Source organism: Thermomonas haemolytica (genome assembly GCF_004346265.1).
GTDB classification, from domain to species: Bacteria; Pseudomonadota; Gammaproteobacteria; order Xanthomonadales; family Xanthomonadaceae; genus Thermomonas; species Thermomonas haemolytica.
On record NZ_SMAP01000005.1, the window covers coordinates 1 to 184,814 of the forward strand.

The window sequence follows — 184,814 nt, forward strand, 5'->3', positions numbered from 1 at the left end:
CGAAGACCTGAAACCCTTGATCTACAAGCTTCTCAAGCAGACGTCGATCCAGGAACTCATGCCAACTTTGGTCCGGAAAGGCTAGGAATTACCAAGTATTTTTCGTGCGGATGTCGATCCCGGGTTTTCCCGTTCGTCATGGATTGCAATGGCGGGGAACTTCCTTCCCCGGACGGAGGGCGTCGGCATGAAAGTGATGGTGATGGTGAAGGCCACCGCAGACTCGGAGGCTGGCTTCATGCCCGGCACCGAGCTGCTGGAGGCAATGGGGAAATTCAACGAAGCGCTGGTGAATGCCGGGGTGATGCTGGCGGGCGAGGGCCTGGCGCCCAGTTCGCGCGGCGTGCGGGTGGCGTTCGATGGCCCGCAGCGGCGGGTGATCGACGGCCCCTTCGCCGAGACGCGCGAGCTGGTGGCCGGCTTCTGGCTCTGGCAGGTACGTTCGATGGACGAGGCCATCGAATGGGCCAAGCGCTGCCCGAATCCGATGCCGGGCCCGTCCGAGCTGGAGATCCGCCCGCTGTTCTGTTCGACCGACTTTGGCGATGCCTTCACGCCCGAGTTGCAGGCGCAGGAGCAGCGCCTGCGCGAGCGGCTGGGGAATTGAATGCAACATTCACGACAGGAGCACCACGCCATGAAGATCGTCACCAGCCTCAGCTTCCAAGGCCAGTGCCGCGAAGCATTCGGGTTTTACGCCGAGGTCCTCGGCGGCAGGATCACCCGGGCCATGACCTATGCCGACGCCCCGCCGGACATGCCCATCGCCGATGACAAATACAGGGGCTGGCTCATGCACTGCTGGCTGGAGGTCGGCGACCAGGCGCTGATGGGCGCCGACATGGACACGGCCTGGGCGCCCAATATCGATAAGCCCAAGAATGGTTTCGATGTCACCTTGCACACCGAGGACCGCGCGCAGGCGGCGCGCTGGTTCGAACGGTTGTCCGAGGGCGGCCGTGTCGTGATGGCGTTCGGCGAGACGTTCTGGTCGCCCGGCTTCGGCTCGCTCATCGACAAGTTCGGCATCCCGTGGATGATCAATGTCGTTCCCCCGCCGGGCTGGGCGCCATCGCAGGCCTGATCCGTCCCTGTTTTCATCTCACTCAAGGAAGCACCATGCCCCGCAATCTCTACGTCACCCTGCCGGTCAAGGATCTCGAGCGCAGCGTCGATTTCTTCGAGGCACTTGGGTTTTCGTTCAATCCGGACTTCACCAGCGAGCACGGTGCCGCGCTGGTCATCAACGAGCGGGCCAATGTCATGCTGGTGTCCGAGGACTTTTTCTCCACCCTCTCCAAGGTGCCAATCACCGATCCGCGCAAGGCCACCGAGGCCCTGTTCTCGCTGTCGCTGGACAGCCGGGAGGAAGTGGATGCATTGGTGCGCAAGGCGATCGCGGCCGGCGCCACCGAAGGCCATGACCCGGAAGACCTGGGCTTCATGTATTCGTGGGCCTTCGTGGATCTGGACGGCCACCAGTGGGGCGTGTTCCACATGAATCAGGCGCCGCCGCACTGAGCAGGTGCTTGCGCCCTGGCGGCGGGCGATAGTGTGATCGGCGTGTTAGGCGCCAAGGAGACATCATGGCAGTCAAGCGTATGGACAACGTCGGCATCGTGGTGGAAGACCTTGATGCCGCCATCGAGTTCTTCGTGGAGCTAGGTCTTAATCTCGAAGGTCGCATGCCCATAGAAGGCGATTGGGCCGGCCGCGTCACCGGTCTGCATGGTCAGCGCGTCGAGATCGCCATGATGCGCACTCCCGACGGCCACAGCCGTCTTGAGCTCTCGCGCTTCGACGCCCCCGCCATAGCGTCCGACCACCGCAAAGCCCCGGTGAACTCCTTGGGATACCTGCGCGTCATGTTCACCGTCGATAACATCGACAACACTCTCGTCCGGATCGGGAAGCTTGGTGCGTCAGTGGTCGCTGAAGTCGTCGATTACCAAGACATCTACCGGCTTTGCTACATCCGTGGTCCTGAGGGGATTCTCATCGGGCTTGCCCAAGAGCTCAGGCAGTAGACTTGAGCATGGTCGCATTGGCACCTAACAATTCATTCAAGCCGACGCCGCTTCCCGGCGCGGCTCAACTCAGGTGATGACCGTCGATGCCCTCCATCGCCGCCTCGACGCCCTGTGGCGAATGGAATCGCCCAGGCTGCTGGCGCGACTGGCGCGCATCACCGGCAACCTGGACACCGCCGAGGAACTGGCGCAGGACGTGCTCCTCGCCGCGCTGGAGCGCTGGCCGCGCGACGGGGTGCCCGACAACCCGGCGGCGTGGCTGATGCAGGCCGCCAGGCACCGCGGCATCGACCACCTGCGCCAGCGCCGGCTGCACGCGCGCAAGCAAGACGAATTCGGCATCGAATTGACGCTGCACGGAGCCGACATGCAGGGCGACGAGGCGGAGCGGCGGGCGGAGGACGACATCGGCGATGACCTGCTGCGGTTGGTGTTCGCCAGTTGCCATCCGGTGTTGCCGATGGAGTCGCGGGTGGCGCTGACCCTGCGCCTGCTGGGCGGCCTGACTACCGCCGAGATCGCGCGCGCCTTCCTGCAGCAGGAAGCCACGGTGGCGCAGCGCATCGTGCGCGCCAAGCGCACGCTGGCCGAGAAGCAGGTCGCCTTCGAGGTGCCGCGCAAGGCCGCGTTGCCGGCCCGTCTCGACGCCGTGCTGGAGGTGGTCTACCTGGTCTTCAACGAAGGCTATGCGGCGACCAGTGGCGACGACTGGATGCGTCCCGCGCTGTGCGAGGAGGCCTTGCGACTGGGGCGCGTGCTGGCAGGCTTGCTGCCGCGCGAGCCCGAGGTGCTCGGCCTGTTGGCCTTGATGGAGCTGCAAGCCTCGCGTATCCCGGCGCGTACGCGCGAGGATGGCACTCCCGTGTTGCTGGCGGAGCAGGACCGCGCGCGCTGGGACCGGCTCCAGGTCCAGCGCGGTTTGCAGGCGCTGGCGGCGGCGCAGCGGCTGGGCGGTGCGGATGGTGCGTATGCGCTGCAGGCCGCGCTGGCGGCCTGCCATGCGCGCGCGCGCCACTTCGAGGACACCGACTGGGCCGGTATCGCCGCGCTGTACGCGCGCCTGCTGCGGGTGCAGCCGTCGCCGGTGGTCGCCTTGAACCACGCCGTGGCGGTGTCGCGCGCGCAGGGCGCGGCGGCGGCGCTGCCGCTGGTCGAGACGCTGGCGGCAGGCGGGGCACTGCGCGGCTATCCGCCGCTGCATGCGGTGCGCGGGGATCTGTTGGCGGCGCTGGAGCGTTACGGGGAGGCCCGCGCAGAGTTCACTCGGGCGGCAGAATTGACCGGCAATGCGCGCGAACGGCAGGTGCTGCTCGCGCGTGCTGCCGACTGCGAAGCGGGCTGAAACACCGAAGCCGCCCGCAGGTGGCTTCGAGGATTGGCCCGGGCGGCAGGCGTCGGGTCAGCGCGCGGGCGCGGGGAATTCGCGGCGCAGCCAGGTATCGATCATGCGCTTCTCGTAGCGCAGCGGGTCGGTGTCGTTGATCATCCCGGGATTGACCAGGAACGCCGGGTCGGTCAGCTGGCGCTGGCCTTCCGCCACCACCTTGCCGGTGGCGTCGAATTCGCGGAAGCGCACCGTCATCCGTGGCGGGTAGATGTCGCGGATGATGCGCACGTCCTGCGCGCCAATGCCGCGCCACGGCTCGTACTGGCCGGCGCGCTTGATGTCCTCGATGGTCAGTTCCAGCCGGTAGCCCGGCGGCAGCTGGCGTGCCGCCTGCTTGCGCATGTACTGCGCCAGCTGCAGCAGCCAGTCGCCCTGGGCGGCGGCCTGGCGGTTGCCGCTGGCGGTGAGCTCGCTGAACTCGGCCGGATTGGACCAGGCCACGCTGACCGGGCCGGAGGCCGGCAGCGCGCGGGGGGCGTTTGTCGCCAGCATGCTGCTGCCGCCGGTCGCGGTGGCGCAGCCGGCCAAGGCCAGGCTGAGGGCGAGGGTGGCGAGGACGATGCGCATGGCCGGACTCCGCGTTGGGCGAGGCCTGCAGTGTGCCGCCGCCGGTGCGGGCCGGGTAGGCGGCGTGGCCGGGTCAGTCAGCCGCCGTTTCGCCGGCGCTGTCCAGGAACCAGGCTTCCACCGTGCCCTTGAGCTTCATGGTCATCGGCATGCCGCGGCGATCCAGCGCGCGGCCCACCTGCACCCGCACCCAGCCTTCGCTGATGCAGTATTCCTCGACGTTGGTGCGCTCGGTCCCGTTGAAGCGGATGCCGATCCCGCGCTCCAGCAGCTCGGGCTGGTGGAACTTGCTGCGCGGGTCGTTGGAAAGGCGGTCGGGCGGGGTGTCGGACATGGGCAGGCTGCAGGCATGGGAGGGGCCGACAGCATACCCGCCGGCGGGCGCTCAGCCGAGCTTGCGCGTGGCCGCGAACGAAGCCAGGTTGCCCAGGCCGACCGCGCCGACCAGCACCGCGATCACGCCCGGGGTGATCTCCCGCCAGCCGGCCGCCTCGACGATGCCGAAGCCCAGCGCCAGCAGGACCAGGGTGATGCCCCAGCGCAGCGACGACAGCCGGCGGTTGGTCTCGTCGGCGCGCAGGATGCTGGCGACCAGCTCCGGCGAGCCGTTGCTGGAGACCAGCTGCTTGCGCACGCGGGCGTCGACCACCGCCTTGATGGAGTAGGCGATGGAGACGAACAGGGCGATGGGGATGAGCAGTGCGAAATCCATGGGGTGTCCTCTGGGTTGCGGCCGGGCTGGCCGTTCGGGCAAAGGGATACGGGCGCGGCGCGGCCGGTTGCGGCGGGCGGACAAAAAATCGTTGCAACCGAACCCGCCCCGGGCGTATCCCATGCGGCATGGATGCCGATCGCGCCCTCGTCGACGCCGTGCTCGCGGACCGCCCCGGTGCGTTCGAGCAGCTCGTGCGCGATTACCAGGGCCTGTGCTGGCACGTCATCCAGCGCATGGTGCGCCACCCCGAGGACACCCGCGAGTTGTGCCAGGAGGCCTTCCTGCGGGTGCACCGCTACCTGCACCAGTACCGCTTCGACAGCCCGCTGAAGTCGTGGATCGGGCAGGTGGCCTATTCGGTCGCCAAGCGCCACCTCGAGCGCAAGCGCATCCCGCTGGCCGAGCCCGCGGGCGACGAGGATGGTGTGTGGCTGCTCGACAACCTGGGCGACGACGTGGACCTGGAGGGCGCGCACCTGCGCGGCGAGGACGCGCGCTTGCTGCATGCCGCCATCGAGCGGCTGACCCCGCTGCAGCGTACGGTCCTCACCCTGTACCACCTGGAAGAACTGCCGATCAGCGAGATCGCGACCATCACCGGCCTGGCCGAAGGCACCATCAAGAGCCATCTGTTCCGCAGCCGGAACAAACTGCGCGAGCTGCTGGCCCCGCGCATCGGAGTTGCCGCATGAAACCGCACGATGCCCTTCCGCCCATCGACGAGGTCCGCTGGCAGGCGCAGGAATTGGCCCGGCGAGGCGATCCCGGAGCCGATCCGCTCGACCTGCGTATCGCCCATGCGCTGCGGCAGGCCCCCGCGGTGGAGCTGCCTGCCGATTTCGCGGTGCAGGTGGCGGCGCGCGCGCGCGCCGACGCCATTGCCGGCCCCGACCTGGAGGCCTGGCTGCTGCGCGCGCTGGGCGTGGTGTTTGCGCTGTCCGCCGCGGTGGTGGTGGCGTGGTTCGGCCGCGGCTGGGTGGCGGAGCTGGTGCAGGTCCTGCCGGGCGGGCGCGATGCGCTGGGGTGGTGCGTTCTCGCGGCAGGCTGCCTGCTGGCGGAGCGTGGACTGGAACTGCTGCATCGCCGCACGCGTGGCGGCCACGCCGCGATCGGTTGACCCTCCGGCTACACTGCGCGGATGCCCTCCGCGTACCGCGATCCCGCCCTCGACGCCCTGCTGCATCCGTTTGCCTCCGGCCAGCTGCACTGGCCCGAGCGCTGCCTGTTCCTGCGCGCGCGCGAGGGCGCGGCGCTGCATGCGCGGGGCCTGCGCGGGCTGGCGGCGACGCAGCCGTTCCGGCCCGAGGCCGCGCGCCTGCAGCGGCTTGGCATCGAGCTGCTGGATGAGGATGCGCTGCCGGCGGCGGCATTCCCGCTGGTGCTGGTGCTGCCGCCGCGCCAGCGCGAGGAGGCGCGCGCGCTGCTGGCCCGTGCCTGCGCCGCGGTCGCGCCCGGTGGCTGCGTGGTGGCCGCGGTGGCCAACGACGAGGGGGCCAAGTCCCGCGAGGCCGAGCTGAAGCAGCTGGCCGGCGCGGTCAGCACCCTCAGCAAGCACCACTGCCGGGTGTTCTGGACGACCGGCGATGCGATGGTCGATCCCGCGCTGCAGGCGCAGTGGGCGCAGGCCGATGCCCCGCGCACCCAGCCCTGCGCCGAGGTGCCCGGCGGCGGCTTCCTCACCCGCCCCGGCGTGTTCGCCTGGGACCGGGTGGATGCCGCCTCCGCGCTGCTGGCGGCGGCACTGCCGGCGGACCTGCGCGGCCGGGTGGCGGATCTCGGCGCGGGCTGGGGTTATCTGTCGCTGCAGGTGTTGGCGCGCTGCCCGCAGGTGACGGCGCTGGAGCTGTTCGAGGCGGATGCGCGCGCGCTCGCGCTGGCGGAGGCCAATCTCGCCGCGCCGGCACAGGCGCGCGGCGTGGCGCTGCGCCTGCATTGGCACGACGTGGCGGCCGGGGTAGCGGGGCCGCTTGATGCCATCGTCTGCAATCCGCCGTTCCACGCGCTGGGGCGCGGCGAGCGCCCGGACATCGGACGCGCCTTCATCGCCGCGGCTGCGCAGGCGCTGCGCCCGGGCGGCGTGCTGTGGCTGGTCGCCAATCGCCACCTGCCCTACGAGGAGGCACTGGGGGCCGGCTTTGGCCAGGTCGATACGGTGGCCCAGCAGGGCGGCTTCAAGATCGTGCGCGCGGTGAAGGCATGAAGCTGGTCAAGCACATCGCGAACCTCGGTTACGGCAGCCGCAAAGAGGTGCAGCGGATGTTCCGCGAGGGCCGCATCACCAACGCCGCCGGCGCGGTGCTGTATGCGGACGACCCGCTGGACCATGGCGACGTGCGCGTGGACGGGCAGCCGCTGGACCCGCCGCCGGGCCTGCTGCTGATGCTGCACAAGCCCACCGGCTATACCTGTTCGACCAGGGATGCCGGTCGCCTCGTCTACGACCTGTTGCCGCCGCGCTTCCGCCTGCGCGACCCGGTGCTGTCCACGGTCGGACGGCTGGACCGCGACACCTCCGGCCTGCTGCTGCTGACCGACGACGGCCAGCTGCTGCACCGGATCATCTCGCCGAAGGCGAAGCTGCCCAAGGTGTACGTGGCCACGCTGGCGCAGGACCTGCGCGGGGACGAGGCGGCGCTGTTTGCAGCCGGCACCTTGCTGCTGGAGGGCGAGACGATGCCGCTGCTGCCGGCGCAGCTCGAGGTATTGGCGCCGCGCCGGGCGCGGCTGACCCTGCACGAGGGGCGCTACCACCAGGTGCGGCGGATGTTCGCGGCGACCGGCAACCATGTCGATGCCCTGCACCGCGAACGCGTCGGCGGGTTGACGCTCGACGACCTGCCGGAAGGGCAGTGGCGGGCGCTGGATGAGGGGGCGCGCGCCAGGCTGTTTGCTGTTGGGTGAATGGCGATCATCGCCGGTCGCGCAGCGTCGGCATGGCACGGCTGCGGAAAGCGCGCCACGGATGGCGCGCGGCGGCGCCTCGAACAGGATGTTCGCAGAAGCCGAGCAGCAGCCGTGCCATGCCGGCGCAGAGCGTGCGACTCAGTCGGACAGCAGCTTGCGGAAGCCTTCGAGCCCGAGGTCCTGCATCGTCGAAATGTTGCGCTCGATGATCGCGTCCGGCTGCGGGTAGGCCGCCACGGCGCGTTCCACGCTGTCCTCGCGCAGCAGGTGCAGGATGGGGTAGGGCGCGCGGTTGGTCAGGTTGCCGGGATCGTCGGCATCGGTATCGGCGAAGCGGTAGTCGGGGTGGAAGCTGGCCACCTGCAGCACGCCGTCCAGGTCCATCGCCTCCACCAGCGCGTCGGCATCGTCGAGGAAATCGTTGTAGTCGAGGAAGTCGCCCAGCACCAGCGGATGCACCAGCAGGGTGGTGTCGGTGGCCTCGGCCGGGGTGTCGCGCAGCAGCGCCAGTTCCTCGCCCAGCTGCTCCAGCAGGGCGCGCTCGGTGCTGGCGTCGCTGACCACGATCCGCACCTGCTGCTTCACGTACACCGCCTTGGCGAACGGGCACAGGTTCAGCCCGATCACCGCGCGTTCCAGCCAGCGGCGCACGCCGGCCTCGATGGCCTCGGGGTCGAACGCCGGCTCATCGTGCCTGTCCTCGTGCATGTCCACCTCAGTCGCGGAAGTTGTCGAACTGCAGCGGCAGCCCGAAGTCCTTGCCCCGCAGCAGCGCGATCGCCGCCTGCAGGTCGTCGCGCTTCTTGCCGGTCACGCGCAGCTTGTCGCCGTTGATCTGGGTCTCGACCTTCAGCTTGGCGTCCTTGATCGCCGCCTGCAGTTTCTTCGCCAGCTCGCGTTCGATGCCCTGCTTCACCGTCACCTTCTGGCGCGCGCCGGCCAGGTTGGTGTCGATGTCGCCGAACTCCAGGCAGCGCACGTCGATCTTCCGCGCGATCAGGCGCGCGCGCAGGATGTCGGTCATCTGCTGCAGCTGGAACTCGCTGGGCGCCGACTGCGTGATCACGGCGTCCTCGCGTTCGAACCTGGCATCCACGCCCTTGAAGTCGAAGCGGGTCGCCAGCTCGCGGTTGGCCTGATCCACCGCATTGGTGAGTTCGTGGGTATCCACTTCTGAGACGATGTCGAAGGAAGGCATGGCATTCGGCACGGTGACGGGGCGCGCAGGTTAACGCATGCTGGCAGCATGGGGACGAACGCCGCCATCCGCCGGCAGCCGCGCCGCGCCGCCTGGCTGATGCTGGTGGCGGTGGCGGCGTTTGCGCTGATGGACGCAGGCATGAAGGCGCTCTCGGCGCAGTATCCGCCGCTGCAGGTGGCGGCCCTGCGCGGGGCCGCCTCGCTGCCGTGGGTGCTGGCCTGGGCACTATGGACGGCGGGGCCGGCGGGGCTGCGGATGGTGCGCTGGCCGCTGCACCTGCTGCGTGGCGTGCTGGGCGTGCTGATGCTCGCCAGCTTCGTGTACGCCCTGAAGCGGCTGCCGATGTCCACCGCCTACGCGATCTTCTTCGTCGCACCGCTGCTGATCACCGCGCTGTCGGTGCCGATTCTGCGCGAGCGGGTCGGGCCGCGGCGCTGGACGGCGATCGCATTCGGCCTGCTCGGGGTGCTGGTGGTGCTGCGGCCCAGCGCGGCGGGCATGTTCACCGTGGCCGGGCTGGCGGTGCTGGTGGCGGCCACCTGCTATGCGCTGTCGGCGATCACGGTGCGGGTGCTGGCCCGGACCGACCGCACCCAGGCCATCACCGTCTGGCTGCTGGCGATGATGGCGGGCGGGGCAGGCGCGCTGGCGCTGCCGGACTGGGTGGCGCTGCGTGGCGAGCACCTGGCCATCGTGATCGCGATCGGCATCGCCGGCGCGCTGGGCCAGTACGCGATCACCGAGGCGTTCCGGCTGGGCGAGGCCTCCCTGATCGCGCCGCTGGAATACACCGCCCTGGTCTGGGGAGTGGCGCTGGATCTCGCCATCTGGGGCGTGCTGCCGGGGGCCATCACCTGGGTCGGGGCCGCGATCATCGTTGCCAGCGGGTTGTACCTGTTGCGGCGCGAGCGCGTGCACGCCGAGGCCGAACATCCCTGAGGCCGCGCTCGATACACGCGCGCCCGGCTGGGGCCGGGCGCGGTGGCGGGCGTGCGGGTGAGCGGGGGGTCAAGGCGCGGCGGCCGGCGCCCCTTCGCCGATGGTCTGGTTCAGCAGTTCGGCCAGGCGCTCGCCGGCCAGGCGCACGCGCTCTTCCGCCAGCGGGCGCATCTGCTCCAGGTAGTCCTGGGTCAGCACGTGCTTGTTGCCCGGCGGGTACAGGCCCTTGGCGTCGATCAGGTGGCAGGATTCCCCGGCCCAGGCCAGCGGAGCGTCCGTGGCGACACTCGCCGTGATCGGCCCCGGCGCCAGCGCCTTGTCCAGCAGGTTGACGTACTCGAGCGGCGGCAGCGGACGGCTGGCGAGGATGTAGTAATCCCAGATCGCGTGCAGATTGGTACCCATCACGCCGTTGGCATAGTTCTTGGCGGCATAGGGTTCCGGCGGCACCGCGGTGCGCAGGCTGATCTGGTACTGGTTGCCGCCCGCATCCGGACGGTCTCCGGCGTGCATCGGCTGGTGCACGTCGCCGACGAAGTGCACCACGAACTTGAGCGCGTCGCGGCGCGCGTCCAGCGGCTGGGTACGATCGCCCAGGATCGCCAGCTGCTTTTCGATCGCGCCGACCACGCAGTTGCCGTCCGGGCAGTCGCGGGTGAGGTCGAAATCGCAGCCACCGCCGCGCGCGTTGATGTAGTGCCAGCGCGAGGTGGCCTTGAAACGGTCGGGATCGAGGCTGCGCAGGTCATCGGCCCAGGAGGCGACACCGGCCAGGGTCGGGATCGGTTCGCCGGCCAGCAGCGCGGCGACTTCGGCGCGGGCTTTGGGGTCGAGGTGGCGCTGGGCGATCTCGCCGACCATGGCATGCCCCAGGCGCGACCACGCCAGAGCGGTGGAGGTGGCGCCCAGGCAGAGCAGGGCGGCGATCAGGAATCGTGAGCGGATGCGTGTCGTCATGCCGGGGAGGATACCCCGGCACGACGTTGGGCAGATGACCGGATCAGAACGAGAACACGTAGGCGACCCCGTACACCGACGGGTCGATGTGCACGGTGTTGGGCGCGCCGAGGTTGGCACCGTTCAGCTTGACCTTGGTGTCGATGTCGAGCTTGCGGTAGTCGATGCGGATCGCGCCCTTCTCGCCGACCCGGACATCCACGCCGACGTGGCCGGCCAGGCCCCAGGAATCGGACAGGGACAGCCGGGTGCCGGCGATCGGGCCGGTGGTGCGGGTGCCGAAGAAGCGGGTGTAGTTCACGCCCAGGCCGACGAAGGGCCGCAGCGCGCCGTTTCCGAAGTGGTACTGCAGCGACACCGTGGGCGGCAGGTGCTTGGTGGAGCCGACCTTGCCCACGCCCACCACGTCGATGTCGTGCTGGAACGGCAGCGCGGCCAGCACTTCCACACCCAGGTTGTCCTTCAGGAAATACTCGGCGGTGACGGTGGGGCGGGTGTTGTTGCCGACATCCATCTTCAGGTTGCCCAGCGGGGTGCCGACCAGGGTGCCGTTGTCGGAGCGCGGGGCGACCTGGTGGACGCCGACGCCCAGCGTCCAGTGCCCGGCGGACTGGGCGAAGGCGGGGCTGGCAACCAGGGCCAGGGCGGCGGCAAGGGCGAGACGGGGCAGGGACATGCGGGATCTCCTTGGTGGTTTCAACTGAAACCAATTCTCCGGGCCCGCCGAGCCTGCGTATTGATCGGCGTCAAACCCGACTGGATCCGGTGGCGGGGCGCCGGATCGGGGCGATCCGCTAAAATGCCGGTTTCCCCGTGCCCATCCGCAGGAGTTCCGCATGGCCATCAAGGTCGGTATCAACGGTTTCGGTCGCATCGGTCGTTGCGTGTTCCGCGCGGCGGTGCAGAACTTCGGCGACGACATCGAGATCGTCGGCATCAACGACCTGCTGGAGCCGGACTACCTGGCCTACATGCTGCGCTACGACTCCGTGCACGGCCGCTTCGACGGCGACGTGCAGGTGGTGGACGGCCAGCTGGTGGTGAACGGCAAGACCATCCGCCTGACCGCCGAACGCGACCCGGCCAATCTGAAATGGAACGAAGTCGGCGCCGAGGTGGTGCTGGAGTCCACCGGCCTGTTCCTGACCGACGAGACCGCGCGCAAGCACATCGCCGCCGGTGCGAAGAAGGTGCTGATGTCGGCACCGTCGAAGGACGCCACGCCGATGTTCGTGTACGGCGTGAACCACGCCAAGTACGCCGGCGAGGACGTGATCTCCAACGCCTCCTGCACGACCAACTGCCTGGCGCCGATCGCCAAGGTGCTGCACGACAAGTGGGGCATCAAGCGCGGCCTGATGACCACCGTGCACGCCGCCACCGCCACCCAGAAGACCGTCGATGGCCCGTCCAACAAGGACTGGCGCGGCGGCCGCGGCATCCTCGAGAACATCATCCCCTCCAGCACCGGCGCGGCCAAGGCGGTGGGCGTGGTGATCCCCGAGCTCAACAAGAAGCTCACCGGCATGAGCTTCCGCGTGCCGACCAGCGACGTGTCGGTGGTCGACCTCACCGTGGAGCTGGAGAAGCCCGCCACCTACGCCGAGATCTGCGCGGAGATGAAGGCGCAGAGCGAAGGCGCGCTGAAGGGCGTGCTGGGCTACACCGAGGACAAGGTGGTGGCCACCGACTTCCGCGGCGACGCGCGCACCAGCATCTTCGACGCCGAGGCCGGCATCGCGCTGGATTCCACCTTCGTCAAGCTGGTGTCCTGGTACGACAACGAGTGGGGCTACTCCAACAAATGCCTGGAGATGATCCGGGTGATGGCGGGCAAGTGACCGCCGGCCCACGGCTCCAGACGCCCACGAAGCCCCGCCATGCGCGGGGCTTCGTGCATGCCGGCGTGCAGGCGGGCTTGCCCGCGGCCGTGGTATAGAGGCATCCCATGCAGAGTGGCGAGGACGCCAGCGGTACCTGGAGCATGCGCCACCGGCTGGCGCTCGGGCTGGCGCTGGCCACCCTGCTGCCGGTGCTGCTGTTCGGCGCGGCCCTGCTGTGGAGCCAGTGGCGCGACAGCCGCGACACCCTGATGCTGCGGCTGGACGCCAATGCGCGGCTGAATGCCGGGGTGATCGACGATTACCTGGACGCGCAGCAGGCCGGGCTGGACCTGCTGGCCGACCAGATGGCGATGGACTTGTCGCGCGCCAAGCCCGACCTCGCCAAGCTGCTGTATCTCTACCCCGGCATGCTGCGCGCCCTGCACGCGGATGCCGACGGCAATGTCACCCTGGTGCGCGACGCCCGCGGCCGCGCGCTGGCACCGCCGGACGGCGGGGTCGGCGGCGAGGCGTGGTTCCGCTGGGTGCGCGCGCAGTCGCGCATCCACGTTTCCGGGGTCCACCGCCAGCAGGCCTTTGGCGACGAGGCGGTGGTGACCATCTCCGCGCCGGTACTGCGCGGCAATGTCTTCGATGGCGCGCTGCAGGCGGCGATCCCGGTCGAACGCTTCACCCGCCTGCTCTCGCAGAGCCTCGCCCGGCGCGACCTGCAGCTGCTCCTGCTGGACACCGACAACCGCGTGATCCACGCCGCGCCGGCGTTGGATTTCTCGGTGTTGGACGATGCCGGCCCGCTGGGGCGCCAGCTGCGCGCACAGGCACGCCCTTCCGACCGCGAGGTGCAGGTGCGGCGGATGTCCGGGCTGCTGCACGATGGCGACGAGGCCTACGTGGCCGCGGTGCGCCTGCAGCATGGATGGACCCTGGTGCTGGCGGCGCCCGGTGCGATCCTGTGGGCGCCGCTGTGGCCGCGGCTGCTCCTGCTGCTGGTACTGCTGGGAGCGTCTACGATCGGTGTGGGGGCAGTCATTTGGTGGCAGCGCAGGATGCTGGGCGACAGCCTCGGCTACCTGCTGGCCAGCCTGCGTGGCTATGCGCTGGGAGGGCGCATCGATGCCAGCGCGAACGCGCGCTTGCCCGATGAACTGCTACCGCTGGCGGAGGGTATCGGCGAGCTGGGCGCGCGCATGAACGCGGCCTTCGACGAGCTCAACAAGGTGCTGGAGGAACGCGAGCAGGTGATCGCCGCGCGCACCGACTCGCTGCGGCGCGCGGTGGCCGAGCTGGACCGCATCAGCCGCACCGATGCGCTCACCGGCTGCCTGAACTACCGCGGTTTCGTCGAAGCCGGGCAGCGCCTGTGGGCCGAGGCGCACGAAAGCGGCAAGCCGCTGTCGGTGCTGGCGCTGGATATCGACCATTTCAAGCGCTACAACGACCTCTACGGGCATGCCGAAGGCGACAGCGCGCTGCGCCGGTTCGCGGGCGCGGTGCGCAGTGCCCTGCTGCATTCCGACGACGTGCTGGCACGGCCCGGCGGCGAGGAGTTCACCGTGCTGCTGCCGGCCACCACCCATGCCCAGGCCATGCATGTGGCCAAGCGGGTGTGCCAGCGTGTGCGCGATGCCGACATCGCCCATGCCGGATCGCCCAAGGGCCGGATCACGGTCAGCGTCGGTGTGGCCACCCTGTCGGCGGTGGATACCGAGCTCGAAGACCTGCTCAAGCGCGCGGATGCGGCGCTGTACCGCGCCAAGGACGCCGGCCGCGACACCTTCAGCGACTGACCGCGCGCCGCCGGGCACCGTCGGGTTTGAACCGCCGCGGGCGCAACGCGACAATGGCGGCCTTTCCACTTCCAGCGGCCCGCCCATGTCCATCCTCCGCATGACCGACCTCGACCTCGCCGGCAAGCGCGTGCTGATCCGGCAGGATCTGAACGTGCCGATCGACGCCGCCGGCCGCATCACCTCCGAGCAGCGCATCCTGGCCTCGCTGCCGACCCTGCGCCTGGCGCTGGAGCAGGGCGCGGCGGTGATGGTGATGTCGCACCTGGGGCGCCCCAAAGAGGGCACCTGGAGCGCCGCCGATTCGCTGGCGCCGGTGGCCGCGCGGCTGGCCGAGTTGCTGGGGCGGCCGGTGCCGCTGGTGCGGGACTATCTGGACGGCGTGCAGGTGGCGCCGGGGGACATCGTCCTGCTGGAAAACTGCCGCATGAACGTCGGCGAGGGCAAGGACGACGAGGCGCTGGCGCGCAAGTACGCGGCGCTGTGCGATGTGTTCGTGATGGATGCCTTCGGCACCGCGCATCGCGCGCAGGCCTCCACCCACGGCGTGATCCGCTTCGCCCCGGTCGCCTGCGGCGGCCCGCTGCTGATGGCCGAGCTCGATGCGCTGGACAAGGCGCTGGCCAGCCCCGCGCGTCCGCTGCTGGCGATCGTCGCCGGCAGCAAGGTCAGCACCAAGCTCGAACTGCTGAGCAACCTGGTCGGCAAGGTCGATCAGCTGATCGTCGGCGGCGGGATCGCCAATACCTTCATCGCCGCGCTGGGCCATGGCGTCGGCAAGTCGCTGGTGGAGCCGGACCTGCTCGACACCGCGAAGCAGATCATGGCGGATGCGCATTCGCGCGGCGCGGACATCCCGCTGCCGCAGGATGTGGTGGTGGCGCCTGAGTTCGCCGCCGACGCGCCGGCCACCGTGAAGGCGGTGGACGCGGTGGGCGAGGGCGACATGATCCTCGACATCGGCCCGGCGACCGCCGCGCGCTACGCGGAGCTCATCGCCCAGGCCGGCACCGTGGTCTGGAACGGCCCGGTGGGCGTGTTCGAGTTCGACGCCTTCGCGGCCGGCACCGCGGCGGTGGCGCGCGCGATCGCCGCGTCGAAGGCGTTCTCCATCGCCGGCGGCGGCGATACCCTCGCGGCCGTGGACAAGTTCGGCATCGCCAGCCAGGTGTCCTACATTTCCACCGGCGGCGGCGCGTTCCTCGAGTTCCTGGAAGGCAAGACCCTGCCGGCGGTGGCCGCGTTGCAGGCGCGCGGAGAGTGATACGGTAAGGCCAGGGGAAATTGCAGGGGGAGGGAGTTGGATGCGATGGATTGCGGGGGTGCTGGTGCTGCTGGCGGCGATGGGCGCCGGGGCGGAAGACTTCAAGAGCGGAGGGTTTTCGTTCCATACCGGGAAAGTGCCGGCGTTCGTGGAGGAGCGGCCGCTGGCGGAAGTTTGGCCAGAGGATGCGCCGGGTGCGAATGACGACCAATGGCGCTACTGGCGGTATGACGTCCAGGTGGATCGCCGGCCCGGCGCGGACATCGCGTATGCCGACTATGCCTACGAGCCTCGCTCGCAAGGTAATACCGCCAGTGCCGGCCGCTTCGAAATCCCATACAACCCCGAGTACCAGACGTTGACTCTGCACCGGGTTGAGTTGCGTCGTGGCGGCGTCTGGCAGTCGCGCCTCAAGCCGGCGGATATCTCCATTGCCCGCCGCGAAAGGCAATTCGAGCAGGATATTTCCGATGGCCAGGTGGCCGCCCTGATCGTGATCGAAGATGTGCGTCCAGGGGACGTGGTGCGGATCAGTTGGAGCGTCGCCGGAAGCAATCCCATTCTCGCCGGGCAGTCATCCGAACAGGTGCGACTGGCGTACGGCCATCCGATCCTGGATGTGCGGTTGCGGGCGCTCTACCCGCCTGGAACGGAGATCGCCACGCATACTGAGAACGGCGCGTCTGCGCCGGAGGTGGTGCAACGGCAGGATGCGACCGAGGTGGAGGTGCATGCTGCGCGCGTGGATCGGCTGCAGGAGGAGGGGGACTATCCTGCGTGGTACCAGCCTTATCCACTGGTTCAGTTCGCACCGAAGCGCAGTTGGGCAGACGTAGTGGGCTGGGCGCTGCCGCTCTACCCGCCACAGTCCGGCCAAAAGTTGCCGGATGACCTCGAACAACGCATCGCGGCATGGAAGGCGATTCCCTCGGCGTCGGAGCGCCTGCGTGCGGCGCTACGGGCGGTTCAGGACGAAGTTCGATACTTCGGCGTGGAGACCGGCACCAGTTCGCATCGTCCGAGATCACCGGATGTGGTCTGGCGCCGTCGCTATGGGGACTGCAAGGACAAGACGTGGCTCCTGGTCACGGTGCTGCAGCGACTTGGCATTCCTGCCGAGCCTGCGCTGGTCGACACCTCCCGTGGTCGCAGCGTCCGCGACTTTGCGCCCGCCGCCAACCTCTTCAATCATGTGATTGTCCGCGCCCATCTCGGAGGAAAGGCCGTTTTCGTCGATCCGACCTTGCGGCTGCAGGGTGGCGACCCCATGCAAGGCGATCTTTCCAGCTATGGCGTGGCATTGCCCGTGGTGGCGGCGAGCAGGGAAATGGTCGAGGTCGCTGCACCGCCGCAGCCGACGGCGGGGGTAGAGGTCAAGGAGCGCTATCTTCCCGATGGCGACGGCATGCGTCTCGAGGTCAGCACCGAGTATCGGGGCGCGAATGCCAATCGGGTTCGCCGTTTGATGGATCAGGAGCGGCTGGAGGAAGTATCCCGGCGCTATCGGGAGTACTACGCCAAGCGCTTCGGTGCGGTTGATTCACTGCAGGCGCTGAAGGTGCAGGATGACCGCGATGCCAACATCCTGGTCGTTCAAGAGGTCTATCGGCTTGCGTCGCCATGGCAGCAGGATGGAACACTGCGCGGGATTGACATGCAGGCCCAGGCGCTTGCCGACGTGACCGACATGCCCGCAAGGATCGACCGCCATGCACCGCTGTATTTCGCGCGTCCCGGGCGCTACGTGCAAGAAGTCACGCTGGAATCTCCCAAGGGTTGGTTGGCGCGCTTCGGGCGCGAGGATGAACGCGTTGAAGGCGCGGCCTTCACCTATCGGAGAACCCTGCAGCCGACTGCCACCGGTGCCGTGCTGCGGCATGAGTTCGATGTCTCTTCGCGCGAAGTGCCACTCGCTTTGGTGCCTGGGCACGTTGCTTCCCTGCGCAAGGTCAGCGAGGGGTTGCGTTCGCGCCTCCGCTACGCCGCACCTGCCAGTGTGGATGCCGCGGAGAGGCAGTCTCGGTTGCAGGATCTGCTGCGCGAGGTCCTGAAGGATCAGTGAGGGGAACGGGGATGCGGATGCAATACATGGCAGGTCTGGGATGGTTGTTGTGCGGGTTGGCATTCTCGCCATGGGTGCCGGGGGCGAATCCCCCGTCCCAGGATCCGTCACTTGAGTGGCGAACGTTCCTGGCGCGCGGTACTGCCGCCGACGTCAATGCTGTGATCGAGGCGGTGGATGCCGTGGGCTACGACGGAGTCGCGGTGGATGCTGGTAAGTGCCGTTCCCATGCCCGGCAGGTCGAGGACGGCGTGCGGCGTGTGCCGGTCTCGATGGTGATGCAGCGGGCCGCGATGCTGTGCGCGGAGGCCATCGGCGATCGTAAGGCTGCCGATCACGCTGCTGGCGCGCTGGCTGCGCTTGCCCGCTACGCGTTTGCGGAGGCTGATCGCGGGGCATGGCCGCGCCCCGTGCGCATCGTCCTGCCCGGGGATGCTTATGCGCTGTTTGCGTCGGCCGGGATGCGGGTTCGCTACGAGTTCTATACCGAACTTCATCCGGCGCCTTACTTTCCGCTGCTGGTCGCTGCCGCTCCACCAGAGGGTGGTGCGGAGACTTTGGTGGAGTTCGATTACGTCGATGTGCTGCGACAGGTCGATCGGAAAGCGGATGCTTATGGTACGCCGCGGTTGCGGCTGAATTATGTCGATGCCTTCGTGGGTTCTGCGGCCAAACGGGATGAGGTAACGGCGGTCGACTATGAAGCGGTGAAAGCAGCCTCGCTCGAAGAATCGATCACCAGGAAAGTGGATGTGCTGCGCGCGGCGGCCGCGCGGGGTGGGGTCGCTTCCGCCGGGGCCTGGTTGCTGGTGTGTCGGATGAATCCATCGCCCGGCTGCGCGGATGGCCTGGTGGACGCGCTATTGCCGCAGGCCGAGGCAAGGCATGCCTATCCGATGCTGCTGCTGGCTCTGGCATATGCCGAAGGGGTGGGTGTTGCCCAGGATGCACGCGCTGCTTCTGCGATGCTGGATGCAGCCAATCGCGCCTGGAAGCGCGATGGTGCATCCGTGTCCTATGCCGAGCTGATGGGTGTGCTGCATCCGGGTGAGCCCATGCTGCCGGACGTGCGCAAGCGACTCGAGGCGGCACGGGCATTGGGTAATGAAACCGCTGCCGCCATGCTGGTTGCTGATCGCGTCGACCATGCCACGGGCCCCGTTCTGGATTCGGACGACGAGGCACTGTTGGCCAGCGACGTGAATAACGGCACGGGCGAAGGCCTGTTCAGGCTGGCGGCCTGGTACGAGTCGCGTGATGCTGCCAAGGCAGATGCTTACCTGCGTCGCGCCGCGCAGGCGGACAACCCCGCTGCCTTGCGTATCCTGGCATTGCGGTTGCGTCGCGAGCAGGGCAGCAAGCCTCCCTCGGCGGAAACCTTGGCGTGGATGGAAAAGGCGGCCAACGGTGGTGATGCCTATGCCATGTACTACAGCGCTTTCCGTGCATACATGAACGGGAATCCTCGTCGTGCGGAGGACTGGATATTGCCCGCGGCATTGCGTGGTGACGTGGAATCCCTGTTTTTCCTGGCAAGCCTCTGGGCGGAGAACTATCCCGGGATGTCCGGGGATGCTGCAAAGGCCGTTGATCTGTACCAGTCAATGAGTGGGTCGGCAGAATTCGGTGCGCGTGCGCGAAGAGAACTTGCAGGCATGGCGCTCGATGGGAAGGGAATGCCGAAGGACCCCGCGCGCGCGCGCGCATGGCTTCTGAAAGACGCCGAAGCGGGCGATGTGGAATCGCAAGCATATCTCGGTAGTCTTTTGCTCAATGGCCAGTTGGGTGATGACGGTGAGGCCGAGGGGCGCAAGTGGCTCGAGAAAGCGATTTCCGCTGATTCGCTGGAGGCGATGAATGCATATGGTCTCTGGCTGCATAACCACGGCCACGATGAGGCCGACTGGGTTCGCGGAGTCGATCTGAGCGTCAAGGCAGCGAATGCAGGTGACAGTGGTGCTCTCAATAATGCCGCCTGGATGCTGTGCGTATCCGCGCATGAGGGCGTTCGCAAGCCGTCTGATGGCATGGCCTTGGCCAGGAAATTGGAGGCACTCCCGGATATCGGTCCCGGTGCGATCGATACCATTGCCGCTTGTCATGCTGCGGCGGGCGACACCGAGAGTGCGGTCGCGCTCCAGCAACGCGTGATCGACGAAGTGAAGCGCCTCCCCGATCAGGATCAGGGCAGCCTGGGAAAGATGCAGGAGCGGCTCGCGCTATACCGGGCAGGCAAGGCCTACGTCGAGCCGCTTGGGGGTGAATGAGGATTGCAGTCGTTTGCAGTTTCCCGTTGCCCCATCGCGCTGGACGGCCGTGCTAGCGTGTCGGCCCACAGGAGCACGCAAGCATGACTACGGATCGCCCCCGCCACACCCGCATCGTCGCCACCCTCGGCCCGGCCACCGATCCGCCGGAGGTGCTGGAGGCGGTGCTGCGCGCGGGCGTGGACGTGGTGCGGCTGAACTTCTCGCACGGCGACCCGTCCGCGCAGGTCGCGCGCGGCGAGGCGGTGCGCGCGATGGCGGCCAAGATCGGGCGCGAGGTCGGCATCCTGGCCGACCTGCCGGGGCCGAAGATCCGTATCGAGACTTTCGCCGAGGGCAAGGTGCAGCTCACGGCGGGGCAGCGCTTCGACCTGGTCGCCAGCCTCGACGCGCCGCCTGGCGATGCCACCCAGGTGGCCGTGAGCTATCTCGAATTGCCGGCCGACGTCGCGCCGGGGGACGTGCTGCTGCTGGACGATGGCCTGGTGCAGCTGCGGGTTGATGCGGTGCAGGGCGAGCGCATCGTCACCACCGTGCTCAACGACGGCGTGCTGTCCAACCGCAAGGGCCTGAACAAGCAGGGCGGTGGGCTGTCGCTGGGCGCGATCACCGAGCGCGACCGCGAACTGATCGCGGTAGCCGCGCGCATGCAGGCCGATTTCATCGCCGTCTCGTTCTGTCGCAACGCCGAGGACATGCACGAGGCGCGCCGGGTGGCCAAGGCGCACGGCAGCAGCGCGGCGTTGGTGGCCAAGATCGAGCGCGCCGAGGCGATCGAGCATCTGGCCGAGATCGTGGACGCCAGCGACGTGGTGATGGTGGCGCGCGGCGACCTGGGCGTGGAGATCGGCGATGCCGAACTGCCCGGCCTGCAGAAGAAGATCATCCGCGAGGCGGTGGCGCGCGAGAAGGTGGTGATCACCGCCACCCAGATGCTGCAGTCGATGGTGGACAGCCCGATCCCCACCCGCGCCGAGGTGCTGGACGTGGCGAATGCGGTCATCGACGGCACCGACGCGGTGATGCTCTCGCAGGAGACCGCCGCCGGCCGCTGGCCGGTGAAGGCGGTGGAGGCGATGGCGCGCATCTGCCGCGGCGCCGAGCGCCAGTTCGCCTCCGACACCGATTTCGAGAAGGCGCGGCGCAATCTGGAGCGCGCCGACCAGGCCATCGCGATGGCCACCATGTTCCTGTGCGAGCACATCGGCGTGCGCGCGGTGGTGGCGATGACCGAATCCGGCGGCACCGCGCGCTACCTGTCGCGGTTCCGCTCGGCGGTGCCGATCTTCGCGTTCTCCCACCATGCCAGCGCGCGCCGGCGCATGGCGCTGATGCGCGACGTGTTCCCGATGGACTACGACAGCCGCGGCCAGACCCCGCGCGAGGCCGCCCGCGGCAGCATCCGCCTGCTGGTCGAGGCCGGCCTGCTGGCCCCCGGCGACCGCGTGGTGTTCACCAGTGGCGAGCACATGCAGACCCATGGCGCCACCAATACCTTGCGCCTGCTGGAGATCGGCGCGGACGGGCACGCCACCGGGCTGGGCGAGCTGTAGCGCCCGCCGGGCGTCCGGCCGGCTGGCCGGCGCGGCTATAATCCGCGCTTTCCCACCGCCTGCCGAGCCGCCTGCATGAGCATCGAACAGCTTGCCGAAACCGCCCGCGCCATGGTCGCCCCGGGCAAGGGCATCATCGCCATCGACGAGTCCACCAGCACGATCGCCAAGCGCTTTGCCGCGGTTGGGGTCGAAGATACCGAGGCCAATCGTCGCGCGTACCGCGAACTGCTGCTGACGACGCCAAACCTCAACCAGTACATTTCCGGCGCGATCCTGTACGACGAGACCATCCGCCAGTCCACCAAGGACGGCGTGCCGTTCGCCAAGTACATGGCCGACCACGGCATGATCCCGGGCATCAAGGTGGACAAGGGCACCCACCCGCTGGCCGGCTTCCCCGGCGAGCTGGTGACCGAGGGGCTGGACGGCCTGCGCGAGCGCCTGGCCGAGTACTACAAGCTCGGCGCCCGCTTCGCCAAGTGGCGCGCGGTCATCACCATCGGCGAGGACATGCCCTCCGGCACCTGCATCGAGGCCAACGCCCACGCGCTGGCCCGCTACGCCGCGCTGTGCCAGGAGCAGGGCCTGGTGCCGATGGTCGAGCCCGAGGTGCTGATGGACGGCGACCACGACATCGAGACCTGCTACGAGGTCACCGAGGTCACCCTGCGCGCGCTGTTCGACGCCCTGTACAACCAGAACGTGATGCTGGAAGGCACCATCCTGAAGGCGTCGATGGTGGTGCCGGGCAAGGATTGCCCGGAGCAGGCCAGCGTCGAGGAGGTGGCCGAGTCCACCCTGATGTGCCTGAAGACGGCGGTGCCGGCGATCCTCCCGGGCATCGTGTTCCTGTCCGGCGGCCAGAGCGACGAGGATGCGACCGCGCACCTCGACGCGATGAACCGCATGGGCCCGAACCCGTGGCCGCTGTCGTTCTCCTACGGCCGCGCCATGCAGCAGGCCGCGCTGAAGCTGTGGGCGCAGGACATGCAGGGCAACTACGCCAAGGCCCAGCAGACCGTGTTCGAGCGCGCCAAGGCCAATGGCCTGGCCGCGCTAGGTAAGTGGGAAGGCTGATGCAGGGCTGAGCCCCGGCGCCACTTTCCCGCCCGCCTGCAGTGCACACGGAATGCCGGCCACGCGCCGGCATTCCTGCGTCTGGGGGCGGTGCCTGCATCCATGCGGGGAGCGGGGGCGTAGAAAGATACTGGCGCCCCGCGGATTCCGGCGCCTGCCCCAGCCGATGGCACAGGGCGCCGGAAGCGGCGCCGCCTAGAATCAACGGTTCAGCCGAGTCGAGCCTGCCCAATGCCGCCGTTTTTCGTCCGTGCCGTCCTCGTGTCCTGCCTGTGCCTGCTGCTGGCCGCCTGCGGCAAGCCGGCGGCCCCGCAGGGCGGTGGCCGTAGCAACGCGCCGCAGGCGGTGGAAGTGCAGGCGGTGGCGCTGCGCGACTGGCAGGACAGCCTGGGCGCGCTGGGCACCGTGCACGCGCGCGAGGCGGTGACGGTCACCGCCAAGGTCAGCGAAACCGTGCAGGCCGTGCATTTCGAAAGCGGGCAGGAGGTGGCCCAAGGCGCGCCACTGGTGACCCTGAGCGGCCAGCAGCAGCAGGCGGCGCTGGCCTCCGCGCAGGCGCAGGCGCAGGATGCCGACGCCCAGTACCGGCGGCTGGAGCAGCTGGCCGGGCAGCAGCTGGTCGCGCGCGCCGCGCTGGACACCGCGCGCGCCACCCGCGATGCGGCGCAGGCGCAGGCGGCGCAGATCCGCGCCAACCTCGCGGACCGCGTGATCCGCGCGCCGTTCGCCGGGGTGCTGGGCATCCGCCAGGTCAGCCCCGGCGCGCTGGTGACGCCGGGCACGGCGATCGCCACCCTCGACGACATCTCCCGCGTTTACGTGGATTTCCCGGTACCCGAGACCGAGCTGGCCGGGGTCGCGCCGGGGCAGGCCCTGCAGGGCCGCGCCAGCGCCTGGCCGGGGCACACGTTCGCAGGCAAGGTCGTCACCGTGTCGGCGCGGCTGGAGGCCGCGACCCGCGCCGCTACCGTGCGCGGCGAGTTCGCCAACCCCGAACGCCTGCTCAAGCCGGGGATGCTGGTCGAGGTGACGCTGGTGCGCGCCACCCGCCCGGCGCTGGTGGTGCCGGAACTGGCGGTGCAGCAGGTGGGCAGCGAGACCTTCGTCTGGCGGGTGAAGGGCGATGGCAGCGTGGAGAAGGCCGATGTGGTGGTGGGTGGCCGCATCCCCGGCTGGGTGATGCTGAAGGAGGGCGTGGTCGCCGGCGATCGCATCGTCACCCAGGGCACCGGCAAGCTGCAGCCGGGCGCGAAGATCACGCCGGTCGCACCGGCCAGCGCCCGCGCCGCGTCCGGCGCTGCCCCCGCCGCAGCGGCGAAGTGACGCCATGAAACTGTCCGACCTGTCGATCAAGCGCCCGGTGCTGGCCGTGGTGATGAGCCTGCTGCTGATCGTGCTCGGGGTGATGTCGTTCCTGCGCCTGACCCTGCGCGAGCTGCCGGCGATCGACCCGCCGATCGTCTCGGTGCAGGTGGACTATCCCGGCGCGTCCGCAGGGGTGATCGAGACCCGCATCACCAAGCCGCTGGAGGATGCGCTGGCCGGCATCGAGGGCATCAACACCATCGATTCCAGCAGCCAGAACGGCAGCTCGCGGATCAGCATCGAGTTCTACGCTACCCGCGACATCGAGGCCGCCGCCAACGACGTGCGCAACGCGGTGAGCCGGGTGGCCGACCGCCTCCCGCCGGAGGCGCGCCCGCCCGAGATCAGCAAGGTCGAGGCCGATTCCGACGCCATCATCTGGTTCAACCTGCGCTCCACCACGATGGACCAGATGCAGATGTCGGACTATGCGCAGCGCTACCTGGTGGACCGCTTCTCCAGCCTGCAGGGCGTGGCGCGCGTGTTCCTGGGCGGCAGCCAGCGCTACGCGATGCGGGTGTGGCTAGACGGCGACAAGCTGGCCGCGCGCGGCCTGACCGCGGCCGACGTGGAGAGCGCGCTGCGCGCGGAGAACGTCGAGCTGGGCGCGGGTCGGATCGAGTCGGCCGACCGCGACTTCATCCTGCGGGTGGCGCGCGACTACACCCGCCCCGGGCAGTTCGCCGACCTGCCGCTGGGCAAGGGCCGCGATGGCTACGTGGTGCGTTTGGGCGACGTGGCGCGGGTGGCGCTGGAGTCGGCCGAACGCCGCGCCTGGTACCACAGCAACGGCGAGCCGGCGCTGGGCATCGGTATCGTCAAGACCTCCACCGCCAACAGCCTGGAAGTGGCGGACGAAGCCAAGGCCGAGGCCGACCGCATCCGCCCGACCCTGCCCAAGGGCACCGACATCTACGTTGCCTACGACAGCACCACCTTCATCTCGGCCGCGGTGGCGCGGGTGTACGAGACCCTGCTGGAGGCGATCGTGCTGGTGCTGGTGGTGATCTGGCTGTTCCTCGGCAGCGTGCGCGCGGCGCTGATCCCGGCGGTGACGGTGCCGGTGTGCGTGATCGCCGCGTTCATCGCGCTGTACGCGTTCGGCTTCTCGATCAACCTGCTGACCCTGCTGGCACTGGTGCTGTGCATCGGGCTGGTGGTGGACGATGCCATCGTGGTGGTGGAGAACATCCAGCGCCGGGTGGACCTCGGCGAGCCGGCGCTGGTTGCCGCCAGGCGCGGCACCGCGCAGGTGGCGTTCGCGGTGCTGGCCACCACCGCGGTGCTGGTGGCGGTGTTCCTGCCGGTGGGCTTCCTGCAGGGCAACACCGGCCGCCTGTTCCGCGAGCTGTCGGTGGCGCTGGCGGCGGCGGTGGCCATTTCCGCGTTCGTCGCGCTCACCCTCACCCCGATGATGGCCAGCAAGCTGCTGCGCCCGCATACCGGCCCGCACGCGGTGCACGGCAACCGCGTCAGCGAATGGATCAACGCCCGCTTCCAGCGCCTGGCCGAGGGCTACCGCGGCGTGCTGACGCGCCACGTGCACCGCCTCTGGCTGTTCGCGGGCCTGCTGCTGGCCGCGGTGGTGGCGCTGGTACTGCTGTTCCGGCATCTACCCAGCGAGCTCGCCCCGACCGAGGATCGCGGCGCGTTCCAGCTGCTGGTGGAAGGCCCGGAGGGCGCGGGCTTCGATTACACGGTCAAGCAGATGCAGCAGGTCGAGGCGATCCTGGCCGGCCTGACCGGCCCGGACAAGCCGATCCTGCGCGCCAACCCGCGCGTACCCGGCAGCTTCGGCACCAGCGAGGAAATGCACACCGGGCGCGCGATCGTGTTCCTGCAGCCCTGGGACCAGCGCGACAAGAGCACGGTGGAGCTCGCCGGCGAGCTGGAGAAGAAGTTCACCGGCCTGCCCGGCGTGCGCGTGCGCACGATGGCCGGCGGCGGCCTAGTGCGCACCCGCGGGCAGCCGTTCCAGCTGGTGCTGGGCGGGCCGGACTACAAGGAACTCGCGCAGTGGCGCGACATCATGCTGGCGAAGATGGCCGACAACCCCGGCTTCCTCGGCCCGGATTCCGATTACAAGGAAACCCGCCCGCAGATGCGGGTGGTGGTGGACAAGGCGCGCGCGGCCGACCTCGGGGTGCCGGTGGCGGCGATCGGCAATGCGCTGCAGACCATGATGGGCGGCATCCGCGCCACCACCTTCGTGGACAACGGCGAGGAATACGACGTGATGCTGCAGGCCGACCGCGGCGGCCGCGATTCGGTGGCCGCCCTGCAGTCGCTGCAGGTGCGCGCGCGCGACGGCAGCCTGGTGCCGCTGTCGAACCTGGTGACGCTGCGCGAGATCGCCGAGCCGGGCACGCTCAACCGCTTCAACCGCCTGCGTTCGATCACCCTGAGCGCGCGCCTGGCGCCCGGCTACCCGCTGGGCGAGGCGGTGGCCTGGGCGCAGCAGACCGCGCGCGCGGCGCTGCCGGATTACGCGCAGATCAGCTGGAAGGGCGAATCGCGCGAGTTACAGCGCTCCGGCGGCGAGGTGCTGGTGACCTTCGCGCTGGCGCTGCTGATCGTGTACCTGGCGCTGGCGGCGCAGTTCGAGAGCTTCCTGCATCCGCTGGTGATCATGCTCACGGTGCCGCTGGGCGTGCTCGGCGCGCTGATCGGCCTGTGGCTCACCGGCGGCACGGTCAACCTGTTCTCGCAGATCGGGATCGTGATGCTGGTGGGCCTGGCCGCCAAGAACGGCATCCTGATCGTGGAGTTCGCCAACCAGCTGCGCGACGAGGGCCGCACCGTCCGCGACGCCATCATCGAGGCCGCCGGCGTGCGCCTGCGCCCGATCCTGATGACCTCGATCGCCACCGTGATGGGCGCGGTGCCGCTGGTGGTGTTCGGCGGCCCGGGGTCGGCCAGCCGCGCCACCATCGGCATCGTGGTGATCTTCGGGGTCTCGTTCTCCACCTTCCTGTCGCTGTTCGTGGTGCCGGCGTTCTACGCCGCGCTGGCGCGCTACACGCGCTCGCCCGAGGCGCTGGCGCGCACCCTGGAGACGCTGGAGGCGGAGACCCCGCAGGCGGGTGGCCATGCGTAAGCGTGATGACAACGCCCCGCGGTTGCCACGGGAGGCGCATGCCTCACGGCGGACCTGGCATCACCAGGATGCCCGCCGGCAGGTGCCGGAGGATGAAGTGCCGGCGCCTCCTGTGCGCGAGCGGCGTGACGCCGAGCTGAGGATCTACGGCCTAAACGCGGTACGCGCGGTGTTCGCGCGGCGGCCGCAGGCGCTGCGCAAGCTGTACCTGGCGGAGGCGCGCATCCCGCAGCTGCAGCCGCTGCTGAAGTGGTGCGTCGCCCACCGCATCGGCTACCGGGTGGTGGCGGAGGCGGACCTGCACAAGCTGGCCGCCAGCGCACACCACGAGGGCGTGGTCGCCGACGTGCTGCGGAAGGCGCCGCCGCCGCTGTCGTCCTGGCTGCGCGAGTTGCCGGCCGGGCCGCAGTGCGCGCTGTGGCTGGACGGGGTCGGCAATCCGCACAACCTCGGCGCGATCCTGCGCAGCGCCGCGCATTTCGGGGCCGCCGCCGTGTTGCTGCCGAAGGATTCGGAGCTGGCGCTCTCGGGCGCGGCGGCGCGGGTGGCCGAGGGCGGCGCCGAGGCGGTGCCGCTGGTGCGGCTGGGGCGTGAGGACAACAGCCTCGCGCAGCTGCGCGGGGCCGGGTTCCGGCTCGCGGCCACCGTGGTGCGCGGCGGCGACGATCTGTTCCGTGCCCCGCTGCCGCCGCGACTGGTCTATGTGCTGGGCGCGGAAGGCCCGGGGATGTCGCCGGCGCTGGCCGCGGCCTGCGACCTGCGGCTGTCGATCCCCGGCAGCGGTGCGGTGGAGAGCCTCAACGTGGCCGCCGCCACCGCGGTGCTGCTGGCGCAGTGGGCCGCGCGCGCGGCCTGAGCCGCGCTTACTTCGCCGCCGGCGCGGCGGCTTCCGGCTTCGGCGCGCTGCCGAAGTCGCCGTCCGCGTCCGCGGCCAGGTAGGCGAAGGTGACGTAGGCGGCGACGTTCTGCGCCAGCGCCGCCGGGTCGATCTTGTCGAGGGTGTCGTCCGGCGTGTGGTGGTAGTCGAAGTAGTCGGTACCGTCCTGGGCCAGACCGGCGCAGGCCATGCCGAGGGCGTGGAAAGGCGACAGGTCCGGCCCGCAGGCCTCTTCGCCAGCGCTGCCGGCGGTAATGCCCAGTGGCGCCAGCGCCTGGGCGATCTGCGCCAGCGCGGCTTGCGCGTGCGCGGGCACGTCGGCTTTGAAGGCGTAGATGCGCCCCGCGCCGAAGTCGCTTTCCGCGCCGATCTGGTGTTGGCGCAGCTGCGCCTTGTGCGCCTCGGCATAGGCGCGCCCGCCCCACAGGCCCTGCTCCTCGTTGGCGAACGCGATTACCCGGAGGCTGCGCGCCGGGCGCTGTGCCTTCGGCAGCTGGGCGATCAGGTGGCCGGCGGCCATGGTGATGGCAACGCCTGCGCCGTCGTCGATCGCGCCGGTGCCCAGGTCCCAGGAATCCAGGTGGCCGCCGATCACCACCACCTCGTTCGGCTTGCTGCGCCCGGTGATCTCGCCGATCACGTTCTGCGAGGTGTATTCGCCGTTCCAGCCGCAGTCCAGTGCCAGTTTGACCCGGGTCGGGCCGAGCGCGACCAGGCGCGTGAGCTGGTCGGCGTCCGGCAGCGACAGCGCGGCCATCGGGATCGGCGTCACTCCGGGCTGGAAGCGGCTGATGCCGGTGTGCGGGTTGCGGTGCATGTCGGTGCCGGCCGAGCGCATCAGGTAGCCGATCGCGCCGGCGCGCGCGGCCGCCGACGGGCCGGCGCCGCGGATCTTCGAACCCACTTGGCCATAGCCTTCGCCGCTGCGGCTACGCGGCATCGGCACGTCCACGAAGGCGATCTTGCCGGCCAGCGAGCCGGGCGCGGCCTGTTGCAGGGCCTCCAGCGAGTCGAAGCGCACCACTTCGCCTTCGATCGTACCGCCCGGGCTGCCGCCGAGCGCGGTGACGTGCAGCGCCTGTGCATGCGCGCCCAGCACCTGCGCCGACTCGCTGCGGCGCTCCCACTTCGGGAAGGTCACAGGTTCCGTCCACACCCGGTCGAAGCCCAGCGCCTTGAACCGGGCCTTGGCCCACTCCACCGCGCGCGCATCGGCTTCGCTTCCGGCCAGGCGCGGGCCGACTTCGGTGGTCAGCGCTTCCACGGTCTTCCAGCCGGTGTCGTCGCGCAGCGCCTGCGCCTGCAGCTGCGCGGCGCGCGCCAGCGCGGTATCCGGGATGCGGGTGGGCTGGGCGGCGTGCAGCGGGGCCGCCACCAGCAGGGCGAGGGCGGCGGCGAGGACGGTGGTGCGCATCGGCAGGCTCCGGCAGCGGTAAACCCCGGAGTCTAGGCGGCGCGCGTGTGGCCCGGCCTGTGCCGGAAGTTATTTCTTCAGCGCGTCGCGGATCTCGCGCAGCAGCAGCACGTCTTCCGGCGTTGCCGGCGGTACCTCGGGGGCCGGCGCGGGCGCGCGGTGCAGGCGGTTGATCGCCTTGACCAGCAGGAAGATCGCGAACGCGATGATGACGAACTGGATGACCGCGTTGAGGAACTCGCCGTAGGCGAGCACCACCGCGGGGATCTCCTTGCCGTCCGGGCCGGCGTGCGCGGCCTTGAGGGTGATCGCCAGCTTGGAGAAATCCACGCCGCCGACCAGCAGCCCGATCGGCGGCATGATCACCTTGTCCACCAGCGCCGACACGATCTTGCCGAACGCGCCGCCGATCACCACGCCGACGGCGAGGTCGATCACGTTGCCGCGCATCGCGAATTCCCGGAACTCGGTCATCATGCCCATCGGCGGTGGCTCCCCAAGGGTGGCGTGTGGCGCCAGCTTAACCCGCCGGCAGGGCGATCCGGCCATCCAGCTGCAGCAGCCCGCCCAGGCGCGCGCGGAACGTATCGCCGGGATGCAGCGCGGCCACGCCCGCCGGGGTGCCCATGAACACCAGGTCGCCGGCGCGCAGGGCATAGAGCTTCGACAGCGCGTGCAGGATCTCGGGCACGTCCCAGATCAGCTGGTCCAGGGTCGAGGCCTGGCGGCGCTGGCCGTTGACCTCCAGCGACAGTTCCAGCGGTGCCAGCGCACCCACCGCGGCGGCCGGCAGCAGCGCGGAGACCGGGGCGGAATGGTCGAAGCCCTTGCCGGTATCCCACGGCAGGCCCTTGGCCTTGGCCGCCGCCTGCAGGTCGCGCCGGGTCAGGTCCAGCCCGATGCCGTAGCCGAACACCAGCGCCGCGGCGTCTTCCACCGGCAGGAGGCCGGCCGGGGCATCGCGGCCGAGCGCGACCACCAGCTCGACCTCGTGGTGGAGGTCGGCGGTACCGGGCGGGTAGGGCACCACGCCGTCGGTGACGATGGCATCCGCCGGCTTCATGAAGAACACGGGATTCCCGCGCTCGGCCTTCGAGGCCGGCGCGCTGGCACCCATCTCGCGCGCATGGTCGGCGAAGTTGCGGCCCACGCAGTAGATGCGGCGCACCGGGAACTCGCCCAGCGCGTGGCCGTGGGGATCGCGAACGGGAATGCGCGGCGCAGCCGCGGCCGGCACCAGATCCATCAGCGCGCCAGCGACGGCTTGCCCACCACCCGGTAATCGCCCTCGAGGGTGCGCCCGCGCACGCGCACCGGCTTGCCCGGGCGCGCCAGCAGGCGCCACAGCAGGCCGCCCAGCAGCATCGCCAGGCCGACCACCAGCCCGACCGCCAGCAGCGCCAGCAGCAGGGCGATCCCGACCACGCCCAGCACGACCCGCAGCAGCGGGTGGCGCGGGCGGCGCGGGGTGCCGGAAACCAGGGTGCGCAGGCGCAGGAAGGCGGAGTGCTGGAAGAACGACATTGCTGGGGATCCTGAACGTGACAGGGTCATGACACAATGCGGGCAGTATCGGCAGAACCGGCGGGGCGGGTGTGAGCAGTTCGTTAAACGAAGGCGTGGCGCTGGCCGCGCTGGAGGCCCTGCCCCGCGATGGCCTGCTGGCCGTGGAGGCACCGCTGGACGGCGCGCCGGAATCGCTGATCCTGCACCGTGCCGCTGATGGCGGCGTGCGCGCCTGGTTGAACGTGTGCCCGCATGCCGGGCGCCGGCTGGACTACGCGCCGGGGATGTTCCTGCGCAGCAAGGCCGGCGAACTGGTGTGCGCGGTGCACGGGGCCAGCTTCGCCCTCGACGATGGCCGCTGCGTGGCCGGCCCCTGCCGCGGCGAGTCGCTGCGCGCGGTGGCAGTGCACTGCGCGGACGGCCGGGTGTGGCTGGGCGCGGCGCCGGCCGCTCAGTAGAGCAGGTTGACCATCGCCACGATCACCCCGGTGTAGAGCAGGGTCAGCGGCCCGCCCGAGCGCCACATGTCGCGCACGCTGTAGCCGGCCGGCCCGGTGATCATCGATACCGACGGGTTGGAGGCGGTGACGAAGTTGTTGGAGGCCGACAGCGCCACCACCAGCGCGAACGCGGTGGGGTTGCCATTCACCGCCAGCGCCAGGTTGATCGCCAGCGGGACTAGTACGATGGTGGCGCCGACGTGGCTGATGACCATCGAGAACGCGGTGGTGAACAGGGCCAGCGCGATCTCGATCAGCCATGGCGGCATCCCCTGCGGCAGGCGCTCGATGCTGTGCCCGGCCACCCATGCCGCGGCGCCGCTGGAATCCATCGCCCAGCCCAGCGGGATCAGGCAGGCGATCAGGAACACCGTCTTCCAGCTGATCGCGGCGTAGGCCTCGTCGATCTTGAGCACCCCGGTCACCAGCATCCCGGCGACGCCGGTCATCAGCGCGATCGAGGTCGGGATGCGCGAGGACAGCGCCAGCAGCATCGACAGCGCGAAGATCGCCATCGCGATCTTGAACTTGTGCGGGCGCTGCTCGTCCTTGGGGTAGTCGGTGACCACAACGAAGTCGCGGCTGCGCGCGGCCTCGGCGAGGTCGGTCCAGATGCTGTGCAGCACCAGCATGTCGCCGGCCTGCAGCGGCACGTTGCGCACGTCTTCGCGCAGCACCTTGCCGTCGCGGTTGATCGCCAGCAGGCTCAGCCCGAACTGCTTGCGCAGGCGCAGCTGCGACTGCGACTTGCCGATGAAGTTGGAGGTGGGCGGGATCACCGCCTCTGAAATGCCGGCGCGCGCCGGGTTGAACAGATCACCGAATACCCGCAGGCGCGAGGACACGCGCAGGAAGTTCTTCTGCGCGAAATCGACGATGTCCTCGCGCCGGCCCATCACGCCGAGCACGCTGCCCACCCAGATGCGGGTGTCCGCCGGCGGCGCCAGCCGCGATTCCTCGCCGGTACGCAGCGCCAGCAGCAGCGGCATGTCCACCAGCGCCTCGGCATCGCCCACGCTCATCCCCACCAGCGGGCTGTCGGCGGTGACGGTGAGTTCGTGGATGTCGCCCTCGATCCCGTAGGTGCGCGCGAAATAGCTCTGGGTGCGCGCCGGGGTCACCGCCTCGTCGCCGCTTTCGCGCAGCACGCGCTGGCCGAAGAAGTGGAAGTAGGCCAGCGAGGTCGCCAGCAGCGCCAACCCGATCGGCAGCGGCGCGAACATCTTCAGCGGCGCCAGCGAGGCCGCGCCGGAGGGCATGCTGGCATTGGCCGAGACCAGCAGGTCGTTGAGCAGGATCAGCGGCGAGTTGCCGACCATGGTCAGGCAGCCGCCCATGATGATCGCCGCCGACATCGGCATCAGCAGGCGCGACAGGCTCACCCCGGTGCGTGCGGTCAGGCGCGAGGCCACCGGCAGGTACAGCGCGGTGGCCGAGGTATTGGGGATGATCGCCGAGTTCAGCCCCGCCACCGCCGAGGCCAGCAGCACCAGCCGGCGCTCGATCCCGTGCGCGCGCCGCAGCAGCCAGCCGGCCAGCCGGTTCAGCGCACCGGTGCGGTCCAGCCCGGCGCCCAGGATCATGGTGGCGATCACGTTGATCACCGCGTCCGAAGAAAAGCCGCCGAACAGGTCCTCCGGCGCCACCAGCCCGGTCAGCCCCAGCACCACCAGCACCACCAGCGAGACCACGTCGGCGCGGATGCGCTCGAACAGGAACATCGCCATCGCGAACGCCACCAGCCCCAGCACCCAGAGCATGTCGTTGGTGAGGACGAGGGTGGTATCCATTCCGGGGCGGCGGGCGCGGGCGTTGGCGGCGGGGGTGCAGGCAGGGTAGCGCGTTTTGCGCGCGCGTCAGCCCGCGCCGGTGGTCGCGACGCGGTCGTACAGCAGGTCCCAGACGCCGTGGCCGAGGCGCAGGCCGCGCGCCTCGAAATGGGTTTGCGGCCGCCAGTCCGGGCGCGGCACGTGGCCGCGCGGGCCGGCGCGGTTGGCCAGCCCGGCCGTGGCGTCCAGCACGTCCCACATCTGCTCGGCGTAGTCCTGCCAGTCGGTGGCCAGGTGCAGGCGGCCGCCGGGCGCCAGCTTGCGCACCAGCAGCGCGGCGAAGGCCGGGTTCACCAGCCGCCGCTTGTGGTGGCGCTTCTTGTGCCAGGGATCGGGGAAGTAGATGCGCACCTCGTCCAGCGCGTCATCGGCGATCTCGTGCTCCAGCACCTCCACTGCGTCGTGGTGGTAGAGGCGGACGTTCTGCGCATCGTCTTCCGCCAGCGCGTTGAGCAGGCGGCCAACGCCGGGGGCATGCACCTCGATGCCGATATGGTCGCGCGCCGGGTCGCGGGCGGCCGAATAGCGCAGCGCCTCGCCGTTGCCGAAGCCGATCTCGAGGATGCGCGGCGCGCGGCGGCCGAAGGCGGCGTCGAAATCACGCGGCGCGCCGGTGTAATCGAGGCCGAAGCGCGGCCACAGCGCGTCGAAGGCGCGCTGCTGGGCCTCGGTGAAGCGCCCCTGGCGCAGCACGAAGCTGCGCACCTTGCGCTGGCCTTCGGTGGCGGTGAAGGGCTTGGGCGGCGCTTTCGCGCCCTGGCTGGAGTAGGGGTCGGTCAAGGCGTTGGTTCCCGTGGATGCGCGTGGCAGGCCGCCATTGTCGCCGCTCGCGGGGCGGCGTGATGCGCTGCAGCGTGAGGGCGTTATGATTCCATGAAACCATCGCCGCCATTCGCCGGCGTACGGCTTGCGGCAGGCTCCGGTGGGCCGCCGACGTTTTGCGCGATATCCACACCCATGCACGCGAGGATGCCCATGAAACGCTCTTTCCGCAGGACCCTGCTTACCGCCGCGCTGGCCCTGGCCGCGCTGCCCGCCTTCGCCCAGAGCGCGCCGAAGTCGCCGTTCTCGCAGACCATTTTCTTCGGCGACAGCCTGACCGACGGCGGCTATTTCCGGCCGATGCTGATCAACCTGGTCGGCCCCAACGGCGCCATCATCGGCCGTTTCACCACCAACCCCGGCTACCTCTGGGCCGATTACCTGTCCAGTTATTACGGCGGCAATGCCAATCCGGCCTGGACCGGCAACACCACCCTGACCCCGACCCCTGGCACCGGCAGTAACTGGGCGGTCGGCGGCGCGCGGGTGAAGATCGACAGCGTCGGCGGGCTGGGCTACACGCCCTCGCTGGTGAGCCAGTACAACGCCTACCTGGCGGCGGGCAACAAGGTGGATCCGAATGCGCTGTACACCGTGTGGGGCGGCGCCAACGACATCTTCGCCGCCACCAGCGCCTACCAGACGGCCTATGTCAGCACCCTGCTGGGCGGTGGCACCGCCGCCCAGGCGGATGCCGCCGGCAGCGCGGCCGCGCAGGCGATCATCGGCACTGCGGTCGGCGACCAGATCACCCTGATCGGCGCGATGACCAGCGCCGGTGCCCGCTACATTTTGGTGCCGACGATCCCGGACATCGGCCTCACCCCGGATGCCGCCGCCGGCGGCGCCCAGGGCATCGCGCTCGGCACCGCCCTGTCCACCGCCTACAACGGCGGGCTGTATGCCGGGCTGGCGACCGCCGGCCTGCACGTGATCCCGGTGGACACGTTCCACTTCCTGCAGGAAGTGGTGGCGAGCCCGAGCACCTACGGCCTGACCAACGTCACCAGCGCGGCCTGCCAGCCGCAGCCGGCGCCGGCGGGCAGCTCTTCGCTGTTCTGCAGCCCGGCCTCGACCGTACCGAACGGCGCCAACACCTATCTGTTCGCTGATGGCGTGCACCCGACCTCGGCCGCGCACCAGGCGCTGGGGGATCTTGCGATCGCGATGATCGATGGCCCGCGCAGCATCGCGGTGCTGCCGCATTCGGCCGGGGTGGTCGGGCGCGCGCGCGCGGTGGGCGTGGATAGCGCGGTCGCCGGCATGGCGATGCAGGAAGGCGACGGCATGCGCTGGTGGGCCGATATCCGCGGCGACCAGCAGCGTTTCGTCAATTCCCAGGGCTTCGACGGGTTCGGCGGCACCGGGTCGTTCGGCGTGGGCTGGCGCAGCGGCAACCTGCTGTACGGCGCGTTCGCCGGCTACGGCCGCCAGGATCTCGACTTCGGTTTCAATCGCGGCAGCTTCCGCCAGACCGATGCCAGCGTCGGCGGCTTCGTCGGCTGGGCCAGCGACGGCCTGTGGGTCAACGGCCAGGCCAGCTGGACCAAGCTGGGCTACAAGGTGGACCGCCAGGTCAACCTCGGCCAGGCCGTGCGCATCCACCACGGCTCCCCGGACGGCACCAACCTGAGCGTGGGCGCCAGCGCGGGCTGGACCTTCAAGCACGGCAAGTGGGAGCACGGCCCGGTGGTGTCGCTGCTGTCGCAGACCATCCGCGTGGATGGCTACGCCGAGGACAGCAACCAGTCCAGCGCGCTGGCCTACATGAAGCAGAAGGGCGATTCGCTGATCGGCAGCGCCGGCTGGCAGGCCAGCTACGCCATCAACGACCATGTGCAGCCGTTCGTGCGCCTGACCGGCGACCACGAGTACAAGAAGCCGGCCGACCAGGTGTGGGCGCAGTCGCTGTCGCTGTCCGGCTCGCTGCCGTACGCGGTGCCGGGGCTGGACTTCGATCGCACCTACGGCACCTTCACCGTCGGCCTGCGCAACAAGCTGGGCGGCCTGGACCTGACCACCGGCGCCAACGTCACCGTGGGCCAGAGCGGCGGCAGCAACGCCAGCTTCTACGTGACGCTGGGCGGTTCGTTCTGATCGCCGCGGGCGCGGCTGGGCGTGCACGCGTTGCATCCCGGCCGGGCGCCGGCATAGACTTGCCGCCCGCGCGGGTGTAGTTCAATGGTAGAACTGCAGCTTCCCAAGCTGCTAACGTGGGTTCGATTCCCATCACCCGCTCCAGTTTCGCGCAGGTCCTGCGGCATCTCCTGCAATATCAGGGCGGCATCCTCACGGGTGCCGCCCTTTGCATTGGGGCGCCGTGCAGCCGGCCCGGCGGCAGCCGTCGGCGGCCAGGGCTTCCATCGGGCACTCCCCACCGGGCATTCCCATGAAACTCGCCATCCTGTCCCGTAACGGCAAGCTGTACTCCACCCGGCGGCTGGTGGAGGCCGCGCGCCAGCGCGGCCACAGCGTGCGGGTGCTCGACCCGCTGCGTTGCTACCTGCGGATCAGCAGCGACGGCTTCGACATGCATTACAAGGGCAAGCCGATCGCCGGCTACGGCGCGGTGGTGCCGCGCATCGGCGCGTCGATCACCCGCTACGGCTGCGCGGTGCTGCGCCAGTTTGAACTGATGGGCAGCTACAGCCCCAACAGCGCGGCGGCGATCGCGCGCGCGCGCGACAAGCTGCGCTGCCACCAGGTGCTGGCGGCCGAGGGGATCGGGCTGCCGGTGACGGTGTTCGGCGACAACCCGGACGACACCGCCGACCTGCTGGCGATGCTGGGCCCGCCGCCGCACGTGATCAAGCTCAACGAGGGCACCCAGGGCGCCGGCGTGATGCTGGCCGAGAAGGCCTCCGCCTCGCGCGCCACCATCGAGACCCTGCGCGGGCTGTACGCGAATTTCCTGGTGCAGGAGTTCATCGCCGAGGCCAAGGGCGCCGACCTGCGCTGCTTCGTGGTCGGCGACCGGGTGGTGGCGGCGATGCGCCGGCAGGCCCCGAAAGGCGACTTCCGCTCCAACCTGCACCGCGGCGGCAGCGCCAGGCCGGTGCGTCCGAGCCGGGCAGAGGTGGACACAGCCGTGCGTGCGGCCGGCCTGCTGGGCCTGGGCGTGGCCGGGGTGGACCTGATCCGCAGCAAGCGCGGCCCGCTGGTGCTGGAGGTCAATTCCTCGCCCGGGCTGGAAGGCATCGAGCAGGCCACCGGGATCGACGTGGCCGGCGCGGTGGTCGAGCACGTGGTGGCCCGCGCGGCCGGCCTGCAACACAAGCGCAACGCGGATTTGACGGATTCTTAATCGCCCCGCGCGCACCATGCACCCGTGCCCGCCGCGCTTCCCCCTCGGCCGGCACTGCAGGGCGATGAGACGTTTGGCCCGGGCGACTCCCCACCGCCCGGGCTTTTTGTCGTCCGCGTTCCGCCCGCCGCCGCGGCGCGGCTGTGCAAGAATCCGGGAACCGGCCTGCGCCGCGCCGGTCATAACCGGGGCCTGCGGCCACCTGGAGACGAGACACATGCGCGTACTGGTCATCGAAGACAACCCCGACATCGCCGCCAACCTGGGGGATTACCTCGAGGACTGCGGGCACACGGTGGATTTCGCCGCGGACGGCGTCACCGGGCTGCACCTGGCGGTGGTGCACGACTTCGATGCCATCGTGCTGGACCTCAACCTGCCGGGGATGGACGGGCTGGAGGTCTGCCGCAAGCTGCGCGGCGATGCCCGCAAGCACACCCCGGTGCTGATGCTGACCGCGCGCGATTCGCTGGACAACAAGCTGGCCGGCTTCGATTCCGGGGCCGACGACTACCTAATCAAGCCGTTCGCGCTGCAGGAGGTGAACGTGCGCCTCAACGCGTTGGCGCGGCGCGGACGCGGGCTGCCGGCGCGGGTGCTCAACGTGGGCGAGCTGGAATACAACCTGGACACCCTGGAGGTGCACCGCGAGGGGCGCCCGATCCAGCTCAACCCGACCGCGCTGAAGATCCTGCAGGCGCTGATGGAGGCCTCGCCGGCGGTGGTGACCCGGCAGGAACTCGAGAACCGGGTGTGGGGCGAGGAACTGCCGGATTCCGACTCGCTGCGGGTGCACATCCACGGCCTGCGCGCGGCGGTGGACAAGCCCTTCGCCAAGCCCATGATCCAGACCCGCCATGGCATCGGCTACCGGATCGCGCCCCCCGATGCCGACGGCTGAGGCTTCCGCGCAGCGCCGCCCGCCGGGCCGGCGCCGGCTGCGCACCCGCATCATCACCTCGTTCGTGCTGCTGGGTTTCGGCCTGACCGCGCTGTTCGCGGTGGCGATGGTGCACCTGCGCAACCGGCTGGAGAACCAGCTGATCGAGAAGACGTTGCAGCGCGAGGTGGACAACCTCGTGCGGCATGTCGAAACCAATCCGGACGAGCCGCCGTTCTACCTGGTGTTCGACGCGCGCACCTTCAGCGATGCGAATGCCTACAAGATCAACCCGCTGTACCGCGACCTCAAGCCCGGGGTGCACGAGATCCGCGAACCGGACGCGCGCGGCGCGATGCAGGTGTACAAGGTGGCGGTGCGCCGTGGCATCAGCCGCGAGGGCAAGCCCTTCACCAGCCTGGTGCGCTACAACGTCACCGATGCGGCAGCCACCTCGGACCTGCTCGCGCGCTGGCTGCTGGCGGCGGTGCTGGCGTTCACCCTGTTCGCGCTGGTGCTGGGCTGGTGGTCGGCGTCGCGGGTGATGGCGCCGGTGTCGGAACTGGCGCGGCGTCTGCGGCGCTCGGGCAACAGCTCCGAACCCGAGGCGCTGGCGCCGGACTTCGCGGACGATGAAGTGGGCGAGCTGGCGCGCGCGCTGGACGACTATGCCGCGCGGCTCACCGAGGTGGTGCAGCGCGACCGCGAGTTCAACGCCGACGTCAGCCACGAGCTGCGCACCCCGCTGGCGGTGATCCGCGGCGCGGCCGAGTTGCTGCTGGCCAAGCCCGACCTCGACGAACGCACCCGTACCCGCCTGCTGCGCATCCAGCGCGCCGAACAGCAGTGCAGTGACCTGATCGGCGCGCTGCTGCTGCTCTCCCGCAACGAGCGCGCGGTCGGTCAGTGCGATGTCGCCAAGGTGGCGCAGCAGCTGCTGGAAAGCCACCGTGCCCAGCTCGGCGGCAAGCCGGTCGAGCTGAAGCTGGAGGGCGAGCCGAGCCTGCCGCTGCAGGTGCCGGAGTCGGCGCTGGCGGTGGCGCTGGGCAACCTGATCGGCAACGCGGTGAAGTACACCCCCAGCGGCGAGGTGGTGGTGCGCGTGCTGCCGCAGGCGGTGGAGGTGCGCGATTCCGGCCCCGGCCTCAGCGCCGAGGATGCCGCACGCCTGTTCGAGCGTGGCTACCGCGGCACCCATGCCGGGCACTCCCAGGGCGGGGGCATCGGCCTGTCGATCGTGCGCCGCCTGTGCGCGCTGTACGGCTGGGACGTGCAGGTGCGGCCCGGCGACGAACGCGGCGTGGTGGCGACCCTGCGCTTCGGCTGAGCCGCCTTCGCGCCTGCCGTGCGCGGGCGACGGATGCCGGAAGTGGGCTTGGATGCGGCTTCGGCGGCATAATGCGCAGTCCGTTCGCAAGGAATCCCGCATGAACCACGCCGCCGCGCCGCTGGCCTACCAGGTCATTCCGTCCGACCATGCCCGCAGCGATGCGCAGCGCGAGGCCCTGCTGGCCGGTGAGCTCGGCTTCGGCCGCATCTTCACCGATCACATGGTGTCCATCCAATGGGACAAGGCGCACGGCTGGCATGATGCGCAGGTGCGCGCCTACGGGCCGCTGGCGCTGGACCCGGCCGCGGCGGTGCTGCACTACGGGCAGGAGATCTTCGAGGGCATCAAGGCCTACCGGCATGCCGACGGTTCGATCTGGACCTTCCGCCCCGAGGCCAACGGCGAGCGCCTGCAGCGCTCGGCGGCGCGGCTGGCGCTACCGCAGCTGCCGGTGGCGGAGTTCGTGGAGTCGCTGCGGCAGCTCATCGCCATCGACCACGGCTGGGTGCCATCGCAGCCGGAGAGCAGCCTGTACTTCCGCCCCTTCATGATCGCCACCGAGGCCTTCCTCGGCGTGCGCCCGGCGCAGGCCGCGGGCTATTACGTGATCGCCAGTCCGGCGGGCGCCTACTTCCACGGCGGCGTGAAGCCGGTCGGCATCTGGCTGTCGCGCGATTACGCGCGCGCGGCCAAGGGCGGCACCGGCGCGGCCAAGTGCGGCGGCAACTACGCCGCCTCGCTGCTGCCGCAGCAGGAGGCCTATGCCAACGGCTGCTCGCAGGTGCTGTTCCTGGACCCGGTGGAAGGCCGCTACATCGAGGAACTCGGCGGCATGAACGTGTTCCTGGTCTATCGCGACGGCCGCATCGTCACCCCGGCGCTGTCGGGCAGCATCCTCGAGGGCGTCACCCGTTCCAGCATCCTGCAGCTGGCGCGCGACCGCGGGATGCAGGTGGAGGAGCGCAAGATCGCGATCGACGAGTGGATGCAGGGCGTAGCATCCGGCGAGATCAGCGAGGTGTTCGCCTGCGGCACCGCCGCGGTGGTGACCCCGATCGGCCAGCTCAAGGGCAAGGACTTCGCGGTGGGCGACCTCGACGCGCCGGCGGGCGCGGTGACGATGGCGATCCGCCGCGAGCTGACCGATATCCAGTACGGGCGCGTGCCCGATCGCCACGGCTGGATGGTGCGCCTGCGCTGAGCGCGCGCGCCGTTCGTGGCGCCGCCGCTACAGCGTCAGCCACAGGCAGCCCATGCGCCGGCGCAGGCCGAATCCGGCCTGGCGCGGGGTGCGCCCGTTGCCGTCCACCTGCTCCGCCACCAGCCCGGTGACCGCACCGGTGGCCTCGTCCGTGCGTGCGTGCACGCCGACGAGCGGGCGCCCTGCAATCCGCTGCAATTGGTCCAGCACCGCATTGGCGGCGGCGCTGCCCATCCCGGCCCAGTCGTAGAGCGCGGCCAGTTGGTTGGCGTCGCCGGCCTGCAGCGCGCGTTCCAGCGCATCCGCCAGGTCCTCCACGCTGCGCGCGCAGCCGCCGCGCGCCGTCAGCAGGGCACCGCCGGCGCCGGCCGCCAGGGCTGCGGGTGCCTCGCGCGCGGCGATGTCGCCGCACTGGCGGTCGGTATAGATGCGGGTGCCGTCCGCCGCCAGGCACTGGCGCACCTGTGCCTGCACGGGCGGCGCGGGCAGCGGGCCGAGCAGGAGCGCCGGCAGCAGCAGGGGGGCGATGCGGGGCATGCGCGCAGGGTACGCGCTCACTCCAGCCGCTGCAGCACCGCCTGCACCGGACGCGCCAGGTTGAGGGTGTAGAAGTGCAGCCCCGGTGCGCCGCCGTCCAGCAGGCGGCGGCACAGCGCGGCCACCACATCGGCGGCGAACTCGCGGATCGCCGCGCCGTCGTCGCCGAACGCGCGCATGCGGCGGTCGATCCAGCGCGGGATCTCCGCGCCGCAGGCCTCGGAGAAGCGGCGCAGCTGGGCGTAGTTGGCGATCGGCATGATGCCGGGGACGATCGGGATATCGACACCGGCGCGCTTGGCATCCTCGACGAAGCGGAAATAGGCGTCGGCGTTGTAGAAGTACTGGGTGATCGCGCCGCTCGCCCCGGCCTCCACCTTGGCCTTGAAATGGCGCAGGTCCACCTGCGCGTCCGGGGCCTGCGGGTGCACTTCCGGGTAGGCCGCGACTTCGATGTGGAAGTGCTCGCCATGCTCCTCGCGGATCAGCTGCACCAGCTCGCTAGCGTGGCGCAAATCGCCGCTGCGCGCCATGCCCGAGGGCAGGTCGCCGCGCAGGGCGACGATCCGGGTGCACCCCAGCGCGCGGTAGCGCGCCAGCAGCGCCAGGATTTCCTCGCGGCTGCCGCCCACGCAGGTCAGGTGCGGCACCCCGTCCAGCGCGTGCTGCTGGCGCAGGCGCTGCACGGTTTCCGGGGTCTGGCCGAGGGTGGAGCCGCCGGCACCGAAGGTCACCGACATGAACTCCGGGGCATATGCCTTCAGCTTGCGCACGCTGCGGTCGAACTGCTCGCGCTGTTCGTCGGTCTTGGGCGGGTAGAACTCGAAGCTGATCGGCAGCATGGTCGGCACTCGCGAGGGGCTGGCCCATTCTACATATCCTTATATTCGGATGAAAGGATATTTGAAGGGCTGCAACTTGACCGCCCACCGGGAGTGGCCGCATCGTTTCGCTCGGGGAGGGCCCGAATGCACCACGTTGCCACCGCGCCGGGCGGACAGCCCGCATCGCCGCGATTGCTGCAGGAACTTGCCGAGACGCTGCAGCGCCTGCGCCTGGGCGGGCCGTTCTACCTTCTGTTGTGGCTGCTCGCCGGGGCTGCCAGCGGGCTGTGGGAGCGTGCGCGTTGGCCGTTCCTGCTGATCGCATTGGTGTTCGTTGGACTCAACGTGCTGCGGTTCCGCGTCCGCGGTCTGCCGGACAGCGCGCCGGAAGATGCCGTGCGCCGACGCCTGGACTGGATCTGGACGCTGCTGCTGATCAATTCCGCGGTGTGGGGGGTGGCAGTGGCATGGCTGCTGCTGACGACGCCCAGCGAAAGCGCGCGCACGGTCGCCGCGATCAGCTCCTATGCCTTCGCCACCGCGTTCGCGCACAACTTCCCGATGCGCCTGCGGGCTGCGTTCGCCGCCCTTTGCCTGCTGTACCTCTCCACCCTGGGCGCGCTGATCGCCAACGGCTCGCGCTTCGAATTGATCGCGGTGAGCTGCCTCTACCTGCTGTACATCAGTCTGGCCCTGCGCCGCAGCCATGGCGAATACCGCCAACGGCTGGATCTGGAGGACGAACTGCGCCGCCAGCGCGACCTGTTCGAGCAGCAGAGCCGGCGCGACGGCCTGACCGGGCTGGCGAATCGCCGCCGGTTCTCCGCCGCGCTGGGCGACTGGTGCGCACGGGCCCGGGACGATGGCAATGCACTCATCCTGCTGTTGCTCGACCTCGACCACTTCAAGGCCATCAACGACCGCCACGGCCATGCCGCCGGCGACGCCTGCCTGTGCATATTCTCCGCAAGCCTGCAGGCGGCGTTCCCGGATACCGGGCGCGAGCTGGTGGCGCGGTTGGGGGGCGAGGAGTTCGGGGTGCTCGTGCGCGGTGGCCTGGACGAAACGGTGCGGCGTGCCGACATGTTCCGCGCCGCGTTCGCGGCCCAGCCGCTGGCATTGCCCGACCGCGAACTGCACTGCAGCGTGAGCATCGGCGCGGCCGCCTTCGATCCCCGCCGTGACGGCAACGGCGATGCGCTCTACCACGCGGCCGACACCGCGCTGTACCGGGCCAAGTCCGCCGGACGCAATACCGTGGCGGTGGCCGCTCCAGGCTGACATCGCCGCTACGAAAACGGGCGCCCTGCGGCGCCCGTCGTCGTGTCCGCCGTTGGCGGCGATCAGTAGCGGTAGTGCTCCGGCTTGAACGGGCCTTCCACCGGCACGCCGAGGTAGGCGGCCTGCTCGGGGGTGAGGGTGGTCAGTTTCACGCCGATCTTCTCCAGGTGCAGGCGCGCCACTTCCTCGTCCAGCTTCTTCGGCAGGATGTAGACCTTGGCCGCGTAGGCGTCCTTGTTCGCCCACAGGTCGATCTGCGCCAAGGTCTGGTTGGAGAAGCTGTTGCTCATCACAAAGCTGGGGTGGCCGGTGGCGCAGCCGAGGTTCACCAGGCGGCCTTCGGCCAGCAGGAAGATGCTGTGGCCGTCGGCGAAGGTGTACTTGTCCACCTGCGGCTTGATGTTGGTCTTCACCGCGCCGCTGGCGTTGAGGCGGTCGACCTGGATCTCGTTGTCGAAGTGGCCGATGTTGCAGACGATGGCCTGGTCCTTCATCGCCTGCATGTGCTCGAGGCGGATGATGTCCTTGTTGCCGGTGGTGGTGACGTAGATGTCGGCGGTGCCGAGGGTGTCCTCGACCGTCTTCACCTCGAAGCCCTCCATCGCCGCCTGCAGGGCGCAGATCGGGTCGATCTCGGTGACGATCACGCGGCAGCCGTAGGCGCGCAGCGAGTGGGCGCTGCCCTTTCCGACGTCGCCGTAGCCGCACACCACCGCCACCTTGCCGGCCAGCATCACGTCCATCGCGCGCTTGAGGCCATCGGCCAGCGATTCGCGGCAGCCGTACAGGTTGTCGAACTTAGACTTGGTGACCGAGTCGTTGACGTTGATCGCCGGCACCAGCAGCTTGCCGGCCTCTGCCAGCTGATAGAGGCGGTGCACGCCGGTGGTGGTCTCCTCGGACACGCCCTTCCAGTCCTTCACCACCCGCGTCCAGTAGCCGGGGCGCTCCTTGGCGACGCGCTTGAGCAGGTTCTTGATCACCTGCTCCTCGTGGCTGCCCGAGGCGGAGTTCACCCAGCTATCGTCGCCCTGCTCCAGCTCGTAGCCCTTGTGGATGAGCAGGGTGACGTCGCCGCCGTCGTCCACCACCAGCTGCGGGCCACCCAGGGTGCCGTCGGGCAGGGTGAAGGTCAGCGCGGCCAGGGTGCAGTCCCAGTAGTCCTCCAGGGTCTCGCCCTTCCACGCGAACACCGAGGTGCCGGACGCGGCGATCGCGGCGGCGGCGTGGTCCTGGGTGCTGAAGATGTTGCAGGAGGCCCAGCGCACGTCGGCGCCGAGATCCTTCAGGGTCTCGATCAGTACCGCGGTCTGGATGGTCATGTGCAGCGAGCCGGTCACGCGCACGCCCTTGAGCGGCTGCTGCGGCGCGTACTTGGCGCGGATCGCCATCAGGCCGGGCATCTCGTGCTCGGCGATCTCGATTTCCTTGCGGCCCCAGTCGGCCAGGGAGATGTCGGCCACCTTGTAGTCGGCGGCGGCGTGGAGGGGCTGGACCTGTGCGTTCATGGCAATGCTCCGTGAGTGCGGTGGAATGCGGTCACGGGCGCCGTTGTTCGATGCCGAGCCTGGTCGTGGTGGACACGATCGCAGCGCCCCTCGGCCTCGCCATTGTAAACCGGCGGCGGGGCGGATGGCGCGCCGCCGGTCAGCCGTCCAGTGCTTCCCAGCGGGCGTAGGCGGCGTCCAGCTCGGCCTGCAGCCGGGCCAGCGCGGCATTGGCCTGCTGCTGGGCCGCGCCGTCCTGGCGGTAGAACGCCGGGTCCTGCATCGCGGCGGTGCGCGCGGCGATCTCGGTTTCCAGCTGCTCGATCCGGCCGGGCAGCTGCTCCAGCTCGCGCTGGTCCTTGTAACTCAGCTTCTTGCGTGCGGGGGCCTCCGCCGGCGCGGGCGGTGGAGCCGAGGGTGTGGCGGACGGCTTGGGCGCAGCCGCGGCGGGTGGCGTTGCCGGGGCCGGCGCGGGGCGTTGGCGCAGCCAGTCGCTGTAGCCGCCGACGTAGTCGCCCAGCCGGCCGTCGCCTTCCAGCACCAGGGTGCTGGTCACCACGTTGTCGAGGAAGTCGCGGTCGTGGCTGACCAGCAGCAGGGTGCCGGGATAGTCCAGCAGCAGCTCCTCCAGCAGCTCGAGGGTTTCCACGTCGAGGTCGTTGGTGGGCTCGTCCATCACCAGCAGGTTGGACGGCTGCGCGAACAGGCGTGCCAGCAGCAGGCGGTTGCGCTCGCCGCCGGACAGGCGGGTGATCGGCGCGCGCGCGCGTTCCGGCGAGAACAGGAACTCCTGCAGATAGCCGACCACGTGCTTGCGGCTGCCGTTGATCTCCACGAAGTCGCGGCCGCCGGCCACGTTCTCCAGCGCGTTGCGGGTGTCGTCCAGCTGGCTGCGGTGCTGGTCGAAGTAGGCGATCTGCAGATTGGTGCCCAGGTCCACCTTGCCGGTATCCGGCTGCAGCTCACCCAGCAGGATCTTGAGCAGGGTGGACTTGCCCGAGCCGTTCGGGCCGATGATGCCGACCTTGTCGCCGCGCAGGAGCGTGGCCGAGGCGTCGCGCAGGATGACCTGCCCGCCGAACGCCTGCGACACGCCGGTCATCTCGATCACCTTCTTGCCGGAGGCCTGCGCGCTCGCGGCCTCCATCTTCACCTTGCCGGTCAGCTCGCGGCGCGCGGCGCGCTCGCGGCGCATCGCCTTCAGCGCGGTGACGCGGCCCTCGTTGCGGGTGCGGCGGGCCTTGATGCCCTGGCGGATCCACACCTCCTCCTGCGCCAGCAGCTTGTCGAAGCGCGCGTTCTCCTGCGCTTCGGCGTGCAGGCGCTCCTCGCGCCGGCGCAGGTAGTTGTCGTAGTCGCCGGGCCAGCTGGTGACGCGGCCGCGGTCGATCTCGACGATGCGGGTGGCCAGCGCGCGCAGGAAGCCGCGGTCGTGGGTGACGAAAACGAGGCTGCCGGCGAAGGTCTTGAGGAAGCCCTCCAGCCAGTCGATCGCGGCGATGTCGAGGTGGTTGGTGGGTTCGTCCAGCAGCAGGACGTCGGGCGCGCGCACCAGTGCCTGGGCCAGCAGCACGCGCCGCTTCATGCCGCCGGAGAGCGCCGCGAATTCGGCGTCCTCGGGAAGCTCCAGCCGCTCCAGCACCTGCTGCACGCGGCGGTCCAGGTCCCAGCCGTCGCCGGCCTCGATCAGCGCCTGCGCCTCCGCCATCGCGGCCATGTCGCCGGCATGCACGGCGTGGTGGTAGCGCGCCAGCAGCGCGCCGAGGTCGCCCAGCCCTGCGGCCACCACGTCGAACACGCTGCCCTGCGTGTCCTGCGGGACTTCCTGCGCCATCCGCGCGACCACGATGCCGCTCTGCACGCGCACCTCGCCATCATCGGGCTTGAGCTCGCCGGCCATCAGCCGCATCAGGGTGGACTTGCCGGCGCCGTTGCGGCCGACGATGCAGACGCGTTCGCCGGGTTCGATGGTGAGGTCGACGTGTTCGAGCAGCAGCGGGCCGCCGACGCCGAAGTCGACGCGCTGGAACTGGAGGAGGGGCATGCGCGCATTTTACGCGGCCCCCCACGCGAACGGGCCGCATCGCTGCGGCCCGTCCGGGTGTCGCCTGCCGCGGTGGCGGCTTACTTCAGCTTGGCGGCCTTGCGCAGGGCCTCGGCCTTGTCGGTCTTCTCCCACGAGAACGCGGTCGCCTTCTGCTTCTTGCCCTCGCCGTCGGTGTAGCTGATCTCTTTCGGCTTGCGGCCGAAGTGGCCGTAGGCGGCGGTCGGCAGATAGATCGGGTGCTCCAGGTCCAGCATGCGGGTGATCGCGTACGGACGCAGGTCGAAATGGGCGCGGATCAGCTTCTCGATCACGGCGTCATCGACCTTGCCGGTGCCGAAGGTGGTGACCGAGATCGAGGTCGGCTCGGCCACGCCGATGGCGTAGCTCACCTGCACCTCGCACTTGTCGGCCAGGCCGGCGGCGACGATGTTCTTGGCCACGTAGCGCGCGGCGTAGGCGGCCGAGCGGTCCACCTTCGACGGATCCTTGCCGGAGAACGCGCCGCCGCCGTGGCGGGCCATGCCGCCGTAGGTATCGACGATGATCTTGCGCCCGGTCAGGCCGCAGTCGCCCACCGGGCCGCCGGTCTCGAAGACGCCGGTCGGGTTGATGAATACTTTGCGCTTCGGCAAGGCGTCCAGCCATTTCTTCGGCAGCACCGGGGCAAGGATATGCTCTCGTACGGCCTCGACGATGTCTTTGTGCTTGATGCCGGGATCGTGCTGGGTGGACAGCACCACCGCGTCGAGGCCGACGATGTCGTGGCCGTCGTAGCGCAGGGTCACCTGGCTCTTGGCGTCCGGGCGCAGCCACTTCAGCTTGCCGCTCTTGCGCACCTTCGCCTGCTGCTCGACCAGGCGGTGCGCGTAGTAGATCGGCGCCGGCATGAACTCGGGCGCCTCGTTGCAGGCGTAGCCGAACATCAGGCCCTGGTCGCCCGCGCCCTGGTCCTCGGGCTTCTTGCGGTCCACGCCGCGGTTGATGTCGCGCGACTGCTTGCCGATCATGTTGATGATGGCGCAGGTGTGGCCGTCGAAGCCGACGTCGCTGTTGTCGTAGCCGATGCCGTTGATGACCTCGCGCGCCAGCGCCTCGATGTCCACCCACGCGCTGGTGGTGACCTCGCCAGCCACGATCGCCGCGCCGGTCTTCACCAGCGTCTCGCAGGCCACGCGGGCGTGCTTGTCCTGGGCCAGGATCGCGTCCAGCACCGCATCGGAGATCTGGTCGGCGAGCTTGTCCGGATGGCCCTCGGAGACCGATTCGGAAGTGAACAGGTAGCTGGACATCGCTTTATATCCTTGTATTCGGATGGAAAGATGGCTGCGAATGATACATGCTGGCGGCCCGGCGCGCATCATGCGCCTGCGGGCGTGACCGGAATGTTGGGCCGGCGTTAAGGAACCTCTGATCAACGCAGAGGTTCCTGCCGGCCATGGATGGCCGGCCACGCATCAATCATGTAAGTGATGGATGCGTGTGAGCCGAGTCCGGACCTGTGCCGGACTCGGCGTGGGCTGACAACGCCTGGATGGCGTTGTTCAGGCCTTCCTTTAAGTTCCGCTGTCACCGCCGGGTCATGCGCCTGCCATCCGGCTGTCCCGTTGCGCGGGCAGGCTGCGGGCCAACCCGGCCGCCACTCCACTCCCATGCTCCAGCTCGAACAGCGCCTGCAGCAGCGGTTCCCGCACTGGTTCCGCGGCCGCCGCGCACTTCTCGCACGTCCGCTGCTGCGCGGGATCGCGCGCTGGTCGCGGCTGGACGAGATCGACGCCTTCCTCGCCGGCAACGGCCACCTGCGCGGCTTCGGTTTCGTCGCCGCGGCCCTGCGTCATCTCGGTGCCGGCTACGACGTGGACGCGGACGAACTGGCGCAGGTGCCCGCCCGCGGGCGGCTGCTGGTGGTCGCCAACCATCCGTCGGGCGCGCTGGACGCGCTGGCGCTGCTGGATGCCCTCGGCCGGGTGCGGCGCGACGTGCGCATCGTGGCCAACGATTTCCTGTCGGCGCTGGACGGGCTGGGCGAGCTGCTGCTGCCGGTGCGCATCCTCGGCGGCCGCCCGGCGCAGGACAGCCTGCGCGCGATCGAGGCGGCGCTGGCGCGCGGCGAATGCGTGGTGGTGTTCCCGGCCGGCGAGGTGTCGCGGCTGGGTCCGGGCGGCATCCGCGACGGCCGCTGGCGGCGCGGTTTCCTGCGCTTCGCCCGCGCCTGCGCGGCGCCGGTGCTGCCGGTGCGCATCCACGCCCGCAACTCGGCGCTGTTCTACGGCGCCTCGGCCCTGTTCAAGCCGGCCGGCACCGCCCTGCTGGCGCGCGAGATGTTCGCCCGCCGCGCGCGCCGGATCCGGCTGCGCATCGGCACCCCGCGCGATTTGCCGGTCGCGGCCGACGATGCCGCGCTGCTGCGTGAAGTCCGCCGTGAGCTCTATGCGCTGGGCAGCCGCCGCCGGCGCGCGCGCGAACGCCAGCAGGCACAGGGCCCGGAGCCGCTGGCGGCGGCGGTCGACCCCGGCCTGCTGCGCGCCGGGATCGCCGGGATGCGGCTGCTGGGCCAGACCGCCGACGGCAAGCAGATCCGGGTGGGGATGCTGGCGGTCGGATCGCCGCTGCTGCACGAGATCGGTCGCCTGCGCGAGCTGACCTTCCGCGAAGTGGGCGAGGGCACCGGGCGTGCGCTCGACCTGGATGCCTGGGACAGCTGGTACGAGCACATCGTGCTGTGGGATGCGGCGGCCGGGAAGATCGCCGGTGCCTACCGGATCGCGCGCGGCGCGCCGACCCTGGCCGCGCACGGCCTGCGCGGGCTGTACACCGCCAGCCTGTTCGACTATGGCGAGGCGATGCTGCCGCGGATCGCGCAGGGGATGGAGCTGGGGCGCAGCTTCGTGGTGCCCGAATATTGGAGCAGCCGCAGCCTCGACTATCTCTGGCAGGGCATCGGCGCCTACCTGCGCGCGCATCCGCAGGTGCGCTACCTGTTCGGCGCGGTCTCGATCAGCGCGGCGCTGCCGCCGGCGGCGCGCGCGCAGATCGTCGCCCACTACGCGCGCTGGCACGGCGGCCCGTCGGGCGAGGTCACCGCGCGCCGCCCGTTCGCCTACGAGGCCGCGCATCCCGACGATGCGGCGCTGGACGCCGACACCGCCTTCCGGGTGCTGAAGGCCAACCTCGAAACCCTGGGCGCGCAGGTGCCGACCCTCTACAAGCAGTACGTCGAGCTGTGCGAGCCGGGCGGTGCGCGCTTCCTCGCGTTCGGGGTCGATCCCGGTTTCAGCGATGCGGTGGACGGCCTGATCGAAGTGGACATCGCCTGCATGCGCCCGAAGAAGCGCCAGCGCTACCTCGGCACCGCCGCGGATTGCGCGGGGGCGGCGTGAGCGCCGCGCCGCCGCCGCCGATGCGGCGCGCGGTATTCCTCTCCGACGTGCACCTGGGCGCACGCCACTGCCACGCCGCGGCGTTGGCGGATTTCCTGTCCGGGCTGCGCTGCGCGCGGCTGTACCTGGTCGGTGACATCGTGGACCTGTGGTGGATGGCCCAGCGCCGCGTGCGCTGGGACGCCGGGCACAACCGGGTGGTCGAGGCCCTGCATGCGCTGCGCCGGGCCGGCACCGAGATCCTCTACATCCCCGGCAATCACGACCGCCCGCTGCGGCATTTCTGCGGGCTGGCGCTGCCGGCGCTGCGGGTGCGCCGGCGGGCGATCCACGTCACCGCCGACGGCCGCCGGCTGCTGGTGGTGCATGGTGATGAGTTCGACGATGTCACCCATTTCGGCACCCTGCAGGAGCGCTTCGGCGACTGGCTGTACTACCGCATCCTGACCTGCAACCAATGGGTGAACGCGATCCGCGCACGGCTGGGGCTGCGCTACTGGTCGCTGGCGGAGTTCCTGAAATCCCGCAGCGGCGCCGCCGAGCGCTACATCGGCCGGTTCGTGCAGGCCGGGCTTGCGGCCGCACGCCGGCGCGGGCTGGACGGCATCGTGTGCGGCCACATCCATCGCGGCGCGCTGATCGAACGCGATGGGCTGGTGTACGCCAACGACGGCGACTGGGTGGAAAGCCTGAGCGCATTGGTGGAGGAGGCCGACGGCACGCTGCGCCTGCTCTCGCACCTGGGCGAAGTGCTGGCCGAGCTGCCGCCGCGCGCGCCGGCCACGCCCGCGGCGCAGCCGATGGAGGCCGCATTGCCACGGGCGGCCTGATCCGCCTGCGGCCCCTGTGGTAAACAGCACGGATGGATTCGGTCACCCATCTGTTCTACGGCGGCGTGATCGCCGCCGCGATCGCCCCGAAGCAGGACCGCCGCGCCGCGCTGCTGGCCGGGATGGCGCTGAACACGCTGCCCGACCTCGACGTGCTGCCGCTGCTGCTCAGCGACGACCCGGTGCTGCGCATGACCTGCCACCGCGCCGCCACCCATTCCTGGCTGGTGCTGCCGCTGCTGGCGTGGGCGATCTGGGCCTTCTTCCGACGCCGCGGCGGGCGGGTGGCGCGTGCGCCGCTGCGCTGGTGGTGGGCGATCTTCGCCTGCCTGATGGCGCATCCGCTGCTGGATGCCTTCACCGTCTACGGCACCCAGCTGCTGTGGCCGCTGCCGCTGCCGCCGGTCATGTGGAGCAGTCTGTTCATCGTCGATCCGCTGTTCACCCTGCCGTGGCTGCTGGCGTTCGTGGTGGCGTGGCTGGCGCGTGAAAAGCCATTGGCGCAAGGGGCATTGCTGGCCGGGATCGGTCTGGGCGTGGGCTACATCGGCTGGTCGCTGCTGGCGAAGTGGAGCGTGGAGCGCGCAGCGTCACGCGCGCTGGTCGCGCAGGGGCTGGCGGATGCGCCGCGCTTCTCGGTGCCGATGCCGTTCAACACCCTGCTGTGGCAGGTGACGGCGATGACGCCGGACGGTTTCGTGGTCGGCGAGCGCTCGCTGGTGGCGGACCGCGGGCCGATGCGCTTCACTGCCTACCGCTCGGATGTGCAGGCGCTCAAGGCCGTGCAGGCATTGCCGGCGGTGCGGCGCCTGGCCTGGTTCAACCACGGCTTCATGAAGGCGCAGGTGCGTGACGGCGCGCTGGTGCTCAGCGACCTGCGCATGGGCAGCGAGCCGGACTACACCTTCAATTTCGCCGTTGCGCGGCATGTGGATGGGCGCTGGCAAGCACTGCAGCCGCCGCGGCAGCTGCGCTTCCCGTGGCAGGCCGCCGGCCGCCTGGGCGATGTGTGGTCGCGGATCTGGCGCCAGCCGGCCGCCGATCAGGCCGCTTCCGGCAACTCCGGCGGCACGCCCGCGGCCAGCGCGTCGAAGTAGGCGCGGGTCAGCCGCAGCTGTTCCTCTGCGGTCTGCGCGCGGTTGACCACGGCGCGGAAGGCCGCATTCTCTGGCCGGTCCTTTGCATACCAGCCGAGGTGCTTGCGGGCGATGCGCACACCCATGTCTTCGCCATAGAAGGCATGCAGGGCGTGCAGATGGCCCAGCAGGATCTCGCGCACGGCAGCGGGCGAGGGCTCCGGCAGCTCCTCGCCCGTGGCCAGGTAGTGCGCGATCTGGCCCAGCAGCCACGGACGGCCCTGCGCGGCGCGGCCGACCATCACCGCGTCGCAGCCGGTTTGCGCCAGCACGGCGGCGGCCTTGCGCGGCGAATCGATGTCGCCGTTGGCGATCACCGGGATCTTCAGCAGCGCCTTGACCGCGGCGATGGTGGCGTACTCGGCGCTGCCGGTGTAGAGCTGGTCGCGGGTGCGGCCGTGGATGGCCAGCGCCTGGATGCCGCAGTCCTCCGCGATGCGCGCGATCTCCGGCGCGTTGCGGTGGTCGGCATCCCAGCCGGTGCGGATCTTCAGCGTCACCGGCACGTCCACCGCCCGCACCACCGCCTCGACGATGCGCGCCACCCGCGCCGGCTCGCGCATCAGCGCGCTGCCCGCCCAGGCGTTGCAGACCTTCTTGGCCGGGCAGCCCATGTTGATGTCGATGATCTGCGCGCCGTGGTCCACGTTGAAGCGCGCGGCCTCGGCCATCACCGCAGGCTCGGTGCCGGCGATCTGCACGCTCACCGGCGCCGGCTCGCCGGCATGGTCCATGCGGTGGTGCGACTTGGCGGTGCGCCAGAAACGCGGGTCGGCGGTGGTCATCTCCGACACCGCCAGTCCCGCGCCCAGCCGCTTGCACAGCAGCCGGAACGGCTTGTCGGTCACGCCCGCCATGGGCGCGAGGATCACCTTCGGGTCGATGACGTGCGGGCCGATGCGCATGCGCGCATTCTACGGACGGCGCGCGCCGGCGATCTCAGGCCGCGGGAAGGTGGGGCATCGCCAGCGCGGCGCCGGCGTGCTCGGTGCTGCGCGCGGCGTAGCGGTTGGCGAAGCGCACGTGCTCGCCGAAGGCCAGCGCCGGACGCAGCGCAAGCGAAGCGGCGAGGGCGCCATTGAAGGCATCGCCGGCCCCGGTGGTGTCCACCACCTGCGCCGGCTCCGCGCCGATCCGGTAGTGCCCGGCGGCATCACCGCGCTGCCGCGCCTCGGGGTGCGAGACGAAGCAGCCGCTGGCGCCCAGGGTCACCACCACGCTGCCGTCCGGCAGCAGGTCGCGGCAGAGCGCGTGCAGGCGCGCCTGGTCGAGGCCGGCCACCGCCTCGGCATCGATCCGCTCGCCCACGTGGCGCGCCAGCAGCGCGGCGAATTCGGTTTCGTTGGGGGTGAGCACCTCGGCGCGGTCGAGCAGGGCGCGGTCGATCGCCACATTGGCTGGTGCTGGGTTGAGGATGGCCGTGGCGCCGGCCGCGCGTGCGGCATCCAGCGCCGCCGCCACCGCCGGCAGCGGGGATTCCAGCTGCGCCAGCAGCACGTCGCCCTCGCCCAACCCGGCCAGTGCGGAGGCGATGAAGCCGGGCTCCAGCGCGGCGTTCGCGCCGGCGCCGATCACGATGCAGTTGCGGCCGTCGGCGTCCACGAAGATGCCGGCGGTGCCGGTGGGCGCATCGCTGGACTGGGCGTGCAGGACGAGCCCATCCGCCGCGGCCAGCTCGCGCGCCATCCGGGCGCCGCCGTCCGGCCCCAGCGCGCATACGAACGCGGTTTCGGCCCCGGTGCGGCGGGCGGCGATCGCCTGGTTGAAGCCCTTGCCGCCGGGGCCGCTGGCGTACTGCCCGGCCAGGGTGGCCCCGGGCGGCGGCAGCGCGGCCACCCGCCACACGTGGTCCACGTTGAAGGAACCGGCGACGAAGACGCGCATTTAAGACTCGTCCTGACTCTTGGTGGCGATTCTTTTCACTTCAACAAATGGAGCATCGATAATTTTGCCGGGGGCATTCGGCTCAATAAGCATGGTTCCGGTGGTGTGGCGGTGCTTGAACAGGGGCACGAACGCCACCGCCATCGCCAGCGCATACAGCGCGAAGGTGGTCCAGATGCCCTGCCAGTCCTTGGCGCCGCTGGCGTCGGTGAAGAAGCGGTCGATCATCCAGCCGCTGATGGAACTGCCCAGCACCGCGCCGATGCCGTTGGTCATCAGCATGAACAGCCCCTGCGCGCTGGCGCGGATCTTCGGGTCGGCCTGCTGCTCCACGAACAGCGACCCGGAGATGTTGAAGAAGTCGAACGCCATGCCATACACGATGCAGGAGAGGATGATCATCCACAGCCCGGCACCCGGATCGCCGTAGGCGAACAGCCCGAAGCGCAGGAACCAGGCCAGCATGCTGATGGTCATCACTGTCTTGATGCCGAAGCGCTTCAGGAAGAACGGGATGGTGAGGATGAACAGGGTTTCGCTGATCTGGGAAATCGAGATGATCACTGCCGAATGGCGCACGCCGAACGTGTCCTTGAATTGCGGCAGGCTCTCGAAGTCCTTCAGGAACGTCACGCCGTAGGCATTGGTGAGCTGCAGCGCGGCGCCCAGCAGCATCGCGAAGACGAAGAAGATCGCCATGTTGCGGTCGCGGAACAGGCGGAACGACGTGAGGCCGAGTGCGTCCACCAGCGAGCGGCTTTCGTCGCGCCCCAGGCGCGGCGGCGCGGCGGGAAGGGTGAAGCCGTACAGCCCCAGCAGGAACGAGCCGGCCGCCGCCACGTAGAACTGGCCCGGCGAGGACTCGAACCCGAGCCAACTCGTGGTCCAGGTCGCGGCAATGAAGCCCACGGTGCCCCAGACGCGGATGGGCGGGTAGTCACGCACGACGTCGAACCCCTGCTGCTTCAGCGCGTTGTAGGCCACCGCGATCGCCAGCGAGATGGTCGGCATGTAGCACAGCATGGTGGCCAGGATCAGCCAGAAGAACTGTTCCGGGTTGGCGGCGCTGGGGAGCAGGCACAGGAACACGCCCCCGAGGATGTGCAGCGCGCCGTACAGGCGCTCGGCGTTGATCCAGCGGTCGGCGACGATGCCCATCAGCGAAGGCATGAACAGCGCGGAGATGCCCATCGTCGAGAAGATCGCGCCGAAGCTCGTCCCCGACCATTGCCGGTTCTGGAACCAGTACGCGCCCACGGTGATCAGCCAGGCCCCCCAGACGAAGAACTGGAGGAAATTCATGATGGTCAGACGCAACTTCAGATTCACGCGGGCATCCCCTGTCGAAGGCGCCCCAGTGCGCCTGCTGGCGCAGGGTAGTCAGCGCCGCGGGCGCCGGCAAGCCGGGAGGAGCGCTCAGGTATCCCGCGCCACCACCCGGTTGCGGCCTTCCAGCTTGGCCCGGCGCAGGCGCAGGTCGGCCCGCCGCAGCAGCTGCGACAGGTCGTTGCCGTCCTGCGGCCAGCTGGCGATGCCGGCGCTGAAGGTCAGCCGCATCGGGTCGTCGTCCCGGCCGGGCTGGAACGGCGCCGCCGCCAGCTCGCGGCGCAGCGCCTCCATCCGTTCCCAGGCGCGGCCGGTGGGCAGCGGCATCACCAGCACGAATTCCTCGCCGCCCAGCCGCACCAGCCAGTCGCCGTGGTCCAATGCCTGCCGGAACACGCCGACCACGTGGCGCAGGGCGCGGTCGCCGGCCGCGCGTCCGGCTTCATCGTTCACCCGCCGGAAATAGTCGAGATCGAGCAGGCAGATCGACAGCGAGCCGCCGTTTTCGCGCGCGCCATCGGCCAGGCTGGGGAAGCGGTGCACCAGCAGGGTGCGGTTGGGCAGGCCGGTCAGGCCGTCGTTGCCTGACAGTTCCACCAGGCGCTGCATGCGGAACACCACGGTGGCGGTGATGGCGGTGGCGATCGCCAGCAGCAGTTCGCGCTGGAGCACGTTCGAGATGCGCGCGGTGCCGTAGTCGGCGGAGGCCAGCTGCTCGGGGGCATGTGCCAGGTGGAACACCGCCGCCGCCAGCGCCCCGTATTGCAGGATCGCCAGCGCGCCGGTGTACAGGGTCAGGCGGCCGTCGTTGCGCAGCGCGGTCATCAGGATCGAGACCAGGTAGAACGCCCACACCACCATGCTGTTCAAGCCGGCGGCCGGCGAGCCCAGCGCCAGCAGCACCAGCACCAGGGTGGTCAGGGTGACGTCGTAGCTGGCGGTGGCCCAGGGCAGCCAGCGCAGCCGCCGCGGGGGGCGCGCCAGCAGCAGCCACAGCTGCGAGAACAGCACCGCCAGTACCACGCCCAGCAGGCCGGCGGTGCCTTCCGAGGGGCTGAACTCGCCGGTGATGATGTTCACCAGCGGCAGCAGCAACAGCAGCAGCGACAGGCCTGCGCGCAGCTTGGCCACCAGCAGCTCGCCGCCGGCGCCGATTTCCAGCATCAGGGTGTCCGGCGGCGCGCGCAGCTGTCGCCAGAAGTCCCGCAGCCCCAGACCGGTCATGTTGTTCCCCTATCGTCTCCCCAGCATAGGGCGCGTCGTTGGCCGGCTCAATCCGGCGTGGCCGCAGCGGGGCGAGGATCGTTGCACCGGTTTGGCGGGCCCTATACTCGCCGCATCCACAGGGAGGACTCCGCCATGACCCCGATTCTCGTGTTGATCCTGTTGCTGGCCGGCATCATCGGCGTGGCCAAGACCGTGCGCATGGTGCCGCAGGGCTACGAATGGACGGTGGAGCGTTTCGGCAAATACACCCACACCATGGGGCCGGGGCTGCACTTCCTGATTCCGATCGTGTACGGCGTGGGTCGCAAGATCAACATGATGGAGCAGGTGATGGACGTGCCCAGCCAGGACGTCATCACCAAGGACAATGCCGTGGTGAAGGTGGACGGCGTGGTCTATTTCCAGGTGCTGGACGCGGCCAAGGCGGCCTACGAGGTGGCCCAGCTGGAGGTGGCCATCCTCAACCTGGTGATGACCAACATCCGCACCGCGATCGGCTCGATGGACCTGGACGAGTCGCTGTCCAAGCGCGACGAGATCAATACCAAGGTGCTGCACGCAGTGGACCAGGCCACCCATCCCTGGGGCGTCAAGGTCAACCGCATCGAGCTGAAGGACATCCAGCCGCCGCGCGACCTGGTGGATTCGATGGCGCGCCAGATGAAGGCCGAGCGCGAGAAGCGCGCCAACATCCTGGAGGCGGAAGGGTTGCGCCAGTCGGCCATCCTCAAGGCCGAGGGCGAGAAGCAGTCGAAGATCCTCGAGGCCGAGGGCAGCCGCGAGGCCGCGTTCCGCGAGGCCGAGGCACGCGAACGCCTGGCCGAGGCCGAGGCGCGCGCCACCCAGTACGTGTCCGAGGCGATCGCCAAGGGCGACGTGCAGGCGATCAACTACTTCGTGGCGCAGAAGTACATCGAGGCGTTCAAGGAGCTGGCGCAGGCGCCCAACCAGAAATTCGTGCTGCTGCCGATGGAGGCCTCGGGCATCCTCGGCTCGCTGGGTGGCATCGCCGAGCTGGCGAAGGAAACCCTCGGCAAGTCGTCCGCGCGGTCGGGGGGCTGACGGCCATGCGCTGGGACGTGTTCACCTGGGCAGCGGTGGCGCTGCTGCTGTTCGCCGCCGAGGCGCTGGCGCCGGGGGCCTTCATGCTGTGGCTGGGGTTCGCGGCGGCGGCGGTGTTCCTGCTGGTGTGGCTGCTGCCGGTGGAACTGCCGCTGCTGCTGCAGGCGGGCGCATTCGTGGTGTTCAGCTTCGCCTCGATCCTGGTCTACCGGCGCTGGTTCCGGGCGCGCGAGCCGCGCAGCGACCAGCCCGCGCTGAATCGCCGCAGTGCCGCGCTGGTGGGGCGGGTGGTGGTGCTCGCCGAGCCGATCGTGGACGGCCGCGGGCGGGTGCAGATCGCGGACGCCTACTGGGACGTGGTCGGCCCGGACCTGCCTGCCGGCAGCCACGTGCGCATCACCGGCGGCGACGCCATGACCCTGCAGGTCGAGCCGGCCGCGCATACCGGCGCGTAGGGCGCGTCCGTCTGGGATAATGCGCCTCCCCACACAGGCAGGCCGCCCATGACCCGCAAGACCATCCTCAACGACACCCACCGCGCGCTCGGCGCCAAGATGGTGGACTTCGGCGGCTGGGACATGCCGATCCACTACGGCTCCCAGCTCGACGAGCACCACCTGGTGCGCCGCGATGCCGGCATGTTCGACGTCAGCCACATGACCGTGGTCGACCTGACCGGCGCGCGCACCCGCGAGTTCCTGCGCCACCTCGTCGCCAACTCGGTGGACAAGCTGGCCAAGCCGGGCAAGGCGCTGTACACCGCGATGCTCAATCCGCAGGGCGGGGTGATCGACGATCTGATCGTCTATTTCATGTCCGAGGACTGGTTCCGGCTGGTGGTGAATGCTGCCACCCGCGAGAAGGACCTGGCGTGGATCACGGAGCAGGCGGGGCCGTTCGGGGTCGAGGTGCGCGAGCGCCCGGAGTTCGGAATGATCGCGGTGCAGGGCCCCAACGCGCGCGCGAAGGTGATCGGCCTGCTGCGCGAGGAGGATCGGGAGCCGGTGTCGAAGCTGGCCCGCTTCGCCGCCCGCACCGCCGCCACGCAGGACGGGGTCGAGGTGTTCGTCGCCCGCACCGGCTACACCGGCGAGGACGGGTTCGAGGTGATCGTGCCGGACGCGCAGACCGTGGCGTTCTGGAACGCGCTGCTGGCGGCGGGCGTCGCGCCGGCCGGCCTCGGCGCGCGCGACACCCTGCGCCTGGAGGCCGGCATGAACCTGTACGGCCAGGACATGGACGAGACCACCACCCCCTACGAGGCAGCGCTGGCCTGGACCGTGGCGCTGGACGAAGGGCGCGACTTCATCGGCCGCGCCGCGCTGGAAGCCCAGCTGGCCGCCGGCGTGCCGCGCCAGATGGTCGGCCTGGTGATGGACGACAAGGGCGTGCTGCGCCACGGCCAGAAGGTGCTCACCGCGCAGGGCGAAGGCGAGATCCTGTCCGGCACCTTCTCCCCGACCATCGGCAAGGCCATCGCGTTCGCCCGCATTCCCGCCGGCGATCCCGGTCAGGTGCGGGTCGACATCCGCGGCCGCGAGATCCCGGTGCGGGTGGTCAAGTTCCCGTTCGTGCGCGACAACACCGTGCAGCCGGGCATCTGACCTTTCCGCAGCCGCTTCGCTAGACTTTCCCCACCCACCCGTACCGCGCAACAGGAGCCCCCCCATGAGCGAGATCCCCGGCGACCTCAAATTCCTCAAATCCCACGAGTGGATCCGCGTCGAAGACGGCGGCAAGGCCACCGTCGGCATCTCCGACCACGCCCAGGGCCTGCTCGGCGACCTGGTCTACGTGGAGCTGCCGAACGTCGGCGACACGGTCGAGGCCGGCAATGCCTGCGCGGTGGTGGAATCGGTGAAGGCGGCGTCCGACGTGTACGCCCCGGTCAGCGGCAAGGTGGTCGAGGTCAACAGTGCCCTGGCCGACAAGCCGGAGACCATCAACGAGGATCCCTACGGCGATGGCTGGCTGTTCGTGCTGGAGATGTCGGACCCCGACCAGCTGAGCGAACTGCTGAGCCCGGACGACTACGCCGAGCAGCTGGAAAACGACGACCACTGAGCGCGGCAGCGCCCGCGTCGTGCGTCGAACCCGCGGTGGCGACACCGCGGGTTTTTTCTTGTGCGGACGGGCGGCGCGACGGGTGTGCAGGCGTCGCGCGCCGGCGCGGAGTTCGCGCATTTTTCGCGCATTCGGGGTTGTGCGACGCGAAACCGGGCTACCGCATGCGTGCTGCGGCGAGGATGAAGCGCGTGCCGCGCGCGGCGGGTACCGGTGCGCGGAATCGCGCGCGCAGGCATGCGATGAATTTTCGCGCGATGCGATGGAAGGCGCGCCAGTGCTTGCTTGCAGCGATTCACGACGGTGCGCTTCGCGCACTGCTTCGCGCGTGCGTCGTGTGCGTTTTACGCGGCATGCGCGATGCGCGTGCCGCGCTGTGGGCGCGTGGTTGGAAAAAGTTTTCGCAAGATTGTTGACACTCGAAAAAACCGTGATTAGGTTTCGCCCAGCAGAAGTTTCCTGCGGAAGCAAGTGAGCAAGCACGACGCGCGAGCCAGCGGCACCTCACTCCACACCACCGGCGGCATCGGAAGGCGGGTGAAGGCGTTCTGTCCCTCGGGCAAAAGCGAGCCACTGCATCCGCCGGGATCCAGGTCGGGAACCTGCAGCGTCATTCGCCGCGGGTTTTTTAATGGACGGGGATCATCCCGGGCCGCGCGGGGAGGGGCCTTCGCCCGCACCGGCCAAAGCATCCGTTCCGGCGCGCCTGGCGCGCCGGCGGTCGATCGCAGGTCCGATACCTGCGGTGTCTTTCGTACTGGGCTTTACCGATTTACCCATTGACGAGGAGCCATACCATGGCCGTTAAGAAAGCTGCGAAGAAGCCCGCCGCGAAGAAGCCGGCGGCGAAGAAGGCCGCCGCCAAGAAGCCGGCGGCGAAGAAGGTTGCGAAGAAGGCTGTCGCCAAGAAGCCCGCCGCCAAGAAGGCGGTGAAGAAGGCCGCCGCCAAGAAGCCGGTTGCGAAGAAGGTTGCGAAGAAGGCTGTCGCCAAGAAGCCCGCCGCCAAGAAAGCGGTGAAGAAGGCCGCCGCCAAGAAGCCGGCGGCGAAGAAGGCTGCTCCGAAGAAGGCCGCTGCCAAGAAGCCGGCGGCGAAGAAGGCTGCTCCGAAGAAGGCGGCTGCGAAGAAGCCGGCGGCCAAGAAGGCCGCTCCGAAGAAGGCCCCCGCCGTGATGCCGGCGATCCCGGGCCCGATGTCCACGCTGTAAGTTCCACGACCGGGCCGGGGATTCCCGGCCTGGCATCGCTCCATCCTGCAGACCCTTCCCGTTGCCCAGGCGGGAGGGGTTTCTTTTTGGTGGATGCCGCCGCGGATGCCGGGGTGTTCGCCAGAACGCAGGCCGCCACGGCGCTTGCCGCGGCGCGCGTGCCGCCCGGTCAGGGCGGCGAGGCCTTGGCGCGCGAGGCGTTGCCGCCGGCCGGGGCCGCGCGTTCGGCGTACAGCAGGTCTTCGGAGCCGTCGAGGGTGTCCTCGTCCAGCCAGCGTCCGCCCTGCAGGCCGAGCACGCTGTCGAGGATGGTCGGCAGCAGGCCGCTGGGCAGCGCGCTCTCGCTGTTCCAGAGGATGGCCACGCCGAGGTCCTGCTCTGGCAGCAGCGCCATCATCCCGCGGTAGCCCTGCACCGCGCCGCCGTGGAAGACCACGTCGTGGCCGGCGTAGTCGTATTCGCGCCAGCCGAGGGCGTAGTTGGCGTGCTGCAGGCGGGCGCGGCGCCAGGACGAGCCGCGGATCTCGCTCGGGGTGGAGACCAGCGGCGCATGCAGGGTGGCCAGCAGCGGCGCGGGCAGTATGTCGGGACGGTGGCCGCCCTGCGCCAGCAGCCATTGCGCCAGGTCGCTGATGCTGGCGTTGACGCCGGCGGCCGGCGCCACCCGGTAGTAGTTCGGCTTCGGCATCAGCGGCACCCAGCCGCCGCGACCGCGCACGTGCGGGCGCGCCCAGCGCGCACTGGCTTCCAGTCCTTCCAGCCCGTAGCTGGCGTCGTGCATGCCCAGCGGCTTGAAGATGCGGCGCGCCACTTCCTCGCTGTAGAAGCGGCCGGTGGTGGCGAACACGATGTCGCCGATCAGGCTGAAGGCCACGTTCTGGTAGGCGTAGCACTCGCCGGGCGCGCAGGCCATCGGCGCGTCCGCGATGCGCAGGGTCAGGTCGTGGTACTGGGCATTGCCTTCCAGGTCGCGGTCGAAGGCGTTGCGCGGCAGCCCGGTGCGGTGGCTGAGCAGGTCGGCCACGGTCACCTGCGCGGCGGCCTCGGGGCGCGACATCCGGAACGACGGGACGTAGTCCACCAGCCGGCTGTCCCAGCGCAGCATGCCGTCGTTCACCAGCATCCCGGCCATGGTGGCGGCGAACGACTTCGACAGCGAGGCCAGCCGGAACACGGTATGCGTGTCCACCGGCTGCGGGTCGCGTGCGTCGGTGACGCCGTAGCCGCGCAGGCTGACGATCCTGCCGTCCTTGACGATCGCCATCGCAAGACCAGGGATGCGGCCGTTGGCGACCAGCGCCTCGGCCATGGCCTCGAAGCGCGAGGCATCGAACGTCGGCGCAGGGGCGGCGTTGGTCGCAGCGGTGGAGTCCGGCAACGCGGCAGGCAGTGCCGGACCGGGCGCGGTCGGCGATGAGCGGGTGATGGTGCCGGCAACCGGCGCGGCGTCCTGGGCGGCGGAGCCCAGAGCGAAGGGAAGCAAGCCTGCGATCAGGCCCGCGCGCCAAGTCTGGCGCCGGATGCGCTCTTTCATCGGCAGGACCCCCTGCGTATGCTGCAACGACCGGCCGATTCTAGCGCCTGTCGCCACGGTTGCATGAACAAGGGGAGCTTGCATGGGTAGTCTTTTGATTTTCCTCGTGATCGTCGTCGCACTCGTGGCCTGGGTGATGGGGATCTACAATGGGCTGGTACGTGCGCGTAACGGCTACCGCAATGCCTTCGCCCAGATCGACGTGCAGCTGCAGCGGCGCTTCGACCTGATCCCCAACCTGGTCGAGGTGGCCAGGAAATACATGGCGCACGAGCGCGAGACGCTGGAAGCGGTGATCGCCGCGCGCTCGGCCGCGCAGTCCGGCCTGGCCGCGGCCAAGGCCAATCCCGGCGATCCCGGGGCGATGGCGCAGTTGGCCGCCGCGCAGGGCCAGCTGGCCGCGGGCTTGGGGCGGCTGCTGGCGGTGGCCGAGGCCTATCCCGAGTTGAAGGCCAACCAGACCATGCTGCAGCTCACCGAGGAGCTGACCAGCACCGAGAACAAGGTCGCGTTCGCGCGCCAGGCCTTCAACGATGCGGTGATGGCCTACAACAACCGGCGCGAGGTGTTTCCGAACAGCGTGTTCGCCGGCATGTTCGGGTTCCAGCCGGCCACCCTGCTGGAGATCGCCGCCGACAAGCAGGCGCAGGTGCGCGAAGCACCGAAGGTGCAGTTCTGAGGCGGGCGTGAGCCGGCGTGCGGGGCGGGTGGACGCGCCGTCCTGCCTCCCGCTGCCCGCACCTGCGCCTTCACCCGCCCGCGTCTTGCCGCCCGCCCCATGAACTTCTTCGAACACCAGGCCGCCGCCCGCCGCGCCTCCGCGCGGTTGATGTTGCTGTTCGCGCTGGCGGTGGCCGGCGTGGTGCTGGCGGTGGATGCCGGGGTCTGGCTGGTGACGCAGTCGCCGAAGGCGGTGGCGCTGGCCAGCGCGGCGACCCTGGCGGTGATCGGGCTGGGCTCGCTGTACCGCATCGCCAGCCTCGGCGATGGCGGCGATGCGGTGGCGCGCCAGCTGGGCGGCACCCCCGTGCCGGAGGATGCCGGCGAGCCGGCCCTGCGCCGCCTGCGCAACGTGGTGGAGGAGGTCGCGATCGCCTCCGGGGTGCCAGTGCCGCGGCTGTACGTGCTCGAGGACGAGCCCGGCATCAATGCCTTCGCCGCCGGCTACAGCGCCTCCGATGCGGTCGTCGCGGTGACCCGCGGCGCGCTCGACCGCCTCAACCGCGACGAGCTGCAGGGCGTGATCGCGCACGAGTTCAGCCACATCCTCAATGGCGACATGCGCCTGAACCTGCGCCTGGTCGGCGTGCTGTTCGGGTTGCTGGTGGTGGCGCTGGCCGGGCGCCGGGTGCTGGAGGGCGCGCGCTTCTCCGGCGGCCGCAACCGCAATGCCGGCCCGATCCTGCTGGCGGCGCTGGTGGTGATGGTGATCGGCTACCTCGGCCTTTTGCTGGCGCGCATCCTCAAGGCCGGCATCAGCCGCAGCCGCGAGCGCCTGGCCGATGCCAGCGCGGTGCAGTTCACCCGCCAGACCGCCGGGCTGGCCGGCGCGCTGAAGAAAATCGGCGGGCTGCAGGCGGGCTCGCGGCTGGACGGCCACGGCCACACCGAGGAGGTCAGCCACATGCTGTTCGGCGAAGGCATGGGGTTCTCCGGCCTGTTCGCCACCCATCCGCCGCTGCTGGAACGCATCCGCGCGCTGGAGCCGGGATTCGATGGCGCGCAGCTGGAGCGGCTGCAGGCCGGCTGGCGGATGGCGCCGCCGGACGGACTGCAGGAGGACCTGCAGCTGGGGCTGGCCGCGCGCGATCAGCCGCGCCTGCCGGACGAGGGGCAGGCGGTGGCGGTGGCACCGGGTGCGGTATCGGCGCAGGTGGCGCGCCCGGGCGCGGACGACTGGCAGCGTGCGGGTGCGATCGTCGGCGCGCTGCCGGAGGCCTTGCGCGATCTCGCGCGCGATCGCCAGGCGGTGATGCCGCTGCTGCTGGCCCTGCTGCTGGATACGGACGAGGCGCTGCAGGCGAACCAGCAGGCGGCGATCACCCGCCACCTCGGCGAGGTGGTGGCCGCGCATGCCCTGCGCATCCACCAGCAGCTCACCGCCGACTTGCATCCGATGCTGCGGCTGCCGCTGGCGGCGCTGGCCTTCCCGGTGCTGCGGCGGCAGCCGCGGGCGCAGCTGGACGTGTTCCTGGCCGCGGTGCAGGCGGTGGTGCGCGCCGACGGCCGCGTGTCGCTGTTCGAATACTGCCTGGGCAAGCTGCTCGACGTGCAGGTGCGCGAGGCGCTGGCGCCGGCGCGCCATGTCCAGTTCGGGCGGCGCAAGCCCGGCGGCGTGCAGCGCGAATTCGCGCTGCTGCTGGCGGTGGTGGCGCAGGCCGGCAACGCCGACGACCCGGCGGCCGCGCGCCGCGCCTACCTGGCCGGCCTGCAGCGCATCCTGCCGCGCGACCATCTGCCCTATGCGCCGCCGGCGGACGGGGTGCTGGCGTTGGAGGCGGTGTGGGCCCCGCTGGATGCACTCGACCCGCTGGCCAAGCAGGTGCTGGTGGAGGCGATCGTGGACGCGATCGCCAGCAATGGCCGGGTGAACGTGGCCGAGGCGGAACTGCTGCGCACCATCTGCGGCGTGCTGCACTGCCCGCTGCCGCCGATGCTGGAAACGGCCCCTGCGGGCGAGCGAATCAGCCGGCCTTGATCAGGTCCGCTGCGCGCTCCGCGATCATGATGGTCGGGGCGTTGGTATTGCCGCCGGGCAGGTCCGGCATCACCGAGGCGTCCACCACGCGCAGGCCTTCCACGCCGCGCACGCGCAGCAGCGGATCGACCACCGCCGCGTCGTCGCTGCCCATCCGGCAGGTGCCGATGGGGTGGTACACCGTCTCGGCGCGCTGGCGCACGAAGGCGATGAACTCGGCTTCGGTGCGCGGCGTGTCCTTCGGGAAGATCGGCGCGCCGCGATACGGGTCGAACGCCTTCTGCGACAGCAGCTCCAGCGACAGCTTCGCGCACTCCACCATCATCTTCATGTCGAAGCCCTCGGGGTCGCCGAGGTAGTTCGGGTCGATGATCGGCTTGTCGCCGGCGCGGCTGCTGGCCAGGCGCAGCGTGCCGCGGCTGCGCGGGCGCAGGAAGCAGGCGTGCAGGGTGTAGCCGTCGCCCGGCAGGCGGTTGCGGCCGTGGTCGTCGATCATCGCAGGGATGAAGTGCAGCTGGATGTCGGCGCGCGCGTCCGGCGCCAGCGGCGAGCGCACGAAGCCCGCGCCCTCCGCCACGTTGCTGGTGCCGGGGCCGCGGTGGCCGCCGAGGAAATACTGCAGCGCGGTCTTCACCTCGCTGAGGCGGTCGTAGCTGATTGGCTGCGTGCAGTGCACCAGGGTGGTGACATCCAGATGGTCCTGCAGGTTGGCGCCGACGCCCGGGGCGTCGTGCAGGACCTCGATGCCGAGCCGGCGCAGGTCGGCGGCCGGGCCGATGCCGGACAGCATCAGCAGCTGCGGGGAGTTGATCGCGCCGCCGCTGAGGATCACCTCGCGCGTCGCCTCGAAGTGGAAGCCCTGGCCGCGGATCGCGCAGACCACGCCGTTGGCGCGTCCCTTGTCGAAGGTGATGCGGTTGACCGCGGCATGGGTGCGCACGGTGAGATTGGGGCGGGTCTTGGCCGGATTCAGATAGGCCACCGCCGCCGAGCAGCGGGCGCCGTCGCGTTGGGTCACCTGGTACAGGCCCACGCCGTCCTGGCGCGGGCCGTTGAAGTCGTCGTTCTCCTCCAGCCCGGCCTGCCGGCCCGCCTCGATGAAGACGCGGGTGAGTGGGTTCACGTGCCGCAGGTCGGAGACGGTCAAGGGGCCATCGGCGCCGTGGAAGGCATCCGCACCGCGGGTATTGCCTTCGGACTTGCGGAAGTAGGGCAGCACGTTGTCCCAGTGCCAGCCCTCGGCGCCGGCGGCGGCCCAGGCGTCGTAGTCGGCCGGCACGCCGCGGATGTAGCACATCGCGTTGATCGAGCTGGAGCCGCCCAGCAGCTTGCCGCGCGGGCACCACAGCACGCGCCCGCCCAGCTGCGGCTGCGGGACCGTGCTGTAGTCCCAGTTGATCGATTTCAGCCCGGCGATCTTGGCCAGGCCCGCCGGCATGTGCACGAAGGGGTGCCAGTCGCGGCCGCCGGCCTCCAGCAGCAGCACCTTGATCGACGGGTCCTCGCTCAGGCGGTTGGCCAGCACGCAGCCGGCCGAGCCGGCGCCGATGATGATGTAGTCGTACACGCGCGATCCTGCGGCGGCGAGGGCTCGAACCTATGCGCCCCGGCTAGAGCAATTGCTCGGCGGCCGGGTGCGCGCGGGGCTGGCGCGCATCCGGCGCGGCGGCTACCGTTGCGCATCGCCGTCCTGCTGCCCATCCCATGGCCGATTCCGATACCGCCTCCGGCCGCCTGGCCCGGTTCCAGTCCGCCCTGCGCGAGTCACCGCCGCTGCTGTGGGCCTTCCTGTACTTCTTCTTCCTGCTCACCGGCTACTACGTGCTGCGCCCGGTGCGCGAGGCGATGGGGGCGTCCAGCGACGTCACCGCGCTGTTCCCGCCGGGGATGATCGCGTTCTTCGCCGAGCGCGGCGTGGCCCTGAAGGAGCTGCAGCTGCAGGTGCTGTTCACCTTCACCTTCCTGATCATGCTGGTGCTGCAGCCGGCCTACGGCTGGCTGGTCAGCCGCTGGCCGCGGCGGGTGTTCCTGCCGGCGGTGTACGGCTTCTTCATCGCCACCCTGCTGCTGTTCTACGCCGCATTCCATGCCGGCATGCCCGGGCGCGGGATGGCCTTTTTCCTGTGGATCACGGCGTTCAACCTGTTCGCGGTGGCGGTGTTCTGGAGCTTCATGGCCGACGTGTTCAGCGATGCCGAGGCGCGCGCCGTGTACGGCTACATCGGCGCGGCCGGCACCCTCGGCGCGATCCTCGGGCCGATCCTCACCCGGCTGCTGGTGGAACGCATCGGCATCGCCCACCTGATGCTGGTGTCGGCCGGCTGCCTGCTGCTGTGCATCGTCTGCCTGCTGCGCCTGCGCCGGCACGCGGTGGCGCGCGAGGCCCAGCGCCGGCTGGTCAGCGGCGAGGTGCCGATGGGCGGCAGCGTGCTGGCCGGCCTGCGGCTGGTGGCGCGCGAGCCGCTGCTGCGCTGGCTGGCGGTGCTGACGGTGTTCGGCGTGGGCGTGGGCACCCTGCTGTACAACGAGCAGGCGGCGATCGTGCGCCAGTTCTATCCCGACCCGCAGCAGGCCACCGCCTATTACGCGGGCATCGATCTGGCGGTGAACGGGCTGACCCTGCTGGTGCAGCTGCTGGTGACGCGCGCGCTGCTGTCGCGGTTCGGGATCGCCCCGGCACTGCTGATCCCGGCCTTCGCCATCGTCCTCGGCTATGCCGCGCTGGCGGCCTCGCCGCTGCCGCTGCTGGTGGCGGTGGTGCAGGTGGCGACCCGCGCCGGCGAGTTCTCGCTGGGCAAGCCGGCGCGCGAGACCATCTACACCCGGGTGGCGCGCGAGTGGCGCTACAAGGCCGGCGCCGCGATCGATACCGTGATCTACCGCGGCGGCGACCTCACCTTCGTGTGGGTGCACAAGCTGCTGTCGGCCTTCGGCTCGCAGGCGGTGTTCGGCGCCGGCCTGCTGGTGGCCGGTGCGTTCACCCTCGGTGCCTTCAAGGTGGTGGGCGAGGCCCGGCGGCTTCCCGCCGCGCGCGACTGACCGCAGCGCTCAGCGCTGCAGGCGCGCCTGCAGCAGTTCGCGCAGTTCCTGCTTCCCGGCCTCGTCCAGGCCCTGGCTGCGTTGCCGCTGCTGCAATTCCTCGATGCGCTGCTGCAGCACCAGGCGCTCGAGCTGGGCGATCGCGTCGAGGAACTCGGCGCGCAGGTCCTTGTCCTCGCCCGGCAGCTCCAGCAGCGCCAGTTTCTGCAGCGCCGGCAGCTCGTCGCGCCCGTCGAAGTGCTCCAGCAGCACGCCGGTGGTGATGTCCGGGCGTTCGCGCACCAGCAGCACCAGTTCCGACAGCAGGTCGATCCCGGGCTGGCGCAATTCGGTGAAACGGTAAGGGGGCGTCAGTTCCAGCGCGAAGCCGGGGCGGTGCAGCAGGTGGGTGATCGCGCTGCGCACCAGGCTGGGCTTGTGCGCCGGCTGGCCGCGCATCTGCGCGTTGGCGCGCTGGGTGGGCGCGTGCGCCTGCGGCGGGCTGGTGCGCGCGCCGACGCCGGTGAGCTCGGTCAGGCGCTGGCGCATCAGGTCGCCGAACGCGCCGTCGGGGATCTGCGCCAGCAGCGGCTTGCAGCGCTCCGCCAAGCGCGCCTTGCCGTCCAGGCTGGCCAGGTTCACGTCGGCCGAGAGCGAGGCATAGAAGAATTCCGACAGCGGGGTGGCCTCGCGCAAACGCGCATCGAAGCCGGCCACGCCTTCCTGGCGCACCAGCGAATCCGGGTCCTCGCCGTCGGGCAGGAACAGGAAGAACGCCTGCCGCCCGTCCTTCATCCGCGGCAGCACCGATTCCAGCGCCTTCCAGGCCGCCGCGCGGCCGGCACGGTCGCCGTCGAAGCAGAAATACACGTCCGGCGCGTTGCGGAACAGCAGCTCGGCGTGGTCCGGGGTGGTGGCGGTGCCCAGCGTCGCCACCGCTTGCGATACGCCGTACTGCGCCAGCGCGACCACGTCCATGTAGCCCTCGACCACGATCAGCCGTTCCAGTTTCGGGTTCGCCTGGCGCGCCTGCCACAGCCCGTACAGCTCGCGTCCCTTGTGGAAGAGCGCGGTTTCCGGCGAGTTGAGGTATTTCGGCGAATCCTCGGGGTCGATCACGCGGCCGCCGAAGGCAATGGTGCGGCCGCGGCGATCGTGGATCGGGAACATCAGCCGGTCGCGGAACTTGTCGTAGACGTGGCCTTTGTCGTTCTTCGAGAACAGCCCGCCGCGCTCCAGCAGCTGCATCCGGCGCGGGTCGGTGCCCAGCGCATCGCGCAGCCCGGAGTAGCTGTCCGGCGCATAGCCGATGGCGTAGCGCTCGACGATCTCCGGCGCGATCCCGCGCTTGTCCACGTAGGCGCGCGCCTTGTCGCTGCGCGCCAGCTGCGCGCGGAAGAAGCCGGCGGCGGCCTCCATCGCGGCGTACAGGTCGCGGGTCTCGGGGTTGGCGTTGCGCTGCTGGGTCTCGCGCGGCACCTCCATGCCCACGCGCTTGGCCAGTTCGTCCACCGCGTCGAGGAACTCGAGGCGGTCGTACTGCATCAGGAAGCTGATCGCGGTGCCGTGCGCGCCGCATCCGAAGCAGTGGTAGAACTGCTTGGTCGGCGAGACCGTGAAGCTGGCGCTGCGCTCGTCGTGGAACGGGCAGCGCGCCGCGTATTCCTTGCCCTGGCGCTTCAGCGGCACCCGCGCGCCGACCACCTCCACGATGTCGGAGCGGGCCAGGAGCTCGTCGATGAAAGCGTCAGGTATGCGAGCCATGCCTACGATCTGCTGCTGCATGCGTGTCCGGTAGGCGCGCGGCGGCGCGCCGACCCGCTTCGCAAGCGGATTCTATGGTGGCGCGCTCGTCGATGAAGGCGTCGGGGATGCGGGCCATCGGGCTAGTGTAGGGCGGCCGCGCGGGCGCCGCCGGCTAGAGTTCGTCGCGTGCCGCCAGCGCGTGCAGGGCCGCGCCTTCCAGCCTCTGCACGGTCCACTCGTCCATGCCGGTGGCGCCGAGGCGGCGGTAGAAATCGATCGCCGGTTGGTTCCAGTCCAGCACGCTCCATTCGAAGCGGCCGCAGTCGCGCTGCACGGCGATCCGCGCCAGCGCGGCCATCAGGTGCCGGCCCAGCCCGGCACCGCGGAAGGCCGGGCGCACGTACAGGTCCTCGAGGTACAGCCCTCGCTTGCCGAGGAAGGTGCTGAAATTGTGGAAGAACAGGGCGAAGCCGGCCGGCTCGCCGTCCACCTCGCCGATCAGCACCTCGGCCGCGGGGTGCGCGCCGAACAGCTGCGCGCGCAGGTCGTCGTCGGTGGCCACCGCGGCATGCGCCAGTTTCTCGTAGTCGGCCAGCTCGGCGATGAGCTGGCGGATCAGCGGCACGTCGTCGATGGTCGCGGGGCGGATCGTGATCAGGACGTCGGTCATGCGGACAGGATAGCGCTCCAAGGGGCCTCATTCCCGCGCAGGCAGGGATCGCAGCCAGCAGGTGAAGCTCCCAAGCGGCAGTGCTCGTCATCCCCGCGTAGGCGGGGATCGCTCTTCCCCTCGGTCATATCGCCATGTGATGTTCGAAATCTGTTTTTCGAAGAGCGATTCCCGCTTCCGCGGAAATGACAGGCGAAAAGCTCAGCCCGCGAGCTTCTGCTTCACCAGCTTCGACACCAGCCCCATGTCGGCCTGTCCGGCCAGCGCGGGCTTGAGCACGCCCATCAGCTTGCCCATGTCGGCGGCGGACGCCGCGCCGGTGGCGGCGATGGCCTTGTCGATCTCGGCCAGGATGGCGGCCTCGCCCAGCTTGGCCGGCAGGTAGGCCTCGATCACGCCCATCTCGTAGCGCTCCTGCGCGGCGAGGTCCTCGCGCGCGGCGGCCTCGTACTGGGCGATCGAATCCTTGCGCTGCTTGACCATCTTCTCCAGCACCGCCAGCACCAGCGCGTCGGTCATCTCCACGCGCTCGTCGACTTCCTTCTGCTTTATGGCGGCGTTGATCAGGCGGATGACGGCCAGGCGGTCCTTCTGGCCGGCCTTCATCGCGGCCTTCATGTCGTCGGTGAGCTGTTGCTTGAGGCTCATGGTGTGCTCCGGGCAGGGACGGTCAGCGGGTTCGGGCGATGGATCGGTGGGGTACAAACGCGAAAAGCCGGCCACGCTCGCGCGTGCCGGCTTTCGCAGCCAACCACCGCGCTCAGTACAGGCGCTGGCGCTTGGTGACGTCGCGCGATGCGCGGCGCGCCTGACGCTTAACCGCGGCGGCGGCCTTGCGCTTGCGCTCCTGGGTCGGCTTCTCGTAGAACTCGCGCTTGCGGGTCTCGGCCAGCACGCCGGCCTTCTCGCAGGTGCGCTTGAAGCGGCGCAGGGCAAACTCGAACGGTTCGTTTTCGCGGACTTTGACGCTGGGCATCGGGGAATCTCGTGACTGGAGAGTACGCCCGGTCAGGTGGGCGAGCCGCGCATGATAGCAGCGTGCCGGGTTTGGGCGCAAGATAAGCGGATGAAGGTCCTGGGTATCGAATCCTCCTGCGACGAAACCGGGGTGGCGGTGTACGACACCGCCATCGGCGGCGCGGCCGGCCTGCGCGCGCAGGCGCTGTACAGCCAGATCGCCCTGCACGCCGACTACGGCGGTGTAGTGCCGGAGCTGGCCAGCCGCGACCACGTGCGCAAGCTGCTGCCGCTGATCCGCCAGACCCTGGCCGAGGCCGGCCTGACCACCGCCGACTTGGATGGCGTGGCCTACACCGCCGGCCCCGGGCTGGTGGGCGCGCTGCTGGTGGGCGCGGGGGTGGCGCGGTCGCTGGCCTGGGCGCTGGACGTTCCGGCCATCGGCGTGCATCACATGGAAGGGCATCTGCTGGCACCGTTGATCGAGGACGACGCCCCGCAGCCGCCGTTCGTGGCGCTGCTGGTCTCGGGCGGGCATACCCAGCTGGTGGCGGTGGACGCCATCGGCCGCTACCGCCTGCTGGGCGAGACGCTGGACGATGCGGCCGGCGAGGCGTTCGACAAGACCGCCAAACTGATGGGCCTGCCGTATCCGGGTGGCCCGCAGCTGGCCAAGCTGGCCGAGCAGGGCGTGCCCGGCCGGTTCAAGTTCTCGCGGCCGATGACCGACCGCCCCGGGCTGGATTTTTCCTTCAGCGGCCTGAAGACGCAGGTGCTGCTGGCCTGGCAGGGCAGCGACCAGTCCGAACAGACCCGCGCCGACATCGCGCGTGGGTTCGAGGATGCGGTGGTGGACACGCTGGCGATCAAGTGTGAGCGGGCGCTGGATGCGACCGACTGCGACACCTTGATCGTGGCCGGTGGCGTCGGCGCCAATGCGCGCCTGCGCGCGCGGCTGGTGGAGATGTGCGCGGCGCGCGGCGGCCGCGCCTGCTTCCCGCGTCCGGCGCTGTGCACCGACAACGGCGCGATGATCGCCTTCGCCGGCGCCCTGCGCCTCGAGGCCGGCCAGCACGAGGATGCCGCGATCCGCGCGGTGCCACGCTGGGACATGGCGGCCTTGCCGGCGGTGTGAGCCGCCGGGGAACCGGCGCGGGGTTGCTAAGCTGTGCATCCAATCCCCTCCGCGCCACGGTATCCCGTGGCCCGGACGATGCGAACCCGCCCATGACCGATACCGTGTTCATCGAAGGCCTGCGCGTGGATGCCGTGATCGGCGTTCATCCGCACGAGCGCCACGCGCCGCAGCCGCTGCGGCTGGACATCCGCCTGCGCTTCGACAATCGCGCCGCCGCCGCCAGCGATGCGCTGGCGGATGCGCTGGATTACGAAGCGGTGGCGCGCCGCCTCTGCGACTATGCGGCCGGTACTGGTTTTGCCCTGGTCGAGACCCTGGCCGAGCGCTGCGCGGCCCTGGTGCTGGAGGAGTTCGCGGCCGACCGGGTCTGGCTGAAGCTGTCCAAGCCCGGCGCGCTGGCGAACGCGGCGGCGGTGGGCGTGGAGATCGAACGCGGGAGGGCGACCGCATGAGCGTGGTACTGGTCACCGGGGCCTCGCGCGGGATCGGCCGCGCCATCGTCGCGCGCTTCGCCCGCGAGGGCGCCACCGTGGTCGCCTGCGCGCGCGGCCGCGAGGGGCTGCAGGCGCTGCGCGCCGAGCTGCCGCAGGTGGAGACGCTGGCCTGCGACATGCGCGATGACGCGGCGGTGGACGCGCTCGCGCGTGAGGTGCTGGCGCGCCACGGCGGCGTGGACCTGCTGGTCAACAACGCCGGCGCGTTCCGCCCGGGCGGCATTGCCGATGAGGATGATGGCGCCCTGCTGGAGATGCTGCAGGCCAACCTGTTCGGCGCCTACCGCCTGACCCGGCGGCTGCTGCCGCGGATGATCGAGCGCCGCAGCGGCATGGTCCTGAACGTGTGCAGCACGGCGTCGGTCGCGGCCTACCCGAACGGCGGCTCCTACAGCATCGCCAAGCACGCGCTGTACGGCTTCTCGCGCAACCTGCGCGAGGAGATGAAGCCGCACGGGGTGCGCGTGGTGGCGCTGCTGCCGGGCGCCACCCTGACCGCGTCGTGGGACGGCGTGCCGCTGCCGCCCGAGCGCATGATGCCACCCGAGGACGTGGCGGAGATGGCGTGGACGGCGTGGTCGCTGTCGCCGCGCACGGTGGTCGAGGACATCCTGATGCGCCCGCAGCGGGGCGACATCGGCGAGGCCGATTTCGCATGAGCGCGCAGGGAGGCACCGCGATGCAGGAGCGCGTCACCATCCGCCTGGCCAAGCAGAACATGAAGTTCTCGGCCGGCCACTTCACCATCTTCTCGGCCAGCGAGCGCGAGCGCCTGCACGGCCACAACTTCACGGTCGAGGTGGACATCGAGGCGCGCATGCTCGGCAACGGCATGTGCTTCGACTACGGCCTGTACAAGGACCGCGTGGTCGCGCTGTGCCGCGAGCTCAACGAGTGGACGATCCTGCCCACGCGCTCGCCGTACCTGAGGATCGAGGAGGACGGCGACCACGTGTACGCGCATTTCGACGGCCAGCGCATCCCGTTCCTGCGCGGCGACGTGCTGCTGCTGCCGATCGAGAACGCGACCCTGGAGGAATTCGCCGGCTGGTTCCTGCAGCGCCTGTGCGAGGACCGCGAGGCGCTGCGCGCGCACGCCATCGATGCGATCGAGGTGCGGGTGCTGTCCGGCCCCGGCCAGAGCGCCGGGCGCCGGGTGAGGCTCGGCTGATGGCGGCCCCGACCCTGCCCGCGCCCTCCGCCGATGCGCAGGCGCACAGCGCGCTCCTGCGCGAGGTGATCCAGGAGCAGATCATCGCCGCCGGCGGCCGCATCCCGTTCTGGAAGTTCATGGAGCTGGCGCTGTACGCGCCGGGGCTGGGCTACTACAGCGCGGGTGCGCGCAAGTTCGGCCCGGGCGGCGACTTCATCACTGCGCCCGAGCATTCGGCGCTGTTCTCGGCCTGCGTGGCCGACGCACTGGCCCCGGCGCTGCGCCAGGCCGGCAAGGGCGCGGTGTTCATGGAAGTGGGCGGCGGCAGCGGCGCATTCGCCGAGGCCTGCCTGGAGCAGTTGCAGGCCAGCGGTGCCCTACCGGCGCGCTACGCCATCCTCGAGCCCAGCGCCGACCTGCGCCAGCGCCAGCGCGAGCGCCTGCAGGCGCGGCTGCCGGCGGCGCTGTTCGCGCGGGTGGAATGGCTGGACGGCCCGATCCAGCAGCCGTGGGACGGGGTGCTGTTCGCCAACGAGGTGATCGACGCACTGCCGACGCCGCGCTTCGTCCTACGCGGTGGCGATGTGCTGGAGGAGTGCGTGGCGCTGGATGGCGAGGGCCGCTTCGTGCGCGCCGAGCAGGCGGCCGACCCACTGCTGGCGGCGGCGGTGGCGCGCCTGCAGGCGCGGCTGCCCACGCCGCTGCCGGACGGCTACCGCAGCGAGGCGCTGGCGCAGCTGCCGTACTGGCTGCAGGCGGTGGTCGGCGGATTGCGCAACGGCGCGCTGCTGTTCATCGACTACGGCTATGCGCGCAGCGAGTACTACCTGCCCGAGCGCAGCGACGGCACCCTGCGTGCGTTCCGCCAGCACCACCTGGTGGAGGACGTATTCGCCTGGCCGGGGCTGCAGGACATCACCGCCTCGGTGGATTTCACCGCGCTGGCCGAGGCCGGCGTGGGAGCCGGCTTCGAGTTCTCCGGCTACTGCTCGCAGGCCAGTTTCCTGCTCGGCAACCGCCTGCAGGCGCACCTGGAGGAGGCCGAGGCGCGCACCGCCGACGAGGTGGCGCGGCACAACCTGCGCCAGCAGGCCAAGCGGCTGACGCTGCCCAGCGAGATGGGCGAGCGCTTCCAGGCGATCGGCTTCCAGCGCGGGGTGGAGCTGGACGCGGCGTTCCTGCTCGGCGACCTGAGCCACCGCCTGTGAACCGCGCGCCCTACCGCGTTGGGCGCTCGCTGAAGCCGTTCCGGCGCCCGTGGCTGTGGGCCGGGCTGTGGATGCTGGCGATCGCACTGGTGGTGGTCGCCTCGCTGGTGCCGGGCCGCGACCTTCCGGACCTGAAGGTGAGCGACAAGACCGAGCACCTGACCGCCTATGCCCTGCTCGCGGCCGGCGCGGTGCAGGTGTTCGCGCGCCGGCGTTCGTGGGCGGTGGTGTGCGTGTTGCTGGTGCTGATGGGGATCGCCATCGAGTTCCTGCAGGGCGCGATGGGGCTGGGGCGGACCATGGACCGCTTGGATGCGCTGGCGAACACGTTGGGCGTGCTGGTGGGGCTGGCCACAGCGTTCACGCCGCTGCGCGATGCCCTGCTGTGGCTGGATTCACGCCTGTTCCGGCGCTGAGGCGGCGGCGATCGCCGCGATCCGCGCGCGCCGCAGCGCTTGCCCGAACGCCGGGCCGGTGACGCCCTGCGCGGCGATGGCTTCGCCGCGCACTGCCAGCGCCGCGGCATGCAGGCGGCGCAGCAGCGCGGCCTGCGGATAGTCGGTATCGGCGTGCCCGGCGCGGCCGCGCGCGTCGGCCTCGCAGACGGTGGCCAGGCGCTCGATCCGGGCCGGCTTGCGAAAGCCGTCGCAGCGCGCGATCAGGTCGTGCACCGTCGCCGGCTTGAGTTCGCGCAGGCGGTGCACGTTGAGGTGTTCGCGGCAGGCGAGCACCGCCAGTTCGCGGTGCTCGTTGGGGACTTTCAGGCGCTGGCACAGGGCATTGGTGGGCGCGACCCCGCGCTGCTCGTGCATCAGGTGGCGCGGCAGCACGTCGGCAGGCGTCAATGCCTTGCCGAGGTCGTGGCAGAGCGCGGCGAAGCCGACCAGGTCGTCGCCCGGCGCCAGGTGCGCGGCCATGTCGCACACCAGCTCCTGGTGCAGGCCGGTATCTACCTCCGGGTGGTACTCCGCGCGCTGCGGCACCCCGTACAGCGCATCCACCTCGGGCAGCACCGCGCGCAGCGCATCGGCTGCGCGCAGTGTGCGCAGGAAGGCGGCGGGCGCGGCGCTGCGCAGGGCTTTCGCCAGTTCCTGCCAGACCCGTTCCGGCACCAGCGCCGCCAGCTCGCCGCTGGCCGCCATCTGCCGCATCAGCGCCAGGGTTTCCGGCGCGAGGCTGAAACCCAGCGGCGCCAGGCGCGCCATGAAGCGCGCCGCGCGCAGCACCCGCAGCGGGTCCTCGACGAAGGCCTCGCTCACGTGGCGTAGCACGCGCGCCTCGAGGTCGCGCACGCCGCCGAAGGGATCGACCAGGGTGCCGTCTTCGGCGCGGGCGATGGCGTTGATGGTGAAGTCGCGGCGACGCAGGTCGTCCTCCAGCGTCACCGATGGGTCGGCATGCACCACAAAGCCGGTGTAGCCGCGCCCGGATTTGCGCTCGGTGCGTGCCAGCGCGTATTCCTCGCCGCTGACGGGATGCAGGAACACCGGGAAGTCGCGGCCGACCTGGCGGAAGCCGGCGGCCAGCATGTCCGCCACCGTCGCCCCGACCACCACGAAGTCGCGGTCGCCGGGCGGCAGCCCCAGCAGGGCATCGCGCACGGCGCCTCCGACCAGGTAGGTGCGGACGTGGGCGGGCAGACGGGCGGGCGTTGCGGCGGTCATGGGCGTTTGCGCGCGTCCTGCGCCGGGGGAGCAGGCGCGGCGGCGGGCGTGGTGGAAGCGGCGGCGGGGGCCGGGCAGGTAAAGCCCTTGCGCGGGCCGTTGCTGCGGCCCAGCAGGCGGTCGGACAGGCGCAGGGCGTCGCCGCTCAAGCGCCAGTCGTAGAGCGTGCTGAAGCTGAGCACGCGGGCGACGTAGTCGCGGGTCTCCTTGTAGCCGATGGTCTCGATCCAGAAATCCGGATCGAGCGTCGGCCGCTGCGCCAGCCAGCGTGCCAGCGGCGCCGGCCCGGCGTTGTAGCCGGCGATCGCACGGTACGGCTGGCCGCCGTAGCGGTCCAGCAGTTGGCGCAGGTAGGCGCTGCCGATGGCGATGTTGGTGTCGGGGTCGTAGAGGTCGTCGCCGCCCTTCCACCCCAGCCCCAGCGACTTTGCGATCGCCGCGCCGGTGGCGGGCAGCACCTGCATCAGGCCACGTGCGTCGGCCGACGAGCGCGCGCGCGGGTCGAACACGCTCTCGGCACGGATCTCGGCGGCGACCCAGGCCGGATCCAGGCCGTTGCGCGCGGCCTCGCGGCGGATGCGCTCGGCGTGGTGCAGCGGGAAGCGCAGCAGGTAGAGCTGCTGCTCGTCGGGGTAGCGCTTGCCGCCCACGTTCACCAGCCCGAACACGCCGCGGTCGAACCAGCCGTTGTCCTGCGCCAGTTCCACCGCCAGCTGGCGCTGGATGGGGTCCAGGCGCGCCACCGCGGCATTCCATTCGCGCCCGGCCCAGCCGCGGCGGTCCAGCTGGAACAGCTGGATCGCGCGCACCAGGCCAGGATCGCGCGCCAGCGCCTGCTTTGCCGCCAGTGGCGCCTCCAGCGTGCGCGGGCACAGCGCATACGGCAGGTCCAGGCGGTCGGCGGCGAGAAAGCCGTGGAAGTCGGCCTTCTGCGCCGCCTGCGCGTACAGCGCGCGGGCGCCGGCGACATCGCCGGTGAGCTCACGCAGGCGCGCGGCGAAGTACAGCCAGCGGCTGTCGTTGCGCTGCGCTTCCGGCATGCGTGCGATGGCATCCAGCGCGGCCGGCCAGTCGGCGCGCGCCAGCGCCTCGCGCACCCGCCATTCGCGCAGGCTGTCGTCGTAGGCGGACTCCGGCACCGCCGCCAGCCGGCGCGCCGCGTCCGGCAGGTAGGACGCCACCGTCCACAGCGCGACCTGGTAGCGCACCCGCCCCAGCTCGGCCTCGCCGAAGCCCAGCGCCTGCGCCACGCCGGGCAGCAGGGCCTCGGCGCGGTCGGGGTTGGACTTGGCCAGCTTCGCCAGCGCCGCCGCCGCGACCAGCCGGCTGCGCGCGTTCTTCGGCCACGCCGACACGTCGCCGCCGGGCGCATCGAGATAGGCCGCCCACGCCTGCGCCTGGGCGGCATCGGCGGGGTTGGCAAAGCCGCGCGCGATGCTGCGCATCACCGCGCCCTGGGCGGCATCCGCGGCCTTGTCGAAGCGTTCCCAGCGCAGCGCGTCGGGCAGCCCGCCCCGCGCCGCCAGCAGCGCGAACGGGGCATCGCACTGCGCCGGCAGCGAGGCGCCGCTGCTGCGCCACAGCGCCTGCGCCTCGGTGGTCCAGGCGGCATCCACCCGGTCCATCGCCATCAGCGCCTGCAGGCGCAGGCAGCGCAGCGCCGGGTCGTCGATCGCGCTGGACCAGGCTTCGAGAAAGGCCGGCCATTCGTTGCGCCGCGCCAGCGCCGGCAGCCACTCGGCGCGGAAGGCGGCGGCCACCGGCTCGCCTTTATGCGCGGCGAGGAAGGCCGCGCCGCGCGCTGGCGGAAGGCTGTCGAAGCGCGCCCGCAGCGCGGCGAATTCCAGCCAGCCGGCCAGCGGCTGGCCGCTGAAGCCGGCCAGCACCAGATCGTCCAAGCCGCCGCGGCGAGTGGCGTCCAGCGCCGCCTTCAGCGCCGGGTCGGGCGCGGGAATCTGTACCGGCGGGCGCTGCAGCAGCGGCGTGGCCGCCGCCTGTACCTGCGCGCGAGCAGGGCAGGCAAGGGCGCCCAGCAGCGGGATCGAAAGCAGCAGGAGGCAGGCGCGCTTGAGCATGGATCGACTATAGCCGAGCATGCATGAACTCCCCGGCGTGCACGGCATGGACTTCGCGATGGCGTTTTTCCCGATCTACCTGGCGCTGGGTGCGCTGGCCGGCGTGCTGGCCGGATTGCTGGGCATCGGCGGCGGGCTGGTGCTGGTGGGCGCGCTGGCGTGGCTGCTGCCGCTGCAGGGCGTATCCGCCGGCGCCGCCATGCATGCGGCGCTGGCCAGTTCGCTGGCCAGCATCGTGCTGACCGCGGCGGCCTCGGCGCGCGCGCACCACCGCCGCGGCAGCGTGCTGTGGCCGACGGTGGCGTGGATGGTGCCGGGCGTGCTGCTGGGCGGCTGGCTGGGCAGCCGCTTCGCGATCGCGCTGGACGGCGACGTGCTGCGCTGGTGCGTGGCCGCCTATTGCGCGTTGGTGGCGGTGCAACTGCTGGCCTCGCCGCCGGCCCCTGCCGGCGCGAGCGGGCGCGTGCCGCGCGGGCCCGGCTACAGCCTGGCGGGCATCGGCATCGGCGGGGTGTCGGCGGTGGTCGGCATCGGCGGCGGCAGCCTGACCGTGCCGCTGCTGGTCTGGCGCGGGGTAGCCCCGGTGCGCGCGGTGGGCACCTCGTCCGCTTGCGGCATCTTCATCGGCCTGGCCAGCGCGCTGGGCTATGCGCTGCAGGCGCCAGCGGGCGCGCTGCCGCTGGCTGGCGCGGTGGGCTACGTGTACCTGCCGGCGGCGCTGGGGGTGGCGGTCACCTCGGTGCTGGCGGCGCCGTACGGCACCCGGCTGGCGCATGCCCTGAGCGGGCAGGCGCTGAAGCGGGTGTTCGCCGGATTCCTGCTGCTGGTCGGCGCGGGGTTCGCCTATAGCGCGTTGCGCTGATCAGCGCAGCGCCGCCTCGGGCACGTCCAGCGCCATCGACACCGCCAGATGGTCGGACTGCGCGGCCGGCAGCGCCTGCATCGCCGCCACCGGCAGCGCCGGGGTCACCAGCATATGGTCGATCGCGCGCTGCGGCCGCCACGCGGGAAACGTGGGCAGACGCTGCGCCGGCGGCTGCAGACGGGTCTTGCGGTAGAGCAGCTGCATCTCGGGGCGGTCGGGGTCGCAGTTGAAATCGCCCATCAGCACCGCGTGCGGGGCGTTCGCCAGCAAGTCGGCGATGAAGTCCAGCTGCGCGCGCCGCGACTGCGCGCCCAGCGACAGGTGGGCGATGGCCACCGCCAGGCCGTCCTCGCCCTGGCCGAAGCGGGCCAGCAGCACGCCGCGGCCCTTGACCCGTCCCGGCAGCGGGTGGTCCTCCACCCGCATCGGCTGCAGCCGGCTCAGCAGGCCGTTGGCGCTGGAGGCCACGCCGCCGACGCGGCGGTTCGGCTGGTGGCTCCAGTAGGCGAAGCCGGCGCGCTCGGCCAGATAGTGGGTCTGGTTGGTGAAGCCCGAGCGCAGGCTGCCGGGATCGGCCTCCTGCAGGCCCACGATGTCATGCTGGCCTGCCAGCGCCGCGATGCTGTCCAGCGCGCCGCGCTTGTTGCCGGCCGGCAGCACGTGCGACCAGCTGCGCGCCACGTAGTCGCGGTAGCCGCGGGTGCTGGAGCCGGCCTGGATGTTGGCGCTCAGCAGGCGCAGCCGGCGGGTGGCCATGGGGCGCGCCGGGATCAGGGCTTCGGCGCGTCCGCGGGGGCCTCGGCGGGCGCGGCGGCGGCCGGCGCGGTCGTGGCCAGCTTGGCGCGCTCGGCCACGATCAGCTGGTTCATGATCCGGAACATGTCGTCCACGGTCTTGCCCTTCACCCGGTACTTGCCGTCGATCAGGAAGGTGGGGGTGCCCATCTGGTCGCCGTTGGCGAACGCGGCCTGCATGTAGGCGCGCGCGCGGTTGACCTTGGTGGCCACCGCGAAGCTCTGCATGCTGCTGAGGAACTGGCGCGGATCGACGCCGTAGTTGCCGTAGAACGCGGCGATCTCTTCCGGGGTGTCCATGCCGCGCTCGCCCTTCAGGGTCTGGTCGACGTGGATGGCGCGGAACAGGGCGTCGTGGGTCTTGTCCTCGATCCCCATCGCCTGCGCGGCGTAGAACGCCTTGGCGTAGTTGTCCCACATCGAACCGAACGCGGCCGGCACGTACACGAAGTGGACATCGGCCGGCAGCTTGGCCTTCATCGCGGTGACGGTGGGCTGCACCATCGCGCAGAACGGGCAGACGTAGCCGAAGAACTCCACCACCTCGACCTTGCCGGGCGGGGTGTCGAACGGCTGGCCGTTCGGGATCACCACGTAGTCCACGCCCTCCACCGGCGGCGCCGCCTTGGCGGCGGCCTCCTCGGCGGCCTTCCACGCGGCCTCGGCCTGCGCCTTGCGCTGCGGGTCCTCGGCGCTGACGGCCTTGGCGGCGGCGGGCGCGCTGGTCGTGCTGGCGGCACTTGCATCTGTGGCGGGTGCCGGTGCGTCGTTCTTGCAGGCGGCCAGCGGCAGCAGGGCGATCAGGAGCAGGGCGTGGCGCAGGGCGGTCATGGCGGTGTCGGTCAGTGGCGGGGGGAGGAAGGCTTGCCGGCGGGGGCGGCGGGCCTGGCCGGCGCGGGGCGCGCCGGGGCCAGGGCATCGACCACCCGGCGGGCGTTGTCGAGCAGATTCTGGTAGCTGTTGCCGAGGATCTGGTAGCGACCGGCGACGATCAGGGTGGGCGTGCCCTCGACTTCGGTGCGGCGCTCGAACTCGAATGCATTGCGCAACGCGTCCAGCTGCGCCGGCTCGTCCTGCAGCGCGGCCTTGAGGGCGGCCACGTCAACGCCCTTCACCCGGCTGGCGAAGGCAAGGATCTGCGCGGCGTCGGCGTTGCGCGGCAACTCGCCGGTCTCGTGGATCGCCGCGAACAGGCGCGGGTGCAGCACGCTCAGCGCGCGCGCCTTGCGCGCCGCGAAATAGATGCGCGCCCACGGGTCGTTGCGGTCGGAGACCCACGGCACCAGCACCACCCGCGCATGCGCCGGCAGCTGCTTTTCCCAGGCCTCCAGCATCGGCGCGAAGTGCGCGCAGTGCGGGCAGGTGTAGGCGAAGACCTCGGCCACCTCGACCATCCCCGGCGGCAGCGCCTGGTACGGCTGGCCGTTGTCCAGGGTGCGGTATTGCACGCCTTCGGTCAGCCCCGGCAGGGGCGCCTGCGCGCGCGCGGGCGCAGCCAGCAGCGGCAACAGCAAGACAAGCGACAGCAGCAGGGTCCGCATGGTCAGAAGGCTCCGGCGGTGGGGACGGCCGCGCGAGGATGCCGCGGCCGGGGCCAACCCAGGGTGAAGCGGCACGCTCAGCGGGCGTGCAGGCCCTGCACGTAGCTGGCCAGGGACTGGATCTCCTCGTCGGTCAGCGGCTTGCTGACCATCGCCATCAGCTGGAAGTGGGCCGGATTCTTGTAGCTGCTGGTGCCGGCGCGGTACTCCTCCAGACGGCGCGCCACGTAGGTGGCGTCCTGGCCGTGCAGGGCCGGGTAGGCCGGACCCGGATTACCGCTGCCTGCCGGCCCGTGGCAGGCCATGCAGGCGGGAATGCCGCGGCTCGCGTCGCCGTCGCGGAACAGGCGCTCGCCGACCTGGTAGAACTTCATGCCCTTGTTCGGGCCATCCGCGATCACGGTGTCGTCGGCCACGCCAGCGCCGGCTTTCTGTTCGGCGAACCAGGCACCGACGTCGCGCATGTCCTGCGCGCTGAGCAGGCTGGCGAACGGCATCATCACCCCGGCCAGGCCGCTGGTGCGTTGACCGGTCTTGAATAGCTCGAGCTGCTCTGCGATGTAGCGCTCGGGCATGCCGGCGATGCGCGGGGCGTTCTGCTGCATGGCGTTGCCGTCCATGCCGTGGCAGGCGGCGCACACCCCGGCCTTGGCCTGCCCGGCCTTGGCATCGCCCCAGGTGGCCGGCTTCTCGTCCAGCGGTGCGGCCTGCACCGGGGCATTGTCGGGCGCGGCCACCGGCGTGCTTTGCGCATAGGCGATCGCGGCGATGGCAAGGCAGGCAATGCCGGCAAGGGCGTGGGCAGGACGCATGCGGAACTCCACTGGACAGTTGGATGCGGGCGTGAATCGCCTTATCCGCCCGATTATGGTGGGGCCGGCGGGGACGGTCAAACCGCGCCCACGGCGCGGCCAGGCCACGGCCAGACGACGGGCGGGGCAGGCCTGGGCGTGCGATCCTATGCCGATGGCCGTCCCCAATCCGTTCGCCCGCGCCCAGTATTCGCTGGCCGCGCATACCCTGCGCCAGCTGCCCGCCGACGGCGGGTTCGAAGTCGCCTTCGCCGGCCGCTCGAACGCCGGCAAGTCCTCCGCGCTGAATGCCCTGTGCCAGCAGAACGCGCTGGCGCGGGTGTCCAAGACCCCAGGCCGCACCCAGCAGCTGGTGTTCTTCGGAATCCCGCCGCATCCGGACAAATACCTGGTGGACCTGCCCGGCTACGGCTATGCCAAGGTGCCGCAGGACCTGCAGGCGCACTGGCAGGCGTTCATCGATGCCTATTTCGCCAGCCGGTTCGCGCTGCGCGGGCTGGTGGTGGTGATGGACGTGCGCCATCCGCTGAAGGATTACGACCGCCAGATGCTGGGCTATGCCATGCGCCGCGGGCTGCCGGCGCACGCGCTGCTGACCAAGGCCGACAAGCTCGGCCGCGGCGCCGCCGGCAACACCCTGCAGGCGGTGCGCGCGGAACTGGCGCGGGCGTTCGCCGACAGCGTCAGCGTGCAGCTGTTCTCGGCCGAATCCCGGCAGGGCGTGGACGAACTGCGCGCCACCGTCGCCGGCTGGCTGGAGCTGTAAGCCCGGCATCGCCTGCCCGCCGCGCGGCGATTGCGTACGCCCGCGGAACACAGATGCCGCTCCTTCGCGGCTGCGCCGGATGCGCGCGGCCGGCTATCCTGCCCCACCGTTTCGACAGGCCACGCCGATGTCCGGACCCAGCACCGCCAGCGACGCCCCGATCACCGACCACCGCCAGCTGGTGGAGGTGCTGGCTTCCGGCGAGAAGCCGCGCGCGGCCTGGCGCATCGGCACCGAGCACGAGAAGTTCGGCTTCCGCCTGGACGACCTGCGGCCGCCGGCGTTCGACGGCGAGCGCGGCATCGAGGCGCTGCTGACGGGCCTGACCCGCTTCGGCTGGCAGCCGTACGCCGAGAACGGGCGCGTGATCGCGCTCGCGCGCGAGGGCGCCTCGGTGACGCTGGAGCCGGCCGGTCAGCTGGAACTGTCCGGTGCCCCGCTGGAAACCCTGCACCAGACCTGCAAGGAAGTCGGCACCCACCTGCGCGAGGTGCGCGAGGTCGCCGACGAGTTGCAGCTCGGCTTCCTCGGCATGGGCTTTCAACCCAAATGGCGGCGCGAAGACATGCCGTGGATGCCGAAGGGGCGCTACCAGATCATGAAGGCCTACATGCCCAAGGTCGGCCGCCTCGGCCTGGACATGATGACCCGCACCTGCACGGTGCAGGTCAACCTGGACTACGCCAGCGAAGCGGACATGGTGAAGAAGTTCCGGGTGTCGCTGGCACTGCAACCCATCGCCACCGCGCTGTTCGCCGATTCGCCGTTTACCGAAGGCAAGCCCAACGGCTACCAGAGCTACCGCTCGCACATCTGGACCGACACCGACCCGGACCGCACCGGCATGCTCGACTTCGTGTTCGAGGACGGCTTCGGCTACGAGCGCTACGTCGACTACCTGCTCGATGTGCCGATGTACTTCAGCCATCGCGACGGCATATACCACGACGCCAGCGGGCAGAGCTTCCGCGACTTCCTGGTCGGGCGCCTGCCCGCGCTGCCGGGCGCGCTACCGACCCTGCGCGACTGGAACGACCACATGACCACCGCCTTCCCCGAGGTGCGGCTGAAGAAATACCTGGAGATGCGCGGCGCCGACAGCGGCCCGTGGAACCGCATCTGCGCGCTGCCGGCGTTCTGGGTGGGGTTGCTGTACGACGATGCCGCGCTGGATGCGGCCTGGGACCTGGTCAAGGATTTCACCCTGGCCGAGCGCCACGCCCTGCGCGACGGCGTGCCGCGGCATGCGCTGGATCTGCCCTTCCGCAACGGAAGCGTGCGCGACCTGGCGCGCGAGGCGCTGAAGATCGCGCTGGACGGCCTGCGCCGGCGCGCCCGCGCGGATGCCTGCGGCGCCGACGAGACCGGTTTCCTCACGCCGCTGCTGGAGATCGCCGAATCCGGCCAGACCCCGGCGCAGCGCAAGCTGGAGCTGTTCCACGGCCCCTGGCAGGGCAGCGTGGACCCGGTGTTCCGCGAGTTCGCGTACTGAAGGGCTCCTGCGCACGCCACCACGCCGCGATCACCCGGTGGTCGCTACCCTTGGCACCATGCACGACGAATCCGGGAACGAGCCGCTGCGCGAAGAGCTGGACTTCGCGCCCACCGACTACCTGCTGCGCGAGGACGTGCGCACCCTCGGCGCGCTGGTCGGCGAGATCCTGGCCGAGCAGTGCGGGCCCGGGTTCCTGCGCGAGGTGGAGGAGATCCGCCGGCTGGCGATCCGCCGGCGCGAGCAGGACGCGCCGGTCGCGGAACTGGCCGAGCGCCTGGCCGGGGTGCCGCTGGCCGAGGCGGACGCGCTGGTGCGCGCGTTCTCGGCCTATTTCGGCGCCACCAACCTGGCCGAGCGCGTGCACCGCATCCGCCGCCGGCGCGATTACCAGCGCCAGGGCGGGGCGCCGCAGCCGGGCGGGCTGGAGGCGGAGCTGCTGGCGCTGCAGGCGGACGGGGTGCCGCTGCAGGCGCTGGACGCGCTGCTGGCGCGGCTGCGGATCGAGCCGGTGTTCACCGCGCATCCCACCGAGGCGGTGCGGCGGGTGCTGCTGGAGAAGGAGCGCGAGGTGGTGCGCCGGCTGGTGGCCGACATCGACCGCCAGCTCACGCCGGCCGAGCGCGCCAGCGGGCTGGAGCGCATCCGCTTCGCGCTGACCGCGGCCTGGCAGACCTCGGACGCGCCGCCGGCGCGGCCCAGCGTGGCCGACGAGCGCGAGCACGTCGGCTTCTACCTGGGCGAGGTGCTGTACCGGGTGCTGCCGGTGTTCCACGAAACCCTGGACGCGGCGATCACCCGCGCCTACGGCCGCCCGCTGCCGCTGCCGCCGCTGCTGCGCTTCGGCACCTGGGTGGGCGGCGACATGGACGGCAACCCCAACATCGGCGCCGACACCGTGCTGGCCGCGCTGGAGGCGCAGCGCGCACAGGTGCTGGGGAACTACCGCGCCGACCTCGGGCGGCTGGCGATGCTGCTCACCCAGACCCGCGACCGGGTTGCGGTGGAACCCGAGGTGGAGGCCCGCATCGCGGCCGCGCAGGCGCTGCTGGGCGAGGCGCTGGACCCCGATCCGCGGCACGCGGACATGCCCTACCGTCAGCTGCTGGAGGCGATGCGCGCGCGCCTGCGCGCCACCGCGGCCAACGATGCGGTGCGCGGCTATCCCGGGCCGCAGGTGCTGCTGGAGGACCTCGCCGCGATCGACGTCAGCCTGGCGCACCACCGCGGCGAGCATGCCGGGCGCTTCGCGGTGCGGCGGATCATGCGCCGCGTGGAGTGCTTCGGCTTCCACCTCGCCACCCTCGACCTGCGCCAGGATTCGGCCGTGCACGATGCCGCGCTGGCCGCGTTGCTGGAGGCACCGGACTGGGCCGAGCAGGCGGTGGAGGCGCGGGTGGCGCGCCTGCATGCGCTGCTCGATGGCGCGCCGGTGGCGCAGCCGGCGGCCCCGGAGGCGGCGGCCACCCTCGCAGCGTTCGCCGCGGCCGGGCAGGCGCGGCGGCGGTTCGGCGCGCAGGCGATCGGGCCCTACATCATCAGCATGAGCCGCAGCGCCGCGGACGCGCTGGCGGTGCTGGTGCTGGCGCGCATCGCCGGCTGCGTGGAGGACGGCGAGGTGCCGCTGGACGTGGCGCCGCTGTTCGAGACCGTGGGCGATTTGCAGGCGGCGGCCGGGGTGATGCGCGCGCTGTTCGCGGACCCCGCCTACCGCCGCCACCTGGCCGCGCGCGGCGACCACCAGATGGTGATGCTGGGCTATTCCGACAGCGCCAAGGACGGTGGCCTGCTCGCCTCGCGCTGGGCGCTGCAGCGTGCGCAGGTGGAGCTGCTGGAGGTGGCGCGTGAGGCCGGCGTGCGGCTGGCGTTCTTCCACGGCCGCGGGGGGTCGGTCAGCCGCGGTGGTGGCAAGACCGGGCGCGCGATCGTGGCCGCGCCGCGCGGTTCGGTGGATGGCTATTTCCGCCTGACCGAGCAGGGCGAGGTGATTCACCGCAAGTACGGCATCCGCGCGCTGGCGCTGCGCAACCTCGAGCAGATGGCCGGCGCGGTGCTGCGCGCCTCGCTGCGGCCGCGCGCGCCGGAGCCGCGCGAGCCCGGCTGGCGCGCCATGGCCGACGCGCTGGCCGCCGATGCGCGCGCGCACTACCGCGCGCTGGTGCACGCGCATCCCGATTTCCCCGCGTATTTCCGCGCCGCCACCCCGATCGACGTGATCGAGCAACTGCACATCGGCTCGCGCCCGTCGCGCCGGCGCGACGGCAGCATCGCCAACCTGCGCGCGATCCCGTGGGTGTTCGCCTGGGCGCAGAACCGCTCCGGCCTGACCGGCTGGTACGGCCTGGGCACCGCGCTGCAGCGTGGGATCGACACCCACGGGCTGGACGCGATGGCGGCGATGACCCGCGACTGGCCGTTCTTCGCCGCGATGATCGACGACGTGGAGATGCTGCTGGCGAAGTCGGATCTGGCGATCTTCGAGCGCTATTCGCGCCTGGCCGGCCCGCTGCACGAGGCCTTCTTCCCCGGCATCGCCGCCGAATTCGCGCGCGTGCGCGCGGCGATCCCGGCGCTCAAGCAGCGCAGTGGCCTGCTGGCCGACGACTACCGGCTGCGGCTGTCGATCCGCCTGCGCAATCCTTACGTGGACCCGATCAGCCTGTTGCAGGTGGACCTGCTGCGGCGCTGGCGCGAAGGCGGCCGCAGCGACGAGGCGCTGCTGCGCGCGCTGGTCTCCACCGTCAACGGGATCGCGGCGGGCATCCAGAACACCGGCTGAGCGCGCCGGCCCGTTCGTGGTTCGACAGGCTCACCACGAACGGGCGCGCCGCCCGTCCACGTGAAGCGTCAGGCCTGCGGCGGATCGTCGGCAGGCGGGCCGTCCGCGGCGAGCAGGAAATCGGTGTAGGCGAAGCGGCCATCGCGCAGCACGGTGTCGCCACGCGCCAGCGCCAGCGGGGTGGCGAACATCGGGCCGGCCTCCACGCAGGTGTGGAACTCGCCGTGTTCGCCGCAGGGGTCGATGGCGGCCGGCAGCGCCTGCAGCAATGTGGCGTCGAACGCGCGCCCCGCGAAGCTGGCGTCGAGCTGCCGGGTGTCCACGCAGCATAGGTGTGCGCGCAGGCCGCCGGCCTGCATCGCCCGCGCAAGCTCGGTGGTGTCGCTGCCGAACAGCGGGAACAGCGGCGTCCAGCCCAGCCGCGCGCATAGCCCCTCGCGCCAGGCGCGGATGTCGGCCAGGAACAGGTCGCCGAAGGCGATATGCATGATCCCCGGCCAGCGCGTCCGCGCGCGTGCCAGCGCGTCCGCGAAGCTCGCCTCGTAGCGCGCGTTGTCGGCCGCCTGCGGGATCCAGGCCTCGATCACCGGCAATCCCGCGGCGCGCGCCTGCGCGTGCAGGACCTCGCGGCGGATGCCCTGCATCGAGACGCGGTCGTAGCCTTCGGTGAGGGTGGTCAGCAGGCCGACCACCTCGACCTCGCCGGCCTGGCGCAGCGCGTGCAGGGCCCAAGCGGCGTCCTTGCCGCCGCTCCACGACAGCAAGGCGGGCGTCATGGCGGGGTGCGCGCGGTCAGGCCGCGGTGACGTCGCGCAGCTGCCAGTGGTCGCCGGCCAGCAGGTGCATGCGCTGGCGCAACAGGGCCGAGGGCAGCACGGTGTCCACCGTCAGGTCGATGTGCAGGTCGTGCTGCTCGCCGCTGACCGTGGCCGCCGGGTCGGTGGCGCCCAGCGCGGGATCGGCATCCTCGGGGTCGTCCAGCTGCGCGCTCCAGCGCTCGAACAGGTCGCGGGTGCGCAGTGCGTGCTGCAGTTCCTCCGCGAAGCCGTCGGCGCCGTGCGACTGGAAGGCAAGACCGGGGGTGTTGCCACGGGCGATGGACGGATCGGGCAGGCGGATGTGGTAGCGCATCGGGGTCTCGCGTGGGTCAGACTGTTGGCAGGGTAATGCGCGGCGCGTGCAGGCGCCGTCACGCTCAGTCGAAGCCGCTCTGCTCCGAGGCAAAGCCCACCGTCAGCGCGCCCTTGCCCACGTTCACCAGCCCGGACAGGCCCATGAAGCTCTCGAACACCTCCACCTTCTGCGCGGCGCAGGTCTCGCGCAGGCGGTCGTAGCCGGGCAGCTTGCGCATCTCCTCCAGCGGGCCGCCGTAGCTCAGGCACACGGTGGGCGAGAGCAGGCCGCTCTTGACCCGGCGCGCGGTGAAGTCGAACAGGCGCTCGCTGGCGTTGGCGAAGCCCTTGACCTTGGCCACTGGCTCGGTCTCGCCCTGGTTGCAGTGCAGGACCGGCTTGATGTCGAGCGCGGTGCCCAGCGCCGCGCTGAGGAAGCTCACGCTCTTGTCGCCGCGCTTCTTGATGCGGTTGCGCAGGTAGTTCAGGTCGGGCGCCACCATGTAGGCGTGGGTATGCCGCGCCAGGTTCTCGAGGTTGGCGCGGATGCGCGGCGGGGTCTCGCCGGCGGCGCGCAGGCGGGTGGCCTCGACCACCGGCACCGCGACCCCGGAGAACACGTTCTGGCTGTCGATCACGCGCAGCATGAACGGGGTGTTGTTGCCCGAGGCCGCGCGCACGGGCTTGTAATCGTTGAGGATGGTATAGCTGGCCTGCACCGCGTTGTCGTGGATGCCGCTGCGGGTGCGGGTGGTGGTGATGCAGAACACGTAGTCGTAGTCCAGCACCAGCTTGTTCAGGAACAGGTCGTGCACCTGCTGCACGGTGAACGGCGTGGTCTCGGCCTCGAACGCGCGGGCGCCGGTCTCGCCGCTGAGGAAGTTCATCGTCGCTTCCTCGTTGCGGACGTCGGCCAGCACCGCCTGCCCGATCTGCACGGTGACCGGCAGGATGGTGATGTGCTCCCGCTCCAGGAACTCGCCCGGCAGGTCGCAGGCCGAGTCCACGATGATTCCGATGCGCATGGATCCCCCCTTTGGGCTCCGACTGTGATGCCACGAAGCTACCGCAAGTCGCGGCCGCGTGCATTGTGCGACGCGGCTCGCATTCCCTTTTCGGGGGACTCCGTTCAGCGCGCCGGGGCGGGATAGGCGCGCGGCAGGCCGTCGTCCGCGCGCAGGTAGCGGTCGCGCAGTTCGGTCTGGCGGCTGCGCATCGGGATCGCGCGGCCATCCAGCCACACCTGGCGCGCCACGCTGGCCACGTCCAGCGGGTCGCCCGACCACAGCACCAGGTCGGCGCGCTGGCCCGGCGCGATGGCATTGCCCACCGCATCGGTCACGCCCAGCACGTCGGCCGGCACCGTGGTCAGGCCGGCCAGCGCCGCGTCCCACGGCAGCCCGTTGGCCACCGCGTTGCCGGCCAGCTGGCGGATCTTGCGCGCGTTGTGCGAGGCATCGCGGCCCTGGAAGAACGACACCCGCACCCCGGCCGCGTGCAGGCGCGCGGCATTTTCGAGGGTGGCGTTGATCTCGTCGAAATCGGCCGGCAGGTTGGCCAGCGCATCCACGAACACCGGCACGCCCGCGGCCGCCAGCTGCGGCGCGACCTTCCACGCCTCGGCGCCGCCCACCACCGCGACGCGCACGTCGCGCTGCCTGGCCCAGCGCAGCAGGCGGGCGATGTCGGCCGCGCGCTGCACCCGCACCATCACCCGGCCGCCGCCGCCGATGTAGCGGGCCATAGCCGCACGCCCGGCCGGGGTGAGCAGGGCGAACTGCGAATCCTGCGGGATGCGCCCGCGCAGTTCGTCCACCAGTTGGTCGAGCAGCATCCACTGCGCGGCGCGCGAGCTGCCGCTGAGGTTGGCGCCGTCGCCGCCGAGGGTGACGAACAGCGCGCGCGGGCCGACCGCGTCGAGGCTGCCGTCCAGCCGCACCACGCCGCCCTGGCCGCCGATCAGCGAGCCACCGGGCTTGCTGCCCGCGGACAGCAGGGTCCAGCCGATGCCTTCCACCCGCGCCACCGGCACCAGCACCGAGTCGGGGTTGTAGGCGAGGGTGACGTCGAACTCCGGGCGCACCCGCATGTCGGCGGCATTCGCGCCGAGCGCGAGGCTGGCATCCACCGTGGCCGATTCGCCGGAGACTTCCTCCACCCCGATGTCGTTGATGCCGCCGAACAGGGCCGGCGTCAGCGGCGCGCCCTGGGCATCGACCACGGCCGCGCCCCCGGCCTGCAGGCCCTGGCCGACCGCGGCGATACGGCCATTGCGCACCAGCACGTCGGCGCCGCGCAGGGTGCCGCGCGCGGTCGCGGTATGCACGGTGGCGTTGCGGATCAGGACATCTTGCGCCGCAGCGGTGGTGCTGGCGGCCAGCAGCGCCGCTACGAGCGTGATGGCACGCAGGCGAGGGAACTTCATCGCACACCTCCGGTGGTGATGTCCTGCCCCAGCAGGAAGTCGGATTTCGGTTGCCGCGTCGGGTCGTGGCGGTCGTACAGGCGCGCGCCGTCCACGTACACCTGTTCGGCCTGCGCATAGCTGCTGAAGGGGTTGCCGTTCCACACCACCACGTCGGCCATCTTGCCCGGCTCCAGGGTGCCGGTCTGGGCGTCGATGCCCATGGCCTTGGCCGGGTTGGAGGTGATCCAGCGGATCGCGCGTTCCGGCGGGATGGCGATGCCGGCGCGGCCGGCGTTGGCGATCACCTTCGCCGCTTCCTGGTTGAGGCGCTGGATGCCTTCCTCGGAATCCGAATGCACGATCGCGCAGCCGCCGGGCACGCGGTCCACCAGCGCGATGTTTTCCTGGATGCCGTCGAAGCTCTCCATCTTGAAGCCCCACCAGTCGGCCCACAGCGCGCCGCATACGCCCTCGGCGGCCAGGCGGTCGGCGATCTTGTAGGCCTCAACGCCATGGTGGAAAGCGGCGATCTTGAAGCCGAACTCCTTGGCCAGGTCGAGCATGGTGGCCATCTCGTCGGCGCGGTAGCAGTGGATGTGCACGCGGATGTCGCCGTTGATGGCACCGGCCAGGGTGTCGTTCTTGTAGTCGCGCTTGCCTTCCGCCTCCTTGCCGCCGGCCTTGCGCTTCTTCATGTACTCGGCGGCTTCGGCGAACGCGGCGCGGTAGCCGGCCACGTTGCCCATGCGGGTGGCCGGGCCGCCGCGCTGGCCGTACACGCGCTTGGGGTTCTCGCCGCAGGCCATCTTCAGGCCCCAGGGCGCGCCCGGGAACTTCATCGCCTGGTAGGTGGTGGCCGGCACGTTCTTGAGGGTGACGCCGCGCCCGCCGATCAGGTTGGCGCTGCCGGGCAGCACCTGCAGGCTGGTGACGCCGCCGGCCAGCGCGGTGGCGAAACCCGGGTCCTGCGGCCAGATGGAGTGCTCGGCCCAGACGTTCGGGGTCACCGGCGAGGTCATCTCGTTGCCGTCGCCGTGCGCGCTCACGCCCGGGCTGGGGTACACGCCGAGGTGGGAATGGATGTCGATGATGCCGGGGGTGACCCACTTGCCGCGGGCGTCCACGCGCACGGCGTCGGCTGGTGCGTCCAGGCCCGCGCCGATCGCCACGATCCGGCCGTCGCGCAGCAGCACATCGGCATCCTCCAGGCGGGTGCCGGTGCCGGTCAGCACGGTGGCGTGCTGCAGCAGCACCGGCGGTGCCGCGACCGGTCGGTAGGTGCTGGGGTAGGGGTCGGCCGCGAAGTCGTAGGGCTTGGCGGGCGCGGCGGGCGTCCGCGCCGCGCCCTGCGGCGTGGTCTGCGGCACGCTGGCGCAACCGGCCAGCAGCACCGCCAGCATGGCGATGGGCAAGGGTTTCATCGAAGGTTCCCCGGAACGTGTGGATGCAGCGCCACGACACTAGCGCCAAGCCGGCGTGTGCGCCACGTGCCCGAGGTCATGCCCGGGTGGGCGGACGACCCGCGCGGTGCGGGGGGCGGGCGATTAGAATCACGCAAAAGGTGAGGAAAGCGATGGATAACAAGCAAGACATCGTCAACAACTGGCTGCCGCGCTACACCGGCGTGCCGTTGGAGCAGTTCGGTCAGCACGTCCTGCTCACCAACTTTGGCGGCTATCTGCAACATTTTTCCGAGATGACCGGCGCGGCCATCGTCGGCACCGACCGCCCGATGCCCAGCGCCACCGCCGATGGCATCACCATGATCAACTTCGGCATGGGCAGCCCGAACGCCGCCACCATCATGGACCTGTTGTCCGCGATCGCGCCGAAGGCGGTGCTGTTCCTGGGTAAGTGCGGCGGGCTCAAGAGGAAGAACAAGCTGGGCGATTTGATCCTGCCGATCGCCGCCATCCGTGGGGAGGGCACCAGCAATGATTATTTGCCGCCCGAGGTCCCGGCGCTGCCGGCGTTCGCGTTGCAGCGGGTGATCTCCACCACCATCCGCGACCTCGAGCTCGATTACTGGACCGGCACCGTGTACACCACCAACCGCCGGGTGTGGGAGCACGACGCGGAGTTCAAGCAGAAGCTGCGCGCGATGCGCTGCATGGCCATCGACATGGAAACTGCCACCGTGTTCGCCGCCGGCTTCGCCAACCGCATCCCCTGCGGCGCGCTGCTGCTGGTGTCCGACCAGCCGATGATCCCCGATGGCGTGAAGACCGAGGCCAGCGACGCCAAGGTGTCGGCCGAGTACGTGCGTGGGCACATCCAGGTCGGCATCGATGCGCTGAAGCTGATCCGTCGCAACGGCAAGTCGGTGCGTCACCTGCGGTTCGACGAGTGAACCGCGCCCTCGCCGCCGACCTGCTGGAGTTCTGGTGCGAAGCGGGCATGGGCAAATGGTTCCGTGGCGGCGCGGCGTTCGACGCCGAATGCCGCCAGCGCTGGCAGGACGCCCATTTCGCCGCGGCCAGGCGCGGATGCGACGACTGGCTGGCCGATGCCGAGGGCGCGCTGGCGCTGGTGCTGCTGCTGGACCAGATCCCGCGCAACATCTTCCGCGGCAGCGGCCACGCCTTCGCCACCGATCCGCTGGCGCTCCATTTCGCCGGTCGCGCCCTCGAGGCCGGCTTCGATGCGCAAGTCCAGCCGGCGCTGCGGTTCTTCTTCTACCTGCCGTTCGAGCATTCCGAGGCGATGGCCGACCAGCAGCGCGCGGTGGAGCTGTTCACCGCGCTGGGCGATGCCGAGCTCCTGGGCTACGCCATCGCCCACCGCGACGTGATCGCGCGCTTCGGTCGCTTCCCGCACCGCAACGCGGCGCTGGGGCGGGTCAACACCCCGCGCGAGCAGGCGTGGCTGGACGCGGGCGGCGGGTTCTGAGCCACCGCCCGGGCTTGCCGGGCGGCGCGTTCGGGCGCTGATCAGTAGCGTGGCAGGGTGGGGTCCAGCAGCGCCCACGCGGAGATCCCGCCGGCGACGTTGAACACCGCCGTGAAGCCGCGCGCGCGGAAGTGTTCCGCCGCCTGCGCGCTGCGGCCGCCGGAATGGCACAAAAACGCCAGCGCGGTGTCCTTGGGCAGCGCCTCCAGTTCGGCCACGCCGTGGTCCAGGTGGCGGTAGGGCACCGGTGCCTCGGCCAGCAGGCGCTCGTCCAGCGGGCGCACGTCCACCAGCACCAGGGTGCCGGCGCGCACCCGCTCGGCGGCCTGCGCCGGGGTCAGCGGCTGCACCTTCGGCGGCGCGTTCGGGTTGTCGATCACCAGGCCCTTGCCGCGCGCGTCTTCCACCCAGTCGATGCGCATGCCGTCGGCGCGGCGGGCGCTGGCGAGGTCGAACTGGGCGCGGATGCCGGCTTCCTCGCAGGCGATCGCGCCGGGGTCCAGCGGCGCCAGCTGCAACCGCGCGTTGAAGGCCTTGTCCACTTCGATCTGCAGCGCGTAGCCCGCGCCGGCATCGGCGATGGCCTGCTGCAGCATGCGCGCCGCCGCCGGGGTGATGTGCAGCCGCGGCGGCGTGCGGTCGGGCGCGGGCAGGCCCAGCGCGGCGTGCAGCTCGCCGCTGGCGGCCATCTGCAGAATGATGTCCGAGCCGCCCACCAGCTCGCCGCCGATGTACAGCTGCGGGATGGTCGGCCAGTCGCCGTAGGCCTTGATGCCCTCGCGGATCTCGGGGTCGGCCAGCACGTCCACGTGCGTGTAGCTGGCGCCGACGGCGTCCAGCGCGCCGACCGCCTTGGCCGAGAAGCCGCAGGCCGGCGCGTCCGGGCTGCCCTTCATGAACAGCACCACGGGGTTGGCGGCCAGCAGGGCGTCGATGCGGGCGCGCAGGGCGGGATCGAGGGACATGGGGGCATTCCGGGAGTGGGGGCCGCCATTCTACGCCGCCGTGCGTGCGGCCCCGGCGCGGGTCAGGATTGATCGCCAGCGCTGGCCCCGGCCAGCAGGGCGCGCGCCACCGGCAGCGCGGCATCGACCCAGCGCGCGTACTGCGCGGCGGAAGGATGCAGGCCGTCGTCAGCCAGCATCGCCGGGGCATCGCCGGCGTCGCGGCTGATCCCGGTGATGTCCACGAACACCACGCCACGCGCGCGGCAGAGCTCGGCAGCGGCGGCATTGCAGGCGTCCAGCTCGGCGGCGATCCGGCGCGGGCTGCGCAGTTCGCGGCGGGCGAACGGGGTGACGCCCCAGTCCGGGATCGACAGCACCAGCACCCGCCCCGCGCGCGCGCCGGCCAGCGCGATGGCGCGCGCCAGCAGGGCATCGAACCCGCGCGCGTAGTCCGCCAGCGGCAGGCCGCGGTACTGGTTGTTGACGCCGATCAGCAGGGAGACGAAGTCCCACTGCCCCAGCGGTTCGGCGGCGTCCATCGCGGCGGACAGCTCGTCGGTGGTCCAGCCGGTGCGGGCGAGGATCCGCGGCGGTTCCAGCGCCAGCCCGTCCGCGCGCAGGCGCGCCGCCAGCTGCAGCGGCCAGCGCCCGGGTTCGTCGATGCCCTCGCCGATGGTGTAGGAATCGCCCAGGGCCAGATAGCGGATCGTGCTCACGTGCCTGCCTGCGGAGGAAACCGGTCGCGCAAGCGTAGCCGGGATGCCCGCCGCGCGCCGCCCGTGGTCAGGCCGGCAGCGCCAGCACCGTGATTTCCTCGCGGTCGTGGTAGAGCTGCCTGGCGCGGATCGTCAGCGGCCTGCCCGCCTGCCGCGCGAACAGCTCCAGGCACAGTTGCGTCTCCTGCCAGCGCTTCTTCATCGGCAGCTTGAGGTTGAAGATGGCCTGCCGGCACCAGCCCTCGCGCAGCCAGGTCGCCATCCGCTCGGCCACCCGGCGCGGCTGTTCCACCATGTCGCAGACCATCCAGTCCAGCGGCTGCGGCGGCTGCCAGGAAAAGCCGTCCGCGCGCAGGTGCTGCACCTGGCCGGTGTCCAGCACGTGCGGGCGCAGCGGGCCGTTGTCGATCGCGGTGACGCGCAGGCCGTGGCGGGTCAGCACCCAGGTCCAGCCGCCGGGGGCGGCGCCGAGGTCGGCGGCGCGCATGCCGTCCTGCAGCAGGCGCGCGCGCTCGGCATCGGTCAGCAGCACCCGCAGCGCCTCCTCCAGCTTCAGCGCCGAGCGCGAGGGCGCGTCCGGGTGCATGCGCAGGCGCGGGATGCCCAGCGGCCACGGCGCGCTGTCGGCGGGCAGGCTGCGGGCGAGGAAGGCGTGGTCGCCGGCGACGAAGCATACGTGCAGGCGCGGCAGGCGCGGGTCGTCCTGCGCCCCGAGCAGGCCGGCCTTGCGCAGCGCCGGGCGCAGGGCGTTGCCGAGGCTGCGCGCCAGCCCCGCCAGCGGCTTGCCGGCATCGCTGTCGGGATGCTCCATCAGCAGCGTGCCGAACCGGGCCTGCCCGCGCAGCGCCTGCAGCATCGGCGTGATGCGGTCGCCCGGGTCCAGCCCGCGCAATTCGGCGAGCAGGCGCAGCTTCTGGCGCGCGAACACCAGCGTGGAAAACGGCAGCGCGCGGTCGAGCGCGTCGGCGTCGGCCGGGTCAGGAGTAAGGAGCAGCACGTAGCCGCTGTCGCGCTCGGTGCGCGCATAGCCGGGCAGCCCGGCCGTGCCGGCGCGCTCGCTCAGCTCGCCGGCCAGTTCCGGCTCGAAGCCCTGGCGGCAGTAGCCCAGCAGGCCGTCAATAATTCGGCCCGCCCAGTTCGCCGTAGGCCTTCAGCGCCGCACGCGCGGCGTCGCGCTCGATGTCGCGCACCACCTCGATGCCGCGCCTGCTGAGTTCGCCCACCCAGTCCGCCGGCAGCGGGCCTTCGTCGAATGAAGTCAGCGCCTCCACGTCCTCGGCGCGGGCGCCGATCAGCAGGCGGTCGATCCCGGCCCACACGGTGGCGCCGTAGCACTGGCAGCACGGCTGGGCCGAGGTCGCCAGCGTCACCGGGCCGCCCAGTGCGTTCAGCCGGAACTGCTGCAGGCGCTGCTGCGCCAGCATGTAGGCCATCATCTCGGCGTGCGCCGCCGAACAGCTCTGGCGCACCACCCGGTTCACGCCGACCGCGATCAGCTGGTCCTGCGGCCCGAACACCGCGGCGCCGAACGGGCCGCCGCTGGCGTGTTCGACGTTCAGGCGCGACAGCTCGATTGCGAATGCCACCTTGGCTGCATCGCTGGAGAAATCGCGGCTGGCCAGATCCAGCTCCATCACCCAGACGGGCAGGGTGAGATGCAGCTGCACGGGCAGGGGCATCGGCATGGCTCAGCCCTTCTGCGACCAGGTGTCGCGCAGGGTCACGCTGCGGTTGAACACCGGCGCATCGCTGCGGTGGTCGTAGCGGTCGGCCACGAAGTAGCCCAGGCGCTCGAACTGGAAGCCCTGCTCGGGCGCGGCCTGCGCTGCGGCCGGCTCCACGTAGCCAGTGACCACGCGGCGCGAGTCGGGGTTCAGGTAGTCGCGGTAGGTCTTGCCGTCCTCGTCGGTGTCCGGGTTCGGCACCGTGAACAGGCGGTCGTACAGGCGGATTTCCGCCGGCACCGCATGCTTCGCGCTGACCCAGTGGATGGTGCCTTTCACCTTGCGGTTGGCGCCTTCCATGCCCGGGCGCGAGGCGGGGTCGAGCGTGCCGTGCAGTTCGACGATGCGGCCGTCGGCGTCCTTCACCACCGTATCGCAGCGCACGATGCCGGCGCCGCGCAGGCGCACCTCGCCACCCACGGTCAGGCGCTTGAATCCCGGCGGCGGCACTTCCTCGAAATCCTCGCGCTCGATCCACAGCTCGCGCGCGAACGGGATGCCGCGCTCGCCCTGCGCCGCGTCCTTCGGGTGGTTGGAGAACGTCAGCGTTTCCTCGTGGCTGGCATCGAGGTTGGTGAGCACCAGCTTGAGCGGGTCGAGCACCGCCATCCGCCGCGGCGCGTGCGCGTCGAGGTCGTCGCGCAGCGCGCCTTCGAGGATGGAGATGTCCAACAGCGAGTTCTGCTTGCTGATGCCCACGCGTTCGACCATCAGCTTCAGCGCCGAAGGCGTGTAGCCGCGGCGGCGGATGCCTTGCAGGGTGGGCATGCGCGGGTCGTCCCAGCCATCGACCAGGCCTTCCTCGACCAGCGCCAGCAGCTTGCGCTTGCTCATCACCAGGTAGTTGAAGTTCAGGCGCGAGAACTCGATCTGGCGCGGCTTGCCGGCTTCCAGCGGCAGGCCCTTGGCGACCAGCGGCGCCAGCAGTTCCGGGTTGTTCGCCAGGTCCACCTTGTCCACGCACCAGTCGTACAGCGGGCGGTGGTCCTCGAACTCCAGCGTGCACAGCGAGTGGGTGATGCCTTCGATGGCGTCGCTCAGCGAATGCGCGAAGTCGTACATCGGGTAGATCGGCCACGCGTTGCCGGTGTTCTGGTGCTCGACGTGCTTGATCCGGTACAGCGCCGGATCGCGCAGGTTGATGTTGCCGCTGGCCATGTCGATCTTCGCGCGCAGGGTGCGCGCGCCGTCCGCGAACTCGCCCGCGCGCATGCGCCGGAACAGGTCGAGGTTCTCCTCGACGCTGCGATTGCGGTAAGGCGATTCGCGGCCCGGTTCGGTCAGGGTGCCGCGGTACTCGCGAACCTGCTCCGGGGTGAGGTCGCAGACGAAGGCGTCACCCTGGCGGATCAGCTTCTCCGCCGCGAGATAAAACACTTCGAAATAGTCCGAGGCGTGGCGCAGGCTGGCCCAGTCGAAGCCCAGCCAGCGCACGTCGTCCTGGATCGCGCGCACGTACTCGGGGTCTTCCTTGGCCGGGTTGGTGTCGTCCAGGCGCAGGTTGCAGCTGCCGCCGAATTCGGCCGCGATGCCGAAGTCCAGGCAGATCGCCTTGGCATGGCCGATGTGCAGGTAGCCGTTGGGCTCGGGCGGGAAGCGGGTCTTGATCGCGGCGTGCTTGCCGCTGGCCAGGTCGTCGCGGACGATCTGGCGGATGAAGTCGGTGCGCGCGGGGGCGTCGGCGGAAGCGGGGGTATCGGACACGGCAGGGGTCGCAGGCAGGTAGCGGGCTAGTTTATCCGAGCCCCGCCGCGCAAGGGTTCCGCGCGCGGGTGCCGGGGTTTACGCTGGGCGCCTGCGAGGAGAGCCGATGCGCACCGTGTACGACGCCGCCAACCTGATCGACGCGCATCTGGTCAAGCATGCGCTGGAGGATGCCGGCATCCCCGCGTTCGTGCGCGGCGAGGCCCTGACCGGCGGGATCGGCGAACTCGGGGTGTTCGGGCTGGTGGCGGTGATGGTGGCGGATGCCGCCGAGCCGGCGGCGCGCGCGGTGGTCGCGCAGCTGCAGTTGGGGGATGCGCCGGCACCGGATGCCGACCCGGATGCCCTGCCGGCCGGCGATCCGGCATGAGCCACGCGCAGGCGTCGCGCGCGGCCAGCTTGCAGCTGCTGGCCGGGGCCGCGATCATCGGCAGCAACGGGATCCTGGTGCGGCTGGCCGGAATGCCGCCGACCGCGGTGGCGTTCTGGCGGATGCTGCTGGCCGGCGTGTTGCTGGCCGCGCTGGTGACCCTGCGCCACGGCTGGCAGGCGCTGCCCGGCAAGGCCTGGCGCTGGCTGGCGGTGCCGGTGCTGGCGTTCGCCATCGACCTGTGGATGTGGCACCAGAGCATCCTGCGGATCGGCCCGGGTCTGGCCACCCTGCTGGCGAACGCGCAGGTGTTCTTCATGGCGCTGGCGGGCGTGCTGCTGTTCCGCGAGCGGCTGGGGCCGCGCTTCGTGGCCGGCGTGCTGCTGGCGTTCTTCGGGCTGTGGCTGCTGCTGGGCGCGGACTGGGCCAGCCTGCCGCCGCAGTACCGCGGCGGGGTCTGGCTGGGGCTGGCCACCGGGGTGGCGTATGCCGCCTACAACATCGGGATCAAGCGCACCCAGGCGCTGTCCGGGGCCGGGCGCGCGCGGGTGCCGGTGGAGCAGGTGCTGTGCCTGGCCGCGTTCGGTAGCGCGCTGTGCCTGGGCGCGATCGGCTGGGCCGAGGGCGAGGCGTTGCGGCCGCCGTCCCTGCACACCTGGGGCGTGCTGCTGGCGCTGGCGGCGATCGGGCACTGCCTGAGCTGGATATTGATCTCGCGCGCGATGGGCGCATTGCCGGTGGCGCTGGCCGGCTTGCTGCTGCTGGCGCAGCCGATCGTCGCCTACCTGCTCGACGTGCTGCTGTTCGACGTGCCGGTGTCGCCGCGGCAGTGGATGGGGCTGGCGGTCAGCCTGGCCGGGATCTTCGTGGCCGGCGTTCGCGGACGGCAGCCGCCGCTGCCCGTGCAGGAGCCATGAGGCGCGCGGGCATGCGGTGGCGCTGCCCGTCCGTGGTTCGACAAGCTCACCACGAACGGGCATGGGGGTGCGCCGCGCGCTGTGCGGAATGTGGCTGACACGCGGCCTGGTCATGGTTCGACAGGCGCACCACGAACGGGCATGGGGGTGCGTCGCGTGGCGTGCGGGCTGCGGCCCTCAGAGCGGAGTGATCGCGCAGGTGTAGACCAACTCGCAGGCGCCGTTGCCGGTGTCGTCGCGGCGCAGCGAGCTCACCCAGTGCCAGCCGTGGTCGTCGATCCGCACCAGCCAGCCGTCGAGGCGCACGTGCTGCCCCGCATGCAGGCGGTGCAGAACCGCCGCCACCCGCTCGTCGGCCGGGACGATATGCATGTTCGCGCTGCTGCTGGCGATCTCGGCCGGCGGGATCGGCGGGTGCCCGCGCCAGCGGTAGTGGTACCAGCGGCCGCCCTGGTGGATCGACAGATGCTTGAGGATCGCCGGATCGGCCATCCGGCCCCAGCCCAGCGCGAGGTCGCTGGGCGAATACGCCGCCTCGCGGCCGAAGCGGTAGTCCTCGCGGCCGAGCACGCGGGCATCCACGCTGAATCCGGCCAGCGCGGTGAGGCTGGCGGGGCCGACGTCGGGCAGGACGGTGCCGGGGGGCACCGGGCTTTGCAGCGGTGGCTCGCCGGGGTGCACCTGCGGCGGCAGCGGGCAGGCCGGCGGCACCGCGACGGTGGCCGGTGCCGGGGCCGGCAGGCGCACGCGCGGATGCGCCAGCCACCAGGCCAGGGCCAGGCAGACGGCGATGGCCAGGATCAGGCCGCTGCGGGTGGGCATCGGGGCTCCGGGCGCGGGGGTCAGCCCAATTGTGCACGCGCGCGTGCGGCGATGACATCCGCCACCTGGCGCAGGAAGCCGTCCAGCGCCGACGACTTGCGCCAGGCCAGCGCCAGCCGGCGGGTGGGGGCGGGATCGGCGAACGGCACCAACCGGATCCCGGCCGGCTGCACCACCGGTGCGTGCACCGACAGCGCCGGCAGCAGGGTGACACCGACCCCGGCGGCCACCATCTGGCGCAGGGTCTCCAGGCTGGTCGCGCGGAACCCGGCTTTCTCCTGCGCACCGGCCAGCCGGCATACGTCCAGTGCCTGGTCACGCAGGCAGTGGCCGTCTTCCAGCAGCAGCAGGGTTTCGTGCCCGAGGTCGTCGATGTGCAGGCCGCGCGCCTGCGCCAGCGGGTGGCGCTCCGGCGCGGCCAGCACGAAGGGCTCTTCGAACAGGAACTGCGCGTGCAGCTGCTCGTCGTGCAGCGGCAGCGCCAGCAGCGCGGCATCCAGCTGGCCATCGCGCAGGCGCTGCAGCAGCACGTCGCTCTTTTCCTCCACCAGCAGCAGCTCCAGCTGCGGGAAGGCCTCGCGCAGGGCTGGCACCACGTGCGGCAGCAGATACGGGCCGAGGGTGGGGAACACGCCCAGGCGCAGGGTGCCGGAGGCCGGGTCGTGGCTGCGTCGCGCGGCCTCCTTCATCTCGTCCACGTCGGCCACGATCCGGCGCGCGCGCTGCACCACGTCCTGGCCGGCGGCGGTCAGCATGACCTTGCGCGGCGCGCGCTCGACCAGGACCACGCCCAGCTCCTCCTCCAGCTTGCGGATCTGGGTGGAGAGCGTGGGCTGGCTGACGAAGCAGGCCTCCGCCGCCTTGCCGAAGTGGCGCAGGTCAGCCAGGGCCACCAGGTACTTCAGGTCACGCAGGTTCATCGGCGGCTCCCTTCAGCTCGATGGTGTTGCCGTCGGGATCGTCGAAGTACAGCGAGGGCCCATCGCCTTCCGCGCCGAAATTGCGCCTCGCGGGGCCGCGCGGTGCGAGCCCGTGTGCCGCCAGGTGCGTGATGATGCCGGCTTCGTCGAATGGCTCGATCCGGAGGCAGAGATGGTCGAGGTTGCGGCCTTGCGGGCCCGGCGCGGTGCCGCCGCGCCGGCCGAGCGGGCCGTCCACCGCCACCAGGTCGATCATCGAAGCGCCTGCGCGCAGGTGGCGCAGGCCCAGGTCGTCCCGGCGGCGCACCGTCTCGCAGCCGAGCACGTCGCGGTAGAACGCTTCGCTGCGGTCCAGGTCGCGCACACGCAGCACCACGTGGTCGAGGCGCTGCACGTCGAACGGCCGCGTCGCCATCGCGTCAGGCCGCCTGCGCGGCGCCCGCCGGGGTGCGGATCAGGTAGTCGAAGGCGGACAGCGCGGCGGTGGAACCGGCGCCCATCGCGACCACGATCTGCTTATACGGCTCGGTGGTGGCGTCGCCGGCGGCGAACACCCCGGGCAGCGAGGTCTGGCCGCGGTCGTCGATCACGATCTCGCCGCGCGCCGACAGTTTCACCGCACCCTTCAGCCACTCGGTATTGGGCAGCAGGCCGATCTGCACGAACACGCCATCCACCGCCAGCTCGTGGCGCAGCGCGGTGCCGCGTTCCAGCCAGCGCAGGCCGGTCAGGCGCTGGCCGTCGCCCAGCATCTCGGTGGTCTGGGCATTCACCAGCACGCGCACGTTCGGCAGGCTGCGCAGCTTGCGCTGCAAGACTTCATCGGCGCGCAGCTTGCCCTCGTATTCCAGCAGGGTGACCTCGGAGGCGACGCCGGCGAGGTCGATCGCCGCCTCCACCCCGGAATTGCCGCCGCCGATCACCGCCACCGGCTTGCCCTTGAACAGCGGGCCGTCGCAGTGCGGGCAATAGGTGACGCCGCGGGTGCGGTACTCGGCCTCGCCGGGCACGCCGGTCTGGCGCCAGCGCGCGCCGGGGGCCAGCACCACGCTGCGCGCGCGCAGGGTGGCGCCGCTTTCCAATTCAATACCGAGCAGGCCGTCGTCGCCGGCCGGGTGTAGGGCGCGCGCGACCTGTGCGGTGACCAGGTCCACCCCGTACTGGCGCACGTGCGCTTCCAGCGCAGCGGCCAGCTTCGGGCCCTCGGTGTATTCGACCGAGGGGAAATTCTCGATCGCCAGCGTATCCAGCACCTGGCCGCCGAAGCGTTCGGCCACCAACCCGGTACGGATGCCCTTGCGCGCGGCATAGATCGCCGCCGCCGCGCCGGCCGGGCCGCCGCCGACGATCAGCATGTCGTAGGGCGCGCGTTCGGCCAGCGCCGCGGCGGTGCGCGCGGCCGCGCCGGTGTCGAGCCGGGCGAGGATCTGCTCCACGCCCATGCGCCCGTTCTCGAACGGCTGGCCGTTGAGGTAGACGGTCGGCACCGACAGGATCTGGCGCGCCTCGACTTCGTCGCGGAACAGCGCGCCGTCGATCGCCACGTGGCGGATGCGCGGATTCAGCACGCTCATCGCGTTCAGCGCCTGGATCGTGTCCGGGCAGCTCTGGCAATGCAGCGACATGTAGGTTTCGAAGCGGTAGTCGCCGTCCAGCGCGCGCACCTGCGCGGCCAGCGCCTCGTCGATCTTCACCGGGTGCCCGCCGACCTGCAGCAGGGCCAGCACCAGCGAGGTGAACTCGTGGCCCAGCGGGACCGCCGCGAAGCCGACCTGCACGTCGGTGCCGGCGCGGCGGATCAGGAACGAGGGCTTGCGCGCATCGTCGCCGGCGACGCGGGTGATCTTCGGCGAGAGCGCGGCGATCTCGTCCAGCAGCGCGTCCAGTTCGCGCGCGGCCGGCGAGTCGTCCAGGCTGGCGACCAGTTCGATCGGCGCCTGCACGCGCTCCAGGTAGCCGGCCAGTTGGTCTTTCAGGTCTTGCTCGAGCATTCGGGACATCCTCGGGGGAGGGTGGGACGTGGGGCGGAGGGGCAGAAACGGCGGGGTGGAAGCGGGCTGCGGCCAGCCGCGCAGGGCGGCGGGGCTGGCCGCAGCCCCTTCCCGGCGCGGGGAAGGGGCGCGGGCCGCGGACGGCAGCGGCCGCCCGCGGCGCGGAGGTCAGATCTTGCCGACCAGGTCCAGCGACGGCTTGATGGTCTTGGCGCCCTCGTTCCACTTGGCCGGGCACACTTCGTTCGGGTGCGCGGCCACGTACTGCGCGGCCTTCAGCTTGCGCAGGGTCTCGGTGACGTCGCGCGCGATCGCGTTGTCGTGCACTTCCATGGTCTTGATCAGGCCATCCGGGCTGACGATGAAGGTGCCGCGCAGGGCCAGGCCCTCTTCGTCGATGTGCACGCCGAAGGCGCGGGTCAGCTGGTGGGTGGGGTCGCCGACCAGCGGGAACTTGGCCTTGCCCACCGCCGGGCTGGTCTCGTGCCACACCTTGTGCGAGAAGTGGGTGTCGGTGGTGACGATATAGACCTCGGCGCCCAGCTTCTGGAACTCGGCGTAGTGGTCGGCCGCGTCCTCGATCTCGGTCGGGCAATTGAAGGTGAAGGCGGCCGGCATGAAGATCAGCACCGACCACTTGCCGTGCAGGTCCTTGTCGGTCACTTCGATGAACTTGCCCTCGCGGTAGGCTTGCGCCTTGAACGCGGGGATGCGGGCATTGATCAGCGGGCGGCGGTCGGCTTGCAGGCTGTTTTCGAGCAGGGACATCTTTCAGACTCTCCGTGTGGTGGGGATGTTGCGTTGCGCAAAAACTAGCGCGCGCGATTCAATCCATCAATAAAATCGTTTCTATCATTTAGATAGTTTTTAACTATCAGTAGCGGGAGATCTCTGAAATGCGGCTTTCCAGACGTCATCCTGCGGCGATCATCGCGGTTCGGTGGCGAACGTGAGTGAGGCGACGGTCGCCGGGCTGCTGCGCATTCAGGCAACGGGTATCGACCCTGTCGATGGCGAGCTGCTGCTGGCGGAGGCGCTGGGGCGCTCGCGCAGCTGGCTGTACGCGCATCCAGAGGCCGCGGTGCCGGCACCGGCGCGTGCCCGCTTCGAGGCCCTGCTGGCGCGCCGGCAGGCGGGCGAGCCAGTGGCCTATCTGCTGGGGCGGCAAGGATTCTGGAGCCTGGAGCTCGAGGTCAGTCCGGCCACCCTGATCCCGCGTCCGGAGACCGAATTGCTGGTGGAGCTGGCGCTGGCGCGCCTGCCGGCGGGGCAGCCGCTGCGGGTGGCCGACCTCGGCACCGGCAGCGGTGCGATCGCGCTGGCGCTGGCGCGCGAGCGGCCGCAGGCGCGCATCGTCGCCACCGATGCCAGTCTGGAAGCGCTGGCCGTGGCGCGCCGCAACGCCGAGCGCCTCGGCCTTCGGGTCGAGTTCCGCGACGGCGACTGGCTGGTGCCGCTGGCGCAGGAGCGCTTCGACCTGATCGCCAGCAATCCGCCTTACATCGAACAAGACGATCCGCACCTGGCGCAGGGCGACCTGCGCTTCGAGCCGCCGGCCGCGCTGGCCTCCGGTGCCGACGGGCTGGACGCGATCCGGGTGATCGTGCGTGATGCCGGCCTCCATCTGCATGCGGGCGGCTGGCTGCTGCTGGAGCACGGCTGGAATCAGGGCCCGGCGGTGCGGGTGTTGCTGGAGGCCGCAGGCTTCAGCGAGGTCGCGACCGAACGCGATCTGGAAGGGCGCGACCGGGTGAGCCTGGGGCGCTGGTCACAGAAGGTGCCGGGGCGCGCACCGGCATGATCGAGGCGCGTGCTGGCCAGCCGTTAGAATCGGCGCATCCCCACAGCGTTGGAATCTCCCGCATGCGCAGCCTGTATCCCGAGATCGCGCCCCACCGCAGCGGCATGCTGGCGGTGGACGCACGCCACACCCTGTACTGGGAGGAGTGCGGCAACCCCGAGGGCAAGCCGGTGGTGCTACTGCACGGCGGCCCGGGCGGCGGCTGCAGCGCCAACATGCGCCGCTTCCACGATCCCGCGAAGTACCGGATCGTGCTGTTCGACCAGCGTGGGGCCGGGCGCAGCACGCCGCATGCCGACCTCGTCGACAACACGACGTGGGACCTGGTCGCCGACATCGAGAAACTGCGCGAACACCTCGGCATCGAACGCTGGCAGGTGTTCGGCGGCAGCTGGGGTTCGACCCTGGCGCTGGCCTATGCCGAAACCCATCCGCAGCGCGTCACCGAGCTGGTGCTGCGCGGCATCTTCCTGTTGCGCCGCTGGGAACTGGAGTGGTTCTACCAGGAGGGTGCCAGCCGCCTGTTCCCGGATGCGTGGCAGCATTTCCTCGCACCGATCCCGGCGGTGGAGCGCTGCGACCTGATCGGTGCCTACTACCGGCGCCTGACCTCCGACGACGAGGGCGTGCGGCTGGCCGCGGCGCGCGCCTGGAGCATCTGGGAAGGCGCCACCAGCTATCTGCACATTCCCGACGACTACGCCGAGACCCACGGCGATCCCGCCTTCGCGCTGGCGTTCGCGCGGATCGAGAACCACTACTTCGTCAACGGCGGGTTCTTCGAGGAAGAAGGCCAGCTGCTGCGCGATGCGCATCGCATTGCCGGGATTCCCGGGGTGATCGTGCATGGCCGCTACGACGTGGTCTGCCCGATCCAGAATGCGTTCGATCTGCATGCGGTCTGGCCGCGATCCGAGCTGATCGTCAGCCCGACGTCCGGACATTCCGCGTTCGAGGCCGAAAACGTGGATGCGCTGGTGCAGGCCACCGACCGCTTCGCCGCCGGTTGAGGCGCGGCGGCGTTCAGTCCACCGGGCTGCCGTCCGGGTTGCGCTTGATCATCCACAACCCGGCCCAGAGCTTGAGGTCCAGCTCGTAGCCTTCCGCGTGCTTGCGCATCAGCCAAGCCGGGGCCTCGCGGCGCGGCACTGCGTGCACGGTGATGCGTTCGTCGCCGATGCCACCGCCTGCGCCCACCCGCACCAGATCGCGGGCGCGCACGAAGGCGATGCGTTCGTTGCTCATGCCTGAGCTGGTGGGGCCGGCCAGCAGCACCTCCAACCGGCCCGGTGCCCAGCCGGTTTCCTCGATCAGCTCCTCGCGCGCGGCGTCCAGCAGGGTGGCATGGGCGGGATCGTCGCCCACCAGCCCGGCCGGCATCTCGATCGTGCGCGCGCCCAGCGGGATGCGGTACTGCTCGACGAACAGCACCTCGTCGGCCGGGGTGACGGCGATGACGATCACCGCCATGCCCTCGCCATGCACGCGTTCGCAGGATTCCCAATGGCCGATGCGCACCAGCCGCAGCCATTGGCCTTCGTGGAGGATCTCTCGGGTGTCGTCCATGCCCCGATGCTAGCGCAGGCCGATGACGGACCGCGCGCGCGGCCTGCTCATGCTGGCAGGCTTGCCGCGGCGGCCAGTCGGCGGCGGGTGAGCGGGCCGAAGCCGACCCAGTCGGCCAGCGCATCCAGTTCGGCGCCGTCGCCACCCTGGCGGCTGAAGTCATGCGCCGGCAGCGGGGCGTCCAGCGCGATGGTGGTCAGCCGCCGCCACAGCAGGGCCTGCGTGCGCTGTTCGCGCAGGCGCGCGGCCAGCTGGGCGACACCGCGCAGGCGCAGGAACGGCACTTCGTCGAGGCGCTCCAGCAGCGCGTCCAGCGAACCGAAGTGGGCCAGCAGTACCGCCGCCGACTTCGGGCCGATGCCGGCCACGCCCGGGATGTTGTCCACCGCATCGCCGGTCAGTGCCAGGTAGTCGGCGATCTGGTGCGCGTGCACGCCATGCCGCGCCTTCACCCCGTCCGCGCCCCAGCGCTGGCCCCTGGCGAAGTCGTACTGTTCGTCGCCCGGCTGCAGCAGCTGCGAGAGGTCCTTGTCGGCAGAGACGATCACGCTGCGGAAGCCGCGGCCGCGCGCGCGGTGGACGGCGCTGCCGATCAGGTCGTCGGCCTCGTAATCGGTATGCGCCAGTGTCGTCAGCCCCAGCGCCTGGCACAGCGCCTTGCACCACGCGAACTGCCGGCGCAGCTCCGGCGGGGCCGGCTCGCGGTTGGCCTTGTAGGCCGGGTACAGGGCGTTGCGGAAGCACGAATCCAGCGCCTCGTCGAAGGCGACGGCGATGTGTTGCGGGCGCTCGCGCTCCAGCAGTTCCAGCAGGAAGCGGGCGAAGCCGTGCACCGCGTTGGTCGGCCAGCCGTCGGCGTCGTGGAACTCGTCCGGCAGCGAGTGCCAGGCGCGGAACACGTACAGCGAGGCATCGACGAGGTGGAGGGTGGGCACGCTCATCCGGGAATTGTAGACGGCGGTCAGCGCCCCCCTCCGGGGCACCAGTCCGCCAGCAGCGCGGCCGGGTCGGGGCGCTCGCGCTCGGGCGCGGCGACCTGCGGGGTGCCGATGGCAATCGTCCCGGCCAGTTCCTCATCCGCGGCCAGCCCCAGCGTGCCTTCCAGGAACGGGCGGTCGTAGGCCGGCCAGCCGGTCAGCCATTGCGCGCCGAAGCCTTCGGCCTGCGCCGCCTGCAGCAGCAGCAGGCAGACGCAGGCGGCGGTGGCGCGGCGCTCGCTGTCCGGGATCTTTTCGTCCGACCCCAGCCGCGTGACCACCGCCAGCGTCAGCGGCGGCAGGGTGAAGCGGGTACGCAGTTTTTCTTCCACCGCTGCACCCGCGTCCGGCTCGCGCTGGCGCAGGCGCGCGAGCGCGGCGTCGGCCAGCGCCGCGCGGGCAGGGCCTGCGATGCGCAGGAACCGGAACGGCACCCGCTTGCCGTGGTCGGGCACGCGCACGGCGGTGCGCAGGATGCGCAGCAGCTGCGCCTCGTCCGGGCCGGGTGCGGCGAGCTGGCGGGTGGGGACGGAGCGGCGGGCGTCGAGGGCGGCGAGGGTGAGCATGGGGAATCCGCGGGTGGGGACGGCCATGGTAGCCGCCGCATTCGGTAGGATGCGGGCAACACGGCGAAAGCGGGGGCGGCGATGGCGGTGATCGTGGGCGTGGCGCGGGAGACGGCCGCAGGCGAGCGCAGGGTGGCACTCACGCCGGAGACCTGCCGCAAGCTGGTGGCGGCCGGGTGCACGGTGCAGGTGCAGCCGGGGCTGGGGGCGGGGGCGTTCTTCGCGGATGCGCTGTATGCCGAGGCCGGGGCCGCGCTGCGCGAGGACGCGCTGGCCGCCGCCGACCTGGTGCTGTGCGTGCAGCCGCCGCCGGCCGAAGTGATTGCCGCGCTCAAGCCTGGCGCGACCGTGGTCGGCCTCTTGCAGCCGCAGGCGGACGCGGCCCGCGGGCAAGCCATCCGCGAACGCGGCCTGCTCGCCTTCCCGCTGGAACGGCTGCCGCGCACCACCCGCGCGCAGGCGATGGACGTGCTCAGCTCGCAGGCCGGCATGGCCGGCTACAAGGCGGTGCTGATCGCGGCCGAACTGGCGCCGCGGTTCTTCCCGATGCTCACCACCGCGGCCGGCACCATCCGCCCGTCGAAGGTGCTGGTGGTCGGTGCCGGCGTGGCCGGCTTGCAGGCGATCGCCACCGCCCGCCGCCTCGGCGCACAGGTGGAAGGCTTCGACGTGCGACCGGAGACGCGCGAGCAGATCGAATCGCTGGGTGGCCGCTTCCTCGATCTGGGCGTGTCCGCCGCCGGCGAGGGCGGCTATGCGCGTGCATTGACCGACGAGGAGCGCGCCGAGCAGCAGCGCCGGCTGGGCGAGCACCTGAAGGGCATCGACGTGGTGGTGTGCACCGCCGCGGTCCCTGGGCGGCCGGCGCCGAAGATCCTGTCCGCGGCGATGGTGGACGGGATGAAGCCCGGCAGCGTGATCGTGGACCTGGCCGCGGAGACCGGCGGCAACTGCGAACTCACCCGTCCCGGCGAGCGCGTGGAGGTGGCCGGGGTCACCATCGCCGGTCCGCTCAACCTGGCCTCGCTGGGCGCCCAGCACGCCAGCGAGATGTACGCGCGCAACCTCTACAACTTCGCCATGCTGCTGGTGAAGGACGGCGCGCTGGCGTTCGACTGGGACGACGAGCTGCTGGCCAGGACGGTCTGGCCGGAGCGCACTGCCGCCGGCGCCTGAGCGCGGCGGGCGCGCATGCCCGCGGCCGGCTCAGCGGCCGTCGGGGCGCGCCGGCGCGGGGTGCGCCCGGGCCCAGTCCGCGCGCTGCTGCGGGCTCATCTGCTGCCACTGGTCCATGAACGCGCGGCGGGCCTCCTTGTCCATCCCGCGCACCGCATGGAACACCGCGCGTGCCTGCTCGCGCTGCTCCGGCGTCATCGCTTCCCAGCGCTCGGCCCCGCTGCGGGCGCGGTCGCGCTGCGCCGGGGCCATCTGCTGCCAGCGCTGGGCGCGTTCCAGCATGCGCGCGCGTTCGTCCGGGTTGCCGTTCCAGCGGTCGCGCAGCGGTGCTACCAACGCATCGCGCTGGGCCTGGCTCAGCTTGTCCCACTCCGGATACGACGGCGCGGCAGCCGGCGTAGCCTGCTGGGCGAGGGCCAGCGCCGGCGATAGGGCCAGCGCCGGCGATAGGGCCAGCGAGAGGACGAGGGTCTGGGTCATGCGGGTCATCGGGGCTTACTCCATGGCGACCCGGCGGGCATCGGAGGAGCCCAGCCAGGCATAGAACTCGGGGTCTTCGTCGAGCAGGGTGGACGGCGCGCGCGTGGTCTTGTGGGTGGGGGCCGTCGCCGCCGTGGTCACCGCCGGCGGCAGGGCGCCGGGGGCCTCCGAGGGCCCCGGCTGGAAATGCAGCCCCAGCGCCAGCGCGCACAGGGTGGCGAAACCGGCGGCGGCGAAATGCAGGCGATGCGCGCGGCGCGCGGCGGCCGGCTGCCCGCGCAGGGCGGCGTTGCGGCGCTGCGCCAATTGGGCCTGCACGCGCGGCGACAGCCGCTGCAGTGCCTCGGCGTGGCGCGCGCGCACGCTGGCGTCGAACAGCAGGTCGCGGCCTGCATCGCGGTCGGCGGAAGAAGTCGGGCGGGTCATCGGAAGTCCTCCAGTTGCGCCTGCAGCGCCGCGCGCGCGCGTGACAGGTGGGTTTTCACCGAGCCCTCGCTGCAACCCATGATGCGGGCGGTCTCGGCCACGTCCAGCTCCTCCAGCACGCGCAGGGTGAAGGCTTCGCGCTGGCGCGCGGGCAGCCGGCGCAGGGCGCTGCCGATCCGCTGCCAGGCCTCCTGGCCGTCGTGCTGGCGGGACGGGTCCGGGCTGTCGTCGTCGGCCCAGTCCAGCGGCTCGCCGTCGCGGTCGCTGCTGCCCGGCAGCAGCCAGCGCAGGCGGAACAGGCCGCGCCGCTGCATGTCGGTCATGCGGTTACACAGGATGCTCCAGAACAGTGGCGACCATTCCGATGCCGGGCGGTCACGGTAGCCCAGCATCTTCAGCATCGCGTCCTGCACCGCGTCGAGGGCGTCGTCGCGGTGGCGCAGGCCGAGCTCGGCGAAGCGGAAGGCGCGCGCTTCGATCGCGCGCAGGAACTCCTCCAGCGTGGCCGGACCGGTGGCGGGCGGCGGTGATTCGGCGTTCACCGGCGCAAGCTTAGCGGGAGCAAGCAGCAGCATGGCGATCCCAGGTGCGCGGGCCAGGCGGGAGTGCGTGGCCGTGGCAGGGAAACGCATGCGCCCGGGCGCGGTTGACATGCGGTTGCCCGGCCGGCGTGGCATGCCGTGCCGGGGCGTGTTTATGATGCGGGCAGGCAACCGGGGAGGTGGGCTGTGGGCGACGGTTTCGTGGCGCTGTACATCTTCATGCTCGCGGCGATCGCCGGGCACGTGATCATCAGCCGGGTGCCGGTGATCCTGCATACCCCGCTGATGTCCGGTTCCAACTTCATCCACGGGATCGTGTTGATCGGCGCGATGGTGGTGCTCGGGCACGCCGACACCCCGGCCGAGCAAGCGCTCGGGTTCGTTGCGGTGCTGCTGGGCGCGGGCAACGCCGCCGGCGGCTACGTGGTCACCGAACGCATGCTGGAGATGTTCAAGTCCAGCAAGCAGGAGGGCGGCAAGTGAGCGTGCTGGCCTTGGTGAAGCTGAGCTATTTCGTCGCTGCCACCCTGTTCCTGCTCGGCCTGCAGCGCATGGCCAGCCCGAAGACCGCGCGCAGCGGCATCCAGTGGGCGGGCGTGGGCATGCTGCTGGCGACCTTCGCCACCTTCTTCCTGCCGGGGATGCACAACCTGGCGCTGATGGCGGTGGCCATCGTGCTCGGGGTCGCGCTGAACTGGGCCTGGGGCAAGAAGGTGGCGATCACCGACATGCCGCAGATGGTGGCGCTGTTCAACGGCATGGGCGGCGGCAGTGCGGCCGCGATCGGCGCGATGGAGCTGGTGCGCTGGAGCGCGGCCGGCAGGGACGATGGCCGGGTGGCGGCGGTGCTGGCGGTGGTCGGCGCGCTGATCGGCGCGGTCTCGCTGACCGGCTCGGTGATCGCCTGGGCCAAGCTCGACGGGCGCATGGACAAGCGCTACACCTTCCCCGGCCAGCAGTGGTTCAACGCGCTGGTCGCCGTCGCCGCGGTGGCCTGCGGGGCGATGGCGCTGCACACCCTGGCGCTGCCGTGGATCGTCGCCTTCTTCGTGCTGGCGCTCGCGCTGGGCGTGCTGATGACGCTGCCGATCGGCGGCGCCGACATGCCGGTGGTGATCTCGCTGTACAACGCCTTCACCGGCCTGGCGGTGGCGTTCGAAGGCTACGTGCTGGGCAACGAGGCGCTGATCATCGCCGGCACCATGGTCGGCGCGGCCGGCATGCTGCTGACGCGGCTGATGGCCAAGGCGATGAACCGGTCGATCAAGAGCGTGCTGTTCTCGAACTTCGGCGGCGCGGCGGCCGGCGGGCAGGCCATCGCCGGCAGCATGAAACCGATCGAGGCGGCCGACGTGGCGGCGTTGATGGCCTATGCCGAGCGCGTGGTGATCGTGCCCGGCTACGGCATGGCGGTGGCGCAGGCCCAGCACAAGATCTGGGAGCTGACCCAGCGCCTGCTCGCGCGCGGGGTGAAGGTGAAGTTCGCGATCCACCCGGTGGCCGGGCGCATGCCCGGGCACATGAACGTGCTGCTGGCCGAGGCCGGCGTGCCTTACGACTTGATCGCGGACATGGACGACATCAACCCGGAGTTCCCCAACACCGACGTCGCGCTGGTGATCGGCGCCAACGACGTGGTGAACCCGGTGGCGAAGACCGACCCGTCCAGCCCGATCTACGGCATGCCGATCCTCGACGTGGTCAGCGCCAGAAACGTCATCGTGATCAAGCGCGGCAAGGGCACGGGCTTTGCCGGGATCGAGAACGCGCTGTTCTACGCCGACAACACGCGCATGCTGTACGGCGACGGCGCGGAGATGGCCAATGCGCTGGTCAGCGAGCTGAAGGCGCTGGACGGCGGCCACTGACGCCGGCCCAGGCCGCGACCAGCACCCCGAGCGCGAACAGCAGCAGGTCGGCGCGGTCGATGGCCAGCCCGGCCAGCAGCCAGGCGTAGCCAGGGCCGATCAGCAGAGCCGATTGCCACGGCCGGATGCCGAAGTTCTGCCCGACCTGCCCGGCGACGATCAGGAAATTGGCAGCCACCACCACCGCCAGCGTGGCCAGCACCGCCCAGCCGGCGCGCGCCGGCCCGGCCGGCCAGCGCGCCATGCGCAGCAGCAGCACCATGTCCAGCGCGGCCAGCGGGGCCAGCCAGGCGCATTGCCGGTCCAGCGCCAGCGCCACCAGCATCCAGGCCGCGGCGAAGCCGGTCGCGCCCAGTGCCAGCAGGGGCAGGGCATACCAGCGGGGCGCGGACGTGGGCGGCATGGCAACGGGATCCGGGGAGGGCGGGCGATGATCCCATCGCGGCTGCAGACGGGCAATGGGATTGGGACTAGAATGGTACGGATTATCGAATCACCGTCCCCCTTCGCCCTTACGCCCATTCATGTATTCCCGCAGCAGCGAACCCGTCCGTTTCGAGCGTGATTGCGCCGCCGTGCTGGTGCCGCAGGGCGATGAGGTGACCCTGCCGGCCGGCACCGTGGGCTACATCACCCAGGCACTGGGCGGCAGCTGGACGGTCTTCGTGGAAGGCAACCTGATGCGGATCGCCGGCAAGGACGGCGATGCCATCGGCAAGCCGCCCGTCGAGCCGCTGGCGCTGCCGGAAGGGGCCACCGACGAGGACGTCGAGCGCGTGGTCTGGGAGCAGCTGCGCACCTGCTTCGATCCCGAGATCCCGGTCAACATCGTCGAATTGGGGCTGGTGTATCTGGCCGAACTCTACCGACCGGAGAGTGGCGAGGGGCGCGGAGTGCGGGTGCGGATGACCCTGACCGCTCCCGGTTGCGGAATGGGCGACATCCTGGTCAGCGATGTGCGCAGCAAGCTGGAGCAGATCCCGACCGTCACCGAGACCGACATCGAGTTGGTGTTCGACCCGCCGTGGAACCAGACCATGATGTCGGACGTGGCCAAGCTCGAGACCGGGATGTTCTGAACGCCAGCCCCGGCGGCCGCCGATGGCGACGGGCTGTGGGTGCTGGTCACGCCGAAGGCGTGACACGGGTTCAGGTGTCGTGACCAAGGACATAGGCTCGTCGTGTCACAAAGTGACGCGGAGTGTCAGCGCATACGCTTGTTGCAGTGCGGAAAATCTGCCTCGCCAGGTGAGCTGGTCGACCAGCTCAGGGCGACTCGAAGGTTGCAGAGCCCAGCAATTTTGCGGGTCTCGTCCTTCCATTACTAAATGGAATATGAATATTCCGTACTGTTCTTGACAGTGCAACGGTGACGCAGGAATGTCGGCCGCTGCTTCGGCTTCCGTTCAGGAAGCGGGCAAGCCTGCGTCAGGGAAAACATGGCGGTGTCACGCCAGGGGGCGCAGGGGTTGTGTCGTTCGTCCGGGCCGAGCAACGGCCCCCCAACCAATCTCACCCAGGGGTAATACCAGTGAATCGTTCCCGTACTCACCTTCTCGGTACCGCCATCCTGCTTGCGCTCGCCGCCGGCAGCGCGCAGGCCGCCGATCGCATCGACCTGCTGCAGCGCAACGTGCCGCAGCTGCGCCAGCAGTACCAGGCGCTGACCGCCGGCAAGGGCGTGGCCAGCATGGCCCATCGCCGCCACGAGCAGTTCCTCGGCCTCAATGCCGACAACACGCTGCTGATGAAGAACGCGATCGCCGACCACGGCGTGCGCAACTTCCGCTACGACCAGGCGTGGCGCGGCATCCCGGTGTTCGGCCAGGGCGTGGTGGTCAGCGAGGACGGCAACGGCAACGTGCGCGCCCTGTTCGGCACCCTGGTGTCCGGCGTGGACAGCGACATCCCCAGCACCACCCCCAAGCTGACCCGCGCGGCCGCGCTGGCGGCGGGCAAGCGCATCGCGCTGGGCAATGCCCTGTCCGCGATGCAGACCCGCGACGAGAAATCGGATCTGGTCATCTTTATCGATGACGCCGGCAAGGCCCACCTGGCCTATGCGGTGACCTTCTTCGCGGATTCGCTGGCGGGCAACCCGACCCGTCCGATCATCATGATCGACGCGCACAGCGGCCAGGTGATCAAGCAGTGGGAGAACCTGCAGCACGCGCTGGTCGGCACCGGCCCCGGCGGCAACACCAAGACCGGCCAGTACGAGTGGGGTTCGGGCGGGATCTACGGCTACATGGACGTCGCCCAGTCCGGCAGCACCTGCACCATGAACAACACCAACGTGAAGGCGGTGAACCTCAACGGCGGCACCACCGGCACCACCGCCTACGCCTACACCTGCCCGCGCAACACCTACAAGACCATCAATGGCGGCTATTCGCCGATCAACGATGCCTTCCAGTTCGGCGGCGTGATCACCAGCATGTACCCGGCCTACACCGGCTACAACGCGCTGAACTTCCAGCTGGTGATGCGCGTGCACTACAAGACCAACTATGAGAATGCGTTCTGGGACGGCTCGACCATGAGCTTCGGCGACGGTGCCAGCACCTTCTACCCGCTGGTCAGCTCCGACGTCGCCGGCCACGAGGTTTCGCACGGCTTCACCGAGCAGCACTCGAACCTGACCTACTCCGGCCAGTCCGGCGGCATGAACGAGGCCTTCTCCGACATGGGCGGCGAGGCCACCGAGTACTACTGGAAGGGCAGCAACGACTTCCTGGTCGGCGCCGAGATCTTCAAGGGCTCTGGTGCGCTGCGCTACATGTGCAACCCGACCCAGGACGGCAAGTCGATCGACAACGCCGCCAACTACACCAGCAGCCTCGACGTGCACTACAGCTCGGGCGTGTACAACAAGGCGTTCTGCACCCTGGCCAAGACCTCGGGCTGGGGCGTGCCGAAGGCGTTCAAGGTGTTCGCGCGCGCGAATGCCAATTACTGGACCGCCAGCAGCACCTTCAACAGCGGCGCCTGCGGCGTGCAGACCGCGGCCCAGGACCTCGGCTATAGCGTGTCCGACGTGACGGCGGCATTCTCGGCCGTCGGCGTCACCTGCCCGAGCGGCGGCGGTGGCGGCGGCAGCACCGGCGGCACCCTGACCAAGGGCGTCACCGTGACCGGCCTGTCGGCCTCGACCGGTAGCGAGATCGTCTACACCATGAGCGTGCCCGCCGGCGCGACCAACCTGAGCTTCAACATGTCGGGTGGTACCGGCGATGCCGATATGTACGTGAAGTTCGGCAGCACGCCGACCGACAGTTCCTACGACTGCCGTCCGTACAAGTCCGGCAATGCCGAGAGCTGCTCGTTCGCCTCGCCGTCGGCCGGTACCTACTACGTGCGCCTGAAGGCCTACTCGTCCTTCTCCGGCGTCAGCCTGGTGGGTGACTACAGCACGGGTGGTGGCGGTGGTGGCGGCAGCACCACCACGGTCAACCTGCCGTCGGTGGCCACCGGCAGCTGGTCCAGCACCTACACCTTGGCGGTGGCGGCGGGCAAGACCGCGACCATCAGCATCGCCGGTGGCACCGGCGACGCCGACCTGTACGTGCGCGCCGGCAGCACGCCGACCACCAGCAGCTACACCTGCCGCCCGTACCTGACCGGCAACAGCGAAACCTGCACCCTGACCCCGACCAGCGCCACCACCTACTACATCCGGGTGTATGCGTATTCGGCGTTCTCCGGGGTCACGCTGACCTACGGCACCAACTGATCCGTCCGGATTTCCGGCGCATCATCCCGACCCCGGCTTCGGCCGGGGTCGTTTTTTGTGGGCAGGCAGGAAGTCAGGAGGGCGCCGACCCGCGCGGTGGGTGCGCGGCCTGGCGGGCGCTTAGTCGATTTCCTCGAAGCGGTTGGCTTCGACGTTCTTGCGGACCCGGGCCGGGTCCCAGATGCGTCCGTTCATGGCGATGTACACGCCCTCGGGCAGGCACTGCACGGCGCCGATCGCGCAGCCGATGTTGAACTCCGCGTCCGAGCCGCGGAAGCGGGCCGGGCTGAGCGCGCCGGTCAGCACGATGGTCTTGCCGGCGAGGCCGGCCAGCACCCGCGCGGTCTGCACCATGGTGTCGGTGCCGTGGGTCACCAGCACGTGGCGGGTGGGCTGGGCGGCGATGGTGGCGCGGATCAGCTCGCGGTCGTCGTCGCTGATGTGCAGCGAATCCTTGCGCAGGATCGGGATGATGGCGAAGCGGAAGTTCACCCCCAGCTCGCGCAGGATCATGCCGATCTGCGGCTCGCCGATCTGGTAATCCGACTTGTCGTCGAAGTAGATCTTGTCGATGGTGCCGCCGGTGGTGACGATGAGCAGGTTGTCCATGCCCGCCATTGTCCCCGAAAACCCGGCTGCTTACAGCGGCAGTGGCAGTTGCAGCAGCGCCAGCAGGGGTTCCAGCAGCAGGCCGTAGGCCAGCGCGCGCGCGGTGTCGGCGCGCAGCGGCTGGCGCACCTGGGCGGCACTGGCGGTGCGCACGCTGCGTTCAGCACGGTGGAACTCCAGGCAGGCCGGGTCGAACGCCAGCCCGCAGTCGTCCAGCAGGGCGCTGATGCGGGCCTCGGGCGAGGCCAGCAGTTCTTCGTACACGTGCAGGTGGATGCGCGCCGGGTCGCGCGCACGCCACTGCTGCATCGCGTGCGCGCAGCCCTGCATGTACAGCGCGATGTCGGCCATGTCGTTGGCGAAATGCGGCTGGCTGTAGAACTGCTGCTTGAAGCACGACCACGCGGTTTCCAGCGGGTCGCGGCGGGTCTCGATGATGGTCGCGCCGGGCAGCATGGCGCGCAGGATGCCGGCGTGCTTCCAGTTGTCCGGCTGCTTGTCGGTGTGGCGCGGCCGCCGCTGGCGCCAGCGCGCGGTACGCGCGAGGTACTCGCGGCCCAGCCGGTGCCAGTCTGCGGCGCTGGCCTGCGGCACCCACTGCGGATAGGGCTGGCCGCGGCGCTGCGACTCCTGCTGGATCACGATCCCGAGATCGGGCAGCTCGCTGGCACCCTCGACCTCCGGGTGCGCCGCCAGGATCTGCTCGAACAGGGTCGAGCCCGAGCGCGGCAGGCCGACGAGGAAGATGACCTCCTCGCCCAGCCGTGGATCCAGCGGCGCGGGCAAGGTGGCGGTCGCTTCGAGTGCCTGCTGCAGGTAGGCGCGGAAGGCATCGGCGCTCCACGGCGTCAGCTGCTTCTGCAGGGTGTTGGCGGCGGAGAACGCGGCCAGCGCCTCGGGATGGCGGCCGCGGTCCTCCTCGAGCTTGCCCAGCGCGTGCCCCATCGCGATGCGGTCGCTGGCGGCCACGTCGGCGCGTTGCAGCTGCGCGCGCAGGGCCTCGGCGTCGGATGCGTCCAGCGGCACCGTCTTGATGTTGGACAGCCCGCGCCAGGCATCCCCGCAGGCCGGATGCACCGCCAGCGCGGCGCGGTAGTGGCCGGCGGCCTCGTCGAAGCGCCCGGCGTGCACCAGCGCATCGCCCAGCAGCACGCGCGGCGGCAGCGCCTGCGGCGCCAGGGCGCAGGCCTGCTCCAGCGCGGCGATCGCGGCCTCGGTCTCGCCCTGCTGTTGCAGGTTGCGGCCGAGGTTGAACCAGGCGCTCATCAGGCGCGGATCGCGTGCCACCGCGTGCCGCCAGCCGGCCAGCGCCGCGTCCATATCGCCCATCGCGGCGTGCGTGGTCGCCAGGTCGCTGTGCAGCAGGGCATCGTCCGGGGCCAACGCCAGCGCACGCTGCAGGGTCTGGCGGGCGGCGGCCAGCTGACGCTGCTGCATCAGGACGATGGCCAGATAGCGCAGCGGCTCGGGGTGGCCGGGGGCCTGCCCGACGGCTTGCTCCAGCAATTGCCGCGCGCGCTGCGGCTGGCCGTCGCGCAGGGCGCGTGCGCCGGCGTGCACCATCGCCACCACCGCCGGCGGCAGGCCGGCCATGCGGGGATCCGGGGCCGTCATGGGCGAGTGGCGGCGTGGCGGGCCTGGCGGCGTGCGCGCCAGCCCGGCAGGCAGGCGGCGTGCACGATCAGCAGCGCGAGCAGGGTCTCGCCGAGCGCCCAGGCGCGCGCAGCCGGCTCCGCCCACAGCAGCATCACCCCGTGGCTGAACCAGAGCAGGGCCAGCACCCCGGCGGTGAAGCCGGCGCGCCGCCAGCCGCGCAGCGCCGCCATCGCCAGCAGGGCCGGCGGCAGCGCGAAGACCAGCAGGCCGGCCAGCGGATGCGGGTGCACGAACGCCCAGCCGGCGAACAGCAGCGCCAGCGCCAGCAGCACGCCGGCGAGGTAGGGCTGCGCGCTCATGCCTGCAGTTTCCGCGCCAGTACGGCCACCCGCCGGCCGAGCGCGCGCGCCAGCAGCGCCTCTTCTTCGGTCGGCTCGGGGTGGTCGTCGCCACCGGCCACGTGGCTGGCCCCGTACGGAGTGCCGCCGCTGCGGGTGGTGGACAGCGCGGGTTCGGTGAAGGGGATGCCGGCGATCACGCAGCCGTGGTGCAGCAGCGGCACCAGCATCGTCAGCAGGGTGGATTCCTGCCCGCCGTGCAGCGTGGCGGTGGAGGTGAACACCCCGGCCGGCTTGCCGACCAGGGTGCCGCTGGCCCATTCCGCGCCGAGGGTGTCGAGGAAATGCTTGACCGGCGCGGCCATGTTGCCGAACCGGGTGGGGCTGCCCAGCAGCAGGCCGGCGCAATCGGCGAGGTCGTGCGGTTCCACGTAGGGTGCGCCATCCTCGGGTTCGGGCGGGGCGGCGACGGTGGTGACGGGCGCCACCGGCGGCAGCGTGCGCAGCCGCGCCTGCATGCCGTCCACTTCCCCGATGCCGCGCGCGATCTGGCGGGCCAGCCGGGCCACCGAGCCGCCGCGGCTGTAGTACAGGACGAGGATGTCGGGCATGGCAGGGCGCGCGGGCGAAGTGGTCGGGACGCGTGCAGGATAGGGCATGCGGCGCGCACGTGGCATCGGGTAGGCTGTGCCGATGCAGCGGCCACCGTCGATCCATCGCTGGAGCGAGCGCCTGCGCGACCACGGCCGCGCCGCCAGCTTCGCGCGCTTCGTGCTGCGGCGGTTCCTGGACGACCGCCTGTTCGAGGCCGCCGGCTCGCTGTCGTACACCACCGCGTTCGCGCTGGTGCCGCTGTCGGTGGTGGTGTTCGGGGTGCTGTCGGTGTCGCCGGTGTTCGATGCCTGGAGCGAGCGCCTGAGCGACTACATCTTCGCGAACTTCGTGCCCAGCGCGGCGCGCGCGGTGTCCGGCTACCTGGCGGATTTCTCCGCCAACACCCGCTCGCTGACCGTGGCCGGCGCGCTGGCGCTGATCGTCTCGCTGCTGCTGACCCTGCGCAGCGTGGAGACGGTGTTCAACCGCATCTGGCGGGTCTCCGGCGCGCGCCCGCGGCTGGGGCGCTTTTTGGTGTACTGGACGGTGCTGACCCTGGGCACCCTGGTGGCCGCCGCCAGCCTGGCGCTGTCCACCCGTTTCTTCGCGCTGGCGATCTTCGAGACCCTACCCGGGCGCTGGCTGGAGGCGCTGATCCTGCGCTTTGCGCCGATGCTGATCGAACTGCTGGCGTTCGCCGCGGTGTTCAAGCTGGTGCCGCACCGCGACGTGGCCTGGCGGCACGCGCTGGCGGGCGCGCTGCTGGCGACGCTGCTGTTCGAACTGGTGAAGTCGGGGCTGGGGCTGTACCTGGGCACCTTCGATTCCTACCAGAAGCTCTATGGCGCGGTGGCGCTGGTGCCGATCCTGATGCTGTGGATCTACCTCAGCTGGTGCGCGATCCTGTGCGGCGCCTCGTTCGCCTCGTCGCTGTCCGCGTTCCGCTACCAGCCGAAGGCGTTGCGGCTGCCGCACGGGCATGAGCTGTACGGGCTGCTGCGCATGCTCGGCCGCTTCCGGCAGGCGCGTGCGCACGGGCAGGGGCTGTCGGAATCGCGCCTGCTGGCGCTGGAGCCGGCGCTGACCGACAGCCTGGTGCAGGACCTGCTGGGCCGGCTGGCCGCGATCCAGGTGGTGCAGCGCGCCGAGAGTGGCGACTGGCTGCTGGCGCGCGATTTGGACGAAGTGTGCCTGGACGAGCTGTACGAGGCCGCGCGCCTGCGGGTGCCGCTGGCCGACGTGCCGATCCCACTGCCCGACGATGCGCTGGGCAATGCGGTGCGCAGCGCGATCGCGCAACTGCGGGAGCCGCTGGGCGAGCGGCTCGCGCAGCCGGTGGCCAGCGTGTATGCCGATCTTCCCGAGGAATGAAGCCGATGTCTCTCCAACGTCTTTCGCTGGTCCTGCTGCCCCTGCTGCTGGCGGCCTGTTCGCGCGCGCCGCAGCCGCCGGCGGCGTCCGCACCCGACGCCGCACCTGCGCCGACGCCCTCGGCACCGGCGGCCGCGAGCGGCGATGCCGCGCCCGCGCAGCGCCCGCAGCTGCGCGTCACCACCCTGGATGGCAAGCCCTACGACCTCGCCGCGCAGCGCGGCAAGTGGGTGCTGGTCAATTACTGGGCCACCTGGTGCGGGCCGTGCCTGAAGGAAATGCCCGAGCTGTCGGCGCTGGCGGCGATGCGCCCGCACCTGGCGGTGATCGGGCTGGCCTACGAGGACACCGAGGCCGATACCCTGCGCGCGTTCCTGGCCAAGCATCCGGTGGTGTACCCGGTGGCGCAGGTGGACGTGTATGAGCCGCCGCGCGATTTCGGTGCGCCGCGCGGGCTGCCGACCACCTGGCTGATCGCGCCCGATGGCCGCATCGCGCGCAAATACACCGGGCCGGTGACGGCGCGCATGATCGAGGACGACATCGCCGCCGCTGGCGGGCCGAAGGCGGGCTGATGCAGGCCGCGCGCTTCCACGTCTCCGGGCGCGTGCAGGGCGTGTCCTACCGCGCCGCCACTCGCGCGCAGGCGCAGCGCCTGGGCCTGCGCGGGCATGCCCGCAACCTCGCCGATGGCCGGGTCGAGGTGCTGGCGGTGGGCGCGCCGCAGGCGCTCGCGGCACTCGAGCGCTGGCTATGGCAGGGGCCGCCGCTGGCGCGGGTGGCGGAGGTCGTGCGCGAGGATCTGGCCTCGCCGCCGGACGTCGACGGCTTCACCATCGGCTGAAGTGTGTGGGCGCTGCCTCAGCCGCCACGCAGCAGGCCGGCCAGCAGCCACAGGTTGAGCGATGAGACCAGCACCGTCACCAGCCAGCCCAGCAGGGTGATCGCGCGGGTATTGGCGAGCCTGCCCATCAGCGTGCGGCGCGCGGTGAAGTGCATCAGCGGCACCAGCGCGAACGGGATGCCGAACGAGAGCACCACCTGCGAGAACACCAGCACCCGGGTCGGGTCCAGCCCGAGCAGGACCACCACCAGCGCCGGCAGCGCGGTCAGGCTGCGCCGCAGCCACAAGTTGATGCGAAACCCCACGAAGCCCTGCATCACCACCTGCCCGGACAGGGTGCCGACCGCGCTGGAGGACAGCCCGCTGGCCAGCAGCGCCACCGCGAATGCGGCGGCCGCCAGCGGGCCGAGGGCCTGGCCCATCTGTGCCCATGCCGCGCCGAGGTCGTCCATGCCCGGCTGGCCGGCGAAGGCGCCGGCGGCCACCGCCAGCATCGCCAGGTTGATCAGCCCGGCCACGCCCATCGCCAGCACGACTTCGCGCCGGGTCTGGCGCATCAGCGCGGGCTTTTCTTCCTCCGGCACCACCAGCCGGTACTGGGTCAGGCTGGAGTGCAGGTAGATGACGTGCGGCATCACCGTCGCCCCGAGGATGCCGACCGCGAGGTACGTCGCCTCCGGCCCCGGCAGGCGCGGCACCAGCAGCCCTTGCAGCGCCGGCGCGATCGCGACATGGGCGAACAGCAGCTGCACCCCGAAGGTGAGCGCGATCACCCCCACCAGCGCGGCGATCACCAGTTCGATCCCGCGAAAGCCCTGCTGTTCCAGGTACAGGATGCCCATGGTGGCCGCGAACGCGAGCAGCACCGCCGCCTCCATCGGCAGCCCCAGCAGCAGGTGGAAGCCGAGCGCGGCGCCGAGGAATTCGGCCAGGTCGGTGAAGATCGCCACCAGCTCGGCCTGCGCCCAGTAGAACCACACCAGCGGCTTCGGCCAGTGGTCGCGGATCACTTCCGGCAGGTTCTTGCCGGTGGCGATCCCGAGCTTGGCTGACAGGGTCTGCACCAGCATCGCCATCAGGTTGGCCCATAGCACCACCCACAGCAGGGTGTAGCCGAAGCGCGCGCCGGCTTGCAGGTTGGTGGCGAAGTTGCCGGGGTCGATGTAGGCCACCGAGGCGACCACCGCCGGGCCGATGAACGGCAGCAGGCGCATGCGGCCGCCGGAGCGCAGCGCCGCTAGCGCGGCATCGCGGGTGCGGGCATCGAGATTGGCGCTGATCGCGTTCATGCCATCGATGGCGTAGGGCGGCTCGGGTGGGGTTGCGGCAGGCCATGGCGATGGGTGCGGATGATCGCGATGGCGCGTTCGATCACGTTAGTCGATACGGCGCGGCGTTCCATTCGAAAATCTCGATCACCGCCATCGGCGGCAGCGATGCCTGCGGCACGGGCGGCAGACATCGCGTGGACGCATGGCGGCATCGCCGCGAGTGGGGCGCTTCGCAGCGTGCCTAGTCCTGCGTCCAGGAGGGCAGCGGCTTGAGCTTGCCGAAGCGCTCGCGCGCGGGCTTGCCAGGCAGCGGCGGCAGGTCGAACACCAGCTCGGGCACGTCGGTGGCGGGCAGGTGATCCAGCAGATGACGGATCAGGGTCAGGCGGCCGCGGCGCTGGTCGTTGAAGTCCACCAGCGTCCACGGCGCGTGGCGGGTATGGGTGGCGGCGAGCATGGCCTCGCGCGCGCGGGTGTAGTCGCTGTAGCGGGTGCGCGCGGCCAGGTCCACCGGCGAGAGCTTCCAGCGCTTGAGCGGATCGGCGCGGCGCTCGGCGAAGCGGGCTTCCTGCTCGGCCTGGTCGCAGGTCAGCCAGTACTTGAACAGCAGGATGCCGTCGTCCACCAGCAGTTTTTCGAACACCGGCACCTGCTTCAGGAACGCGGCGACCTGCGCCTGGCTGGCGTAGCCCATCACCTGTTCGACCCCGGCGCGGTTGTACCAGCTGCGGTCGAACAGCACGATCTCGCCGGCGGCCGGCAGGTGCGGCACGTAGCGCTGGAAGTACCACTGGGTGCTTTCGCGTTCGGTCGGCTTGGGCAGCGCCACCACCCGGAACTGGCGGGTGTCCAGGTGCTGGCTGATGGCCTTGATCACGCCGCCCTTGCCCGCGGTGTCGCGGCCTTCGAACAGCACCAGCAGGCGCTGGCCGGCGTGCCTGACCCAGCGCGCGGCGGCATCCAGTTCCAGCAGCATCGGTTCCAGCGCCGCTTCGTAGTCCTTGCGCTTGAGCGGCTTCATGCCGGCGTCCTGCGCCGCGGTGCGTGTTTTTTCCTGGCGGGGATGGGCGTGGTCGCTGCGGCCAGCCCGCGCGCCACTTCCAGCAAGGCGCCCTGCTGGCGCGGCGACAGCGCGCGATAGGCGGCCAGCAGCTGATGTTCGCCGCGGGTGCGCGCCGGGTCGAGCGTTTGCGCCAGCTCCGCCAGCAGCGCCCCGGCGGGCACGCCCAGCGCACGCGCGAGTGCATCCACCTGGTCGCGCCCGGGCAGCTTCTCACCCTTCAGCCAGGCGTTGACGGTGCCGATGCCGGCGCGCGGGATCGCGGTGGCGATATCGGCCACGCTCAGGCCGCGGGCCTTGCTGAGCAATCGCAGGGTGGTATCGATCGGCACCGGCAGGCCCTCGGCATGGACGACGCCGGCAGTGTAGGCCGCCGTCGCCGGGGCTGCACGCGCGCTCAGTGCACGCCGGCGGCGAAGTCCAGCGAATACCACTGGGTGGCGTCCTCGCGCCAGCCGGCAGCGCGGTAAAGCGCGCGCGCGGCGGCGTTGTCCTGCGCGGTTTCCAGCGCGATGCCGGCGGCGCCATCGCTGCGCGCGAAGCCGGCGGCGGCCTCCAGCAGGGCGCGCGCGACCCCCTGCCGGCGCGCGGCCGGGTCCACGAACAGGTCGTTGAGGATCCAGGTGCGGGCGGTGCGCACCGAGGAGAACATCGGGTAGAGCTGCACGAAGCCGGCCGGCTGGCCATCGCGGCGGGCCAGCAGCGCCACCGATTCGCCCAGGCGCAGGCGGCTGCGCAGCCACTCGCGCGCGCGCGCCAAGTCGGCCGGCTGGCCGTAGAACTGGCGGTAGGCGTCGAACAGCGCGGCCAGGGCGTCGAGGTCGGCGGGGCCGGCGCGCGAGATGGAAACGGTCATCGGGACATCCTCATTCGGTGATGCATGTGCGCGATACGCGGGTGCGATTCGCGGGTGATTCGCAGGTGGCGCGGGAAGCCATGGTCCGGCCCCGGCCTGCGTTGGGTGCGGCTCACGCCTCGCGCGCCAGGCGCGCCAGTTCCTCGGCCTGGCGCTCCTGGCGCAGGCGGTCGATCAGCGGATCGAGCGCGCCGTCCAGCACGTTGGGCAGGTCGTACAGGGTCAGGCCTTCCACGCGGTGGTCGGTGATCCGGCCCTGCGGGAAGTTGTAGGTGCGGATGCGCTGGCTGCGGTCGCCGCTGCCCACCTGCAGCTTGCGGTCCGCGGCGGTGGCGGCGGCGCGTTTCTCCAATTCGGCCTCCACCAGCATCGCCTGCAGGCGCTTCATCGCCTTGTCGCGGTTGGCGTGCTGGCTGCGCTCGGTCTGCGATTCCACCACCAGGCCGGTCGGCAGGTGGGTGATGCGGATCGCGGACTCGGTCTTGTTGACGTGCTGGCCGCCGGCGCCGGAGCTGCGGAAGGTGTCCACCTTCAGGTCGGCCGGGTTGAGGCTGATGGTGGTGTCGGCGTCGGGCTCCAGCGCGATGATCGCCACCGTCGCCGCCGAGGTGTGGATGCGGCCCTGCGATTCGGTGGCCGGCACCCGCTGCACGCGGTGGGTGCCGGATTCGTATTTCAGCCGCGCGTAGGCGCCTTCGCCTTCGATGCGGGCGATGATCTCCTTGTAGCCGCCGTGCTCGCCGGGGTTGGCCGATTCCACCTCGACCCGCCAGCCCTGGCGTTCGGCATAGCGCGCGTACATCCGGAACAGGTCGCCGGCGAAGATCGCGGCCTCGTCGCCGCCGGTGCCCGCGCGCACCTCCAGGTACAGGCCGCCGTCGTCGCGCGCATCCTTCGGCACCAGCTGCGCCAGCAGTTCGCCTTCCAGTTGCGCAAGGCGTGCACTCGCGGCGGCGATCTCGTCGTCGGCCAACGCGCGCAGTTCCGGGTCGTCGCGCAGCGCCTGCGCGGCCTCGAGGTCGGCGCGCGCGCGCGCCTCCGCCGCCAGCGCATCGGCCAGCGGTTGCAGGCTGGAGAACTCGCGCGAGAGGGCGCGGAACCGCGCGGGATCGGCGGCCACCGTCGGATCGGCCAGCAGGCGCTCCACTTCCTCGCGCCGTTCCAGCAGCGCTTCCAGCTTGCGACGCAGGGCAGGGGTCATGCGCGCCCGTCGCCGCCGTCCGCCGGCGGGAACAACCGTGCCGCGGCGCGCGCCAGCTCGGCATCGCCGCTGCGCGCGGCCTCGCGCAGCGCCACCGTGGGGGCGTGCAGCAGGCGGTTGGTCAGGGTGTGCGCCAGCAGTTCCAGCGCCTGCTCCGGCGGCAGCCCGGCGGCCAGCTGCGCGCGCGCCTTGGCGAGTGCTTCCGCACGGACCGCATCGCCGTGCGCGCGCAGTTGCAGCAGCGGCTGTTGGCGCTGGCTGGCGAGGTAATCCTCGAGGAAGCGCGCGGCCTGCAGTTCGATGATCGCCTCGGCCTGCTGCGCGGCCTCGCGCCGGCTGCGGCGGTTGTCCTCGATCGCGCGCTGCAGGTCGTCCACGGTGTACAGGAACACGTCGCGCAGGCCGGAGACGTCGTGATCGATGTCGCGCGGCACCGCCAGGTCGATCAGCAGCATCGGCCGGTGCCGGCGCAGGCGCAGCGCGTGCTCGACCTGCGCGCGGTGCAGGATCGGGGTGCGGCTGGCGGTCGCGGCGATCACGATGTCGGCTTCGGCCAGGTGCTTGTCGAGTTCCTCCAGCGGCAGCGCGATCCCGCCATGGCGGCTGGCCAGCGCCTGCGCGTGGGCGAGGGTGCGGTTGGCCACCAGCAGGCGCTGCACGCGCGCCTCGGCGAGGTGGCGCGCGGCCAGCTCGATGGTCTCGCCGGCGCCGATCAGCAGCACGCTGGATTCGTCCAGGCGCGCGAAGTTCTCCTCCGCCAGGCGCACCGCCACCGACGCCACCGAGACCGGGTTGGCGCCGATGCGGGTGTCGGTGCGGGCGCGCTTGGCGGTAGCGAACGCCTGCTGGAACATCCGGTCCAGCGGCCCGCCCAGGGTGCCGGCCGCGCGCGCGGCGGTCCAGGCCTGCTTGACCTGGCCGAGGATCTGCGGCTCGCCCAGCACCAGCGAATCCAGCCCGCTGGCGACCCGGAACAGGTGGCGCACCGCCTCGCCGTCGCGGTGGCGGTACAGGTAGGCGTGCAGGTCCTCGCCGGCGCCGGGGTGCCGCGCCAGCCAGTCGGCCAGCGCCTCGCCATCGCCCTCGGCATGCGCGTACAACTCGGTGCGGTTGCAGGTGGACAGCAGCACCGCTTCGCGCACGCCGTCCACGCCGCGCAGCGCCTCCAGCGCCGGCGGCAGCGCCTCGGCGGCGAACGCCACCCGCTCGCGCAGGGCAACCGGCGCGGTCTGGTGGTTGATGCCGAGGGCGAGCAGGGGCATGGGCGGGAATGGCGTGGACGCGGCGGAATTCGTTCAGGCGCCTGCGCTAAGCTGCGGGCCCGACTGACCATTGTAGCCGCCGCGCCCATGCCCATTCCGTATCGCCTTGGCCTGCGCCTGCCCGTCCTGCTGCTGGCGCTGGCCTGTGTTGCGCCGGCCCCGGCCCTGGCCGCGCCAGCGGCGTCGAAGCCCGGGGAGAAGCCGGCCACGCAGGCGGCACGGGTGGATCCGCTGGAGGCCAGCCTGGCCGGTGAGTTCGCCCTGCAGGGCGGGCTGCTGCCGGAGGCCGCGCGCGACTACCTGGCCGCGGCGCGTGCCGCCGCCGACCCGGTGCTGGCCGAGCGCGCCACCCGCATCGCGCTGCTGGCCGACCGCGACGCGCTCGCCGCCGAGGCGCTGGCGACCTGGCGCCAGCTGCAGCCGCAGGACAGCCAGGCGCGGCACATGATGGCGGCCACCTTGGCCCTGCGCGCCGGGCAGAAGGCGCAGGCGCGGCGGGAGCTACGCGTGCTGCTGGCCGAGGACGACGGCTGGCAGGCCGCGCTGGCGGCCCTGACCGGGGCGGTCGGGCGGCAGCCGGCGCTGGTGGTGGCGATGGTGGGCGAGATCGTCGATCGCGGCGAACTGCCCGCGCAGCTGCAGGCATGGCTGGCCTTCGGCGGGCTGGCGCAGCGGCTGGAGCAGCCGAAGCTGGTCGATCGCATCGTCGTCCAGGTGGTGAAGCGCTTCCCCGGCGAGCCGCGGGTGGCCCTGCTGCGCGCGCAGTGGCTGCGCGAGGCCGGAGATCTGGCGCAGGCGCGCGCGGTGCTCGATGCAATCCCGGCGCCGGCCCGGCGATCGACCGCCCTGCGCGGTAGCCTGGCCAGCGAATACGAAGCCTTGGGCGATGCCGCGCGCGCCGCGCAGGTGCTGGCCGCCGGGCCGCAGGACGACACCAGCTACGCGCGCCGCGCCGACCTGCTGGACGGGCTGGGCGACAAGGACGGGCTGGCCGCGCTGTATGCCGAGCTCAAGGCCGGCGCCACCCAGCCGAACCCGATGCGCCGCCTGCTGCTGGGCCAGGTCGCCGAGCTGCTGCAGCGCTACGACGAGGCGCTGGCGTGGTATGCCAGCGTGCCCGGCAGTCGCGCGCAGGCGCTGGCACGGCTGCGCGCGGTGGGCGTGCGGCATGCGATGGGACAGGTGGCCAAGGCCTACGACGAGGTGCATGCGCTGCAGTCGGATGCCGCGCTGGACGACGATGCGCGCCGCGATGCCTACCTGATGGAAGCCGAGCTTCGGCAGAAGGACGCCGATGCCGCCGGCGAGCGCGATGCCTACGCGCGCGGGCTGGCGGCGTTCCCCGACAACATCGAACTGCTGTACGCGCGTGCCCTGATGTGGGAGCGCCAGGACCAGATCGACCGCGCCGAGGCCGACCTGCGCCGGGTGTTGGTGATCGAGCCGGACAACGTGGCCGCGCTGAACGCGCTGGGCTACACCCTGGCCGACCGCACCACCCGCTACCGCGAGGCGCTGGAGCTGATCGACCGCGCGCGCGTGGCCGATCCCGGCAATGCCGCCATCATCGACAGCTACGGCTGGGTGCTGTTCAAGCTGGGCAAGCCGCGCGACGCGCTGGAGCAGCTGCGCCGCGCCTACGCCCTGCAGAAGGACCCCGACATCGCCAGCCACCTCGGCCAGGTGCTGTGGGTGCTGGGGCGCAAGGACGAGGCGCGCCGCTATTTCGACGAGGCGCGCAGGCTCGATCCGGGCAACCGCTCGCTGCAGCGCGCGCTGCAGGAGACCGGCGCGTGAGCTTGCGCGCGGGCGCGGCGCTGGCCGCGTTGCTGGGGTTGGCCGGCTGCGCCTCGCTGCCGCCGCCGGCCGCGCCGGCGGGCGATCCGGACGCGGGCGCGGCCGCCCAGCGCCTGCGCCTGCAGGCCCTGGGCCTGGGCGAGGATGGCGATTGCGCAGCCCCGGCCTGGCGGCTGTCCGCACGGGTGGCGCTGGCCAACGGGCGCCAGGGCGGCAGCGGCCGGCTCGACTGGTCGCAGGGCGCGGGCCAGCTGCATCTGCAGCTGTCGGCCCCGGTGACCCGCCAGGGCTGGGCGCTGGACGTGGATGCCGGCGGCGCCACCCTGCGCGGGCTGGAAGGCGGCCCGCGCCGGGCAGCGGATGCCGCCGGCCTGCTGCGCGATGCCACCGGCTGGGACATCCCGCTGGCTGCGCTCGGCTGCTGGCTGCGCGGCGCGCAGGCCCCGGCCGCGGCCTTCGGCCCGGCGCGGATCACCTACGCCCCCGACCTGCTACCGCGCCGGATCGAGCAGGCCGGCTGGGTGGTGGAGTACGCCGGCTGGGCCCCGGGCGCCTTCGACGGCCCGGCGCTGCCGCTGCGGATCGAGGCCAGCCGCGGCGAGAACCGCGTGCGCCTGGTGGTGGACGCCTGGGGAGGGCGCGATGACTGAGCTGCGCGCGGATGCCCGCGCGGGCTTCCCCGCGGAGCAAGGCTGGAGCGCCTGGCCGGCCCCGGCCAAGCTGAACCTGTTCCTGCACATCACCGGCCGCCGCCCCGACGGCTACCACGCGCTGCAGACCGTGTTCCGCCTGCTCGACTGGGGCGACACCGTGTTCCTGCGCCCGCGCGCGGATGGCCGCATCCTGCGCGCGGGGGGCGGCGTGCCGGGCGTCGCGGCGGCCGACGACCTCCTGCTGCGCGCCGCGGAATTGCTGAAAAAAGAGACGAATTGCGCGCAAGGCGTGGAAATCGGCATCGAAAAGCGCATTCCGATGGGCGGCGGCTTCGGCGGCGGCTCGTCCGATGCTGCCAGCGTGCTGGTGGCGCTGGACCGGCTCTGGGGCCTGCACCTGGGCGAGGACCGGCTGGCCGCGCTGGGGTTGCGGCTGGGCGCGGACGTGCCGGTGTTTGTGCGCGGGCGCAACGCCTGGGCTACCGGGGTCGGCGAGGAACTGGTGGCGATCGCGCTGCCCCCGGCCTGGTACCTGCTGGCCGACCCCGGCGTGCATGCCTCCACCGCGGCGCTGTTCCAATCCCCTGATTTGACGAAGGATGCCGCGCCCGCGACAATATCGGGCTTCCTTTCCGGGAACGTGCGCGGCAACGCGTTCGAGCCGGTCCTGCGCCGCCGCGAGCCCGCCGTCGAAGCGGTGTTCGCCGCGCTGGCGCGGGTCGGGCTGCCGCGGTTGACCGGCTCCGGCAGCGGCTGCTTCGTGGAATTCGCGGACCGCGGTTCCGCCGAAGCGGCACTGGCGGCGCTGCCACCGGGCCTGTCGGCCTGGCTGGCGCGCGGCGCGGAACGGTCGCCACTGCTGGACGCGGTGGAGCGTCATCCAACAGGGGCGTCGCCAAGTGGTTAAGGCACCGGGTTTTGATCCCGGCATACGTAGGTTCGAATCCTTCCGCCCCTGCCAGCCTGTCACCGTCGTCGTTTCCGCCCTGCCCATCTTCCATCGCCTTCCAACGCGGTCATCGCCATGCAGGACAATCCCAACTTGCTGGTCTTCTCGGGCAACGCCAACAAGCCACTGGCGAACGCGGTGTGCCGCGAGCTCGGGGTGCGCCCCGGCAAGGCGCTGGTGAGCCGCTTCTCCGACGGCGAGGTGCAGGTCGAGATCGAGGAGAGCGTGCGCGGGCAGGAGGTGTTCGTCATCCAGCCCACCAACGCGCCGACCGCCGAGAACTTCATGGAGCTGCTGGTGCTGATCGACGCGCTCAAGCGCGCATCGGCGGCCAGCGTCACCGCGGTGGTGCCGTACTTCGGCTACGCCCGCCAGGACCGCCGCCCGCGCTCGGCGCGAGTGCCGATCACCGCCAAGGTGGCGGCCAAGATGTTCGGCGCGGTGGATGCCGACCGGGTGCTGACGGTGGACCTGCACGCCGACCAGATCCAGGGCTTCTTCGACATCCCGGTGGACAACGTGTACGCCTCGCCGCTGCTGCTGGCGGACATCTGGCGCGTGCACGGCACCGACAACGTGATCGTGGTATCGCCCGACGTCGGTGGCGTGGTGCGCGCGCGCGCGATCGCCAAGCGCCTGGACGACGCCGAGCTGGCCATCATCGACAAGCGCCGCCCGAAGGCCAACGTGGCCACGGTGATGAACATCATCGGCGACGTCGAGGGCAAGACCTGCGTGCTGGTGGACGACATCGTGGACACCGCCGGCACCCTGTGCGCCGCCGCCAACGCGCTCAAGGAGCGCGGCGCGCGCAAGGTGGTGGCCTACTGCGTGCACCCGGTGCTGTCGGGCGCGGCGCTGGACAACATCAACCGCTCGTCGCTGGACGAGCTGGTCGTCACCGACACCATCGCGCTGTCGCCGGCCGCCAAGGCCTGCACCAGGATCCGCCAGCTGAGCGTGGCCGAACTGCTGGCCGAGACCATCCGCCGGATGGCCTTCGGCGAATCGGTCAGCTCGCTGTACGTGGATTGATCCCATCCGCGCCGCCGGCCCGCCGGCGGTGCACCCCACTCACCTGGTCGCGGGTGAGTGTCTTCGCCGCCGCGAGGCGGCTTCATCGCAACGAGAAGTGAGTCATCCCATGTCCGAACACACCATCAAGGCCACCAGCCGCAACGTCGAGGGGAAGGGTGCGAGCCGCCGCCTGCGTCGTGCGGCCCAGCTGCCGGCCATCGTCTACGGCGGCAAGTCCGCCCCGCAGGCCATCCAGATCGAGCACGAGCAGATCTGGCTGGCCAGCCACCACGAGTGGTTCTACTCGTCGATCCTGAACCTGGACATCGACGGCAAGGTCGAGCAGGTCCTGCTGCGCGACATGCAGCGCCACCCGTACAAGCAGCTGATCATGCACCTGGACTTCCAGCGCGTGGACGCCAGCCAGGCGCTGCGCACCAAGGTCCAGCTGCACTTCCTGAACCAGGAGAAGTCGCCGGCCGGCAAGACCAGCGGCGTGGTCATCACCCACGAGCTGACCGAAGTGGAAGTGAGCTGCCTGCCGAAGGACCTGCCGGAGGCGATCGAAGTCGACCTGGGCGAGCTGGCCGTGGGCGCCGTGGTGCACCTGTCCGACCTCAAGCTGCCGCCCGGCGTCGAGCTGCCGGCGCTGAAGCTGGGCAAGGAGCATGACGTGGCCGTGGTCATCGCCAAGCACGCCAAGGAAGAGGAAGAGGGCGATGCCGCTGCGCCGGCCGCGGCCGAGGTGCCGGCCACCAAGGCCGCCAAGAAGGACGACAAGTAATCCCAAGCGCAGCGTCCCGGCGCGCGGCCTGGCCGCCGCCGGGACGGTTGCGGCGGGAGATGCACGATGGCCGGTCTTCGCCTCATCGTCGGGCTGGGCAACCCCGGTGCCGAGTACCTCCGAACCCGGCACAACGCCGGGTTCTGGTTTATTGACGCGCTGGCGCAGGCCGCCGGCGCGCGCTTCGGGCTGGAAAGCAAGCTGTTCGGCGAGACCGCGAAGGTGGACATCGCCGGCCAGCCGGTGTGGCTGCTGCGTCCGGCGACCTTCATGAACGCCAGCGGCAAGTCGATCACCGCCGCGCTGCGCTACTGGAAGATCGAGCCGGAGGAGATGCTGGTGGCGCATGACGAGCTGGACCTGCCGCCGGGCGTGGCGCGCCTGAAGTTCGACGGCGGCCACGGCGGCCAGAACGGGCTGCGCGACACCATCCGCCTGCTCGGGCATGCGCGCTTCCACCGCCTGCGCATCGGCATCGGCCATCCCGGGCACAAGGACAAGGTGACGCCGTGGGTGCTGGGGCGCCCGGGCGCGGCCGACGAGGCCCTGATCCTGCGTGCGATCGGCGACGCCGCCGACGTGCTGCCGCTGGCGGTGCGCGGCGACTTCATGGAGGCGATGACGCGGCTGCACACAGCCAAGGCGTGAGCGGCGATTGGTGATTGCCGGCTTGAGCGCGCGCGCCCGAGCCGGCAATCACGAATCCCGGAACACGGATCCATCATGGGCATCAAATGCGGCATCGTCGGACTGCCGAACGTCGGCAAGTCCACCCTGTTCAACGCGCTGACCAAGGCGGGCATCGCCGCGGCCAACTTCCCGTTCTGCACGATCGAGCCGAACGTCGGCGTGGTGCCGGTGCCGGACCTGCGGCTCAACGCGCTGAGCGAGATCGTCAAGCCGCAGAAGGTGGTGCCGACCGCGGTCGAGTTCGTGGACATCGCCGGGCTGGTGGCCGGCGCAGCCAGCGGCGAGGGCCTGGGCAACAAGTTCCTGGCGCACATCCGCGAGGTGGATGCGATCTGCCACGTGGTGCGCTGCTTCGAGCACCCCGACGTGATCCACGTCGCCAACAAGGTCGATCCGATCGCCGATATCGAGACCATCGACACCGAGCTGGCGCTGGCCGACCTGGAGTCGGTGGACAAGGCGATCGCCCGCTACGAGCGCGTCGCCAAGGGCGGCGACAAGGACGCCAAGGCGAAGATCGAGGTGCTGGGCAAGCTGCGCGCTGCGCTGGACGCGGGCAAGGCCGCGCGCACGGTGGCGCTGGACGAGGAACAGCGCGCGCTGGTGCGCGAGCTGTTCCTGCTCACCATGAAGCCGGTGATGTACGTGGCCAACGTGCTGGAGGACGGCTTCACGGACAACCCGCACCTGGACGCGGTGCGCGCGCGCGCGGCCGGCGAGGGCGCCGAGGTGGTGCCGGTGTGCGCGGCGATCGAGGAAGAGCTGAGCCAGCTGGACGAGGCCGACCGCGATGCCTTCCTGGCCGACCTCGGGCTGGACGAGCCGGGCCTGAACCGGGTGATCCGCGCCGCCTACAAGTTGCTTGGGTTGCAGACCTACTTCACTGCCGGCGTGAAGGAAGTGCGCGCGTGGACGGTCAAGGCCGGTGCCACCGCGCCGCAGGCCGCGGGCGTGATCCACACCGATTTTGAGAAGGGCTTCATCCGCGCAGAGACGATTGCCTACGACGACTTCATCAAATACCGCGGTGAGGCCGGTGCGCGTGAAGCGGGGCGGTTGCGCCTGGAGGGCAAGGACTATCGCGTGCAGGAAGGCGACATCCTGCATTTCCGCTTCAACGTCTGACCTCCACGCCGGTTGCACCACGACGAAGCCGCGCCATTGCGCGGCTTCGTCGCATCTGCCGTACGCCGGCGGTTCAGCCCAGCGGCCAGTCCAGCTCGCCGCGTACCACCGGCACCGCGCGCCCGCCGGACCAGACCTCGCCCTGCGCATCCACGGTCAGTTCGAGGATGGCATCGAAGCCCACTTCGCGGCCCTGGCTGACGCGGTAGAAGCCGCCGGGGCTGGGCGGCAGCGCGCCGCGTTCGGCCAACCAGGCGGCAAGGGTGGCGTTGGCGGCGCCGGAGGCGGCGTCCTCGAAGCGTGCCGGCGCGCCCACGAAGGCGCGCACCGCGTAGTAGTACACCGGGTCATGGCTGCGCGCGTACACGAACAGGCCCATGCTGTCGGTGGCCTCGGCCAGCGTGGCGATTGCCTCCCAGTCCGGGGTGATGCTGCGCAGATGGGCTTCATCCGCCAGTTCCACCAGCCACCAGCGGCGCCCGCCGTCCATCAGCACCGGCGGCAGTGCGCCCAGGCGCAGGCCGGCCAGCGCGGCGGCGAGGCGGGCATCGTCGGGCGCGGCGATCTCCTGCACCCGCGCGCGCGGCGTGCGTACCGCGACGGTACGCGTACTGCCTGCCCCGCGTACGCGCAGCGGCAACAGGCCGGCGATGCCTTCCTGCACCAGCAGCGGCGTGCCGTCGGCGTCGATGCGGGGCGTCACCAGCCCCGCCTCCAGCAGCGCATACGCGGTGCCGACGCTGGGATGGCCGGCGAACGGCACCTCCCGGCGCGGGCTGAAGATGCGGAGGGCGTGGGTGGCCTCCGGCGCGGTGGGCGGGAACACGAAGGTGGTTTCCGGCAGCCGCGTCCAGCGCGCGATGGCCTGCATCGCGGCAGCGTCCAGGCCGCGTGCATCCAGCACCACCGCCAGCGGATTGCCGGCGCCGGGGCGGGAGGCGAACACGTCGAGTTGAACGAATGGGCGGGGCATGGCGAGGGGGCGCGAAAAGGGCGCGCAGATTACCAGTCCAGCCGGCCTTCGATCACCTGCTGCACCTGGCCGCCGATCCAGACCTCGCCATCGCCATCCACCCGCACCAAGACCCGTCCGTCGCGGCCCAGTTCGCGGCCCTGGCTGGCCACGTAGGTGCCATCCGCGCCCGGCAGCCGCCCCTGGCGGTGCAGGCAGGCGGCGATGGCGGCATTCGCGCTGCCGGTGACCGGGTCTTCCGGCACGTTCACCGCGTCCCCAGGGCAGAACGCGCGCACCGCCAGCGCATGCTGGGCGGATGCTTCGAAGGCATATACCGCGACCCCGGTGGCGGCGGTGGCATTGGTCCAGGCCGCGAGCGCGGAAAAGTCCGGCCGGAACGCGCGCAGCGCGGCGGCGGAAGCGGCTTCCAGCAACCACCAGCGCGGGCCGTTGTCCCACAGCATGGCCTGCGTGCCGGGCGCGATCAGGGCATCCAGCCCGTTCGGCAGCGCGCCGTCATGACGCGCGACTTCGCGCGCGCGCGGGCTGCGCACGAACGGCAGCAACTGCGCGTCCTGCATCTCGATCCGCACCGGCAGGTTCCCGGCGCCGCACTGCTGCACCAGCCTGCCGGCGCTGGGTTGCGCCAGGCGATGCTGGACGACGGCCCAGGCCGCGCCCACGCTGGGGTGGCCGGCGAACGGCAGCTCGCTGCCCGGGGTGAAGATGCGGATGCGGTAGTCGGCGCCGGCCTCGGGTGGCAGGAAGAACACCGTCTCCGAGAGATTCAGCCAGGCCGCCAGCGACTGCATCGCGGCGCCGTCCAGGCCCTGCGCATCCAGCACCACGCCGAGCGGGTTGCCCTGGCCGGGGCGGGCGGCGAACACATCCAGCTGCAGATAACGACGGATCATGGCGGGCAATCGACGGACGCCGGGGCGGGGCCGCTAGAATGCACCAGTGCCGCGGCCCGCGGCATTTTCTTCATCTGCCGTCCTCGTTCCTTCCGACTCCCTTAATCCCCGCGGATCCATGTCCACACGTCCCCTCGCGTCCGATGCTGGCTGGCTGGTGCTCAAGTTCGGTGGCACCTCGGTCTCCAAACGCACGCGCTGGGACACCATCGGCCGGCTGGCGGCGGCCCGGGCGCAGGAAGACGGCGCGCGGGTGCTGGTGGTGGTTTCGGCGCTGTCGGGCGTCACTAACGAATTGACGGCAATCGCCGACGGCGCGGCGGATGCGCCCGCACGCGTGGCACAGCTGGAAGCGCGCCACCGCGCGTTTGCCGGCGAGCTCGGGCTGGACGCCGAGGCCGTGCTGGGTGCGCGCCTGGCCGCGCTGCGCGGCCTGCTGGAGGATCCGCGCGCCGCCGACCGCCTGCTCGACTGGCAGGCCGAGGTGCTGGCGCAGGGCGAGCTGCTGTCCTCCACCCTCGGCGCGGCCTACCTGCGCGCGCAGGGGCTGGACATCGGCTGGATGGACGCCCGCGACTGGCTCACCGCGCTGCCGCCGCAGCCCAACCAGAGCGCGTGGGCGCAGCGGCTGTCGGTGAACTGCCAGTGGCAGCCCGATCCCGGCTGGCGCGCGCGTTTCGCCGCGCAGCCCAGCCACCTGCTGATCACCCAGGGCTTCATCGCCCGCCACCAGGATGGCGGCACCGCGATCCTCGGGCGCGGCGGCTCCGACACCTCGGCCGCCTATTTTGGCGCGCTGCTGGGTGCGCGCCGGGTGGAGATCTGGACCGACGTGCCGGGCATGTTCAGCGCCAACCCGCGCGAGGTGCCGGACGCGCGCCTGCTGACCCGTCTGGACTATTACGAGGCGCAGGAAATCGCCACCACCGGTGCCAAGGTGCTGCACCCGCGCTCGCTGCGGCCCTGCCGCAACAGCGGCGTGCCGATGGCGATCCTCGACACCGAGCGCCCGCACCTGCCGGGCACCCGCATCGACGAGGCCGCGGAGCCGGTGCCCGGGGTGAAGGCGATCAGCCGCCGCAACGGCATCGTGCTGGTGTCGATGGAAAGCATCGGCATGTGGCAGCAGGTGGGCTTCCTGGCCGACATCTTCGAACGCTTCAAGCGCCACGGGCTGTCGGTGGACATGATCGGCTCGGCCGAGACCAACGTGACGGTGTCGCTGGACCCGTCCGAGAACCTGGTCACCACCGACGTGCTCTCGGCGCTGTCGGCCGACCTCGCCGAGATCTGCCGGGTGCGGGTGATCGCGCCGTGCGCGGCGATCACCCTGGTCGGGCGCGGCATGCGCGCGCTGCTGCACAAGCTGCAGGACGTGTGGGCGATGTTCGGGCGCGAGAACGTGCATCTGATTTCGCAGTCCTCGAATGATCTGAACCTCACCTTCGTGGTGGACGAGGCCGCGGCCGACGGCATGCTGCCCAGGCTGCACGCGGCGCTGATCGACTCCGGCGCGATGCCGGTGTACGAGGCCGAGGTGTTCGGCCCGCGCTGGCGCGAGATCGAAGGGTCTTTCAGGCCGCGCCCGGTGCCGTGGTGGCGGGCGCCGCAGGAGCGCGCGGCGCTGCTGCAGCTGGCGCAGGACGCCACGCCGCGCTACGTCTACTACCTGCCGACGGTGCTGGCACGCGCGCGCCAGCTCAAGGCGATCGCCGCGGTGGATCGCCGCTACTACGCGATCAAGGCGAATTCACACCCCGACATCCTGCGCGCGCTGGCGGGCGAGGGCTTCGGGCTGGAATGCGTGTCGCTGGGCGAATTGGAGCGCGTGTTCGCGGCGCTGCCCGGCTTCGATCCGCAGCGGGTGCTGTTCACGCCCAGCTTCGCCCCGATCGACGAATACGCGGCGGCGCTGGCGCGCGGGGTCACCGTCACCGTGGACAACGTGGAGCTGCTGCGGCGCTGGCCGGAGGTGTTCCGCGGGCACGCGCTGTGGCTGCGCATCGACCTCGGCCACGGCGACGGCCACCACGCCAAGGTGAACACCGGCGGCAAGGAAGCCAAGTTCGGGCTGTCGGCGCAGCGGGTGGACGAGTTCGTGGACGCCGCGCGCGCGCTGGACGTGCGCATCACCGGCCTGCACGCGCACCTGGGCAGCGGGATCGAGAGCGTCGGCCACTGGCAGCAGGTGGTGGACGAGCTGGCCGGCTTTGCGCGCCGGATCGGCAGCGTGGAGGTGCTGGACATCGGCGGCGGGTTGCCGATCCCCTACAGCGATGACGACGAGCCGCTCGACCTCGACGCCTGGGGCGCGGGGCTGGCCGCGGTCAAGGCGGTGCACCCGGCGTTCAAGCTGGCGATCGAGCCGGGCCGCTTCCTGGTGGCGGAGGCCGGCGTGCTGCTGGCGCGCGCCACCCAGGTGGTGGAGAAGGACGGCGTGCGCCGGGTGGGGCTGGATGCCGGCATGAACGCGCTGATCCGGCCCGCGCTGTACGACGCCTGGCACGACATCCACAACCTGTCGCGGCTGGACGATGCGGACCGCCACGACTTCGACGTGGTCGGCCCGATCTGCGAATCCAGCGACGTGTTCGGCCACCGCGTCAAGCTGCCCGCCGCCACCGCGCCGGGCGACGTGATGCTGGTCGCGGACGCCGGTGCCTACGGCTTTGCGATGGCCAGTGCCTACAATCTGCGCGCGCTGCCGGGCGAGGCCATCCTCGATCACGACGCGATCGCATCTGCCTGCCAATCCCCATGACCGACTGGACCTTCAACCGCGACGCCATCCGCGTCTTCCGTTTCCTGCACTGCGAGTTCGATGCGCGCAGCGGCATCGCGCGCCTGGCCTACGCCTTCGACGACGGCCCTGCGCTGGTCGAGACCATCACCCTGCCGGGTGCGCCGTTCGTGCTGGACGACGCCCGCGCCGCCGCGGCGGAACGCGCCCTGCGCCTGCTGCATCTGATCGCCGGCGTCAGCTATTACAAGGCGGCGGTGCCGGAGGAAATCCGCATCGATGGCTATGCCATCGATGCCGATACCGCCGCGCTGCTGGAGAGCGTGTACCGCAATGGGCTGGGCGAGTTCGCCTACCGCAACGGGCTGGACCTGCGCGCGCGCATCCGCTTTCCCGCCACGCTCCCCTCTCCCGCCGGGAGAGGGGCTGGGGGTGAGGGTTCGGCGGCTGAGGCTGCCTCTTCGCAAGCCGTACCCTCACCCCAACCCCTCTCCCGGGGGGAGAGGGGCTTTGCCCCCGCGCTCGGCCTGCGCCCGCACGCGCTGGTCGCCATCGGCGGCGGCAAGGATTCGCTGGTCAGCATCGAGGCGCTGCGCGCCGAGGGCGTGGAGCAGACGGTGGCCTGGATCGGCGGCTCGCAGCTGATCGCCGCCTGCGCCGCGCAGACCGGGCTGCCCACCCTCAACATCGGCCGCCAGCTCGCGCCGCAGCTGTTCGACTTCAACCGCCAGGGCGCGTGGAACGGGCATATCCCGGTGACCGCGGTGAACTCGGCCATCCTCGCGTTCGCCGCGGTGGTGCTGGGCGTGGACCAGGTGGTGTTCTCCAACGAGCGCTCGGCCAGCTACGGCTCGCTGATCCCCGGCACCGGCGAGGTCAACCACCAGTGGTCGAAGGGCTGGGCGTTCGAATCGGCGTTCGGTGATTACCTGCAGACGCACGTGGCCGCCGATCTGCGCTACTACTCCCTGCTGCGCCCCTTGAGCGAGCTGGCGGTGGCGCGCCAGTTCGCCAAAACCGACCGCTACGACGCGCATTTCTCCAGCTGCAACCGCAACTTCCACATCCTCGGCGAGCGCCCCACCAGCCGCTGGTGCGGGGTCTGCCCGAAGTGCCATTTCGTGTTCCTCGCGCTGGCGCCGTTCATGCCCAAGCTGCGGCTGGTGGGCATCACCGGCCGCAATCTGCTGGACGATCCGGCGCAGATCCCCGGCTTCGACGCGCTGTTGGAATACCAGGACCACAAGCCGTTCGAATGCGTGGGCGAGGGGCGCGAGTCGCGCGCGGCGATGGCGTTCCTCGCGCAGCGCCCGGAATGGCGCGAGGACGCGGTGGTGCGCCGGTTCGTGCGCGAAATCCTGCCGCAGCTGGACGCGGCCGAGTTGGCCCTCGCGCCGCTGCTGGTGCCGGAGGGCGAGCACCGCATCCCCGCCGCGCTGTGGGAGCGCCTGCGTGACCGCTTCGCTGCCTGAGGTGCTGCGCATCGCCGACCTGGCCGGGCGCCGGGTCGCACTGTGGGGCTGGGGCCACGAAGGCCGCGCCGCCTACCACACGCTGCGCGCGCGCCTGCCCGCGCAGACGCTGACCCTGTTCTGCGACCCGGCCGAGGCCGCGCAGGCCGCGGCCCTGAATGATCCGCGGCTGGCGGTCGAGACCGAGGCCAGCGCCGCGCGCCTGGCCGCGTTCGAGGTGGTGGTGAAGTCGCCCGGGATCAGCCCGTACCGGCCCGAGGCCGCGTTCGCCGCGGCGCAGGGCACCCGCTTCCTCGGCGGCACCGCGCTGTGGTTCGCCGAGCATGCCGACGACGGCACCCTGGCGCGTACGCTCTGCGTCACCGGCACCAAGGGCAAGAGCACCACCAGCGCGCTGCTGGCGCATCTGCTGCGCGCCGCCGGACTGCGCACCGCGCTGGCCGGCAACATCGGCCTGCCGCTGCTGGAGCTGCTGGACGCGCAGGCCGAAGCCTGGGCGATCGAGCTGTCCAGCTACCAGACGGGCGACGTGGCCGCCTCCGGCGCGCGCCCGCAAATCGCCATCGTCACCAACCTGCACCCCGAGCACCTGGACTGGCACGGCGGGCAGGAACGCTACATCGCCGACAAGCTCGCGCTGGTGACCCAGGCGCGCCCGCACATTGCCGTGCTCAACGCCGCCGACCCGCGGCTGGCCACGTTGACGCTGCCCGATAGCGAGATCCGCTGGTACGGCGATGCGCGCGGCTGGCATCTGCGCGGGGATGCGCTCTACCGCGGCGATGAGCACGTGATGGACACCGCGCGTCTGCCGCTGCCGGGCTGCCACAACCGCAGCAATCTGTGCGCGGTGCTCACCGCGCTGGAGGCGTTCGGGCTGGACGCGGCGGCGCTGGCGCCGCGGGCGGCCACGTTCCAGCCGCTGCCGCATCGCCTGCAACCGCTGGGCGAGCGCGACGGGGTGCTGTACGTCAACGATTCGATCAGCACCACCCCGATGGCCACGCTGGCCGCGCTGGAGGTGTATGCCGACCGCCCGGTAGCGGTGCTGGTCGGCGGCCATGACCGCGGCCTGCCGTGGGAGGAATTCGCCGCGGCGATGCGCGTGCGCGCGCCGCGTGCGGTGGTGACCATGGGCCAGAACGGTCCGCGCATCCACGCCCTGCTGGCGCCGGTGGCCGCGCAGGCCGGCTTCACGCTCGGCGCAGCATCCGATCTGGCCGATGCGGTGGCGCAGGCGCGCGCGGCGCTGCCGGCGGGTGGGGTGGTATTGCTCTCACCGGGCGCGCCCAGCTTCGGGGCGTACCCTAACTACGTGGCGCGCGGCCGCCACTTCGCGCAGCTGGCGGGGTTCGACCCCGATGCGATCACTGGCATCCGCGGCATGGGGATCGCGTAAGCCCGCGTCCCTTACGTGCGCTGCCACGGGACGGCGGGCGCGGGTTCACGCCACCTGAATGCGGTTTGCGTAGCGTAGGCGGGTCATTCCTCCCCCGGAGCCTCTGCCATGCGCCGTTTCCTGCTCGCCCTCGGATTGTTGTTCGCCGCCGCCCCCGCGTTTGCCGCCATGCAGGCCAAGCCGGTGGAATGGACGCAGGGCAACGACCGTTTTAGCGGCTACGTGGTGTACGACGATGCCAGCCATGCGCTGCGCCCGGGCCTGCTGATGGTGCCGGACTGGTACGGGGTCACCCCGGCCGCGCTGGACAAGGCCAAGCAGCAGGCCGGCAGCGACTACGTGGTGTTCGTGGTGGACATGTACGGCAAGGGCGTGCGCCCGGCGGATGACAAGCAGGCGCTGGCGCAGGTGCAGACGCTGTACCCGAAGCCGGAGCTGATGCGGGCGCGCATGCTGGCCGCGTTGGAGGCGTTCAAGGCGCAGGCCGGCAAGGTGCCGCTGGATTCCACCCGGATCGGCGCCTTCGGCTTCTGCTTCGGTGGATCTTCGGTGCTGGAGCTGGCGCGCAGCGGCGCCCAGCTGGCCGGGATCGTGACCTTCCACGGCGGCCTGAAGACCGCATCTCCGGCGGCGCCGGGATCGGTGAAGACCCCGCTGCTGGTGCTCAACGGCGCGGCGGATGAAAGCCAGAAGGCCGCGATCGTCCCGTTCGAGGAGGAGATGGACCGCGCCGGCGCCGACTGGCAGTTCGTCAACTTCAGCGGCGCGGTGCACTGCTTCGCGCTGGAAACCGCCGACAAGCCCGGCTGCAAGTACGACCCGCGCGCGGCGCGGCGCGCCTACGCGATGATGCATGCCTTCTTCGCCGGGCGTTTCGCGCTGCGCGAGTAAGCGCGGGCAATCCGGCACGCGGCGTGGGATGCCCGCGCCGCCCCGGCCCGTGTGATGTCAGTGGTCGCGGCTGACCGCGTAGCGCGCCAGCCCGCGCAGCGCCTCGGTGTAGGCATTGTCCGGCAGCGCGGCGAGCGCGTCTTCCGCGGCGCGCGCATGCTCCAGCGCGCGGGCGCGGCTGTAGTCCAGGCTGCCGGCGCGCGCGATCGCCGCCTGCACCACCGGCATGCCGTCGAGGTCGCCCTGCTCGACGATCCGCCGCAGCTGCGCGCGGGTGGCGGCATCCACCTGCTGCATCGCGTGGATCAGCGGCAGGGTCATCTTGCCCTCGGCCAGGTCATCGCCCAGGTTCTTGCCCATCGTCGCCGCATCGGAGGCGTAGTCCAGCACGTCGTCGGCGATCTGGAAGGCATAGCCCAGGGCCAGGCCGTAGTCGCGCAGCGCCCGCCGGGTGGCAGCGTCCGCACCGGCCAGCAGCGCGCCCAGCTCGGTCGCGGCGGCGAACAGGATCGCGGTCTTGCGTTCGATCACGCGCAGGTAGGCGGCCTCATCGGTGTCCGGGTTGCGCACGTGCAGCAGCTGCAGCACTTCGCCTTCGGCAATCGTGTTGGTGGTATCGGCGAGAAGCTTCTGCACGTCCATCCGCTCCAGCTCCACCATCAGCTGGAAGCTGCGCGAGTACAGGAAATCCCCCACCAGCACCGAGGCCGCATTGCCCCACACCGCATTCGCGGTCCTGCGCCCGCGGCGCAGGTCGGATTCGTCCACCACGTCGTCGTGCAGCAGGGTCGAGGTATGGATGAACTCCACCACCGCCGCCAGCTGGTGCGCATCCGCGCCACGGTGGCCCAGGGCGCCGGCCGCCAGCAGCAGCAGCATCGGCCGCAGCCGCTTGCCGCCGGCACCGATGATGTACTCCGCGATCTGGTTCACCAGCACCACGTCCGAGGCCAGCCGGTGGCGGATCAGGGCGTCCATCGCGGCCATGTCGGGTGCGGCCAGGGACTGGATCGCCTTCAGGTCGGGCGCGGCGTGGTCGTGGGCGGATGCGGTCATGGGCCGGGATCTGCGGGGAGTCCGGAAGTATAAGCGCTGGGGTGTTTTCCGACCCCGCGGCGCGGGCTGCACCGGCGGTCGCCAGCTATACTGCGCTGGCATCGTCCACCACGGGCGAAACGAGATGAGAGGCAATCCATGGCACGCGGCGTAAATAAGGTCATCCTGGTCGGCAACCTCGGCAACGACCCGGACGTGAAGTACACCCAGGGCGGAATGGCGATCACCACCTTGAGCGTGGCGACCACCAGCGTGCGCAAGGACCGCGACGGCAACCCGCAGGAAAAGACCGAGTGGCACCGCGTGAAGCTGTTCGGCAAGCTCGGCGAGATCGCCGGCGAGTACCTGAAGAAGGGCCGCCAGGTCTACATCGAGGGCCGCCTGGAATACGGCTCCTACGAGAAGGACGGGGTGAAGCACTACACCACCGACATCGTGGCCGACGAGATGCAGATGATCGGCGGCGGCGACGGCCAGCGCGGCGGCGGCGAGGGTGGCGGTGGCTACCAGTCCCGCAGTGGCGGCGAAGGCGGCTACTCGCGCGGCGGTGGCAGCGGTGGCGGCTATGGCGGCGGCGACCGCCCGCAGCGCAGCGCCCCGGCCCCGCGCCGCGAGCAGGCGCCTGCGCCTGCCGCGCCTGCCGCGTTCGACGACGTGCCGTTCGACGACGACATCCCGTTCTGAAATTCGCCTCGCCGCGCACGCGCGGCACGGAGCCCCGCATGAGCGGTCGCCAGCGCCAGTTGCGCATGCGTTTCCTCGCCGAGCCGTCGGACGTGAATTTCGGCGGCAAGGTCCACGGCGGACAGGTGATGAAGTGGGTCGACCAGGCCGGCTATGCCGCCGCGGTCGGCTGGAGCGGCCAGTACAGCGTCACCGTGGCGGTGGGAGGATTCCGCTTCGTGGCGCCGATCCGGATCGGTGATCTGGTCACGGTGGAGGTCACCTTGGTGTATACCGGGACGACCTCGATGCATTTCGCGGTGGACGTGCGTGCGCGCGACCCGCGTGCGGACGAGGCCGAGGCGCGGCTGTGCACGCATTGCGTGATCGTGTTCGTGGCGCTGGCGTCGCCGGAAGGCTCCCCGGTGCCGGTGCCGCCTTGGCGGCCGGCGACCGAGGAAGATCGGCTCATGGCCGAATACGCGCAGCAGGTGATGGCGCTGGCGCGCAACGCGGAGCAGGCGATCGCGCGCTACCGGCCGGACGCCGGCGGCTGATTCGAGCGGATTCGCTCCGGCGCACCGGTGCGAGCCCCGGATGCGACGACGCCGCCCGCAGGCGGCGTCAACGAGATTCCGTCTTCCATGCTGCGGCGGTATGCCGCGCCGGGGGTCAGCCCGCGGCCGGCAGCCGGCGCGCTTCCATGTACTTCTGCGCCCAATAGCCGCTGGTCAGGCTGGACACGGTGACATCGCGCCCGGTGCGCGGGGCGTGCAGGAACTGGCCGTTGCCGATGTAGATGCCGACATGGTCGATGTGGCCGCGGCGGCCGAAGAACACCAGGTCGCCTTCGGCCAGCGCGTCGCGGCTGACGATGCGGGTGCCTTCGCTGGCCATCGCGCGCGAGACGCGCGGCAGGTCGATGCCGATGGTGCGGAACACGTAGCTGACCAGGCCGCTGCAGTCGAAACCGGCCTCCGGCGAGCTGCCGCCGTAGCGGTAGGGCGTGCCGAGCAGGGTGAAGGCGCGCTGCAGCACGCTCTTGATCAGCGAGCCGCCGTTGGCGTCGGCCGCGGCGGAGGCGCTGCCGCCGTTCTGCAGCTGATCCTGCGCCTTCTGCAGGGCCTGTAACTGCGCGGCCGGCGGCGGATTATCGGGGGTGGCGATGCTGGCGGCGGTCGGCAGGGCGGCGGCGATCGCCGACAGCGGCGCCGCCGGGGTCGCGGAGGCGGCGGGTGCGGTCGCAGCCGCTTCGTCGGCCTTGGCCGGCGGCGGGTTCATGGCCCACGCCGGCAGGCTGGCGGCGGACAGCGCCAGCACAGCGAGGATGGCGGGGAAACGACGATGTCGGGGGGCGGTATGGCCGTGGGGCAGGTGGTCTGTCTTCACGCGGTCATCACGGTGCCGGAAACGAACGGCGACTATGCCCGCCCGTGGCCGGCAAAGGGTTCAGAAAACGTTAGGGAATCCGGAGATGAACAGGCGCATTGCCCTGTTCAGGTGGTGCCGGTTGCGAAAATGTGACGTGATTCGCTTTTTAGTACAGCAGCCGCCGCGCGCCGCGGTAATGGTCGCGCCACCAAGGCCCGTCCAGATGATCCAGCCGCACCGTGCCGCCGCTGCTGGGCGCGTGCACGAACCGGCCTTCGCCCACATAGATCCCGACGTGGCTGACCTCGCCGTGGCTGCCGAAGAACACCAGGTCGCCGCCAGTCAGCTGGGAGGGCGGAATCCGCGGGCCTTCCAGCGCGGCCAACTCGCGGGTGGTGCGCGGCAGGCGCAGGTCGAGCATGTCGCGGTATACGTAGCCGACCAGCCCGCTGCAATCGAAGCCGCCTTCCGGGGTGTTGCCGCCGTAGCGGTAGGGCGTGCCGACCAGGCTGATGGCGCGGATCAGCACCGCATTGGCCTTGGCGGGGTCGGCCGGCGGCAGCACCGGCCAGGCGTGGCTGCGGTCGGCGACCGGGCGCGCGGGACGCGGCCCGGGGCCACTGCCGCAGCCGGCCAATGCCGTCGCCAGAAGCAATAGCGCAAGGCATGGCGCCAGCCGCGCGTAGCGTCGATAATGCGGCTCCGGTCGCTGGTTGCAGTCGGCTGGTTTCATCCACGCGCAGTGTCGGCGCATCCGCCGGCGACCACAAGCGCCCCACCGAAAGCGAGCACCCATGAAGATCGAAAAAGACCGCGTCGTCCGTTTCCACTATGCCGTGGCCGAAGCCGGCCAGGCCCCGATGGAAAGCTCGAAGGACGTCGGCGAGCCGCTGGCCATCCTGTTCGGCCACGGCCAGATCATCCCCGGCCTGGAGAAGGCGATGGAAGGGCGCGAGGCCGGCGACAGCTTCAAGGCCGCCGTCACCGCCGCCGAGGCCTACGGCGAGCGCCGCGAGGGCCTGACCCAGCGCATCCCCAAGAAGCACTTCGGCGAGCAGAAGCTCGCGCCCGGCATGCAGGTGGTGCTGAACACCAACTTCGGCCCGCGCGCGGTCACCATCGAGAAGGTGGGCATGAGCGTGGTGGACGTCGACCTCAACCACCCGATGGCCGGCAAGGACCTGGAGTTCGACATCGAAGTGGTGGACGTGCGCGAAGCGTCCGAGGAAGAGCTGGCGCACGGCCACGTGCACGGCGAGGGCGGCCACCACCACTGACGCAGCATCTGCCCCGCGCCGGCGCGGGGCAGGACAGGGGGCGACATGGCGGCAGGCGCGACGGTCGATTGCCTGGTGGTGGGCGCGGGAGTTTCCGGGCTCGCCACCGCGTTGGCGCTGGTGGAGGCCGGGCGCGATGTCACCGTGATCGAGGCCGGGGCGGTCGGCAGCGGCGCCTCGCACGGCAACTGCGGCACCCTCACGCCCAGCCATGCCCCGCCATTGGCGGGGCCGGGCACGCTGGCGCGGGTGCTGCGCTGGATGTTCACCCCGGACGCTCCGTTGTACGTCAAGCCCAGCCTGTCGCCCAGCCGCCTGCGCTGGTTCCTGGGCTTCGCCCGCCGCTGCAACGCGCGCGACTATGCCGCCAGCGCGCGCGCCAAGTACGCCCTGCTGGCGGATTCGCGCCAGCGCATCGCGGACTGGATCGCACGCCACGGCCTGGACTGCGGGTTTACCGAGGCCGGCGAGGACTACGTATTCCGCACCCGCCGCGCGCTGGACGCCGAGCTGGAGGATCTGCCCCTGCTGCGCGCGCTGGGGATCGACGTCGAGGTCTTCGACGGCGCGGCCTACGAGGCGCAGGAGCCGGCGCTGAAACCCGGCGTGGCCGGCGCCATCCGATTCCGCGGCGATGCCGCGCTGCGGCCCGACCACTACGTGTCGGAACTGGCGCGCGTGCTGCGCCTGCGCGGCGGGCACGTGTTCGAGCGTTGCCAGCTGCGCGGCCTGGCCCGCGATCGCCACGGCCTGGTGGCGGATACCAGCCGCGGCCGCATCCAGGCCCGCGACGTGGTGCTGGCCACCGGCGCCTGGGCGCCGCTGCTGGCGCGCACGGTCGGCCTGCGCTGGCTGCGCGGCGCGATCCAGCCCGGCAAGGGCTATTCGATCACCTACGCACCGCCCGCGCTGCTGCCGAAGCGGGCGCTGGTGCTGATCGAGCCCTCGGTCTGCGTCACGTCCTGGCGCGGCGGCTACCGGCTGGGCAGCACGATGGAGTTCTCCGGCTTCGACGACAGCTTGAACGAGCGCCGCCTGGGCGCGCTGGAGCGCGGCGCGACGGAGTTCCTGCGGCAGCCCACCGGGCCCGAGGTGCAGGAGAAATGGTGCGGCTGGCGGCCGATGAGCCGCGATGACATCCCGCTGATCGGCCGCGCCCCCGGCCAGCCGGGCCTGTGGCTGAACCTCGGCCACGGCATGATGGGCGTGGGCATGAGCGCCGGCGGCGGGCAACTGCTGGCCGACCTGATCAGCGGTCGCGCGCCGGACCTGGACCCGGCCCCGTTCGATCCCGCGCGCTTCGTCTGACGGCGCGTCCCGATCCCGTGCCCGGCATGCGGCTGGACGCACACGGTGGCGTGCGGCGCCAGTGGGCGGCTTTCCGGAGCGGCTGTATCTGCATGCCCGTCGGCAGACGCCTCCGGCCTGGCTACTTGTCGGGAGGGCCGCACATCGTCGAAAGTGGCAGGCTTGCGCATCCCTCCACCCAGCCGGCGCATCGCGAGAGTCCGTCCGCGACCGCCCACGGCCCCTGCTTTCATTCCCCTGACCCGCATGAAGATCCTGCTTGCCCGCCACGGCGAAACCCCGTGGAATGCCGAAGGCCGCTACCAGGGCCGCACCGACATCCCGCTGTCCGCGACCGGTATCGCCCAGGCGCAGGCGCTGGGCCGGCGCCTGCGCGAGGTGCCGATCGCGCGCGCGGTGGCCTCGCCGCTGGCGCGCGCGGCGGAGACGGCGCGGCTGGCCTTGGGCGAGGCGCGCGCCGGGATGCTGCAATTCGACGACGGTCTGCTGGAGATCGGCCACGGCAGTTGGGAGGGCCTGCTGACCTCCGAGATCGCCGCGCGCGATCCCGAGCGCCTGGCGGCCTGGCGGCAGGCGCCGGAGACTGTGCAGATGCCGGGCCCCGGCGGTGAATCCTTGCAGCAGGTACTGGATCGCGCCTGGCCCGCGCTGGCGCGCGCCTGCGCGGGATTGGCAGAGGACGACGTGCTGCTGGTGGTCGCCCACGATGCCGTCAACCGGGTGCTGCTGGCGCGCATCCTGGGCATCCCGCTGGCACGGCTGTGGGGCTTCCGGCAGGCGCCGGCCACGCTCAACCTGCTCGAAGGGCCGACGCTGGAGGTGCTGGACGTGGTGCGCCTGAACGATGCCACCCACCACACCGCGCTGTTCGGCGAAGCCAAGCACCGCGCGCTGTAATCTTCGCTCCCCTGGTTCCTGCGATCCTGCGATGCCGCGCACGCTTGCCGACTGGCTGGCCTTCATCGAGCGCCAGCACCCCCAATCGATCGCCATGGGCCTGGAGCGGGTGCGCGCGGTGGCCGCGCGGCTGGGCCTGGAGCGCCCGGCGACGCGGGTGGTCACCGTCGGTGGCACCAATGGCAAAGGGTCCACGGTCGCGTTCATCGAGGCCATCGCCCGCGCGCAGGGCCTGCGCGTGGCCGCCTACACCTCGCCGCACCTGCTGCGCTTCAACGAGCGCATCCGCATCGATGGCCGCGAGGTCGAGGATGCCGAGCTCATCGCCGGCTTTGCGGCGGTGGAGGCCGCGCGCGGCGAGGTGCCGCTGACCTATTTCGAATATGCCACCCTGTGCGCGCTGTGGCTGTTCCAGCGCGCGCAGCTGGACCTGGCGGTGCTGGAGGTGGGCCTCGGCGGGCGGCTGGACGCGGTCAACCTGGTGGATGCGGATGCTGCCGTCATCACCACGGTTGACCTCGACCACCAGGAGTGGCTGGGCCACGACACCGAGGCCATCGGCTTCGAGAAGGCCGGCATCGCACGCCCGTTCAAGCCGCTGGTGCTGGGCGACGACGATCCGCCGTCCAGCGTGCTGCGGCATGCCTATGCGATCGGTGCGTCGGCGTGGCGGATCGCCAACGACTTCTTCGCCGAACCGGTGGACGCGGCACATTGGCGCTGGCGCGAGGTCGGCTACGAGATCGTGCTGCCGCTGCCGATGCAGGCGCAGGGCGCGCCGGTGCAGCTGCGCAACGCCGCCTGCGCGATCGCCGCGCTGCGTGCGCTGGACCTGCCGCTGGACGATGCCGCGATTGCGCGCGGCGTGGACACGGCCGCGGTGGCCGGCCGGCTGCAGCGCTTCCAGCGCGATGGCGTGGAGGTGCTGGTGGATGTCGGCCATAACCCGCAGGCGGCGCGCGCGCTGGCCGGCTGGCTGCGCGCGCATCCGGGCCGGCGCACGCGGGCGGTGTACGCGGCGCTGGGCGACAAGGACGCGGCGGGCGTGGTGCGCGCGCTGGAGGGCGTGGTGGAAGCCTGGCATTGCGCCGGCTCGCGCGCCGCCGGGACGCGCGGGATCGAGGTGGCCGAGCTGTTGCAGCGGCTGCATGGGGAGATGGCAGAGGACAGCAGCCACGCCGACGTGGCCGACGCGCTGCGCGCGGCGCTGGCGCAGGCCGCCCCGGACGGGCGGGTGCTGGTGTTCGGCTCCTTCCACGCCGCGGCCGAGGCCCTGCGCCTGCTGGGCGGCGACGCCTGAACGGCCCGTCGGCGGTGGGCGCATGCCGGTATAATCGCGCCCTCACCATGCCTGGCTGCGCGGAATGCCGATGGATGCTTCGCTGAAACAGCGCCTGGTCGGCGCGGCCGTGCTGGTCGCGCTGGCGGTCATCTTCCTGCCAATGCTGGTCAAGGGCCCGGCGCCCGACAGCGGTGTCACCGGGGTGTCGATGAAAGTACCGGCGGAACCGAAGCCGGAGAGCGGCACGGTGACCCAGGACCTGCCGCTGGTGGTGCCCGGGCAGGCGCCCGCGGGCGGGGTGTCCGGGATGCCGGCCACGCTCCCGGTCACGCCGGGCGAACCCGCCGCCGATAACGCGCCTGACGCCACGCCGGCCACCACGCCGCTGGCGGCAGTGGCCGCCGGTGACTACGCGGTCAGCTTCGGCAATTACGCCAGCGAGGCGGATGCGGACAAGGTCATCGCCGCCCTGCGCGCGGCCGGGCTGCCCGGCTACCGCGAGCCGGTGACCCTCGCCGGCAAGCCGGCCCAGCGCGTGCGCATCGGCCCGTTCGCCGATCGCGCCGTGGCCGAGTCCGCGCGCCTGCGCGCCGGCCAGGTCCGTACCGACGTGGACACCCGCGTGGTGGTGCTGGATGCCGCCGCCGATGCGCCGGCTGCCACTACCGTCACCACCGCCACGGCTGCGCCCGCCGCGCCCGTGCCGGCGACTCCCGCGCGGCCCGAGGTTCCGGCCACGCCGCCGGCGCCGAAGCCGACCGCCACGGCCGCCGCCGCGCCGGCCAAGGCCGTCGAAAAAGCCGCCGACAAGCCGGCCGACAAGCCCACGCCGAAGGTGGCGGAGAAGCCGGCTGCCGCCGCCAGTTCCGCGCAGATGCCCAAGGCCGAGCCGCCGGCGAGCGCGCCGGCCAATCCGGCGAACACCGGTTTCGTGGTCCAGATCGGGGCGTTCGCCTCGGCTCCGGACGCGCTGGCCCAGCGCGATGCCCTGCGCAAGGCCGGATTCAACGCCTTCACCGACACCGTGCCCGGCCCGAACGGCACCCTCACCCGGGTGCGGGTGGGCCCGGTGCTGACCCGCGCCGAGGCGGAGGCGCTGAAGGCCAGGCTGAAGGCCGCCGGCAAGGACGGCATGGTGCGTCCGCATCCCTGAGCCGCGGAGCCAGCTCCGCCCCGATCCCGTTTTCCAGCGTCACGGCATCTCCAAGGAATCCCCTGCATGTGCGGCATCGTCGGTATCGTCGGCCAGAGCGAAGTGGCCGGGCTGCTGTATGACGGCCTGACCGTCCTCCAGCATCGTGGCCAGGACGCGGCCGGCATCGCCACCGCCGAGGGCGGCAAGCTGCGCGTGCACAAGGGCAATGGCCTGGTGCGCGACGTGTTCGACGCCCGCGCGATGGGCCTGCTGCAGGGGCGGATCGGGATCGGCCATTGCCGCTATCCCACCGCCGGCAGCGAGGGCAGCGACGAGGCGCAGCCGTTCTACGTCAACTCGCCCTACGGCATCGCGCTCGCGCACAACGGCAACCTGGTGAACACCGAGGCGCTGCGGCGCGAGGTGTTCGAGCAGGACCGCCGCAACATCAACACCGAGTCCGATTCGGAAGTGCTGCTGAACGTGTTCGCGCACGAGCTGGACACCCAGAAGGCGCTGACGCCGGAGGCGGTGTTCGCCGCGATCGAGGGCGTGAACCGGCGCGCGCGCGGCGGCTACGCGGTGGTGTGCACGGTGCTGGGCCTCGGCCTGGTTGCGTTCCGCGATCCGCATGGCATCCGTCCGCTGGTGCTGGGCAAGCGCAGCAGTGCCGCGGGCGAGGAATACATCGTCGCCTCCGAATCGGTGGCGCTGGACGTGCTGGGCTTCGAGCGCGTGCGCGACGTGGCGCCGGGCGAGGGCCTGGTCATCACCGCGCGCGGCGAGCTGCACGCGCGCCGATGTGCGCCGGAGATGCCGCATGCGCCGTGCATCTTCGAGTACGTGTACTTCGCGCGCCCGGACTCGATGATCGAGAACATCTCGGTGCACAAGGCGCGCATGCGCATGGGCGTGACCCTGGGCGAGAAGATCCTGCGCGAGCGCCCCGACCACGACATCGACGTGGTGATCCCGATCCCCGACACCAGCCGCGATTCCGCGTTGGAGATCGCCAACGTGCTGGGCGTGAAGTACCGCGAGGGCTTCATCAAGAACCGCTACGTCGGCCGCACCTTCATCATGCCGGGGCAGGGCGAGCGCGCGAAGTCGGTGAAGCGCAAGCTCAACCCGATTCCGCTGGAGTTCCGCAACCGGGTGGTGCTGCTGGTGGACGATTCCATCGTGCGCGGCACCACCAGCCGCCAGATCGTGCAGATGGCGCGCGATGCCGGCGCGCGCAAGGTGTACCTGGCCTCGGCGGCGCCGCCGGTGCGCCATCCGAACGTGTACGGCATCGACATGCCGTCCAGCGAGGAGCTGGTGGCGCACGGCCGCAGCGAGAAGGAAATCGAGCAGCTGCTGGGCTGCGACTGGCTGGTGTACCAGGACCTGGCCGACCTCGAGGCCGCGGTCGCTGGGCCCAAGTTCCCGGGCCGCAAGTTCGATTCGTCCTGCTTCAGCGGCGAATACGTCACCGGGATCGATCCCGACTATTTCGAGCGCATCAAGCAGCTGCGCTCGGACGAGGCGAAGAAGAAACGCAGGGCGTCCTGACGGGGCGCGACGTTGCGGGGCCCGATGCGAACCGCAGGGCGAGACCGGGCTCCTCGGCCTGGCGTGTTGCGGGGGATGCGTTTCAAGTCGCTCCCCGATACTCGCTTGGTTGAAACGCATCCCCCGCAACACGCCTCGCGACATTCTTGGTTGCCGATATGAAGAGCCTCTTCACCGCCGCCCGCACCTGCCTCGACGCCGCCACGCCGGACGCCAAGCCCGCGCTGACGCTGGCGATGGCGGAGGCGTTCGCGCGCGGTGAACTGGCCATCGACGGCGATGCCCCGCCGCCGGAGCCGATCCGGATGCCGGGCCGGCCCGCGCGCCCGCGCCTGGTGCATCCGCGCGACCTGCCGCGGCGCGGCTTCGGAAGCCGGGAGGGGCGCGCCGCCTTCATCCATGCGGTGGCGCATATCGAGTTCAACGCCATCGACCTCGCCTGGGACGCGGTGTACCGCTTTCGCGGGATGCCTTCGGAGTATTACGCGGACTGGGTAGTGGTGGCCCGCGACGAGGCCCGGCACTTCCACCTGCTGCGCGCGCGGCTGCGCGAGTTCGGCCACGACTACGGCGACTTCGACGCCCACAACGGCCTGTGGGAGATGGCCGAGAAGACCGCGCACGACGGCCTTGCGCGCATGGCGCTGGTGCCGCGCGTGCTGGAGGCGCGCGGGCTGGACGTGACGCCGGGCATGATCGTGAAGCTGCGGTCGCTGGGCGATGACGCCACCGCGGACATCCTGGAGGTCATCCTGCGCGAGGAAGTGGCGCACGTGGCCGCCGGCAGCCGCTGGTACCGCTGGTACTGCGAACGCGCCGGGGTGGAGCCGCGCGCGCGCTTCCGCGAACTGCTGCGCGAATACGCCAGCGGCGTGCTGCACAAGCCGTTCAACACCGAGGCGCGGCTGCAGGCGGGGTTCGACCCGGAGGAACTGGAGAGCCTGCTGGCCGAAGCGGACTGACCGCGGCCGCCGTCAGGCCGGGGTGAGGGCCGCCAGCATGCAGCCGTCGGGCGTCACCCGCAGCACCGAGCCCTGTTCGTACCAGTCCCCCAGCACGATGCGGGTACGGCCGTGGCCCTCGTCGTGGATCGCCGGGCGATGGGTGTGGCCGTGGATCATGCGGCGCACGCCGTGACGCTCGAAGAAGGCTTGCACCGTGGCCGGCGCCACGTCGCCGATGGTCTCGGCCATGCCCTGGGCCGCCAGCTCGCCGTAGCGCGCCTGGCTGGCCGCGCGCGCCTGCGCCGCGAACGCCAGCCGCGCCGCCAGCGGCTGCGCGAGGAACTGCGCCTGCCACTGCGGGTCGCGGGTCTGCGCGCGGAACTGCTGGTAGGCGGTGTCATCCGTGCACAGCAGGTCGCCATGCAGCAGCAGCGTGGGCGTGCCGTACAGGTCCACCACGGTCGGATCGTCCAGCAAGGCCATGCCGCAGCGCGCGGCATAGGCCTGCCCCAGCAGGAAATCGCGGTTGCCGCGGATGAAGGACACCGGCACGCCCGCCTCCACCAGCGCACGCAGGCGGTCGGCCACGAAGGCGCCGGCGTCGGACGGATCGTCGTCGCCCACCCAGGCCTCGAACAGGTCGCCGAGGATGTAGAGCGCGTCGGCGCCGCGCGCCTCGCCATCGAGGAAGCGGCCGAACAGCGCGGTGATCTCCGGGCGTTCCGGGTCGAGGTGGAGGTCGGAAACGAAAAGCGTGGTCATCGGTGGAGTGTAAGGCGGCGCGCTAGAATGCGCCGTTTCCGGAATTGTGCTCTGCGATGACCGTCCGCACCCGTTTCGCCCCGTCCCCCACCGGCTACCTGCACATCGGCGGCGCGCGCACCGCGCTGTACTGCTGGCTGTACGCGCGCCGGCACGGCGGCCAGTTCGTGTTGCGGATCGAGGACACCGACCGCGAGCGCAGCACCCAGGCGGCGATCGACGCGATTTTGCAGGCGATGGACTGGCTGGGGCTGGATTACGACGAAGGCCCGATCTACCAGACCCACCGCCTCGACCGCTACCGCGAGGTGGCCGAGCAGCTCATCGCCTCCGGCCATGCCTACTACGCCTACGAGACCAAGGAGGAACTCGAGGCGATGCGCGAGGCGGCGATGGCCGCTGGCGAGAAGCCGCGCTACAACGGTGCCTACCGCGATGCCAACGCCGGTTGGCGCGACGACCCGAACCGGGTGATCCGTTTCAAGAATCCGCTGGAGGGCACGGTGGCCTGGGACGATGCGGTGAAGGGCCGGATCGAGATCGCCAACAGCGAGCTGGACGATCTGGTCATCTTCCGCAGCGATGGTTATCCGACTTACAACTTCGCGGTGGTGGTGGACGACATCGACATGGCCATCACCCACGTGGTGCGCGGCGACGACCACGTCAACAACACTCCGCGCCAGATCAACATTTACCGCGCGCTGGGCGCGCCGGTGCCGGTGTTCGCGCACCTGCCGATGATCCTCGACGAGCATGGTGCCAAGCTGTCCAAGCGCACTGGCGCAGCCGACGTGATGCAGTACCGCGACGCCGGCTACCTGCCGCATGCGCTGCTGAACTACCTGGTGCGGTTGGGCTGGTCGCACGGCGACCAGGAGATCTTCTCGATCGCGCAGATGCAGTCGCTGTTCGACCTGGCCGACGTCAACGCCAAGGCCTCGCGGCTGGATGCGGCCAAGCTCGGCTGGATGAACCAGCAATACCTGAAGACGGACGATCCCGAGGCCGTCGCCAGACATCTGGTCTGGCACCTGCAGCAGGCCGGTTATGACCTCGCCAGCGGCCCGAAGCCGGCCGAGCTGGTGCTGGCCCTGCGCGAGCGCGTGCAGACCCTGAAGGAAATGGCGGAGAAGTCCGCGGTGTGGTTCCAGCCGCTGGCCGACTACGACGCGGCGGCGGTGGCCAAGCACCTGGTGCCCGCCGCGCAGGCGCCGCTGATGGAGGCGCGCGCGCGCCTGGCCGCGCTGGCGGAATGGACCCCGGAGGCGATCGCCGACGCGCTGAAGGCGACCGCCGAGGCGCAGGGCATCGGTATGGGCAAGATCGCGCAGCCGATGCGGGTGGCCATCACCGGTACCCAGGTCAGCCCCGATATCGGCTGGACGGTCTACCTGTGCGGACGCGAGCAGGCGCTGGCGCGGATCGACGCCGCCCTTGCAAAGATTCCCGCGGCGACCTAAATCAAGGCCATGGCCAAGCCGCACGCCTGCACCGACCCCCGCCACCACGTGCACGACGCGCACGGGTTCGTGGCGGCGGTCGAGCGTGCCTGCGGCGAACGCGGGCTGCGCCTCACCGCGCCGCGCGCGCGCGTGCTCGGCCTGATCGCCGAGGCCGGCCAGCCGGTGAAGGCCTACGACCTGCTGGACCGCTTCCGCGCGCTGGACGACGCCGGCAGCGTGGCGCCGCCGACGGTGTACCGCGCGCTGGATTTCCTGCTTGCCAACGGCTTCATCCACAAGCTGGAGTCGATCAATGCGTTCGTGGCCTGCCACCATCCGAACGCGGCCCAGCACTCGGTGCCGTTTTTGATCTGCGACCGTTGCCATTCCGCGACCGAGCTGGAGGACGCCAGCATCGTCGCCCAGCTCGACGCGTCCGCGCGCGCCCTGGGCTTCGCCCCGCAGGCGCAGACGCTGGAAGTGCACGGCCTGTGCGCGCGCTGCGCACAGGCCGCCTGAGTCTCGAAGACTCGCCTCAGAAGAACACGCGCACGCCGAAGCCGACGCTGCGGCCGGGCAGCATCACCTGGTCCTTGAGGAACGAGGTGTGCACGCGTGCGACCTGGTTGGTCAGGTTGCTGCCGTCCGCGAACAGCTCCCAGCTGAGGTTGCCGCTGTCGAAGTGGCGGGACAGGTGCGCGTCCACCAGGGTGTAGCCGGCGGTGGGCGTCTCGTTGGCGGCCACGTCGTTCTGGCGGCTGGTGCGGGTGGCGCCCAGTGCGGCGCGCCAGTTCTCGTGCTGCCAGCGCAGCTGCGCGCCGAGCCGGGCCGGCGCGATCCGCGGCAGGTTGCCGCCGCCGTTGGCGAGGGTGGCGCGCACGGTGTCGCCGAACACCCGCAGGTCCCAGTCGCCGCTGTCGTTGCGGGCGAGGTGGAAGCTGGCCTCGCCCTCCAGCCCGCGGAAGCGCGCATTCGCCTGCGTCCACTGGCGCACCGGCAGGTCCTGGTCGCCTTCTTCCCAGTACCAGGTGTTGCCGGTGTCGGCCAGGTAGATGAAGTTGTCGAAGCGGTTGTAGTAGGCCGACACCTTGGCCTCCACCCAGTCGGCCTGGTACTGCAGGCCCAGCTCCAGCTGGTTGGCGGCTTCCTTGCGCAGGCCGGCGTTGCCGATCTCGTAGGCGAGGGTGGCGATGTGCGGGCCGTCGGAGAACAGCTCCTCCTCCACCGGCGCGCGCTCGGCGCGGTCGAGGTTGAGGGTCAGTTTCCACGCGTCGGACAGCGTCCAGCCGCCGGCCAGCGACAGGCTGAGCGGGCGAAAATCGCGGCTCGCGGCGTCCACCGGGCTCGACTTGACGTTGTCCACGCGCGCGCCGAGGTCGAGCTGGAACCCGTCCCAGCTGCGGCGGGCGACGCCGAACACGCCGTACGCGCGGGTGCTGGTCTGCGGCACGAAGGCCTCCTCGCCGATCGCGAGGAAGGTGCTGGCCGACAGCTGGGTGCCGAGCGCGCCCTGCCAGCCGTCGCGGCTGCCGAAGGTGGCCTCGACCCGGCCTTCGTTGGCGTTCTTGCGGAAGATGGTCCCGGGCTGGCCGCCCTCGAACTCGGTGTGCTCGTAGCCGGTGTGCGCCAGCGAGAAGCGCAGGCCGTTGCCCGCGCCCCACAGGTCGTTCAGCGCGCCCTTGGCCTCGTAGCGGTCCTGGTGCATCTTCAGGTACACCCCGCGCTCGCCGAGGACGGGGTTGCCGGGTTCGCCCGGGTTGCCGTATTCGTCGTTGAAACGCGAGGCGGACAGGCCCACGTAGCCCCAGTCGCCCAGCAGCGAACCGCCCAGCGCGCCGCTGCGGGTATCGATGTAGGAGTTTTGCTGGCGGCCGTCCGGGGTGGTGTAGTCGGGGGCGTGGCGGTACACCGCGTCGGCATGCAGGGCGAAGCGGTCGTTGCCACCGTCCACCCGCGCCATGGTGGTGTTGCCGCCCTGGTCGCCGCCGAAGAAGCGGGTCTCGGCGCGGCCGCTGAAGCCGTTGTCGATCGGGCTGTCCGGAATGCGGCCATCGACCACGTTCACCGCGCCGCCGATCGCACCGCTGCCGTACAGCAAGGTGGACGGGCCTTTCAGCACCTCGATCTGGTCGGCCAGGAACGGCTCGATCGCCGGCGCGTGGTCCTGGCTGACGGTGGACACGTCCTGGCTGGACAGCCCGCCGGACAGGATGGCCACGCGCGGGCCGTCCGTGCCGCGGATGATCGGGCGGCCGACCCCGGGCCCGAAGTTGGAACTCTGCACGCCGGGCACGCTGGACACGGTTTCGCCCAGGGTGGCCGCGCGGTTCTCGTCCAGGCGCGCGCCCGAGAGCACCTCGGTCGGTTTGCTCAGGGTGTCCGCGGTGTCCTGCAGCGCGCTGGCGGTCACCACCACCCCGGCCAGGTCCTTCACGTGCTTGTCCTTGGCGTTGTCCTGATGGCGGGGGGCGCTGCCGGGCGGAGTGGCCTGCGGAGACGTGGCCTGTGGGGCTTGCTGGGCATGCAGCGGCAGGGCGGCGAGGAGGGCGAGGGCGAGCAGGGTCTGGCGGGGCATGGAGATGGAGGGCGGGAGGAAGTGGGGATGTGATATGTTATACTGTATCAGTCAAGGCAATCGATACCTGCCGGAAGTCATGTCACCGCAACGCCTGCAATGGCTGGACCGCCTCGGCGCCGCCGGGTCGCTGCTGTGCGCGATCCACTGCGCGCTGCTGCCGCTGGCGATCGCCCTGCTGCCGTCGCTGGGCGTGGCGCTGCTGGCGGGCGACGGGTTCGAGCAGGGCTTCGTGGCGTTCGCCAGCGTGTTCGGTCTGGGCGTGCTGGCGTGGAGCTACCGCCGCCACCGCGCCCTGCGCGCGCTGGCCCTGCTGCTGCCGGGGCTGGCCGCGCTGTGGCTGGCGGTGCTGTACCCGCCGCTGCACCAGTCGGTGCTGCCGCATGCGCTGGTGATGACGGCCGGCGGCACCCTGGTCGGGCTCTCGCACTGGGCCAACCTGCGCCTGAACCACGCCCACGCCCAGTGCCGGGCGTGCGCCCACGGCGCGTGCTAGACTTGCGCCCCTCGCGCGCGGCGCGAACCACTTTCCACGATTCGATCCAGGAGCAGCACGATGGGCAAGGGCGACCGCAAGACCGCCAAGGGCAAGCGCTACAACGCCAGCTATGGCAATGCGCGGCCGAAGACCGTCACCAAGTCGGCCGGCACCGCCGCCGCCCCGGTGGCGAAGAAGACCGCTGGCAAGGCGGTGGCCAAGAAGGCGGTGAAGAAGGCCGCGGCCTGATCCACCGGCTTCAGAGGTCTGCGACGAAACCCCGCTCCGGCGGGGTTTCTTGCGTCTAAGAGAACCTCTGCACAACCCAGAGGTTCCCGCCGGCCATGGATGGCCGGCCACGCATCGATCATGCAAGTGATTGATGCGTGTGAGCCGAGTCCGGACCTGTGCCGGACTCGGCGTGGGCTGACAACGCCTGGATGGCGTTGTCCAGACCTTCCCTAAGGCCAGGCGCGGCTCAGTGGCCGGCGCCGGCTTCGATCTCGCCCCACACCCGCAGCAGGTTGCCGCCGAGGATCTTGCGGATGTCGGCATCGGCATAGCCGCGCGCCTGCAGCCCGGCCACCAGGTTCGGGTAATCGGCCGCTGAGGTCAGGCCCTCGGCCAACTCGCCATCCACGCCGTCGAAGTCCGAGCCGATGCCGATGTGGTCGATCCCCACCAGCTTCACCCCGTAGTCGATCTGGTCCAGCACCTGCGCCAGGGTGCTGGTGCGCGGCGGGTGCTTGGGCGCCCAGTCGCGGTCGAACGCGGCGCGGTCCAGCGGCGGCTTGCCCTGCGCCTGCAGCTCGGCGTTGTGCTGGTTGAAGGCCTGGCGCGCGCGGAAGAACGCCTGCATGTCGGCGGCCGCGTCCGGGCTGATGAAGCCGGTGCCGAACGGCACCTGGATGACGCCGCCGCGCGCCGCCACCGCCTTGGCGATCTCGTCGCTGATGTTGCGCTCGAAGCCCGGGGTGAAGTGGCGGAACGCGGAGTGGCTGGCGATCACCGGCACCTTGCTCAGCTGGATCGCCTCCAGCGCCGAGGCATCGCCCAGGTGGGAGACGTCCACCATCATGCCCAGCCGGTTCATCTCCGCCACCACCTGGCGGCCGAACGGGCTGAGCCCGTTCCAGGTCTTGTCGGCGGCGTACGAGGAGTCGGCGATGCGGTTGGCCGCGCTGTGCGCCAGGGTGATGTAGCGCACGCCGCGGTCGAAGAAGAACTTCACGTTGCCGAGGTCATCGCCCAGCGGCGCGCCGTTCTCCATGCCCAGCGGCAGCAGCACCCGCCCGCCCTGGCGCAGGCGCGCGGCATCGCGCGGGGAGGTCAGCAGGGCGAACTGGTCGGGGTGGCGCTGCACCAGCGCCTGCACCGCGTCGATCATCGTGTTGGCCACCTGCCAGGCGCTGCCGTCGGCGTCCTGCGCCGGCGAGGTGTAGATGGACATGAACGCCACATCCAGCCCGCCGCGGCGGGCCTTGGCGTAGTCGAACTCGCGGTCGGGCTGCGCGCGGTCGAGGTCGGCCCAGTGCTCCAGCAGGCGGGTGGGCGCGTCGATGTGGGTGTCCACGATGATCGCTTGCTTCGCCAGGCGCTGCGCGGCTTGCGGGGCTTGCGCATGGCAGGTGAAGGCAAGGGACAGGCAGGCGGCGAGCAGGGACAGGCGCATGGCGGGCTTCCTCGGGTCAGGACGTCGGGTGGCCGGCGATGAACACGCGCTCGGCCAGGGTGCCGCCGAGCCAATAGCACAGCTCGGCGGGGTGGGTGATGTTCCACAGCACGAAATCGGCGCGCAGCCCGACGCGCAGCAGGCCGCGGTCGGAAAGCCCCAGCGCGCGTGCGGCGTGCACGGTGGCGCCACGCAGGGCGTCCTCCGGTGTCAGCCGGAAGTGCGTGCAGGCCAGCTGCATCGCCTGGCGCAGCGACAGCAGCGGCGAGGTGCCGGGGTTGCAGTCGGTGGCCACCGCCATCGGCACGCCATGCGCGCGCAGCAGCGCGATCGGCGGCAGCTGCGTCTCGCGCAGCACGTGGAAGGCGCCGGGCAGCAGCACCGCCACCGTGCCCGCGGCGGCCATGGCGCGCACGCCGGCCTCGCGGGTGTATTCCAGATGGTCGGCGGACAGCCCACCGAACTCGGCGGCCAGCGCCGCGCCGCCGAGATCGCTGAGCTGATCGGCGTGCAGCTTCACCGGCAGCCCGAGCGCGCGCGCGGCCTCGAACACGCGCCGCGTCTGCGCGGGCGTAAAGCCGATACCCTCGCAGAACGCATCCACCGCATCCACCAGCCCTTCCGCGTGCAGGCGCGGCAGCCAGGCGATCACCGCGTCGATATAGCCGTCGGCGTCGCCCTGGTATTCCGGCGGCAGCGCATGCGCGGCCAGATAGGTGGTGCGCACGGTCACGCCCAGCTGTTCGCCGATCTGGCGCGCCACCCGCAGCAGCTTGCGTTCGTTGTCGAAATCCAGCCCATAGCCGGACTTGATCTCCAGCGTGGTGACGCCATCGGCCAGCAGCGCGCGCGCGCGCGGCAGCGACTGCGCCAGCAACGCTTCTTCACTGGCAGCGCGCACTGCGCGCACGCTGGAGAGGATGCCGCCGCCGGCGCGGGCGATGTCCGCATAGCTGGCGCCGTTGAGGCGCAGGTCGAACTCGTGGGCGCGGTGGCCGGCAAACACCAGATGGGTATGGCAGTCGATCAGGCCCGGGGTCGCCCAGCCGCGTGCTTCGATCACCTCGCGCGCGAGCTTCGCAGGTGCGGCGGGCAGCGCGCTGCGCGGACCGACGTAGGCCAGCACGCCGTCGCGCCAGCCCAGCGCACCGTCCTCGATCACGTGACCACCGGGGCGGGTGTCGTCCAGCGTGGCCAGATGCACGCCCAGCAGCAGGCCGTCGTAGGGCAGCGCGTTCATGCCGCCCCCTGCCGGGGTGTGGCGGGTGCGGGTGGCAGCAGGCGCAGCGCCAGCGCCTTGTAGATCGGCAGCGGGCAGATCAGGCTGGAGGCGGTACGCGCCAGCAGCACGGTGGCCAGGATCGGCAGCAGCATGTCCTGGTTGTCGGTCAGCTCCATCGAGATCACCGCGGCGGTCAGCGGCGCCTGGGTGACGCCGGCCAGATAGCCGCACATCCCCAGCAGCACCAGTGCGCTGGCCGGCGCCGCGGGCAGCAGCAGCGAGAGGTTATGGCCGAGGCCGGCGCCGACCGCCAGTGCCGGCGAAAACAGGCCGCCCGGAATGCCCGCCACGTACGAGACCAGGTTGGCCAGGAACTTCACCAGCCCGAATTCATGCCCCACCGTCGCCTGGCCCTGCACCAGCCCGCGCGCCTGCTCATAGCCGGTGCCGAACGCCCCGGCGCCGAAGGCGATGCCCAGGCCCGCCAGCAGCAGGCCGCACGCGGCCGCCAGCAGCACCGGATGGCGCGCGCGCAGCACGCCCAGCCAGCGCGGCCGGCCCGCCATCGCCTCCAGTAGCAGGCGGCTGAACAGGCCGCCTGCCAGCCCGCAGACCACGCCGCACAGCGGCACCGCCAGCCACGCCTGCCGCAGCGGCAGCAGCGCATGTACGCGACCGAAGTAGGTGTAGTTGCCGACGACCGCCAACGAGACCACGCCGCCGACGATCACCGCGGTCAGCAGGGTGCCGGAGACGCGGTGTTCGAACGAGTTGCTGAGTTCCTCGATCGCGAACACCACGCCCGCCAGCGGGGTGTTGAAGGCGGCGGCCAGGCCGGCCGCGCCGCCGGCGAGCAGGAAGCGGCGGGCCTGATGCTCGCCGCGAAAGCCCAGCGCCCGCCCCAGCGCCTGCATCAGGCCGGCGCCGACGTGCACGGTCGGGCCCTCGCGCCCGATCGAAGCGCCGCCCAGCAGCCCGGCCACGGTCAGCACCAGCTTGGCGGATGCGACCTTGAGCGACAGATGTCGCTGGCGCTCATCGGCGTCCATCTCCAGCCCGGCGATGACCTGCGGGATGCCGCTGCCGCGGGTGGCCTGCAGGCCGTGGTGGGTGATCCAGGCCACCAGCGCGAAGACCGCCGGGGTCAGGGCCAGCACCCACCACGGCGAGGCGTGCAGCACCCGCTGGAACAGGGAGAAGGCGAAGTCGGACGCGCGCGCGAACAGGATGGCGGCCAGGGCCACCAGCACCGCACCGCCCCACAGTGCCGCCCGGCGTTTCCAGACCTGGGTGGAGAGCAGGGCCTCAACGCCGGTTTCGGGTTCTGGGTGCTCGCTCATCTTCAGATTGTCGCATGCACCGCGTATGCACCGACTAGGGAACCTCTGATCAATTCAGAGGTTCCCGCCGGCCATGGATGGCCGGCCACGCATCAATCACGCAAGTGATTGATGCGTGTGAGCCGAGTCCGGACCTGTGCCGGACTCGGCGTGGGCTGACAACGCCTGGATGGCGTTGTTCAGACCATTCCCTAGAATGGGCGCGCTGGCCAGATCCGACTTGTAACGGAGCCACCAATGCCCACCGCGTCCACGCCCCATCGCCTTGCCATACGTCCCGGGAGCACGCCATGAGCGCGCTGGAGGGCTGGAGCGGCCGCGTCGATCTGCCGGAGGAGGCCTCCACCCGGCGCTGGCATCAGTGGGTGCGCGCGGCCACGCCTCAGTCCGCGCCGGGGATCGCGCTGCTGGGCTTCGCCTGCGATGAGGGCGTGCGCCGCAACCACGGTCGCGTGGGCGCGGCGGAGGGGCCGGCGGCGCTGCGCCGGATGCTGTCCAACCTGCCGGTGCTGGACGAGGTGCCGCTGTACGACGCCGGCACCATCGCCTGCACCGACGGCGACCTGGAGGGCGCGCAGGCGCGCTATGCGCAGGCGCTGGCCGCGCTGCTGGACGCCGGGCACCTGGCCGTGGGCCTGGGCGGCGGCCACGAGATCGCCTATGCCAGCTATCTGGGCCTGGCGCAGCATCTGGGCACGCGCCGGCCGCGGGTTTTGATCATCAACCTCGATGCCCATTTCGACCTGCGTCGGCAGGAGCGTGCCAGCTCCGGGACGCCGTTTTTGCAGGCGATCGAACACGCGCGCAGCAACGGGCTGCCGCTCGAATACTGGGTGTATGGCATCAGCGCCTCTGCCAACACGCGCGCGCTGTTCGAGACCGCCGACGCGCTGGGCGTGCACTACGTGCGCGATGACGAACTCGGCCTGCTGGCGTTGCCGCAGCGGTTGACCGAACTGCAGGCGAAGCTGGCCGGTGTCGATGCGGTCTATCTCACCCTCGACATCGACGCGCTGCCGCAGGCGGTGGCGCCGGGCGTGAGCGCGCCGGCTGCGCGCGGAGTATCGCTGGAGGTGGCCGAGCCGCTGCTGGATGTGATCGCGGCCAGCGGCAAGCTGCGCCTGCTGGACGTGGCCGAGCTATGCCCGCGCCTGGATCGCGACGATGCCACCGCGCGCGTCGCCGCGCGCCTGATCCACCGCCTCACCCACGCGGCGCTGCGCGCGCGCTGAGCTGCGCCTGCCTTCAGCGCGGGTCGCGCAGCGCCGGGCGCAGCGGGGCGAGATTGCCGTCGTTCGCGGCCGGGGCGATCCCGAGCAGGTCGGCCAGCAGCGGGTACACGTCCACGTTGTCGAACGGTTGCAGCACGGTGCCGGCGCGGAACGCCGGGCCATGCGCCACGAAGGTGGCGCGCATCGACGGCAGCGCCGGGTCGAAGCCGTGCGAGCCGCGGTCACCGGGCCGGCGCTTGGCCTTCCACCCGGCATAGAGCGCGTCCCAACCCTCGTCCATCTGGCACACGATCGGCGGGATGCGCGGATGCGTGCCGTAGTGCCAGCGCTCCGGCAACTCCTGCTTGCGCCAGCATTCATAGTGCGGATGCCGGCCCAGCAGGCGCGCCTCGGCCTCGGCCTCGTGGCCCGGCAGCGGGCGCACGCCCACCACCTGGCCGGCGGTGTCCACCTCGGCGATGTCTGCCGGCACCATCGCGTCCACCGTCACCACCTGGCCGTCCGGCACCCGCGCCATGCCGTGATCGGAGACCACCACGAGGTTGGTGGCGTCCAGCATCCCGCGCCGGCGCAGGCCGTCCACCAGGCGTGCCAGCGCCGCGTCCACCTCGGCCAGCGCCGCCAGCACCGGCGGGCTCTCGGGGCCGCCGTCGTGCTCGGCGTGGTCCACCTGGTCGAAGTACAGCGTCATCAGCGCCGGGCGCTGTGCCGGCGGCAGGTCGAACCAGCCCAGCACCCGATCCACCCGCGCATCCGGCGTCACCTTGGCGTCGAAGGCATGCCATTCGTCCGGGCGCACGCCGTGGATCACGGCTTCGCTGCCCGGCCAGAACATGGTCGCGGTGCGCAGCCCAGCCTTGTGCGCGGTGACCCAGATCGGCTCGCCGCCGTCCCACCAGCGGCCATCACCCACGGCCTGGCGGTTGTCCATCGAGAACCGGCCAAGCTGCGGGTCGCGCATGGTGTTGTGGACGATGCCGTGATGGTCCGGGCGCAGGCCGGTCACCAGGGTGTAATGGTTGGGGAAGGTCAGCGACGGAAACGAGGGATTCATCCACTGCGCGCGCACGCCGGTATCGGCCAGGTGCTGCAGGGTGGGCAGGCGCGGCAGGTCGTCCGGGCGCAGGCCGTCGATCGACACCAGCAGCACCGGCGCGACGGTCGGCGCGGGCGCTTGTGCGGCGGTGGGCGCGCGGGAGGCGGGAGGGCTGGCGCAGCCGGCCACGGCCAGCAGCGCGGCGGTGAGCAGGGGGGTGAGGAAGGTGCGCATGCGCCGATGATAGCCGGCGGCCATGACCGGCCGCAGGCGGGCACGATGCGATAATCGCGGCAACGCCTGCAGGAGCTGTCCGATGTCCAATCGTCACGATCCCTCCCGCCGCATCCACGCCCCGCGCGGCACCGCCCTCAGCTGCCGTTCGTGGCTGACCGAGGCGCCGTTCCGGATGCTGCAGAACAACCTCGACCCCGACGTGGCCGAGCGCCCGGAGGACCTGGTGGTGTACGGCGGCATCGGCCGCGCCGCGCGCGACTGGGAGTGCTTCGACAAGATCCTGGAGACGCTCAAGACCCTGGGCGACGACGAGACCCTGCTGGTGCAGTCAGGCAAGCCGGTGGGCGTGTTTCCCACACATCCCGACGCGCCGCGCGTCTTGATCGCCAACTCCAACCTGGTGCCGCACTGGGCGACCTGGGAGCACTTCAACGAGCTGGATCGCAAGGGCCTGATGATGTACGGCCAGATGACGGCAGGCAGTTGGATCTACATCGGCAGCCAGGGCATCGTGCAGGGCACCTACGAGACCTTCGTGGAGATGGGCCGCCAGCACTACGGCGGCTCGCTCAAGGGCAAGTGGATCCTCACCGCCGGCCTCGGCGGGATGGGCGGCGCGCAGCCGCTGGCGGCCTCGCTGGCTGGCGCGTGCAGCCTCACCATCGAATGCCGGCAGTCGAGCATCGATTTTCGCCTGCGCACCCGCTACGTGGACGAGCAGGCCGCCGACCTCGACGACGCGCTGGCCCGCATCGAGACATACACCAAGGCGGGCGAAGCCAAGTCCATCGCGCTGCTCGGCAATGCGGCGGAGATCCTGCCGGAGCTGGTGCGTCGCGGCGTGCGCCCCGACTGCGTGACCGACCAGACCAGCGCGCACGACCCGGTGCACGGCTACCTGCCGATCGGCTGGAGCGTCGAGCAGTGGTTGGACGAACAGAAGTCGAACCCGGACAAGGTGCGCGATGCGGCCAAACGGTCGATGCGCGTGCACGTGGAGGCGATGCTGGCCTTCCACGCCGCCGGCATCCCCACCGTCGATTACGGCAACAACATCCGCCAGATGGCGTTCGACGAAGGCTGCAAGAACGCCTTCGACTTCCCCGGCTTCGTGCCGGCCTACGTGCGCCCGCTGTTCTGCCGCGGCATCGGCCCGTTCCGCTGGGTGGCGCTCAGCGGCGACCCGGAAGACATCTACAAGACCGACGCGAAGGTGAAGGAACTGATCCCGGACGATCCGCACCTGCACCGCTGGCTGGACATGGCGCGCGAGCGCATCCGCTTCCAGGGCCTGCCGGCGCGCATCTGCTGGGTTGGCCTGGGCCTGCGCCACAAGCTGGGCCTGGCGTTCAACGAAATGGTGCGCAGCGGGGAGCTGAAAGCGCCGATCGTGATCGGCCGCGATCACCTGGATTCCGGCAGCGTGGCCTCACCGAACCGCGAAACCGAAGCCATGCGCGACGGCAGCGATGCGGTGAGTGACTGGCCGCTGCTGAATGCCATGCTCAACGTCGCCGGCGGCGCGACCTGGGTGTCGCTGCACCACGGTGGTGGTGTCGGCATGGGCTACTCGCAGCACAGCGGCGTGGTCATCGTCTGCGACGGGTCCGAGGCCGCCGACAAGCGCATCGCCCGGGTGCTGTGGAACGACCCTGGCACCGGCGTGATGCGCCATGCCGACGCGGGCTACGAGATCGCGCAGGCGTGCGCGCGGGAGCAGGGCCTCAAGCTGCCGATGCTGCCATGAGCGCGCCGATGCCGAAGACGCTGCGCATCGATTTCGTCTCCGACGTGGTCTGTCCGTGGTGCGCGGTGGGGCTGGCCTCGCTGGAGCTGGCGCTGCGGCGGTTGCAGGGCGAGGTGGAGGCGGAACTCCATTTCCAGCCGTTCGAGCTGGACCCGGACATGCCGGCCGGCGGCATGGACGTGGCCGAGAACCTCAAGCGCAAGTACGGGATGGACGATGCGCAGCTGGCCGAGAACCAGGCGCGCATCCGCGAGCGCGGGGCCGAGCTGGGCTTCACCTTCGACTTCAACGCGCGCAGCCGCACCTGGAACACCTTCGACGCCCACCGTCTGCTGCATTGGGCCGCAGTGGAGGCGCCGGAGCGCCAGCTCCCGCTGAAGCGCGCGCTGCTGGTGGCCAACTTCAGCGAGGGCCTCGACATCAGCGACCGCACCGTGCTGGCGGAGATCGCGGCCGGGGTCGGCCTGGACGCGCAGCGGGCGCGCGCGGTGCTGGACGGCGGTGAGTTCGCAGATGCGGTGCGTGCTGCCGAGCAATTCTTCCAGAACCTGGGCATCCGCAGCGTGCCGGCCGTGATCGTAGAGCGCAGGCACCTGATTTCCGGTGGCCAGCCGCCAGAGGTGTTCGAGCGCGCGCTGCGGGAGATCGCGGCGCAGTGAACCCGTGGTGCGGGCAGGCGCAGCCTTCGGCATCGCCCTCGCAGCGAGCGACGCGCTCTCCCTCCGCAGTGTTTCCAACCCCTTTTCCCGAGTGCATCCCATGAGCGAGCCGACACCTCCCGTTGCCATCGCGGCCCACGACGCGCCGCCGCGCAATGCGCCATCCCTGTATCCGCCGCCGTTCGCCGAGCGCATGGTCGGCCGGGTCAAGCAGCCGCTTGGAACCCTGTTCGGGCTCGTGAATTTCGGGGTCAACCTGACCCGGCTGGCGCCAGGCGCGGTGTCCGCGCTGCGGCATGCGCATGCCCTGCAGGACGAGTTCATCTACGTGCTGGAAGGCGAGCCGACGCTGGTCACCGATGCCGGCCGTACCCGGCTCGCTCCGGGCATGTGCGCCGGCTTCAAGGCCGGCAGCGGCGATGCACACCAGCTCGTCAACGAGAGCGACCGCGAGGCGGTGTACCTCGAGGTGGGCGACCGCACCCCGAATGATTCGGTCGTGTATCCCGACGACGACCTCGTCGCGGTCGGCACCGCGACGGGCGGCTGGATATTCACCCACAAGGACGGCCGGCCGTATTGAGGCAGTCGTGCGATGGCCCGCCCGCCGGCACCCGGCCCGGGCGGGGGTAGACTCGCGCCGACGCAGGGCGGAGGGGACGCGGATGCGCGGATGGAAAGCTGTGGCGTGCGCCGGGTGGCTGGTGCTGCTGGGCGTGTTCGTGGGGCCGGTGCGGGCGCAGGCCGCGGCAACGCCGGTGGTGGAACTGCGCGAGACCTTCCCGCCCGGGCCCGAGATCCGGGTGCCGCCGAACGCGACGGTGTACCTGCGCATCGGCTATTCCGCGCCGGCGCCGGTCCACATCTGGGCGCGCCCGTATTTCCACGGACGCCCGGCGGAGGCGGGCAGCAGCCCATCGCTGCAGTATTCCGGCGATGGCGAGACGCTCGGGTTCTTCTTCCTGTTCAAGCCGGGGCAGGTGGACGAGGTGCGGGTCACCGCCGGCGATGGCCGCCCTGGGAGCACCCCGGAGATCGCGCGCTGGCCGCTGGTGGTCGCGGTCGAGGCCGGTGCGCCGGCCCCGGGCGCGCCGCCGGCCTGGGTGGCATCGCTGCGCGCGCAGGAACATGCGCGCGCCGATCAGTTGCGCGCGCAGGCGGCGCAGGTGCCGCCGTCGGCCGGGTCGATCGCGTGGTTCAGCGGCTTCATGCTGCTGATGCTCGGGCTGGCGGCGGCCGGCATCGGCTGGCCGCTGTGGGCCCTCTGGCGCTGGCGCGGCGGATGGCGCTGGCTGGCCGCGGTGCCGGCGGCCGCGGTGGCGTTCGTGCTGTTGCGCATCGTGCTGGACACCGCGCGCGATCCCACCTCGCACAACCTGTGGCCGTTCGAGGTGGTGATGGTGGCCGGCGCCAGCCTGCTCGCCATGTTGTCGCTGGCGCTGGTGCGGCGGCTGCGGGAGGCGCGCCCGCAGTGAACGCCGCGCCTGCCGGCTACAGCCGGTGGATGCGCAGGCGGCGGCCCTTGATCTTGCCGGCGCGCAGGCGCTCCAGCGCGCGTCCGGCCTGCGCGTGCGCGATGGCGACGTAGCTGCGGGTGGGATAGACGTCGATCTTGCCGATCGCGTCCTTGTGCAACCCGGCCTCGCCGGTCAGCGCGCCGACGATGTCGCCGGGGCGCAGCTTGTCGGTGCGGCCGGCGTCGATGCGCAGGGTCGCCATCGCCGCCTGCGGCACGCCGCGCGGCTTGCCGTCCAGCGGGGCGATGCGTTCGAAGCGGATCGGGGCCGCTTGGCGGTCCTCGATCAGGGCGACGCGTCCGCGCTCCTTCTCGGCGACCAGGCTCAGGGCAAGGCCGTCGCGCCCGGCGCGGCCGGTGCGCCCGATGCGGTGCAGGTAGGTATCGATATCGGTGGGCAACTCGTAATTCACCACCGCGTCGATGTCGTCGATGTCCAGCCCGCGCGCGGCCACGTCGCTGGCCACCAGCACGTTGCAGCTGCGGTTGGAAAAGCGCACCAGCACCTCCTCGCGGTCGCGCTGCTCCATGTCGCCGTGCAGCGCCAGCGCGGTGAAGCCGTAGTGCGCCAGCGAGCCCACCACTTCCTCGGTGTCCTTGCGCATGTTGCAGAACACCACGGTGGAGGCCGGGTTGAACTGCAGCAGCAGCGCGGCCAGCTGCGGGGCGCGCCGCGCTGGGTCGGCCTCGAAGAAGCGCGCCTCGATCGTCGCCGGCTGCACGCCGCCGCCCACGCAGACTTCCACCGGTTCGCGCAGCATGGCGGTGGCCAGGGTGCGGATGGCGTCGGGGAAGGTGGCCGAGAACAGCAGCCCCTGGCGGTCCTTCGGGATGCGCCTGGCCAGCGCGCGGATGGGTTCATCGAAGCCCATGTCCAGCATGCGGTCGGCCTCGTCCAGCACCAGCACGCGCACGCCGCGCAGGTCCAGCGCGGCCTTCTGCACCAGTTCCAGCACGCGCCCGGGCGTGCCCACCACCACCTGCGGCGGATGCGCCAGCGAGGCCAGCTGCGGCGCCAGCGGGATGCCGCCGCAGAGCACCGACAGCTTGAGGTTGGCGATGCCGGTGGCGAGCTTGCGCAGCTGCTTGCCCACCTGGTCGGCCAGTTCGCGGGTGGGGCACAGCACCAGCGCCTGGGTGCCGCCGGCCGCGGGGTCGATCCGCTGCAGCAGGCCCAACCCGAAGGCCGCGGTCTTGCCGCTGCCAGTGGGCGCCTGCGCGATCAGGTCGCGGCCGGCGAGGATGGCGGGGAGGGCCTGCGCCTGCACCGGCGTGAGCGCGGTGTAGCCGAGGGCATCGAGGCCGGGCGCGAGCGCGGGCGGCAGCGCGAGGTCGGCGAACGTGGCGGGAGTCTGCATGGCCCATGATCGCAGGTTTGCGGCGCGGGCCGGCCGCGGCCGGGTTCACCCTCGGTTGTGGGCAGCGCCGCGCCGGGCCACTAGACTGGCCGCGACTTCCCACCGATCCCCGCGATGCGCCTGCGCTGGTTGTTGCCCCTGTCCTGCCTGCTGGCCGCGGCCTGCAGCCGCCCACCGGAACCCGCCACCCAGGCCGCCGCCACGCCGGTCGCGCCGCCGGCCCCACGCGTGCAGCGCAAGCCGCAGGCCGAGATCGACTGGTCATCGGACGTGCGCCTGGAGGCGGGCGATGCGTGGATCGACTGCAGCGCCGATTACCACCAGGGCGATGGTCGCCCGGTGCTCTCGCTGGCCTACCTCGACCTGCGCAAGACCATGCAGGATTGCCGCGCCACCGGCCTGATGCGGCTGCGCTACAAGGGCCGCATCACCCCCAGCTTCGCCGCGCTGGCCGAACGCTCCGGCAAGGTCGCCGGCGACCTCGGGATCGGCAAGCGCATCCTCGACATCGACTCCGGCGGCGGCAGCGTGGAGGCGGCGATGCGCGCAGGGGATGCGATCGGCGAGAACGACTGGACGATCTGGGTGCGCGGCGATTCGGTCTGCCACAGCGCCTGCGTGCTGCTGCTGGCGGCCGGCGACATGCGCGTGATCGTCGGCCCGGTGGGCGTGCACCGAATGATCCGGGTGAAGTCGGCGGCGACCTCGCGGCGCGAACTGGGCGAAGAGCTGCGCAAGATCAGCGACGACCTGCGCAACTACCTCGAGCGCAACGGCGCCTCGATCGAGGTGTACGACCTGATGACCACGGTGCCCAACCGCACCCTGCGCATCCTCACCGATGCCGAGCTGGAGAAGTTCGGCCTGTCCGGCGCGAACCCGGTGGAGGACGACCTCGACCGCATCCGCCTGGCCCGCACCTGCGGCACCGAATTCCTGCAGCGCCGCGATGCCTTCCGCCGCGCCTACGATGCGCAATGCGTGCAGCCGGCCGATGCCGCGCACCAGGACGTGGCCGAGATCAACGCCTGCGGGCTCGCCCTGCGCCAGCGCTACGGCTTCCCCGACCCGCGCTGCCCGATCGACAGCCCGATGGCCGAACTCGACGGCGCGGTGCTGGCGATCCCGCCCGTCGCGCCGCCGCCGGAACCCGCGCCGGCCACGCCGGAGGCGCCGCCTGCCGCCGCTGCGGCCGAACACGCCGCGGGCGGCGAGGACGCGCCGGCAAGGTGAGCAGGTGGGTCGGCTTCAGCCGGCCCGCACCCGGATCTCGATCTCACCCACCCGCACCCGCTGCCCGGCGCGGATCTTGGCGGTCTTGCGCAGTTCCACCGCGCCGTCCACCTGCACCGCGCCGCTGGCTACCAGCCGCTTGCCGGCGCCGCCGGAGTCGCACAGGCCGGCCAGCTTCAGCAGCTGGTTGAGTTCGATGAACTCGCGGTCGAGGGTGAAGTCGATGGTGGGTGTGGTGGGCATAGCGGTCACGGCAAGGGGATGCGGGCGCGGATGCCGTCGCGTTCGATCACCACGCCCTTGCGGTCGATCGCCACGACCGTGAGAGGACCGAAACGGTCGCCCTCGCCCATGCGTTGGCCGTCGAGGATGACGAAGCGGCGGGCAGGGTCGGCGTCCCACATGTGCATGCTCAGTTTCACCGGCGGCAGGCCGGTGCTGGCGATGTCGGGGATGGCATCCGATGTGGATGCGGGCGTGGGGGCGGGTGCGGGAGGTGGCGGGGCGACAGGAGGTGGAGATGGCGGCGACGGGCGCGCGGCGGCGATCGGCGCGGCCGGCGTGGCCGCGATGGGAATGGTGGTGCCGGTCGGCGCGGGGCGTGCCACCACCTGCGGCAGCGGCGTGGCGAGGGGCGGTGTTTCGGCGGCGGGGCGGGCGGCGGGCGCGCTGGCCGGCGGCGTGCTGGTGACCACCGGCGCACGCCCGCGCAGGGCCAGCCAGAGCGCCAGCGCCAGCACGGCCAGCGCGATCGCGCCCAGCCACAGCAGCGGGCGGGCGGCCGGCGCGCGCCGGCGCGGGACCGGAGGCAGTTCCAGCCGCAGGTCGGGCGCGCGGTCGCGGCGGCGCTCGGCTTCGGATTTGCGCAGGGCTTCCAGGATCAGCGACATCGCATCACTCCAGCGCCCGCTGCAGGCGCGGGCCGGGCAGGCCATTGGCCAGGGCCATCAGGGTCAGGCTGCCGGCCACGCCGTCCGCCGGCAGTCCGTGCGCGGCCTGGAAGTCGCGCACTGCCGCGCGCAGGCGGGCGTCGTAGGCCGCGCCGGGACGCGCGGCCTCGGGCAGCAGGCGCAGCCATAGCCAGTCCACCGCGGCGCCGCGGGCGCCCGGTCGCGGCGGCACGTCCAGTACGGCCGGGCCACGCCACAGCCCGGCGTAATCGCCGTCCCAGTGCGCCTGCAGCAGGCCGCGGTCGAGGTCGAATACGTCCGCGCCCACGCGCAGGCGCACGTTGCGGGCATCCGCGCCCAGCAGCACCGCCCAGGCGCTGGCGGTGCCGTCGCGCAGGTGCAGCAGCAGCGGGCGATCCAGCGCCATCAGGGTGTCCAGCCGCGCGCGGCCTTGCACGCAGTGCAGGTCGGCGGGATCGCCACCGGGCGTGCATGGGCCGTCGGGGGCGACCGTGATCGCCTGCGCCGGCAAGCCCCACAGCTGCAGCAGGGCTTGCCAGGCCGGCGCCGGGCTGGCGTCGGCACTGCGCAGGCGCGTCGCCAGCGCGCCGGCATCCAGCCGTGGGATGCGCGCCGTGGCGCGCGCGGCGGTGGTGGGTGCGGCCAATGTGGCGGCGGTGGTCGCGGTAGGGGGCGCGGCGGGGCGGGTGGCGCTGCCTGCCGCGGGGCGTCGCCATGCCAGTGCCAGCAGCAGCGCGGCCAGCGCGACCACGGCCACGCCGGCGACGAGCGCGCCGGTGCGCAGGCGCTGCGGGCGCGGTCGCGGCGGCAGCACCTCGTCGGCGGCGGCATCCACCAGGCGGCGGTCGATGGCGAGCGCATCGCGCGCATAGCCGGCCAGCAGCGCGCGTTCGGCGATCACGTTCAGCAGCCGCGGCACCCCGCCGGAACGCCGGTACAGGCGGCGCACCGCGCCGGCATCGAACGGGAAGCGGGTGCCGCCGGCCACCCGCCAGCGATGGCGCAGGTAGGCCTCGGTCTCGGCTGTATCCAGCGGCAGCAGGTGGTAGCGCGCGGTGATCCGCTGCGCCAGCTGGCGCAGCTCCGGGCGCGCCAGCAGGGTGCGCAGCTCGGGCTGGCCCAGCAGCACGATCTGCAGCAGCTTCTGGGTGGCGGTTTCCAGGTTGGTCAGCAGCCGCACCTGCTCCAGGGTATCTGCCGGCAGGTTCTGCGCCTCGTCGATCAGCACCACTACCCGCAGGCCCTGCGCGTAGGCCTCCAGCAGGTAGGCATTGAGCGCATCCACCAGGGCCTTGATGCTGCCGCGGTGGCCGTCGATCGGGATGCGCAGCTCCTCGCAGAGTGTCTCCAGCAGTTCGACCGGAGTCTGGCGGGGATTGAGGATCAGCGCGGCGCGCACATGTTCCGGCAGCTGTTCCAGCAGCAGCCGGCTCAGGGTGGTCTTGCCGGTCCCCACCTCGCCGGTGAGCTGCACGAAGCCGCCACCGCCGCCCTGGTCGATGCCGAACAGCAGGTGCGCCAGCGCGTCCCGGTGGCGCTCGCTCAGGTGCACGAAGCGCGGGTCGGGCGTGATCGAGAATGGCGGCTCGTCGAGCCCGTAATACCCCAGGTACATGCGCCTAGCCTGCCATGTCTCGCGGCGGTTGGGTCAGTCGGCCACGTGGTGGGCTTCGCTGATCGCCGCCTGCTCGGCATGCGTGGGCCGCCGCCGCCCGGCCAGCAGGCCTTGCGCGAACACCACCGCCAGGATGATGGCCACGCCACCGTAGAAGCGCGGCGAGAGCTCCTGCTGCTCGCCGAACAGCAGCGCCGCCAGCAGGATCGCGTAGACCGGCTCGAGGTTGATCGACAGCTGCGCGGTGAACGCCGACAGGTGGCGCAGCGCCACCAGGCACAGGGCGAACGGCAGCAGGGTGCAGGCCAGCGCCAGCACCAGCAGCCACAGCACGTCCAGCCCGGCCGGCAGCACCAGCAGCGGCCCGGCGAAGGCAGGCACCAGCAGCGGCATCAGCGGCGCCAGCAGGCTCAGGGTGAGCACGCCGGCGCCGAGCTCCAGCGCGGTCACGGTGAGCGCGTCGCCGGCGTCCACCATGCGCTTGTTGAGGCTGGAGAACAGCGCCACGAACAGCGCCGACACCACCCCGGATGCGATCCCCGCGTGCATCCCGGATGGCACCCCGCCGACCACCAGCCAGATCCCCGGCAGCGCGGCCAGCCCCAGCAGCAGGTCGCCGGGGCGGAACCGCTGGCGGGTCAGGGCCGGTTCCACCAGCGCGGTCATCGGGGTGGCAAACGCAATGCAGGTGGCCGCCACCGAGGCATTGGCCAGCTTGATCGCGCCGTAGAAGGTGAGCCAGTGCAGCGCCACCAGCGCGCCGATCCCGGCATAGGCCCAGCGCGTGCGCGGTGGCATCGCGCGCAGGGCGCGCCAGACCCGCGGCAGCAGCGCCAGCGCGGCCACCACGATCAGCATCCGCCACCACACCAGCGGCAGCGCCGGCAGGGTGATCAATTTCCCGAGGATGGCGGTGAAGCCCCACAGCAGGACGCAGAAGTGGATCTGCCAGAGGGCGCGGGTGGTCTCGGGGGTTTTCATCCGCGCATTATCGGCGGCCACCGCCCGCTGCGGGGCGTGACCGATGGCCGGTCGCGCCGCGGCCGCGACGCGGCATACTCGGGCTTTCCCCTCGCGAGGAACCACCGACATGCGCATCGCTCCGTTGGCCGTGGCCCTGGCCTTGACCCTGGCCGTCGCTTCCCCGCTGCACGCGCAGCAGGCCGAGCGCGCGGTATCCAAGCCGTTCCTGATCGACGACACCCGTGCGCCGCTGGCGGCACCGCTGGACCCGGCCCGGCTGGCGCGCTTCGATGCGTTCGTGGAAGCGGTGCAGAAGCAGTTCCAGGTGCCGGGCGTGGCGGTGGCGATCGTCAAGGACGGCCAGGTGGTGATGGAGCGCGGCTACGGCGTGCGCGAGCTGGGCAAGCCGGCGAAGGTGGACGCCCACACCATGTTCGCGATCGCCTCCAACACCAAGGCGTTCACCGCCGCCGCGCTGAACATGCTGCAGGACGACGGCAAGCTGAAGACCACCGACCGCGTGATCGACCACCTGCCGTGGTTCCGCATGAGCGATCCGTACGTCACCCGCGAGATGCGCATCCGCGACCTGCTGGCGCACCGCAGCGGCCTGAGCCTGGGCGCCGGCGACCTGCTGTACTGGCCCACCACCACCTATTCCACCCGCGAGGTGGCGGAACGCCTGAAGGACGTGCCGTTGACCGGCGGCTTCCGCGAGCAGTACGCCTACGACAACATCCTGTTCGGGGTGGCCCAGCTGGTGATCGAGCAGGCCTCCGGGATGTCCTACAAGCAGTTCCTGCAGACCCGCATCTGGCAGCCGCTGGGGATGACCGAGACCCGCTACAACAGCGACGACCTCAAGCCCGGCGACAACGTCGCGGTGGGCAACGCGCTGTACGACTTCAAGGACCTGCGGCCGATTCCCAGCCCGACCAGCTGGCGCAACGTGTCCGGTGCCGGCGGCATCTATTCCAGCGTGCACGACCTGGCCAAGTGGATGAACCTGCAGCTGGCCGGTGGCGAGATTCCGGGTAGCGGCGGCAAGCGCCTGTTCTCGCAGGCCCGCCAGCGCGAGATGTGGACGATGCTGACCCCGATCCCGGTCGGCAAGCCGGCGGTGCCCGAGCTGGCCCCGGCGGTGCCCAATTTCTCCGGCTATGCGCAGGGCTGGTTCCTGTCCGATTACGCCGGCCACCGCCTGGTCTGGCATACCGGCGGCTGGCCGGGGCAGGTGTCGCGGCTGACCCTGCTGCCGGACGCGCGCGTCGGCGTCGTGGTGCTGACCAGCGCCGAGGTCGGGGCCGCCTTCAACGCGATCACCTATGAAGCGCTGGACATGATGCTGGGCCAGGACGGCCACGACTGGCTGCGTGGCTACGCGGCGGCGCAGGCCAAGGCCCAGGGCAATGCCGACGCGGACTGGCAGAAGCACGTCGCCGCGCGCGACGCCGCCAGCACGCCGTCGCTGCCGCTGGCGAAGTACGCCGCCACCTACCGCGACCCGTGGTACGGCGACGTCATCATCCGCCAGGGCAAGAACGGGCTGGAGATGCAGTTCAGCAAGACCGCCGAGCTGCTTGGCGACCTCGAGCACTGGCAGCACGACACCTTCATCGTGCGCTGGCGCGACCGCGGCCTGAACGCGGACGCGTTCGTGAACTTTGCGCTGGACCCGGACGGCCGCGTGCGCGAGCTGCGGATGGAGCCGGTGTCGCCGCTGACCGATTTCAGTTTCGACTTCCAGGACCTGCGGCTGGTGCCGGTGGATGCGGAAAGCGCCGGCCACTGAGCCGGCGGCCGTCCCGGCGGGGCTGCCCGCCGGGGCTCGAGGCCCGCGCAGGCCCGATCAGACCCGCTCAGGCCACCGCGCTGGGGCGCTGCGCCTGCTCGGCGCGGCGCGCCAGCACGCGTTCGATCCGCGCGAACACCTCGCGCAGGACATCGGCTTCGGGCAGCAGGGTGACCCGGAAATGGTCGCGGTAGGGCACGTTGAAGCTGGTGCCCGGCACGATCAGCACGTCTTCCTGCTCCAGCATTTCCAGCGCGAAGGCGTGGTCGTCGAAGTCGCGCGCCGCCGCGCCCACCACCCGCGGGAAGCCGTACAGCGCACCCGCCGGCGGCACCAGCGCCAGGTGCTCGCTGGCCGCGCAGGATTCGATCAGCGCGCGCCGGGTCTCGTACAGCCGGCCGCCGGGGCGGACCAGTTCGCCGATGGTGTCGGCGCCGTGCAGCGCCTGCTCGATCGCGAACTGCCCGGGCACGTTCGCGCACAGGCGCAGCGCGCCCAGCAGGTCCATCGCGTGGTGGAAATCGCCGCAGGCCAGGGCGTCGCCGGACAGCACCGCCCAGCCGATGCGCCAGCCGCAGGCGCGGTGCACCTTCGACAGCCCGCCGAAGCTCAGGCAGGGCAGGTCGCCGGCCAGCGGCGCCACCGGCTGGAAGGTGGCGTCGTCGTACAGGATGCCGTCGTAGATCTCGTCCACCAGCAGCAGCAGGCGGTAGCGGCGCGCGATTTCCACGATCCGCTCCAGCAGCGCGCGCGGATAGCTGGCACCGGTGGGATTGTTGGGGTTGATCAGCACGATCGCGCGGGTGCGCGAGGACACCAGCGACTCGATCTGCTCGGGATCGGGCAAAAAGCCGTTGTCGCGGTCCAGCTTGTAATAGACCGGGCGGCCGTCGTTGAGGATGGTGGCCGCGCTCCACAGCGGGTAGTCGGGCGAGGGCACCAGCACTTCCTCACCGGGGTTCAGCAGCGCGCGCAGGGCGATGTCGATCAGCTCGGACACGCCGTTGCCCACGAATACCCGCTCCGGGCTGGCATTCGGCGTGCCGCGCGCCTTGTGGAACGCCGCGATCGCCTCGCGCGCCTCGGGCAGGCCCTGCTGGTGGGTATAGGGGTCGGTGCGCTGGATGTGATCGGCGATCGCGCGCTGCAAATGCTCCGGCGCGCGGAACCCGAACGCGCCGGGGTTGCCGATGTTGAGCTTGATCAGCTTGCGGCCCTGGGCCTCCAGCTCGCGCGCGCGGCGCGCCAGTTCGCCGCGGATCTCGTAGCGGACCTCGGTCAGGCGGGTGCGGGTGGCGATCTTGTGGCGGGGGTTGAACGACGACATCGGCGGTGCGGGCGGGGAATGGAGCGGAAAGCCTAGCGGAAAACCCGCGGGAATACGGGGTCGGGCGGCCTGCGCCGCGCCTGCCGGGGTGCTGCTGCCGGCCGCCCCGCCCGGGTCGCGTTTCCCGCCGGTGGAAGGGAAGGCCTAGAATCCGGCGATGAATCCGGCGATGACCGCAACCCGCCCTGCATGACGCCGCCTGCCGCGCTCTCCGCGATCGGCTGGCGCTGGACGCCCGCCACCCTGCCGCCAGACTGGACGGCATTGATGGCATCGCACCCGCAGGCGCGCCCGGCGCGGATCGTGGAGCAGCACCGCAGCGGCTATCGGGTGGCCGAGGCGCCGGAGCAGGCGCAGCCGGCCGAATCGCTGCCGGAATGGCAGCGCGCCGGCAGCTACCGCAAGGGCGAGCTGGCGCCCGAGCAGCGCCCCGCGGTGGGCGACTGGGTGCTGGTGGAAGGCCATGCGCCGAAGTCGCTGCGGATCGTGGCGCTGCTGCCGCGGCGGTCGGCGATCAAGCGCGGCGCCGCCGGCGAGCATTACCGCCAGCAGGTGATCGCCGCCAACATCGACACCGCGTTCGTGGTCTGCGGGCTGGATGCCGATTTCAACCCGCGCCGGATCGAGCGCTACCTGCTGCTGGTGGCCGGTCACGGCGTGCAGCCGGTGGTGGTGCTGACCAAGGCGGACAAGGACGCCGCCGATCCCGAGACGGCGCGGGCCCAGCTCGGCGGTCTGGAGGTGCCGGTGCTGGCGCTGAACGCGAAGGACCCGGCCAGCGCGGCGCTGCTGCAGCCCTGGCTGCAGCCCGGGCATAGCGTGGTGCTGGTGGGCAGTTCCGGGGCCGGCAAGTCCACCCTCACCAACACCCTGCTCGGGATCGAGAAGATGAAGACTGGCGCAGTGCGCGCGCACGATGCGCGCGGCCGCCACACCACCACCCATCGTGCGCTGATCGCGCTGCCGTCCGGCGCCTGCCTGATCGACACGCCGGGGATGCGCGAACTCAAGCCGACCGGCGAGGAGGCCGTGGCCGAGAGCTTTTCCGACATCGAGGCGCTGGCCGCGCAGTGCCGCTTCCGTGATTGCCGGCATGCGCGCGAACCCGGTTGCGCGGTGCGCGCCGCGGTCGAGCGCGGCGAGCTGGACGGCCGCCGGGTGGCGAATTTCCTCAAGCTGTCGGCGGAAGTGGCCGGCGCCGCCGACCGCCTCGCGCAGCGGCTGGCGCAGAAAGCCGAGGCGCGCACGCCGGGCAAGCCCGCGCGCCGGCCGCCGGAGCGCCCGCATGGCCGGCGCTGACGCGATCGCCCACCACGCAGCGCTGGATGCGCGGCTGGCGCGGGCGGCCAAGCCGATCCGGCTGCTCAGCTTGGCCAGCTGGCCGGCCAGCGAGCAGCAGGCGTTCCTCGCCGGGTGGGCGCGCGGCAACCCGCAGCTGCCGCGGTACCAGTATCCGAGGCTGGATTTCGCAGAGGCACGGCGCGAGCTGTCGGCCATCGCCGCCGCCGCCGATCCCACCCATCCGCTCGGCCAGTACCTGGTCGAATCGGCGCAGGGCTGGGTGCTGGCGGCCGAGCTGCTGGAGCACCTAGGCACGCCGCAGGTGACCGACCTGTCGATCGCCCTGTTCGGCACCCCCGACCAGGCGCTGCCGGGCGGCGCCACCACCCGCGAGGCGGCCAACCACTTCCTGCGCGTGGCCGACGAGCTCGACCGCGAGCTGGTAGCCGACGCGCAGGAGGTGGAGGTCTCGGCCGAAGCCCTGGCACTGCGCCTGCAGTCCGCGCTGGACGAGTTCTTCGGCGGCCGCGTGATCGCGGTGGAGCTGGACCCGGATCTGATCGCCAAGGCCGCCGCCGGCGCCAGCCGGATCCGCCTGCGCGCGGGCGCGGCGTTCTCCGACTACGACTACCAGCAGCTGCTGCAACACGAGGCCTACGTGCACTCGCTGACCGCGCTGAACGGCCAGCGCCAGCCCAACCTGCCCAGCCTGGCGCTGTCCTCGCCGCGGATCACCGCCACCCAGGAGGGGTTGGCGGTATTCGCCGAGCAGATCACCGGCAGCATCGATATCGAACGCCTCAAACGCGTCAGCCTGCGCATCGAGGCGGTGGCAATGGCGCTGGAAGGCGCCGACTTCGTGCAGGTGTTCCGCTATTTCCTCGAATCCGGGCAGAGCGAGGTGGAAAGCTTCACCTCCGCCCAGCGCGTGTTCCGCGGCGTGCCCACCACCGGCGGCGCGGCGTTCACCAAGGACACCGTGTACCTGCGCGGGCTGATCGGCGTGCACACCTTCTTCCGCTGGGCGCTCAAGCAGGGCCGCCTGCGCCTGTGCCGGCGCCTGTTCGCCGGCAAGATGACCCTGGCCGACGTGCAGCGCTTCGAGCCGCTGTTCGACAGCGGCGACCTGCTGGAACCCACCTGGCTTCCGGCCTGGGTGGCGCGCGCCAGCGCCCTGGCGGGGATGCTCGCGTTTTCCTCGTTCGCCAGCCGCATCCGGCTGGAACAGCTGGGCACCGATGGCGGCGTGCTCGATGTTTAGGGTAATGCGGCGCGATCGGCGCCAGCAGCGCATGCCACAGCACCACCTGCTCGATCTCAATCAGAAACACCTTGCGCCGTGTCTGCTGGCGAAGCCCCCAGCGCTTCGGCGTCACCGAATCTCAGTGGCATCGATTGGTATCCCGATCGCGTTGTGCTACCGTCGCTGGCGGGGGAGTTCAGGTTTCCTTGAACAGGTTGGCGGGGACGCAGCCTCAAGTTTATGGCTGCCAGCTTGAATCGAGTGGGAATTTTTATGGGACATGTGATTATGAATTCCTTGGCTAGGCGAACTTTTATCGCGGCGGCGATTGCTTTTGCCGGACTATCGCATGCGGGAGATACTACTACATATCCCGCTGAATACTGGCGGCACATACAGCAAAGGAGCCTCATTCAGGCAGCCCAGGATCAGTTCGGGGATCGAGTTGATTTGAATTCTGGAAGTCTGGAGATCGTACAGACCGATGTGGTATTGCCGGGTATCGGTCCTGATATGCGAGTGGGCCGTCGTTATCGCCCTAGCGATGCTTATGGTGAAGGTCTGTTTCGATACTGGGATATTGATTTGCCTCATATCCATGGCACATTTTCTGCATCCGTTGGGTGGCCGGGTTGGGGTGCGAGGGGGGCGCGTTGTTCGCAGTTTTCCGCGCCCCCCGATGTCGTCGTTCAGGGTGGTTCTTTCAGCGCAGACGAGTATTGGAGTGGTAGCTTTCTTTATTTGCCCGGGGAAGGGGAGCAGGAATTGCTGGAAAGGGCGGGTGCGCCTGCCCCGAATGATGGGAAAGTTTATCCAGTTGTGACCAAATCTGGCAATGCCATACGCTGCGTCCCGCTTGCGCAAACGAGTGAGTCTAGCGCTGTTGGTGGTGAAGGTTTCGAAGTTGTAGATACGAAAGGCACTATTTACACTCTCAATCAATACGTGTCCCGCTATGAGCGCACTTTGAGTAAATCATATCCTGATCCGGTTTTGTCGTTGACGGCCGGCGCGGTTGGGTCGTCCGGATTTGGGCAGCTCGTGGAAAAAGAAAGTGCGAGCATCTATAACTTTGGAAATGGCGGGAATCGGCAGTTGTCGGCAGGCTATAATCTGCCACGTAAAGAAATTTTGCTGTATCCAACAAGGGTGACGGATCGCTTTGGAAACAGTGTCACCATTTCGCCGCTCGTGTCAACAGGCACGAAAAAGATTCTCCCGCTCCCGGGCTGAAGGTATCGCCTTGACCTGTCCACCGGCTTCCGTTG

General features: G+C 71.0%; 180 protein-coding genes, 2 tRNA genes and 1 riboswitch. Of the genes, 99 read left to right on the plus strand and 83 right to left on the minus strand.

The window, feature by feature from the left end; all coding sequences use genetic code 11:
* Positions 1-187: 187 nt before the first annotated feature.
* The 5 genes from EDC34_RS07415 to EDC34_RS07435 all read left to right on the plus strand — a co-directional run bounded on the left by EDC34_RS07415 (position 188) and on the right by EDC34_RS07435 (position 3,372).
* Positions 188-607, plus strand: coding sequence for a YciI family protein (locus tag EDC34_RS07415; RefSeq protein WP_114959876.1), 420 nt, complete (start codon positions 188-190; stop codon positions 605-607).
* Positions 608-637: 30 nt separating this feature from the next.
* The gene (locus EDC34_RS07420; RefSeq protein WP_114959877.1) at positions 638-1,084 is read left to right on the plus strand and encodes a VOC family protein; all 447 of its coding nucleotides are present in this window, start codon (positions 638-640) and stop codon (positions 1,082-1,084) included.
* A gap of 35 nt (positions 1,085-1,119) precedes the next feature.
* Positions 1,120-1,521 carry a VOC family protein gene (locus tag EDC34_RS07425; RefSeq protein WP_114959878.1) on the plus strand — a complete coding sequence of 134 codons (402 nt, stop codon included), beginning with the start codon at positions 1,120-1,122 and terminating at the stop codon, positions 1,519-1,521.
* 65 nt (positions 1,522-1,586) lie between these two features.
* Complete coding sequence (locus EDC34_RS07430; RefSeq protein WP_114959879.1) at positions 1,587-2,027, plus strand: VOC family protein; 441 nt, start codon at positions 1,587-1,589, stop codon at positions 2,025-2,027.
* A 76-nt stretch (positions 2,028-2,103) separates the two neighbouring features.
* Complete coding sequence (locus EDC34_RS07435) at positions 2,104-3,372, plus strand: RNA polymerase sigma factor (protein WP_114959880.1); 1,269 nt, start codon at positions 2,104-2,106, stop codon at positions 3,370-3,372.
* Positions 3,373-3,429: 57 nt separating this feature from the next.
* Here EDC34_RS07435 and EDC34_RS07440 read toward each other — a convergent pair whose 3' ends face one another.
* From EDC34_RS07440 to EDC34_RS07450, 3 genes are all read right to left on the minus strand, one after another.
* Complete coding sequence (locus EDC34_RS07440; RefSeq protein WP_240311074.1) at positions 3,430-3,984, minus strand: DUF3016 domain-containing protein; 555 nt, start codon at positions 3,982-3,984, stop codon at positions 3,430-3,432.
* 73 nt (positions 3,985-4,057) lie between these two features.
* On the minus strand, positions 4,058-4,318 hold the full coding sequence (locus EDC34_RS07445; protein ID WP_114959881.1) for a DUF3297 family protein: 261 nt from the start codon (positions 4,316-4,318) through the stop codon (positions 4,058-4,060).
* Between the two features lie 51 nt (positions 4,319-4,369).
* Complete coding sequence (locus tag EDC34_RS07450) at positions 4,370-4,696, minus strand: hypothetical protein (RefSeq protein ID WP_114959882.1); 327 nt, start codon at positions 4,694-4,696, stop codon at positions 4,370-4,372.
* A gap of 128 nt (positions 4,697-4,824) precedes the next feature.
* Here EDC34_RS07450 and EDC34_RS07455 point away from each other — a divergent pair, with 128 nt between their 5' ends.
* From EDC34_RS07455 to EDC34_RS07470, 4 genes are read left to right on the plus strand one after another with little or no spacing between them, the layout of a single operon-like run.
* Positions 4,825-5,391 (plus strand): RNA polymerase sigma factor, encoded by a 567-nt coding sequence (locus EDC34_RS07455; protein WP_114959883.1) that lies wholly within the window; start codon positions 4,825-4,827, stop codon positions 5,389-5,391.
* Entirely contained in the window at positions 5,388-5,816 is a 429-nt protein-coding gene (locus tag EDC34_RS07460) for a hypothetical protein (RefSeq protein ID WP_114959884.1), read from the plus strand. The genes EDC34_RS07455 and EDC34_RS07460 overlap by 4 nt, the downstream gene beginning before the upstream one ends.
* Positions 5,817-5,837: 21 nt before the next feature.
* On the plus strand, positions 5,838-6,899 hold the full coding sequence (locus EDC34_RS07465; protein WP_114959885.1) for a class I SAM-dependent methyltransferase: 1,062 nt from the start codon (positions 5,838-5,840) through the stop codon (positions 6,897-6,899).
* The gene (locus EDC34_RS07470; RefSeq protein ID WP_114959886.1) at positions 6,896-7,600 is read left to right on the plus strand and encodes a pseudouridine synthase; all 705 of its coding nucleotides are present in this window, start codon (positions 6,896-6,898) and stop codon (positions 7,598-7,600) included. The genes EDC34_RS07465 and EDC34_RS07470 overlap by 4 nt, the downstream gene beginning before the upstream one ends.
* A 141-nt stretch (positions 7,601-7,741) precedes the next feature.
* Here the strand turns inward: EDC34_RS07470 and EDC34_RS07475 are convergent, their stop codons facing one another.
* Positions 7,742-8,311 (minus strand): DUF1415 domain-containing protein, encoded by a 570-nt coding sequence (locus EDC34_RS07475; RefSeq protein ID WP_114960028.1) that lies wholly within the window; start codon positions 8,309-8,311, stop codon positions 7,742-7,744.
* A gap of 7 nt (positions 8,312-8,318) precedes the next feature.
* Positions 8,319-8,801, minus strand: a complete 483-nt coding sequence (locus tag EDC34_RS07480) for a YajQ family cyclic di-GMP-binding protein (RefSeq protein WP_114959887.1) — start codon at positions 8,799-8,801, stop codon at positions 8,319-8,321.
* 48 nt (positions 8,802-8,849) lie between these two features.
* Between EDC34_RS07480 and EDC34_RS07485 the strand changes: the two genes are divergently transcribed.
* On the plus strand, positions 8,850-9,743 hold the full coding sequence (locus EDC34_RS07485; protein ID WP_240311075.1) for a DMT family transporter: 894 nt from the start codon (positions 8,850-8,852) through the stop codon (positions 9,741-9,743).
* 69 nt (positions 9,744-9,812) lie between these two features.
* On the opposite strand, the gene EDC34_RS07490 is transcribed toward EDC34_RS07485, so the two are convergent.
* Both EDC34_RS07490 and EDC34_RS07495 read right to left on the minus strand, forming a co-directional pair.
* Complete coding sequence (locus EDC34_RS07490; protein WP_114959888.1) at positions 9,813-10,700, minus strand: S1/P1 nuclease; 888 nt, start codon at positions 10,698-10,700, stop codon at positions 9,813-9,815.
* 43 nt (positions 10,701-10,743) lie between these two features.
* On the minus strand, positions 10,744-11,376 hold the full coding sequence (locus EDC34_RS07495; protein WP_114959889.1) for an OmpW/AlkL family protein: 633 nt from the start codon (positions 11,374-11,376) through the stop codon (positions 10,744-10,746).
* Positions 11,377-11,536: 160 nt separating this feature from the next.
* Here EDC34_RS07495 and gap point away from each other — a divergent pair, with 160 nt between their 5' ends.
* From gap to EDC34_RS07545, 10 genes are all read left to right on the plus strand, one after another.
* Positions 11,537-12,541 (plus strand): type I glyceraldehyde-3-phosphate dehydrogenase, encoded by a 1,005-nt coding sequence (gap, locus tag EDC34_RS07500; protein ID WP_114959890.1) that lies wholly within the window; start codon positions 11,537-11,539, stop codon positions 12,539-12,541.
* 107 nt (positions 12,542-12,648) lie between these two features.
* A complete protein-coding gene (locus EDC34_RS07505; protein ID WP_114959891.1) occupies positions 12,649-14,331 on the plus strand; it encodes a GGDEF domain-containing protein in 1,683 nt (560 codons plus the stop codon).
* An 85-nt stretch (positions 14,332-14,416) separates the two neighbouring features.
* Complete coding sequence (locus EDC34_RS07510) at positions 14,417-15,595, plus strand: phosphoglycerate kinase (protein WP_114959892.1); 1,179 nt, start codon at positions 14,417-14,419, stop codon at positions 15,593-15,595.
* A 58-nt stretch (positions 15,596-15,653) separates the two neighbouring features.
* Complete coding sequence (locus EDC34_RS07515; protein WP_162797684.1) at positions 15,654-17,657, plus strand: DUF3857 domain-containing transglutaminase family protein; 2,004 nt, start codon at positions 15,654-15,656, stop codon at positions 17,655-17,657.
* A gap of 11 nt (positions 17,658-17,668) precedes the next feature.
* Positions 17,669-19,924, plus strand: coding sequence for a tetratricopeptide repeat protein (locus tag EDC34_RS07520; RefSeq protein WP_132982867.1), 2,256 nt, complete (start codon positions 17,669-17,671; stop codon positions 19,922-19,924).
* A gap of 83 nt (positions 19,925-20,007) precedes the next feature.
* The gene (pyk, locus tag EDC34_RS07525; protein ID WP_114959895.1) at positions 20,008-21,477 is read left to right on the plus strand and encodes a pyruvate kinase; all 1,470 of its coding nucleotides are present in this window, start codon (positions 20,008-20,010) and stop codon (positions 21,475-21,477) included.
* Positions 21,478-21,552: 75 nt separating this feature from the next.
* Positions 21,553-22,557 carry a class I fructose-bisphosphate aldolase gene (locus tag EDC34_RS07530; RefSeq protein WP_114959896.1) on the plus strand — a complete coding sequence of 335 codons (1,005 nt, stop codon included), beginning with the start codon at positions 21,553-21,555 and terminating at the stop codon, positions 22,555-22,557.
* Positions 22,558-22,788: 231 nt separating this feature from the next.
* Complete coding sequence (locus tag EDC34_RS07535; RefSeq protein WP_114959897.1) at positions 22,789-23,880, plus strand: efflux RND transporter periplasmic adaptor subunit; 1,092 nt, start codon at positions 22,789-22,791, stop codon at positions 23,878-23,880.
* Positions 23,881-23,884: 4 nt separating this feature from the next.
* Positions 23,885-27,019 carry an efflux RND transporter permease subunit gene (locus EDC34_RS07540; RefSeq protein ID WP_114959898.1) on the plus strand — a complete coding sequence of 1,045 codons (3,135 nt, stop codon included), beginning with the start codon at positions 23,885-23,887 and terminating at the stop codon, positions 27,017-27,019.
* On the plus strand, positions 27,012-27,875 hold the full coding sequence (locus EDC34_RS07545) for a TrmH family RNA methyltransferase (protein WP_114960030.1): 864 nt from the start codon (positions 27,012-27,014) through the stop codon (positions 27,873-27,875). The genes EDC34_RS07540 and EDC34_RS07545 overlap by 8 nt, the downstream gene beginning before the upstream one ends.
* A gap of 7 nt (positions 27,876-27,882) precedes the next feature.
* Here the strand turns inward: EDC34_RS07545 and EDC34_RS07550 are convergent, their stop codons facing one another.
* The 4 genes from EDC34_RS07550 to EDC34_RS07565 form a co-directional block, all read right to left on the minus strand.
* Entirely contained in the window at positions 27,883-29,310 is a 1,428-nt protein-coding gene (locus tag EDC34_RS07550; protein WP_114959899.1) for a M28 family peptidase, read from the minus strand.
* Positions 29,311-29,379: 69 nt separating this feature from the next.
* Positions 29,380-29,793 carry a large-conductance mechanosensitive channel protein MscL gene (mscL, locus tag EDC34_RS07555; protein WP_114959900.1) on the minus strand — a complete coding sequence of 138 codons (414 nt, stop codon included), beginning with the start codon at positions 29,791-29,793 and terminating at the stop codon, positions 29,380-29,382.
* Between the two features lie 37 nt (positions 29,794-29,830).
* Positions 29,831-30,556: a fumarylacetoacetate hydrolase family protein gene (locus EDC34_RS07560; protein WP_114959901.1), complete on the minus strand. Its 726-nt coding sequence runs from the start codon at positions 30,554-30,556 to the stop codon at positions 29,831-29,833.
* On the minus strand, positions 30,556-30,834 hold the full coding sequence (locus EDC34_RS07565) for a hypothetical protein (RefSeq protein ID WP_114959902.1): 279 nt from the start codon (positions 30,832-30,834) through the stop codon (positions 30,556-30,558). Before EDC34_RS07565 ends, EDC34_RS07560 begins: the two co-directional genes overlap by 1 nt.
* A gap of 71 nt (positions 30,835-30,905) precedes the next feature.
* Here EDC34_RS07565 and EDC34_RS07570 point away from each other — a divergent pair, with 71 nt between their 5' ends.
* Positions 30,906-31,274, plus strand: a complete 369-nt coding sequence (locus tag EDC34_RS07570) for a Rieske (2Fe-2S) protein (RefSeq protein ID WP_165921020.1) — start codon at positions 30,906-30,908, stop codon at positions 31,272-31,274.
* Here EDC34_RS07570 and EDC34_RS07575 read toward each other — a convergent pair.
* The gene (locus tag EDC34_RS07575) at positions 31,268-33,106 is read right to left on the minus strand and encodes an SLC13 family permease (RefSeq protein ID WP_114959903.1); all 1,839 of its coding nucleotides are present in this window, start codon (positions 33,104-33,106) and stop codon (positions 31,268-31,270) included. The genes EDC34_RS07570 and EDC34_RS07575 overlap by 7 nt on opposite strands.
* A 66-nt stretch (positions 33,107-33,172) precedes the next feature.
* Positions 33,173-33,925 (minus strand): tRNA (guanosine(46)-N7)-methyltransferase TrmB, encoded by a 753-nt coding sequence (gene trmB / locus EDC34_RS07580; RefSeq protein WP_114959904.1) that lies wholly within the window; start codon positions 33,923-33,925, stop codon positions 33,173-33,175.
* Between the two features lie 195 nt (positions 33,926-34,120).
* Between trmB and EDC34_RS07585 the strand changes: the two genes are divergently transcribed.
* The 6 genes from EDC34_RS07585 (at position 34,121) to EDC34_RS07610 (ending at position 40,682) form a co-directional block, all read left to right on the plus strand.
* Positions 34,121-36,064: an autotransporter domain-containing protein gene (locus EDC34_RS07585; protein WP_114959905.1), complete on the plus strand. Its 1,944-nt coding sequence runs from the start codon at positions 34,121-34,123 to the stop codon at positions 36,062-36,064.
* A 70-nt stretch (positions 36,065-36,134) separates the two neighbouring features.
* Positions 36,135-36,208: transfer RNA gene (locus EDC34_RS07590), tRNA-Gly, on the plus strand.
* 148 nt (positions 36,209-36,356) lie between these two features.
* Positions 36,357-37,271 (plus strand): 30S ribosomal protein S6--L-glutamate ligase, encoded by a 915-nt coding sequence (gene rimK / locus EDC34_RS07595; protein ID WP_114959906.1) that lies wholly within the window; start codon positions 36,357-36,359, stop codon positions 37,269-37,271.
* A 217-nt stretch (positions 37,272-37,488) separates the two neighbouring features.
* A complete protein-coding gene (locus tag EDC34_RS07600; RefSeq protein WP_114959907.1) occupies positions 37,489-38,172 on the plus strand; it encodes a response regulator transcription factor in 684 nt (227 codons plus the stop codon).
* The gene (locus EDC34_RS07605; protein WP_114959908.1) at positions 38,129-39,478 is read left to right on the plus strand and encodes a sensor histidine kinase; all 1,350 of its coding nucleotides are present in this window, start codon (positions 38,129-38,131) and stop codon (positions 39,476-39,478) included. The genes EDC34_RS07600 and EDC34_RS07605 overlap by 44 nt, the downstream gene beginning before the upstream one ends.
* Positions 39,479-39,578: 100 nt before the next feature.
* Entirely contained in the window at positions 39,579-40,682 is a 1,104-nt protein-coding gene (locus tag EDC34_RS07610) for a branched-chain amino acid aminotransferase (RefSeq protein ID WP_114959909.1), read from the plus strand.
* Between the two features lie 27 nt (positions 40,683-40,709).
* On the opposite strand, the gene EDC34_RS07615 is transcribed toward EDC34_RS07610, so the two are convergent.
* Both EDC34_RS07615 and metF read right to left on the minus strand, forming a co-directional pair.
* Positions 40,710-41,219: a hypothetical protein gene (locus tag EDC34_RS07615; protein ID WP_114959910.1), complete on the minus strand. Its 510-nt coding sequence runs from the start codon at positions 41,217-41,219 to the stop codon at positions 40,710-40,712.
* A gap of 17 nt (positions 41,220-41,236) precedes the next feature.
* Complete coding sequence (gene metF / locus EDC34_RS07620) at positions 41,237-42,061, minus strand: methylenetetrahydrofolate reductase [NAD(P)H] (RefSeq protein WP_114959911.1); 825 nt, start codon at positions 42,059-42,061, stop codon at positions 41,237-41,239.
* A gap of 126 nt (positions 42,062-42,187) precedes the next feature.
* Here metF and EDC34_RS07625 point away from each other — a divergent pair, with 126 nt between their 5' ends.
* A complete protein-coding gene (locus EDC34_RS07625) occupies positions 42,188-43,324 on the plus strand; it encodes a GGDEF domain-containing protein (protein ID WP_114959912.1) in 1,137 nt (378 codons plus the stop codon).
* Between the two features lie 62 nt (positions 43,325-43,386).
* On the opposite strand, the gene ahcY is transcribed toward EDC34_RS07625, so the two are convergent.
* The 3 genes from ahcY to metK all read right to left on the minus strand — a co-directional run bounded on the left by ahcY (position 43,387) and on the right by metK (position 48,147).
* Positions 43,387-44,832: an adenosylhomocysteinase gene (ahcY, locus tag EDC34_RS07630; protein WP_114959913.1), complete on the minus strand. Its 1,446-nt coding sequence runs from the start codon at positions 44,830-44,832 to the stop codon at positions 43,387-43,389.
* Between the two features lie 28 nt (positions 44,833-44,860).
* Positions 44,861-44,930, minus strand: a riboswitch (S-adenosyl-L-homocysteine riboswitch).
* A gap of 41 nt (positions 44,931-44,971) precedes the next feature.
* Positions 44,972-46,855: an ATP-binding cassette domain-containing protein gene (locus tag EDC34_RS07635; RefSeq protein ID WP_114959914.1), complete on the minus strand. Its 1,884-nt coding sequence runs from the start codon at positions 46,853-46,855 to the stop codon at positions 44,972-44,974.
* A gap of 80 nt (positions 46,856-46,935) precedes the next feature.
* The gene (gene metK / locus EDC34_RS07640) at positions 46,936-48,147 is read right to left on the minus strand and encodes a methionine adenosyltransferase (protein WP_114959915.1); all 1,212 of its coding nucleotides are present in this window, start codon (positions 48,145-48,147) and stop codon (positions 46,936-46,938) included.
* Between the two features lie 360 nt (positions 48,148-48,507).
* On the opposite strand from metK, the gene olsF reads away from it, so the two are divergent.
* From olsF to EDC34_RS07655, 3 genes are read left to right on the plus strand one after another with little or no spacing between them, the layout of a single operon-like run.
* Positions 48,508-50,235, plus strand: a complete 1,728-nt coding sequence (olsF, locus tag EDC34_RS07645; RefSeq protein WP_114959916.1) for a bifunctional ornithine lipid synthase OlsF — start codon at positions 48,508-48,510, stop codon at positions 50,233-50,235.
* Positions 50,236-50,255: 20 nt separating this feature from the next.
* Positions 50,256-51,065 (plus strand): UDP-2,3-diacylglucosamine diphosphatase, encoded by an 810-nt coding sequence (locus tag EDC34_RS07650; protein WP_114960032.1) that lies wholly within the window; start codon positions 50,256-50,258, stop codon positions 51,063-51,065.
* A 32-nt stretch (positions 51,066-51,097) separates the two neighbouring features.
* Positions 51,098-52,162 carry a metal-dependent hydrolase gene (locus tag EDC34_RS07655; RefSeq protein ID WP_114959917.1) on the plus strand — a complete coding sequence of 355 codons (1,065 nt, stop codon included), beginning with the start codon at positions 51,098-51,100 and terminating at the stop codon, positions 52,160-52,162.
* Here the strand turns inward: EDC34_RS07655 and dusB are convergent.
* From dusB to EDC34_RS07675, 4 genes are all read right to left on the minus strand, one after another.
* Positions 52,108-53,106: a tRNA dihydrouridine synthase DusB gene (gene dusB / locus EDC34_RS07660; RefSeq protein ID WP_114959918.1), complete on the minus strand. Its 999-nt coding sequence runs from the start codon at positions 53,104-53,106 to the stop codon at positions 52,108-52,110. The two genes, EDC34_RS07655 and dusB, sit on opposite strands and share 55 nt — an antisense overlap.
* Positions 53,107-53,140: 34 nt before the next feature.
* Entirely contained in the window at positions 53,141-54,085 is a 945-nt protein-coding gene (locus EDC34_RS07665) for a ribokinase (RefSeq protein ID WP_114959919.1), read from the minus strand.
* Positions 54,086-55,414: a nucleoside permease gene (locus EDC34_RS07670; RefSeq protein WP_114959920.1), complete on the minus strand. Its 1,329-nt coding sequence runs from the start codon at positions 55,412-55,414 to the stop codon at positions 54,086-54,088.
* 87 nt (positions 55,415-55,501) lie between these two features.
* Positions 55,502-56,635: a GGDEF domain-containing protein gene (locus EDC34_RS07675; RefSeq protein WP_114959921.1), complete on the minus strand. Its 1,134-nt coding sequence runs from the start codon at positions 56,633-56,635 to the stop codon at positions 55,502-55,504.
* Between the two features lie 135 nt (positions 56,636-56,770).
* On the opposite strand from EDC34_RS07675, the gene EDC34_RS07680 reads away from it, so the two are divergent.
* From EDC34_RS07680 to EDC34_RS07700, 5 genes are all read left to right on the plus strand, one after another.
* The gene (locus EDC34_RS07680; protein WP_114959922.1) at positions 56,771-57,700 is read left to right on the plus strand and encodes an SPFH domain-containing protein; all 930 of its coding nucleotides are present in this window, start codon (positions 56,771-56,773) and stop codon (positions 57,698-57,700) included.
* A gap of 5 nt (positions 57,701-57,705) precedes the next feature.
* Positions 57,706-58,155: an NfeD family protein gene (locus tag EDC34_RS07685; protein ID WP_114959923.1), complete on the plus strand. Its 450-nt coding sequence runs from the start codon at positions 57,706-57,708 to the stop codon at positions 58,153-58,155.
* Between the two features lie 48 nt (positions 58,156-58,203).
* Positions 58,204-59,304, plus strand: coding sequence for a glycine cleavage system aminomethyltransferase GcvT (gene gcvT / locus EDC34_RS07690; protein WP_114959924.1), 1,101 nt, complete (start codon positions 58,204-58,206; stop codon positions 59,302-59,304).
* 64 nt (positions 59,305-59,368) lie between these two features.
* A complete protein-coding gene (gene gcvH, locus EDC34_RS07695) occupies positions 59,369-59,764 on the plus strand; it encodes a glycine cleavage system protein GcvH (protein ID WP_114959925.1) in 396 nt (131 codons plus the stop codon).
* 797 nt (positions 59,765-60,561) lie between these two features.
* A complete protein-coding gene (locus EDC34_RS07700; protein ID WP_114959926.1) occupies positions 60,562-60,969 on the plus strand; it encodes a histone H1-like repetitive region-containing protein in 408 nt (135 codons plus the stop codon).
* A gap of 169 nt (positions 60,970-61,138) precedes the next feature.
* On the opposite strand, the gene EDC34_RS07705 is transcribed toward EDC34_RS07700, so the two are convergent.
* Positions 61,139-62,503 carry a serine hydrolase domain-containing protein gene (locus tag EDC34_RS07705; protein WP_114959927.1) on the minus strand — a complete coding sequence of 455 codons (1,365 nt, stop codon included), beginning with the start codon at positions 62,501-62,503 and terminating at the stop codon, positions 61,139-61,141.
* Positions 62,504-62,585: 82 nt separating this feature from the next.
* Here EDC34_RS07705 and EDC34_RS07710 point away from each other — a divergent pair, with 82 nt between their 5' ends.
* Both EDC34_RS07710 and EDC34_RS07715 read left to right on the plus strand, forming a co-directional pair.
* On the plus strand, positions 62,586-63,182 hold the full coding sequence (locus EDC34_RS07710; RefSeq protein ID WP_114959928.1) for a LemA family protein: 597 nt from the start codon (positions 62,586-62,588) through the stop codon (positions 63,180-63,182).
* A 99-nt stretch (positions 63,183-63,281) separates the two neighbouring features.
* Positions 63,282-65,201, plus strand: a complete 1,920-nt coding sequence (locus EDC34_RS07715; RefSeq protein WP_114959929.1) for a M48 family metallopeptidase — start codon at positions 63,282-63,284, stop codon at positions 65,199-65,201.
* Here the strand turns inward: EDC34_RS07715 and EDC34_RS07720 are convergent.
* The gene (locus tag EDC34_RS07720) at positions 65,188-66,768 is read right to left on the minus strand and encodes a GMC family oxidoreductase (RefSeq protein ID WP_114959930.1); all 1,581 of its coding nucleotides are present in this window, start codon (positions 66,766-66,768) and stop codon (positions 65,188-65,190) included. The two genes, EDC34_RS07715 and EDC34_RS07720, sit on opposite strands and share 14 nt — an antisense overlap.
* A gap of 137 nt (positions 66,769-66,905) precedes the next feature.
* Here EDC34_RS07720 and EDC34_RS07725 point away from each other — a divergent pair, with 137 nt between their 5' ends.
* Positions 66,906-68,240 carry an NTP/NDP exchange transporter gene (locus EDC34_RS07725; RefSeq protein ID WP_114959931.1) on the plus strand — a complete coding sequence of 445 codons (1,335 nt, stop codon included), beginning with the start codon at positions 66,906-66,908 and terminating at the stop codon, positions 68,238-68,240.
* A gap of 9 nt (positions 68,241-68,249) precedes the next feature.
* On the opposite strand, the gene dnaG is transcribed toward EDC34_RS07725, so the two are convergent.
* The 4 genes from dnaG to rpsU form a co-directional block, all read right to left on the minus strand.
* A complete protein-coding gene (gene dnaG / locus EDC34_RS07730) occupies positions 68,250-69,983 on the minus strand; it encodes a DNA primase (RefSeq protein ID WP_114959932.1) in 1,734 nt (577 codons plus the stop codon).
* A 154-nt stretch (positions 69,984-70,137) separates the two neighbouring features.
* Complete coding sequence (locus EDC34_RS07735) at positions 70,138-70,635, minus strand: GNAT family N-acetyltransferase (protein ID WP_114959933.1); 498 nt, start codon at positions 70,633-70,635, stop codon at positions 70,138-70,140.
* A gap of 201 nt (positions 70,636-70,836) precedes the next feature.
* Positions 70,837-71,283, minus strand: a complete 447-nt coding sequence (locus tag EDC34_RS07740) for a GatB/YqeY domain-containing protein (protein WP_114959934.1) — start codon at positions 71,281-71,283, stop codon at positions 70,837-70,839.
* A gap of 112 nt (positions 71,284-71,395) precedes the next feature.
* The gene (gene rpsU / locus EDC34_RS07745) at positions 71,396-71,611 is read right to left on the minus strand and encodes a 30S ribosomal protein S21 (protein ID WP_031371286.1); all 216 of its coding nucleotides are present in this window, start codon (positions 71,609-71,611) and stop codon (positions 71,396-71,398) included.
* A 90-nt stretch (positions 71,612-71,701) separates the two neighbouring features.
* Here rpsU and tsaD point away from each other — a divergent pair, with 90 nt between their 5' ends.
* The 6 genes from tsaD to EDC34_RS07775 all read left to right on the plus strand — a co-directional run bounded on the left by tsaD (position 71,702) and on the right by EDC34_RS07775 (position 76,001).
* On the plus strand, positions 71,702-72,727 hold the full coding sequence (gene tsaD, locus EDC34_RS07750) for a tRNA (adenosine(37)-N6)-threonylcarbamoyltransferase complex transferase subunit TsaD (protein ID WP_114959935.1): 1,026 nt from the start codon (positions 71,702-71,704) through the stop codon (positions 72,725-72,727).
* 92 nt (positions 72,728-72,819) lie between these two features.
* A complete protein-coding gene (gene folB, locus EDC34_RS07755) occupies positions 72,820-73,182 on the plus strand; it encodes a dihydroneopterin aldolase (RefSeq protein ID WP_114959936.1) in 363 nt (120 codons plus the stop codon).
* A complete protein-coding gene (locus EDC34_RS07760) occupies positions 73,179-73,883 on the plus strand; it encodes an SDR family oxidoreductase (protein WP_114959937.1) in 705 nt (234 codons plus the stop codon). The genes folB and EDC34_RS07760 overlap by 4 nt, the downstream gene beginning before the upstream one ends.
* Positions 73,880-74,395 (plus strand): 6-pyruvoyl trahydropterin synthase family protein, encoded by a 516-nt coding sequence (locus EDC34_RS07765; RefSeq protein WP_205388052.1) that lies wholly within the window; start codon positions 73,880-73,882, stop codon positions 74,393-74,395. Before EDC34_RS07760 ends, EDC34_RS07765 begins: the two co-directional genes overlap by 4 nt.
* Positions 74,395-75,585: a class I SAM-dependent methyltransferase gene (locus EDC34_RS07770; protein WP_114959938.1), complete on the plus strand. Its 1,191-nt coding sequence runs from the start codon at positions 74,395-74,397 to the stop codon at positions 75,583-75,585. Before EDC34_RS07765 ends, EDC34_RS07770 begins: the two co-directional genes overlap by 1 nt.
* 71 nt (positions 75,586-75,656) lie before the next feature.
* Complete coding sequence (locus tag EDC34_RS07775) at positions 75,657-76,001, plus strand: VanZ family protein (protein WP_240311083.1); 345 nt, start codon at positions 75,657-75,659, stop codon at positions 75,999-76,001.
* On the opposite strand, the gene EDC34_RS07780 is transcribed toward EDC34_RS07775, so the two are convergent.
* Both EDC34_RS07780 and EDC34_RS07785 read right to left on the minus strand, forming a co-directional pair.
* On the minus strand, positions 75,981-77,249 hold the full coding sequence (locus tag EDC34_RS07780) for a multifunctional CCA addition/repair protein (RefSeq protein WP_114959940.1): 1,269 nt from the start codon (positions 77,247-77,249) through the stop codon (positions 75,981-75,983). The genes EDC34_RS07775 and EDC34_RS07780 overlap by 21 nt on opposite strands.
* Positions 77,246-79,324, minus strand: a complete 2,079-nt coding sequence (locus tag EDC34_RS07785) for a lytic transglycosylase domain-containing protein (protein WP_114959941.1) — start codon at positions 79,322-79,324, stop codon at positions 77,246-77,248. Before EDC34_RS07785 ends, EDC34_RS07780 begins: the two co-directional genes overlap by 4 nt.
* A gap of 19 nt (positions 79,325-79,343) precedes the next feature.
* Here EDC34_RS07785 and EDC34_RS07790 point away from each other — a divergent pair, with 19 nt between their 5' ends.
* Positions 79,344-80,186: a sulfite exporter TauE/SafE family protein gene (locus tag EDC34_RS07790; RefSeq protein WP_240311078.1), complete on the plus strand. Its 843-nt coding sequence runs from the start codon at positions 79,344-79,346 to the stop codon at positions 80,184-80,186.
* Here EDC34_RS07790 and EDC34_RS07795 read toward each other — a convergent pair whose 3' ends face one another.
* From EDC34_RS07795 to EDC34_RS07810, 4 genes are all read right to left on the minus strand, one after another.
* On the minus strand, positions 80,187-80,945 hold the full coding sequence (locus tag EDC34_RS07795; protein WP_114959942.1) for an endonuclease/exonuclease/phosphatase family protein: 759 nt from the start codon (positions 80,943-80,945) through the stop codon (positions 80,187-80,189).
* A gap of 14 nt (positions 80,946-80,959) precedes the next feature.
* Positions 80,960-81,814 carry a thiol:disulfide interchange protein DsbA/DsbL gene (locus EDC34_RS07800; RefSeq protein ID WP_114959943.1) on the minus strand — a complete coding sequence of 285 codons (855 nt, stop codon included), beginning with the start codon at positions 81,812-81,814 and terminating at the stop codon, positions 80,960-80,962.
* Positions 81,815-81,825: 11 nt separating this feature from the next.
* Positions 81,826-82,524 (minus strand): thiol:disulfide interchange protein DsbA/DsbL, encoded by a 699-nt coding sequence (locus EDC34_RS07805; RefSeq protein ID WP_114959944.1) that lies wholly within the window; start codon positions 82,522-82,524, stop codon positions 81,826-81,828.
* A 77-nt stretch (positions 82,525-82,601) separates the two neighbouring features.
* Positions 82,602-83,336, minus strand: a complete 735-nt coding sequence (locus EDC34_RS07810; RefSeq protein WP_114959945.1) for a c-type cytochrome — start codon at positions 83,334-83,336, stop codon at positions 82,602-82,604.
* A 154-nt stretch (positions 83,337-83,490) separates the two neighbouring features.
* Between EDC34_RS07810 and yihA the strand changes: the two genes are divergently transcribed.
* The 3 genes from yihA to ppc all read left to right on the plus strand — a co-directional run bounded on the left by yihA (position 83,491) and on the right by ppc (position 88,373).
* Complete coding sequence (gene yihA, locus EDC34_RS07815) at positions 83,491-84,102, plus strand: ribosome biogenesis GTP-binding protein YihA/YsxC (RefSeq protein WP_114960035.1); 612 nt, start codon at positions 83,491-83,493, stop codon at positions 84,100-84,102.
* A gap of 127 nt (positions 84,103-84,229) precedes the next feature.
* Positions 84,230-85,594, plus strand: a complete 1,365-nt coding sequence (locus EDC34_RS07820) for a glutamate--cysteine ligase (protein WP_114959946.1) — start codon at positions 84,230-84,232, stop codon at positions 85,592-85,594.
* Between the two features lie 58 nt (positions 85,595-85,652).
* Positions 85,653-88,373 (plus strand): phosphoenolpyruvate carboxylase, encoded by a 2,721-nt coding sequence (gene ppc / locus EDC34_RS07825; RefSeq protein WP_114959947.1) that lies wholly within the window; start codon positions 85,653-85,655, stop codon positions 88,371-88,373.
* A gap of 68 nt (positions 88,374-88,441) precedes the next feature.
* On the opposite strand, the gene EDC34_RS07830 is transcribed toward ppc, so the two are convergent.
* From EDC34_RS07830 to EDC34_RS07850, 5 genes are all read right to left on the minus strand, one after another.
* A complete protein-coding gene (locus EDC34_RS07830; protein WP_114959948.1) occupies positions 88,442-89,149 on the minus strand; it encodes a Dph6-related ATP pyrophosphatase in 708 nt (235 codons plus the stop codon).
* A gap of 16 nt (positions 89,150-89,165) precedes the next feature.
* Positions 89,166-89,504 (minus strand): hypothetical protein, encoded by a 339-nt coding sequence (locus tag EDC34_RS07835; protein WP_114959949.1) that lies wholly within the window; start codon positions 89,502-89,504, stop codon positions 89,166-89,168.
* Between the two features lie 64 nt (positions 89,505-89,568).
* Positions 89,569-90,510: a DegV family protein gene (locus EDC34_RS07840; protein ID WP_114959950.1), complete on the minus strand. Its 942-nt coding sequence runs from the start codon at positions 90,508-90,510 to the stop codon at positions 89,569-89,571.
* 104 nt (positions 90,511-90,614) lie between these two features.
* Positions 90,615-91,910: an amidohydrolase family protein gene (locus EDC34_RS07845; protein WP_114959951.1), complete on the minus strand. Its 1,296-nt coding sequence runs from the start codon at positions 91,908-91,910 to the stop codon at positions 90,615-90,617.
* The gene (locus EDC34_RS07850) at positions 91,907-93,313 is read right to left on the minus strand and encodes an amidohydrolase (protein ID WP_114959952.1); all 1,407 of its coding nucleotides are present in this window, start codon (positions 93,311-93,313) and stop codon (positions 91,907-91,909) included. Before EDC34_RS07850 ends, EDC34_RS07845 begins: the two co-directional genes overlap by 4 nt.
* A 152-nt stretch (positions 93,314-93,465) precedes the next feature.
* On the opposite strand from EDC34_RS07850, the gene EDC34_RS07855 reads away from it, so the two are divergent.
* Both EDC34_RS07855 and EDC34_RS07860 read left to right on the plus strand, forming a co-directional pair.
* A complete protein-coding gene (locus EDC34_RS07855; RefSeq protein ID WP_114959953.1) occupies positions 93,466-94,242 on the plus strand; it encodes an AMP nucleosidase in 777 nt (258 codons plus the stop codon).
* Complete coding sequence (locus tag EDC34_RS07860) at positions 94,239-94,781, plus strand: DUF924 family protein (protein ID WP_275895184.1); 543 nt, start codon at positions 94,239-94,241, stop codon at positions 94,779-94,781. Before EDC34_RS07855 ends, EDC34_RS07860 begins: the two co-directional genes overlap by 4 nt.
* Positions 94,782-94,822: 41 nt before the next feature.
* On the opposite strand, the gene grxD is transcribed toward EDC34_RS07860, so the two are convergent.
* The 5 genes from grxD to EDC34_RS07885 form a co-directional block, all read right to left on the minus strand.
* Positions 94,823-95,746: a Grx4 family monothiol glutaredoxin gene (grxD, locus tag EDC34_RS07865; RefSeq protein ID WP_114959954.1), complete on the minus strand. Its 924-nt coding sequence runs from the start codon at positions 95,744-95,746 to the stop codon at positions 94,823-94,825.
* 62 nt (positions 95,747-95,808) lie between these two features.
* A complete protein-coding gene (locus EDC34_RS07870; RefSeq protein ID WP_425477457.1) occupies positions 95,809-96,444 on the minus strand; it encodes an SGNH/GDSL hydrolase family protein in 636 nt (211 codons plus the stop codon).
* A 67-nt stretch (positions 96,445-96,511) separates the two neighbouring features.
* Positions 96,512-97,564, minus strand: a complete 1,053-nt coding sequence (gene rlmM, locus EDC34_RS07875) for a 23S rRNA (cytidine(2498)-2'-O)-methyltransferase RlmM (protein ID WP_114959955.1) — start codon at positions 97,562-97,564, stop codon at positions 96,512-96,514.
* Positions 97,560-98,123, minus strand: coding sequence for a nucleoside deaminase (locus tag EDC34_RS07880; protein WP_114959956.1), 564 nt, complete (start codon positions 98,121-98,123; stop codon positions 97,560-97,562). The genes rlmM and EDC34_RS07880 overlap by 5 nt, the downstream gene beginning before the upstream one ends.
* Positions 98,124-98,132: 9 nt before the next feature.
* On the minus strand, positions 98,133-99,872 hold the full coding sequence (locus tag EDC34_RS07885) for a glutamine--tRNA ligase/YqeY domain fusion protein (protein ID WP_114959957.1): 1,740 nt from the start codon (positions 99,870-99,872) through the stop codon (positions 98,133-98,135).
* Positions 99,873-99,978: 106 nt separating this feature from the next.
* Between EDC34_RS07885 and EDC34_RS07890 the strand changes: the two genes are divergently transcribed.
* Positions 99,979-100,242 carry a putative signal transducing protein gene (locus tag EDC34_RS07890; RefSeq protein WP_114959958.1) on the plus strand — a complete coding sequence of 88 codons (264 nt, stop codon included), beginning with the start codon at positions 99,979-99,981 and terminating at the stop codon, positions 100,240-100,242.
* Entirely contained in the window at positions 100,239-101,159 is a 921-nt protein-coding gene (locus tag EDC34_RS07895; RefSeq protein WP_114959959.1) for a DMT family transporter, read from the plus strand. Before EDC34_RS07890 ends, EDC34_RS07895 begins: the two co-directional genes overlap by 4 nt.
* Before the next feature lie 177 nt (positions 101,160-101,336).
* Here EDC34_RS07895 and EDC34_RS07900 read toward each other — a convergent pair whose 3' ends face one another.
* From EDC34_RS07900 to ahpC, 5 genes are all read right to left on the minus strand, one after another.
* Entirely contained in the window at positions 101,337-101,981 is a 645-nt protein-coding gene (locus EDC34_RS07900) for a hypothetical protein (protein ID WP_114959960.1), read from the minus strand.
* Positions 101,982-102,001: 20 nt separating this feature from the next.
* On the minus strand, positions 102,002-102,901 hold the full coding sequence (gene oxyR / locus EDC34_RS07905; RefSeq protein ID WP_114959961.1) for a DNA-binding transcriptional regulator OxyR: 900 nt from the start codon (positions 102,899-102,901) through the stop codon (positions 102,002-102,004).
* Positions 102,888-103,316, minus strand: a complete 429-nt coding sequence (locus EDC34_RS07910) for a VOC family protein (RefSeq protein WP_114959962.1) — start codon at positions 103,314-103,316, stop codon at positions 102,888-102,890. The genes oxyR and EDC34_RS07910 overlap by 14 nt, the downstream gene beginning before the upstream one ends.
* Before the next feature lie 4 nt (positions 103,317-103,320).
* Positions 103,321-104,892 (minus strand): alkyl hydroperoxide reductase subunit F, encoded by a 1,572-nt coding sequence (gene ahpF, locus EDC34_RS07915; RefSeq protein ID WP_114959963.1) that lies wholly within the window; start codon positions 104,890-104,892, stop codon positions 103,321-103,323.
* Between the two features lie 168 nt (positions 104,893-105,060).
* Entirely contained in the window at positions 105,061-105,660 is a 600-nt protein-coding gene (gene ahpC, locus EDC34_RS07920) for an alkyl hydroperoxide reductase subunit C (RefSeq protein WP_114959964.1), read from the minus strand.
* A gap of 181 nt (positions 105,661-105,841) precedes the next feature.
* On the opposite strand from ahpC, the gene prmC reads away from it, so the two are divergent.
* Together prmC and pip are read left to right on the plus strand one after the other, a co-directional pair.
* A complete protein-coding gene (gene prmC / locus EDC34_RS07925) occupies positions 105,842-106,693 on the plus strand; it encodes a peptide chain release factor N(5)-glutamine methyltransferase (RefSeq protein ID WP_165921021.1) in 852 nt (283 codons plus the stop codon).
* Between the two features lie 62 nt (positions 106,694-106,755).
* The gene (gene pip / locus EDC34_RS07930) at positions 106,756-107,703 is read left to right on the plus strand and encodes a prolyl aminopeptidase (protein WP_114959965.1); all 948 of its coding nucleotides are present in this window, start codon (positions 106,756-106,758) and stop codon (positions 107,701-107,703) included.
* A gap of 13 nt (positions 107,704-107,716) precedes the next feature.
* On the opposite strand, the gene EDC34_RS07935 is transcribed toward pip, so the two are convergent.
* Genes EDC34_RS07935 through EDC34_RS07945 form a run of 3 tightly spaced genes read right to left on the minus strand, consistent with a single transcriptional unit; the run spans position 107,717 to position 109,802 of the window.
* On the minus strand, positions 107,717-108,259 hold the full coding sequence (locus EDC34_RS07935) for an NUDIX hydrolase (RefSeq protein ID WP_114959966.1): 543 nt from the start codon (positions 108,257-108,259) through the stop codon (positions 107,717-107,719).
* Between the two features lie 47 nt (positions 108,260-108,306).
* Positions 108,307-109,200 (minus strand): 5'-3' exonuclease, encoded by an 894-nt coding sequence (locus EDC34_RS07940; protein ID WP_114959967.1) that lies wholly within the window; start codon positions 109,198-109,200, stop codon positions 108,307-108,309.
* Positions 109,201-109,220: 20 nt separating this feature from the next.
* The gene (locus EDC34_RS07945) at positions 109,221-109,802 is read right to left on the minus strand and encodes a nitroreductase family protein (protein WP_114959968.1); all 582 of its coding nucleotides are present in this window, start codon (positions 109,800-109,802) and stop codon (positions 109,221-109,223) included.
* 81 nt (positions 109,803-109,883) lie between these two features.
* On the opposite strand from EDC34_RS07945, the gene EDC34_RS07950 reads away from it, so the two are divergent.
* Positions 109,884-110,978, plus strand: a complete 1,095-nt coding sequence (locus EDC34_RS07950) for an NAD(P) transhydrogenase subunit alpha (RefSeq protein WP_114959969.1) — start codon at positions 109,884-109,886, stop codon at positions 110,976-110,978.
* 30 nt (positions 110,979-111,008) lie between these two features.
* Here the strand turns inward: EDC34_RS07950 and EDC34_RS07955 are convergent, their stop codons facing one another.
* The 3 genes from EDC34_RS07955 to EDC34_RS07965 are packed head-to-tail and all read right to left on the minus strand — an operon-like array spanning position 111,009 to position 112,459.
* Positions 111,009-111,467, minus strand: coding sequence for a DUF3106 domain-containing protein (locus tag EDC34_RS07955; RefSeq protein ID WP_114959970.1), 459 nt, complete (start codon positions 111,465-111,467; stop codon positions 111,009-111,011).
* Positions 111,468-111,473: 6 nt separating this feature from the next.
* Positions 111,474-111,884 (minus strand): hypothetical protein, encoded by a 411-nt coding sequence (locus EDC34_RS07960; RefSeq protein ID WP_114959971.1) that lies wholly within the window; start codon positions 111,882-111,884, stop codon positions 111,474-111,476.
* Positions 111,881-112,459, minus strand: a complete 579-nt coding sequence (locus EDC34_RS07965; RefSeq protein ID WP_240311079.1) for an RNA polymerase sigma factor — start codon at positions 112,457-112,459, stop codon at positions 111,881-111,883. The genes EDC34_RS07960 and EDC34_RS07965 overlap by 4 nt, the downstream gene beginning before the upstream one ends.
* 153 nt (positions 112,460-112,612) lie before the next feature.
* Between EDC34_RS07965 and EDC34_RS07970 the strand changes: the two genes are divergently transcribed.
* Together EDC34_RS07970 and EDC34_RS07975 are read left to right on the plus strand one after the other, a co-directional pair.
* The gene (locus tag EDC34_RS07970; RefSeq protein WP_114960039.1) at positions 112,613-112,909 is read left to right on the plus strand and encodes an NAD(P) transhydrogenase subunit alpha part 2; all 297 of its coding nucleotides are present in this window, start codon (positions 112,613-112,615) and stop codon (positions 112,907-112,909) included.
* Positions 112,906-114,294 (plus strand): NAD(P)(+) transhydrogenase (Re/Si-specific) subunit beta, encoded by a 1,389-nt coding sequence (locus EDC34_RS07975; protein ID WP_114959973.1) that lies wholly within the window; start codon positions 112,906-112,908, stop codon positions 114,292-114,294. Before EDC34_RS07970 ends, EDC34_RS07975 begins: the two co-directional genes overlap by 4 nt.
* On the opposite strand, the gene EDC34_RS07980 is transcribed toward EDC34_RS07975, so the two are convergent.
* Complete coding sequence (locus tag EDC34_RS07980; RefSeq protein WP_114959974.1) at positions 114,260-114,697, minus strand: hypothetical protein; 438 nt, start codon at positions 114,695-114,697, stop codon at positions 114,260-114,262. The two genes, EDC34_RS07975 and EDC34_RS07980, sit on opposite strands and share 35 nt — an antisense overlap.
* A 121-nt stretch (positions 114,698-114,818) precedes the next feature.
* Between EDC34_RS07980 and sufT the strand changes: the two genes are divergently transcribed.
* Both sufT and EDC34_RS07990 read left to right on the plus strand, forming a co-directional pair.
* Entirely contained in the window at positions 114,819-115,373 is a 555-nt protein-coding gene (gene sufT / locus EDC34_RS07985; protein ID WP_114959975.1) for a putative Fe-S cluster assembly protein SufT, read from the plus strand.
* 452 nt (positions 115,374-115,825) lie between these two features.
* Complete coding sequence (locus EDC34_RS07990) at positions 115,826-118,027, plus strand: M4 family metallopeptidase (RefSeq protein WP_114959976.1); 2,202 nt, start codon at positions 115,826-115,828, stop codon at positions 118,025-118,027.
* Positions 118,028-118,147: 120 nt separating this feature from the next.
* Here EDC34_RS07990 and EDC34_RS07995 read toward each other — a convergent pair whose 3' ends face one another.
* Genes EDC34_RS07995 through wrbA form a run of 4 tightly spaced genes read right to left on the minus strand, consistent with a single transcriptional unit; the run spans position 118,148 to position 121,181 of the window.
* Complete coding sequence (locus EDC34_RS07995) at positions 118,148-118,636, minus strand: asparaginase domain-containing protein (RefSeq protein ID WP_114960040.1); 489 nt, start codon at positions 118,634-118,636, stop codon at positions 118,148-118,150.
* Between the two features lie 30 nt (positions 118,637-118,666).
* Positions 118,667-120,229, minus strand: coding sequence for a tetratricopeptide repeat-containing sulfotransferase family protein (locus EDC34_RS08000; RefSeq protein WP_240311080.1), 1,563 nt, complete (start codon positions 120,227-120,229; stop codon positions 118,667-118,669).
* Positions 120,230-120,246: 17 nt separating this feature from the next.
* Entirely contained in the window at positions 120,247-120,591 is a 345-nt protein-coding gene (locus EDC34_RS08005; RefSeq protein ID WP_114959978.1) for a DUF2069 domain-containing protein, read from the minus strand.
* The gene (gene wrbA, locus EDC34_RS08010) at positions 120,588-121,181 is read right to left on the minus strand and encodes an NAD(P)H:quinone oxidoreductase (RefSeq protein ID WP_114959979.1); all 594 of its coding nucleotides are present in this window, start codon (positions 121,179-121,181) and stop codon (positions 120,588-120,590) included. The genes EDC34_RS08005 and wrbA overlap by 4 nt, the downstream gene beginning before the upstream one ends.
* Before the next feature lie 82 nt (positions 121,182-121,263).
* Here wrbA and EDC34_RS08015 point away from each other — a divergent pair, with 82 nt between their 5' ends.
* From EDC34_RS08015 to EDC34_RS08025, 3 genes are read left to right on the plus strand one after another with little or no spacing between them, the layout of a single operon-like run.
* Entirely contained in the window at positions 121,264-122,535 is a 1,272-nt protein-coding gene (locus tag EDC34_RS08015; RefSeq protein ID WP_114959980.1) for a YihY family inner membrane protein, read from the plus strand.
* A gap of 5 nt (positions 122,536-122,540) precedes the next feature.
* Positions 122,541-123,110: a TlpA family protein disulfide reductase gene (locus tag EDC34_RS08020; RefSeq protein WP_114960041.1), complete on the plus strand. Its 570-nt coding sequence runs from the start codon at positions 122,541-122,543 to the stop codon at positions 123,108-123,110.
* Positions 123,110-123,379, plus strand: a complete 270-nt coding sequence (locus EDC34_RS08025; RefSeq protein ID WP_114959981.1) for an acylphosphatase — start codon at positions 123,110-123,112, stop codon at positions 123,377-123,379. The genes EDC34_RS08020 and EDC34_RS08025 overlap by 1 nt, the downstream gene beginning before the upstream one ends.
* Positions 123,380-123,396: 17 nt before the next feature.
* Here the strand turns inward: EDC34_RS08025 and EDC34_RS08030 are convergent, their stop codons facing one another.
* Positions 123,397-124,668 (minus strand): Nramp family divalent metal transporter, encoded by a 1,272-nt coding sequence (locus EDC34_RS08030; RefSeq protein WP_114959982.1) that lies wholly within the window; start codon positions 124,666-124,668, stop codon positions 123,397-123,399.
* A 44-nt stretch (positions 124,669-124,712) separates the two neighbouring features.
* Between EDC34_RS08030 and EDC34_RS08035 the strand changes: the two genes are divergently transcribed.
* Positions 124,713-124,895, plus strand: a complete 183-nt coding sequence (locus EDC34_RS08035) for a hypothetical protein (RefSeq protein WP_132982868.1) — start codon at positions 124,713-124,715, stop codon at positions 124,893-124,895.
* Here EDC34_RS08035 and ppk2 read toward each other — a convergent pair.
* From ppk2 to hemA, 5 genes are all read right to left on the minus strand, one after another.
* A complete protein-coding gene (gene ppk2 / locus EDC34_RS08040) occupies positions 124,892-125,671 on the minus strand; it encodes a polyphosphate kinase 2 (RefSeq protein WP_114959983.1) in 780 nt (259 codons plus the stop codon). The two genes, EDC34_RS08035 and ppk2, sit on opposite strands and share 4 nt — an antisense overlap.
* Positions 125,668-126,042: a helix-turn-helix domain-containing protein gene (locus EDC34_RS08045; protein ID WP_114959984.1), complete on the minus strand. Its 375-nt coding sequence runs from the start codon at positions 126,040-126,042 to the stop codon at positions 125,668-125,670. Before EDC34_RS08045 ends, ppk2 begins: the two co-directional genes overlap by 4 nt.
* Before the next feature lie 65 nt (positions 126,043-126,107).
* The gene (locus EDC34_RS08050) at positions 126,108-126,566 is read right to left on the minus strand and encodes a GNAT family N-acetyltransferase (protein WP_114959985.1); all 459 of its coding nucleotides are present in this window, start codon (positions 126,564-126,566) and stop codon (positions 126,108-126,110) included.
* 112 nt (positions 126,567-126,678) lie between these two features.
* On the minus strand, positions 126,679-127,767 hold the full coding sequence (gene prfA, locus EDC34_RS08055; protein WP_114959986.1) for a peptide chain release factor 1: 1,089 nt from the start codon (positions 127,765-127,767) through the stop codon (positions 126,679-126,681).
* A complete protein-coding gene (hemA, locus tag EDC34_RS08060) occupies positions 127,764-129,029 on the minus strand; it encodes a glutamyl-tRNA reductase (protein WP_114959987.1) in 1,266 nt (421 codons plus the stop codon). Before hemA ends, prfA begins: the two co-directional genes overlap by 4 nt.
* A gap of 87 nt (positions 129,030-129,116) precedes the next feature.
* Between hemA and EDC34_RS08065 the strand changes: the two genes are divergently transcribed.
* The 8 genes from EDC34_RS08065 to ychF all read left to right on the plus strand — a co-directional run bounded on the left by EDC34_RS08065 (position 129,117) and on the right by ychF (position 136,044).
* On the plus strand, positions 129,117-130,826 hold the full coding sequence (locus EDC34_RS08065; protein ID WP_114959988.1) for a tetratricopeptide repeat protein: 1,710 nt from the start codon (positions 129,117-129,119) through the stop codon (positions 130,824-130,826).
* Positions 130,823-131,476, plus strand: coding sequence for a lipoprotein insertase outer membrane protein LolB (gene lolB, locus EDC34_RS08070; protein ID WP_114959989.1), 654 nt, complete (start codon positions 130,823-130,825; stop codon positions 131,474-131,476). The genes EDC34_RS08065 and lolB overlap by 4 nt, the downstream gene beginning before the upstream one ends.
* Entirely contained in the window at positions 131,469-132,386 is a 918-nt protein-coding gene (gene ispE / locus EDC34_RS08075) for a 4-(cytidine 5'-diphospho)-2-C-methyl-D-erythritol kinase (protein WP_114959990.1), read from the plus strand. Before lolB ends, ispE begins: the two co-directional genes overlap by 8 nt.
* Positions 132,365-132,440, plus strand: a tRNA-Gln gene (locus EDC34_RS08080). Before ispE ends, EDC34_RS08080 begins: the two co-directional genes overlap by 22 nt.
* Before the next feature lie 63 nt (positions 132,441-132,503).
* Complete coding sequence (locus tag EDC34_RS08085) at positions 132,504-133,463, plus strand: ribose-phosphate diphosphokinase (protein WP_114959991.1); 960 nt, start codon at positions 132,504-132,506, stop codon at positions 133,461-133,463.
* Between the two features lie 109 nt (positions 133,464-133,572).
* Positions 133,573-134,229 (plus strand): 50S ribosomal protein L25/general stress protein Ctc, encoded by a 657-nt coding sequence (locus EDC34_RS08090; RefSeq protein ID WP_114959992.1) that lies wholly within the window; start codon positions 133,573-133,575, stop codon positions 134,227-134,229.
* Positions 134,230-134,295: 66 nt separating this feature from the next.
* Complete coding sequence (pth, locus tag EDC34_RS08095) at positions 134,296-134,877, plus strand: aminoacyl-tRNA hydrolase (protein WP_114959993.1); 582 nt, start codon at positions 134,296-134,298, stop codon at positions 134,875-134,877.
* A 75-nt stretch (positions 134,878-134,952) separates the two neighbouring features.
* On the plus strand, positions 134,953-136,044 hold the full coding sequence (ychF, locus tag EDC34_RS08100; protein ID WP_114959994.1) for a redox-regulated ATPase YchF: 1,092 nt from the start codon (positions 134,953-134,955) through the stop codon (positions 136,042-136,044).
* Positions 136,045-136,117: 73 nt separating this feature from the next.
* Here ychF and EDC34_RS08105 read toward each other — a convergent pair whose 3' ends face one another.
* Both EDC34_RS08105 and EDC34_RS08110 read right to left on the minus strand, forming a co-directional pair.
* The gene (locus tag EDC34_RS08105) at positions 136,118-137,017 is read right to left on the minus strand and encodes a PhzF family phenazine biosynthesis protein (protein ID WP_114959995.1); all 900 of its coding nucleotides are present in this window, start codon (positions 137,015-137,017) and stop codon (positions 136,118-136,120) included.
* A gap of 29 nt (positions 137,018-137,046) precedes the next feature.
* Positions 137,047-137,913, minus strand: a complete 867-nt coding sequence (locus EDC34_RS08110) for a PhzF family phenazine biosynthesis protein (protein WP_114959996.1) — start codon at positions 137,911-137,913, stop codon at positions 137,047-137,049.
* A gap of 118 nt (positions 137,914-138,031) precedes the next feature.
* Between EDC34_RS08110 and EDC34_RS08115 the strand changes: the two genes are divergently transcribed.
* The 4 genes from EDC34_RS08115 (at position 138,032) to EDC34_RS08130 (ending at position 144,415) form a co-directional block, all read left to right on the plus strand.
* A complete protein-coding gene (locus EDC34_RS08115) occupies positions 138,032-140,674 on the plus strand; it encodes a bifunctional aspartate kinase/diaminopimelate decarboxylase (RefSeq protein ID WP_114959997.1) in 2,643 nt (880 codons plus the stop codon).
* On the plus strand, positions 140,671-142,125 hold the full coding sequence (gene murL / locus EDC34_RS08120) for a UDP-N-acetyl-alpha-D-muramoyl-L-alanyl-L-glutamate epimerase (RefSeq protein WP_114959998.1): 1,455 nt from the start codon (positions 140,671-140,673) through the stop codon (positions 142,123-142,125). Before EDC34_RS08115 ends, murL begins: the two co-directional genes overlap by 4 nt.
* Positions 142,126-142,129: 4 nt before the next feature.
* The gene (gene murD, locus EDC34_RS08125; protein WP_114960042.1) at positions 142,130-143,524 is read left to right on the plus strand and encodes a UDP-N-acetylmuramoyl-L-alanine--D-glutamate ligase; all 1,395 of its coding nucleotides are present in this window, start codon (positions 142,130-142,132) and stop codon (positions 143,522-143,524) included.
* A gap of 108 nt (positions 143,525-143,632) precedes the next feature.
* Positions 143,633-144,415 carry a dienelactone hydrolase family protein gene (locus EDC34_RS08130; RefSeq protein ID WP_114959999.1) on the plus strand — a complete coding sequence of 261 codons (783 nt, stop codon included), beginning with the start codon at positions 143,633-143,635 and terminating at the stop codon, positions 144,413-144,415.
* Between the two features lie 57 nt (positions 144,416-144,472).
* Here EDC34_RS08130 and EDC34_RS08135 read toward each other — a convergent pair whose 3' ends face one another.
* Positions 144,473-145,471 (minus strand): polyprenyl synthetase family protein, encoded by a 999-nt coding sequence (locus EDC34_RS08135; RefSeq protein WP_114960000.1) that lies wholly within the window; start codon positions 145,469-145,471, stop codon positions 144,473-144,475.
* Positions 145,472-145,609: 138 nt separating this feature from the next.
* Here EDC34_RS08135 and ssb point away from each other — a divergent pair, with 138 nt between their 5' ends.
* Both ssb and EDC34_RS08145 read left to right on the plus strand, forming a co-directional pair.
* Entirely contained in the window at positions 145,610-146,155 is a 546-nt protein-coding gene (gene ssb / locus EDC34_RS08140) for a single-stranded DNA-binding protein (protein WP_114960001.1), read from the plus strand.
* Between the two features lie 38 nt (positions 146,156-146,193).
* Complete coding sequence (locus EDC34_RS08145; protein ID WP_114960002.1) at positions 146,194-146,691, plus strand: acyl-CoA thioesterase; 498 nt, start codon at positions 146,194-146,196, stop codon at positions 146,689-146,691.
* Positions 146,692-146,806: 115 nt separating this feature from the next.
* On the opposite strand, the gene EDC34_RS08150 is transcribed toward EDC34_RS08145, so the two are convergent.
* Entirely contained in the window at positions 146,807-147,523 is a 717-nt protein-coding gene (locus tag EDC34_RS08150) for a C40 family peptidase (protein WP_240311081.1), read from the minus strand.
* 148 nt (positions 147,524-147,671) lie between these two features.
* The gene (locus EDC34_RS08155) at positions 147,672-148,238 is read right to left on the minus strand and encodes a C40 family peptidase (protein WP_114960003.1); all 567 of its coding nucleotides are present in this window, start codon (positions 148,236-148,238) and stop codon (positions 147,672-147,674) included.
* 61 nt (positions 148,239-148,299) lie between these two features.
* Here EDC34_RS08155 and EDC34_RS08160 point away from each other — a divergent pair, with 61 nt between their 5' ends.
* From EDC34_RS08160 to EDC34_RS08190, 7 genes are all read left to right on the plus strand, one after another.
* The gene (locus EDC34_RS08160) at positions 148,300-148,782 is read left to right on the plus strand and encodes an FKBP-type peptidyl-prolyl cis-trans isomerase (RefSeq protein WP_114960004.1); all 483 of its coding nucleotides are present in this window, start codon (positions 148,300-148,302) and stop codon (positions 148,780-148,782) included.
* Between the two features lie 45 nt (positions 148,783-148,827).
* Positions 148,828-150,090 (plus strand): NAD(P)/FAD-dependent oxidoreductase, encoded by a 1,263-nt coding sequence (locus tag EDC34_RS08165; protein ID WP_114960005.1) that lies wholly within the window; start codon positions 148,828-148,830, stop codon positions 150,088-150,090.
* Positions 150,091-150,336: 246 nt separating this feature from the next.
* A complete protein-coding gene (locus EDC34_RS08170; protein ID WP_114960006.1) occupies positions 150,337-150,987 on the plus strand; it encodes a histidine phosphatase family protein in 651 nt (216 codons plus the stop codon).
* Between the two features lie 31 nt (positions 150,988-151,018).
* Positions 151,019-152,287, plus strand: coding sequence for a bifunctional tetrahydrofolate synthase/dihydrofolate synthase (gene folC / locus EDC34_RS08175; RefSeq protein WP_114960007.1), 1,269 nt, complete (start codon positions 151,019-151,021; stop codon positions 152,285-152,287).
* A gap of 70 nt (positions 152,288-152,357) precedes the next feature.
* Positions 152,358-153,422 (plus strand): SPOR domain-containing protein, encoded by a 1,065-nt coding sequence (locus EDC34_RS08180; protein ID WP_114960044.1) that lies wholly within the window; start codon positions 152,358-152,360, stop codon positions 153,420-153,422.
* A gap of 66 nt (positions 153,423-153,488) precedes the next feature.
* On the plus strand, positions 153,489-154,958 hold the full coding sequence (gene purF, locus EDC34_RS08185; protein ID WP_114960008.1) for an amidophosphoribosyltransferase: 1,470 nt from the start codon (positions 153,489-153,491) through the stop codon (positions 154,956-154,958).
* 158 nt (positions 154,959-155,116) lie between these two features.
* Positions 155,117-155,920 (plus strand): ferritin-like domain-containing protein, encoded by an 804-nt coding sequence (locus tag EDC34_RS08190; protein ID WP_114960009.1) that lies wholly within the window; start codon positions 155,117-155,119, stop codon positions 155,918-155,920.
* A gap of 12 nt (positions 155,921-155,932) precedes the next feature.
* Here EDC34_RS08190 and lpxH read toward each other — a convergent pair whose 3' ends face one another.
* Positions 155,933-156,664 (minus strand): UDP-2,3-diacylglucosamine diphosphatase, encoded by a 732-nt coding sequence (gene lpxH, locus EDC34_RS08195; protein ID WP_114960010.1) that lies wholly within the window; start codon positions 156,662-156,664, stop codon positions 155,933-155,935.
* Between the two features lie 56 nt (positions 156,665-156,720).
* Between lpxH and gltX the strand changes: the two genes are divergently transcribed.
* Positions 156,721-158,127, plus strand: coding sequence for a glutamate--tRNA ligase (gene gltX / locus EDC34_RS08200; RefSeq protein WP_114960011.1), 1,407 nt, complete (start codon positions 156,721-156,723; stop codon positions 158,125-158,127).
* Positions 158,128-158,136: 9 nt separating this feature from the next.
* Positions 158,137-158,628: a transcriptional repressor gene (locus EDC34_RS08205; protein WP_114960012.1), complete on the plus strand. Its 492-nt coding sequence runs from the start codon at positions 158,137-158,139 to the stop codon at positions 158,626-158,628.
* A gap of 16 nt (positions 158,629-158,644) precedes the next feature.
* Here EDC34_RS08205 and EDC34_RS08210 read toward each other — a convergent pair whose 3' ends face one another.
* Positions 158,645-160,684 (minus strand): TonB-dependent receptor, encoded by a 2,040-nt coding sequence (locus EDC34_RS08210; RefSeq protein WP_114960013.1) that lies wholly within the window; start codon positions 160,682-160,684, stop codon positions 158,645-158,647.
* Between the two features lie 79 nt (positions 160,685-160,763).
* Here EDC34_RS08210 and EDC34_RS08215 point away from each other — a divergent pair, with 79 nt between their 5' ends.
* Positions 160,764-161,180, plus strand: coding sequence for a MerC family mercury resistance protein (locus tag EDC34_RS08215; RefSeq protein WP_114960014.1), 417 nt, complete (start codon positions 160,764-160,766; stop codon positions 161,178-161,180).
* A 60-nt stretch (positions 161,181-161,240) separates the two neighbouring features.
* On the plus strand, positions 161,241-161,411 hold the full coding sequence (locus EDC34_RS08220; protein ID WP_114960015.1) for a 30S ribosomal protein THX: 171 nt from the start codon (positions 161,241-161,243) through the stop codon (positions 161,409-161,411).
* Positions 161,412-161,640: 229 nt separating this feature from the next.
* Here EDC34_RS08220 and EDC34_RS08225 read toward each other — a convergent pair whose 3' ends face one another.
* Genes EDC34_RS08225 through EDC34_RS08235 form a run of 3 tightly spaced genes read right to left on the minus strand, consistent with a single transcriptional unit; the run spans position 161,641 to position 165,396 of the window.
* Positions 161,641-162,834 carry a dipeptidase gene (locus tag EDC34_RS08225; RefSeq protein ID WP_114960016.1) on the minus strand — a complete coding sequence of 398 codons (1,194 nt, stop codon included), beginning with the start codon at positions 162,832-162,834 and terminating at the stop codon, positions 161,641-161,643.
* Between the two features lie 16 nt (positions 162,835-162,850).
* Positions 162,851-164,074, minus strand: coding sequence for an imidazolonepropionase (gene hutI / locus EDC34_RS08230; RefSeq protein ID WP_114960017.1), 1,224 nt, complete (start codon positions 164,072-164,074; stop codon positions 162,851-162,853).
* Positions 164,071-165,396, minus strand: a complete 1,326-nt coding sequence (locus EDC34_RS08235; RefSeq protein ID WP_114960018.1) for a chloride channel protein — start codon at positions 165,394-165,396, stop codon at positions 164,071-164,073. The genes hutI and EDC34_RS08235 overlap by 4 nt, the downstream gene beginning before the upstream one ends.
* A gap of 290 nt (positions 165,397-165,686) precedes the next feature.
* On the opposite strand from EDC34_RS08235, the gene hutG reads away from it, so the two are divergent.
* On the plus strand, positions 165,687-166,628 hold the full coding sequence (gene hutG / locus EDC34_RS08240) for a formimidoylglutamase (protein ID WP_114960019.1): 942 nt from the start codon (positions 165,687-165,689) through the stop codon (positions 166,626-166,628).
* A 13-nt stretch (positions 166,629-166,641) separates the two neighbouring features.
* Here the strand turns inward: hutG and EDC34_RS08245 are convergent, their stop codons facing one another.
* Entirely contained in the window at positions 166,642-167,898 is a 1,257-nt protein-coding gene (locus EDC34_RS08245) for an alkaline phosphatase family protein (RefSeq protein ID WP_114960045.1), read from the minus strand.
* Between the two features lie 82 nt (positions 167,899-167,980).
* Between EDC34_RS08245 and hutU the strand changes: the two genes are divergently transcribed.
* From hutU to EDC34_RS08265, 4 genes are all read left to right on the plus strand, one after another.
* A complete protein-coding gene (gene hutU, locus EDC34_RS08250; RefSeq protein WP_114960020.1) occupies positions 167,981-169,648 on the plus strand; it encodes a urocanate hydratase in 1,668 nt (555 codons plus the stop codon).
* An 8-nt stretch (positions 169,649-169,656) separates the two neighbouring features.
* Entirely contained in the window at positions 169,657-170,307 is a 651-nt protein-coding gene (locus EDC34_RS08255; protein ID WP_341829777.1) for a DsbA family oxidoreductase, read from the plus strand.
* A 100-nt stretch (positions 170,308-170,407) separates the two neighbouring features.
* On the plus strand, positions 170,408-170,890 hold the full coding sequence (locus tag EDC34_RS08260; protein WP_114960022.1) for a cupin domain-containing protein: 483 nt from the start codon (positions 170,408-170,410) through the stop codon (positions 170,888-170,890).
* A gap of 100 nt (positions 170,891-170,990) precedes the next feature.
* Positions 170,991-171,782, plus strand: a complete 792-nt coding sequence (locus tag EDC34_RS08265) for a hypothetical protein (RefSeq protein WP_240311082.1) — start codon at positions 170,991-170,993, stop codon at positions 171,780-171,782.
* A gap of 16 nt (positions 171,783-171,798) precedes the next feature.
* Here the strand turns inward: EDC34_RS08265 and dbpA are convergent, their stop codons facing one another.
* A complete protein-coding gene (gene dbpA, locus EDC34_RS08270) occupies positions 171,799-173,181 on the minus strand; it encodes an ATP-dependent RNA helicase DbpA (RefSeq protein ID WP_114960023.1) in 1,383 nt (460 codons plus the stop codon).
* Between the two features lie 114 nt (positions 173,182-173,295).
* On the opposite strand from dbpA, the gene EDC34_RS08275 reads away from it, so the two are divergent.
* Entirely contained in the window at positions 173,296-174,414 is a 1,119-nt protein-coding gene (locus EDC34_RS08275) for a COG3904 family protein (RefSeq protein WP_114960024.1), read from the plus strand.
* A 15-nt stretch (positions 174,415-174,429) separates the two neighbouring features.
* On the opposite strand, the gene EDC34_RS08280 is transcribed toward EDC34_RS08275, so the two are convergent.
* The 4 genes from EDC34_RS08280 to EDC34_RS08295 are packed head-to-tail and all read right to left on the minus strand — an operon-like array spanning position 174,430 to position 177,921.
* Positions 174,430-174,657 carry an RNA-binding S4 domain-containing protein gene (locus EDC34_RS08280; protein ID WP_114960025.1) on the minus strand — a complete coding sequence of 76 codons (228 nt, stop codon included), beginning with the start codon at positions 174,655-174,657 and terminating at the stop codon, positions 174,430-174,432.
* Positions 174,658-174,662: 5 nt separating this feature from the next.
* The gene (locus EDC34_RS12460) at positions 174,663-175,304 is read right to left on the minus strand and encodes a general secretion pathway protein GspB (protein ID WP_165921022.1); all 642 of its coding nucleotides are present in this window, start codon (positions 175,302-175,304) and stop codon (positions 174,663-174,665) included.
* A 4-nt stretch (positions 175,305-175,308) separates the two neighbouring features.
* Complete coding sequence (locus EDC34_RS08290; RefSeq protein WP_114961126.1) at positions 175,309-176,940, minus strand: ExeA family protein; 1,632 nt, start codon at positions 176,938-176,940, stop codon at positions 175,309-175,311.
* A 33-nt stretch (positions 176,941-176,973) separates the two neighbouring features.
* A complete protein-coding gene (locus EDC34_RS08295; RefSeq protein WP_114961125.1) occupies positions 176,974-177,921 on the minus strand; it encodes a DMT family transporter in 948 nt (315 codons plus the stop codon).
* Positions 177,922-178,030: 109 nt separating this feature from the next.
* On the opposite strand from EDC34_RS08295, the gene EDC34_RS08300 reads away from it, so the two are divergent.
* Positions 178,031-179,695, plus strand: a complete 1,665-nt coding sequence (locus EDC34_RS08300; protein WP_114961124.1) for a serine hydrolase — start codon at positions 178,031-178,033, stop codon at positions 179,693-179,695.
* A 67-nt stretch (positions 179,696-179,762) separates the two neighbouring features.
* Here EDC34_RS08300 and EDC34_RS08305 read toward each other — a convergent pair whose 3' ends face one another.
* Positions 179,763-181,022: a pyridoxal phosphate-dependent aminotransferase gene (locus EDC34_RS08305; protein WP_114961123.1), complete on the minus strand. Its 1,260-nt coding sequence runs from the start codon at positions 181,020-181,022 to the stop codon at positions 179,763-179,765.
* 189 nt (positions 181,023-181,211) lie between these two features.
* On the opposite strand from EDC34_RS08305, the gene rsgA reads away from it, so the two are divergent.
* From rsgA to EDC34_RS08320, 3 genes are all read left to right on the plus strand, one after another.
* On the plus strand, positions 181,212-182,321 hold the full coding sequence (gene rsgA, locus EDC34_RS08310) for a ribosome small subunit-dependent GTPase A (RefSeq protein ID WP_114961122.1): 1,110 nt from the start codon (positions 181,212-181,214) through the stop codon (positions 182,319-182,321).
* Positions 182,308-183,564: a flavohemoglobin expression-modulating QEGLA motif protein gene (locus tag EDC34_RS08315; RefSeq protein ID WP_114961121.1), complete on the plus strand. Its 1,257-nt coding sequence runs from the start codon at positions 182,308-182,310 to the stop codon at positions 183,562-183,564. The genes rsgA and EDC34_RS08315 overlap by 14 nt, the downstream gene beginning before the upstream one ends.
* Positions 183,565-183,786: 222 nt before the next feature.
* On the plus strand, positions 183,787-184,779 hold the full coding sequence (locus EDC34_RS08320) for a hypothetical protein (protein WP_132982870.1): 993 nt from the start codon (positions 183,787-183,789) through the stop codon (positions 184,777-184,779).
* Positions 184,780-184,814: the final 35 nt, after the last annotated feature.

Coding starts and splice junctions, on each gene's coding strand:
- EDC34_RS07415 (WP_114959876.1), top strand. CDS start 188: ATGAAAGTGATGGTGATGGTGAAGGCCACCGCAGACTCGGAGGCTGGC.
- EDC34_RS07420 (WP_114959877.1), top strand. CDS start 638: ATGAAGATCGTCACCAGCCTCAGCTTCCAAGGCCAGTGCCGCGAAGCA.
- EDC34_RS07425 (WP_114959878.1), top strand. CDS start 1,120: ATGCCCCGCAATCTCTACGTCACCCTGCCGGTCAAGGATCTCGAGCGC.
- EDC34_RS07430 (WP_114959879.1), top strand. CDS start 1,587: ATGGCAGTCAAGCGTATGGACAACGTCGGCATCGTGGTGGAAGACCTT.
- EDC34_RS07435 (WP_114959880.1), top strand. CDS start 2,104: ATGACCGTCGATGCCCTCCATCGCCGCCTCGACGCCCTGTGGCGAATG.
- EDC34_RS07440 (WP_240311074.1), bottom strand. CDS start 3,984: ATGCGCATCGTCCTCGCCACCCTCGCCCTCAGCCTGGCCTTGGCCGGC.
- EDC34_RS07445 (WP_114959881.1), bottom strand. CDS start 4,318: ATGTCCGACACCCCGCCCGACCGCCTTTCCAACGACCCGCGCAGCAAG.
- EDC34_RS07450 (WP_114959882.1), bottom strand. CDS start 4,696: ATGGATTTCGCACTGCTCATCCCCATCGCCCTGTTCGTCTCCATCGCC.
- EDC34_RS07455 (WP_114959883.1), top strand. CDS start 4,825: ATGGATGCCGATCGCGCCCTCGTCGACGCCGTGCTCGCGGACCGCCCC.
- EDC34_RS07460 (WP_114959884.1), top strand. CDS start 5,388: ATGAAACCGCACGATGCCCTTCCGCCCATCGACGAGGTCCGCTGGCAG.
- EDC34_RS07465 (WP_114959885.1), top strand. CDS start 5,838: ATGCCCTCCGCGTACCGCGATCCCGCCCTCGACGCCCTGCTGCATCCG.
- EDC34_RS07470 (WP_114959886.1), top strand. CDS start 6,896: ATGAAGCTGGTCAAGCACATCGCGAACCTCGGTTACGGCAGCCGCAAA.
- EDC34_RS07475 (WP_114960028.1), bottom strand. CDS start 8,311: ATGCACGAGGACAGGCACGATGAGCCGGCGTTCGACCCCGAGGCCATC.
- EDC34_RS07480 (WP_114959887.1), bottom strand. CDS start 8,801: ATGCCTTCCTTCGACATCGTCTCAGAAGTGGATACCCACGAACTCACC.
- EDC34_RS07485 (WP_240311075.1), top strand. CDS start 8,850: ATGGGGACGAACGCCGCCATCCGCCGGCAGCCGCGCCGCGCCGCCTGG.
- EDC34_RS07490 (WP_114959888.1), bottom strand. CDS start 10,700: ATGACGACACGCATCCGCTCACGATTCCTGATCGCCGCCCTGCTCTGC.
- EDC34_RS07495 (WP_114959889.1), bottom strand. CDS start 11,376: ATGTCCCTGCCCCGTCTCGCCCTTGCCGCCGCCCTGGCCCTGGTTGCC.
- gap (WP_114959890.1), top strand. CDS start 11,537: ATGGCCATCAAGGTCGGTATCAACGGTTTCGGTCGCATCGGTCGTTGC.
- EDC34_RS07505 (WP_114959891.1), top strand. CDS start 12,649: ATGCAGAGTGGCGAGGACGCCAGCGGTACCTGGAGCATGCGCCACCGG.
- EDC34_RS07510 (WP_114959892.1), top strand. CDS start 14,417: ATGTCCATCCTCCGCATGACCGACCTCGACCTCGCCGGCAAGCGCGTG.
- EDC34_RS07520 (WP_132982867.1), top strand. CDS start 17,669: ATGCGGATGCAATACATGGCAGGTCTGGGATGGTTGTTGTGCGGGTTG.
- pyk (WP_114959895.1), top strand. CDS start 20,008: ATGACTACGGATCGCCCCCGCCACACCCGCATCGTCGCCACCCTCGGC.
- EDC34_RS07530 (WP_114959896.1), top strand. CDS start 21,553: ATGAGCATCGAACAGCTTGCCGAAACCGCCCGCGCCATGGTCGCCCCG.
- EDC34_RS07535 (WP_114959897.1), top strand. CDS start 22,789: ATGCCGCCGTTTTTCGTCCGTGCCGTCCTCGTGTCCTGCCTGTGCCTG.
- EDC34_RS07540 (WP_114959898.1), top strand. CDS start 23,885: ATGAAACTGTCCGACCTGTCGATCAAGCGCCCGGTGCTGGCCGTGGTG.
- EDC34_RS07545 (WP_114960030.1), top strand. CDS start 27,012: ATGCGTAAGCGTGATGACAACGCCCCGCGGTTGCCACGGGAGGCGCAT.
- EDC34_RS07550 (WP_114959899.1), bottom strand. CDS start 29,310: ATGCGCACCACCGTCCTCGCCGCCGCCCTCGCCCTGCTGGTGGCGGCC.
- mscL (WP_114959900.1), bottom strand. CDS start 29,793: ATGGGCATGATGACCGAGTTCCGGGAATTCGCGATGCGCGGCAACGTG.
- EDC34_RS07560 (WP_114959901.1), bottom strand. CDS start 30,556: ATGGATCTGGTGCCGGCCGCGGCTGCGCCGCGCATTCCCGTTCGCGAT.
- EDC34_RS07565 (WP_114959902.1), bottom strand. CDS start 30,834: ATGTCGTTCTTCCAGCACTCCGCCTTCCTGCGCCTGCGCACCCTGGTT.
- EDC34_RS07575 (WP_114959903.1), bottom strand. CDS start 33,106: ATGGATACCACCCTCGTCCTCACCAACGACATGCTCTGGGTGCTGGGG.
- EDC34_RS07585 (WP_114959905.1), top strand. CDS start 34,121: ATGAAACGCTCTTTCCGCAGGACCCTGCTTACCGCCGCGCTGGCCCTG.
- rimK (WP_114959906.1), top strand. CDS start 36,357: ATGAAACTCGCCATCCTGTCCCGTAACGGCAAGCTGTACTCCACCCGG.
- EDC34_RS07600 (WP_114959907.1), top strand. CDS start 37,489: ATGCGCGTACTGGTCATCGAAGACAACCCCGACATCGCCGCCAACCTG.
- EDC34_RS07605 (WP_114959908.1), top strand. CDS start 38,129: ATGGCATCGGCTACCGGATCGCGCCCCCCGATGCCGACGGCTGAGGCT.
- EDC34_RS07610 (WP_114959909.1), top strand. CDS start 39,579: ATGAACCACGCCGCCGCGCCGCTGGCCTACCAGGTCATTCCGTCCGAC.
- EDC34_RS07615 (WP_114959910.1), bottom strand. CDS start 41,219: ATGCCCCGCATCGCCCCCCTGCTGCTGCCGGCGCTCCTGCTCGGCCCG.
- metF (WP_114959911.1), bottom strand. CDS start 42,061: ATGCTGCCGATCAGCTTCGAGTTCTACCCGCCCAAGACCGACGAACAG.
- EDC34_RS07625 (WP_114959912.1), top strand. CDS start 42,188: ATGCACCACGTTGCCACCGCGCCGGGCGGACAGCCCGCATCGCCGCGA.
- ahcY (WP_114959913.1), bottom strand. CDS start 44,832: ATGAACGCACAGGTCCAGCCCCTCCACGCCGCCGCCGACTACAAGGTG.
- EDC34_RS07635 (WP_114959914.1), bottom strand. CDS start 46,855: ATGCCCCTCCTCCAGTTCCAGCGCGTCGACTTCGGCGTCGGCGGCCCG.
- metK (WP_114959915.1), bottom strand. CDS start 48,147: ATGTCCAGCTACCTGTTCACTTCCGAATCGGTCTCCGAGGGCCATCCG.
- olsF (WP_114959916.1), top strand. CDS start 48,508: ATGCTCCAGCTCGAACAGCGCCTGCAGCAGCGGTTCCCGCACTGGTTC.
- EDC34_RS07650 (WP_114960032.1), top strand. CDS start 50,256: ATGCGGCGCGCGGTATTCCTCTCCGACGTGCACCTGGGCGCACGCCAC.
- EDC34_RS07655 (WP_114959917.1), top strand. CDS start 51,098: ATGGATTCGGTCACCCATCTGTTCTACGGCGGCGTGATCGCCGCCGCG.
- dusB (WP_114959918.1), bottom strand. CDS start 53,106: ATGCGCATCGGCCCGCACGTCATCGACCCGAAGGTGATCCTCGCGCCC.
- EDC34_RS07665 (WP_114959919.1), bottom strand. CDS start 54,085: ATGCGCGTCTTCGTCGCCGGTTCCTTCAACGTGGACCACGTGTGGCGG.
- EDC34_RS07675 (WP_114959921.1), bottom strand. CDS start 56,635: ATGACCGGTCTGGGGCTGCGGGACTTCTGGCGACAGCTGCGCGCGCCG.
- EDC34_RS07680 (WP_114959922.1), top strand. CDS start 56,771: ATGACCCCGATTCTCGTGTTGATCCTGTTGCTGGCCGGCATCATCGGC.
- EDC34_RS07685 (WP_114959923.1), top strand. CDS start 57,706: ATGCGCTGGGACGTGTTCACCTGGGCAGCGGTGGCGCTGCTGCTGTTC.
- gcvT (WP_114959924.1), top strand. CDS start 58,204: ATGACCCGCAAGACCATCCTCAACGACACCCACCGCGCGCTCGGCGCC.
- gcvH (WP_114959925.1), top strand. CDS start 59,369: ATGAGCGAGATCCCCGGCGACCTCAAATTCCTCAAATCCCACGAGTGG.
- EDC34_RS07700 (WP_114959926.1), top strand. CDS start 60,562: ATGGCCGTTAAGAAAGCTGCGAAGAAGCCCGCCGCGAAGAAGCCGGCG.
- EDC34_RS07705 (WP_114959927.1), bottom strand. CDS start 62,503: ATGAAAGAGCGCATCCGGCGCCAGACTTGGCGCGCGGGCCTGATCGCA.
- EDC34_RS07710 (WP_114959928.1), top strand. CDS start 62,586: ATGGGTAGTCTTTTGATTTTCCTCGTGATCGTCGTCGCACTCGTGGCC.
- EDC34_RS07715 (WP_114959929.1), top strand. CDS start 63,282: ATGAACTTCTTCGAACACCAGGCCGCCGCCCGCCGCGCCTCCGCGCGG.
- EDC34_RS07725 (WP_114959931.1), top strand. CDS start 66,906: ATGGCCGATTCCGATACCGCCTCCGGCCGCCTGGCCCGGTTCCAGTCC.
- dnaG (WP_114959932.1), bottom strand. CDS start 69,983: ATGGCTCGCATACCTGACGCTTTCATCGACGAGCTCCTGGCCCGCTCC.
- EDC34_RS07735 (WP_114959933.1), bottom strand. CDS start 70,635: ATGACCGACGTCCTGATCACGATCCGCCCCGCGACCATCGACGACGTG.
- EDC34_RS07740 (WP_114959934.1), bottom strand. CDS start 71,283: ATGAGCCTCAAGCAACAGCTCACCGACGACATGAAGGCCGCGATGAAG.
- rpsU (WP_031371286.1), bottom strand. CDS start 71,611: ATGCCCAGCGTCAAAGTCCGCGAAAACGAACCGTTCGAGTTTGCCCTG.
- tsaD (WP_114959935.1), top strand. CDS start 71,702: ATGAAGGTCCTGGGTATCGAATCCTCCTGCGACGAAACCGGGGTGGCG.
- folB (WP_114959936.1), top strand. CDS start 72,820: ATGACCGATACCGTGTTCATCGAAGGCCTGCGCGTGGATGCCGTGATC.
- EDC34_RS07760 (WP_114959937.1), top strand. CDS start 73,179: ATGAGCGTGGTACTGGTCACCGGGGCCTCGCGCGGGATCGGCCGCGCC.
- EDC34_RS07765 (WP_205388052.1), top strand. CDS start 73,880: ATGAGCGCGCAGGGAGGCACCGCGATGCAGGAGCGCGTCACCATCCGC.
- EDC34_RS07770 (WP_114959938.1), top strand. CDS start 74,395: ATGGCGGCCCCGACCCTGCCCGCGCCCTCCGCCGATGCGCAGGCGCAC.
- EDC34_RS07775 (WP_240311083.1), top strand. CDS start 75,657: ATGCTGGCGATCGCACTGGTGGTGGTCGCCTCGCTGGTGCCGGGCCGC.
- EDC34_RS07780 (WP_114959940.1), bottom strand. CDS start 77,249: ATGACCGCCGCAACGCCCGCCCGTCTGCCCGCCCACGTCCGCACCTAC.
- EDC34_RS07785 (WP_114959941.1), bottom strand. CDS start 79,324: ATGCTCAAGCGCGCCTGCCTCCTGCTGCTTTCGATCCCGCTGCTGGGC.
- EDC34_RS07790 (WP_240311078.1), top strand. CDS start 79,344: ATGCATGAACTCCCCGGCGTGCACGGCATGGACTTCGCGATGGCGTTT.
- EDC34_RS07795 (WP_114959942.1), bottom strand. CDS start 80,945: ATGGCCACCCGCCGGCTGCGCCTGCTGAGCGCCAACATCCAGGCCGGC.
- EDC34_RS07800 (WP_114959943.1), bottom strand. CDS start 81,814: ATGACCGCCCTGCGCCACGCCCTGCTCCTGATCGCCCTGCTGCCGCTG.
- EDC34_RS07805 (WP_114959944.1), bottom strand. CDS start 82,524: ATGCGGACCCTGCTGCTGTCGCTTGTCTTGCTGTTGCCGCTGCTGGCT.
- EDC34_RS07810 (WP_114959945.1), bottom strand. CDS start 83,336: ATGCGTCCTGCCCACGCCCTTGCCGGCATTGCCTGCCTTGCCATCGCC.
- yihA (WP_114960035.1), top strand. CDS start 83,491: ATGGCCGTCCCCAATCCGTTCGCCCGCGCCCAGTATTCGCTGGCCGCG.
- EDC34_RS07820 (WP_114959946.1), top strand. CDS start 84,230: ATGTCCGGACCCAGCACCGCCAGCGACGCCCCGATCACCGACCACCGC.
- ppc (WP_114959947.1), top strand. CDS start 85,653: ATGCACGACGAATCCGGGAACGAGCCGCTGCGCGAAGAGCTGGACTTC.
- EDC34_RS07830 (WP_114959948.1), bottom strand. CDS start 89,149: ATGACGCCCGCCTTGCTGTCGTGGAGCGGCGGCAAGGACGCCGCTTGG.
- EDC34_RS07835 (WP_114959949.1), bottom strand. CDS start 89,504: ATGCGCTACCACATCCGCCTGCCCGATCCGTCCATCGCCCGTGGCAAC.
- EDC34_RS07840 (WP_114959950.1), bottom strand. CDS start 90,510: ATGCGCATCGGAATCATCGTGGACTCGGCCTGCGACCTGCCGGGCGAG.
- EDC34_RS07845 (WP_114959951.1), bottom strand. CDS start 91,910: ATGAAGTTCCCTCGCCTGCGTGCCATCACGCTCGTAGCGGCGCTGCTG.
- EDC34_RS07850 (WP_114959952.1), bottom strand. CDS start 93,313: ATGAAACCCTTGCCCATCGCCATGCTGGCGGTGCTGCTGGCCGGTTGC.
- EDC34_RS07855 (WP_114959953.1), top strand. CDS start 93,466: ATGGATAACAAGCAAGACATCGTCAACAACTGGCTGCCGCGCTACACC.
- grxD (WP_114959954.1), bottom strand. CDS start 95,746: ATGTCCCTCGATCCCGCCCTGCGCGCCCGCATCGACGCCCTGCTGGCC.
- EDC34_RS07880 (WP_114959956.1), bottom strand. CDS start 98,123: ATGCCCCTGCCCGTGCAGCTGCATCTCACCCTGCCCGTCTGGGTGATG.
- EDC34_RS07890 (WP_114959958.1), top strand. CDS start 99,979: ATGCGCACCGTGTACGACGCCGCCAACCTGATCGACGCGCATCTGGTC.
- EDC34_RS07895 (WP_114959959.1), top strand. CDS start 100,239: ATGAGCCACGCGCAGGCGTCGCGCGCGGCCAGCTTGCAGCTGCTGGCC.
- EDC34_RS07900 (WP_114959960.1), bottom strand. CDS start 101,981: ATGCCCACCCGCAGCGGCCTGATCCTGGCCATCGCCGTCTGCCTGGCC.
- oxyR (WP_114959961.1), bottom strand. CDS start 102,901: ATGAACCTGCGTGACCTGAAGTACCTGGTGGCCCTGGCTGACCTGCGC.
- EDC34_RS07910 (WP_114959962.1), bottom strand. CDS start 103,316: ATGGCGACGCGGCCGTTCGACGTGCAGCGCCTCGACCACGTGGTGCTG.
- ahpF (WP_114959963.1), bottom strand. CDS start 104,892: ATGCTCGAGCAAGACCTGAAAGACCAACTGGCCGGCTACCTGGAGCGC.
- ahpC (WP_114959964.1), bottom strand. CDS start 105,660: ATGTCCCTGCTCGAAAACAGCCTGCAAGCCGACCGCCGCCCGCTGATC.
- pip (WP_114959965.1), top strand. CDS start 106,756: ATGCGCAGCCTGTATCCCGAGATCGCGCCCCACCGCAGCGGCATGCTG.
- EDC34_RS07935 (WP_114959966.1), bottom strand. CDS start 108,259: ATGGACGACACCCGAGAGATCCTCCACGAAGGCCAATGGCTGCGGCTG.
- EDC34_RS07940 (WP_114959967.1), bottom strand. CDS start 109,200: ATGAGCGTGCCCACCCTCCACCTCGTCGATGCCTCGCTGTACGTGTTC.
- EDC34_RS07945 (WP_114959968.1), bottom strand. CDS start 109,802: ATGCTCACCCTCGCCGCCCTCGACGCCCGCCGCTCCGTCCCCACCCGC.
- EDC34_RS07950 (WP_114959969.1), top strand. CDS start 109,884: ATGGCGGTGATCGTGGGCGTGGCGCGGGAGACGGCCGCAGGCGAGCGC.
- EDC34_RS07955 (WP_114959970.1), bottom strand. CDS start 111,467: ATGACCCGCATGACCCAGACCCTCGTCCTCTCGCTGGCCCTATCGCCG.
- EDC34_RS07960 (WP_114959971.1), bottom strand. CDS start 111,884: ATGACCCGCCCGACTTCTTCCGCCGACCGCGATGCAGGCCGCGACCTG.
- EDC34_RS07965 (WP_240311079.1), bottom strand. CDS start 112,459: ATGCTGCTGCTTGCTCCCGCTAAGCTTGCGCCGGTGAACGCCGAATCA.
- EDC34_RS07980 (WP_114959974.1), bottom strand. CDS start 114,697: ATGCCGCCCACGTCCGCGCCCCGCTGGTATGCCCTGCCCCTGCTGGCA.
- sufT (WP_114959975.1), top strand. CDS start 114,819: ATGTATTCCCGCAGCAGCGAACCCGTCCGTTTCGAGCGTGATTGCGCC.
- EDC34_RS07995 (WP_114960040.1), bottom strand. CDS start 118,636: ATGGACAACCTGCTCATCGTCACCACCGGCGGCACCATCGACAAGATC.
- EDC34_RS08000 (WP_240311080.1), bottom strand. CDS start 120,229: ATGGCCGGCCTGCCGCCGGCGGTGGTGGCGATGGTGCACGCCGGCGCA.
- EDC34_RS08005 (WP_114959978.1), bottom strand. CDS start 120,591: ATGAGCGCGCAGCCCTACCTCGCCGGCGTGCTGCTGGCGCTGGCGCTG.
- wrbA (WP_114959979.1), bottom strand. CDS start 121,181: ATGCCCGACATCCTCGTCCTGTACTACAGCCGCGGCGGCTCGGTGGCC.
- EDC34_RS08015 (WP_114959980.1), top strand. CDS start 121,264: ATGCAGCGGCCACCGTCGATCCATCGCTGGAGCGAGCGCCTGCGCGAC.
- EDC34_RS08020 (WP_114960041.1), top strand. CDS start 122,541: ATGTCTCTCCAACGTCTTTCGCTGGTCCTGCTGCCCCTGCTGCTGGCG.
- EDC34_RS08025 (WP_114959981.1), top strand. CDS start 123,110: ATGCAGGCCGCGCGCTTCCACGTCTCCGGGCGCGTGCAGGGCGTGTCC.
- EDC34_RS08030 (WP_114959982.1), bottom strand. CDS start 124,668: ATGAACGCGATCAGCGCCAATCTCGATGCCCGCACCCGCGATGCCGCG.
- EDC34_RS08035 (WP_132982868.1), top strand. CDS start 124,713: ATGGCGATGGGTGCGGATGATCGCGATGGCGCGTTCGATCACGTTAGT.
- ppk2 (WP_114959983.1), bottom strand. CDS start 125,671: ATGAAGCCGCTCAAGCGCAAGGACTACGAAGCGGCGCTGGAACCGATG.
- EDC34_RS08050 (WP_114959985.1), bottom strand. CDS start 126,566: ATGACCGTTTCCATCTCGCGCGCCGGCCCCGCCGACCTCGACGCCCTG.
- prfA (WP_114959986.1), bottom strand. CDS start 127,767: ATGACCCCTGCCCTGCGTCGCAAGCTGGAAGCGCTGCTGGAACGGCGC.
- hemA (WP_114959987.1), bottom strand. CDS start 129,029: ATGCCCCTGCTCGCCCTCGGCATCAACCACCAGACCGCGCCGGTTGCC.
- EDC34_RS08065 (WP_114959988.1), top strand. CDS start 129,117: ATGCCCATTCCGTATCGCCTTGGCCTGCGCCTGCCCGTCCTGCTGCTG.
- ispE (WP_114959990.1), top strand. CDS start 131,469: ATGACTGAGCTGCGCGCGGATGCCCGCGCGGGCTTCCCCGCGGAGCAA.
- EDC34_RS08085 (WP_114959991.1), top strand. CDS start 132,504: ATGCAGGACAATCCCAACTTGCTGGTCTTCTCGGGCAACGCCAACAAG.
- EDC34_RS08090 (WP_114959992.1), top strand. CDS start 133,573: ATGTCCGAACACACCATCAAGGCCACCAGCCGCAACGTCGAGGGGAAG.
- pth (WP_114959993.1), top strand. CDS start 134,296: ATGGCCGGTCTTCGCCTCATCGTCGGGCTGGGCAACCCCGGTGCCGAG.
- ychF (WP_114959994.1), top strand. CDS start 134,953: ATGGGCATCAAATGCGGCATCGTCGGACTGCCGAACGTCGGCAAGTCC.
- EDC34_RS08105 (WP_114959995.1), bottom strand. CDS start 137,017: ATGCCCCGCCCATTCGTTCAACTCGACGTGTTCGCCTCCCGCCCCGGC.
- EDC34_RS08110 (WP_114959996.1), bottom strand. CDS start 137,913: ATGATCCGTCGTTATCTGCAGCTGGATGTGTTCGCCGCCCGCCCCGGC.
- EDC34_RS08115 (WP_114959997.1), top strand. CDS start 138,032: ATGTCCACACGTCCCCTCGCGTCCGATGCTGGCTGGCTGGTGCTCAAG.
- murL (WP_114959998.1), top strand. CDS start 140,671: ATGACCGACTGGACCTTCAACCGCGACGCCATCCGCGTCTTCCGTTTC.
- EDC34_RS08130 (WP_114959999.1), top strand. CDS start 143,633: ATGCGCCGTTTCCTGCTCGCCCTCGGATTGTTGTTCGCCGCCGCCCCC.
- EDC34_RS08135 (WP_114960000.1), bottom strand. CDS start 145,471: ATGACCGCATCCGCCCACGACCACGCCGCGCCCGACCTGAAGGCGATC.
- ssb (WP_114960001.1), top strand. CDS start 145,610: ATGGCACGCGGCGTAAATAAGGTCATCCTGGTCGGCAACCTCGGCAAC.
- EDC34_RS08145 (WP_114960002.1), top strand. CDS start 146,194: ATGAGCGGTCGCCAGCGCCAGTTGCGCATGCGTTTCCTCGCCGAGCCG.
- EDC34_RS08155 (WP_114960003.1), bottom strand. CDS start 148,238: ATGAAACCAGCCGACTGCAACCAGCGACCGGAGCCGCATTATCGACGC.
- EDC34_RS08160 (WP_114960004.1), top strand. CDS start 148,300: ATGAAGATCGAAAAAGACCGCGTCGTCCGTTTCCACTATGCCGTGGCC.
- EDC34_RS08165 (WP_114960005.1), top strand. CDS start 148,828: ATGGCGGCAGGCGCGACGGTCGATTGCCTGGTGGTGGGCGCGGGAGTT.
- EDC34_RS08170 (WP_114960006.1), top strand. CDS start 150,337: ATGAAGATCCTGCTTGCCCGCCACGGCGAAACCCCGTGGAATGCCGAA.
- folC (WP_114960007.1), top strand. CDS start 151,019: ATGCCGCGCACGCTTGCCGACTGGCTGGCCTTCATCGAGCGCCAGCAC.
- EDC34_RS08180 (WP_114960044.1), top strand. CDS start 152,358: ATGGATGCTTCGCTGAAACAGCGCCTGGTCGGCGCGGCCGTGCTGGTC.
- purF (WP_114960008.1), top strand. CDS start 153,489: ATGTGCGGCATCGTCGGTATCGTCGGCCAGAGCGAAGTGGCCGGGCTG.
- EDC34_RS08190 (WP_114960009.1), top strand. CDS start 155,117: ATGAAGAGCCTCTTCACCGCCGCCCGCACCTGCCTCGACGCCGCCACG.
- lpxH (WP_114960010.1), bottom strand. CDS start 156,664: ATGACCACGCTTTTCGTTTCCGACCTCCACCTCGACCCGGAACGCCCG.
- gltX (WP_114960011.1), top strand. CDS start 156,721: ATGACCGTCCGCACCCGTTTCGCCCCGTCCCCCACCGGCTACCTGCAC.
- EDC34_RS08205 (WP_114960012.1), top strand. CDS start 158,137: ATGGCCAAGCCGCACGCCTGCACCGACCCCCGCCACCACGTGCACGAC.
- EDC34_RS08210 (WP_114960013.1), bottom strand. CDS start 160,684: ATGCCCCGCCAGACCCTGCTCGCCCTCGCCCTCCTCGCCGCCCTGCCG.
- EDC34_RS08215 (WP_114960014.1), top strand. CDS start 160,764: ATGTCACCGCAACGCCTGCAATGGCTGGACCGCCTCGGCGCCGCCGGG.
- EDC34_RS08220 (WP_114960015.1), top strand. CDS start 161,241: ATGGGCAAGGGCGACCGCAAGACCGCCAAGGGCAAGCGCTACAACGCC.
- EDC34_RS08225 (WP_114960016.1), bottom strand. CDS start 162,834: ATGCGCCTGTCCCTGCTCGCCGCCTGCCTGTCCCTTGCCTTCACCTGC.
- hutI (WP_114960017.1), bottom strand. CDS start 164,074: ATGAACGCGCTGCCCTACGACGGCCTGCTGCTGGGCGTGCATCTGGCC.
- EDC34_RS08235 (WP_114960018.1), bottom strand. CDS start 165,396: ATGAGCGAGCACCCAGAACCCGAAACCGGCGTTGAGGCCCTGCTCTCC.
- hutG (WP_114960019.1), top strand. CDS start 165,687: ATGAGCGCGCTGGAGGGCTGGAGCGGCCGCGTCGATCTGCCGGAGGAG.
- EDC34_RS08245 (WP_114960045.1), bottom strand. CDS start 167,898: ATGCGCACCTTCCTCACCCCCCTGCTCACCGCCGCGCTGCTGGCCGTG.
- hutU (WP_114960020.1), top strand. CDS start 167,981: ATGTCCAATCGTCACGATCCCTCCCGCCGCATCCACGCCCCGCGCGGC.
- EDC34_RS08255 (WP_341829777.1), top strand. CDS start 169,657: ATGCCGAAGACGCTGCGCATCGATTTCGTCTCCGACGTGGTCTGTCCG.
- EDC34_RS08260 (WP_114960022.1), top strand. CDS start 170,408: ATGAGCGAGCCGACACCTCCCGTTGCCATCGCGGCCCACGACGCGCCG.
- dbpA (WP_114960023.1), bottom strand. CDS start 173,181: ATGCAGACTCCCGCCACGTTCGCCGACCTCGCGCTGCCGCCCGCGCTC.
- EDC34_RS08275 (WP_114960024.1), top strand. CDS start 173,296: ATGCGCCTGCGCTGGTTGTTGCCCCTGTCCTGCCTGCTGGCCGCGGCC.
- EDC34_RS08280 (WP_114960025.1), bottom strand. CDS start 174,657: ATGCCCACCACACCCACCATCGACTTCACCCTCGACCGCGAGTTCATC.
- EDC34_RS12460 (WP_165921022.1), bottom strand. CDS start 175,304: ATGTCGCTGATCCTGGAAGCCCTGCGCAAATCCGAAGCCGAGCGCCGC.
- EDC34_RS08290 (WP_114961126.1), bottom strand. CDS start 176,940: ATGTACCTGGGGTATTACGGGCTCGACGAGCCGCCATTCTCGATCACG.
- EDC34_RS08295 (WP_114961125.1), bottom strand. CDS start 177,921: ATGAAAACCCCCGAGACCACCCGCGCCCTCTGGCAGATCCACTTCTGC.
- EDC34_RS08300 (WP_114961124.1), top strand. CDS start 178,031: ATGCGCATCGCTCCGTTGGCCGTGGCCCTGGCCTTGACCCTGGCCGTC.
- EDC34_RS08305 (WP_114961123.1), bottom strand. CDS start 181,022: ATGTCGTCGTTCAACCCCCGCCACAAGATCGCCACCCGCACCCGCCTG.
- rsgA (WP_114961122.1), top strand. CDS start 181,212: ATGACGCCGCCTGCCGCGCTCTCCGCGATCGGCTGGCGCTGGACGCCC.
- EDC34_RS08315 (WP_114961121.1), top strand. CDS start 182,308: ATGGCCGGCGCTGACGCGATCGCCCACCACGCAGCGCTGGATGCGCGG.
- EDC34_RS08320 (WP_132982870.1), top strand. CDS start 183,787: ATGGCTGCCAGCTTGAATCGAGTGGGAATTTTTATGGGACATGTGATT.